Origin of the sequence: Streptomyces sp. NPDC058678 (genome assembly GCF_042714835.1) — a bacterium.
Taxonomy (GTDB): domain Bacteria; phylum Actinomycetota; class Actinomycetes; order Streptomycetales; family Streptomycetaceae; genus Streptomyces.
In genome coordinates, this window is the sequence record NZ_JBHXSG010000005.1 from 57672 (window position 1) to 247267 (window position 189596).

General features: G+C 69.8%; 166 protein-coding genes, 1 tRNA gene and 6 pseudogenes. 76 read left to right on the top strand and 97 right to left on the bottom strand.

Features of this window, described 5'->3' with window-relative positions; translation table 11 throughout:
• The first annotated feature begins 60 nt into the window (after positions 1 to 60).
• Positions 61 to 1551, top strand: coding sequence for an MFS transporter (locus tag ACFWWR_RS07225; protein WP_384302372.1), 1491 nt, complete (start codon positions 61 to 63; stop codon positions 1549 to 1551).
• 48 nt (positions 1552 to 1599) lie between these two features.
• Positions 1600 to 2040, top strand: coding sequence for a pyridoxamine 5'-phosphate oxidase family protein (locus ACFWWR_RS07230; protein ID WP_383859963.1), 441 nt, complete (start codon positions 1600 to 1602; stop codon positions 2038 to 2040).
• Positions 2041 to 2105: 65 nt separating this feature from the next.
• Here ACFWWR_RS07230 and ACFWWR_RS07235 read toward each other — a convergent pair whose 3' ends face one another.
• From ACFWWR_RS07235 to ACFWWR_RS07245, 3 genes and pseudogenes are all read right to left on the bottom strand, one after another.
• Positions 2106 to 2246, bottom strand: coding sequence for a hypothetical protein (locus ACFWWR_RS07235; protein ID WP_383859960.1), 141 nt, complete (start codon positions 2244 to 2246; stop codon positions 2106 to 2108).
• Positions 2247 to 2358: 112 nt separating this feature from the next.
• Positions 2359 to 2432 (bottom strand) — tRNA-Met (locus tag ACFWWR_RS07240).
• Between the two features lie 219 nt (positions 2433 to 2651).
• A pseudogene (locus ACFWWR_RS07245) lies at positions 2652 to 2911 on the bottom strand (transcriptional regulator); the annotation flags it as partial.
• Positions 2912 to 3192: 281 nt separating this feature from the next.
• On the opposite strand from ACFWWR_RS07245, the gene ACFWWR_RS07250 reads away from it, so the two are divergent.
• Positions 3193 to 5169, top strand: a complete 1977-nt coding sequence (locus ACFWWR_RS07250; RefSeq protein ID WP_383859957.1) for a M28 family metallopeptidase — start codon at positions 3193 to 3195, stop codon at positions 5167 to 5169.
• A 51-nt stretch (positions 5170 to 5220) separates the two neighbouring features.
• On the top strand, positions 5221 to 7236 hold the full coding sequence (locus ACFWWR_RS07255) for a M36 family metallopeptidase (protein ID WP_383859954.1): 2016 nt from the start codon (positions 5221 to 5223) through the stop codon (positions 7234 to 7236).
• 114 nt (positions 7237 to 7350) lie between these two features.
• On the opposite strand, the gene ACFWWR_RS07260 is transcribed toward ACFWWR_RS07255, so the two are convergent.
• Both ACFWWR_RS07260 and ACFWWR_RS07265 read right to left on the bottom strand, forming a co-directional pair.
• Positions 7351 to 8583, bottom strand: coding sequence for a GNAT family N-acetyltransferase (locus tag ACFWWR_RS07260; protein ID WP_383859951.1), 1233 nt, complete (start codon positions 8581 to 8583; stop codon positions 7351 to 7353).
• A gap of 276 nt (positions 8584 to 8859) precedes the next feature.
• Complete coding sequence (locus ACFWWR_RS07265) at positions 8860 to 9924, bottom strand: alpha/beta hydrolase family protein (protein ID WP_384302374.1); 1065 nt, start codon at positions 9922 to 9924, stop codon at positions 8860 to 8862.
• 114 nt (positions 9925 to 10038) lie between these two features.
• Here ACFWWR_RS07265 and ACFWWR_RS07270 point away from each other — a divergent pair, with 114 nt between their 5' ends.
• The 3 genes from ACFWWR_RS07270 to ACFWWR_RS07280 all read left to right on the top strand — a co-directional run bounded on the left by ACFWWR_RS07270 (position 10039) and on the right by ACFWWR_RS07280 (position 12126).
• On the top strand, positions 10039 to 10683 hold the full coding sequence (locus ACFWWR_RS07270) for a GNAT family N-acetyltransferase (protein ID WP_383859946.1): 645 nt from the start codon (positions 10039 to 10041) through the stop codon (positions 10681 to 10683).
• Positions 10680 to 11555 carry a PaaX family transcriptional regulator C-terminal domain-containing protein gene (locus ACFWWR_RS07275; protein ID WP_384302376.1) on the top strand — a complete coding sequence of 292 codons (876 nt, stop codon included), beginning with the start codon at positions 10680 to 10682 and terminating at the stop codon, positions 11553 to 11555. The genes ACFWWR_RS07270 and ACFWWR_RS07275 overlap by 4 nt, the downstream gene beginning before the upstream one ends.
• Positions 11556 to 11682: 127 nt before the next feature.
• Positions 11683 to 12126 (top strand): DUF6086 family protein, encoded by a 444-nt coding sequence (locus ACFWWR_RS07280; protein WP_383859940.1) that lies wholly within the window; start codon positions 11683 to 11685, stop codon positions 12124 to 12126.
• A 332-nt stretch (positions 12127 to 12458) separates the two neighbouring features.
• On the opposite strand, the gene ACFWWR_RS07285 is transcribed toward ACFWWR_RS07280, so the two are convergent.
• Genes ACFWWR_RS07285 through ACFWWR_RS07300 form a run of 4 tightly spaced genes read right to left on the bottom strand, consistent with a single transcriptional unit; the run spans position 12459 to position 17191 of the window.
• Positions 12459 to 13847, bottom strand: coding sequence for an acyl-CoA reductase (locus tag ACFWWR_RS07285; RefSeq protein ID WP_383859937.1), 1389 nt, complete (start codon positions 13845 to 13847; stop codon positions 12459 to 12461).
• Entirely contained in the window at positions 13844 to 15187 is a 1344-nt protein-coding gene (locus ACFWWR_RS07290; protein WP_384302378.1) for a hypothetical protein, read from the bottom strand. The genes ACFWWR_RS07285 and ACFWWR_RS07290 overlap by 4 nt, the downstream gene beginning before the upstream one ends.
• Positions 15188 to 15197: 10 nt before the next feature.
• Complete coding sequence (locus tag ACFWWR_RS07295; protein ID WP_384302380.1) at positions 15198 to 15935, bottom strand: ABC transporter ATP-binding protein; 738 nt, start codon at positions 15933 to 15935, stop codon at positions 15198 to 15200.
• Positions 15936 to 15946: 11 nt separating this feature from the next.
• The gene (locus ACFWWR_RS07300) at positions 15947 to 17191 is read right to left on the bottom strand and encodes an ABC transporter substrate-binding protein (protein WP_383859925.1); all 1245 of its coding nucleotides are present in this window, start codon (positions 17189 to 17191) and stop codon (positions 15947 to 15949) included.
• A gap of 128 nt (positions 17192 to 17319) precedes the next feature.
• On the opposite strand from ACFWWR_RS07300, the gene ACFWWR_RS07305 reads away from it, so the two are divergent.
• Positions 17320 to 20061, top strand: coding sequence for an ATP-binding cassette domain-containing protein (locus ACFWWR_RS07305; RefSeq protein WP_384302382.1), 2742 nt, complete (start codon positions 17320 to 17322; stop codon positions 20059 to 20061).
• A gap of 70 nt (positions 20062 to 20131) precedes the next feature.
• Here the strand turns inward: ACFWWR_RS07305 and ACFWWR_RS07310 are convergent, their stop codons facing one another.
• The 5 genes from ACFWWR_RS07310 to fabG all read right to left on the bottom strand — a co-directional run bounded on the left by ACFWWR_RS07310 (position 20132) and on the right by fabG (position 25709).
• Positions 20132 to 20926, bottom strand: coding sequence for an SDR family NAD(P)-dependent oxidoreductase (locus tag ACFWWR_RS07310; RefSeq protein ID WP_384302384.1), 795 nt, complete (start codon positions 20924 to 20926; stop codon positions 20132 to 20134).
• A gap of 35 nt (positions 20927 to 20961) precedes the next feature.
• Positions 20962 to 22170 carry an acetyl-CoA acetyltransferase gene (locus ACFWWR_RS07315; RefSeq protein WP_383859916.1) on the bottom strand — a complete coding sequence of 403 codons (1209 nt, stop codon included), beginning with the start codon at positions 22168 to 22170 and terminating at the stop codon, positions 20962 to 20964.
• Positions 22170 to 23606, bottom strand: coding sequence for an OB-fold domain-containing protein (locus ACFWWR_RS07320; protein WP_383859913.1), 1437 nt, complete (start codon positions 23604 to 23606; stop codon positions 22170 to 22172). The genes ACFWWR_RS07315 and ACFWWR_RS07320 overlap by 1 nt, the downstream gene beginning before the upstream one ends.
• Before the next feature lies 1 nt (position 23607).
• Complete coding sequence (locus ACFWWR_RS07325; protein WP_384302386.1) at positions 23608 to 24858, bottom strand: acetyl-CoA C-acetyltransferase; 1251 nt, start codon at positions 24856 to 24858, stop codon at positions 23608 to 23610.
• 104 nt (positions 24859 to 24962) lie between these two features.
• Complete coding sequence (gene fabG, locus ACFWWR_RS07330) at positions 24963 to 25709, bottom strand: 3-oxoacyl-ACP reductase FabG (protein WP_384302388.1); 747 nt, start codon at positions 25707 to 25709, stop codon at positions 24963 to 24965.
• Positions 25710 to 25822: 113 nt separating this feature from the next.
• Here fabG and ACFWWR_RS07335 point away from each other — a divergent pair, with 113 nt between their 5' ends.
• Positions 25823 to 27049 (top strand): acyl-CoA dehydrogenase family protein, encoded by a 1227-nt coding sequence (locus tag ACFWWR_RS07335; protein WP_384302390.1) that lies wholly within the window; start codon positions 25823 to 25825, stop codon positions 27047 to 27049.
• On the opposite strand, the gene ACFWWR_RS07340 is transcribed toward ACFWWR_RS07335, so the two are convergent.
• Together ACFWWR_RS07340 and ACFWWR_RS07345 are read right to left on the bottom strand one after the other, a co-directional pair.
• On the bottom strand, positions 27036 to 27614 hold the full coding sequence (locus ACFWWR_RS07340) for a DUF2889 domain-containing protein (protein WP_384302391.1): 579 nt from the start codon (positions 27612 to 27614) through the stop codon (positions 27036 to 27038). The genes ACFWWR_RS07335 and ACFWWR_RS07340 overlap by 14 nt on opposite strands.
• Positions 27611 to 28456 carry an enoyl-CoA hydratase-related protein gene (locus ACFWWR_RS07345; protein ID WP_384302393.1) on the bottom strand — a complete coding sequence of 282 codons (846 nt, stop codon included), beginning with the start codon at positions 28454 to 28456 and terminating at the stop codon, positions 27611 to 27613. The genes ACFWWR_RS07340 and ACFWWR_RS07345 overlap by 4 nt, the downstream gene beginning before the upstream one ends.
• A 178-nt stretch (positions 28457 to 28634) precedes the next feature.
• Here ACFWWR_RS07345 and ACFWWR_RS07350 point away from each other — a divergent pair, with 178 nt between their 5' ends.
• The 3 genes from ACFWWR_RS07350 to ACFWWR_RS07360 all read left to right on the top strand — a co-directional run bounded on the left by ACFWWR_RS07350 (position 28635) and on the right by ACFWWR_RS07360 (position 31132).
• Positions 28635 to 29438 carry a FadR/GntR family transcriptional regulator gene (locus ACFWWR_RS07350; protein ID WP_383859894.1) on the top strand — a complete coding sequence of 268 codons (804 nt, stop codon included), beginning with the start codon at positions 28635 to 28637 and terminating at the stop codon, positions 29436 to 29438.
• A gap of 110 nt (positions 29439 to 29548) precedes the next feature.
• Positions 29549 to 30730 carry an amidohydrolase family protein gene (locus ACFWWR_RS07355; RefSeq protein ID WP_383859891.1) on the top strand — a complete coding sequence of 394 codons (1182 nt, stop codon included), beginning with the start codon at positions 29549 to 29551 and terminating at the stop codon, positions 30728 to 30730.
• 141 nt (positions 30731 to 30871) lie between these two features.
• Entirely contained in the window at positions 30872 to 31132 is a 261-nt protein-coding gene (locus tag ACFWWR_RS07360) for a hypothetical protein (RefSeq protein WP_384302395.1), read from the top strand.
• A gap of 143 nt (positions 31133 to 31275) precedes the next feature.
• On the opposite strand, the gene ACFWWR_RS07365 is transcribed toward ACFWWR_RS07360, so the two are convergent.
• The gene (locus ACFWWR_RS07365) at positions 31276 to 32274 is read right to left on the bottom strand and encodes a MerR family transcriptional regulator (RefSeq protein ID WP_384302397.1); all 999 of its coding nucleotides are present in this window, start codon (positions 32272 to 32274) and stop codon (positions 31276 to 31278) included.
• Positions 32275 to 32446: 172 nt separating this feature from the next.
• Here ACFWWR_RS07365 and ACFWWR_RS07370 point away from each other — a divergent pair, with 172 nt between their 5' ends.
• The 3 genes from ACFWWR_RS07370 to ACFWWR_RS07380 all read left to right on the top strand — a co-directional run bounded on the left by ACFWWR_RS07370 (position 32447) and on the right by ACFWWR_RS07380 (position 34650).
• Positions 32447 to 33055, top strand: a complete 609-nt coding sequence (locus ACFWWR_RS07370; RefSeq protein WP_384302399.1) for a sigma-70 family RNA polymerase sigma factor — start codon at positions 32447 to 32449, stop codon at positions 33053 to 33055.
• A 109-nt stretch (positions 33056 to 33164) separates the two neighbouring features.
• Positions 33165 to 34004: a DUF4397 domain-containing protein gene (locus ACFWWR_RS07375; RefSeq protein ID WP_384302401.1), complete on the top strand. Its 840-nt coding sequence runs from the start codon at positions 33165 to 33167 to the stop codon at positions 34002 to 34004.
• A gap of 229 nt (positions 34005 to 34233) precedes the next feature.
• Positions 34234 to 34650 (top strand): class F sortase, encoded by a 417-nt coding sequence (locus tag ACFWWR_RS07380; protein WP_384302403.1) that lies wholly within the window; start codon positions 34234 to 34236, stop codon positions 34648 to 34650.
• A 465-nt stretch (positions 34651 to 35115) separates the two neighbouring features.
• Here ACFWWR_RS07380 and ACFWWR_RS07385 read toward each other — a convergent pair whose 3' ends face one another.
• The 6 genes from ACFWWR_RS07385 to ACFWWR_RS07410 are packed head-to-tail and all read right to left on the bottom strand — an operon-like array spanning position 35116 to position 39981.
• The gene (locus ACFWWR_RS07385; RefSeq protein ID WP_384302405.1) at positions 35116 to 36261 is read right to left on the bottom strand and encodes a serine hydrolase domain-containing protein; all 1146 of its coding nucleotides are present in this window, start codon (positions 36259 to 36261) and stop codon (positions 35116 to 35118) included.
• Positions 36251 to 37717 (bottom strand): class I adenylate-forming enzyme family protein, encoded by a 1467-nt coding sequence (locus ACFWWR_RS07390; RefSeq protein WP_384302407.1) that lies wholly within the window; start codon positions 37715 to 37717, stop codon positions 36251 to 36253. Before ACFWWR_RS07390 ends, ACFWWR_RS07385 begins: the two co-directional genes overlap by 11 nt.
• A gap of 4 nt (positions 37718 to 37721) precedes the next feature.
• The gene (locus ACFWWR_RS07395) at positions 37722 to 38144 is read right to left on the bottom strand and encodes a MaoC/PaaZ C-terminal domain-containing protein (RefSeq protein WP_384302409.1); all 423 of its coding nucleotides are present in this window, start codon (positions 38142 to 38144) and stop codon (positions 37722 to 37724) included.
• Positions 38141 to 38593, bottom strand: coding sequence for a MaoC family dehydratase N-terminal domain-containing protein (locus ACFWWR_RS07400; RefSeq protein WP_384302411.1), 453 nt, complete (start codon positions 38591 to 38593; stop codon positions 38141 to 38143). The genes ACFWWR_RS07395 and ACFWWR_RS07400 overlap by 4 nt, the downstream gene beginning before the upstream one ends.
• A gap of 31 nt (positions 38594 to 38624) precedes the next feature.
• Positions 38625 to 39485, bottom strand: a complete 861-nt coding sequence (locus ACFWWR_RS07405; RefSeq protein ID WP_383859861.1) for an enoyl-CoA hydratase-related protein — start codon at positions 39483 to 39485, stop codon at positions 38625 to 38627.
• A gap of 4 nt (positions 39486 to 39489) precedes the next feature.
• On the bottom strand, positions 39490 to 39981 hold the full coding sequence (locus tag ACFWWR_RS07410; RefSeq protein ID WP_383859858.1) for a PaaI family thioesterase: 492 nt from the start codon (positions 39979 to 39981) through the stop codon (positions 39490 to 39492).
• Between the two features lie 144 nt (positions 39982 to 40125).
• Here ACFWWR_RS07410 and ACFWWR_RS07415 point away from each other — a divergent pair, with 144 nt between their 5' ends.
• Positions 40126 to 41337 (top strand): CaiB/BaiF CoA transferase family protein, encoded by a 1212-nt coding sequence (locus ACFWWR_RS07415; RefSeq protein ID WP_383859855.1) that lies wholly within the window; start codon positions 40126 to 40128, stop codon positions 41335 to 41337.
• A gap of 5 nt (positions 41338 to 41342) precedes the next feature.
• Here the strand turns inward: ACFWWR_RS07415 and ACFWWR_RS07420 are convergent, their stop codons facing one another.
• Genes ACFWWR_RS07420 through ACFWWR_RS07435 form a run of 4 tightly spaced genes read right to left on the bottom strand, consistent with a single transcriptional unit; the run spans position 41343 to position 44966 of the window.
• Positions 41343 to 42098 (bottom strand): SDR family NAD(P)-dependent oxidoreductase, encoded by a 756-nt coding sequence (locus ACFWWR_RS07420; protein ID WP_383859852.1) that lies wholly within the window; start codon positions 42096 to 42098, stop codon positions 41343 to 41345.
• On the bottom strand, positions 42098 to 42610 hold the full coding sequence (locus ACFWWR_RS07425) for a nuclear transport factor 2 family protein (RefSeq protein WP_383859849.1): 513 nt from the start codon (positions 42608 to 42610) through the stop codon (positions 42098 to 42100). Before ACFWWR_RS07425 ends, ACFWWR_RS07420 begins: the two co-directional genes overlap by 1 nt.
• A complete protein-coding gene (locus tag ACFWWR_RS07430) occupies positions 42607 to 43821 on the bottom strand; it encodes an acyl-CoA dehydrogenase family protein (RefSeq protein ID WP_384302413.1) in 1215 nt (404 codons plus the stop codon). Before ACFWWR_RS07430 ends, ACFWWR_RS07425 begins: the two co-directional genes overlap by 4 nt.
• Before the next feature lie 20 nt (positions 43822 to 43841).
• Positions 43842 to 44966 (bottom strand): acyl-CoA dehydrogenase family protein, encoded by a 1125-nt coding sequence (locus ACFWWR_RS07435; protein WP_384302415.1) that lies wholly within the window; start codon positions 44964 to 44966, stop codon positions 43842 to 43844.
• Positions 44967 to 45075: 109 nt separating this feature from the next.
• Between ACFWWR_RS07435 and ACFWWR_RS07440 the strand changes: the two genes are divergently transcribed.
• Together ACFWWR_RS07440 and ACFWWR_RS07445 are read left to right on the top strand one after the other, a co-directional pair.
• Positions 45076 to 45897 (top strand): enoyl-CoA hydratase/isomerase family protein, encoded by an 822-nt coding sequence (locus tag ACFWWR_RS07440; RefSeq protein ID WP_383859840.1) that lies wholly within the window; start codon positions 45076 to 45078, stop codon positions 45895 to 45897.
• Between the two features lie 23 nt (positions 45898 to 45920).
• Complete coding sequence (locus tag ACFWWR_RS07445) at positions 45921 to 46421, top strand: MaoC/PaaZ C-terminal domain-containing protein (RefSeq protein WP_384302417.1); 501 nt, start codon at positions 45921 to 45923, stop codon at positions 46419 to 46421.
• 121 nt (positions 46422 to 46542) lie between these two features.
• Here the strand turns inward: ACFWWR_RS07445 and ACFWWR_RS07450 are convergent, their stop codons facing one another.
• The 3 genes from ACFWWR_RS07450 to ACFWWR_RS07460 all read right to left on the bottom strand — a co-directional run bounded on the left by ACFWWR_RS07450 (position 46543) and on the right by ACFWWR_RS07460 (position 50564).
• Complete coding sequence (locus tag ACFWWR_RS07450) at positions 46543 to 47958, bottom strand: family 1 glycosylhydrolase (protein WP_383859834.1); 1416 nt, start codon at positions 47956 to 47958, stop codon at positions 46543 to 46545.
• Positions 47959 to 48072: 114 nt separating this feature from the next.
• On the bottom strand, positions 48073 to 49674 hold the full coding sequence (locus tag ACFWWR_RS07455; RefSeq protein ID WP_384302419.1) for a GMC family oxidoreductase: 1602 nt from the start codon (positions 49672 to 49674) through the stop codon (positions 48073 to 48075).
• Positions 49671 to 50564 (bottom strand): crotonase/enoyl-CoA hydratase family protein, encoded by an 894-nt coding sequence (locus ACFWWR_RS07460; RefSeq protein ID WP_384302421.1) that lies wholly within the window; start codon positions 50562 to 50564, stop codon positions 49671 to 49673. Before ACFWWR_RS07460 ends, ACFWWR_RS07455 begins: the two co-directional genes overlap by 4 nt.
• A 95-nt stretch (positions 50565 to 50659) precedes the next feature.
• Here ACFWWR_RS07460 and ACFWWR_RS07465 point away from each other — a divergent pair, with 95 nt between their 5' ends.
• Genes ACFWWR_RS07465 through ACFWWR_RS07475 form a run of 3 tightly spaced genes read left to right on the top strand, consistent with a single transcriptional unit; the run spans position 50660 to position 53619 of the window.
• Positions 50660 to 51457 carry an enoyl-CoA hydratase/isomerase family protein gene (locus ACFWWR_RS07465; protein ID WP_384302423.1) on the top strand — a complete coding sequence of 266 codons (798 nt, stop codon included), beginning with the start codon at positions 50660 to 50662 and terminating at the stop codon, positions 51455 to 51457.
• Between the two features lie 3 nt (positions 51458 to 51460).
• Positions 51461 to 52597, top strand: coding sequence for an acyl-CoA dehydrogenase family protein (locus ACFWWR_RS07470; RefSeq protein ID WP_384302425.1), 1137 nt, complete (start codon positions 51461 to 51463; stop codon positions 52595 to 52597).
• Positions 52594 to 53619 carry a TIGR03617 family F420-dependent LLM class oxidoreductase gene (locus ACFWWR_RS07475; RefSeq protein ID WP_384302427.1) on the top strand — a complete coding sequence of 342 codons (1026 nt, stop codon included), beginning with the start codon at positions 52594 to 52596 and terminating at the stop codon, positions 53617 to 53619. Before ACFWWR_RS07470 ends, ACFWWR_RS07475 begins: the two co-directional genes overlap by 4 nt.
• 25 nt (positions 53620 to 53644) lie before the next feature.
• On the opposite strand, the gene ACFWWR_RS07480 is transcribed toward ACFWWR_RS07475, so the two are convergent.
• The 7 genes and pseudogenes from ACFWWR_RS07480 to ACFWWR_RS07510 form a co-directional block, all read right to left on the bottom strand.
• On the bottom strand, positions 53645 to 54433 hold the full coding sequence (locus ACFWWR_RS07480) for a FadR/GntR family transcriptional regulator (protein ID WP_384302429.1): 789 nt from the start codon (positions 54431 to 54433) through the stop codon (positions 53645 to 53647).
• Between the two features lie 88 nt (positions 54434 to 54521).
• Positions 54522 to 54797 (bottom strand): annotated as a pseudogene (locus tag ACFWWR_RS07485) (ATP-binding protein); the annotation flags it as partial.
• Positions 54798 to 54895: 98 nt separating this feature from the next.
• Entirely contained in the window at positions 54896 to 55291 is a 396-nt protein-coding gene (locus ACFWWR_RS07490) for a Zn-ribbon domain-containing OB-fold protein (RefSeq protein WP_383859808.1), read from the bottom strand.
• On the bottom strand, positions 55288 to 56439 hold the full coding sequence (locus ACFWWR_RS07495; protein WP_383859805.1) for a thiolase family protein: 1152 nt from the start codon (positions 56437 to 56439) through the stop codon (positions 55288 to 55290). Before ACFWWR_RS07495 ends, ACFWWR_RS07490 begins: the two co-directional genes overlap by 4 nt.
• 4 nt (positions 56440 to 56443) lie before the next feature.
• Positions 56444 to 58018 carry an AMP-binding protein gene (locus ACFWWR_RS07500; RefSeq protein WP_383859802.1) on the bottom strand — a complete coding sequence of 525 codons (1575 nt, stop codon included), beginning with the start codon at positions 58016 to 58018 and terminating at the stop codon, positions 56444 to 56446.
• A 35-nt stretch (positions 58019 to 58053) separates the two neighbouring features.
• Positions 58054 to 59544: an aldehyde dehydrogenase family protein gene (locus ACFWWR_RS07505; protein ID WP_384302431.1), complete on the bottom strand. Its 1491-nt coding sequence runs from the start codon at positions 59542 to 59544 to the stop codon at positions 58054 to 58056.
• Between the two features lie 102 nt (positions 59545 to 59646).
• A complete protein-coding gene (locus tag ACFWWR_RS07510) occupies positions 59647 to 60789 on the bottom strand; it encodes an acyl-CoA dehydrogenase family protein (protein WP_384302433.1) in 1143 nt (380 codons plus the stop codon).
• Between the two features lie 85 nt (positions 60790 to 60874).
• Here ACFWWR_RS07510 and ACFWWR_RS07515 point away from each other — a divergent pair, with 85 nt between their 5' ends.
• The 6 genes from ACFWWR_RS07515 to ACFWWR_RS07540 all read left to right on the top strand — a co-directional run bounded on the left by ACFWWR_RS07515 (position 60875) and on the right by ACFWWR_RS07540 (position 66263).
• Positions 60875 to 61630: an SDR family NAD(P)-dependent oxidoreductase gene (locus ACFWWR_RS07515; protein WP_384302435.1), complete on the top strand. Its 756-nt coding sequence runs from the start codon at positions 60875 to 60877 to the stop codon at positions 61628 to 61630.
• Between the two features lies 1 nt (position 61631).
• Positions 61632 to 62411 carry an enoyl-CoA hydratase/isomerase family protein gene (locus ACFWWR_RS07520; RefSeq protein ID WP_383859790.1) on the top strand — a complete coding sequence of 260 codons (780 nt, stop codon included), beginning with the start codon at positions 61632 to 61634 and terminating at the stop codon, positions 62409 to 62411.
• 61 nt (positions 62412 to 62472) lie between these two features.
• Positions 62473 to 63627 carry a CaiB/BaiF CoA transferase family protein gene (locus tag ACFWWR_RS07525; RefSeq protein ID WP_383859787.1) on the top strand — a complete coding sequence of 385 codons (1155 nt, stop codon included), beginning with the start codon at positions 62473 to 62475 and terminating at the stop codon, positions 63625 to 63627.
• A gap of 23 nt (positions 63628 to 63650) precedes the next feature.
• A complete protein-coding gene (locus tag ACFWWR_RS07530) occupies positions 63651 to 64562 on the top strand; it encodes an SDR family NAD(P)-dependent oxidoreductase (protein WP_383859784.1) in 912 nt (303 codons plus the stop codon).
• Entirely contained in the window at positions 64559 to 65077 is a 519-nt protein-coding gene (locus ACFWWR_RS07535; protein ID WP_384302437.1) for a DoxX family protein, read from the top strand. Before ACFWWR_RS07530 ends, ACFWWR_RS07535 begins: the two co-directional genes overlap by 4 nt.
• Before the next feature lie 28 nt (positions 65078 to 65105).
• Complete coding sequence (locus tag ACFWWR_RS07540) at positions 65106 to 66263, top strand: acyl-CoA dehydrogenase family protein (RefSeq protein ID WP_383859778.1); 1158 nt, start codon at positions 65106 to 65108, stop codon at positions 66261 to 66263.
• 90 nt (positions 66264 to 66353) lie between these two features.
• On the opposite strand, the gene ACFWWR_RS07545 is transcribed toward ACFWWR_RS07540, so the two are convergent.
• The 7 genes from ACFWWR_RS07545 to ACFWWR_RS07575 all read right to left on the bottom strand — a co-directional run bounded on the left by ACFWWR_RS07545 (position 66354) and on the right by ACFWWR_RS07575 (position 73346).
• Positions 66354 to 67469 carry an acyl-CoA dehydrogenase family protein gene (locus ACFWWR_RS07545; RefSeq protein ID WP_383859776.1) on the bottom strand — a complete coding sequence of 372 codons (1116 nt, stop codon included), beginning with the start codon at positions 67467 to 67469 and terminating at the stop codon, positions 66354 to 66356.
• On the bottom strand, positions 67466 to 68710 hold the full coding sequence (locus ACFWWR_RS07550) for an acyl-CoA dehydrogenase family protein (protein WP_384302439.1): 1245 nt from the start codon (positions 68708 to 68710) through the stop codon (positions 67466 to 67468). Before ACFWWR_RS07550 ends, ACFWWR_RS07545 begins: the two co-directional genes overlap by 4 nt.
• Positions 68711 to 68773: 63 nt before the next feature.
• Positions 68774 to 69922: a thiolase family protein gene (locus tag ACFWWR_RS07555; RefSeq protein WP_384302440.1), complete on the bottom strand. Its 1149-nt coding sequence runs from the start codon at positions 69920 to 69922 to the stop codon at positions 68774 to 68776.
• The gene (locus ACFWWR_RS07560) at positions 69919 to 70377 is read right to left on the bottom strand and encodes a Zn-ribbon domain-containing OB-fold protein (RefSeq protein ID WP_384302442.1); all 459 of its coding nucleotides are present in this window, start codon (positions 70375 to 70377) and stop codon (positions 69919 to 69921) included. Before ACFWWR_RS07560 ends, ACFWWR_RS07555 begins: the two co-directional genes overlap by 4 nt.
• Position 70378: 1 nt before the next feature.
• Positions 70379 to 71290 (bottom strand): SDR family oxidoreductase, encoded by a 912-nt coding sequence (locus ACFWWR_RS07565; protein WP_383859765.1) that lies wholly within the window; start codon positions 71288 to 71290, stop codon positions 70379 to 70381.
• A gap of 23 nt (positions 71291 to 71313) precedes the next feature.
• Entirely contained in the window at positions 71314 to 72024 is a 711-nt protein-coding gene (locus ACFWWR_RS07570) for a hypothetical protein (protein ID WP_383859762.1), read from the bottom strand.
• Positions 72024 to 73346 (bottom strand): phenylacetate--CoA ligase family protein, encoded by a 1323-nt coding sequence (locus ACFWWR_RS07575; protein ID WP_383859759.1) that lies wholly within the window; start codon positions 73344 to 73346, stop codon positions 72024 to 72026. Before ACFWWR_RS07575 ends, ACFWWR_RS07570 begins: the two co-directional genes overlap by 1 nt.
• A 161-nt stretch (positions 73347 to 73507) precedes the next feature.
• Between ACFWWR_RS07575 and ACFWWR_RS07580 the strand changes: the two genes are divergently transcribed.
• From ACFWWR_RS07580 to ACFWWR_RS07605, 6 genes are all read left to right on the top strand, one after another.
• A complete protein-coding gene (locus tag ACFWWR_RS07580) occupies positions 73508 to 74269 on the top strand; it encodes an electron transfer flavoprotein subunit beta/FixA family protein (protein ID WP_383860278.1) in 762 nt (253 codons plus the stop codon).
• 78 nt (positions 74270 to 74347) lie between these two features.
• Positions 74348 to 75310 carry an electron transfer flavoprotein subunit alpha/FixB family protein gene (locus tag ACFWWR_RS07585; protein ID WP_383859756.1) on the top strand — a complete coding sequence of 321 codons (963 nt, stop codon included), beginning with the start codon at positions 74348 to 74350 and terminating at the stop codon, positions 75308 to 75310.
• A gap of 98 nt (positions 75311 to 75408) precedes the next feature.
• Positions 75409 to 76488 carry an amidohydrolase family protein gene (locus tag ACFWWR_RS07590; protein ID WP_383859753.1) on the top strand — a complete coding sequence of 360 codons (1080 nt, stop codon included), beginning with the start codon at positions 75409 to 75411 and terminating at the stop codon, positions 76486 to 76488.
• A 38-nt stretch (positions 76489 to 76526) separates the two neighbouring features.
• Entirely contained in the window at positions 76527 to 78974 is a 2448-nt protein-coding gene (locus ACFWWR_RS07595) for a GNAT family N-acetyltransferase (RefSeq protein ID WP_384302444.1), read from the top strand.
• Positions 78971 to 79945 carry an LLM class flavin-dependent oxidoreductase gene (locus tag ACFWWR_RS07600; RefSeq protein ID WP_383859747.1) on the top strand — a complete coding sequence of 325 codons (975 nt, stop codon included), beginning with the start codon at positions 78971 to 78973 and terminating at the stop codon, positions 79943 to 79945. The genes ACFWWR_RS07595 and ACFWWR_RS07600 overlap by 4 nt, the downstream gene beginning before the upstream one ends.
• A 31-nt stretch (positions 79946 to 79976) precedes the next feature.
• Positions 79977 to 80498 carry a PaaI family thioesterase gene (locus tag ACFWWR_RS07605; protein ID WP_384302446.1) on the top strand — a complete coding sequence of 174 codons (522 nt, stop codon included), beginning with the start codon at positions 79977 to 79979 and terminating at the stop codon, positions 80496 to 80498.
• A gap of 99 nt (positions 80499 to 80597) precedes the next feature.
• On the opposite strand, the gene ACFWWR_RS07610 is transcribed toward ACFWWR_RS07605, so the two are convergent.
• Both ACFWWR_RS07610 and ACFWWR_RS07615 read right to left on the bottom strand, forming a co-directional pair.
• On the bottom strand, positions 80598 to 81749 hold the full coding sequence (locus ACFWWR_RS07610) for an acyl-CoA dehydrogenase family protein (protein WP_383859742.1): 1152 nt from the start codon (positions 81747 to 81749) through the stop codon (positions 80598 to 80600).
• A 186-nt stretch (positions 81750 to 81935) separates the two neighbouring features.
• Positions 81936 to 83144 (bottom strand): nuclear transport factor 2 family protein, encoded by a 1209-nt coding sequence (locus tag ACFWWR_RS07615; RefSeq protein WP_384302448.1) that lies wholly within the window; start codon positions 83142 to 83144, stop codon positions 81936 to 81938.
• Positions 83145 to 83188: 44 nt separating this feature from the next.
• On the opposite strand from ACFWWR_RS07615, the gene ACFWWR_RS07620 reads away from it, so the two are divergent.
• On the top strand, positions 83189 to 84139 hold the full coding sequence (locus tag ACFWWR_RS07620) for a LysR family transcriptional regulator (protein WP_383859736.1): 951 nt from the start codon (positions 83189 to 83191) through the stop codon (positions 84137 to 84139).
• 178 nt (positions 84140 to 84317) lie between these two features.
• Here ACFWWR_RS07620 and ACFWWR_RS07625 read toward each other — a convergent pair whose 3' ends face one another.
• A complete protein-coding gene (locus ACFWWR_RS07625; protein ID WP_384302450.1) occupies positions 84318 to 85319 on the bottom strand; it encodes a hypothetical protein in 1002 nt (333 codons plus the stop codon).
• 150 nt (positions 85320 to 85469) lie between these two features.
• On the opposite strand from ACFWWR_RS07625, the pseudogene ACFWWR_RS07630 reads away from it, so the two are divergent.
• From ACFWWR_RS07630 to ACFWWR_RS07645, 4 genes and pseudogenes are all read left to right on the top strand, one after another.
• Positions 85470 to 85676: pseudogene (locus ACFWWR_RS07630) on the top strand (DUF6233 domain-containing protein); the annotation flags it as partial.
• A 188-nt stretch (positions 85677 to 85864) separates the two neighbouring features.
• Positions 85865 to 86074, top strand: a complete 210-nt coding sequence (locus tag ACFWWR_RS07635; RefSeq protein ID WP_383859733.1) for a hypothetical protein — start codon at positions 85865 to 85867, stop codon at positions 86072 to 86074.
• 413 nt (positions 86075 to 86487) lie between these two features.
• Positions 86488 to 87069 (top strand): TetR/AcrR family transcriptional regulator, encoded by a 582-nt coding sequence (locus ACFWWR_RS07640; RefSeq protein WP_384302452.1) that lies wholly within the window; start codon positions 86488 to 86490, stop codon positions 87067 to 87069.
• A gap of 49 nt (positions 87070 to 87118) precedes the next feature.
• A pseudogene (locus ACFWWR_RS07645) lies at positions 87119 to 87271 on the top strand (enoyl-CoA hydratase/isomerase family protein); the annotation flags it as partial.
• Here ACFWWR_RS07645 and ACFWWR_RS07650 read toward each other — a convergent pair.
• Entirely contained in the window at positions 87252 to 87689 is a 438-nt protein-coding gene (locus tag ACFWWR_RS07650; RefSeq protein ID WP_384302454.1) for a hypothetical protein, read from the bottom strand. The pseudogene ACFWWR_RS07645 and the gene ACFWWR_RS07650 sit on opposite strands and share 20 nt — an antisense overlap.
• 255 nt (positions 87690 to 87944) lie before the next feature.
• Here ACFWWR_RS07650 and ACFWWR_RS07655 point away from each other — a divergent pair, with 255 nt between their 5' ends.
• A complete protein-coding gene (locus ACFWWR_RS07655; RefSeq protein WP_384302456.1) occupies positions 87945 to 88898 on the top strand; it encodes a Ppx/GppA phosphatase family protein in 954 nt (317 codons plus the stop codon).
• Between the two features lie 442 nt (positions 88899 to 89340).
• Positions 89341 to 90123: a DUF899 family protein gene (locus ACFWWR_RS07660; RefSeq protein ID WP_384302458.1), complete on the top strand. Its 783-nt coding sequence runs from the start codon at positions 89341 to 89343 to the stop codon at positions 90121 to 90123.
• Between the two features lie 222 nt (positions 90124 to 90345).
• Here ACFWWR_RS07660 and ACFWWR_RS07665 read toward each other — a convergent pair whose 3' ends face one another.
• Positions 90346 to 90984 (bottom strand): nucleotidyltransferase domain-containing protein, encoded by a 639-nt coding sequence (locus ACFWWR_RS07665; RefSeq protein ID WP_383859722.1) that lies wholly within the window; start codon positions 90982 to 90984, stop codon positions 90346 to 90348.
• Positions 90985 to 91426: 442 nt separating this feature from the next.
• Between ACFWWR_RS07665 and ACFWWR_RS07670 the strand changes: the two genes are divergently transcribed.
• From ACFWWR_RS07670 to ACFWWR_RS07685, 4 genes are all read left to right on the top strand, one after another.
• Complete coding sequence (locus ACFWWR_RS07670; protein WP_383859719.1) at positions 91427 to 91945, top strand: GNAT family N-acetyltransferase; 519 nt, start codon at positions 91427 to 91429, stop codon at positions 91943 to 91945.
• A gap of 231 nt (positions 91946 to 92176) precedes the next feature.
• Positions 92177 to 92983: a maleylpyruvate isomerase family mycothiol-dependent enzyme gene (locus tag ACFWWR_RS07675; protein WP_383859716.1), complete on the top strand. Its 807-nt coding sequence runs from the start codon at positions 92177 to 92179 to the stop codon at positions 92981 to 92983.
• Between the two features lie 30 nt (positions 92984 to 93013).
• Positions 93014 to 93199 (top strand): hypothetical protein, encoded by a 186-nt coding sequence (locus ACFWWR_RS07680; RefSeq protein WP_383859714.1) that lies wholly within the window; start codon positions 93014 to 93016, stop codon positions 93197 to 93199.
• Positions 93200 to 93536: 337 nt separating this feature from the next.
• Entirely contained in the window at positions 93537 to 94511 is a 975-nt protein-coding gene (locus tag ACFWWR_RS07685) for a cytochrome c oxidase subunit II (RefSeq protein ID WP_383859711.1), read from the top strand.
• A gap of 348 nt (positions 94512 to 94859) precedes the next feature.
• Here ACFWWR_RS07685 and ACFWWR_RS07690 read toward each other — a convergent pair whose 3' ends face one another.
• The 3 genes from ACFWWR_RS07690 to sigJ form a co-directional block, all read right to left on the bottom strand.
• A complete protein-coding gene (locus ACFWWR_RS07690; RefSeq protein ID WP_383859708.1) occupies positions 94860 to 95393 on the bottom strand; it encodes a GNAT family N-acetyltransferase in 534 nt (177 codons plus the stop codon).
• Positions 95394 to 95547: 154 nt separating this feature from the next.
• A complete protein-coding gene (locus tag ACFWWR_RS07695) occupies positions 95548 to 95886 on the bottom strand; it encodes a MerR family transcriptional regulator (protein ID WP_383859705.1) in 339 nt (112 codons plus the stop codon).
• A 1230-nt stretch (positions 95887 to 97116) separates the two neighbouring features.
• Entirely contained in the window at positions 97117 to 98034 is a 918-nt protein-coding gene (sigJ, locus tag ACFWWR_RS07700) for an RNA polymerase sigma factor SigJ (protein ID WP_384302460.1), read from the bottom strand.
• Between the two features lie 102 nt (positions 98035 to 98136).
• Here sigJ and ACFWWR_RS07705 point away from each other — a divergent pair, with 102 nt between their 5' ends.
• The gene (locus ACFWWR_RS07705; protein ID WP_383869859.1) at positions 98137 to 98511 is read left to right on the top strand and encodes a hypothetical protein; all 375 of its coding nucleotides are present in this window, start codon (positions 98137 to 98139) and stop codon (positions 98509 to 98511) included.
• Between the two features lie 533 nt (positions 98512 to 99044).
• Here the strand turns inward: ACFWWR_RS07705 and ACFWWR_RS07710 are convergent.
• From ACFWWR_RS07710 to ACFWWR_RS07755, 10 genes are all read right to left on the bottom strand, one after another.
• Positions 99045 to 99848 carry an SDR family NAD(P)-dependent oxidoreductase gene (locus tag ACFWWR_RS07710; protein ID WP_384302462.1) on the bottom strand — a complete coding sequence of 268 codons (804 nt, stop codon included), beginning with the start codon at positions 99846 to 99848 and terminating at the stop codon, positions 99045 to 99047.
• A gap of 478 nt (positions 99849 to 100326) precedes the next feature.
• Positions 100327 to 100932 (bottom strand): uridine kinase, encoded by a 606-nt coding sequence (locus ACFWWR_RS07715; protein WP_383869853.1) that lies wholly within the window; start codon positions 100930 to 100932, stop codon positions 100327 to 100329.
• Positions 100933 to 101926: 994 nt separating this feature from the next.
• Entirely contained in the window at positions 101927 to 102985 is a 1059-nt protein-coding gene (locus ACFWWR_RS07720) for a VWA domain-containing protein (RefSeq protein WP_383869883.1), read from the bottom strand.
• A 597-nt stretch (positions 102986 to 103582) separates the two neighbouring features.
• On the bottom strand, positions 103583 to 104899 hold the full coding sequence (locus ACFWWR_RS07725; protein ID WP_384302464.1) for a PQQ-binding-like beta-propeller repeat protein: 1317 nt from the start codon (positions 104897 to 104899) through the stop codon (positions 103583 to 103585).
• A 1082-nt stretch (positions 104900 to 105981) separates the two neighbouring features.
• On the bottom strand, positions 105982 to 106134 hold the full coding sequence (locus ACFWWR_RS07730) for a hypothetical protein (RefSeq protein ID WP_384302466.1): 153 nt from the start codon (positions 106132 to 106134) through the stop codon (positions 105982 to 105984).
• A gap of 262 nt (positions 106135 to 106396) precedes the next feature.
• Complete coding sequence (locus ACFWWR_RS07735; RefSeq protein WP_383869846.1) at positions 106397 to 106732, bottom strand: hypothetical protein; 336 nt, start codon at positions 106730 to 106732, stop codon at positions 106397 to 106399.
• A gap of 855 nt (positions 106733 to 107587) precedes the next feature.
• Positions 107588 to 108379, bottom strand: coding sequence for a GvpL/GvpF family gas vesicle protein (locus tag ACFWWR_RS07740; protein ID WP_384302468.1), 792 nt, complete (start codon positions 108377 to 108379; stop codon positions 107588 to 107590).
• Positions 108376 to 108786: a gas vesicle structural protein GvpA gene (locus tag ACFWWR_RS07745; protein ID WP_383869880.1), complete on the bottom strand. Its 411-nt coding sequence runs from the start codon at positions 108784 to 108786 to the stop codon at positions 108376 to 108378. The genes ACFWWR_RS07740 and ACFWWR_RS07745 overlap by 4 nt, the downstream gene beginning before the upstream one ends.
• An 882-nt stretch (positions 108787 to 109668) precedes the next feature.
• The gene (locus tag ACFWWR_RS07750) at positions 109669 to 110055 is read right to left on the bottom strand and encodes a DUF2809 domain-containing protein (RefSeq protein ID WP_384302522.1); all 387 of its coding nucleotides are present in this window, start codon (positions 110053 to 110055) and stop codon (positions 109669 to 109671) included.
• Positions 110056 to 110668: 613 nt separating this feature from the next.
• The gene (locus ACFWWR_RS07755; protein WP_383869841.1) at positions 110669 to 111157 is read right to left on the bottom strand and encodes an ATP-binding protein; all 489 of its coding nucleotides are present in this window, start codon (positions 111155 to 111157) and stop codon (positions 110669 to 110671) included.
• 168 nt (positions 111158 to 111325) lie between these two features.
• Between ACFWWR_RS07755 and ACFWWR_RS07760 the strand changes: the two genes are divergently transcribed.
• Positions 111326 to 111691, top strand: a complete 366-nt coding sequence (locus tag ACFWWR_RS07760; RefSeq protein WP_384302470.1) for an STAS domain-containing protein — start codon at positions 111326 to 111328, stop codon at positions 111689 to 111691.
• 310 nt (positions 111692 to 112001) lie between these two features.
• Here the strand turns inward: ACFWWR_RS07760 and ACFWWR_RS07765 are convergent, their stop codons facing one another.
• On the bottom strand, positions 112002 to 113195 hold the full coding sequence (locus ACFWWR_RS07765) for a PP2C family protein-serine/threonine phosphatase (RefSeq protein ID WP_384302472.1): 1194 nt from the start codon (positions 113193 to 113195) through the stop codon (positions 112002 to 112004).
• Between the two features lie 1014 nt (positions 113196 to 114209).
• On the opposite strand from ACFWWR_RS07765, the gene ACFWWR_RS07770 reads away from it, so the two are divergent.
• On the top strand, positions 114210 to 115130 hold the full coding sequence (locus ACFWWR_RS07770) for a hypothetical protein (RefSeq protein WP_384302474.1): 921 nt from the start codon (positions 114210 to 114212) through the stop codon (positions 115128 to 115130).
• Positions 115131 to 115194: 64 nt separating this feature from the next.
• Here the strand turns inward: ACFWWR_RS07770 and ACFWWR_RS07775 are convergent, their stop codons facing one another.
• The gene (locus ACFWWR_RS07775) at positions 115195 to 115620 is read right to left on the bottom strand and encodes a hypothetical protein (RefSeq protein ID WP_383869829.1); all 426 of its coding nucleotides are present in this window, start codon (positions 115618 to 115620) and stop codon (positions 115195 to 115197) included.
• 252 nt (positions 115621 to 115872) lie between these two features.
• Entirely contained in the window at positions 115873 to 116496 is a 624-nt protein-coding gene (locus ACFWWR_RS07780; RefSeq protein WP_383869826.1) for a hypothetical protein, read from the bottom strand.
• A 158-nt stretch (positions 116497 to 116654) separates the two neighbouring features.
• On the opposite strand from ACFWWR_RS07780, the gene ACFWWR_RS07785 reads away from it, so the two are divergent.
• Positions 116655 to 117134, top strand: coding sequence for a diadenosine tetraphosphate hydrolase (locus ACFWWR_RS07785; RefSeq protein ID WP_383869823.1), 480 nt, complete (start codon positions 116655 to 116657; stop codon positions 117132 to 117134).
• A 91-nt stretch (positions 117135 to 117225) separates the two neighbouring features.
• Complete coding sequence (locus ACFWWR_RS07790) at positions 117226 to 117780, top strand: SMI1/KNR4 family protein (protein WP_383869822.1); 555 nt, start codon at positions 117226 to 117228, stop codon at positions 117778 to 117780.
• A gap of 219 nt (positions 117781 to 117999) precedes the next feature.
• Here ACFWWR_RS07790 and ACFWWR_RS07795 read toward each other — a convergent pair whose 3' ends face one another.
• A complete protein-coding gene (locus tag ACFWWR_RS07795) occupies positions 118000 to 118857 on the bottom strand; it encodes a caspase family protein (RefSeq protein ID WP_383869819.1) in 858 nt (285 codons plus the stop codon).
• Positions 118858 to 119212: 355 nt separating this feature from the next.
• Between ACFWWR_RS07795 and ACFWWR_RS07800 the strand changes: the two genes are divergently transcribed.
• From ACFWWR_RS07800 to ACFWWR_RS07810, 3 genes are all read left to right on the top strand, one after another.
• Positions 119213 to 120076, top strand: a complete 864-nt coding sequence (locus ACFWWR_RS07800; RefSeq protein ID WP_384302476.1) for a leishmanolysin-related zinc metalloendopeptidase — start codon at positions 119213 to 119215, stop codon at positions 120074 to 120076.
• 387 nt (positions 120077 to 120463) lie between these two features.
• Positions 120464 to 122317 (top strand): peroxidase family protein, encoded by a 1854-nt coding sequence (locus ACFWWR_RS07805; RefSeq protein WP_384302478.1) that lies wholly within the window; start codon positions 120464 to 120466, stop codon positions 122315 to 122317.
• Position 122318: 1 nt separating this feature from the next.
• A complete protein-coding gene (locus tag ACFWWR_RS07810) occupies positions 122319 to 124376 on the top strand; it encodes a trypsin-like serine peptidase (RefSeq protein WP_383869811.1) in 2058 nt (685 codons plus the stop codon).
• Positions 124377 to 124635: 259 nt separating this feature from the next.
• Here ACFWWR_RS07810 and ACFWWR_RS07815 read toward each other — a convergent pair whose 3' ends face one another.
• Positions 124636 to 124905: a hypothetical protein gene (locus tag ACFWWR_RS07815; protein WP_384302480.1), complete on the bottom strand. Its 270-nt coding sequence runs from the start codon at positions 124903 to 124905 to the stop codon at positions 124636 to 124638.
• A gap of 408 nt (positions 124906 to 125313) precedes the next feature.
• Between ACFWWR_RS07815 and ACFWWR_RS07820 the strand changes: the two genes are divergently transcribed.
• Positions 125314 to 125511, top strand: coding sequence for a leucine zipper domain-containing protein (locus ACFWWR_RS07820; protein WP_384302523.1), 198 nt, complete (start codon positions 125314 to 125316; stop codon positions 125509 to 125511).
• Positions 125512 to 125558: 47 nt separating this feature from the next.
• Here ACFWWR_RS07820 and ACFWWR_RS07825 read toward each other — a convergent pair whose 3' ends face one another.
• Positions 125559 to 126482: an AraC family transcriptional regulator gene (locus tag ACFWWR_RS07825; RefSeq protein ID WP_383869803.1), complete on the bottom strand. Its 924-nt coding sequence runs from the start codon at positions 126480 to 126482 to the stop codon at positions 125559 to 125561.
• Positions 126483 to 127198: 716 nt separating this feature from the next.
• On the opposite strand from ACFWWR_RS07825, the gene ACFWWR_RS07830 reads away from it, so the two are divergent.
• Together ACFWWR_RS07830 and ACFWWR_RS07835 are read left to right on the top strand one after the other, a co-directional pair.
• Positions 127199 to 128341, top strand: coding sequence for a sulfite oxidase (locus ACFWWR_RS07830; RefSeq protein ID WP_384302482.1), 1143 nt, complete (start codon positions 127199 to 127201; stop codon positions 128339 to 128341).
• A gap of 755 nt (positions 128342 to 129096) precedes the next feature.
• On the top strand, positions 129097 to 130647 hold the full coding sequence (locus tag ACFWWR_RS07835; protein WP_384302484.1) for a pectate lyase: 1551 nt from the start codon (positions 129097 to 129099) through the stop codon (positions 130645 to 130647).
• 353 nt (positions 130648 to 131000) lie between these two features.
• Here the strand turns inward: ACFWWR_RS07835 and ACFWWR_RS07840 are convergent, their stop codons facing one another.
• From ACFWWR_RS07840 to ACFWWR_RS07855, 4 genes are all read right to left on the bottom strand, one after another.
• Positions 131001 to 131633: a hypothetical protein gene (locus ACFWWR_RS07840; RefSeq protein ID WP_384302525.1), complete on the bottom strand. Its 633-nt coding sequence runs from the start codon at positions 131631 to 131633 to the stop codon at positions 131001 to 131003.
• Between the two features lie 318 nt (positions 131634 to 131951).
• Complete coding sequence (locus ACFWWR_RS07845; protein WP_383869794.1) at positions 131952 to 132662, bottom strand: DUF4232 domain-containing protein; 711 nt, start codon at positions 132660 to 132662, stop codon at positions 131952 to 131954.
• A gap of 361 nt (positions 132663 to 133023) precedes the next feature.
• A complete protein-coding gene (locus ACFWWR_RS07850; RefSeq protein WP_384302486.1) occupies positions 133024 to 133482 on the bottom strand; it encodes a nuclear transport factor 2 family protein in 459 nt (152 codons plus the stop codon).
• A gap of 399 nt (positions 133483 to 133881) precedes the next feature.
• Entirely contained in the window at positions 133882 to 134799 is a 918-nt protein-coding gene (locus tag ACFWWR_RS07855) for an RNA polymerase sigma-70 factor (RefSeq protein ID WP_384302527.1), read from the bottom strand.
• A 195-nt stretch (positions 134800 to 134994) separates the two neighbouring features.
• On the opposite strand from ACFWWR_RS07855, the gene ACFWWR_RS07860 reads away from it, so the two are divergent.
• The 5 genes from ACFWWR_RS07860 (at position 134995) to ACFWWR_RS07880 (ending at position 139838) form a co-directional block, all read left to right on the top strand.
• Positions 134995 to 135474, top strand: coding sequence for a carboxymuconolactone decarboxylase family protein (locus tag ACFWWR_RS07860; RefSeq protein ID WP_384302488.1), 480 nt, complete (start codon positions 134995 to 134997; stop codon positions 135472 to 135474).
• 61 nt (positions 135475 to 135535) lie between these two features.
• Positions 135536 to 135961, top strand: coding sequence for a MarR family transcriptional regulator (locus ACFWWR_RS07865; protein WP_384302490.1), 426 nt, complete (start codon positions 135536 to 135538; stop codon positions 135959 to 135961).
• A 349-nt stretch (positions 135962 to 136310) separates the two neighbouring features.
• Entirely contained in the window at positions 136311 to 137021 is a 711-nt protein-coding gene (locus tag ACFWWR_RS07870) for a ThuA domain-containing protein (RefSeq protein WP_384302492.1), read from the top strand.
• Entirely contained in the window at positions 136991 to 138109 is a 1119-nt protein-coding gene (locus ACFWWR_RS07875) for a Gfo/Idh/MocA family protein (protein ID WP_384302494.1), read from the top strand. Before ACFWWR_RS07870 ends, ACFWWR_RS07875 begins: the two co-directional genes overlap by 31 nt.
• Positions 138110 to 138308: 199 nt before the next feature.
• Positions 138309 to 139838: an APC family permease gene (locus tag ACFWWR_RS07880; protein WP_383869782.1), complete on the top strand. Its 1530-nt coding sequence runs from the start codon at positions 138309 to 138311 to the stop codon at positions 139836 to 139838.
• Between the two features lie 289 nt (positions 139839 to 140127).
• On the opposite strand, the gene ACFWWR_RS07885 is transcribed toward ACFWWR_RS07880, so the two are convergent.
• The 4 genes from ACFWWR_RS07885 to ACFWWR_RS07900 all read right to left on the bottom strand — a co-directional run bounded on the left by ACFWWR_RS07885 (position 140128) and on the right by ACFWWR_RS07900 (position 145044).
• A complete protein-coding gene (locus tag ACFWWR_RS07885) occupies positions 140128 to 141588 on the bottom strand; it encodes a GH1 family beta-glucosidase (protein ID WP_384302496.1) in 1461 nt (486 codons plus the stop codon).
• A gap of 84 nt (positions 141589 to 141672) precedes the next feature.
• Positions 141673 to 142614, bottom strand: coding sequence for a carbohydrate ABC transporter permease (locus ACFWWR_RS07890; RefSeq protein WP_383869775.1), 942 nt, complete (start codon positions 142612 to 142614; stop codon positions 141673 to 141675).
• Between the two features lie 13 nt (positions 142615 to 142627).
• A complete protein-coding gene (locus tag ACFWWR_RS07895; protein WP_383869772.1) occupies positions 142628 to 143623 on the bottom strand; it encodes a carbohydrate ABC transporter permease in 996 nt (331 codons plus the stop codon).
• A gap of 110 nt (positions 143624 to 143733) precedes the next feature.
• Entirely contained in the window at positions 143734 to 145044 is a 1311-nt protein-coding gene (locus tag ACFWWR_RS07900; protein WP_383869769.1) for an extracellular solute-binding protein, read from the bottom strand.
• A 284-nt stretch (positions 145045 to 145328) separates the two neighbouring features.
• On the opposite strand from ACFWWR_RS07900, the gene ACFWWR_RS07905 reads away from it, so the two are divergent.
• Complete coding sequence (locus tag ACFWWR_RS07905) at positions 145329 to 146345, top strand: LacI family DNA-binding transcriptional regulator (protein ID WP_384302498.1); 1017 nt, start codon at positions 145329 to 145331, stop codon at positions 146343 to 146345.
• 252 nt (positions 146346 to 146597) lie between these two features.
• Here ACFWWR_RS07905 and ACFWWR_RS07910 read toward each other — a convergent pair whose 3' ends face one another.
• On the bottom strand, positions 146598 to 149531 hold the full coding sequence (locus tag ACFWWR_RS07910) for an NACHT domain-containing protein (protein ID WP_383869765.1): 2934 nt from the start codon (positions 149529 to 149531) through the stop codon (positions 146598 to 146600).
• A gap of 696 nt (positions 149532 to 150227) precedes the next feature.
• On the opposite strand from ACFWWR_RS07910, the gene ACFWWR_RS07915 reads away from it, so the two are divergent.
• The gene (locus ACFWWR_RS07915) at positions 150228 to 150968 is read left to right on the top strand and encodes a hypothetical protein (RefSeq protein ID WP_383869762.1); all 741 of its coding nucleotides are present in this window, start codon (positions 150228 to 150230) and stop codon (positions 150966 to 150968) included.
• A gap of 303 nt (positions 150969 to 151271) precedes the next feature.
• Here the strand turns inward: ACFWWR_RS07915 and ACFWWR_RS07920 are convergent, their stop codons facing one another.
• From ACFWWR_RS07920 to ACFWWR_RS07950, 7 genes are all read right to left on the bottom strand, one after another.
• The gene (locus tag ACFWWR_RS07920) at positions 151272 to 152417 is read right to left on the bottom strand and encodes an RNA polymerase sigma factor (RefSeq protein ID WP_384302529.1); all 1146 of its coding nucleotides are present in this window, start codon (positions 152415 to 152417) and stop codon (positions 151272 to 151274) included.
• Positions 152418 to 152425: 8 nt separating this feature from the next.
• Positions 152426 to 152833 (bottom strand): YciI family protein, encoded by a 408-nt coding sequence (locus ACFWWR_RS07925; RefSeq protein ID WP_383869756.1) that lies wholly within the window; start codon positions 152831 to 152833, stop codon positions 152426 to 152428.
• A 331-nt stretch (positions 152834 to 153164) separates the two neighbouring features.
• Positions 153165 to 154391, bottom strand: coding sequence for a sensor histidine kinase (locus ACFWWR_RS07930; RefSeq protein ID WP_384302500.1), 1227 nt, complete (start codon positions 154389 to 154391; stop codon positions 153165 to 153167).
• 108 nt (positions 154392 to 154499) lie between these two features.
• A complete protein-coding gene (locus ACFWWR_RS07935) occupies positions 154500 to 156713 on the bottom strand; it encodes an MMPL family transporter (protein WP_383869751.1) in 2214 nt (737 codons plus the stop codon).
• A 528-nt stretch (positions 156714 to 157241) separates the two neighbouring features.
• Positions 157242 to 158681: an NAD-dependent succinate-semialdehyde dehydrogenase gene (locus ACFWWR_RS07940; protein WP_383869868.1), complete on the bottom strand. Its 1440-nt coding sequence runs from the start codon at positions 158679 to 158681 to the stop codon at positions 157242 to 157244.
• A gap of 5 nt (positions 158682 to 158686) precedes the next feature.
• Positions 158687 to 161803, bottom strand: a complete 3117-nt coding sequence (locus tag ACFWWR_RS07945; protein WP_384302502.1) for an FAD-binding and (Fe-S)-binding domain-containing protein — start codon at positions 161801 to 161803, stop codon at positions 158687 to 158689.
• Positions 161800 to 163059, bottom strand: a complete 1260-nt coding sequence (locus tag ACFWWR_RS07950; protein WP_384302504.1) for an aspartate aminotransferase family protein — start codon at positions 163057 to 163059, stop codon at positions 161800 to 161802. The genes ACFWWR_RS07945 and ACFWWR_RS07950 overlap by 4 nt, the downstream gene beginning before the upstream one ends.
• Before the next feature lie 237 nt (positions 163060 to 163296).
• Here ACFWWR_RS07950 and ACFWWR_RS07955 point away from each other — a divergent pair, with 237 nt between their 5' ends.
• The 3 genes from ACFWWR_RS07955 to ACFWWR_RS07965 all read left to right on the top strand — a co-directional run bounded on the left by ACFWWR_RS07955 (position 163297) and on the right by ACFWWR_RS07965 (position 165914).
• Positions 163297 to 164943: a PucR family transcriptional regulator gene (locus ACFWWR_RS07955; RefSeq protein ID WP_383869742.1), complete on the top strand. Its 1647-nt coding sequence runs from the start codon at positions 163297 to 163299 to the stop codon at positions 164941 to 164943.
• 120 nt (positions 164944 to 165063) lie between these two features.
• Positions 165064 to 165399 carry a hypothetical protein gene (locus ACFWWR_RS07960; protein WP_383869739.1) on the top strand — a complete coding sequence of 112 codons (336 nt, stop codon included), beginning with the start codon at positions 165064 to 165066 and terminating at the stop codon, positions 165397 to 165399.
• A complete protein-coding gene (locus tag ACFWWR_RS07965) occupies positions 165396 to 165914 on the top strand; it encodes a MerR family transcriptional regulator (protein ID WP_383869736.1) in 519 nt (172 codons plus the stop codon). Before ACFWWR_RS07960 ends, ACFWWR_RS07965 begins: the two co-directional genes overlap by 4 nt.
• On the opposite strand, the gene ACFWWR_RS07970 is transcribed toward ACFWWR_RS07965, so the two are convergent.
• From ACFWWR_RS07970 to ACFWWR_RS07980, 3 genes and pseudogenes are all read right to left on the bottom strand, one after another.
• Positions 165839 to 166420: a DUF488 family protein gene (locus ACFWWR_RS07970; protein ID WP_383869733.1), complete on the bottom strand. Its 582-nt coding sequence runs from the start codon at positions 166418 to 166420 to the stop codon at positions 165839 to 165841. The genes ACFWWR_RS07965 and ACFWWR_RS07970 overlap by 76 nt on opposite strands.
• Before the next feature lie 66 nt (positions 166421 to 166486).
• Positions 166487 to 167144, bottom strand: a pseudogene (folE, locus tag ACFWWR_RS07975) (GTP cyclohydrolase I FolE).
• Between the two features lie 248 nt (positions 167145 to 167392).
• Entirely contained in the window at positions 167393 to 167536 is a 144-nt protein-coding gene (locus ACFWWR_RS07980) for a hypothetical protein (protein ID WP_384302506.1), read from the bottom strand.
• 203 nt (positions 167537 to 167739) lie between these two features.
• Between ACFWWR_RS07980 and ACFWWR_RS07985 the strand changes: the two genes are divergently transcribed.
• Positions 167740 to 168081, top strand: coding sequence for a transaldolase family protein (locus tag ACFWWR_RS07985; RefSeq protein WP_384302508.1), 342 nt, complete (start codon positions 167740 to 167742; stop codon positions 168079 to 168081).
• A 199-nt stretch (positions 168082 to 168280) separates the two neighbouring features.
• A complete protein-coding gene (locus ACFWWR_RS07990; RefSeq protein ID WP_384302510.1) occupies positions 168281 to 169531 on the top strand; it encodes an NAD(P)/FAD-dependent oxidoreductase in 1251 nt (416 codons plus the stop codon).
• Positions 169532 to 169610: 79 nt separating this feature from the next.
• On the opposite strand, the gene ACFWWR_RS07995 is transcribed toward ACFWWR_RS07990, so the two are convergent.
• From ACFWWR_RS07995 to ACFWWR_RS08010, 4 genes are all read right to left on the bottom strand, one after another.
• On the bottom strand, positions 169611 to 170777 hold the full coding sequence (locus ACFWWR_RS07995) for an oxygenase MpaB family protein (RefSeq protein WP_383869724.1): 1167 nt from the start codon (positions 170775 to 170777) through the stop codon (positions 169611 to 169613).
• Between the two features lie 75 nt (positions 170778 to 170852).
• Entirely contained in the window at positions 170853 to 171905 is a 1053-nt protein-coding gene (locus ACFWWR_RS08000) for a polyprenyl synthetase family protein (RefSeq protein WP_383869722.1), read from the bottom strand.
• Positions 171898 to 172176, bottom strand: a complete 279-nt coding sequence (locus ACFWWR_RS08005; RefSeq protein WP_383869719.1) for a polyprenyl synthetase — start codon at positions 172174 to 172176, stop codon at positions 171898 to 171900. Before ACFWWR_RS08005 ends, ACFWWR_RS08000 begins: the two co-directional genes overlap by 8 nt.
• Positions 172177 to 172465: 289 nt before the next feature.
• Entirely contained in the window at positions 172466 to 173380 is a 915-nt protein-coding gene (locus ACFWWR_RS08010; protein WP_384302512.1) for a VOC family protein, read from the bottom strand.
• Positions 173381 to 173820: 440 nt separating this feature from the next.
• Between ACFWWR_RS08010 and ACFWWR_RS08015 the strand changes: the two genes are divergently transcribed.
• Together ACFWWR_RS08015 and ACFWWR_RS08020 are read left to right on the top strand one after the other, a co-directional pair.
• Positions 173821 to 174717: a fumarylacetoacetate hydrolase family protein gene (locus ACFWWR_RS08015; RefSeq protein ID WP_383869714.1), complete on the top strand. Its 897-nt coding sequence runs from the start codon at positions 173821 to 173823 to the stop codon at positions 174715 to 174717.
• Positions 174714 to 175829 (top strand): zinc-binding dehydrogenase, encoded by a 1116-nt coding sequence (locus ACFWWR_RS08020; protein WP_383869711.1) that lies wholly within the window; start codon positions 174714 to 174716, stop codon positions 175827 to 175829. Before ACFWWR_RS08015 ends, ACFWWR_RS08020 begins: the two co-directional genes overlap by 4 nt.
• Positions 175830 to 176215: 386 nt before the next feature.
• Here the strand turns inward: ACFWWR_RS08020 and ACFWWR_RS08025 are convergent, their stop codons facing one another.
• The 3 genes from ACFWWR_RS08025 to ACFWWR_RS08035 all read right to left on the bottom strand — a co-directional run bounded on the left by ACFWWR_RS08025 (position 176216) and on the right by ACFWWR_RS08035 (position 180076).
• Positions 176216 to 177019, bottom strand: coding sequence for a GntR family transcriptional regulator (locus ACFWWR_RS08025; RefSeq protein WP_383869708.1), 804 nt, complete (start codon positions 177017 to 177019; stop codon positions 176216 to 176218).
• A 580-nt stretch (positions 177020 to 177599) separates the two neighbouring features.
• Entirely contained in the window at positions 177600 to 178985 is a 1386-nt protein-coding gene (locus tag ACFWWR_RS08030; RefSeq protein WP_384302514.1) for an MFS transporter, read from the bottom strand.
• Positions 178986 to 179152: 167 nt separating this feature from the next.
• Entirely contained in the window at positions 179153 to 180076 is a 924-nt protein-coding gene (locus ACFWWR_RS08035) for an ABC transporter substrate-binding protein (RefSeq protein ID WP_383869703.1), read from the bottom strand.
• Positions 180077 to 180535: 459 nt separating this feature from the next.
• Here ACFWWR_RS08035 and ACFWWR_RS08040 point away from each other — a divergent pair, with 459 nt between their 5' ends.
• Positions 180536 to 180778, top strand: a complete 243-nt coding sequence (locus ACFWWR_RS08040) for a hypothetical protein (protein WP_383869701.1) — start codon at positions 180536 to 180538, stop codon at positions 180776 to 180778.
• Here ACFWWR_RS08040 and ACFWWR_RS08045 read toward each other — a convergent pair.
• On the bottom strand, positions 180759 to 181430 hold the full coding sequence (locus tag ACFWWR_RS08045) for a hypothetical protein (protein ID WP_384302516.1): 672 nt from the start codon (positions 181428 to 181430) through the stop codon (positions 180759 to 180761). The genes ACFWWR_RS08040 and ACFWWR_RS08045 overlap by 20 nt on opposite strands.
• Before the next feature lie 288 nt (positions 181431 to 181718).
• Between ACFWWR_RS08045 and ACFWWR_RS08050 the strand changes: the two genes are divergently transcribed.
• From ACFWWR_RS08050 to ACFWWR_RS08065, 4 genes are all read left to right on the top strand, one after another.
• The gene (locus tag ACFWWR_RS08050) at positions 181719 to 182780 is read left to right on the top strand and encodes a YihY/virulence factor BrkB family protein (RefSeq protein WP_383869865.1); all 1062 of its coding nucleotides are present in this window, start codon (positions 181719 to 181721) and stop codon (positions 182778 to 182780) included.
• Positions 182781 to 182869: 89 nt separating this feature from the next.
• Positions 182870 to 183289: a phage holin family protein gene (locus ACFWWR_RS08055; protein ID WP_383869697.1), complete on the top strand. Its 420-nt coding sequence runs from the start codon at positions 182870 to 182872 to the stop codon at positions 183287 to 183289.
• Positions 183286 to 183756 carry a DUF3618 domain-containing protein gene (locus ACFWWR_RS08060; RefSeq protein WP_383869694.1) on the top strand — a complete coding sequence of 157 codons (471 nt, stop codon included), beginning with the start codon at positions 183286 to 183288 and terminating at the stop codon, positions 183754 to 183756. Before ACFWWR_RS08055 ends, ACFWWR_RS08060 begins: the two co-directional genes overlap by 4 nt.
• Positions 183753 to 184019, top strand: a complete 267-nt coding sequence (locus ACFWWR_RS08065; RefSeq protein ID WP_383869692.1) for a DUF4235 domain-containing protein — start codon at positions 183753 to 183755, stop codon at positions 184017 to 184019. The genes ACFWWR_RS08060 and ACFWWR_RS08065 overlap by 4 nt, the downstream gene beginning before the upstream one ends.
• Before the next feature lie 161 nt (positions 184020 to 184180).
• On the opposite strand, the gene ACFWWR_RS08070 is transcribed toward ACFWWR_RS08065, so the two are convergent.
• Together ACFWWR_RS08070 and ACFWWR_RS08075 are read right to left on the bottom strand one after the other, a co-directional pair.
• The gene (locus ACFWWR_RS08070) at positions 184181 to 186244 is read right to left on the bottom strand and encodes an RICIN domain-containing protein (RefSeq protein WP_383869689.1); all 2064 of its coding nucleotides are present in this window, start codon (positions 186242 to 186244) and stop codon (positions 184181 to 184183) included.
• Positions 186245 to 186474: 230 nt separating this feature from the next.
• The gene (locus tag ACFWWR_RS08075; protein WP_383869686.1) at positions 186475 to 187542 is read right to left on the bottom strand and encodes a LacI family DNA-binding transcriptional regulator; all 1068 of its coding nucleotides are present in this window, start codon (positions 187540 to 187542) and stop codon (positions 186475 to 186477) included.
• A 495-nt stretch (positions 187543 to 188037) separates the two neighbouring features.
• On the opposite strand from ACFWWR_RS08075, the gene ACFWWR_RS08080 reads away from it, so the two are divergent.
• Both ACFWWR_RS08080 and ACFWWR_RS08085 read left to right on the top strand, forming a co-directional pair.
• The gene (locus tag ACFWWR_RS08080) at positions 188038 to 189351 is read left to right on the top strand and encodes an extracellular solute-binding protein (protein WP_383869683.1); all 1314 of its coding nucleotides are present in this window, start codon (positions 188038 to 188040) and stop codon (positions 189349 to 189351) included.
• Positions 189348 to 189596 (top strand): annotated as a pseudogene (locus tag ACFWWR_RS08085) (sugar ABC transporter permease); the annotation flags it as partial. The gene ACFWWR_RS08080 and the pseudogene ACFWWR_RS08085, both read left to right, overlap by 4 nt.

Sequence of the window (189596 nt, forward strand, 5' to 3'; positions counted from 1 at the left end):
TCTGCAACAAAACCATCTGCTACGGTCTCTCCTGTCGCCCCAACTGACAGGAGAGACCGCATGCTTGCCGCATCCGACTCCGCGCCCTCACCAGCTGCTCCCGCCGCCCCGCGTTCACGCCGGCTCGCCCTCGGCGTCATCGCCACCGGGATGCTGATGATCATCCTCGACGGCTCCATCGTCACCGTGGCGATGCCGGCCATCCAGAACGACCTGGGGTTCACCCCCGCCGGCCTCAGCTGGGTCGTCAACGCCTACCTCATCGCGTTCGGCAGCCTGCTTCTGCTGGCAGGCCGGCTCGGCGACCTGATCGGGCGCAGGCGTGTGTTCCTGGCCGGCACCGCCGTCTTCACCGCCGCCTCGCTGCTGGCGGGCGTGGCCACCTCGCCCGCAGTACTGATCGGCGCCCGCTTCCTCCAGGGCATCGGCAGCGCGATGGCCTCCGCCGTCAGCCTGGGCATCCTCGTGACGCTGTTCACCGAGCCCAGGGAGCGCGCCCGGGCCATCGCCGTCTTCAGCTTCACCGGCGCGGCGGGCGCGTCCATCGGCCAGGTCCTCGGCGGCGTACTCACCGACGCGCTCGACTGGCACTGGATCTTCTTCATCAACCTGCCGATCGGCATCGCCACCCTCGCGATCGCCGTACGCGTCCTGCCCGGTCACGTCGGTCTGGGCCGCAAAGCGGGCGCGGACGTATTCGGCGCTGTTCTGGTCACCTCCGGACTGATGCTCGGCATCTACACCGTCGTCAAGGCCGAGGAGTACGGCTGGACCTCGGGCCGCACCCTCGGCTTCGGCGCCCTCGCCGCCGTACTGCTCGCCGCGTTCCTCGTCCGTCAGGCCACCGCGAAGAACCCCCTGATGCCGCTGCGGATCTTCCGCTCGCGCAGCGTCTCCGCCGCCAACCTGGTCCAGATCCTGATGGTCGCCGCGCTCTTCTCCTTCCAGATCCTCGTCGCCCTCTACCTCCAGAAGGTGCTCGGATACGGTGCCGCCGAGACCGGCCTCGCGATGCTCCCGGCAGCCGCCGCCATCGGTGCCGTCTCCCTGGGAGTCTCCGCCCGTCTCAACACCCGCTTCGGTGAGCGCAACGTCCTGCTGGCGGGCATCGTGCTCCTCATCGGCGCCCTCTCCCTCCTCACCCGCCTTCCCGTGCAGGCCAGTTACGCCGTCGACCTCCTCCCGGTCATGCTGCTCGCCGCGGGCTTCGGCCTCGCGCTGCCGGCGCTGACCACACTCGGGATGTCCGGCGCGAACGAGGAGGACGCCGGTCTCGCGTCCGGCCTGTTCAACACCACCCAGCAGATCGGCATGGCGCTGGGCGTCGCGGTCCTGTCCACCCTGGCCGCCTCCCGCACCGAGAGCCTCGCGGCGGGCGGCCGGACGTCGGCCGAGGCACTGACCGGCGGCTACCGGCTCGCCTTCGCGGTGGGCGCGGGACTCCTGGTCCTCGCCTTCGCCGTCGCCTCCACGATGCTGCGCCACCCCGAGCGCCAGGCCGCCAAGGAGCCGGCCGCCGACACGCAGGCTCCCGCCGCCGCAGCCGTCTGACCCGCCCTCTCCCCCACCCACACCCCGACCCCCGAAAGGCTGATCCCCATGAGCGAGAACACCGCCACCGAAACCACCACCGGCACCACCAAGAACGACGGCCCGGCCCCCCGGGTGCTCACCGACCAGCAACTCTCCCAGCTGCTGCGGCAGCAGCAGTTCGGCGTACTCGCCAGCGTCAGGAGCACCGGCCACCCGCACCTGTCCACCGTCCTCTACGACTGGAACGCCGAGGAGCGCGTACTGCGCGTCTCCTCCACCGCCGACCGCCTCAAGGTCCGCCAGCTGCGCCGCGACCCGCACACCTCACTGCACGTCAGCGGCCCGGACGTCTGGTCGTTCGCCGTCGCGGAGGGCGAGGCGGAGATAGTGGACCCGGCCGACGGGGCGGCCCCCGGCGAGCAGCCGCTGCCCGACCGGCGCGTGGTGATCCTGATCCGGGTCTCCCGCCTGTACGGGACCACCCTGGACATCCCCGCCCAGGACTGAGGACTACTCAGTGCGTACGCCGGATCGCGGAAGGATCGACGCAGCTCAGGCGGAGCGAGGCCGGATCACGAGAGCAGATGCCCCAGCGCGCCGGTGATCACGGTGCAGCCCGTGGCCACGGCGACACCGGTGCGCGGGTGGCTTGGCCGGCTGGTGCCGGGAATGTGGCCGCCCTCGCCGATGAACCCGGCGAAGACCGCCATCATGATCAGGGCTGCGGCCGCGACCTGAAGTCCTGGTGCGTCTTCGGCAGTATCGATGCAGCCCGAAGGGAAGCACGAGGGCCCGGATCGGGTGGATCCGGGCCCTCTTCAGCAGTAGCGGGGACAGGATTTGAACCTGCGACCTCTGGGTTATGAGCCCAGCGAGCTACCGAGCTGCTCCACCCCGCGTCGGTAACCCCCACCGTACGCCATCACAGCAGGCACCGAAGACCACCAGCCGACGCAGGGTCGCCGTGCGGCGAAGCCGAGGTTGGTGACGTACTCGTACTGACCTCACCGCGAACCGAGGTCCACGATCGTGTCCTGCCACGGGTCGTTGAGGCCCTGGTCGCCGACCGCCCAGGAGCCGACGATGCGGTCCCAGCGGCGCGCGGCTGAGCGGGTGGATCTCCACAGGAGGCTCAGCGTCGGCTCGGTGCCCCGCAGCGGGCCGGGCTCGTCCCGCCGGCCGATCGGGTTCGGCAGCACCGCCTCGTGCTCCCACTCCGGGGCCTGATCAGGTGGACTCCGGCGCTACGGCGGTCATGAGCAGGGCCGGTGGAGTGCTCGAGCCGGCCCAGCAGGAGGTGCGTCTTGAGGGCGGGAAGACAGGCGCCGTTGGTGTCGAGCGCCGTCACCTCATGCGTGTCGGGCGGGAGTTCGTGGCGCTTACGTCGGAGATCACCCGCACTCCGTAACTCCTTCAACTGTCCACCGTTGAACGGCATTCGCCTACATCCCGGGATGCGAGCGCGCAACCGAAGGCGGACGATGGAGTGGTCGGGGGCTTTTTCGGGAGTGGAGTCTGTGGCAGGTGGCCGGCCCTGCGCGGGGCCGTTCACCGTTTCCCTCTCGCGGTTCCCCTTGCTCCCGAACGGCCGTTGCCGCTGGGGACGTTCACTCAGTCACGTGCCGATTCCGGACCCTTTCACTTCGTGGAGGCACCGAAATGCCCGTGCTCTTCTTCGACATAGGAGCGACCCTGGCGGATGCCCGGGAGGAGGCGGACGGTTCGCTGACGTTGCTGCCCCGCCCCCGCGTCCTTGCCGTGCTCGACGCCTTCCTCGACGTACGCAAGGGCGTCATCTCCAACCCGGGCTCGGGTGAGGGCGCCGCGGAGCGGGCCGCGTCAGCCCTGCGGGAGGCGTTCCCCGGCCGGTTCACGGACGACGCGCTCATCCACTGGGGCCCCAAGAACAGCCGCGAGATCTTCGACGAGGCAGTCGCCGGCACGGAGGGCGAAGGAAGCCCGGTCTCCGCAGCCGGCGAGTGCGTCTTCGTGGGCGAGGACCACGAGGAGCGCGCGCTCGCCCGGCAAGCCGGACTGCGTACGGCGGCCCACCCCGTGTTCACCGGCGCCGCTCTGGAGAACCGTCCCGTCCTCTGGGCGCGGATCGAACTGCCCGAGGACCGAGGGCTGCCCGCACTGAAGACCGTCGCGAACCAGACCGAGGTCGTTCCCGTGCACATCGCCTCGGCGCGGCTCGTGCTGGCCATGGCGAGCATGCGTGGCGCCGCGGCACTCGAACAGGCCGGGTTCACCGTCGACCTGCGGGGGCCGGTGGAGGACACCACGGCCTTCCTGATCCGTGACGACCGCCCCCTCACCCCGGGCCAGGGCTTCACGGACGCCCCGGACAGGGCGACGACCCGCGCCACGTCCGCTTTCGCCGTCGTCGCCGACGAACTCGCCGGCGTCACGGCCCCGCCGCTCCTCCCGCTGGGCCCCGCGCCGGGCGGTGTCTACGTCGCCGCACCCGCCGGCGCTCCGATCGAGGACGTCCACCTGCCGGGCGCGAGGCCCGGCCACACCGAGCGACTGCTTCCGGACCCGGCGATCCTCTCCCGCCCCGGCGAGGCGTGGGCGCAAGGACTCGCCGCAGGCCCTGGGGAAGGCCAGGCGGAGCTGGGCCCACCCCCGTCGGCAGCCGGTGACGGCCGCCCCTCCCCGGAGACGATCGCCGCGGTCCGGGCAGCCGTGACCCCCGAGGTACTGCGCGGCCATGTCGCGCGCATCTCCGGTGTCGAACCGCTCCGAGACGGCGAGGCGCTGCTGGTGCGCAGCCGTGACGCGTCCGCCGCGGACAACCCCCGAGTCGTCGAGGCGCTCGCAAGCCGCCTTCAGAACCTCGGTCTGAGCGTACGACTGCACCGGTTCCGGTGGCGCGGGCGCCCGTTGTTCAACGTGGAGGCCGAGTACCGTGCGGCCGGGGCGGACTCCACAGTTCTCATCACCGCCCATCTGGACTCCACTGCCTCCAGCGGTGAATTCGTCGACGCGAACGGCGACCCGCGCCCCTACGACCCCACCGTGGACCCCGCACCTGGCGCCGACGACGACGGCAGCGGAACCGCCGCCGTCATGGCCGCGGCCGAGTGCCTGCACGACATGCTCGCTGAGGGCAGGACACCGACCCGGAACGTCCGCTTCGTCCTCTTCAACGCCGAGGAACAGGGCCTGGTCGGCAGCAAGTTCTACGCCCGGGCCGCCGCCGCGGCGGACGACAGCATCGCCGGTGTCTTCCAGATGGACATGATCGCGGGTCGCCGGCAGAACAGCACACCCGCACTCGAGATCCACGCCGGTTCCTCGGTGCCGGGCCCGGTCGTCGGCGCATCCGACACGCTGGGCACTCTCGTCGCGGACACCGTCCCCGCCATCGACCCCACGGTGACGGTCCAACAGCTCACGGGCCCCTCCGATCCGGCGATCGGACGGAGCGACCACGCCAGCTTCCACGAGCGTGGGTGGGCGGCCATCGCCGTCACCGAGGACATTTTCGCTGCGGACGGCGGGCCCGGTACGGGCACCAGGCAGTACCACACCCCGGGAGACACCCTCGTCGACCAGGATCACAGCCCGGAGTTCGCAGCCACGGTCGCCCGCTCCGTCACGGCGACCGCCCTCACCCTCGCGGGCCTGTAACCCACAAGAGCCGAAACCCGGGCCTCGTGCCCGGTGACAGGAGCAACCGTCATGACACAGCTGATCGACAAGCGGGATCTGGAGTACGACCGGCTCGCCCGGGTCCAGGGCGCCGAGGCGTTCCTCGCCGAGACCGATCGTGTGGCGGAGTCGGTGCACCACACCCTCATCGCCGACGACAGCAAGGTGAACCGCTTCACCGGGCACCTGACCGAGCTGCGGGTGGAGGGCGCACCGTCGGGCCTCGCCGACCGGGCGGGCGCCGAGGCCGCCGACGGCGACTACATCGCCCGCGCCAAGGAGTACCTCTCCTCGGTCTCGGGGGCGATCGGCTTCGCCGCCGGAGAGCCCGCAGAGTTCGAGGCCGATCCGAAGGTGACGTCCACGAGCGGCGGCACACGCGTGGTCAGCCTCCAGCAGACACTCAACGGCATCGACGTCTGGGGCATGGCTCCCAAGGTGTGGCTGCACGAGGACGGCACGGTCGACAGGGTCGTCGGCGACACGGCGAGCGTGCCGGGCAACGTGCCCACGATGCCGACGGTACCGGTCGAGACGGCTCTGGCCGCCGGCGCCGCGAAGGCCGCCGCGCCGGTCACGATCGACGGCCTCTTCGGCACCGACGAGCTGCCGGCTCTGGACCTCTCGGGAGGCTTCCGCCGGTTGAGCTCCCAGTCGCGCAACGACCAGCCGATGACCTTCGACAAAGGCGCCTTCGACGAGGCGATCCCTGCTCGGCTCGTGTACTTCTACATGGGTGACACCGTCCGTCTCGCCTGGTCGTTCAGGTTCTCGCGGGAGAAGGGAGCCGTGCAGTACCACGCGCTCGTGGAGGCCGACGAGAGAACGCCGGACAAGGCAGCGCCCCAGGTCCTCTACCTCCAGGACCTGACGAACCATGTCGTCGGAGGACTGGTGTTCCGCCAGAACCCGGCCGAGACCGGATTCGCCCTGGCCTCCTTCCCCCTGCCGCTGAGCGACTATCCGGTCGAACCGCCGCCTGACCCGTTGCCCGGGTTCCCCGGACCATGGGCCGAGCGGCAGAACGGGCAGGTGGCGACAGCCGGGAACAATGTGCGGGCCGTCGACGCGGACACCGGTGAGAGCTTCAAGGTCGGCGTTGACAGGGCGGGCAACGCGCTGTTCGCCCCGAACCCGGGCACCCGCGAGCAGCTCATCACCAACATCTTCTTCTTCTGCAACTACATGCACGACTTCTTCATGATGCTCGACTTCACGGAGGAGCACGGCAACTTCCAGACCGTCAATTTCTCGGGCCTGGGCCACGGCGCCGACCCGGTCGTCGCATTGGCGCATCCCCGGCCGGTCTTCGGCACGGCCAACATGCTCACGCGTGCCGACGGTCTGGCGGCGGAGATGAACATGGGGCTGGTCGCTCGAACGGGACGACACACGGGCGTCGACGCGCACGTCGTCATCCACGAGTTCACGCACGGCGTGACCAACCGACTGGTCGGAGGCCTGCACGATGCCAACGGTCTGCGCGAGAACCAGTCCCAGGCGATGGGCGAGGGATGGTCGGACTTCTTCGCGCTCACCATCCCCAACTTCTCCCGGGAGCGGGAGCACACCGTCATCGGCGACTGGGTGATGGACAACCCGGGCGGCTTCCGCCAGCGGCCGTACGACGACCGCTACCCCGGTGACTTCGGGGACGTCGGGCGGGCCACGGGCGGGCTCGACTACACGAGGATCCACAACGTCGGCGAGATCTGGTGCGCCGCGCTCATGGAGATGACCCGCCGGATCAGCGCGGAACTCGGCAGCAAGGAGCGCGGCTACCGGGTCGCCTGGCAGGCCGTCGTCGACGGGCTGAAACTCACCCCGAAGAACCCGTCGTTCCTTACCGCCCGTGGCGCGATCCTGCGGGCTCTGAAGGACCTCAAGGGCACGGCGTTCACCGAGGCCGAGTACCCCGAGGTCCGCACGGCGGCTTGGGGATCCTTCGCCCGCTACGGCATGGGCTTCGACGCCTTCTGCCCCAACGCGTCCTTCGCCGGCTGCCGGGCCGGCGCCCAACTGCCCCCGGCCGGGCACGAGGACTGAGGCGGTTCAGCTGATCGCGAGCTTTCAGCCCCCCGCTGGGAGGCGTCTTCAAAGGAAACGGCGCCTGATGAGACCTGTGCAGGACGAGACCTGTGCAGGTCGGGGGGCGCGCGGTCAGAACCAGTGCAGGCAGTGCGGGGGACGGTCGGCGCGGAAGAGGGCGTCGGCGAGGGTGGCCGCACCCGGGCGGTGGGCCCGGATGTGTCCGGCACGCACGAGCGTGCTCGGGGTGGTGCCGCCGAGGTAGACCGAGCCCAGGTCGCGCACGTCCAGGGACAGGTCCGGGTCTCGGTCTGTCGGGACGCAGTCGGCCTTGCCGTCCCGGACGGTCAGCAGGTAGCGGCTGTGCTCGCCGAGGAACGGGTCGTCGACGTCGAGGACGAGCTCGCCGTCCGTGAACCAGCCGCGCGCGGTCAGCGCACGCGGGACGTCCAGCAGCCGCACCCAGAGCCAGTCCATGTCGCCGCTCACCTGGCCGGCCCGGAAGTCCGCCAACTGCCAGCGCAGCGGATGCCCGGGCGGGAAGTGCTGGAAGACGACCTCGTTGACCAGGTCGTGTCCGAGCACGAACCGGGCCAGGGCCGTGAAGACGGCGTCGTCGGTGGCGATGGTCTCGTCGACCGTCAAGGTGTTGGGTTCGCCGATCGAGTAGCTGGCGTACCCGTCCGGGACGCCGTCGGCGTCACGGTGGACGGCGACGTAGCGCGGCGCCGGCGAGATCGGGGGCTGCCCCGCGCGCAGGGCCCACCAGCGGTGCGGCCGGGACAGCGCGCCGGGCTGGGCACGGCGGTACCGGTCGTACACCTCTTCCAGGATCTCGCCGCACTCGGCACGCCGCAGTACCTCGACCGAGTCGTTGTCCGAGCCGGCCGCTGGGACGCCCGCCACGGTGCGGGCCCGGGGAACGGCGAGGGCGGCCTGGTGGCGCGGCACTGTCAGCCGCTGCGTGTAGGTCGCCGGTCCGTAGCCGAACCTGCCGTAGATCAGGGCCTCGGAGGAGAGCAGCACGGAGAGGAATTCTCCTCGGGCCCGCAACTCGGTGAGCTGGTGCCGCATCATCGTCTTGAGCACGCCTTGGCGCCGGTGGGAGGGCAGGACACCTACGGCGGTCACCCCGGCGGTCGGGACGAGGGTCTCACCGGGCAGAGTGAGTTCGAAAGGGTGCGCGGCGGCGGTGCCGACGGGCCGCCCGTCCGCCGTCAGCGCGAGCAGGCAGCGGTCCATTTCGAGCGCCGACCACCAGAGCCCGCCTCCCTCGACCGGGGTTTCCGGGAAGCGCCCGAACGCGGCATGGACTGTGTCGACGAAGACGTCGAGATCCTTGTCGGTCGTGGAACGGATCTCCATTGCGGCCGCTGCCTCCCCCGGGATAACGGCACCGCGACTCGGGTGCCCCGGCACATTGCAGCGTTGACCCGTGGCCTGGTCAAGCGGATTACGGCCGGGCCCGGGGAAGATTCGGGCAGCGCTCTTGTCGTCCGCCGCCTACGGCATCTCGCCAAAAGCCCCTGCCACGGGTGAGGAGCCCGCGTGAGCCTTCAGGCCACAGGGGCCGGCGGGGTGCTTGGGGCCGAGCGGTGGGGGAAGCGGTCACAAGTCGCCATGGCCGACCTTGCGGGACTGTCAGGGTATGGCGTTGCTGCCTCGGCCGAGATCCTTCAGGAACTGTCGTTGGTCGTCCAGGAATCCGTCCGCGAAGAGCGAGCGGGGGGAGAAAAGCGCGGTGAAGGTGATCTTGACATCCGACTGCTCGATGGACCGCTTGAGCAGTGAATGGGTCGCGTCCGGGTAGCGTTCGACCGTCAGCGCACCGCTTGCGTCCAGCACATTTCGGTAGCTGCGCTCCGTGTCTGCGGTGTCCACGTTGATGTCATGGCCTGCGAGGGTCAGCAGCACCGGTATGCCGCGCAGGGCGCGCAGGTCCTGCGTGGCGTCCGCGGTGTAGTTCTTGGAGATGAAGCCCCAGCGGTCGGCGGTCATGCCGTCCGCGTCCCCACGCATGGCCTTGACGTACTCGTCGAAGGTCGCGTGGCGTTCCAACAGTCGGCGGGTGGTGTCGCTGTTGGCGATCGCGGCCTTGGTGCGAGCTGCCGTTGCGCCGTCGGCGCGCAGTTCGGCGAGGAGATTGTGGCGGCCCTGCCGAAGCCAGTTGATCGCGGGCGAGACGGCGATGACAAAGCTCACTGGAGCCTTGGCGGCGACCTTCGGCAGGACCCAGCCCGCCTGGCTGGCGCCCCAGAGCCCGATCCGGTCGCCGTCGATGTCCGGGCGGGCGCGCGCCCAGGCGATGGCGGCTGCTGCCTCGTCGGCCCGGTCGTCCATGGACTGGTCGAGCCAGTTGCCGGGTGCGCCTGCGACGCCGGGTTTGTCCCAGGACAGAGCGGCGTACCCGGCCTTGGCGTTCGCTTCCCACATGGGCTTGTACCCGTCGTCGTGGGTGGCGTCGATGGGACCGTCGCCGTGGACGTAGACGACCAGGCCGTGGTGCTTGCGGCCGTCCTTGGGGATGGCCAGTACGCCGTTGAGGGTGTGGCCGGCGTGGCGGATCGAGACTCGCTGCTCGTCCATCTCGTAGGAGTTCTGCCACAGCACCACACCGACGAGACCCGCGGCCACGACCAGGACCGTGACGAGTGACCACACGGCGATGCGGAGCCCGCGCCGTCGGGGCTGAGTCCTGGGAGACATGGGATGACCGCCTTTGTTCGGGTTCGCATCACTCACTGAAACTATCATCTTGAACACGGTCGTTGCGAGTACGATAGATTTAGGCTTCAGTTTCAGCGAACAAAGGGGCACGGCATGGGACTGGACGAGACAGGCCCCGGGACCGGACCAGTGACGGTCCAGCGAGGCGTCCCGGCCGGAGCCGAACTGCGGGCGGCCGAGCTGTACTGGGAGGCATTCGGCCGCAAACTCGGTCCCGCACTGAACCCGCCGGGCAAGGCGGTGCCCTTCATCGCCGCCCATCTGAACGCCGATCGCGCGGTCTGCGCGCTTCTCGACGGACAGCTCGTCGGCCTCGCCGGCTACCAACTCGGCGGGCGGGCTCTCACCGGGGGGTCGGCCTCCTCCGTGCTGCGCGCGTACGGACTCCTGGGAGGACCGCACCGCCTCCTGCTCCTCGCCCTGTTCGAACGCCGACCAGCCCCCGGACAGCTCGTCATGGACGGCATCGCCGTTGCCCCGGACGTGCGCGGCCGCGGCGTCGGAAGCCTGCTCATCGAAGAAGTGGCCGCCGTCGCGGCGGGGCAGGACTGCCGGGAGATCCGACTGGACGTGATCGACACCAATCCGCGCGCCAGAGCCCTGTACGAGCGGCGCGGCTTCACGGCCGTACGGACCGAGCACACGCCCTACCTCCGCAGGTTGCTGGGATTCGGCGCGGTGACCACCATGCACCGCCCCGTCGAGGCGGACGGACCGAGAGGACAGCGCACACCGTGACCGATCACGTCGAGATCCCCACCCGCATGCTCGTCCACGCGCTGATCCGGGAGGACGGCACGGTCAGCGCGGAGGAGCTGTACACCGTCGCCGCTACCCTCGGCATGAGCGACCAGCAGGTACGGCTGTGCATCAAACGCCTCGTGGCCGAGAGCCGGTTCACCCACGAGGGCCGCGGTCGCAAAGCAGTGCTGCACGCCACGGACGTCACCACACAAGCCCTGGCCCCCAACGCGGACTTCCTGCGGCACGCGTTCCGCCAGGACGCCGGACTCGCCCCCTGGGACGGCGTCTGGCACCTGGCCGCCTTCGTCGTGCCCGAATCGGCGCGCACGGCCCGGGACGCCCTGCGCGAGACACTCGTCCACCTCGGTGGTGCCCCGCTCCAGGGCGGACTGTACGTCTGCGCCAACGCCTGGGAGCCGTACGTGGAAGACGCGGCGCACCGCCTCGGCGCCCACGGAGCGCTCACCCTCCTCAGCACGACGGACCTACGCAGGGGCGACACCCAAGACCCCGCCGAACTTGCCCGCCACCTGTGGCCCCTGCAGGAGATCGCCGACCGCTACCACCGCCTCAGCCGCATCGCCCAGCCCCGCCTCGACCGCCTCACCGGTGCCGGCGGACTCTCCCCCACCGAACTTCTCACCATCGCCGTCGAGCTGGCGGCCGAACTCACCCGTGCCATGGAACCCGACCCGCTGTTGCCGCCTCAGCTCGTGCCCCAGCCCTGGCCCGGCACCCAGGCCCGGGAACTCATCGCCCGATGCTGGGCTGCCTTGCCCGAACACGACCACGGCGACGCCCGGCCGACCCTCTTCCGCCTCTACACCGACATCACCCGAGAAGCAGCAGACCGGGCCACGCGCTGAAGACCAACAGACCGAGCGGATGCAGAGCAACGAGCCTCGCCTCCCCCGAGGCACCTTCTTACCCAGGTGCCTACCAGCCGCCCGATCTCTTACCCTGAGCCGGGGCGGACGAGCAGGGGGATCGGCGATGAGCATGTACTTCGACACCGGTGGCGAGACGCTGTGGAACCCCTCGAACGGTGCCGGCCGCCTCTTCCTACGGCAGGTCGAGGTCTTCGAGGCGGAGCTCGAACTGGCTTCGGGAATCGGTCAGGGCAAGTATGGGGGCGACGCGGACACACTCGAGGTCGATCCGGTCGTGTACGCGGAGTTCACACGCGGCCTGGTCGCCTGGCACTGCCGGACGGGCCACAGCGTCATCCTCGCGCTCTCCGAGGGTTTCGTGGCCACGGCGGTCGTGCTCGCGCGGCGCGCCGGAATCGAGGTGGAGATGCCCGAACCGGCGTCCGGCCATGTGCCCGGTGGCGGCCGGCGCGACCTCCAGGTCCCCGGCAACCCCCTGACCGCGTCAGCTGTCGTCACGGCGCTGCAGACCCGAGCGCGGCAGCTGGACCGCTCCATGGCCCGCTGAGCCAGTGCGCCGAATGCCACCTCGACTGAGAAGTCCTTCCAGCTACGGAAGGGCGAGCTGCAGCACATCCTCCAGCGGCTGCCTGACAAGCGGCAGGTAACCGCGGGGGCAGGGGATTGCGAGCAGATACGCTTGTTCACCTGGAAAATGCTTCCTTCCCTGCAGCCGACAAGACCCTCAACAGGTCGATCGGTGCAGGTCAGGCTTGCTCTTCACCTTCCTGACCACCTGTTGGGCATGACCGTCCGGCACGGGCCTCGCAGGCTTCCCGGTGCTTGTTCACGGAGTCCAGGGCGTCCCGCAGGGCACGGGTCTTGGCGCGGCAGGGGCCGTCACTCGTCGTTCACCCACCGCATGAGCCGTTGCAGCGGGTAGAAACCGTCGTGGGAGAGACCCGGCGGCATGCCGCCGGCTCTGCCGAGGGAGACCACGCGCTGAACGCCGGCGCAGGCGAGGGCGTCGCGCAGTTCCGCCTTGCGGGCGTCGGGATACACGCCGACCGTCTGGGTGGCGACCCCGGCGTGTGCGACCGCTTCGGACAGGGCGCCGACAGGGACGACGTCGACGATCTTTCCGTCGGGGTGGAAGTCCACCGGTTCGGGAGAGCGGATGACCAGGCCCCGGCCGTCGTAGCCACCCCACACCCGGTACTCGGGCTCCAGGGACCGCAGGACGTCGATCTCCTCGCGGAGTTCCGCGGCGACCCGCGGGCCGCCTGCCGAGCTGAACTCCCTTGCCACTCCGAGGCGTTCGCACAGCAGGGCGGCATAGCGGTCGGCGTCGTCCCAGGTCCCCTCGACGAACTGGAAGCGGCTGGCCACGCACGCCTGCTGGTTGAAGAACGTGGCGTCGGCGGCGCCCGCGTCGGCTGCCCGGGCCAGGGTCTGGGGGGACTCGAAGGCTTCGCGTCCGATCAGGGAGATGGAGGTCTTGGGGTCGAAGGAGACGAGCTCGAACCCCGGGCCGACGTACCTCAGCGCCCCGCGGATCGTGGCCTCGCCGCCCCAGGCGACCAGCTTGTCGAAGAACTGCGGGCGGAACAGCACGCTCTCCACCGTCTCGTCGCCGCCGCGCCAGTACACCGCGGAGAACGAGCGGACCACGGGGTGGCCTGGGGCCACCGCGGCCATGGTGCGGAGGATCGCGGTCGCGGTGAACAGGTCGTTCGAGGGCAGCTTCAGGAGGTTGACGCCCTTGGTGAGCGCGCCGCGCACGACGGACATCGCCGCGACGCCCGGTGCGTTGCCGGCGATGATGTGGACCAGGCGCGGCGGGAACGCGCGGATGGCCGCGAGCCGGTCGTCGGGCAGCCGCACGTCGCGCCAGCCGTCGAGCACGTCCGCACCACCGAGTTCGTGGTCGATCTGGGCGTACAGGCCGGGGCGTTGGAAGCTGCGCCACAGCACGGCGTAGGCACGTTCGAGCACCTCGGCGGGCAGCGGGCTGACCCGGACCATCCGCTCCAGAGCCTCGGCGAGCAGGCCCTCGCGGTCCGCCTTGAGAGCCTCGCCGGTTTCCACCAGCAGGTCGACGACCTCCGCCACGGGCACGTGGAAAGCGGGGCCGGGTTCGGTGCGCGGCCACACGAGGCGGTCCAGGTCGAGTGCCGGTGCCGTGAATCGGCCGCGGTCGAGGCGTGGGCTTTCGTCGACCTCGCCGCGCACCACGTGGACCACGGCCACCGAGCCTGCCGTGGTGCCGTCAAGCGTCGTGCCGCTCATCCGTGGATCATCCCCCGCACATAGGAGTCGAGTGTCGCCGCGCAGGTGATCTTGTCGTCGCCGCCGAGGTCCCCGTAGCGCTGGATGTCGGGCAGGACGACCGGTCCGGCTCTGCCGCATTCGCACGGGGAGAAGTCCACGAAGACCCGGTCGCCGCTGATCAGCCCGCCCCAGCGGCCTTCCAGGGAGACGTCCAGGAACGCGAACCGCCCCTCCACGACGCCGTCTCCGGGGTTGAGCAGCTTCTCGCCGGCCTCGTCGAGCACCAGGGGGATCACCCACGGCGGCACGTGATAGTTGCCCTTCTCGCAGGCGAGGCAGGAGCCCTGAAGCTCCGTCATGCCGTAGCTGCGAACCCGTCGTACGCCGTCGTAGAAGGCGGTGAACTGTGCCTGGTAGTCGTCGGGCAGCGCGCGGCCCTTGTTGCCGCCGCCGCTGAGCACCAGCGTGTCCGGATGGAGGCTCCCGTCGGGTACCCCGCGGGCGCGCAGGGCCTGGATCAACGCGAACTGCTGGTTGTTCATCCCCGCGATCAGCAACGGCTCGTCGCGGTGCGCGGCGATGTCCTCGACGATCTTCTCGATCGCCGCACCCAGCTCCTCCTCGCGGGCCGTGGACCCGGCCTCGAAGGAACTGATCTCCTGCGGGGTCGCGGTGCCCTCCGCCATCCGGCGGCGCAGCAGCGCGCTGCTCATCAGCTCGGACACGCGCATCGGGGCCTCGGTGAGCAGATGGGTCTGTCCGGGGCGCGCGAAGACCTCCGCGTGCCACCGGAAGCCGTCGACGGAGCGCATCGGGCCGCTCGCCGGGGCGAGAAGGTAGCCGCGGCGGGTGGGCTTCGGCGGGAGAGGATCGGGCCAGCAGGTGAGGTGTTCCAGGATGTCGTGCAGGAAACTCAGGTCGCTCGCGTCGCAGTTGAGGAAGGACACCTTCCCGGAGGTGCCGCTGGTGATGTAGGGGCGGTGGCCGGCGGCGGTGATGCGTTCGGTCCATTCGTCGATGTCGCGTACGCCGTCCATGTCGACGTCGCCGGGTTCGACCGCCGACACGGTGGTGTACCAGCGCAGGAGCCGGTCCCACCGGCCGGCGGTGATGAGGGAGACGGGATACGACTTGTAGCTGGTGTGCGAGAACAACAGCGGCACGAGGTCGTCGAGACCGGTGATCTCGTGCACGCCGGTCTCCTCGGCCCGGGTCCGCAGCAGCGGGACGCGCTCGCGATGAGCGGCGAAGGCCTCCCGTGCGGCTTCGAGCTGCAGCTCGCGTACGTCTGCGGCGGGTTGGTCGAAGGTGTCGCCGGATAGGACGAGGGACCGGATCTGCTCGCGTGCGCCGGGCACAGCGTTCACCTCAATCGGTTGCGTACGTTGTCTGTTCCGCTGTCTGTTGCGTGGTCTTCTCGGCGAGGTACGACGACTCGATCGCGTCCAGGTTGCCGCGCAGTTCCTTCGGGGTGCCGGTCATGGTGACGCGGCCGCGGTGCAGGACGTAGACCCGGTCCGCGATGTCCAGCACCTTGCGCACGTGCTGTTCGACCAGCAGCGCGCCCAGGCCGCGGTCCGCCGCCTCGCGTACCGCGCGCAGGAGCCGGTCGACCACCAGCGGGGCCAGACCGAGGGAGAGTTCGTCCGCGAGGAGCAACTTGGGGGCACGGCACAGCGCGCGGGCCAGGGACAGCATCTGCTGCTCGCCGCCCGACAGCATGCCGGCGCCGGTCTTGAGGCGTTTCTCGAGCTCGGGGAAGAGTTCCAGGGCTTGCTGGGTCTTCACCCGGCCGACCCGCAGGTTGTCCGCGGTGTCGAGCCGGGTGAAGACCGCCCGCTCCCCGACGTACGCCAGGCCCTGGCGGGCGCGGCGGTGCAGCGGTGCGCGGCCGGGCTCACCCAGCCAGCGCACCTCGCCGTGCATCGGGGCCAGGCTGCCCGAGAGCGCCCGGAGAGTCGTCGTCTTGCCCGCGCCGTTGGGTCCGAGCAGGGCGACGACCTCGCCGGGGCGGACCTCGATGTCGAGGTCGCGCACAACGGGTTGGCTGCCGTATCCGGCGGACAGGGCGCGGGTCGCGATCAGGGGCACTTCGGTGTCGTACACGGGCCCTCTCCTCAGCCGGACGACATGGCCGTCAGCATCTTGCGGACGTCGACGAAGGTCGATCCGGCCTTGGCCCACTCGATCTTCCCGTCGCGGATGGTCAGTTCGGTGGCCGTCGTGTTGTGAATGCGGTCGAGGCCCTTGATCGGCAGGGCCGTCGACGTCTTCCAGGTCAGCGGCGGGGTCAGGCCGCCGGTGTCGATGCCCGCCGTGGTGTCGAGCTCCTGCACCAGTGCCTTGGACGAGATGGTGGGCAGTTGCTTGACGGCCTCGGTGAAGACCTTGAACGCCACCCAGGCCGTCCCGTTGGCCCCGTTGGTGGTGTCGATGCCCTTGATGCCCTTGGTGGCTTCGAGGCAGTCCTTCCAGGCGGCGTCGGAGCTCGGCGGGTAGTAGCCGGTGATCGCGGAGCCCTCCAGGGGACTGCTGCTCCCTCCCGTGCTTTCGGCCAGCTGCGGGGTGAGGTTGCCGACGACGCTGCCGAGCTTCGTCTTGGCGCCGGACTGCACGTACGACTTCACGAACAGGTCCGAGTGCGTGCCCAGGATGACGTCCACGCAGTCGCTGCCCTTGGTCGCGGCGGCGACCTGCGGGGCGAGGTCGGTGGCGGTGACCGGCACCTTGAGGTCCTTCGGCGGTGCCCCTCCGGCGGAGGTCACGCCGACGGTGAGGAACTGCGAGACGATCGCGGCGGCGGCGACGTCGTACCGTACGCCGGAGATCTTCTTGCAGCCCTCCTCGACCAGTTGCCGGCCGTGTGCCGCGAACACCACCGGGGTGCCGCCGTTGACCGGGAAGGACAGCGGGTTGGAGAACTCCGCGGCCGAGACGCCGGTCCCGCCGATGTACGGGATGCCGGCCTTCTGCAGGATGGGCATGTAGCGGTCACCGGCGAGGCTGTACGACCCCACCACCGCGATCACCTTCTCGGCGACCGCCTGCTGGGCGCACTTCTCGGCCTCGTCGGGGTCGTTCTTCTCGTTGCAGGTCAGCACCTTCAACGGGCCGCCCTTGATGCCGCCGTGGGCGTTGATCCACTTCTCGTACGCCTGGGCGGTGAGCCGGACTCCGGGCTGGGCGCTGCCCTGGGTGTCCTCCGGTGCCCAGACCATCACCTTGACCGGTGCGCCCTTCAGGGAGGTGCTCTCCGTTTTGGAGCTGCCGGCCGTCTCTCCCCCACACCCTGCGGCGAGCAGGACTCCGGTCACCGCGAGACAGCTCGCTGTGGCGGTTCTGCGTCGGCGTGAGTCGTTCATGGTTCCTCCGCGGGGCTCGTCGTCGAGATGGCGACAGCATGGGGTGCGTTTTCGAGTTAGTGAAGTACTCTCGGCACAATTATTTAAATGAATGTGCTTTCTAGCCCCTGTCTCCGGGAGGTTCCCCGATGGACGACATCCTGCGCTTCGCGCTGCTGGGCCTCGGGCTCGGCGCCCTGTACGCCCTCACCGCGCACGGCATCGTGCTGGTCTACCGGGGCTCCGGTGTCCTGAACTTCGCGCACGGCGCGATCGGCATGGCCGGCGCCTATGTCCAGTGGGAGCTCGCCACCCAGCACGGCGTGGCGTACTGGCCCGCCACCGCGTGCGGCGTGCTCACCTCCGCGGTGCTGGGCGTGCTCACCCACCTGCTCGTGCTCCGTCCGCTGCGCAGGGCGTCCTCGCTGGCCCGTCTGGTCGGCACGCTGGCGGTCTTCATCGTGCTCACCGCGATCGCCGTCAAGCGCTATGGCGACAGCCTGCAGTTGGTGCCGGGCAAGCTGCCCACCGAGCTGCTGACGATCGCCGGGGCGACGGTCTCCGAGGACCGCGTCTGGCTGCTCGGCATCGCGGTCCTCGTGACCGTGCTCCTCCATCTCCTCTACAAGCGCACCATGTTCGGCCTGGGCACCACCGCGGTCGCGGAGAACGAGGGCGCCGCCGCCTCGCTCGGCTGGTCCCCGGACCTGATCGCCACCGGCAACTGGGCGCTGGGTTCGGCGCTCGCGGGGCTGACGGGCATCCTGATCGTGCCGGTCATCGGTCTGTCGGTGACCGGGCTGACCACGCTTCTGCTGAGCGCGCTGGCGGCCGCCCTGGTCGGCAGGTTCTCGTCGTTCCCCGTCACTCTGGCCGGCGGTCTGGTCATCGGGGTCGTGCAGTCCGAACTGACCCGCTTCGGCTCCGACGTCACCGGGCTCGCCGCGTCGGTTCCCTTCCTGTTCATCGCCCTGGTGCTGGTCGCACGCGGCCGGGCGCTGCCGCTGCGCGGTACGTTCCTGGACCGGCTGCCCGCCCTGGGCACCGGGAAGGTGCGCCCCGTGCCGCTGGCTCTCGCCGTCGTGACCGGGCTGTCGCTGGTGAGTCTGGCGACGCCGCTGTGGGCCGACGCGATCACCACCACCCTGGTGCTGTCGCTGATCATCCTGTCGATCGTCGTGGTCACCGGCTACGCGGGTCAGGTCTCCCTCGCGGCCTACGCGCTGGCCGGAACCGGCGCCTTCATCGCCGGACACGCGGCGGCCGACTGGGGCTGGCCGTTCGAACTCGCCCTGCTGGCCGGGGTGTTGGGAACGGTGCCGATCGGTCTCCTCTTCGCGCTCCCGGCGGTCCGCACCCGCGGCGTCAATCTCGCGATCATCACACTCGGCCTCGGCACCACCCTGGAGGCGATGGTCTTCCAGAACACCGATCTGTCGACGACCCCCGGCAGCGACGGCATCGCGGTGGGCAAGCAGACGCTCTTCGGGATCAGCGTCTCCGGAGTCGACCATCCGCAGCGGTACGCCGCCGTGGTGCTCGTGATGTTCGTCGCCGCCGCGCTCGTGGTCGCCAACGTGCGGCGCAGCCGGACCGGCCGCCGGCTGATCGCCGTACGGGCGAACGAGCGGGCCGCCGCCGCCCTCGGCATCGACGTCCGCGCGGCCAAGCTCTACGCCTTCGGCCTGTCCGCCGCCATCGCCGCGCTCGCGGGAGTGCTCACCGGTTTCCGCTCGACCTCGGTCGTCCTGTCCGACTTCGCCGGCTTCGACTCCATCACGGCGCTCGGCCTCGCGGTCATCGGCGGTGTCGGCTTCCTCGTCGGTCCGTTGTTCGCCGCGACCTTCGCCTCGGGCACGGTGGGTGCCCGGTTCGGGGACCTGGTTCTGCCCGGGCTGAGCGAGTGGATGCCGCTGATCGGCGGGATCATCCTGGTGCTGACGCTGGTGGGCAACCAGGACGGCATCGGGAAGGGGCTCGGCAAGCAGCCGGCGGGCAGCCGGCGCAGGCTGTTCCCGAAGCGCGGTGCGTCCGGGCGGCAGGCCGTGCAAGCAGCCTCCCGCAAGGCCTTGAGGGAGGCCTCGATGGAGGAGGAAGCGGCCGCGGCGGCCGTCCCTCGCGCCGCACCGCTCCCCCTCCACGTGCGGGATCTGACCGTGCGCTACGGCGGTGTCGTCGCCGTCGACGGGCTCTCGCTGGACGTCGAGCCGGGCCAGGTCGTGGGCCTCATCGGCCCCAACGGCGCCGGCAAGACCTCCGCCATCGACGCGGTCACCGGCTTCACCCGGGCCGCGTCGGGCAGTGTGCGGCTCGGCGACCGGGACGCGACCCGGCTGCCGGTCCACCGGCGGGCCGCCGCCGGGCTGAGCCGGTCCTTCCAGTCCCTGGAGTTGTTCGAGGACATGACCGTCCTGGACAACCTGTACGCGGCCTGCGACCGGCCCGGCCGGTGGGCGTACCTCACGGACCTGATCCGACCCGGCAGCCGCCCACTCCCCTCCCATGTGCTCGTCGCGGTACGGGAGTTCGGTCTCCAGGACAGTCTGGACCGGCCGGTGGGCGACCTGTCGTACGGAGAGCGGCGGCTGCTGGCCATCGCCCGCGCGGTGGCGGCCTCGCCGTCCGTGCTGCTCCTCGACGAACCGGCCGCCGGCCTGTCGGACGACGAGACACGGGAACTGGCCCACCTGGTTCGGCGGCTCGCCGAGGAGTGGGGCATGGGGGTGCTGCTCGTCGAGCACGACGTCGACATGGTCATGAGCGTCTGCGACCAGGTCGTCGTGCTCGACTTCGGACACCGGATCTGCGCCGGTACCCCGGAGGAGGTCCGGCGCGATCCGGCGGTGCGGGCGGCCTATCTGGGCGACCTGGAGCCGGAGACGCTGTCCTGAGCGTCCCGGGCGACGCCAAGAACCGGAGGCGCTGACCTCAGCGCCTCCGGCGGCAGCGACCGGAACCGTGTCAGGCGTCGCGCAGATCTGCGACATACGGCTGATGGGACAGCAGCCCGCCGTCCACGCGCAGGGTGTGCCCGGTGATGAAGGCCGACTCGTCGGAGGCGAGGAAGACGACCGCCGACGCGACGTCCTCCGGGCGCCCCAAGCGCGGGGTGAGGTGATGGCGCAGCATCGCCTCGCGGATCGCCCCGTGCGCCGAACCGGAGCTGGTCGGCGTGACGATGAACCCGGGCGCGATGGCGTTGCAGCGCACGCCCTGCTTGCCGTACTGGGTGGCGACGTACTGCGTGAGGTTGATGAGGGCGGCCTTCGAGGCGCCGTACGCCGGATTGCGCAGGTCGCCGGCGAGGCCGGCGCCGGACGAGGTGTTGATGACGGAGCCACCGCCGCGCGCGACCATGTGCGGGACGGCGGCCTGGATGGCGACCATGGTCCCGCGCAGGTTGATCCGCATCGTGTCGTCCCAGACCCCGGGGTCGGCCTCCACCACGGCGAGGTCCTGGCGGGCGGCCAGGTGGGTGGCCGCCGCGTTGTTGTGCAGGACGTCGAGACCGCCGTACGTCTCGACCGCCGAGGCCACCATGGCCCGTACGCTCTCCACGTCGCCGAGGTCGACGGCGACCGCCGTCGCGGAGCCCCCGGCGGCGCGGATCTCCTCCGTCACCGCCTTGGCGCCGTCGAGGTCGATGTCGGCCACCACCGTGTGGGCGCCCTCGGCCGCCAGGCGACGGGCGGTGGCCGCGCCGATGCCGGACGCGGCCCCGGTGACGACGGCAATCTTGTCTACGAGTCGCGCCATGGCAGAACCGCCTTGTCTGTTTGTCTCTTCGGTTTCTATGCGGTGAGTTGACTGCCGACGACCGACACGAACGAGACGCACTCGCCGGGTCCGCCGCCGAGGTTGTGCGTCAGGGCGAGCGAGCGTCCTTCGGCCACGGACTTCACCGTCCGCTCGGCCGGCGCCTCGCCCCGCAGTTGCAGCCACGCCTCGAACATCATGCGCAGGCCGGAGGCGCCGATGGGGTGGCCGAAGGCCTTCAGGCCGCCGTCCGGGTTGACCGGCAGCGAGCCGTCCAGGTCGAACGCCCCGCTGGTCACGTCCTTCCATCCCTGACCGCGCTCTGAGAAGCCCAGGTCCTCCATCAGCACCAGCTCCGTGGGCGTGAAGCAGTCGTGGACCTCGGCGAGGGCGAGTTCGGCGCGCGGGTCGGTGATGCCCGCCTGCCGGTAGGCCTCCCGGGCGGAGGCGACGACCTCGGGGAAGGTCGTGAAGTCGTACTCCGGGTCGACAAGCCCGTCTGCCGGGCCGGCGACGAAGGACAGCGCCTTCACGAAGATCGGCTTGTCGGTGTACTTGTAGGCGTCCTCGGCGCGCACCACGATCGCCGCCGCCGATCCGTCCGAGACGCCCGAGCAGTCGAACACGCCGAGCATGCCCGCGACGATCGGGGCCGACCGGATGCGCTCCAGCGGCACCTCCTTGCGGAACTGGGCGCGGGGGTTGCGGGCCCCGTTGACGTGGTTCTTCCAGGCGATGCGGGTGATGACGTCCTTCATCTCCTCCTCCCCCAGGCCGTACTTGGCGGCGTAGGCGGGGGCGAGGAGGGAGAAGTTCGCCGGGGCGGTGATCTCGCCGCGACTGTCGTCGCCCGCGCCCGGGATGACGGTGCCGGACAGTCCGGACATCCCAGAGTCCTTGAGCTTCTCCACGCCGACGGCCATCGCCACGTCGTACGCCCCGGAGGCGACGGCGTAGCAGGCGTTGCGCAGGGCCTCGGACCCGGTCGCGCACATGTTCTCGACTCGGGTGACCGGCTTGTTGGGCAGGTGGAGGGCCCGGCTCAGGGTCAGCCCGGACACGCCTGAGGCCTGGGTGCCGAACCAGTACGCGTCGATGTCGTCGATGGTGATGCCGGCCGAGGTGACCGCCTCACCCACGGCGTCGATCAGCAGGTCGTCCGCCGAGCGGGTCCAGTGTTCGCCGAAGGGCGTGCAGCCCATGCCGACGATCGCGACCCGGTCCCGTATTCCGTGCGAGCCCATCAGCGTGTCTCCTCAGCCTCGCCCGTCCGTACCGGCCGGGCCTTCCAGAAGTAGTTGTGCACGCCGGACGCCGTGACCGTGCGCCGGAACGTCATCTCCACCCGGGCGCCGATGACCGCGTCGGCCTCGGTCGCGTCGGTCAGCTGGCAGCGGAACCGGCCACCGCCGTCGTAGTCGACGACCACGACCAGCATCGGCGGGCTCGGCGTGGCCGCCAGGCGGTCGACGGTGAACGTGGCGACCGTGCCACGCACGTGCTCCATCGGCTCGTCGGTCATGGCGTCCACGCTCCGGCACGACACGCACACCCGGTCCGGCGGCAGATGCCGGGTGGCGCACTTCTCGCAACGGGAGGCGACGAAGCCGTACTTCCATCCCGTGCGGCGGTGTGCGGGCGGCGCGTAGGGCGGCTCAGGGTCCGGCCGTCGGGGTGGTTCGCGGTCGAGGAGACCGCGCCAGGACAGGTACGTGGCATACGGCATCGGGGCGCCGCCCGCGGCGATCTGCGCGGCGACCGGGCGGGCCGCACGGTGCGCGGGAAGCGCGTCGGTGGTGCGCAGCAGCAGGACTCCGGCGCCGTCCCCGAGCACCACGAGGGCGACGATCTCGCCCGGCCGGGCCCGGTCCAGGACGTCGGCGAGGAGCAGGCCGGGTTGGGCGGTGCCGGCGTTGCCGATCGCCCCGGTGAGGTCCGGCGTCACCGCCTCGGGTCGTACGCCCGACGTGCGCCGGACCGCCGTGCAGGCGCGCGCGTGCAGGCCGGAGACGACGAGGTGGTCGATCGCCCCGAGGTCGAGGCCCGCCTGGTCGAGGGCGGCGCTCAGCGCCTTGTCCGCGAGGGACACGTAGATCTCCTCGGCGAAGCGCTCCTCCCAGACCCGGGAGGCGGGCGCGCCGGGCAGCCGCCAGCGGTCGAGGATCTCGTCGCTGACCGTGTCGTGGGCGAGCAGCTCCGCGATGACCGGAGCCCCGTTGCGGTGTCCGCCGAAGACGAACGCCGCCGCGCCGTCGCCGCCCGCGACCTCGTCGCTGCCACCGGGCAGGCCGGTGCGCAGGTCGGCCAGGACCGTCAAGGTCGGTACCGGGGACCGGGCGGCCGTGACCAGGGCGCCGAGGCCGGAGCGCACGGAGCCGGCCATGTCGGCGGCCAGCACGTGCTGGTCGAGGCCGAGAGCGGCGTGCACGGCGGTGGCGTTCGTCTTGTCGAGGTAGGCGGGGGCGGCGGTGGCGAGGAAGAGCTGGCTGACGCGGGCGCGCAGGCCGTCGCGGGCGAGGGCGCCACGGGCCGCCTCGACGGCCATGGACGTGGTGTCCTCGTCGTAGCCCGCGACCGCGCGGGTCCCCCTGCCTCCCTTGCCGCCCAGGGCGGCTGCGACATCCGTCCGCGCGAGGCGGTGGTACGGCACGTAGGCGCCGTATGCGATCAGTCCGGCCATGTCAGCGTCCTCCATGAGCGTGGGTTGCGTCGGTGGGCCGTTCGAAGACCGCGGCCAGGCCCTGGCCCCCGCCCAGGCACATGGTCTCCAGGCCGTAGCGGGCCTGACGGCGGTCCAGTTCGCGCAGCAGGGTGGCGAGGATGCGGCCTCCGGTGGCGCCGACGGGGTGGCCCAGCGAGATGCCGGAACCGTTGACGTTGAACCGCTCGAAGTCGGTCTCCGTCATGCCCCATGCGCGGGTGCAGGCGAGTACCTGGGCGGCGAAGGCCTCGTTGAGTTCGATCAGGTCGATGTCGGCGAGCTTCAGTCCGGCTCGCTCCAGGGCCCGGGCGGTGGCGGGTACCGGCCCGATGCCCATCGTCTCGGGTGGTACGCCGACGACGGCCCAGGAGACCAGGCGGCCGAGCGGGCGCAGACCGAGTTCGGCGGCGCGCTCGGGGTGGGTCACGACGCACAGGGCGGCACCGTCGTTCTGCCCGCTCGCGTTGCCGGCCGTGACGGTCGCCTCGGGGTCCTGGCGGCCGAGCACGGGACGAAGCGAGGCGAGCTTCTCCAAGGACGAGCCGGCGCGCGGGTGTTCGTCGGTGTCGACGACCGTGTCGCCCTTCCGGGTGCGGACGGTGACCGGCACGATCTCGTCGGTGAACCGGCCCTCCCGCTGGGCCGCGACGGCCTTCTCGTGGGAGCGCAGGGCGAGTCGGTCCTGCTCCTCGCGGGGGATGGCGTACGCGCGTCGCAGGTTCTCGGCGGTCTCGAGCATGCCGCCCGGGACCGGGTGGTTGACGCCCCCCGACATGACCCGGCCGCGGGCCAGCCGGTCGTGCAGGGTGGTGCCCGCGCCGCGTACGCCCCAGCGGACGTCGGTCGTGTAGAACTCGGCCTGGCTCATGGACTCGACGCCGCCGGCCAGCACGAGGTCGCTCGCGCCGGTCTGCACCTGCATCGCCGCGGTGATGATCGCCTGCAGTCCGGAGCCGCAGCGGCGGTCGATCTGCAGTCCCGGGACCTCCACCGGCAGACCGGCGTCCAGGGCGGCCACGCGGCCGATGGCGGGTGCCTCGCCGTTGGGGTAGCACTGGCCCAGCAGGACGTCGTCCACGGCTGCGGGCGGTATGCCGGTGCGTTCCAGTACGGCGCGTACGACCGTGGCGGCGAGTTCGGCCGCCGTCACGTCGCGAAAGGCACCGCCGTAGCCGCCGACGGGGGTACGCAGGGGTTCGCAGATCACCGCGTCACGCAGGAGGGCGGGCATCGGGTGGGCCTTTCGTGAGGAGTACGGGCGTCAGGAGCGGCGCGCAATGGAGGTGGCGCTCAGCGGGGGCGGCGCTCAGCAGGAGCGGTTCTCGGTGGCGGCGCTCACATGTACCGGCCGCCGGTCACCTCGACCACGGCTCCGGTGACGTAGCTCGCCAGGTCGGAGGCGAGGAACAGGACGACCTGGGCGACCTCGGCGGGCTCTCCGGCACGTCCCATGGGGATCTCCGCGAGCTTCGCGTCCCATGCGGCCGGCGGCATCGCCTCGGTCATGGCGGTGCGGATCAGGCCGGGCTGCACGGCGTTGACGCGGATGCCCGCCTTCGCGAGCTCCTTGGCGGAGGCTTTGGTGAGGCCGACGAGTCCGGCCTTGGCCGCGCTGTAGTTGGTCTGCCCGAAGTTGCCGACCTTGCCGGCGATGGAGGAGATGTTGACGATGCTGCCGCCCTGTCCGTGCGCGCGCATCGCCTCGGCGGCGTACCGCGTGCCGTTCCAGGCGCCGGTCAGGTGCACGTCGACGACGGCGCGGAAGTCGGCCAGGGCCATCTTGCGCAGGGTCGCGTCCCGGGTGATCCCGGCGTTGTTGACCATGACGCCGACGGGTCCGAAGACGTCGGCGCAGTGGGCGACGAGGGCGGCGACCTCGTCCTCGTCGGTGACGTCACAACGCAGCGAGGTGGCTGCCACGCCGTTCTTGGCCAGGCGTTCGGCGGCTTCGGCCGCGGCGTCCTCGTCGATGTCACCGAGGACGACGGACGCGCCCTCGGCACCGAGGATGCCGGCGATCTCGAAGCCGATGCCCTGTGCGCCGCCGGTGATCACCGCGTTCCGGCCGTCCAGCAGTCCCATGTCAGCCCGCCTTCGACTCGACGCTATTTCTCTCAAATAGATAACCTATTATGCTGAAACAATCAATACAGCGATAGGCTGTGCGAGCGGGGCCGGACGAGGAGAGTACGCAGGTGGACATCAGCTATCCCCCCGAGACCGAAGCGTTCCGCACGGAGGTCAGGGCGTTCCTCGCCGAGACGCTGCCGACGGGCTGGAAGGGCATCGGCGCCCTGGACGAGGAGAGTGCGTGGGCCTTCGCCCGCGACTGGCGCCGCCGGCTCACCGAGCGCCGGTACCTCTCCCTCACCTGGCCCGAGCAGTACGGCGGCCGGGGCCTGTCCAAGCTTCACCAGGTCGTCCTGATGGAGGAGCTGGCCCTGGCGGGTGTGCCGTTCGGGCTGCCGCAGGACACCTTCGGGGTGAAGATGCTGGCGAACACGCTGCTGCGCTGGGGTACGGAGGAACAGAAGAGCCACTTCCTGCCCCGCATCCTCAGCGGGGAGGACACCTGGTGCCAGGGGTACTCGGAGCCGGACGCGGGCTCGGACCTCGCCTCCCTGAGGACGCGCGCGGTGCGCGACGGCGACGAATGGGTGATCGACGGCCAGAAGGTGTGGACCTCCGGTGCTCATCACTGCGACTGGATCTTCGTCCTGGCCCGCACGAACCCGGACGTCTCCAAGCACCGCGGCATCTCGTTCCTGCTCGTCCCACTCGACCAGCCCGGCGTCGAGGTGCGGCCTTTCCGCATGATGAGCGGACAGCTGCACTTCAACGAGGTCTTCTTCAACGGCGCCCGCACCCGCGCCGATCTCGTCGTCGGCGGCGTCGACAACGGCTGGACGGTCGCCCAGAGCCTGCTGGGCGTGGAGCGCGGGGAGGAGGCCGCGACCAACCCCATCCTCTTCAAGGCGGAGGTCGAACGTCTCGTCGAACTGGCCCGTCTGCACGGCAAGGACCAGGACCCCGTCATCCGGCAGCGGATCGCCTGGTGCTGGTCCAAGGTCGAGATCATGCGCTACCTCGGCTACCGCATCCTCACCGGCTGGCTCAAGGGCGCCGACCCGGGCCCCGAGACGTCGATCGCCAAGCTCTACTGGAGCGAGTACCACACCGAGGTCACCGACCTGGCGATGGACATCATGGGCCTGCACGGCCAGATACCGGTCGGCCGTCCGCCCCTGCGCACCTACCGCACCGACGACCCCGGCGCGGCGAACTCGTCGGGGTCCTGGTCGACGACGTACCTCATCGCCCGCTCGGGCACGATCTACGCGGGCACGTCCCAGGTGCAGCGGAACATCCTCGCGGAGAAGGTGCTGGGGCTGCCGCGTGAGCCGAGGCTCACGACCCCGTAGGCCGCTCGAAGGTGCTGAGCTCCGGCACCGGGCGCGGCCCGGTGCCCGGGACCCAGCCCGCGTCGAGCTTGCGCAGGCCCACCCCGTTCGGCGCCCAGATGTGGCAGCTGTTCAGGACGCCCGCCGTGGAGCGCGGGTCGTGGGACTGCTCACCGGCGTAACGCAGGCCCGCGTTCGCCGAGATGGCCGCCTGTACGACCGCGGGGCCCAGGGCGCGGGCCAGCTCGTGCAGGTGCGAGCAGCCGGACACCCCGCGGAACCGCTCCTGGATCGCCCGGTTGTATCCGGCGGCCACGCCGAGCCCGACCAAGCCGTCGAACACCGGGGTGATCAACGGACACTCGGCGTGCGGGAAGGTCCGCATCTCCGCGTCGGCGTGGACGATGACCATGTCGGCGAGACGTACGCGCACTGCGAGCACCATCCGGTGGACGACGCCGGCCGACGGCTCAGCCCAGGGGCGCACGTCGCTCAGTTCCGCCTCGACCGAGATCTCGTCGCCGTCCTCCGCATACGCGGTGACGGTGATCGTACGACGGTGCAGCGGGAGTTCGGAGCGCGTCATGACGAGGCCTCCTGCGGGAGCGCCGGAGCCGGGGCCGGGGCCGGGGTCTCCCCCAGCCCCGCGAACTCCGGTGGCCTGCGCTCGATGAAGCTGCGCACCCCCTCGCGGTAGTCCGGGGCCCGTTTCGCCGTGGCCAGGAGGGCGGCCGCGTGGTCGCGGCTCTCGGTGAAGGTCCTCGCCTGGTCGTCGGCGAGCTGCCGCTTGATGAGGGACATCGCGTACGGGCTGGCCGACCGGGCCAGCTCGGTCGCGTACGCGAGCGCCGCCGGGAGCAGGTCCTGCGGTTCGACCAGGCGGTTGACCAGACCCATGGCCAGGGCCTCCGTCCCGGTGATGCGGCGCGAGGACAGCAGCAGATCGCCGGCGTTGCCGTAGCCGACCAGCCGGGGCAGGATCCAGGACACGCCGTCCTCGGCCACCAGCCCGCGCGCGCTGAAGGCGGCGGCGAACTTGGCGTGCGGTACGGCGAACCGGACGTCGCACATCAGGGCCTGGTTGAACCCGATGCCCGCGCAGGCGCCGTTGACGGCGGCCACCACGGGCTTCGGGAAGGACATCGGGCGGGTGCGCGGGGGCAGCTGGTCCGTGGGCCACGGGCGGGCGCCCGACGAGGCCGCGTCGAGCACACTCATGTCCATGCCCGGGCAGAAGCTGCGCCCGGCGCCGGTGAGCACCACGGCCCGTACCCGTGGATCCTGCTCCGCCCGGTCGAACAGCTCGTTGTAGAGCAGCTCCATCTCCAGCGTCCAGGCGTTGTGCCGCTCGGGCCGGTTCAGGGTGAGCAGCATGACCCCGTCGTCGGTGAGCTCGGTGAGGATCACCGGGGCCGGGTTCTCGGTCATCGAGGTCACTCCCACGGGGTCCGTTGACTGGGTTTGGCTTAATAGATAGATGAATCATCTATATACCACCAGCCGCCCCGGGCACCAGATCAGGTCACGCGAAGAGAAGATCACCCACGCCTTGACCTGGTACCCTCGATGCACTAAGACGATTCATTTAGCTATACGAGGAGCCCCCGTGGCCGAGGCAGCCCGCACCGCAGAAACGGCGACCGTGCCAGTCCCCGCTCGCACCCGCGTCGGACGCCAGGTGCGGGTACCGAAGACCGCCGAGCTGGTCGCCGCGCACCTGCGTCGCCAGATCGTACGGGGTGAACTGAAGCCCGACGACGCACTGCCCCCGGAGTCGGGGCTGATGGAGCAGTTCGGCATCTCGCGGCCCACGCTGCGCGAGGCGTTCCGCGTGCTGGAGTCGGAGTCGTTGATCACGGTGCGCCGCGGCGCGCACGGCGGTGCCCGGGTGAGCGCGCCGGACTCGGATGTCGCCGCCCGCTTCGCCGGCCTGATCCTCGAGTACCGCGGCGCCACCCTGGGGGACATCTACCATGCCGCGGCCCTCATCGAGCCGCCCTGCGCCCGCCAGCTCGCCACCAAGCACACGGCGGAGGACATCAAGCGGCTGCGCGACGCGGTGGCGGCCGAGAAGGCCGTCATGGACGACCCGCTCGCCCTGGTCGACGCACAGGACGCCTTCCACGCCCTGCTGGTCGAACTCACCGGCAACCAGACCCTGATCCTGCTGTGCGGCATGCTGCGCAACATCATCGACCGGGCCAACGCCTCGTACACCGCGGGCGCGGCCGATGCCGAGGCACAGAAGACGCAGGCCCTCAAGGGACACCGGGCGCATGTACGGATGGTCGGCCTGATCGAGTCCGGCAAGGCGGACGAGGCCGAGAAGCTGTGGCAGCGGCACATCGCCAGCGCGGACGACGTCGTGAACGCCGCGGGACCCAAGACGGTGCTCGAGCTCCTCGACTGACCGGCCTATCCTCACAGCGGACCCGTCCCCACTCCCCCCTTGCGCTCTCTAATCAGTTAGATAATTATAGAAGGCGTACTGAATAGTTCCTGGGGCCCGGAGGCGACGCCATGGCCGAACCGCGCAAGCGCATCTTCGACTGCGACCAGCACATGTACGAGGAGCGGGACTCCTTCACCCGCTACCTTCCGAAGGAGTTCCTCGGATCGGCGGTCGCACCGGTGACCCTGCCGGACGGGCGGGAGGTGATCCTCGCCGGGGACCGGATCGTCGTATGCCTGGAACCGGAGTTCGGACAGGTCTACCGTCCCGGTTCGCTGAAGGAGATGCTCAAGGCGATGGCCTCGGGCAATCCCGAGGAGACCTACCAGTTCGAGCCGATGCACGAGTCGTACCAGAACCGCGAGGCCCGGCTGCGGGTCATGGACGAGCAGGGTCTGGACCAGTCGATCATCTACCCGGGCGGCTGGGCGCTGGTCGCCGAGGAGTACGTGAAGGGCGTGGAGCCGCTCTACGCCAACTACCACTCCTTCAACCGGTACATGAACGAGGTCTGGGGCTTCAACCACCAGGGCCGCATCTACGCCCCCGCGCTGCTGTCGCTGCGCGATCTGCCCAGCGCGGTCAAGGAGCTGGAGTTCGTCCTGAACCAGGGCGCCCGCTTCATCCTGCTGCCCACCGGGCCGGTGTACGGCCGTTCGCCCGGCGACCCGTACTTCGACCCGTTCTGGAAGCTGGTCAACGAGGCCAAGGCGAGCGTCTGCTACCACATCAGCGAGTTCTACTACAACTCGCAGGTGGCGCCCTCCTGGGGCTACGACCCCCACCCCATCCACTTCCGGATGTCGGCCTGGCAGTGGCAGAACACCTACGGTCAGCGCCCCATCGAGGAGACGCTGTCCGCGCTGATCTTCGACAACCTCTTCGGCCGCTTCCCCGACATCAACGTACTGGTGTCCGAGTTCGGCGCCGAGTGGGTGCCGCACTTCGTGCGACACATGGACAAGAGCCGGGGCATGGGCCGCAACGGCCCCTGGATCGGCGGGCAGTTGGACGAGCGCCCCAGCCAGGTCTTCCGCAAGCACGTCCGCGTGGTGCCCTACCCCGAGGACGACACCGTGAGCCTCGTCAAGCGCCTCGGCTATCACGAGTCCATCGTCATGGGCTCCGACTTCCCGCACGCGGAGGGCCTGGCCAACCCGGCCGACTTCCGCAAGCTTCTCGCGGGGCTCGACGAGTCCGCCCAGGACGACATCATGTACAACAACGCTCAGCAGCTGATCAGCCGCTGAGCGTCGCGGAAGAGCGCGGGCGAGAGCACCGAGCCCGGTACCGGCATTCGGTACCGGGCTCAGGACTGTCCGGCCCGTTGCAGTACCGCAGCGCGAGGAACGGCTGCGCGACCGTCTCGGCGAGGCGGTGTGGCGCTGCGCGTGCACGACACGGTGATCACCGCGGTCGCTCCCGGGACCGTGACGCCGTCCGGCTCCGACCACTGCTCCGTGTTCACCCCCTACGTCCGCCGCTGGTCGGGTGAGGGGCGGCCCGAGACCTGCCCGGCACCGGGCACCTTGCGCGTGCCCGACGGGTACGCGGCGAGCCCCTGCCGTCCCGCGGCGCGCTGCCCGGCATCTCTCCGGACCTCCCCCGCGGGGGTGAGTGAGAAGGCGGGGCTCAAGTGGTTCTCCTGGTGAGCCCGGACAGGGTTGTCCGGCGGGCCAAGGCGCACCTGGTGCTCTCCGCCATGCGCCACCGGGTGGCCGAACCCGGCGAGCCGAACACGTCACGCCCTCGAGGCCAGGCGCCTGTTCGACCAGGTCCGCGACCACACACCTCATCACCTGAGCGCGACAGACTCCACCGCCGTGACGGCCTGCGACAGCCCAGCAGGATGTGGCGAGCCCGGCACGGTCTGCCCGGCCCAGCCGGGCCCGAGCGTCAGGACGACCGGCTTCCTGCGGGCACCCCGCACACCCCATTCGATCGCAGCCACGTACTGGGCCAGCGGCCGGCTCGCGGTGGTACGCGACTGTGCCCACAGCCCCACCGCGACCGGACCGGTCCTGCGTACCGCGGCCACGAGTGACTCGACGGGCAGCGCGCCACCGAACATGCGTACCGGGAGATTCCGTTCGGCCAGGGCGGCGGCCAGCACCTCCAAGGGCAGCGTGTGGTTCTCGGCGGGAACACAGGCGAGGACCGTCGTGGCGCCGGGCCGGTCGGCGACCACGGGCGGGGCATGGCGCCGCAGCACGCCGGACACGTGCCAGGACAGGAAGTGCTCGACCTCGACGTACCTCTCACCCGAGCTCTCCCACTTGCGGCCGACCGCCTGCAGAGTCGGCATGATCACCTCCGACCACGCCGCGACCAGGCCATGTTCCTCGATCGCGGCGCTCAGCAGCCCGTCGAGCGCGGGGGCGTCGAGACGCAGGGCCGCACGGGCGACTCCCTTGCACTCCTGACGCACATCGCCCAGGCGAAGACCGGTGCCGGCCCGGCTCCGGCCGCCGGCCGCGGGCAAGGGGTACGGAACGGATTCCGCCTGGGGCGTGAGCGCCTCCGGGCCCGCCTCGTCCAGCGCCAGCCGGGCGGCCTCGGCGGGCGGCAACCCGGTCGCCGTCAGCGCGCACATCCGCTCCAACCGCGCCACGTCCACGGCGGTCCAGCGACGATGCCGGCCACCGGTATGCGCCGTGGGGCCGAGACCGTAGCGGCGGTCCCAGGAACGAACCGTGGTCGGTGCCACCCCCAGACGCCTCGCCACCTCACCGGTGGTCAGCCCGCCGCCACGCGGCGCGTCCTCGTGATCACCGTCGTCTCTTTCCAGGCTCATGCTCCCCATATTACGACGCATAAACGATGCATGTTGTGTGCGTCGTTTCGGGTCGCAAGGCTGGCGCACAGGCGCTCGGTCAATGCGGCGCATGCGGCGCACATGCCGACCGGGCCGGTTCGGCAGGCGGCCTTCTGCCCCGCACAGGTCGCACGGCAGGAGGAACAAGCCCATGACCACGAACACGCGAATCACCGATGTCCGCTTCCCGGCCCTCGAGGAAACGCCGTGCGAGATCGAACTGGCCCGCGGTCTGCGCGCCGCGGACGAGATCGCGTTCGCGGCCGTCTACCGGCGCTGGGGCTCACTCGTCCACACCATGGCCACCCGCTCGCTCGGCGACACCCATGAGGCCGAGGACGTGACCCAGCAGGTGTTCCTCGGCGCCTGGCGCGGACGGGACGGCTACCGTCCGGAGCGGGGACCGCTCGGCGCCTGGCTGGTCGGCATCACGCGCCGGAAGATCATTGACGCTCTGGCGGCGAGGACGAGGCGTCTCACGCTGATCGATTCGGTGGCGTCCGACACCGACGTGCACGGCCACGAGGTGGGCGCACCTGAAGACGTCCTGGACCGGGTGCTCCTGGTCGACGCCCTGACCCGGCTGCCGCGCCACCAGCGCGAGGTGCTGTGCATGGCGTTCTACGAGGACCTGACCCAGGCCGAGATCGCCGAGCGCACCGGTGTCCCCCTGGGCACCGTGAAGAGCCACACCCGACGTGGTCTGCGTCGGCTGCGTGAGGGGATCGAACGAGGCCGCGCCGACGACAACGCAGCGTAGGCCCGTGCCCGATAGCGCCTGCCGCGCGCATCCATGACGGCCCCCGCGCACGAAACAGCTCCGAGACTCCGCAACCGGCGGAACCTCTCACACCGAAGGGAATTTCCTCATGACCTCCCGGGCCCCCCTCATCCTCGCCGCCTCGGCCGGCGCATGCGCCCTGGCTCTCGGCGTCACCGCCCCCGTCATGGCGGCCCCCGCCGCCGGAAGTGACGACCCCGCCATGGTGTCCGTCTTCCACGGCGTCCCCGGACTGACCGTCGACGTCTACGCCAACGGGAACGAACTGCTCAGCGACTTCAAGCCGGGCACCGTGACCGACCCTCAGTCCCTCGACGCCGGCACCTACGACATCCAGGTCTTCGAAGCCGGGCAGAGCCCCGACGGCACACCGGCCATCGAGAAGGAGATCAAGGTGCCGGCCGGAGCGAACGCCACGATCGCGGCCCACCTCTCCGCCGACGGCAAGCCTCAGCTGACGGCCTTCGTCAACGACGCCTCCCAGGTCGCCGCCGGCAGTGCCAGGCTGACCGTACGGCATGTCGCCGCCGCCCCGGCCGTAGACGTCCGAGCGGGCGGACAGCCGGTCTTCAAGGGACTGGAGAACCCGAAGCACGACACCGCTGTCGTCGACGCCGGCACCGTCTCGGCCGATGTCGTGCTCGCCGGCACGGACACCGTGGCGATCGGTCCGGCCGACCTGAACCTCAAGGAGGGCACCAGCAACATCGTCTACGCCTGGGGCAGCGCGACCGACAAGAATCTCGCGCTCGCGACACAGACCCTCAGCGGCATGGAATCCGCTCCGAACGCCGTCCACGCGGGCGGCAGTGGCGCGGCCGTGAGTGCGAACTCCTCCGACCAGTGGCTGGGCTGGGCGGCCGCGACCGGGGTGGTCACTCTGGCGGCCGTCCTGGTGACCCGCCGGGCCGCAGGCCGGCGTGGGTGACACGACACGACGGCTCACCGGCCTCACAGTGGCGACCGCCGCCCTGGCGGCGGTCCTCACTCTGAGGGTCGCCCCGTCGGAACAGGCGTCTCCCCCAGGCGATTTCGGCCCCTCCGTTCCGGCGCGGGCCGCCGCACCCGGCACGCTCTCCCCCGCCACCGAGGCACGGCCGAGTCCCACAGCCCACGCTCAACGCCGGCATCCTCCCCAGCGCGTTCTGGTACGCGACGTGGGCCTGGACACCCGTGTCCGGCCGGTGGGCGCGACGGAAGCGGGCGCCATGGCGATCCCGGCCGATCCGGCCGTCGCGGGCTGGTATCGCTTCGGACCGGCTCCCGGAAGCTCGCACGGGTCGTCCGTACTGGTCGGACACGTGGACAGTGACACGGGAGCCCTCGGCGAGTTCGCGGCGCTCTACGACGTGAAGCCCGGAGACAGGGTGGAGGTGCGACGCGCCGACGCCGAGCCGGCTCTCTACCGCGTCACCGCGCGTTCGACGGTGCCGAAGGACGAACTCCCGTCCGCCACGTTCCGCCGGAGCGGCCCTCCGGCTCTCACCCTCGTCACCTGTGCGCCTCCGTTCATCCCCGAGGAGGGCGGTTACCAGGCCAACCTGGTCGTCACCGCCGAGCCACTCGCGGCCTGAATCCGGGCGAGCGCGTCCACGCACGGACGGGGCGGATGCCGGGGGCGGAGCACAGGACAGGAGGGTCACGGTGCCACATGTCGAGCGCGCACACCTGATGGAACTGGCAATGGGAAACGACATCTCGAGCAACGACCCCGGCGCCCTGCAGCACCTCGCGGCATGCCACCGCTGCCGGGAGGAACTGCGCCTGATCACACGGGTCATCGCCGCCGCCCGTGGCGTGCAGGAGTCCGACCTCCCGACCACCCCTCCGGAACGGGTATGGCAGCACATCACACAGGAGTTGTCCGTAGCGGACGAGACTCCCGCACCGCCGCCCGTGAAGTCGACGCACGGCCTTTCCGTGGCGTCGGCCGAGCCGCATCACACCCGCCGCTCCACGGACCTCCACGGCCGGACGATCCGTTACTCACTCTTCCTTCTCGCGGGCATCGCCTTCGTCCGGTGGTGGAGCCGGGACCGTCAAGCACCCGGGCGGCACCAGTCCGTGAGGTCCGCCGCGAGATTCGCGATGTTGGTGAGCAGTGCCGTGCCGCGCCGGGAGTGGTCGTAGCCGGCCAGGGGATAGCCGTTGCTCAGGCAGGCGAAGGACAGGCCGGTCTCCGGGTCCATGAAGCCCAGTTGGTAGGCGGCTCCGGCGCTGCCGAAGAGGGCGGGCGAACCGGTGGACGGCAGGTTGCTGCCCGCGTCCGGTCCGGCCACGGTGACGAACAGGCCCATGCTGGTACGGCGGTCGGAGCCGCCCCCGTAGATCTGCTCCCCGTGCGGGTGGTCCGTCAGCCGGATCCGGGTGCCGTCCGCCACGGCCTCCGGCTTCCACAGGCCGGAGTGTTCCAGCGCCTGGAAGTACAGGGCGATGTCGGCGGCCGTGGCGACCAGCGCGTGGCTGGGCTCCCCGGCCGCCAGCACCCGCGGGTCGGACAGATACCAGGGTCCCCAGGGGTCGGGCTGCTGGTCGTCGCTCGTGCGGTCGGTGGCGGTCATCGGGGCGACGGTGCCGGACTGCCGGTCGACCGGCACGCCGAGTTCCATCGAGGACAGGCCGAGCGGCAGGGCGATCCGCTGATGCACGTAGTCGGCGAAGGGCAGGCCCGTGCGGCGTTCGACGATCTCGGCGATCAGCCAGGCGGCCGAGGTGAGATGGAACTGGAAGCGGCTGCCCGGCGGACAGTCGAGCCGCCAGCGGCCGAAGGCGGCGAGCCGCTGTTCGCGGTCCAGCATCTTCGGGTACCCGAGCGGTGCGAAGGGGAAGCCGGCGGTGTGGGTGAGCACCTGCTCGACCGTCACCGCCTCCTTCCCGTTCGGCGTGAACTCCGGGATGATCGCGGCGACTTGCTCGCCGACGTCCAGGAGCCCCTCGCCGATCAGCTTCCACACCACGCCGGCGACGACCGATCGCCCGACGGACTGCAGGACGTACCGGGTGTCCGGTTCGGCGTCTCCCCACGTCTCGAAGGCCACCAGCCGCCCGCCCCGGGCCACGGCGACCTGCGCGGAGGGCAGCGGTCCGTGCTCGACCTCCAGACGGATCCGGCGCAGGAGCACGTCCAGCCGGTGCGGGTCGACGCCCGCGGTCTCCGGGCTGACGACAGCGTGGTCAAGCGTCACTTGTTCCTCCCTGGCACGGCTCGCGCAGGCGGCGGCGCACGACCTTGCCGTTCGCGTTGCGCGGCAGGACGTCCACGAACCACCAGCGGACGGGCACCTTGAACCCGGACAGCCGGGCGCGGGTGTGGCTTCTGAGTGCCGCCGGCCGCGGCGGGGCGTCGGGATCGGCCGGTACGACGAAGGCGACGACGGTCTGGCCGAGCCGCTCGTCGGGAACGCCGGTGACCGCGACGTCCGCCACGCCGGGATGCGCGGACAGGACCGTCTCCACCTCCAGCGGGTGGACGTTCTCGCCACCACGGATGATCATGTCGGTGCGTCGGCCGAGCAGGTAGAGATAGCCGTCCTCGGCCACGCGGCCCAGGTCGCCGCTGTGCAGCCAGCCTTCGGTGTCGATCCGGAAGAGGTGGTCGGCTCGGGCGTGGATCTCTCCGACGCCGTCCGGTCCGGGGTCGTGGACCCTGACTTCGACTCCGGGGGCGGGCTGCCCCACCGACCGCAGCAGCTCGGTGCGTCCCGCGACCGCCTCCCGGTGGTCCTCCGGGGTGAGGACGCTGATCGGCGAGCCCTCGGTCTGGCCGAACATGTTGAGCATGCGGACGCCGGGCATCGCCTCGTACGTCCGGCGCAGGGTGCCGGGGCGGACGGGCGCGCCGCCGTACTGGAGGGTCCGCAGCGATTCGTGGCGGGCCTCTCCGGCTGCCAGCAGGGTCTCCAGCATCGCCGGGACCATGCTGGTGTGTGTGGTGCCGAGGTCCCGCAGCAGGGCCCACCCCTCGACGGTGAAGCGGGGCAGCCCGGTGATCAGGGCGCCCGCGGCGAGCGCGACGGCGATGTTGCCCAGGCCCGCGATGTGGTGGAAGGGAGCGCTGCCGCCGTAGAAGCTGTCGGGGTCGAGCCCGCACAGCCGCCCGTTCACGCGGGCTCGGGCGGCCAGCCGCCGCTGGCTCATGGGGACCGGTTTGGGCAGGCCCGTCGTCCCGGAGGTGTGCAGGACGGCAGCGAGGTCGTCGGGTTCGGCGGTCAAGGTCCGCGCGATGGCGGGTAGTTCGGGTACGACGGCGATCCGTCGGCCGGACAGTTCAGCGACCTGCCTGGCGAGTTCGGCGAACTCGGGTTGCGCCAGCAGGACTTGGGCCCGCGTCTCCCTCACCACGGCGGCGATCTCGTACGCCGTCATCCGCACCCCCAGCGGTGCGAGCGGGTGGCCGGATCCGGCACCGCCGATCACCAGTGCGAGGGCGTCGGCGGAGGTGGCGACCAGTGCGGGCACCGGTTCGCCGGGCTCCAGGCCGAGGGTGTCCAGCCAGTCGGCCGCGCCGCCCGCACGGTCCAGGAGTTCGCGTCCGGTCCAGGCGAGGTCGCCGAACCGGACGGCGGGGCGGGCATGGTCGTAGGCGCGGCTCACCATGGCGGTCCAGGTGGCCGCCTGCACCCCTTCCTGCGTGGCGGCCATCGGCTCAGGGCTCCAGGCGGGCCGCCGCGGTGCCGGTGACCACCTCGGCGCCGTCCTGGTTGAGGGTGCGCAGGGCGAAGTGGGCGACCGGGCCCGTCGGCGTGTCCTCGATCGACTCGACGGTGGCCATGGCCGTCAGGGTGTCGCCGGGCCAGACCTGCGCCTTGAAGCGCACGCCGTAGCGCAGCAGCGCCTCGGGGCCGACCCAGTCGGTCAGGACCCGGCCGGTCATGCCCATCGTCAGCATGCCGTGGGCGAAGACGCCGGGATAGCCCGCGGCCTCGACGGCGAACCGCTCGTCGGTGTGCAGCGGGTTGAAGTCGCCGGAGGCGCCCGCGTACTGCACGATGCGGGTGCGCTTGAGGTCGTCGACGAGGACGCTCTCGCGGGTTTCGCCGACCTTGATGTCGTCCGGGTTCAGGCTCATCGGGCGTCCTTCGGGGTTGCCGGGCCCTCGGGGACGACGGCCACGGTCACGGCTCTGACGACCGGCTCGCCGTCGGCGTCCCGGTACTCGGTGATGCGCTCGCTGAAGAGCAGGCGGCCGGTGCGGCCCTGCTTCTCCCAGCTGCGTCCGGTGCTGTTGTGCGCGTAGAGGGTCTCGCCGGCACGCACCGGGCGGTGGTACTCGAAGTGCTGCTCGGCGTGGAGCCCGCCACCGCCCTCGGCCATGACCCCGGCGTCACGCCCCGACCCGAACCACTCCTCGTCCGGCTTGGGACGCAGGTGGTAGTCGGGGTCGTAGTGGGCGCTCACCATCGTGAAGGTGGGCGGTGCGAGCGCGGACTCGCCCCCGTACACCGGGTTCTCGTCGCCGATGGCACGGGCGAACATCATGATGTGCCCTGCCTCGACGGGAAACGGTTGCGCTGTCATCTGCGTGTGCTCCTCACATCAGTACGGCACATCAGTACGGCAGAAACGCGTCGCGTGTGGCCTCGTCCGGGTCGAAGTCCGGCGGGAGCCCCTCGAACTTCGGCTCCCGTTTCTCCACGAAGCTCGACACGCCCTCCCGGAAGTCGGGCGAGCCCGCGAAGAACTCCATGGCGGAGTAGGAGCGGGCGAGGGCGTCGGTGAAGGGGCGGTCCAGGTCGCCGTACACCTGGTGGCGTACGACGGCCATGGCCCGCGGCGAGCAGTTGCGGGCGATGTCCCGGGCGTAGGCGCGGGCCGCGTCGAGCAGGTCCTCGGGTTCGACGACGCGGCTGACCAGGCCGAGGTCCTTCGCCTCGTCGGCGTCGAAGACACGGCCGGACAGCAACAGGTCGAGCGCGTTCTCCAGACCGATGACGCGCGGCAGCACGTACGGCAGGTTGTACTCTCCGGCCAGGCCGCGGCGGGTGAAGGCGGTGGTGAAGCGTGCCCCGCGGGCGGCGAAGCGGACGTCGCAGATGAGTGCCTGGACCAGACCGATGCCCGCGCAGGCGCCGTTGACGGCGGCGATCATCGGCTTCGGCATGTTCCGTCTGCTGTACATGGGGACGCGGGCCTGGAGGTTGAGGGACTCGCCCGGCTGGGAGTTCTGCTCCAGCCGCTGCATGTCCATCCCGGGGCAGAAGGCCCTGCCCGCTCCGGTGATGATCACCACCCTGACGGCGGGGTCGTGCGCGGCCTCGTCGAGGATCGCGAAGAAGCGGCGCTCCATGGGGATGCTCCACGCGTTCTTGCGCTCGGGCCGGTTGAGGGTGACGGTGGCGACGCCGTCCTCGTCGACCTCGTACAGCACCAGATCCAGGTCCTCGGCAGACACCACGGGCTCCTCGGGCATCACGTCACTCCTCGTCCAGCGGTTGGATCGGGTCGCCGACGCCGGGCCGCTCCCCTGAGATGGTCACCACCACCTGCCCACGGGCGCAGATGCGTCCGTCGGCCATCACGTCGACGTCGGCGAAGTGCACTCGGCCGCCCCGCCGCACGCAGCGCGCGTACGCGACCGCCTCACGCCCGCGGGCGGGGGCGAGGTACTGCACCGACATGGACACGGTGCTGAGCCGGCTTCCCTTGGTGAAATCGTGCCCGGCGATCACGGCTCCGGCGCCGGCTGTGTCGATGAGCGAGGAGATCACCCCGCCGTGGAAGACGTCCTCGTGAGCGGAGAGAGACTCGGCGTAGGGGAGCACGATCTCGACTCCCTCCGGGTCCCAGCGCGTCACCCGGATGCGGCAGCGGCGGTTGAAGGCGACCCCGCGCTCCCAGCGGATCCGGAACCACGCCCGGCGTTCGCGCTGTTCCTGTTCGGTGAGGGTCCTCGCCGCGACGGTCATCAGCACGCCCTCCGGTCCCGGCCTGTCGGCCGTCCATATAGTTACATGAATTGGATAGTTGCAGCAATCACATGGGCCCAGCAAGTCGACTAGATGTATTATTTATATAACTGATTCGCTGGCTGTGAACAGAGGGAGACCCAGATGCCGTCGACCGCACTGGCCGGGATCCGCGTGCTCGATCTGTCCCGCATCCTCGCCGCGCCACTGGCCACCCAGATGCTGGCCGACCTGGGCGCCGAGGTGATCAAGGTCGAGCGGCCCGGAACGGGGGACGACTCCCGGACGTACGGCCCTCCCTTCGCGCCCGGGCCCGAGGGCGACCGGACCGACACCGCCGCCTTCTACCTCTCCTGCAACCGCAACAAGCGGTCGGTCACCGTCAACCACGCCACCGCCGAGGGGCAGGAGCTGATCCGCGCCCTCGCCGCGCGGTCGGACGTGCTGGTCGAGAACTTCCGGACGGGCACGCTGGCGAAGTACGGTCTCGACCACGAGAGCCTGCGCGAACTCAACCCGCGCCTCGTCTACCTCTCGGTCACCGGCTTCGGCCAGACCGGCCCGTACGCCGACCGTCCCGGCTACGACGGCATCTTCCAGGCCATGTCCGGGATGATGAGCGTCTCCGGGCACCCCGAGGAACCGATGAAGGTCGGCGTCAGCATGATCGACATCCTCACGGGGCTCTACGCCTCCACGGCCGTCCTCGCGGCCCTGCGCCACCGGGACGCCACCGGCGAGGGCCAGTTCATCGACCTGTCCCTGCTGGACTGCGGTTTGGCCTCGCTGTCCCACTTCGCGATGAACTACCTCGTCTCCGGCGAGGTTCCCCAGCGGCGCGGCAACGGCGGCTACGGCGGGATCCCCTCGCAGGCCTTCCCCTGCAAGGACAAGCCGATCTTCCTGGTCGCGGGCAACGACAAGCAGTTCGCCGCCTTCTGCGCCGCCGCCGACCGCACCGACCTCCTCCAGGACGAACGGCTCGCCACGACCTCCGCCCGGATCGCCCACCGCGAGGAGATCCTGCCGGTGCTGGCGGCGATCCTGCGGACCCGCACCCGGGACGAGTGGCTGACCGTACTCGACGAACACGACGTCCCGGCCGGCCCGTACAACGAGATGCCCGAGGTCTTCGCCGACCCGCAGATCCGGCACCGGGGGATGCTGGTCGAGGTCGAGGACCCGGCCTCCGGACAGCTGCCGATGCTCGCCAACCCGATCCGGTTCACGGCCACGCCGGTCGAGGGGTACGCCCCGCCGCCCGCGCTGGGTGAGCACACCGCCGAAGTACTGACCGCCCTTGCGGGAGTGACGGAGCAGCAGCTGGCCCGGCTGCGGGCCCGGGGTGTCGTGTAGCCGCGTCACCCGATGAGGGTCCGGCCGCCCTCCAGCATCAGCGTCGCACCCGTCAGATAGGCCATGTCGTCGCTGACCAGCGCGGCCACCGCCCGGCCGATGTCGGCCTCCGGGTCCCCCAGCCGGCCCAACGGGATCTGCCGGGCGAGTTCTTCCGCCTTCTGCGGGTGCGCGGCGAGGTAGTCCTCCGCCGCCGGGCTCAGCGAGGCCGGACAGATGACGTTCACGCGGATCCCGTACGCGCCCCACTCCCGCGCGGCGACCCGGCTCAGGCCGCGGATCGCCTCCTTGGCCATCGCGTACGCCGCGAAGGTCGCCTCACCCTGCACGGCGGCCGAGGAACCGAGGTTCACCACGCTGCCACGGCTCTCCTTGAGATGGGGCAGGGCGGCCTGCATCGCGTGAAAAGCCGCCAACGGGCCGCTGCGGTAGGTGAGTTCCACGTCGTCGTACGACGTCGCCTCCAGCCTGCGCTGCACCGAGGACTGCGCGTTGTTGACGAGCACGTCGAGGCCGCCGAACTCACGTACCGTCTCGGCCACCATGCGGTCGACGTCGTCGCGCTCGCCCACATCACCGACCACCACGTGCGCCCGACCACCATGCTCGGCGATCGCCTCTGCCGTGTCCTTCAGCTTGCTCTCGGTGCGACCGGTGATCACCACGGCCGCCCCCTCGGCGGCCAGCGCGAGCGCGATGCCGCGCCCCACTCCCTGCCCTCCGCCGGTGACCAGCGCTGTCCTGCCTGACAACCGTGCCATCACGTCTCCTTCCAGAAGGCCGACCAGGCGGGGAAAGCGTCGGGCAGGGCCGGCTCTCCGGCTCCCTCCCAGCCGCTGAAGCCCACCGCCTGAGGCCGCTCGGTCACGTCCGCCGCGTACCAGTGCTGCTCACGGCGCCGGGAGAAGTACCACTCGCCGTCCACGCGCGCGTAGTCGTCCCTGTAACAGATCGCCATCACGATCCACCGGTCCTCCACCTCGTGCTCGGCCCGGCAGTACACCGCGCCGGTTGCCGTGTCACGGCTGGTGAACTCGATGTGGTGGCCGCAGATCTGGTGGACCGACCGGTGGAAGCCGCGCACCTGGGGCTCGATGTGCTGCCGCAGGACGGCCCGACCGCGGCCGTGACGCCCCATGTCCACGTCGGGCCGGAAGCAGCCGACCCAGGCGTCCAGGTCGCGGCCGTCCACGGCGAGGGCATAGCGGATGGGCAGTTGCTGAATGGCGAGCTGCGACTCGATGCGGTCGACACGCTCCTCGATCGACGTCACGGGCGCGGCTCCTTCGGTAGCCCGAGGACCTGCTCCCCGATGATGTTGCGCTGGATCTCGCTCGACCCGCCGTAGATCGTCTCCGCGAGGGACAGCAGGAAGGAGCGCTGCCGGGTGTCCAGGCCGTAGTCCTCGCCGACGATCTGCCCGGCCGGTCCCGCCAGCTCCGTGGCCAGCTGGCCGAGTTGCTGGTGCCGGGTCGACGCGTACAGCTTCGCGGTGGTGGCCTGCGCTCCCGGAGTACGGCCGGCGGTCAGTTCTGCGATGGTCCGCAGATTGGTGGTGCGCATGATGCGTACGGAGATCCAGGCGTCGACGATGCGGCGGCGCAGCATCGGATCGTCGAGCGCGCCCCGCTCGCGGGCCAGGTCGATCAGCGCCTCGGCCTCCCGCTCGAAGCTGAGCTGCTGGGGCAGGAGGGTGGTGCCGCGCTCGATGCCGAGGGTGGCCATCGCGGTGCGCCAGCCCTGGCCGACCTCGCCGACGACCATGTCGGCGCCGGTGCGGGCGTCGGAGAGGAACACCTCGGCGAACTCGTCCTGGCCGGCGAGGTTGCGGATGGGGCGGATCTCCACGCCGGGCTGGTCCGTGGGCAGGAGCAGCAGGGTCAGGCCCTTGTGCCGCGCGGACTGCGGGTCGGTGCGGGTGAGGACGTACATCCAGTCGGCGTGCACACCGAACGAGGTCCACACCTTCTGTCCGCTGACCACCCACTCTCCCCCACTCTCGGCTCCGCTCGAGCGGGAGGTGCCCCCATAGTCCCGTTCCGCCCGTGTGCGTACGGACGCCAGGTCGGAACCGGCTCCGGGTTCGCTGAAGCCCTGGCCCCACAGTTCCTCGACGGCGAGGATCGGCGGCAGGAAGCGCTTCTTCTGCGCCTCGCTGCCCGTCGCGAGGAGCATCGGGCCGAGCAGGTCGAGGGCGTTGACGGTGGCCCGGTACGGGGCGTTGACGCGGGCGTACTCGTACTCGAAGACGATCTCCTCCAGCAGCCCGAGCCCGCGTCCGCCGTATTCCTTGGGCCAGCCGACGCCCAGCCAGTTCCCGGCGGACAGCTCGCGGTCCCAGGCGAGGCGGACCTCCCAGGCCGCGCCGTCGGTGGGTCCGCCCACGCCTCGGTGCTCGGCGAACTCCCCCACGAGGTGGTCCGCCAGCCAGTCCCGCACCTCGTCGCGGAAGTCGCGTACGGCGGGCCCGAAGTCCAGCTCCATGTCTGCTTCTCCCTGAGGTCTCAGATGCCGAGCCGGGCGGCGAGCAGTTCCCGGTGGTACGACGGTGTGCCGAGCAGCACCTCGGAGCTCTTGGCCCGCTTGAAGTACAGGTGTGCGGGGTGCTCCCAGGTGAAGCCGATTCCGCCGTGGACCTGGATGTTGTCCGCGGCGACCTTGGTGAACGCCTCCGAGCAGAAGGCCTGAGCGAGGGCGGCGGCCACCGCGACCTCCGCCTCGTCGCCCGCGTCCAGCGCCCACAGCCCGCCGTACGCCGCCGAGCGGGCGGACTCGATCTCCATGAGCATGTCGGCGCACTTGTGCTTGATCCCCTGGAACGAGCCGATGGGCCGGCCGTACTGCTCGCGGATCTTGGCGTACGCCACGGCGGCGTCCAGGGCGGCCGCGGCTCCCCCGACCTGTTCGGCGGCCAGGAGTACGGCGGCGGTGGCGAGGGTGCGCTCCAGGGCGGGCCATGCCGAACCCTCGGGGCCCAGGAGGCGGGCGGGGGTGTCCGTGAACTCGACCCGGGCTTGTTTGCGGGTCTGGTCGAGGGTGGGGAGGGGGGTGCGGGTGAGGCCGGGCGCGTCGGTGGTGTCGACAGCCAGGAGGCTGACACCTGAGGGGGTGCGGGCGGCGACCAGGAGCAGGTCGGCGAGGTGTCCGTCGGGGACGTACGTCTTCGCGCCGGTCAGCCGCCAGCCGCCTGTTTCGTCGTGGGCGGCGGTGAGCCGGATGCCCGGCTCGTCCCAGCGGCCGCTGTCCTCGGTGAGCGCCAGCGTGGCCACCGTCTCGCCGGACGCGATGCCCGGCAGGAGGTCGTGTCGCGCCTGCTCGTCGGCGCAGCGCAGGAGTGCCTCGGCGGCCAGGGCGACGGTGGCGAAGTAGGGCCCGCACAGCAGCGCGCGGCCCGTCTCCTCGAAGACGATGCCGAGGTCGACGTACCCGAAGCCGGAGCCGCCGTACTCCTCCGGGACGGCGAGCCCCTGCAGGCCGAGTTCGCCGGCCATCCGCCGCCAGACGACGGGGTCGTGGCCCCGGGGATCGGCGGCCAGGCGGCGCACGTTCGCCTCGTCGGAGTGCTTGGCGAGGAACGAGCGGACGACCTTGCGCAGTTCGTCCTGTTCCTCGCTGAAGGTGAGATCCATGCCGAGCTTCCCGTCCTCCGTGCAACGTCACGTGCGGCCCGCTTGCCGCCCACCCTTCAATACAGTTAGATAATTATAGTATCCACACTGAATACACCAGGAGCGCGACGTGACCGATCCCTACGCCCCGTTCACGAGCCTGACCTTCGAGCGGCCCGCGCCCGGCGTGCTCCGGATCGTGCTCGACGCCCCGAACCTCAACGCCGTGGATCCGCGGATGCACGGCGAGCTGGCCGACATCTGGTCCGTCGTGGACCGGGACGAGGAGACCCGAGCGGTGCTCGTCCAGGGGGCGGGCAGGGCGTTCTCGGCGGGCGGGACCTTCGATTCCATCGAGGTCATGACCGAGGACTACGCGGTGCGCGCCCGGGTGATGCGGGAGGCGCGGGACATGGTCTACGGGGTGCTCAACTGCTCCAAGCCGGTGGTCTCCGCGATCCACGGCCCGGCGGTCGGGGCGGGTCTGGTCATCGGCATGCTGGCGGACATCTCCGTCGTCGCCCGCACGGCGAAGATCGTCGACGGGCACACGCGGCTCGGCGTCGCGGCCGGTGACCATGCCGCCATCTGCTGGCCGCTGCTGTGCGGCATGGCCAAGGCCAAGTACTACCTCCTCACCTGCGAGACGCTCACCGGCGAGGAGGCCGAGCGGATCGGGCTGGTGTCGAAGTGCGTGGACGACGCGGACGTGCACACCGAGGCCCTGCGGGTGGCGACCGCCCTGGCCGCCGGGCCGGCCAGCGCGATCAGCTGGACCAAGCGGTCCCTCAACCACTGGTACCGCACCGCCCAGCCGATCTTCGAGGCCTCGCTCGGGCTGGAGTTCTTCGGGTTCGGCGGGCACGAGGTCGTCGAGGGACTCGCCGCCCATCGCGAGAAGCGGCCCGCGGACTTCGAGGGCGTCAGCGGCAAGCACCCGCTCGACCTGTGACCACCGTACGAGAGGAACCGATCATGGCGCCGCAGCAGAACACCACCGAGGTCCCCCTGCTGGTCGCGGGGTTGACCTTCGAGGAGATGCCGGTCGGGCAGGTCTTCCGGACCGCCCGCCGCACCATCACGGAGACCGATCTGGTCAACTTCGTCACCTGGGGCGGCTTCACCGAGCCCCTCTTCTGGGACGCCTCGCACGCAGCGGACGGCGGCTACACCGGGCGACTGGTCCCGGGGGGACTGACCTACTGCATCGCCGAAGGGCTCGTCCTCCAGACGAACGTACTGCACGGCACGGGCCTCGCCTTCCTGCACATGGAACTCGACGTGCTGGGTCCGGTGTACGTCGGCGACACCGTGTACGCCGTCGTGGAGACCACGGACTCCCGGCCCTCCAGCAAGCCCGGCCGGGGCGTGGTGACCAGCCGGATCACGGTACGCAACCAGCGGGACGAGGACGTCCTCGTCTACACGCCGGTGCGACTGATCCGCGGCAAGGACTACGAGGCTCCGGCATCCTGAGGCCGGGGCCGGGATTACGAGGGCTCCGGCATCCTGAGCCCGGAGCAGGGACTACGAGGTTCCGCTGCCCTGAGTCCGGGCAGGGACTACGAGGCTCCGGCATCCTGAGGCCGGGGCCGGGCTACGAGGTTCCGCTGCCCTGAGTCCGGGGCGCGGCCGGCACCAGACTCAGACCGGCCGCGCGCCCCGCTTCGGGCGCGGCGGCGCCGGCGAAGGCACCGCGGTGCAGCCAGTCGGAGGGGATCGGGGGGCGCGGCGGGGCCTCGTGGTCGGGGACCGCCATCGTGTACAGGCGGGTGTAGCGGAACTTGGCCTCCAGGTTGTCGAGGACCGACCAGTACTCGTAGCCGCACACCTCCACCCCGGCCGCGGTGAGTCCGGCCAGCCAGGTGAGCCTGGCGCGCAGCAGGGCCCGGCGCCGGTCGTCGTCGCTGTGTCCCGTGGCGTCGACCAGGTCCAGGTCGCCCATGCCGTTGTCGATGACGGACAGCGGCGGCAGCACGTCGCCGTACAGCTCGTACAGACCGGCGACGGCGTCGGCGAGTCCCTCGGGGATGATCGGCCAGCCGTAGGCGGTGGTCTCCACGTCGTCGAAGGGGACGATCGCGAAGCCGAGGCCCACGAGCAGGCGGTTCACCTCGTTGAGGGCGCTCTGACACGTCCTCGTCGGCAGCACGCGGGGCAGGTTCTCCGGCGCGGTGACGCGGAACGGGGTGTGCCAGGACAGCCCCAGCAGATCCTGCTCGGTGGTGATGGTCTCCAGGTCGCCGGGGCGTACGCACCCGGTGTCCTGCACCGGTGAGTCGCCGTCTTCGGTCACCATGTGCTCGCCGAGCAGCAGGGGGTCGAGGAAGAGCCGGTTGGTCCAGCTCTCCAGGCGCTCCAGGGCGAGACGGTCGTAGGGGTCGTCGGTGGCCGGGTAGCCGCCCACGAGGGTGACCGTCGTCCCGATCCGGCCTTGCGCGCCGGTGGCCCTCAGGGCCTGCGCGGCGAGCCCGTTGGCCAGCAGGATGTGGTGGACCGCGGGCAGCCCGGCCCGGCCCGCTCCCCGGTTCGGGGGGTACATTCCGGCCACGTGGTCCGCGAGCGTGGGGCCGGCGAGGTCGGTGGAGGTGATCCAGCGTTCCACCCGGTCGCCGAAACGGCGGCCCAGTTCGGCGGCGTAGGCGGCGAAGTGCTCGGCGGTGTCGCGGGCGAGCCAGCCGCCGGCCGCGTCCAGCCACGGCGGCAGCGAGCGGTCGAGCAGGGTGAGACAGGGCCGGGTGCCGTGCGCGAGCAGTGCGTCCAGCGCGCGGTCACAACGGTCCAGGGCGTCCCGGTCCCAGCTGCCGGGGCCGTCGGGCTGGAGCTGCGGCCATCCGGCGACCATGCGGTGGGTGTCCGCGACGACGCCGGTCAGCTGCCGGAGGTCTTCGGTCCACTGCCGGAAGTGTCCGTCACGCTCCGGCAGGGGCGGCGGCGCCGCCGCGATGGTGTCCGCGGTGGCGACCCCCCAGTCGACACAGCGAAGGGATTCGTGCAGGAAACCATCGCTCATGGTTACCATCCAGGCGGTCAATGGTTTAGCGCATTCAACTGAATGTCCGCCGACCGGACGCTAACAGGTCAAACAAACTACGACAATGTTTCGGCCAGATCTCCCGGTGCGGGATCAGACCGCCCCCAGGATGAGGTCGGCCGCCCTCCACGCCATGGCCGTGATCGGTGCGTTGAGGTTGCCGGACACCATGGTCGGCATGACCGAGCAGTCGACGACCCGCAGGCCCTCGACACCGCGTACGCGCAGCCGGGCGTCGACGACGTCGTCGTCGGCCGGGCCCATGGCGCAGGTGCCGATGGCGTGGTAGCCGCAGCGTCCCTGGTCGAGACCGGCGTCGATGATGTCCTGGTCGTCGCGGACCTCGGGGCCCGGCAGCGTCTCGGCGGTGATCCGGCCGGCGATCGGATCGGCCTCGAAGAGTTGCCGCATGCGCCGGAAGAGGGCGGTCCCCACCGTGCGGTCGTGGTCGGTGCCGTAGTAGTTCGGCGTGATCGTGAGAGGGGCGTCGGGGTCGGCCGACGTGATGTGCAGGCTGCCCTCGGCGGTGGGGCGCAGGATGTAGCCGAGGCCCATCACCCCGGGCTCGCGTTCCACGCCGGTCTCCTCGCCGGGGACGTCGGGCAGCAGGGACACCGGCGCGATGAGCAACTGGGCGTCAGGGCGGGCGAGTTCGGGACGGGTCTTGAAGAAGGCGATGACGTCGAAGGCGGGCGCGGCCAGCGGCCCACGGCGGGTGGCCAGGTATCTCACCCCCGACAGGGCCTGCCGCAGCGGAGTGCTCAGCGCCTTGTTGTAGCCGAGGTCGTCCTTCAACCGGTACTGGACGACGAAGCAGCGGTGTTCGCGCATCCGGCCGCCCACGTGCGGGCTGTCGACCAGGATGTCGACGCCGGCCGATTTCAGCGTCTCGGCCGGGCCGATGCCGGACAGCTGGAGGATCTTGGGCGTGGCGATGCTGCCGGCGGAGAGGATCACCTCGCGCCGAGCCCGGAAGTCGGTCTCCAGGTCGTTGCTGCGGGCGTGCACTCCGACGGCTCTGCCGTGCTCGGCGAGGACGCGCGTCACGAGGGTGTCCACCACCACGGTCAGGTTCGGCCGGTCCGCGACGGGGTGCAGGAAGGCGCGGGCGGCGCTGAACCGCTGCCCCTTCTTGATGGTGGCCATGGCGTAGCCGATACGTTCGTCGTCGCTCGCGTTCAGGTCGTCGGTGCGACGCCAGCCGAGTCCGGTGCCGGCGGCGATCGCCTCCTCGCAGAGCGGCTCCGGCTCCGGTGCCGTCGAGATGTGCAGCGGGCCGCCCGCGCCCCGGACCTGGGAGGCGCCGAGCGCGTTGTCCTCGATCCGCTTGAAGACCGGCAGCATGGAGTCCCAGCCCCAGCCCGGGTTGCCGAGCCGCTCCAGCTCGTCGTAGTCGGCGCGGTCACCGCGGTTGTAGACCATGCCGTTGACCGAGCTGGATCCGCCGAGGGTCCGGCCCCGGGCCCAGTGCTCGACGCGGCGGCTCGGGCCCACCGGCTCGACCGGGTAGTGCCAGGCGAACCGGGAATCGCCCAGCAGCTTGCCGAACCCCTTGGGCATCCTGATCAGCGGTGTGGAGTCCCGGCCGCCCGCCTCGATCAGCAGCACGGACGTCTTCGGGTCCTCGGAGAGACGTCCCGCGAGCACGCAGCCCGCGGAACCCGCGCCCACCACGATGTAGTCGAACGTCGTCATCGCTGACCCTCCGGCGCCGGTGCCTGCTCCTCGAGGGGGCGGAACTCCTCCTCCTGCCACCAGGGGTAGAGGGGTGGCATGTCCTTGCTGACCCGGCCCGGGAATGCGGGCGGCCGTTTGGCGAGGAACGACTGGACGCCCTCCACGGGGTCCGGGCCGCCGCCGATCTGGCTCATGATCCGCGAGTCGAGCCGGTGGGCGGCCATCGGGTGCGGCTCGCCCAGCATCCGCCACATCATCTGGCGGGAGAGGGCGACCGAGATCGCGGAGGTGTTCTCGGCGATCTCCCGGGCGAGCGCGTACGCCGCCGGCAGCAGCTCCTCCGGCGGGTGCACGGAGCGGACCAGGCCGGCCGCGAGAGCCTCCTCGGGGCCGAAGACGCGGCCGGTCGCCACCCATTCCATGGCCCGCTGCATACCCACCGCCCGGGGCAGGAACCAGCTCGCCGCCGACTCCGGCACGATGCCGCGGCGGGCGAAGACGAAGCCGAACTTCGACGAGGTCGACGCCAGCCGGATGTCCATGGGCAGGGTCATGCTGGCTCCGACACCCGCCGCCGGGCCGTTGATCGCCGCGATCACCGGCTTGGTGCTGGAGAAGATCCGCAGCGCCACCCGGCCGCCGGTGTCCCGGTGCCAGGCGCCTGCCTTGCGGTGGTCGAAGGAGGAGCCGCCGGAGCTGACGTCGGCGCCCGCACAGAAGCCGCGTCCGGCGCCGGTCACCACGATCACGCGGATGTCGTCGTCGGCGTCGGCCGCGTCCAGGACGTCGAGCAGGTCGGCCATCATCCGCGGGTTGAAGGCGTTGAGTTTCTCGGGCCGGTTGAGGGTGACGGTGAGGATCCGGTCCGCCACCTCGGCCCGCACGGTCTCGTACTCCTGCTCCGGCATACGCGTCCTCCGTCACTCCAGCGAGCCGTTTCCAGAAAGCTTAATTAGTTATAGCATTCAACTCTACTGACCCGTTCCTGACCGATGGATGACTGATGGCGGTGGAGATGACCGACCTGGTGGTGACGGCTGTCGGGCCGGTCCGGCTGATCGAGCTGAACCGGCCGGACCAGCTCAACTCGATGAGCGAGGAACTGCACTCCTCCCTCGCGTCCCTCTGGGACTCGCTCGCCGCCGACCCGGAGGCCCGGGTGGTCGTCCTCACCGGGCGCGGCCGGGCGTTCAGCGCCGGGGGCAACTTCGACATCATGACCCGGGTCCAGCGCGACCGCGCCTTCCGGGAACGCAACGTCGACGAGGCGCGGCGGATCATCACCGGCATGGTCCGCTGCCCGCTGCCGGTGATCGCGGCCGTCAACGGGCCCGCGGTGGGCCTGGGATGCAGCCTCGCCCTGCTGAGCGACCTCGTCCTCATCGCCGACGACGCCCATCTCGCCGACCCGCACGTCCAGGTCGGGCTCGTCGCCGGTGACGGCGGCGCTCTCGTCCTGCCGTTGCTGGTCGGCCTGACCCGCGCGAAGGAACTGCTGTTCCTCGGCGACCGGGTGAGCGCCGAGGAGGCGGTCCGGCTGGGCATCGCCAACCGCTCCGTGCCGAAGGACAAGCTCCTGGACGAGGCCATGGACCTCGCGGGACGGCTGGCCGCCCTGCCCGCGCAGGCGCTGCGCGAGACCAAGCGTGCGGTCAACCTCCACCTGGAACAGGCGCTCGCCACCGTGCTGGAACCCGCCCTGCTCGCCGAGCAGGAGACCATGCACTCGCCGGACCACATCGCCGCCGTCGAGAAGATCATCGTGTCCCGCAGTCGCCGCCGGACCGCCGGGGAGGGCTGAGGCATGGACTTCGCGTTCAGCGAGGAGCAGGCCGAACTGGGGCGCACGGTGCGGGCGTTCCTGGCGGACACCTCGCCGGAGACCGAGGTGCGGCGCCTGATGGAGACGTCCGAGGGCTTCGACCGGGTGCTGTGGCGCCGGATGGGGACGGAGCTCGGGCTGCAGGGGCTGGCGGTCCCCGAGGAGTACGGCGGTGCCGGGTGCGGGCCGGTCGAAGTGGGCGTGGTGATGGAGGAGATGGGCCGTGCGCTGCTGTGCGCGCCGTTCCTGTCCTCGGCCGTGCTGGCGACGACCACGCTGCTGCGCTGCGCCGACGAGGACGCCCGCAAGCGCCTGTTGCCGGGCCTGGCCTCCGGCGAACTCGTCGGGACACTCGCCCTGACCGAGGACTCCGCCCGCTGGGACGCGGCGGGGGTCCGGCTCACCGCTCGTGAAGGCAACGGGAGTTGGCTGCTGACCGGGCACAAGATGTTCGTCCTGGACGGTGCCACCGCCGATGTCGTCCTCACCGTCGCCCGCACCGAAGACGGCATCGGGGTGTTCTGCGTGGAGGGCGACGCGGCCGGCCTGACCCGTGAGCCGCTGCCCACGATGGACCCGACCCGCCGGCAGGCGCGCCTCGACTACCAGGACGTGCCGGCGACCCGGCTGCGCACGCACGGCGACGGATGGGACCTGGTGTCGGAGGTGCTCGACCGGGCCGCGGTGGCGCTGGCCGCCGAGCAGGTCGGTGTGGCCTCCCGCGCACTCGACATGGCGGTGGACTACGCCAAGGTGCGGCACCAGTTCGGGCGGCCGATCGGCTCCTTCCAGGCCGTGAAGCATCTGCTCGCCGACGTCCTCCTCGAGGTGGAGTCGGCGCGCGCCGCCGCGCACTACGCCCTGCTCGCCGCCGAGAACGAGGACCCGGAGCTGCCCGCGGTGGCCAGCCTGGCCAAGGCGTTCTGCTCCGAGGCCTGTCTGCAGGCAACCGAGGAGAACATCCAGGTGCACGGCGGCATCGGTTTCACCTGGGAGCACCCGGCCCACCTCCATCTGAAGCGGGCCAAGACGTCACAGCTGCTGTTCGGGGATCCGGCGTACCACCGGGAGCTGCTCGCACGGAGAATCGGCATGGAAACGGACAAGGGAGCGGCATGAAGGTCGACGGCAAGCTCAACGTGTGGAGCACCACGGAGGTCGTGGAGGAGGCCAGGCACCACGAGAAGGCCGGCTACGACGGCCTGTGGGCGTCGGAGTCCAAGCACGACCCCTTCCTGCCGCTGGTGCTGGCGGCCGAGCACACCGACCGCCTCGAGGTGGGGACGGCCATCGCCGTGGCCTTCGCCCGCTCCCCCATGCAGCTCGCGTACACCGCGCACGACCTGCAGACCTACGCGGGCGGCCGTTTCTCGCTCGGTCTCGGCAGCCAGATCAAGCCGCACATCGAGCGGCGCTTCGACATGCCGTGGAGCCGGCCCGCGGCCCGCATGCGGGAGTACGTGAGCGCGCTGCACGCCATCTGGTCGGCCTGGAACGAGGGCGGGAAGCTCAACTTCCGCGGCGACTTCTATTCGCACACCCTGATGTCGCCCTTCTTCTCTCCCCCGCCCGCTCCCGGCGGCGCCCCCAAGGTGTTCGTGGCCGCGGTCGGTCAGGCGATGACCAAGGTGGCGGGCGAGGTCGCCGACGGGCTCCTCGCGCACGGCTTCACCACCGAGCGGTACCTGCGGGAGGTGACCCTGCCGACCGTGGAGGCGGGGCTCGCCACGTCCGGCCGTACGCGCGCCGACTTCGCCGTCTCCCATCTGCTGCTGACCGCGACCGGCCGCACGGAGGAGGAGATGGCCCGCGCGATCGACGGCACCCGTGGACAGATCGCCTTCTACGGCAGTACGCCCGCCTATCGCGGGGTTCTGGAGCTGCACGGCTGGGGCGAACTCGGCGACGAGCTGCACGCGTTGTCGACGTCCCGGCGCGAGGACAAGTGGGAGGCGATGAGCCGCCTCGTCGACGACGAGGTGCTGCACACCTTCGCGGTCGTGGCGGAACCGGAGCGGGTCGCGGGTGAGATCCGGCGACGGTACGGGGCGCTGGTCGACCGGGTGTCCTTCTACACGGCGTACGAGATCGACGCCGAGGTGTGGGAGCCCATCGTCCAGGAGTTGCGCACACCCGAGTGACGCTCAGCCGAGCAGGTGTGGGACGTCAGCCGAGCAGGTCCAGGACGGTGGTCATGGACCTGTTCTGCAGCAGGTAGTCCTCGGCCTCCTGGAGGTGGAGGCGCCACAGTTCCTCGGCGGCCTCGGTCCGGCGCGCGGCCACCAGTTCGACGAGCGCGCCGTGGGCGCGGAAGCCCCGGCGGTTGGCCCGTATGTTCTCGGGGCTGCCGGCGTCGAGGTCGACGTGGGACCAGTTCGCCTGGTCGATGATGTTCCGGACCATGCCGTTGAGGACGCTCAGCGTCTCGTTGCCCGCCAGTTCGACGACCAGGGCGTGGAACTCCATGTGGGCGCGGATGAAGGCCGACGGATCGTCCATCAGCGCCTCGGCCTCGGCGACCGCGGCTCGCAGCCGCTCCAGGTCCTCGTCCGTGCGCCCCGCGGCCAGCAGACCGGCGCACGGTGCCTCGATGACCGTACGGGCGTCGTAGACGTCCTTGAGGGTCGTGCCCCGGTATTCGAGGACCACGCCGGCGTACCGGGCCGCGACCGTGCCTTCCGGGGTCTGCACCCGTGCGCCGCCCCGGGCGCCCCGGCGCACGCTGATCAGCGACTCCGACTCCAGCACCCGGAACGCCTCACGCAGCGTCGGCCGGGAGACGGCGAACTCCGCCATCAGCGCCGACTCGGCCGGCAGCGCCTCGCCCTCGGTCAGCTCCCCGCGCACGATCTTGCGGCGCAGCTGTGCCGCCACCAGCTCGGCCATCTTGGGGACGCGGACCTTGACACCGTTCACCCCGCCACCGCCACCGCCCTGCCGCCCCGCCGCACTCATCACCGGGCCCACCTCCGTCCGACCCACAGGTGCGGGACACAGCCCGAGCACCGGGTAGACGGTCAACTCTACTAGATAACTGATTGAACTAGGTTACCGAGTTCGCGGCAATGAGATGATCGGCCAGCGCGAGCAGCAGATCGCGGCCGACCGACCGCTGCCGCATGCCCCCCATCACCAACGGGACTTCCGGGTCCAGGTCCAGCGCTTCGCGGATCTCCCACTCGTCGCGTTCCTGGCGGCCGTGGAAGCAGTTCACGCCGATCACGAACGGGATGCCGCGGCTCTCGAAGAAGTCGATGGACGCGAAGCTGGACTCCAGCCGCCGGGTGTCGGCGACGACCACCGCGCCGAGCGCGCCGTGCCGTGCCGTGCCGCACGATGACGCGCCGAAGCCATCTGGATACCACTATCTAAATACACTTTAGGGTGCTTCACAGGCATCGGTCTGAACCGATGCGATCAACATTCCGGCACGAAACAGGGCAGCGTGATCTCGTCCGTCAGGGGCCGGAAGTCGACGCGTACGCGCATCCCGATGCCGACGGCGTCCGGATCGCCGGCGTCGACGTGGGAGAGCAGGGTGCCGCCGTCGTCGAGGTCGATCACGGCGAGCGCGAAGGGCGTGTCGAAGCCGGGGCCCGGTGCGCGGTGCACCACGGTCACCGAGTAGACCGTCCCCCGGCCCCCGCTGGGCACGTACCGCCAGTCCGGCGCCATGCACCCGGGGCAGGCCGGCTCGGGGACGAAGAAGCGCAGGTCGCAGGTCGAGCAGTACGGGACGACCAGGTCGCCGCGTCGGGCCGCGTCCCAGAACGGTTCGGACAGTTCGGTGGGGACGGGTACGGGCCGGCTCATCGCATTCTCCCCAGCAGGCTCATCTCGTAGTGCTGCGCGCCGGAGCCGGCGTTGCCGACGACCGCCAGCTCGGCGCCCTCGACCTGGTGCACGGCGGTGCCGCGCAACTGCCGTACCGCCTCGACGACTTTGAGCGTCATCTGCTGCGTCCCGTTCCAGGCGTACGACAGACAGCCGCCGTCGGGGTTGACGGGATGCTTGCCGCCCACGGCGATGGCACCGCTGGCCGCCAGCGGACCGCCCTCGCCCTCGCCGCACAGTCCGAGTGCCTCCAACTGCCGGATGATCTCGAAGGAGTTGGGGTCGTACAGGGAGAAGACGTCCACTTCGTGGGGGCTGACGCCGGCCATGTCGTAGGCGCGGGACGCGGCGTCCCGGCCGAGCTGCCCGACCTCTCGGTACAGGGCCGGGTTGGCGTACGCGGCCTGGTGGTACTCCATGCCGCCACCGAGTACGGCGACGGCCGGGTGCGGCAGGTCGCGGGCCCGTTCGGCGGTCGTCACCACGAGTGCGGCGCCGCCCTCGCCGACGATGCAGCAGTCCAGCAGGTGGAAGGGCGTGGCCACCATCCGGGAGGCGAGGACGTCGTCGGCGGTGTACGGTCCGCGGCCGTACATCATCGCCTCCGGGTTGGTGGTGCCGTTGTTGCGGATCGTGGCGGCGACTTCGGCGAGCTGCCGGGACGTCGTCCCGTACTCGTGCATGTGCCGTGCCGCCACCAAGGCGAACTGGGCGACGACATAACTGCCCCACACGTCGGCGAACTCCAGTGGCACCCCGGCTCCGACAGGACCGGCTCCGCGCGAGACCAGCTTGCAGCCGCCGACGACGACGGTGTCCGCGTATCCGGCGCTGATGGCGGCGGCCGCCTTCAGCAGGCCCCGCGAGCCGGCGTTGTCGAGCATCGAGTCGCTGGTCCAGCGCAGGTCCCGGCCGAGCATCCGCGCCCAGGAGCTGCCCTCGCCGGGTACACCGCCCGGGCCGGGCCAGTCGACCTGGGCGCCGTCGACGTCGGCCGGGGTCAGTCCGGCGTCCGCGATCGCGCCGCGTACCGCTTCGAGGGCGAGGTCCATGGCGTCACGGTCGGGCAGCGTCAGCGCCTGCTCGGTGGCGTGCACGCCGACGACGACGGGTTGGCGGCCGTTCACGAGGTCACCGTCCCGCGCCGAGCGTGTCGCCGCCGGGATAACCGCCCCCGCCGAAGCGCTCGTCGAGCGCCTCGTAGTCCTTCGCGTAGTCCTTCGTGCGCGGCAGCGCCTCGACGAACTCGACCGTCTTCGGCTTCTTGTACGAGGCGATCCGCGCCCGGCAGTGCTCGATGACGTCCGCTGCCGTGACCCCGTCGGCGTCCTGGTGAAGCACCACCACCGCCTTCACGTCCTGCGCCCAGCGCTCGTTGGGCACACCGATCACGGCTGCCTCCTTCACCGCGGGGTGGGACTCGATGCAGTTCTCCACCTCGGCCGGGAAGATGTTCTCGGCCGCCGACTTCAGCATGCGGGTCGTCGTCCCGAGGAAGCTGATCGTGCCGTCGGGCTCGCGCCTGCCGAGGTCGGTGGTGTGCCACCAGCCGAAGCGGAAGCGTTCCTCGTTGATCTCGGGCCGGTTCCAGTAGCCGAGGTGCACGAGGTCGCCGCGGACGCAGATCTCGCCGGCCTCGCCGACCGCGCACTCCGTGCCGGTGCCGTCCAGGACGCGTACGGCGGTGAAGGGCCCGGGGCGTCCCGCGTTGCCCGCGCCCGCCCCGCCGTAGGCGCCGGTCACCGCGAAGCCGGTCACCTCGGTCTGCCCGTAGCCGCGGCCCTCACCGCCACCGTTGCGGGTGAAGCGGCTCTGGTCGGTGGGGACGGTGCCCTGCCACAGGGGTGCGGCGACACTCGCGCGCAGGTGGGAGAGGTCGTGGCGGGCCTCGCGGTTCAGCGCGACGAGTTGCGCGATGGTCGGGGGCATCAGGTAGGCGTGGGTGCACTGCTCCGCCGCAAGCAGCGGGAGGAGTTCCTCGGCGACCACACGGCGGACGACCACGTTCTTGCCGCCGTGGACGAAGGCCGGGACGCCCCAGAACTGGTAGTTGCCGATGTGGAACATGGGTCCGGCGCCGAGGAAGGCGGTCTCCGTGCCGATGTCCCCCATCCAGGCGCCGCTCGCGCCCATGGCCAGCAGGTTGCGGTGCGAGAGCATCGAGCCGGACTGTCGGCCGGAGATCGCCGCGGTGTAGATGACCAGGAGTGCCGCGTCGGGGTCGACCTCGGCGACGGGGTACTCGGGCGAGCCGGAGGCCAGGAAGGACTCGTAGGAGTCGGCGCCTTCGGAGTCGTGACGCAGCCACAACGCCCGGTGGTCGCTGCCGAGTTCGGCGCGCGCCTTGGCGACCGTGTCGCCGATCTCCTCGTCCTGCCAGACGACGACCTTGGGGTCGAAGTCCTCGACGGCGAAGGCCATCTCGGGGGCGGCCCAGCGCCAGTAGCCGGGACAGACCATGGCGCCGATCTTCGCGGCGGCGCCGAGCAGCTCCCAGATCCGGAAGGAGTTCTGGCCCAGCCACAGGATGCGGTCGCCGGAGCCGACGCCCGCGTCCGCGAGGGCGCCTGCGAGTCGGTTGGTGCGCTCATCCAGCTGGGGCCAGGTCAGCCGGACGTCGCCGTCGACGAGGGCGACTCCGTCGGGGAAGGACCTTCGGTGCTCACGGATGATGTCGCCGAACGTCAGGCGGCGGGCGGAATGCATGCTGTTGGCTCCAAAGGCTTGGAGAGGTGGGGCGGTCAGACGCGACCGATGCCCACGCCCTTGACGTTGATGAACTCGTCCAGACCGGCCTTGCCGCCTTCCCGCCCGAACCCGCTCATGCCGACACCGCCGAACGGCGTGGCGGGCGAAGTGATCGGATTCGGACCGGGGTTGACGTAGACCGTCCCGGCCTTCAGGCGCGGCACCAGGCGGTTGACGCGCGCGATGTCACGGGACTGGATGTAGGCGGACAGGCCGTACTCGCTGTCGTTGGCCAGGGCGACGGCCTGCTCCTCGCTGTCGAACGGGGTGATGGCCAGGACCGGGCCGAAGACCTCCTGCTGGGCGAGGTCGCTGCGGTTGTCGACGTCCGCGAAGACGGTCGGCGAGACGAAGTAGCCGTCGGAGTCGATGCGTTCGCCGCCGAACACGAGCCGGCCGGCGCCGTCCTCGACCGCCTTGTCGATCATGCCCTGGACGCGTTCGCGGGCGGCTTCGTTGATGAGGGGTCCGATGTACGTCGTCGGGTCGAGCGGGTCGCCCACGGGCAGGTGGGCGATCACACCGGTGACCCGCGCGATGACCTCCTCGTAGATCGGGCGCTCCACCAGGAGGCGGGTGGGCAGTGCGCAGCCCTGCCCGGTGTTGCTCATGGCGAAGGCCGCGCAGTACGGGACCACGGTGTCCAGGTCGGTGTCGGCGAAGAGCAGGTTGGCGGACTTGCCGCCGAGCTCGAACACGACCGGCTTGAGGCTCAGTGCCGCGTCGGCCATGATGCGGCGCGCGGTGGCGGGACCGCCGGTGAAGGAGATCTTGTCGACGCCGGGGTGGGTCACCAGGGCCGATCCCGCGTCGCCGAGCCCGGTGACGACGTTGATCACGCCCTCGGGGATGCCGGCCTCGCGGGCCAGGTCGGCGAAGAGCAGTGCGGAGAACGGCGTGGACTCGGCCGGTTTGATGACCACGGTGTTGCCGGCGGCGAGCGACGGCGGGACCTTCATCGCCAGTGACAGCGCGGGCGAGTTCCAGGTGATGATGTGGCCGATGACGCCGTACGGCTCGGCGATGGTGTACTCGACGTTCTCGTGCGGGCTGTAGGCCGCGCCGACCATGCCCTCGATCTTGTCGGCCCAGCCGGCGTAGTACTCGGTCCACTCGGCGACGTGCGGTCCGACGTTCTCCGCCCAGCCGCCGACGCACACGCCGTTCTCCAGCGGGCAGATCGCCGCGAAGTCGGGGACGTGGTCGCGCAGCAGTCCGGCGAAGCGGGTGAGCAGCCGGCGGCGCTCGGCGGGGCGCATGGTGCCCCACACCTCGAAGGCCTGGCGGGCGGCCGCCACGGCCTGGTCCACCTCGGTGGGCCCGGCGAGCGGGATGTGCGCCTGGATCAGGCCCGTCGCCGGGTTGCGGTGCTCGTGGAGTCCGCCGCTCGTGTCGGTGACGTCCTTGCCGCCGATGACCAGACGCGGCCGCGGCAGGTCGTGCTCAGCCCTGTCCTGGTGCAGCTTCACATCGACCGTGACCACGAATACCTCCTAGAGACCGCGCAACGCTGCGCACATCCAGGCTAAATAGCTAACCTATTTATCCAAGGTAGTCAATAAGTTCAGAACACCCCGGACCGTGGACTACAGGCCCAGCGACCGCCCGATGATCTCCAGCATGATCTCCGAGGTTCCGCCGAAGACCCGCTGCACCCGGCTGTCCCGCCAGATGCGGGCGATCTCGTACTCGTTGACGTAGCCGTAGCCGCCGAAGAGCTGCATGCAGCGGTCGATGACCTCCCAGCCGGTCTCGGAGGTCCAGTACTTGGCGGCGGCGGCCTCCTCGGCCGTCAGCTCGCCCTGGACCAGGGCCATGATGCAGCCGTCCACGTACACGCGGGCGGCGTTCAGCCTGGCCCTGACGTCGGCGAGCGCGAACCTGTTGGCCTGGAACTCCCCGATGGGCTGCCCGAAGGCCGTACGGGTCTTGGCGTAGTCCAGTGCCAGCTCGTAGGCCCGCTCGGCAGCCGCCAGCGAGGAGACGGCGATGGCGAGCCGCTCGGTCGGGAGGTTGCCCATCATGTGATAGAAACCGCGCCCCTCCTCTCCGATGAGATTCTCGGCCGGGACCCGGACCTCGTGGAAGAAGAGCTCGGCGGTGTCCTGGGCCTTCATCCCGACCTTGTCGAGCTTGCGCCCGCGCTCGAAGCCCTCGGTGCCGCGCTCGACGACGATCAGGCTGATGCCCTTGCGGCCCGCCTCCGGGTCGGTCTTGCAGGCGACGACGACGAGGTCGGCCAGGATGCCGTTGGTGATGAAGGTCTTGGAGCCGTCGATCACCCACTCGTCGCCGTCCCGGCGTGCGGTGGTGCGGATGCCCTTGAGGTCGGACCCTGCGGACGGCTCCGACAGCGCGAGGGCGCAGATCGTCTCGCCGCTGATCACGCCGGGCAGCCAGCGGGCCTTCTGCTCGGGTGTGGTGAGGTTCATCAGGTAGGGCGGGATGACGTCGTTCTGCAGCCCGAGCCCGATGCCGACCGAGCTGGTGGCCGCCATCTCCTCCGCCATGATCGCGTTGTAGCGGAAGTCCCGGATGTCCTGGCCGCCGTACTCCTCCGGGAACTGCCAGCCGATGAGTCCTGCCTTGCCCGCCGCCGCCCACGCGGCCCGGCTCACCTGGCCGTCGCGCTCCCACTGCTCGGCGTACGGGGCGCATTCGCGCAGGTAGAAGGTGCGGGCGGTCTCGCGGAACAGCTCGTGCTCCTCGGTGAAGATCGTTCGGCGCATGTTCGACTCCACTCACGCATCTCGCTTATTTAGCTGAAGTAGTTATACGATAGCGCTGTATCGGGACCTGGGCGAGGGAGGGCGCGTGAGCGTACGGGACAAGGTGGCACTCGTCACCGGAGCGGGACGCGGCATCGGCGAGGCGATCGCCGACCGGCTCGCCGCTCAGGGAGCCGCGGTCGCCGTCTGCGACCTGGACCCGGAGGCCGCCGCCAAGGTCGCGGGCCGACTCGTCGAGCGGTACGGAGTGCGGGCGACGGGGGTCGGCGCGGACATCTCCGACAGCGCGGCCGTGCACGCGGCCGTGGAGTGGGTGAGCGGCGAGCTCGGTCCGGTGGACGTACTGGTCAACAACGCGGCCGTCGATGTCATCGGCCGCTTCGTCGACAGCACCAAGGACACCTGGGACCGGATCATCGACGTCAATCTGCGCGGCACGATCACGGTGACCCGGGCGGTACTGGACTCGATGATCGAAAGCGGTGGCGGCCGGATCGTGCACATCGCCTCGGACGCCGGCCGCGTCGGCTCGTCCGGCGAGGTGGTGTACTCCGCGACGAAGGGCGGGGTCATCGCCTTCGGCAAGGCGCTGGCCCGCGAGGTCGCCAGGCACGGCATCACCGTCAACAGCGTCTGCCCGGGGCCGACCGACACCGCGCTGCTCGGACAGGTCGCCGACTACAGCCAGAAGATGTACGACGCCACGGTGCGGGCCATCCCGCTGCGCCGCGTCGCCCAGCCCGACGAGATCGCCGGTGTGGTGGCCTTCCTCGCGTCCGACGACGCCGCCTACATGACCGGGCAGACGCTCTCGGTCAGCGGCGGCCTCACGATGGTCTGAGGTGAGCACCGTGCTGCGTGTCGAACTCCGCGACCAAATCGCCGTGCTGACGCTCGACCGGCCGGGGCAGCTCAACGCCATCGGCTCCGAGACCGTGGAACAGCTGAAACAGGCCCTCGCCGACGTCCGCGACAACGACGACGTACGTGCCCTGGTCGTGACCGGTGCGGGACGGGCCTTCTCGGCCGGCGCCGACATCGGTGAGATCGAGTCCTGCACGACACCCGGGCAGTTCCGTGCCTTCGTGGGGCGCCTGACCGAGGCGTACGCGCTCCTGGAGGACTTCCCCAAACCGTCGGTCGCGGCCGTCCACGGGTTCGCCTTCGGCGGCGGTCTGGAGCTGGCCCTCTCCTGCGACCTGCGGGTCGCGGAGCGCGGCGCCCGGCTCGGCCTGCCCGAGATGAAGCTCGGCGTGCTGCCGGGCGCGGGCGGCACCCAGCGGCTGCCCCGCCTCGTACCACCGGCGATCGCCAAGCAGATGATCCTCACCGGCGAGCCGCTCGAAGCGGAGCGGGCTCACGCGCTCGGGCTGGTCAACGAACTGGCCGAGCCCGGCGGCGCGCTCAAGACCGCCGAAGCCCTGGCCGCGAAGCTGACGGCCGGGGCCCCGCTGGCGCTCGCGGCGGGCAAGCGGCTGATCGACTACGGACTCGGCATGGACCTGGAGGCGGCCATCGCGTACGAGCGCGAGACCGTCTCGGTGCTCTTCTGCACCGAGGACCGGGCCGAGGGACTCAAGGCCTTCCGGGAACGCCGACCGGGCGACTTCCGCGGCGTGTAGCAGGCGTGTCCAAGCGTGTGCAGGCGTGTGACAGGCACCCCGACAGATCTGGAGGTGGACCGTGCGGCCACTCGAAGGCATTGCCGTCGTCGAGCTGGGCATGTGGGTGGCGGCACCGGCCGCGGCCACCATGCTCGCCGACTGGGGCGCGGACGTGGTGAAGGTGGAGGCGCCGACCGGCGACCCCAACCGGTACACCCTCAAGCACGTCGGGCAGGACATCGACAGCGCGCCCCCGTTCGAGACCGACAACCGCGGCAAGCGCGGCATCGTCCTCGACCTGCGATCCCAGGAGGGCAAGGACGTACTGGAGCGGCTGCTGGAACGCGCCGACGTGTTCGTCACCAACCTCCGCCCGGGCGCCCTGGAGCGGCTGGGCCTCGCACCCGACGAGCTACGGGCTCGCCACCCCCGCCTGGTCGTCGGCACGTTGACGGGCTACGGCTGGACGGGCGCCGAGCGCGACCGCGCCGGGTACGACGTCTCCGCGTTCTGGGCCCGGCCGGGCATCGCCGCCATGCTCAACCCGGCCGGGGAGCCACCGCCCGGCATCCGGCCCGGCCTCGGCGACCGTACGGCCGCGGCCAACCTGGTCGCCGGCGTGCTGGCCGCGCTGCTGCGACGCGAACGCACCGGCGAGGGCGGGGTGGTGGACGTGTCCCTGCTCCGTTCCGGCACGTACGCCAACGGCAACGACCTCGCCCTGCAGAACTTCTTCGGCAAGCGCGGCCGTACCCGCCACCGCACCGAGCACGAGTCCCCTCTCTACAACTCCTACCGGGCCGCCGACGACCGCTGGTTCTGGCTGATCGGCCTGGAGGGCAACCGGCACTGGCCCGGTGTCGTCAAGGCGCTCGGCCGCGAGGACCTGGCGACGGACGAGCGGTTCGCGACCGGCAAGGCCCGGCGCGGCCACGTACGTGAGCTGATCGCCGTGTTCGACGAGGAGTTCGCGCAGCGGCCGCTGGACGAGTGGGCTGAGCGCTTCGACGCCGAGGGCGTGTGGTGGGCGCCCGTGCAGACCCTGGCGGAGGTGGCGGCCGACGCGCAGGCGGAGGCGGTCGGGGCGTTCGTCGAACAGCCGGGCATGGGTGACGCGCCGCCACTGCGGACCGTGGCCACGCCCGTCGCCTTCTGGGGCGTCGACGAGAAGCCGCGCGGCGGCGCACCGACCCTCGGCGAGCACACCGACGAAGTGCTCCGCGAACTCAACTGAACTCACATATCTGGAGGTACGGCGTGGGCATCCTCGACGACAAGGTCGCCATCGTCACCGGCGGCGGAAGAGGGCTTGGCAGGGCGCACTGTCTGGCGCTCGCCGAGGCCGGCGCGACCGTGGTGGTGAACGACCTCGGCTCGGGCATACACGGCGAGCAGACCGGCGACTCCCCCGCCGACGAGGTCGTCGCCGAGATCACCAAGCTCGGCGGCCGGGCGATCGCCGACCACTCCTCGGTGACCGACTGGGCGGCGACCGAGACCATGGTCGCGGACACCGTCGCGGAGTTCGGCCGCCTCGACATCGTCGTGAACAACGCGGGCATCGTGCGCGACCGCATGCTGTTCTCCATGACGGAGGCCGAGTTCGACACCGTCATCGCGGTGCACCTGAAGGGCACCTTCGCGCTCACCCGGCACGCGTGCGCGTACTGGCGCGAGGCGTCGAAGCGGGGCGAGCGGGTCAACGGCCGCGTGATCAACACGACCTCCGGGACCGGCCTGTTCGGCAACCAGGGCCAGTCCAACTACGGGGCCGCGAAGGCCGGCATCGCCGGGCTCACCGTCCTCACCGCCCTGGAGATGCGCCGCTACGGTGTGACCGCGAACGCCATCTCGCCGATCGCGGCCACGCGGATGACGGACGGGCTGGCCGTCGGCGAGTCCCTTAAGGCCGTCGAGGGCTTCGACCCGCGCGATCCCGCCAACGCCTCCGGTGTCGTCGTCTACCTGGCCTCCGACAGCGCGGCCTGGCTGACCGGCCAGGTCCTGCGCATCGAGGGCAACCGGCTCAACCGCCTGCAGGGCTGGACCGTGGCCGGCATCCACCCCAGCCAGTCCGGCCAGGCCCTCACCTACGAGGAACTCGTGGACGCGGTACCGCAGTTGTACGGCGCTGTGCCGGCGGGCCGGGCGACGGGCGTCGGCCAGTGAAGGGCCACGACGCCGCCGCCCTCGTGCTGCGCGCGACCCTCGGCCCGATGCTCTTCGCGCACGGCTGGAACAAGGTCGCCGGACCGGGCGGGCTCAAGGGCACCACGGGCTGGTTCGAGGCGCTGGGCCTCAAGCCGGCCGAGGTGCACGCCCGTATGGCGGCCGGCACCGAGATGGCCGCGGGCGTGGGCATCGCCCTGGGCGCGGCCAACCCGCTCCCCGCCGCGGCGGCCGTGGGCCTGATGACCGTGGCCGCGCGGACCGACCACCGCGGCAAGGGCTTCTTCGTCTTCAAGGGGGGCTGGGAGTACGTCGGTGTCGTGGGCGGCGCGGCCGTCGCACTGGCCGCCCTGGGCAACGGCCGGTACTCGCTCGACGGCCTGCTGCCCCGCCAACGCGCCGGCACGGGGCCCGCGTTGCTGGCGGCCGGGCTCGGCACGGTGAGCGCCACGGCGCTGCTGGCGCTGTGCTACCGGCCGGAGCAGAAGCCGGACAAGACCGAAACAGATCACTGAGTGCAACCAGGACTATCAGGGAGTCGACATGGACGCGGCTGACTTCAGCGCGGTGCTGTCCGAGGTCCGGCGTTTCGTCCGGGAGCGCGTCGTGCCGCTCGAGGCGGAGATCGACGAGAAGGACGAGATGCCCGCGGACATCCGCGAGGCGGCCAAGAAGATGGGCCTGTTCGGCTTCGCCCTGCCCGAGGAGTACGGCGGGCTGGGGCTGTCGATGTACGAGGAGGCCCAGCTGATGTTCGAGCTGGGCTACACGACCCCCTCCCTGCGCTCGATGTTCGGCACCAACAACGGCATCGCCGGACACGTCCTCATGGTCGGCGGCACCGAGGAGCAGAAGGCGCGGTGGCTGCCGAGGATCGCCTCGGGCGACGTCCTGGCGTCGTTCGCGCTGACCGAGCCGGAAGCGGGTTCGGATCCCTCGACGCTCACCACGAAGGCGCACCTGGAGGGCGACGAGTGGGTGATCAACGGGGCCAAGCGGTACATCACCAACGCGCCCCTCGCCGACGTCTTCATGGTCTTCGCCCGCACCGACCCCGATGCCCCGCGCACCCGGGGCATCTCCACCTTCCTGGTCCCGGCCGGCACCCCCGGCCTCACCGTGGCCCCCAGGGACCACAAGATGGGCCAGTTCGGCGCCTGGACCGCGGACGTGTTCTTCGACGACGTCCGCGTACCGGCCTCCGCGCTCGTCGGCGGTGAGGACGGTCTGAACCGGGGCTTCTCCACGGCGATGGGCTGCATCGCGCACGGCCGGGTGCACATCTCGTCCCTGTGTGTGGGCATGGCCGAGCGCCTGGTCGACGAGTCGGTGGAGTACGCCCGTACGCGTCGTCAGTCGGGCAAGCTCATCGGCTCCTTCCAACTCGTCCAGGGTTTGATCGCCGACTCCATGACGGACTACTACGCCGGGCGCGCCACGGTTCTGGAGGCGGCCCGCGCCTTCGACGCCGGTACGGACACGAAGATCGGCCCGTCCTGCACGAAGTACTTCGCCAGCGAGATGGTGTGGCGCGTCGCGGACCGCGCGGTGCAGATCCACGGCGGTGCGGGCTATATGCGGGGGGTCGCCGTCGAGCGCTTCTATCGCGACGCCCGGCTGTTCCGCATCTACGAGGGCACCAGCCAGATCCAGCAGGTCATCATCGCGAAGGCACTGCTGGGCGAGGCGGCACGCGGCTGATCGGCCCACACTGGCACACGGGCACACGCCTGAGTGGTACGCAACGGAAGGGCCCCGGGATACCCCGGGGCCCTTCCGTTGTCGCGGTCCTCAGATCCCGAGCCGGTCCAGCAGCCGCTCGTGGTAGACCGCCGGGCCGCCGAACAGCAGCTGCGAGGACTTGGCCCGCCGGAAGTACAGGTGGGCCGGATGTTCCCAGGTGAAGCCGATGCCACCGTGGACCTGGATGTTCTCCATCGCCGCGAACACGTACGCCCGTGAGCAGCAGGCGTGCGCCACCGCCGCGGCGACCGGGAAGTCCGGGGAGTCCTCGGCGGCCAGCCGGGCCGCCTCCCGGGACGCGGCCTCGGCCAGTTCCACCTGGACGAGCATGTCGGCACACTTGTGCTTGACCGCCTGGAAGGAGCCGATGGGCCGGCCGAACTGGTGCCGGGTACGGGCGTACTCGGCGCTCATCTCCAGGCACCTGCGCGCCCCGCCCGCCTGTTCGGCGGCCAGCGCGACCGTGGCGATGTCCAGGACCTTGGCCATGATGCGGCCACCCGCCCCGTCCCCGCCGATGCGCGTCGCGGGCACGGCGTCCAACGTCAGCCGGGCCATGGCCCGGGTGGCGTCCATCGTCTCCATCGGTTCCGCCACGAGTCCCGGGGCCTCCCGCTCCACCGCGAAGAGCGTGGGACCGGCGACGGTACGGGCGACGACGAGGATCAGATCGGCCGTCGACCCGTCGACGACGAAGCACTTGCGGCCGCGCAGCGTCCAGCCGCCGTCCCCGTCCGGTACAGCGCGCGCGGAGACCATGGCGGGGTCCCAGGAGCCGTGGTCCTCGGCGACCGCGAGGGTGGCCGTGGACCGTCCGGAGGCGATGCCGGGGAGGTGGCGCGCGCAGGCGTCTTTGTCTCCCGAGGCAAGCAGGGCGTGGGCCGCCAGGACAACGGTGGCGAAGAAGGGCGCGCAGAACAGCGCACGGCCCATCTCCTCCAGGACGACACCGAGTTCGACGAGCCCGAAGCCGTCGCCGCCGTACTCCTCGGGAATCACCAGCCCCGGCAGCCGTAGCTGGTCGGCCGCCTGGGCCCACACCGCCGGGTCGAAGCGCGGTTGGCTCTCAATGAGCTTGCGCACGGCTTCCTCGGGCGACTTGGCATCCAGGAACTCCCTGACGGAGTCCCGCAGTTGCCGCAGTTCACTGTCGTCGGCGATCACGGACGCGCCTCCTTGGCAGCGGCGGCCACCGGTTCCTTGGGCAGGCCGAGGACCCGTTCCGCGAGGATGTTCTTCATGATCTCCTCGGTGCCGCCGAGGATGCGCAACGCCGGAGTGGCCAGAAGCAGTTCGGTCCAGGCGTAGGTGCCCCACTGGCCGGTGTCGGCGATCGCGCGCGGGCCGAGGGCGTCCGCGATGAAGTGGGCGGCCCGGGTCAGGTTCTGCCCGTACATCAGCTTGGAGACGGACATCTCGGGGCCCGGTGCGACCCCGCTGCGCAACTTGCGCAGGGCCCGCGTGTTGAGGTGTTCGGTGGCCATGGCGTCCACCAGGAGTTCGGCGAGGCGGGCGCGCAGGGCGCGGTCGTCCCAGGTCCAGGTGGCGCGCATCAGCGCGGAGAGCCGGTCCGGGGACAGAGCGGCGGCCACCGGGCCCGCGCCCTCACTGCCGACCGTCGCGCGCTCGGTCATCAGGGTGGTCAGGGCGACGGTCCAGCCGCCGTCGACCTCGCCGAGACGGTGGTCGTCGGGGATGCGTACGTCGGTGAGGAAGACCTCGTTGAAGTCCGCGCCGCCGGTCATCTGCCTGAGCGGCCGGACCTCGACTCCGGGGGTGTCCATGGGGACCAGGAAGGCTGTGATCCCGCGGTGCTTGGGCGCGTCCGGGTTCGTCCGGGTGAGCGCGAGGCCGACCTGGCTGTGCTGGGCGACCGAGGTCCACACCTTCTGCCCGTTCAGCACCCAGTCCTCGCCCTCGCGGACGGCTCGGGTCGCCACGCTCGCCAGGTCCGATCCGGCGCCGGGCTCGCTGAACAGCTGGCAGGCGATGGCGTCCCCGCGGTACATCGCGGGCAGCCAGCGGTCCTTGAGGTGCGGTTGGGCGTGGGCGAGGACCGTCGGCCCGATCATGCCGAGGCCCACCACGCTCAGCACGCCGGTGTCGGCCACGTCGTACTCCGCCTCGATGGCGTCGTAGAGCAGATCGTGGACGGGGGTGAGGCCCCGGCCTCCGTACTCCACCGGTCCCGTGATCCAGCCGAAGCCGTTCTCGTGGCGGATCCGCTGCCACTCCCGCGCCCGCTGCACGTGCTCGCGGTCCTCCTCGGGAGGGAGGCTGCTGAAGTACGCCATCGAGTCGTCGCCCTCGCCCCAGGTGAAGGCGGCGCGGTCGGGGGCCTTAGCCGCGTGCGCGTCGAGGAAGCGGCGCGCCTCGGCGGCGAAGTCCTGCATGTCCTGTGCCATCGCGTGTTCGCTCCGCTGTCAGGTGGAGGGGGCTGTCAGGTGGAGAGGTTCGGGTGGAGAGGTTCAGGTGGAGAGGATCGTCACCGCCGACGCGCCGGGCGCGCCGTACAGGTGCGTGTAGCCGACGCGCGGGGTGCCGGGGATCTGGCGGTTCCCCGCCGTACCGCGCAGTTGGAGGACGATCTCGTGGATCTGGCGCAGTCCGGACGCGCCGATCGGTTCGCCGTTGCCGAGCAGTCCGCCGTCGGTGTTGACCGGGAGCCGGCCGCCGATCTCGGTGGCGCCCTCGGCGATCAGGCGTTCCTGCTCGCCGTCCTTGCAGAGACCGTTCTCCGCCATGTGGATGATCTCCGACCCTGCGTCGGTGTCCTGGAGCTGGGCGACGTCGACGTCCTCGGGGCCGATGCCCGCCCGTTCGTAGGCCTCCCGGGAGGCGTCCACGCTCGGGCTGTCCACGGGCTCCCCCACGGGGAACGACGGGCTCTGCACCTCGAACGCGCCGAGCCTGCGGCTGCGCAGGGCGGTGGCGCGGACCCGCACGGGGGTGGAGGTGTACTTGTGGGCCTGGTCGGCCCGGCACATCACGACGGCCGCGGCGCCCTCGTTCGGGCCGCAGTACATGAACTGGCGCAGGGGGTAGTTGAGGACCGGGGAGGCGAGGACCTCCTCGGGCGACAAGGGCGTACGGCGCCAGGCCTTCTCGTTCCCGGCCGCGTTGCGAAAGTTCTTCGAGGCCACGCGGGCCAGCGTCTCGTGGGAGATGCCGTGCTCGTGCATATAGCGGTTGATCTTCATGCCGAAGAAGTGGGTGGTGAGGAAGAGCCCGGTCTGCCCGTACCAGGAGGGGATGCCCGCCACGGACGGGTCGGCGGCGAACGCGCCGCGCGGGTGCTTGTCCAGGCCGATCGCGATGGTCAGGTCGTGCTCACCGCTCTCGATCGCCCGGGCGGCCAGCGCCACCGCCGTACCGGCCGTCGCACAGCCGTTGAAGACACCGCGCAGGGGTACGCCGGTCAGGCCGAGCCGGCCGACGATCGCGTCCGGGTTGGCGACCTCGTAGCTGCCGATGTACCCGCCCTGGATCTGCGGCCAGTTCACGCCCGCGTCGGCGAGCGCCAGCCGTACCGCGTCCGCGCCCATGTCCAGCGCGGGCTTTCCGGGGAAACGGCCGAAGGGGTGGAGCCCCACGCCGATGATGACGGCCTCGGTCACGGTGTCTCCTCCTCGGACGGGGCGGACTCTTCGGCGGGGGCGAACGCGAACGTCATGACCTGCGTGCCGTCGTCCTGCACGGTGTAGGGCACCAGCGTGAGGCGCATGTCCTGCCCGATCCGCAGCTTCTCCGGGTCGGGTTCGGTGAGCCGGGCCTCGACCAGCAGCTCGCCGGGGAGCTCGACGTATCCGACGGAGTACGGCTCGAAGGTCTCGGGGCCGTCGTACGGCGGGGACGGCGGGCGGAAGTCCTGGGTCGTGTACGTCCACAGCGTGCCGTGGTCCGCCAGGAGCCGTTCCTTCGACTCGTCGCTCGCGCACCGGACACAGGTCGAGGCCGCCGGGAAGCTCACCAGCCCGCACACCCTGCACTCGGAACCGATCAGCCGGAGGGGCGCGGTGGCAGGCGGCCAGGTGAACAGGCCCTCGGCAACGGGGCGTTGCGTCGTCGTCATCTCATGCCCCGTTCCGGTTGCCCAGGACGTCGGCGTTCGGAGCCGCCTTGGCCACCAGGTTCGGGACGACGGAGGACAGCTCCTCCGGCGTCCAGCGGGTGTCGGCACTCGCGGCGGGGCCGTTGACCCAGCCCTCCAGAACGGTGATCCGGTTTCCGACGACGCCGAACACCCGGCCGGTGACCTCGCGCGACGCCGCGGAGCCCAGCCACACCACCAGCGGGGAGATGGCTTCGGGGGTCAGGTCCTGACTCTCGGCGGCCTGCTTCATCATCTCGATGTCCTCGGTGAGCCGGGTCAGCGCGGTGGGCGCGATGGCGTTCACCGTCACGCCGTAGCGGGCGAGTTCGGCGGCGGCGATGAGGGTGAGACTGCCGATGCCGGCTTTCGCGGAGCCGTAGTTGGACTGGCCGGGGTTGCCGAAGATGCCGGACGGGGAGGTCGTGTTGATCACCCGGGCGTCGTTGTCCTGACCGGACTTGGCGCGCTCGCGCCAGTACGCGGCCGCGTGGTGCAGGGTGGCGAAGCTGCCCTTGAGGTGGACGGCGATCACACTGTCCCAGTCCCGCTCGGTCATCGACACGATCATCCGGTCGCGCAGGATGCCGGCGTTGTTGACCAGTACGTCCAGGCCGCCGTAGGTGTCCACGGCCTGCCGGACGAGCCGGCCGGCGCCCTCCCAGGTGGAGATGTCGTCCGTGTTGGCCACCGCCTCGCCGCCGGCCGCGACGATCTCGTCGACCACACTCTGGGCGGGCCCGGCCGAGGCGCCCGCGCCGTCACGCCCGCCGCCCAGGTCGTTGACCACGACCTTCGCACCGTGCGCGGCGAACGCCAGGGCGTGCGCCCGGCCGATCCCGTTGCCGGCGCCGGTGACGACCGCGACCCGGCCTTCGACCACTCCTTCAGACATGCTCAATTCCTCCATGGGAAAGGTCAGTTGGCCTCGGCGAGCAGGACTCGCGGGTTGTCGCTGCCGCAGCCGCACCGGCCCGCGACGACGCGGCCGGCGATGCCCAGCGGTGTCTCGGGCAGCGGCGACGCGCGCCCCTCCCCCGCCGCCACGGTCAGCTGTCCGTCCCGCTCGCCGAACCGCCATTCGGCCGCGTTGACGTGCGCGCCGCTCCGCTCGGGGCACTCCAGCGCGAGAGCCGGTCCCACGGCCGAGATCACGGAGGCGGTCACCCCCACTCCGCGCAGGAGCGGTACGGCGGCCGGCCGGGCCAGCACGACGGGCGTGGACCGGAACATCTCGCCGATGTCTGCCATGCCGGCGAGCCCCTCGAGCGTCTCCGCCGACAGGCCGATCACCGCGTGCGGGGTCAGTTCGCGGTGGAAGACCGCGGTGCGGCGATGGTCCCAGCCCATCGCCTCGGCGATGCCGTACGGCACCCTGAGCGTGCGCAGGGCGCCGATCACCGCATGTCCCCAGAAGCCCTCGAAGCCGGAGGCGGTCAGCAGGGCCCGTTGCCCGGCGGCGAGGCCGTGTTCCCGCAGCCGTGCGGTGGCCCACTCGGTGTCGCGGGCGAGTTCCGCCCAGGTGAGCTCCAGGTCCCGGACGCCGTCGGCGGTGGGGAAGCGCATGAGATAGGCGAGTTCGGGGCGGTCGAGCGTCCTGGCACGGGCCAGGGTGTCGGCGCGGGCCATCACTGCTTCACCACCCGGGGGAACTTGGCGACACTGGTCATGGTCTTCAACAAATCCTCCTCGGTGCGCATGTCGAGCACCGGTTTGACTCCGGTCCGCTCGCGCACGGCCTCGCCCAGGCGTCCGGCCAGGGCGTCGACGTCGCCGGTGAGATGAGGGTCGTAGCCGACGCGCAGCCGCAGTTCGTCGACCTCGCGCCGGTCCCGGACGATCTGGAAGACCCCCGCGACGGTCTCCGGCTGGTCCTCCACCGCCTGCCAGACGTCCCGCAGGACCACGGAGCGTCCCTGGACCACCGTCTCGTCGCCGCGCCGTCCGGCCACCCACATGCGGGCGTGGGTGCGGCCGCAGCCGCAGGTGTCGCGGGACAGGCGGACCAGGTCCTCGCTGCGGTAACGGATCAGCGGCGCGGCCCGGTTGTCGAGGTCGGTGGCGACCAGTTCGCCCAGGTCGCTCTCGGGGACGTCGTGCCAGCCGTGCTCGTCGACCTCGACGCACTCGGCGAAGACGGTGTCCTCCCAGAGGTGGAAGCCGTCGTGTTCCCGGCACTCCCAGGCGGTGCCGGTGTCGGCGGCGCTGGTGTACTCGTAGACGTCGATGCCCCAGTCGTCACGGATCCGCTCGCGCATCTTCCGGCTGAGGGGCTGGCCGGCGCAGGAAGCGCCCTTGAGGGAGGAGAAGGCTTCCCTCAGGTCGGTCTTCTCGGCCAGGTGCTCCAGCTCCACCATCTGCGGATACATCATCTGCAGGTAGGCGGGGCGGTAGGTGCGCAGGGCCTCGACGACCTCGGGCATGTTCCCCATCCAGGTGTCCACCTCGATGACCACCGCGCCCAGCGCCTGGAAGCCGGCGTCCATGAAGTTGCGGAAGGTGCCGGGCGGGCTCAGGACCCGGTCTCCGGGCCGAAGGCCCAGCTCCCACAGGTCACGTACCTGTGCGGTCACCAGGGGCGGGGCGTCCTGCCAGATCTCGGCGAAGAACTCCGGGTCTCCGGTGGTTCCGGAACTTGAGGAGACCGAGGTCAGCTCCTCGACCGGGACGCAGAGCAGGCCGGCGAAGGCATCGCCGGTGCGGCTCCGGTAGGCGCGGATCATGTCCTTGGTGATGAACGGGATGCGTGCCCGGAAGTCCTCCAGGCAGCGGATGTCGCGTGGGTGGGCCCCGTGCTCGTCCCACAGTTCGCGGTAGAAGGCGGAGTTGGCGTAGGCGTACTCGACGAGTTCCAGGAGCTGTTCTTCCTGCCGCGCGCGCAGTTCCTCGCGGGGCATGGTCTCCACCTGGGGCTCGAAGTACCTGTCAGCGGTGTCCCTGTCACCGACCATGGCGCCTCCTCGCGGCTCAGTGCCCAGATCTTCCAGCTATCAGCGCAATCAGTCAACCAATTCGACGGATTAGACGCGAGACTCGCGTTCCGTCGATCTATATAGTTAACTATTAGTACTCATTGAACCACAGGAGGGCTGCCGTGAAGATCGTTGTCTGCGTGAAACACGTCCCCGACGCCACGGCGGACCGCACCTTCACCGAGGACGGCACCACCGACCGGGCGTCGGTCGACTCGCTGCTGTCCGAACTCGACGAGTACGCCGTCGAGCAGGCCCTGCGTCTCGCCGAGTCGGACGTCGACGCCGAGATCAGCTACCTCACCGTCGGACCCGACGACGCGCGCGACGCCCTGCGCAAGGCACTGGCCATGGGCGGTGACTCGGCGATGCACGTCAGCGACGAGGACATCGAGGGCAGCGACGCGTTCGGCACGTCACTCGTGCTGGCCAGGGCGATCGAGCGGCACGGCTTCGATCTCGTGCTGTGCGGGATGGCCTCGACGGACGGCACCATGGGCGTCCTGCCGGCGCTGCTGGCCGAGCGGCTCGGCGTCCCGGCCGTCACCCACCTCGAAGACCTGGCGCTCGAGGACGGAACGGTGACCGGGCGCCGCGAGGGCGACGGCGCGACCGTACGGATCCAGGGGTCCCTGCCGGCCGTCATCTCGGTCACCGACCGCTCCGGAGACGCCCGCTACCCCTCCTTCAAGGGGATCATGGCCGCGAAGAAGAAGCCGCTGGAGACCCTCGACCTCGCCGACCTCGGCATCGAGGCCGCGCAGGTCGGCCCGGCCGGCGCACGGTCGGCCGTGGACACCGCGACCAGGCGCCCGCCGCGCACCAAGGGCAAGATCGTCGCCGACGAGGGGACGGGCGGCGTCGGACTGGCCGCGTTCCTCACCACCAAGAAGTTCATCTGACCGCGCCGCCTTCACCGCCCCGTCCATCGACCGGCCCCTCGCCCCGTCCCTCGCCTGCCCAGAAGGAGTTGCATCACCGTGGCCGAAATCCTCGTCCTCGTCGACCACGTCGACGGTGCCGTACGCAAGCCGACCCTCGAACTGCTCACCCTGGCCCGCCGTCTGGGCGAGCCCTCGGCCGTCTTCCTGGGGCCGGGCGCGGACACCGCGACCGAGCTTCTCGGCCGGTACGGCGCCCAGAAAATCTACGTCGTGGACGCCCCCGAGGTGGACGAGTACCTCGTCACCCCGGCCGTCGACGCCCTCACGCAGATCGCCGAACGCAGCGGTCCGGCGGCGATCCTGGTGCCGTCCGGGCCGGACGGCAAGGAGATTGCCGCGCGGGCCGCGCTGCGGCTCGGCTCCGGGCTCATCACCGACGCCGTCGATGTCACCGCCGGACCGGACGGCCCGGTCACCGAGCAGTCGGCGTTCGCGGCGACGTACCAGGTCACCGCGCATGTCACCCAGGGCGTGCCGGTGATCACGGTCAAGCCGAACGCCGCCGCCCCCGAGGCCGCCCCCGCTGACCCCGTCGTGGAGAAGCAGGACATCACCTTCGGTCCGGCCTCGCGCGCCGTCAGGGTCCTGTCCCGCACACCGCGGGAGCGCGGTGACCGGCCCGAGCTGACGGAGGCCGACATCGTGGTCTCCGGCGGCCGAGGCGTGAACGGCGCCGAGAACTTCGTCCTCATCGAACGGGTCGCCGACGCACTCGGCGCGGCCGTCGGGGCGTCCCGCGCGGCGGTGGACGCGGGCTGGTACCCGCACAGCCACCAGGTCGGCCAGACGGGCACCCAGGTCTCCCCGCAGCTCTACCTCGCCGCCGGCATCTCCGGCGCGATCCAGCACCGGGCGGGCATGCAGACGTCCAAGACCATCGTCGCCGTCAACAAGGACGCCGACGCCCCGATCTTCGAGCTCGCCGACCACGGCGTGGTCGGGGACCTCTTCGAGGTGCTGCCGCAACTGGTGGACGAGATCGAGCGGCGCCGAAGCTGATCTTTCAGCGGCCCGGCCTTCCCTTCCGCCACCCATACAACTAAAATCGCTAACTGATTGCATCCATTGAGCTTGCAGCCTTGACCCGAAGGGACGTCATGACGAAGATCTGGGTCAACTCCGGGGACTCCCATGTGATGGAACCCGCCGACGTGTGGACCGAGCGAATGTCCACGCGGCTCGGCGCGCGGGCGCCGCGCAGTGAGCGCGGCGAGAAGTACGAGATGCTCTACATCGACGGCGAACGCATCGACCGCCAGCTCGGCGACTTCATGGACGCGATGCGCCCTCCGGGCGCCTGGGACCTGAAGGTCCGGCTCAAGGATCTCGACCAGGAGGGCGTGTGGGGCCAACTGGCCTTCCCCTCCATGGGGTTCTGGCTCGTCTCGATCACCGACCGGGAGCTCGCCCGAGAGACGGTACGGGCGTGGAACGACTGGGCCCACGACGAGATCCTCCGCAAGAACAAGCGCGTCATCACCACGGCCTGCGTCTCGACGGCCGACATCGACGACGCGGTCGCCGAGGTCGAGCGGGTGGCGGAACTGGGCTTCCAGGCGATCTTCCTGCCGTGCTCGACACGACCGGGCGAGGAATACGCCCTCGAGCGCTGGGAGCCGCTGTGGACCGCGGTCGAGCGGGCAGGGCTGGTGCTCGGCTTCCACATCGGCACGGGAGCTCAGAACGTCGTCTTCCGCGGGCCCGGCGGCGCGGTCGTCAACTACATGGAGACGACCTACCCGGGCATGCGGGTCGTGTCCCACATGGTCGCGGGCGGCGCTCTGGACCGCCACCCCGACCTGAGGATCCTCATCGCGGAGGGTGGCGCGGGATGGGTGCCGGCCATCGGCGACCGGATGGACGAGGCGTACCGTCAGCACGGCATGTTCGTCCGGCCGAAGCTGAGCCGGCTGCCCAGCGAGATCATCAGGCAGCAGGTGTACGCCTCCTTCCAGCACGACAAGAGCTCGGTGGAGATCGTCGAGTCGACCGGCTACCGCAATGTGATGTGGGGCGACGACTACCCCCACCTGGAAGGCACCTACGGCCACACCCAGTCCACGCTCCACGACCTGTTCGACGGCGTATCGGACGACATCCGCGAGCGCGTCACGCGCGGCACCTTCAACGAGCTCTTCCGCCTGCCGGAGCAGACTCCTCAGGAGGCGGCCGTCTGAGCGGCGCCGACGACGCGAGGCTTTCGGACGGACCACGTGTGACCACTCCCCCAGACCCCCCGCATCCCTCGTATCCCTCGTATCCCGAAGACCTGGAACGGCCCGGACTCGTCAGGACCGGGCGGTCGACCTTCGTCCGTCCCATCCGGCCCGAGGACGCCGACCGTCTGGTCGCGTTCGTCGGCAGCCTGTCCCGGGCCACCCTGGCGTACCGCTCGCTCGGCCCGGTGGTCCGCGCCCGCGACGACGTCATCCGGCGCGGCGCCCACGTCGACTACCTCAACGAGCTGGCGCTCGTCGCCCTGGCCGGTGACGAGATCGCCGGCCTGGTGCGCTACGTCCGCGATCCCGAGGACGCGGAACACGCCGAGGTCACGTTCACCATCCGGGACGACCACCAGAGCGAGGGGTTCGGCAGGCTGCTCCTGGAGCACATCGCCGCCGCCGCGCGCGCACGGGGCATCCGGGTGCTGGAGGCCGACGTCCTCGCCGACAACACCCGCATGATCAACGTGTTCCTGGGATCCGGCTACCGGATAGAGGCCGGTCCGCCCGGCCAGATCATCCACTTCGAGATCGCCGTCGACCCGCAGGCCCAGGCCGTGGCTCGGGCCGAGCGCCGCGAGCACACCGCCGTACGGCGCTCCCTGCGGCCCCTGTTCGAACCCCGCTCGGTCGCCGTGATCGGCGCCAACCGCAGCCCGCTGACCATCGGCCACGAGATCGTGGCCAACCTGCTGCGGGGCGGCTTCCGCGGCAGTGTGTTCCCCGTCAACCCGCGGGCCGAACAGATCGCCGGCGTGCGGGCGTACGCAAGCGTCCGGGACCTTCCCGAGCCGCCGGACCTGGCGCTGCTGGCCGTACGGGCCGAGGCCGTGCCCGAGGCCGTACGGGACTGCGCGGACGTCGGCGTCAAGGCGGTGGTCGTCGTCTCGACGGGCTTCGGAGAGACCGGGGTCGAAGGACGGGCCACCGAGCTGGAGCTGGCCCGTTTCGCCCGTGCCTCCGGAATGCGGCTGGTGGGCCCGAACTGCATGGGCGTGGTCAACACGACACCCGCGGCACGGCTGGCCGCCACCTTCTCGCCCGCACTGCCGACGCCCGGCCGGGTGGCGATGTCCAGCCAGTCCGGGCCGCTGGGGCTCGCGGTGCTCGACTTCGCCCGGCGGCTGCGGCTCGGCTTCTCCGGCTTCGTGTCGGTGGGCCACGCCGTGGACGTGTCCACCAACGACCTGCTCCAGTGGTGGGAGGAGGACCCGGGGACCTCGGTGATCCTGCTGCACGTCGAGACGTTCGGCAATCCGCGCCGGTTCGCCCGCGTCGCCCGCCGGATCGCGCCGCGCAAACCGATCGTCGCGGTCCACCCGGGGCATGCGGACTCGGCCGTGAGCTCGCTCTTCGCCCAGTCCGGCGTGATTCGCACCCGTAGTCTCCAAGAGCTGTTCGACGTCGCCCTGCTGCTCGCCCACCAGCCTCCCCCGCCCGGCAACCGGGTCGCCGTGATCACCAACGCGGGCGGCCCCGCGACGCTGACGGTCGGAGCGTGCGCGGCGAGCGGCCTGTGCGTACCCGCACTCGGTGAGCACACCCGGCAGACACTCCGTGCGGCCCTCTCGCCCCACGCGGACGTGTCCAACCCGATCGACCTGACGCCCACGGCCACGGCCGCCCACTACCGCCAGGCGCTCGACGCCGCCTTGGCCGACGACGACATCGACGCGGCCGTCGTCCTGTTCATGCCGCCGCTGGCGGACAAGCCGGACGAGGTGGCCTCGGCGATCCTCGACGCGGCCACGGCCCGGCCGGACAAACCGGTGCTGGCCAGTTTCCTGGGCGGCGCGGGCGTCGCCGATCTCCTGCACCGGGGCGACCTGGTGGTACCGACGTACACGTTCCCCGAGGCCGCGGCCACCTCGCTCGGACACGCGGCGGCCTACCAGGCCTGGCGCAGCACCCCCGCGGGCGTCGTGCCGGACCTCGCGGGAGTCGACGCCGAGCGCGCCCGGTCGCTCATCACCTCGTGTGCCCCCGGCCCGGTCCCCGCAGCGGTCGCCGCCGAGCTGCTCGCCTCCTACGGGATCGCCGTGCGCGACAGCGAACCGGGACCCGGACCGGACGCCTTCCTCACCGTCCGCGCCGACCCGGTCTTCGGCCCGGTGGTCGCCTTCGGTCTCACCGGGGACTACGCCGACCTCATGGCGGACGTCGCCCACCGCGTCACCCCCCTCAGCGACCGCGACGCCCGCGAGATGGTCCGCTCGCTGCGGGCCGCCCCACTGCTGGACGGCCGGAACGGGGGCCCGGGAGTGGACCTGGCGGCCCTCGAGGAGACCGTCCTGCGGATCTCGGCGATGGTCGAGGACCTCCCCGAGATCGAGGCGCTGGAACTGCGCCCGGTACGGCTCCTGCCGCCCGGGGACGGAGTGACCGTCGCGCACGCGACGATCCGACTGGCGGACAACACAGCAGCAGGAGGTTCCTCGTGAAGGTGGGCATCTACTTCGACCTGCGCAACCCGCCGCCATGGCGGCAGAGTTGGTCCCGGGTCTACGGGTTCGCCCTGGAGATGTGCGAGGAGGCGGACCGCCTCGGCCTCGACTCGGTCTGGTTCTCCGAACACCACGGCTTCGAGGACGGCTACCTCCCCCAGCCGCTCACCATGGCCGCCGCGGCGGCCGCCCGCACCCGCCGGGTCCGCCTGGGCACCGCGGTCATCCCCGCACCGCTGCACGCGGCCCCCGAGATCGCCGAACAGGCCGCGCTGGTGGACATCATCAGCGACGGCCGTCTGGACCTCGGGCTCGGCACCGGCTACCGGGTGCCCGAGTACCGCCTGTACGGAGCGGACCTCGCCAAGCGCTACACCACGACCGATCAGCGGGTACGGGAGATCCGCGGCCTGTGGGCCGAGTCCCTGGTCGTCCCCGGCCCGGTCCAGGATCCGCTGCCGATCTGGCTCGGCTACCAGGGCCCACAGGGCGCCCGGCGGGCCGGTCGGCTCGGCACGGGGCTGCTGTCACTCAATCCAGAACTGCTGACGCCGTACCGGGAAGGGCTCGCCGAAAGCGGGTACGACATGGCGACGGCCCGTATGCAGGGCTCGTTCACCACGTTCGTCACCGAGGACCCCGACGGCGACTGGCCGGTCGTGCGCAGGCACCTGGCGTACCAATGGGACAGCTACCGCCGGTACATGGTGGAGGGGACCGACCAGCCGGCCCCCCGCCCCATCGACCCCGAGAAGTGGCGGGAGACGGGGCTGAGCGCGACCGGCGTCGGTCAGTTCCTCTACGGCACCCCGCAGGACGTCGCCGATGCCATCAGGGCGTACGTGGCAGGGTTGCCGGTGGAAGGGGTGTTCCTGTGGGCGTCGCTGGCCGGGATGCCCGAGGAGATGGTGGCCCGGCAGGTCCAGCTCATCGCCGGGAAGCTGCGTCCGCTGCTTGCCGATGTCTGACACTGCGATGCCCGACAAGAGGAGTCACACCATGTCCACGACGCCACCGACGGGGCCCTGGGCCGGGGCGGACTTCCAGGAGCCGCCCCGCACTCCCGGCGGGGTGGCCCTGTGCGGGGCGTGCCGCACCGCCGGTTCCTGCCGACTCGGAGTGGAGCATGAGCGGCTCGACGAGGACGGGTCGGCACGGTTCGAGCTGTCCTGCCCGCGTGACCAGGAGGGCGGTCCCGATGTCGCGCACGGCGGCTGGACCGCGGCCGTCCTGGACGACTGTCTCGGCCATCTGCCTCTGCTGCACCGGGTGTTGAGTGTGACGGCGGAACTGACCGTGAGCTTCGTGAAGCCGGTGCCGGTTCAGCGGCCGCTGGAGGTCCGGGCCTGGGTGGAGAAGCGGGAGGGCAGGCGCTGGTACATCGCGGGAGAGATGGTGCTGCTGCCGACGCGGGCCGTGCTGGCCCGGGTCTCCGGGATCTGGGTGACCCGGGACCAGGGGCACTTCGCACGGCACAAGGAATGGCTGGCCGGTCAGGACGGCGAACCTCAGAAGGAATAGCCGGAGGGCCCGGGCGGCGGAGCTCAGAAAGAGAGCCGGCAGGCCGGGGCGGCGGAGCTCAGAAAGAGAGCGCGTGCCGGCAGGCCGGTGCGGCCGGGCTCAGTAGGATCTGAGCCCCATGCTGCGGGCTATGCCGTTGCGCTGGATCTGACTCGTGCCCCCGGAGATCGTGGCCACGATCGACTCCCGGTAGCGGAAGCTCATCACGCTCTCGGTCGAGAAGCCGTGTCCCGCGCAGACCTGCATCCCGAGCCGGGCGGCCGCCACGTACGTCTCCGAGCCCTTCAGTTTCGCCATCGACCCTTCCCGTGTGCACGGCTTGCCCTGGGCGAGCAGCCAGGCGGCCCGGTAGGCGAGCAGCCGGGCGGAGTCGATCTCGGTCTGCAGGTCGGCCATGGCGTGGGCGAGCGCCTGGAAGTTGCCGATCGGGCGGCCGAAGGCGTGCCGGGTGCGGGCGTATTCGAGCATCTCGTCGAGCGTGGCCTGCGCGGCGCCCAGATAGCCCCCGCTGATGATCACCTTCTCCAGCTCGATGTTGGAGAGCATCACCTTCCAGCCCTCGTCGCGCGGGCCGACCAGGTTCTCCTTCGCCACCAGGGCGTCGTTGAAGAAGACCTCGTTGGTGCCCAGGATGTGCCGGGCCAGTGTCGGCGTCCGGCGCACCTCGACGCCCTCGGTCGCGGGATCGACGAGCAGCAGGCTGATGCCGCCGTGCTTGGGCTCGCGAGGGCCCGTCCGCACGTACGTGGCGATGGTCGTGTCGGGCAGGCCGCCGCCCGTGCACCACGCCTTCTGACCACGGACGAGGAAGTGGTCCCCGTGGTCCTCGGCGGTGGTGCGCAGCGCCGCGGCGTCGGACCCGCTGTCCGGCTCGCTGAGGCCGACGGCGAGCCGGTGGCGGCCCGTCATGACCTGCGTACGGATGAAGTCGCGCTGCGCCTCGTTGCCCCACCGGAACACCGTGATGCCGGGGATGAGCACCCCGATGTAGCACATGGCGACGTCGAAACTGGCCCGCCCGAGCTCCTCGGCGATCAGGATGAGCTCCAGCGGCCCGCCGCCGTCACCGCCCTCGTCCTCGGCGAACGGGAGCGAGAACCACCCGAGGTCGGCCATGCCCCGAAACAGCTCGGGCGGTACGACGCCCTCCTCGTCCCACTGCTTGGCCTTCTCGGCCGGGCACACGTCGGCGACGAACTGCCGAGCCGTCGCGCGCAACAGGTCCTGCTCGTCGGTCAGCCCGAAGTCCACGGCCACTCCTCGCAGTACAGGGTATTCATCTATCTAATTAGACTATGTTAGCGGATAGAGGGGGCAGCGGTAGTACAGCCGCACCACGAGTCCCTGCACTTGAAGCCACCTGGGCCGACGAAGGTGCCGGGATCGACAGCAGGAACACGACAGCAGGAACGCGACCGCCAGAGGCTTCCCGCGGTCTCAGCAGTGCCGGTGGTAAGCCTTGTTGGCGATGCGCCAGTTGCCGTCGACACGGACCAGCAGAAAGACGTCGGTAAAGGTGTCCGCGCCGTGCGAGAGCGTCATGGTTGCGGTCGCCACGGTGCCGTGGACGTCGATGGCGTCGATGCGGCGGGAGCGGATCGGTTCGTCCATGGCCGGCCGGCCATGGAAGAGAGCGCAGTACCCGTCCAGGCTCCATGAGACGAACGCGCCGTCCCGGATTCCCTCGATGTGGGCGGTGGGCAGGAACGCGTCGCGGAAGTGGGTGGGGTCGCCGGTGGCGTGTCCGCGGATGTAGGCGCGGAGCGGTTCGAGTACGGCGTCCCCCACGGCGGGGGCCATGGCGGCAACGGCGATGTCGGCCTCAGGGTCGCCAGTGGGGTCGGCCAGGTCGGCTGCGCTGCGCAGGGGCGTGTTCGACGCGTCGGCCAGCAGAGCCATGTCCTTGGCCAGCGCACCGATCGTGAATTCGGCCGTGGCAGCGGTCGGCCGGGCGGCGAGGAAGGTCCGTTTGCGGGCCACGAGCCCGCCGAGCGGGCCGAGTTCGAGGACGTCCAGCACCTGGGCACGGGGCAGGCCGAGCGCGTCGGCCTGCCGCAGTGAGTCGCGCAGCGCGAGGACGGTGCCGGCGAGGCTGTTGTTGGCGATCAGCTTGAGCGCGGCGGCGGTGGCGGCGTCATCGACGCGCCGCACGGTGCCCAGCGCTTCCAGCACCGGCCGGACTCGACCGAGCGCGCCTTGGTCGGCGGCGGTGAGAATCTGCAGGGCTCCGGCGGCGACAGCCGGCACCGAGCCGAGCACGGGCGCGTGGACGTACGACGGGCCGAGGTGCCGGGCCAGCCTCGACGCTTCGGCGGGAGCGATGGTGCTGGTGTTCAGCACCATCGTGTCCGTGCCCAGCGAGTCACGGACGCGGCCGAGGACCTGCCGGCAGGCCGGGCCGTCGAACAACGCCAGGAGCACGAGGTCGGCCTTCGCCACGGCCTCGTTCGGATCGCCGGTCATCCTGACGGCGCCCGACGCGCGCCCGGAGCGTGTCCAGCCGACGACGTCCCAGCCCTGGGCAGCCAGTCGTGTCGCGATCGCGTCGCCCATGCGCCCCAGGCCGAGGACGGCGATCGTGTGCAAAGTGGTCATGCGGGCCAGAGTGGTGCACCTCGATGCCTGCGACAAGCGCAGATTTCGCATGACTGCCCTGCGGAACCCGCATACCTCCTGGGCATACTGGCGCCATGGAACTGACGGTGTGGCGGACCTTCGTGACCGTGTGCCGACTCGGGTCGCTGTCGGCGGCGGCCGCGGAGCTCAACCACACCCAGTCGGGCGTCTCCCGGCAGATCGCCGGGCTGGAGCGGCAGCTCGGCGTTCCCCTGATGGAGCGCCATGCGCGCGGTGTGCGTCCGACGCCTGCCGGCGAGGTGTTCCGGCGCCACGCCCTGGTGACGCTCAACGAGGCCGACCGCGCCGTGCGCGCCGCGCGAGACGTTCGCGACGGGGCGTTCCATCGGCCGCTGGCCGTCGGTGCGACACCCTCCCTGGCAGCGGGGGTCGTCCCCGAGGCCATCCGGGGCCTGCTGAGGCAAGCCGGATCCCTCCCTTGGAGCCTGCTCCCCGGCCTGAGCGCCCAACTGCACAACCGTGTGATCGCCGGCGATCTCGACATCGCCGTCGTCACCGATGCGCCGCCGGGGCTGCCCCATGACCAGCGGGTCGAACCACGGTTCCTCGGGCTGGACGACATGGTCGTCGTCCTGCCCGTCGGCCATCCGCAGGCCGGGCGCGGCCCGGTGCACATACAGACGCTGGCCGACCAGACCTGGGTCGAGGACAACGACGGCTCGGCGGCACTCCTGCGCCGGCACGCCGCCCGCGCCGGGGTCAGCGCCCGCATCGATCTCACCGCGGCCGATCTGCTCGGCAAGCTGGCCCTGGTCGCAACCGGCCACGCCATCGCGCTGATACCCGGGGTACTGACATGCGCCCTGCGGACCGACGTCACCGCAGTGGGTCTCGTCGATCCCCCGACCCGCGGCATCTACACGATCACACCACGTCGCGACCCCCACCCCTCCACCACGCCCCTGGTCAACCAGCTCGCCGCAGCCCTTGCCTCGATCCGTCCGGCCCGAGCCGCTCACCGGTCGACCGAGACGGACGCCCACGCCGCTGGAGAAGCCCCATGAGCGAGCAGCCCACCGCGTGAAAGACCGTCCGCTTTCCGCTGGGGCTACGCACAACGAGGTCGCAACACGCAGAACTTGACGGGAAGCAGGCCCGGTCCGGGTACAGCTCGGTGGTCAGCTGATCACCGCAGTGTCCGTGCAACAGCCCGCACCACCGGACGAGCAGAAGCGGGTCGCGTCACGAGGCGCGCCTGAAGACGGTGGCCGGGCCGATGACGCCGGGGCCGAACTTGTCGCGGACGCGGTCGATGGCCGCTTCGGCCACCAGCCGGGCCTCGCGGGCGTCATCGAGACTCATCTGCTGGGCGACCTTGTCGGCGCCGATCAGGTCCTCCCCCTTCAACGCCAGTGCGGTCAGGCGGCCGCGCTGCAGGCCTGCGGCATCCATCAACTGGTAGGCGAGGACGCGGAGATCGTCATCGTGCGCGGACGGCTCGGCCAGACGGCGGGTCTTCTCCCACGATGTGCCGCCGGCGAACTTCAGGACCAACGTCAGGCCACGGGCGGCCTGACCGCGCCGGCGCAGCAGGTGGCCGAGCCTCACGACCAGGTCCAGTATGGCGCCACGGACCTCGGCGCCGTCCAGCACATGCCGGTCGAAGGCGCAGCGGACGGTCGCGGCGGCGGGCAGCCTACGGGGGACGACGGGGCGGGGGTCGACGCCGCGGGCCCGGTCGGCGGCGGTGCGGCCGGCACGGCCGCCCAGCAGGCGCTGCACTGTCTCAGAGGGCACGGCGGCGAGCAGGCCGACACAGTGGATGCCGTAGTCACGCAGCGCCGCCGCCTGGCGGGGGCCAATGCCGTGCAGGGCATCGACCGGCAAGGGACCCAGCCAGTCGGCGACCTGGCCGGGGGCAACGGCGAGCACGCCGCCGGGTCCGTCGATCTGGCCGGAGGCGGTCGCCGCGACCGTGATGGACGGCCCGATGCCCACCCGGACGTCGAGCCCGAGACGGGACAGGGTGCGCACCCGCAGCACCTCCCCCAGGCGGCGGGCATCCGCGCCGTGATAGCGCACCGCGCCCTTCAGCTCCACCAGGGCCTCAGTCGGCGGCAGGGCCTGCACAACGGGGGACAGCTCCGCCAGTTGCTCCAGCACCTGCCGGTAGAGCTCCTCCGGCAGCCGGTCCGGGCAGCGCACATGCATCACCGTGCTCTGACCTGCCGGCCTCTCCACCATCACGCCACTCACCTCCCACACCCACATTATCGAACGATAAATCGAACACGCGAGAGCGCGAGCACCGATCATGAGCATAGAATCAAAAATATGTTCGATGACCTGCCGCCAGACCTGGAGCGCCTGCACACCCTGCGGGTATGGCACGCCATGTGGCTGCAGCGCATCGACGCGAAGATCGCAGCCGTGCGGAAGCGCCAGGCCGAAGTGGAGCACGGTCGCCGCAGCCGGCCGAAGCCACCGGAGTGGATCGTCGAACTCGGCATCGGCACGGGGCGCCCGCCCGTCCAGATCCACGCCGGCGACTGCCACATGGCGGGCAAGCACCGCCGCCCCGTCGGTCGCGGCGAAGCCCGTCGGCTGCTCGCCGCGGGCTTGCGCGCGTGCAGTCACTGCCAGCCTGACACCGCGCTGGACATCCTCGACTTATCCGCCGGCCCGGCCCTCGTTCCCGGGGGGGGCGCCGATCGAACGTCCGTCCCGTCTGACCGCCTACGCCGCGTTCACGGTGATCCACCCACATCACCAGAATCAGGACCCCGCTCATGGCCAGCACTCCCCCGCCACCGATCACCGAGCCGGACCCCTCCACCTTCGCCTGCTCCGGCAGCCTGGTCGGCCCCTGCTCCGGATGCCAGCGCCCCACCCACAAATACGGCAGCGGCGGCAGCCCCCTGTGCCAGTGGTGCATGACCCCCGTCCAGGAGAAGTGGGGCACGGCCGTCCGCTACAACAACACCCGCCCGCAGGGCTGACCGCGACGCCCGACCCAGACGCGCGGCACCAGCAGGACCGGCGCAGCGTCCGAGCGGCCGACCGCTCGCGGGTAGGGCATGCGCGTGACGTGTTCGCCGCCGGAACCGATGCTCACCACCCGACGCCCCTGCCGGGGCTGACACCGGGCTGGCCCGGGGAGTGAAGTCGAACGAACGGTCAGCGCGAGGCGCCCGGCCGGGACGGTCCTGCACCCGCTGCAGGATCCGGGTCCGGGTGCAGCGCGTCGACCCGGGGACACTCGCCGGCTCCGGTCGAACGGCCGACTGACCCCCTCTTGCATGTTCTATGCCATACCCCATAAGTTACCGACAGGTAGCTCGCTCGGCGGGCCGCATCGGCGTCGGAAGTTGGTGGGCGCCTGAGTCCGCGCAAGAGTGACAGCCGTGACCGGATGATCCTCAGTGCTGCCGATCTGCTGCGTGAGTACGGAGCGAGCGCGACCAGCATCGACCGGGTTCTTACCCACAGCGGAGCCCCTCGAGGCTCGGTGTATCACCACTTCCCCGGCGGGCGTACACAGCTCGTCGACGAGGCGGTGGCACTGGCGGGGGACTTCATCGCGGGACTGATCGACACCGCCATCCAGGCGGACGATCCGGTGGAGGCCGTCGACGCGTTCTTCGGGCTGTGGCGTGACCGGCTCGTGGAGAGCGGCTTCCGGGCCGGCTGCCCGATCGTGGCGGTGACCGTCGAGACCAACGACGACGCACCCCAGCTCGCCCGCTCGGCCGCCGCCGTCTTCGCCCGCTGGCAGGAGGCCCTCGCGGCCCTGTTCGTCCGGAACGGCCTGGCCGAGGAACGCGGCCGCAGGCTGGGTGCCTTCATCATCGCCGCGGTCGAAGGCGCGGTGATCATGTGCCGGGCCGAGCAGAGCACCGCCCCGATCGAGGCGGCCGCCGCCGAGATCCACGACCTGCTCCTGTACGCCCTGCGCGACCGCCCCGGGGCTGCCGAATCCGGGCGCCGGCCGTAGTCCGCGGTCACTTGACCCAGTCAGCTCAACTCGAAGGAGTCGCCATGCCTCGCTCGACCGCCACGACAACGTCTTCGTCCTCGACCTCGGGGACGGAGAGAACCGTTTCCACCCGGACTGGCTCGCTGCCGTCAGTGCCGCGCTCGACGAGGTGGAGAAGGCCGAAGGCCCCCGCGCCCTGGTCACCGCCGCCACCGGCAGGCGATCGCGGTGAGGCGGGACGCGGCCGAGCGCGCGGCCGGGAGCCAAGCCAGCACGAGTTGGGTGGCCGGGTATCCGTGGACGGGCACTACCCGAACGGATCCGCCGAGGCGGTCACGGACGCTTTCGCCGACGACGACCACGAGTCGTCCGAGCGCGACGCGGTCGACCATGGCGTCCGGACGACCGGCCGCTCCGGGCCGAGTTCGATCAGTTCGAGGCCGGGGATGGCAGTCGACTGGCATGAGGGCGACGTCCGCGGTGCCGTCTTGCAGGGCGCCGATCTCGTCGTAGGTGAAAACGACGTCAGTGAGCACGCCATCCGCGCCTTCCGAGCCGGCGGCGAGCAGGGCGGTCAGGATGCCGGGGCCGTCCCTCATCCCGGACAGGCATGCGATGATCCAGCAAGCCGTGCGCATCCAGGCCATTTCGGTCGCCAGTTCGAGGGCAAAGGCTCGGAACCATGGGCGTTCCGCTGCAGGGACCACAGCGACATCGTGGTGCGCAGTCCGCCGGTCCCGTAACCGACCTCGGTGGCCGCCTCGCTGGGTGCACGGATGGTGACGATATGCTCATGTGATGGGCCGGAATCCCCGTCGCGCGGTCGTCTGCGCTGCCGGAGGATGGAGAAGGGGCCGGTCCGGTGGAGCGCGGAGGCAAGGGGAGGCGTTGAGATGCGGCAGGCAGGTGTACTCGACGTCGGGTGCCACAGTGCTTTCCTGACGGTGGTGCGGCGACGCCCGGGTACGGTGCTGGAGCCGGTGTTCTCCCGCAAGGTGCGGCTGAGACTGCACGAGACCCTCGACCGCAAGGGCCGGCTGGACAAGACCGGCGTGAAGAGCGTCGAGCGGGCGGTGGCCGAGGCCGTCGCCGCCGACCCGCGTCTGCGCGGACCGGACGTGTTCGCGTTCGCGACCTCGGTCATCCGGGACGCGCCCAACCGCGACGAGATCATCGCGAGTGTCGCACGCACCACCGGCACCCGCCTGCGCGTTCTGACCGGCGAGGAGGAAGCGCGGCTGTCCTACGTGGCCGCCCGCCAGTGGGCAGGCCCGGCGGCCGGCCGGCTGCTGGTCCTGGACATCGGCGGCGGCACCGTCGAGATCGCCTCCGGTACCGGAGATCAGCCCCACGCCGTCTATTCGCTGCCGCTGGGCGCTCGCAGGATCACCCGGGACTGGCTTCCCGGTGGCATCGCGCCCTCCCAGCGCCGCCTCGCCGACATCCGGCACCACCTGCGCCGGTCCCTGGAAGCCGTCCCCAGCCTGCCGCAGGCCGAACCGGGCGGGCGGGTGCTCGCCTGCTCCAAGACCTTCGAACAGCTCGCCCGGCTCACCGCCACCCAGGGCAAGACACCGCGAGCCAGAGAGCAGCTGGCGCTACCGCAACTGCGCACGTCGGTCTCCCTGCTGGCAGACGCGAAACCGTCCCGTCGGGCCAAGCTGCCGGGCATCTCCCGGCACCGCGCCGAACAGTCCCTGGCCGGAGCCCTGATCGCACAGGCCCTCCTGGAAGCCTGCGGGGCCAAGAACGTCGAGATCTGCCCCTGGTCCACCAGGGAAGGACTGCTGCTCGAACGCCTCGGCGTGCCCCACACCACAGCCGACCGCCCCCGCCTCGTCGGCTGAACCCAACGGACGCCCTCAACCTCCACAAAGCCGTCGGCCTGCGGGAGTCCGCCGCAACGCGGGACTGGTTCGTCGCACCCGACCCAGAGGTAGCCCGCGCCCTCCTTCCGACCCTCGGAAACTCGAAGTGAACCACCGTCCGACGAGGAAAAGCCGTCGAGCCTGAGACCGGGGATCCGCCACGCCCTCTGAGACGGGCTACGAAACCGCTGGTCAGGAGCGCGTGGGCAGGAACGGCCGTGAGAACCTCCATCAGCCTGAGGACGCGTCTGTGACCATGTCGGCCCGACGTGGTCCGTCCAGGCCCGGGCGAGCTCGCTCCCGGCCTCGATGACTTCCGCCGCCGACCGCGATGAGTTCCGGCCGGGTCGCGAGTCTGTTCTGGTGACCGTCGTAGGACGTCGTACGACACTGCCCGGCACGAGACGCCACGGAGGACACCATGACGACCACACCGGACGACGCGACCACCGCGCTGCCCGGCCACCCGCCCGTCGCCGACCTGGCCACCTGGCAGGCCGCCCGTGACGAGCTGCTGGTCCGCGAGAAGGCCCACACCCGTGAGGGCGACGCCATCGCCGCGGCCCGCCGCCGGCTTCCGATGGTGGAGCTCGACGGGACAGTCGAGGTCACCGGCGCGGACGGGCCGGTACCGTTCCTGGGCCTGTTCCGGAGCCGCGACGAGCTCGTGGTCTACAAGCACATGTGGTACGACGGCGCGCCGCACCAGGGGCAGTGCGAGGGCTGCACCACCACGGCCTGGCATCTGAAGGATGCCGTCTACCTGAACGCCCGCGGCGTCTCGTTCGCCGTTCTGACCACGGGCCCTTGGGACGAGGTGGCTCCCTACGTCGGGTTCATGGGTTACACCCAGCCCTGGTACTCGGTGCGGGGCCTGGAGGCGCCGGTCGGCGGCGACATGGGTTACCTCACCTGCTTCCTGCGCGACGGCGACCGCGTGTTCCTCACCTACTCCACGACGGGCCGTGGCAACGAGCGGGTCAACGGGTCCCTCGGCCTGCTCGACATGACCCCCTACGGCCGCGGCGAGGCGTGGGAGGACAACCCCGAGGGTTGGCCCGAGGGAGGCAGCCCGTGCTGGTCCTGGCGTTCGGACAGGGACGGGAACGCCACCTGGGGACCGACCAGCCGCCCCGTACCGCAGTGGACCCGCCCCGGTGCGACCCCCGTGGACACCCTCGGCCGGCACGGCCCCCACCACTGACGCGTCTTCACCGACAGCATCAGCAAGGTGTGGTGCCGGGGCGCAAGCCGACGACGCACATCCAGGACAGAATCCGAGAGGGCAAGGTGAGCGCGCCCGCCCCCAGCCACTCAACAGAGCGCTGGTCGTGATCGGGGCTGATCGGCGGTGCGCGAGTCACGGCCGGGCACGTGGCCGGGCTCATGGCCGGGTGCGCACGCGCCAGGCACCGGCCCGCGCCACTCACACCGACAGCTTCACCAGCCACGGATGCCCAGGGTGCACCCGCTCCAGCCACTCGCTGAGGCGCTCCCGCCGCACCCGGCCCAGCAGCGGCAGCATGCCGTCGAAGTCCGCCTGGTCCTTGGACCGCGGCGCCTTCGCCTTGAACAGCAGCACCAACTCCGGCACCAGGTAGGGGATGCCGTCCGACGTCCGCTCGATGATCGCCTCGTACGGCAACCGCAGACTCTCGTCCCGCCGGCAGATCCACGTCCAACCCTCGTGCGGCTCGCGGAACACGTCGAACAGGAACTGACCGCTCACCGGATCCCGGAGCCAGGTCTGGTGCGTGGCCGCCAGTGCCGCAGCTCCCGCCCCCACCCAGACCCGTCCCGAACCCACCGCGTCCCACGCGTACTCGGGAAAGCGATCCCGAATCTCCGGGAATCCCGCCGCGGGCACCGCGATCTCCAGGTCACCGTGCGGCCGCGACTGCCCCCCTCGGAACAGATCCAGCGCCCACCCCGCCACGATGCACCAGGGTGTCCGGACCCCACCCAGCCGCTCCGCGACCTGTTCCGGCCGCCACGAGTCCGCCCACCGCGCTCCCAGTTCGTCCGCATCGAGTAGTGCGCCGCCGGGCGGCAGGGAGTCACTCATCGACATAACGTACTGGCCCAGCCGCCCCGACTGCTCGCCGGCCTGAGCGGCATCAGCGCTTCCACCGGGGCCCTGCTGTGCCAGGCGCCGCCGACCGCGAGGGGTGACTGGTCTGGTGGACGAAACGTTGCTGCTCCAGATTGACGACCCGCTCGTAGGAGCGTGGTGCAGTGCGGGCGGCAGTTGTTCGACGACTTCGGAGTGCTCGCCGACGAGCCGGAAGAACGGGGAGCCCCATCAAGAGGGTTCATCACGAGCACGTGCCAGCCCCTCCCCGGGCCGGTGGCACTACTCGGAATCGGTAGGGGCCGACGTGGCCGGTCGGGGAGAGCCAGATCTTGCGCCGTACGCCGCTCTTGGCGTGAACGTCCCATCACTGGCCGAACTCCTTGATTCAGGGAGTGCGTTCGGTGTCTGGTACGGGTCGTGTGATGCTGGCGCAGTGACCGATCAACGCGGTGTTGTCATCGTCCGCTGGCCAGATCAGGGCCCTTCCGGGGACCGGTTGGCCGAGTTGTTGGCGGCCTACCATCTGCGGACGGAGGCCGAGAAGGGCGAGGCCGTTGTCGATACGGACGGGTTGCCGGACCGCTACCGGGCAGAAATCCTGGACCCGCGGGCCGCGTTCGCCGACGATGTCGTGCTGATGGCTCTGAGCGGCGGCACAGCCGTGGGCTGCCTGGTGGTGACCGCCCCCGTCGGCGGGCGGTCGGAGATCAAAAGGCTCTGGACAGACCCGGCATTCCGGAGCCGGGGCATCGCGTCCGTCCTGGTCGGCACCGCGCTGGCGCATTCCGCGGAAAGCGGCGTCAGCACGGTACGGCTGTCGGTGTGGAAGTGGCGGGCAGGTGCCATCGCCCTGTACGAGCGGCTCGGATTCATCGTCGCCGAATCGTGGGAGGAACGGGAGCAGTTGGTGTGCATGGAGCGCACTGTGTCAGTGGTCCCACCCACCCGTTGATGGCCGCGACCAGCATGGTCGATTCGTATCGAACGGCGAGCTGACGTAGCTCGGAGCCCTGCGGAGGCTCGCCCAACAGAGGTCGACTCCCGCGCGGTTCAGCGCTCTTACTGATCTCTCAGGATGAGGACACGGCGTTGTCCGAGGGCGCGCGGCCAGTGCCGCGGCGCCCGCCGCGTCGCCTGTGAAAATCGCTGTCCGGTTGTCGGAGCACGGTGATAGACAGTCAGTGTGGCGAAAACTTTGGAGTTCCCCGTTCTGCTGCGGCTCATCGACGAACGGTCGGTCGCGTTCCGGGACGCGGTCGCTTCCGCGCCCAGCCTCGAGGTGCAGGTGCCGACGTGCCCCGAGTGGACGCTGATGGATCTGGTGCAGCACCTGGGCGAAGTGCACCGCCGCTGGGCCGCCACCGTCGCCGCAGGGCCTGCCGACGCTCCCCCGGCCGAGGCCGCTTCGACGGGTGCCCCGGGCGCGCCCCGGGAGCGGGAGGCCCTGCTGGCTTGGTCGGCCGAGTCCACGGAGCAACTGCTGAACGCACTGCGGGAGTCCGGCCCGGACCGCGGCTGCTGGACGTGGTGGGGCGGGTCGCAGTCGCCGCAGACCTGCGGTGCCGTCGCCCGGCACCAGGTCCAGGAGGTCGCGGTGCACACTTACGACGCCCTGGTCGCCCTGGGCGCCCCACAGCCGTTGCCGGACGAGGCGGCACTCGACGGTGTCGACGAGTTCCTGTCCACCTGCTGCGCGGGGCCGTACGCCTGGCCGCATGAGCCCTGTGCCGTGGACTACCACGCCGCCGAGGGCCGGTCCTGGCGCCTCTGGCTCTCCGCCGACGGCGTACGGACCACCCTTCTCCCCACGCCCGGCACGATGCCCGCCACCGCTGCCGGCGAGGACCCGGACGCGGCCGACGCCTGCCTCCGGGGCACGGCCAGTGAGCTGGTTCTGGCCCTGTACGGCCGTATTCCGGTGGACTCCCTGAAGGTCGACGGCGACCGACGTCTCTTCGACCTGCTCTTGGCCTGGGATCCGGATGAGTAGGACGTGACGATGCGCCACATCGTGCGCCCCGTGAGTACTGCCTCCCGCCAACGGCATCTGCCCGCCGTCGTCGCGTCCTGGCCGCTGATCGCGATCTCCGGCCAGGTTTCCCCGGATGCCTCGGGCCGGGCCGACTCGCTGGTCCAGGTCAGCGTGCTGGTGCACTCGGGTGTCGGGTCAAGGTCAAACGCCCTGGCCGTGCTCTCCGGGCCGTAGGCCGGTTTCCCCCTCTCAACCCGGCCGCATGTGCTTTGAAACCGCATCCGCCGGCAGACACCCTGCCGACCAAGATCGACGAACGCAAGAACACAGCTCAACTGCCAACCCGACAGGTACACACGGGGCGTCGACGTCTGCCCGGCCGGCCAGAAAAGACTTCTGCGCGCCGGGGCGTCGGCGGCGCGTTGGGCATTCCCGCGGCGTGAGCCTCAGTAGTGTTTTGTCCGCATAAAGACACACACTCGATCCCCAGCCCGCGTCAGGAAAGTGACCGACCGGTGAGGCGGCCCCCGCCGACTTCCGCCCGCGGGCGAGACCCTCGGGAAGGCGCTACATGAGTCCCAACGGCCGTGACCGCTCCTCGCGGCGTCCAATGCGGCAAAGGCTGCTGCAGGCGCTGACTGCGGCCCTCATCCTGGCAACCACTTCCGGTTGCGAAAACACATGGGAGGACTTCCCCCGCCTCGGAATGCCCACCCCGGTCACGGAAGAGGCGCCGCGGATCCTTTCCCTGTGGCAGGGCTCGTGGGCCGCGGCACTCGCCGTGGGCGCGTTGGTGTGGGGGCTGATCCTGTGGGCGGTCATCTTTCACCGGCGGACCAGGACCAAGGTCGAGGTTCCTCCACAGACCCGGTACAACATGCCCATCGAGGCGCTGTACACCGTGGTCCCGCTGATCATCGTCTCGGTGCTCTTCTACTTCACCGCCCGCGACGAGGCCGAGCTCCTCGACCTCTCACAAAAGCCCGCGCACACCATCGGCGTGGTCGGCTTCCAGTGGGGCTGGGGGTTCAACTACATCGAGAACGTGGACGGCAGAACCGGCACCGGCAACGCGAAAGCCGACCCGGACCTGGGAATCGTTCCGGACCGGTACAGCAGGGTCTTCCCCGCGGGCGCCGAGGGCGTCTACGACGTCGGCACCCCCGCCACCCGCAACCCGCAGAACGGCAACCCCGGCCCCACACTCTGGCTGCCCAGGGGTGAAAAGGTCCGCTTCGTCTTGTCCTCCCGTGACGTCATCCACTCCTTCTGGGTACTGCCGTTCCTCATGAAGCAGGATGTCTTCCCGGGCCACAACGTCAACGCCTTCGAGGTCACCCCCACTCGCGAGGGCACCTTCCGGGGAAAGTGCGCCGAACTCTGCGGCGTCGACCACGCCCGAATGCTGTTCAACGTCAAGGTCGTCTCCCCAGACCGCTACCAGCAGCACCTGAAGCAACTGGCCACGAAGGGGCAGACCGGCTTCATCCCGGCGGGCATCGAGATCACCGACCCGGCCAGAAACGCCGAGCCCCGCAAACTGTGAGTGGGCTGCGGTGGGTGGGGCGAGGTGTACGCCCGCCCCACCCACCACAAGAAGGGCACCACACCCAGACGCGCCACGAGCTGACGACAAGCTCAGGCGACGGTTCGAGGTGGGGAGTCAAGCTCGCAGCAGGGCGCGCAGTTCGTCGACCGTGTCCGTGGCGTCGAGCAGCCTGGCGCCATCTGGGAGCAGGATCAGACCGCCGGTGGAAACCCGAGCCGCGATCCGCGCCTGCTCCCAGTGGTGCGCGATAGAGGTTGGTTCAGTACTCCTGGCTCGGACGCCGGAGAGCGAGTACCCCGGCGGTGGGTTACGAAGGTTCACCGGCGGCGTGCGGCGAGGTTCACCTCAGCGACGTCCTGGCGCCCGCGTCGACGCTGGGACGGTGGCGGGCCAGCTGTATTCGAACTCGGGAAGCTCGAATCCCTGGTCGAAGTGGCAGATGCGGGACGCGGTACGGTGGCCTCCGTGGCGTTCGTAGAACGCGACCGCGCGGGTGTTGCCCTGCAGGACCTCCAGGTAGACGTCTTGGCCGGGGTGCGCGGTGGTGGACCAGGCCAGGGCATGCTCGAGAAGCCGACTGCCCAGCCCTCGCCCGGTGTCGCCGGGACGGGCATGCAGGTTGTCGAGCAGGACCCGGCCGTCCGCCTGCGGTTCCAGGTAGATGAAGCCGAGCAGCACGCCGGTTTCCACGACCAGGAACAGTGCCGCGCCCGGGACGGGATCGGCCAGCCGCGCCCGCCACACCTGTTGGCGTTCGGCCAGCAGCGGGCCGTCCAGGTACTGCGCTGGGAACAGGGTCGCGTAGGCCTTCCGCCAGCTGGCCGTATGCAGCTCGGCGACGGCATCGGCATCGGCCGCCACGGCGGTTGTGATCTCCACGGCCGCATTCTCGCGGCCGACGCGGCTGACGTCTAGGAACCGAGGCACCACACTCTCCCCCTGGAAGACGAAGTGCCCGGAACGCTTTGCGTCCCGGGCAGCTGCGTGGGTGGCGGCCGTGAAGTTCTTGGGAGAGTTGCGGGCCTCAGCCGTCTCAGACCGCGGCCGTCGGGTTCGCCGATTCGGCGGCGTGGCGGTATTCGGCGTTGATGCGCTGGGCTTCTTCGAGTTGGTCTTCGAGGATGATGATGCGGCAGGCGGCCTCGATGGGGGTGCCGTGGTCGACGAGTTCCCGGGCGCGGGCGGCGATGCGCAGCTGGTAGCGGGAGTAGCGGCGGTGTCCGCCTGCGGATCGGAGCGGGGTGATGAGGCGGGCTTCTCCGATGGCGCGGAGGAAGCCTTGCGTGGTGCCGAGCATTTCGGCGGCTCGGCCCATGGTGTAGGCGGGGTAGTCGTCGTCGTCGAGTCGGCCGTACGAGTCGTCTGCTGTCACTTGCACCTCTCTGTGGAACGCGTGGAGGGGCCTTGGTGCCGTGCGGCACCAAGGCCCCGAAGGAACTGCTACACCATCTGCCGGCCCTGATACTGCACCGGCCTTCTGTTTCCGCAGACCCGACCGAGATTCTGTCGGGCGTGCTGGGATCGCGGTTGCTTGACCGGAGACCACCTCACTATCGATGTCCTGCGGTACCCGGGTTCAAGGCTTCCGCCCGGGCGATCCTGATGGCGCCTGGCTCCTCCGTTCTTCCCTCGATGATCAACTGCTTGCCAAACGGGGTACTGCGTACTGCTGGTGATGCGAACTGCTGAGTGGCCCGTGACAGCGCCGCTCTTCGGCAGCCAGCCCCGTCGCCCGTCTTGCGTCTGCTCTGGCTTGGAACCCCACTGCCGAACTTCCCGGTGCGCGCGTCCGCAGCCGACGCCTTCACCGAGGTACTGCTCACTGACTTCACTGCGGATATCGCGAACTGCACTTGCGGGTACTACCGCCGCGTTAACCGCGGTCCTGCTACGGCGGCCCCTGATCACTGCGGGCCACCCGGTCCGGTCGTCAGCCCCGTCGCCGTCCTGCAACCGCTCTGGCTTCGGAACTCCACCACCGCACCGTCCTGCGAACTGCAACTTTCCTGTACTGCTGACCGGCAGTTCGTGTCTGCCAGGCCCTGCTGTCTCTCTGAGCTACGAGAGCAACCATAACCACACCACCACCCAATGTCTACTCCAGCCAACACAGATTTCCGCGCGCTCGACAGCGAGGAAATCGACCTCGAACGGCGATGGAGGACGACACCGGAAAGGCCGTCACAGGCCGCGCGCGATCCGGATGTCGCGACGGCGTCCTTGACCTCGTCCCCAAGACCGTGACGGCGCCGTGGGGAAGGTCGAGGAAGGGGGTCAGCGCCGCCCGGCCGGGCCGGTGGGGGTGTCGACGACTCCGTGCGGGGCGGGGCGGCGCGGCCTGGCAGGGTTCGTGCAGGTCGTCGAGAAGGTGCTCATATCAGCGTGAAGCCGCTGATCGCCGCCGCAGTATCCGGCACGGCTTCGGTCTGGGAGCACAACGCTGGGTTGCGGAGCGCACGTTCGCCCATCTGTACTGGCTTTGCCGCCTGGGGATCCGCCGAGACGTACGCGACGACGCCCACGAAGCCACGAAGCATTCCTCACCCTCGAATGCGCGCTCATCTGCCGGCCGCGACTGCACGCTCTGCCGAGCGAGGGCCGGCTAGGCCCCAGGCGCCCACGGCCGCAGTTTCTCCGGGTTGCGGACCGCCCAGATCCGGGTGACACGCCCGTCGGAGACTTCGAACGCGGCGACGGTCATGACGCCGCCGGCACGCCGGGCCACCAGGCCCGGCATACCGTTGACCGACCGTTCCAGGAGTTCGAGCCCCGGAGCCTTGTCGGCAATGGCGACCATGTACTGGGCGATGCGCGCGCCGCCCTCGACCGGGCGCAGGACGGTGCCGACCATGCCGCCGCCGTCGGCGGTCATCACGGCAGCCGGGTCGAGGAGACCGACAAGGGCCGCGATGTCCTTGGTTTGCCAGGCCTCTTTGACGTGTCGCACCACATCGGCCTGGCCGGTCACCGCCACCGGAGCGCGCGCGACGCTGACCCGTCGCCGGGCGGAGGCCGCCAGTTGCTTGCAGGCCGCAGGGGTCCGGCCGAGAACGCCGGCGATCTCGGCGAACGGGTACCGGAAGACGTCGTGCAGGACGAACGCCACCCGTTCGGCGGGCGTCATCGACTCCAGCACGACGAGGAAGGCCATGGCCACCGACTCGTCCAGGACGATCTGGTCGGCAGGGTCTGCAGGGCCGGTGGGGTCGGCGCCTCCCGCGTGGTCCCACTCGTTGCGGTCGGGCAGCGGCTCGGGCAGCCAGGCGCCGACATAGCGTTCACGGCGGGCACGCGCCGAGCCGAGCAGGTCCAGGCAGATGCGGCTGGTCACCGTTGTCAGCCAGGCGCCGGGAGACAGGATCTCCTCCTGCCGGCTTCGTGAGAGCCCGTACCAGCGTGCGTAGGCGTCCTGTACGGCGTCCTCGGCCTCGGTCACCGAACCGAGCAACCGGTAAGCGACATTGATCAGTTGGCGTCGCTCACCGGCTATGTCATCCGCGCTGGTCCCGACAGTCCCCATGCTTCCGGCCGCCCCCCTCGCCTTACCTTTCGCAGGCCCGCGTCGTCGGACTGGTGTGACCTTATCGATCTACTGCCCGAGGGCGGAAAAGGGGACTGTGGCATGGCCACCCAGGTGACGGATACGGCGAACGCACAGCGCAGCTCCTCGTTCCTGCAGATCGCGATCGCCCTGCAGACCCTGACCATCTTCCTTCAGGCGGTCTCCGCCGGACTGCTGCTGAACTCGTCCTACGGAGAGACGCTGCACAGCGTCGGAGCCCGAGTGATGTACGGGGCGTCCATGCTGTACTTGCTCGCGGCGGCGCTGGCGTGGAAACCCGGCGGCGGCTCGCCCCGGCCCGTCTGGCACGCGTCAGGCTTCCTCGTACTCGCCTCGGTCCAGGTCGTGCTCGGCATCGCGCACGTCCCGTCGGTCCATCTCCCCCTGGGCGTCTTGATGTTCGGTCTGAGTGTGCTGGCGCTGGCCCGGCGCTGACGTCCCATACGGGGCCCGCCGGGATCAAGAGGGCCGCTTCTCGTGAGCCGTCTGATCGTTGTCTGGGTGTGTCGTTGACCGCTGCTCAGTGAGCACGGATCGAGCCGTTGCTTCAATGCGTAGCCGACTCCCCCAGACCATCGCCGTTATGGATCAAAAAGCGGCCCTTGGGCACCAGCATGGAGGTTTTGGCCAACTGGTGACCGGCGGATGGATCGGATCGGGACTGCACAGAGCGAGAACCCATCCGTCCCGCTGGAACAAGGGGTGCTCAGCCCGTCTCGGGCCCGGGTTCATGTGCGTCGATGGCGAGCTGCACGCCGGTGACGAGGTCGGCGAGGTCGGCGTTCTCGACCTCGGATCCTTGAGTACGTAGCGGGTGATGGCCATGCCGAGAATGAGTGCGGTGATGAGGCGCAGCCAGGTCTGCGTGTCGATGCCCACTTCCGTCGCCGTCGTGGCTGGCTTGCACCGGGGCAGGTTGAACGGTACGGACCAGCGGTGTCCACCCTGCAGCCGGTGCATGTTGCACCTCAGATCGGAATCATCGACGAGATGTCGGGTCCGGTGCGCATGTTGTTACCGCCGTCGACTGCGATCGCCTCGCCGGTGATCCACCGTGCTTCCGGTCCGAGAAGGAAACGCACGAGATTGGCGACATCGGCCATCTCGCCGACCCCCGGCAGCGGAGTGTTCACGACGTAACTTTCGCGGACCGGGTCGTCGGCAGGTACCAGGGACTCCATCTTTTCACTCATCGTGAGCCCGGGCCTTACGGAGTTGAACCGCACGAGTCGGCCTCCGTACTCGTCAGCCGCGTTGCGCAACAGCACGTCGACGGCAGCCTTGGCTGCCGTGTATGCCCCGAAGTAGCGACTCGTCTGGGAAGCGGCGCCGGAGGAGATTCCCACGAACGATCCGCCCCGACGCTCGATCATCAACGGCACGGTGAACTTCAGCAGATTGAACGTCCCGACCACATTGAGGTTCAGCACGGACGCGATGTCGGCGGCGCTGATCTCGTGCAGCAGTCGCATCTGCCCGCTGCCGCCGGCGTTGGCCACCGCTCCGGTGATGCCGTGACCGGCCTCGGCGGCCCTGGCCACGGCTTCACCCATAGCCCGTTCGTCGGTGACGTCGACTGCAATGGCGAGTACTCGGCCCGGGCCGGAGCAGGCGGAGTTCAGCTCGGCCGCGGTCGCTTCCAGGACGTCGGCACGACGGCCGCAAATCGTGACGGTGGCTCCGTCGTTGACCAAGCGACGGGCGATGGCTCGGCCGATGCCCGAGCCGCCGCCTGTGACGACGATCGACGAACCTTCAAGCGTGGGCTCCATCGCTGGATGGTACCGAAGCCCGACCTACACTGTCTCTAAATACATTACGCCGTCTCGCATAACGAGATCCTTGAGTGGCCGACAGGCCGATCTGCCGCGGCACTCCTCGCCAGCCGCGCGCCCGGCACGCTCTCTCGTTTCCAGCTGATGAGCAGGGCGACGTTGCGGCGAGTTGCGGTCGTTGCGAGGGCGGATTCAACCGGTCGACGCAACACCTTGCTCGATGAGGTGATTGTGGTTCGCGCAGCTCTGGGTGCAGGGCAGCGTGGTGCGGGTCAGACGGGCTGCGACAAGCCGGGCGGCAGCAGATGGCATGCCCAGAACCAAGACTTCGGTCCCCGTCAAAGCGTCGTCGCGCACGCGGAGGGAAAGAGGTCGGCCAGGACACCGCCTGCCGCACAGAGCTCCTCAAGGCTCCGCGGGGCAGCCAAGTCCCGCTCGAACCACTCACCCGCGTTCTGCGGGTGGATAGGCCGGCCTAAGGGCTGGTCGGCGGGGCGATGACCAACTCGGTGTCCGGATCGTGGTCGATCTGCGGAGGGCCGGCGACAATCATGGTGGCTCGTGCCCACGGCTGTTCTCGCAACATGAACGGCAGTTCCTCCAGCAGCCAGTTCGCCACGTGCTCCAGCTGCTCCGGGGAGTCACCGTCGCGGACAGCCAACAAGCGCTCTTGCTCATCGAGGTCGCCCTGCATCCACACCGAGGCGTCCAACCACCGGCCAAGCTCTTCGCGGATGATGCCGGTGCCCTCGACCCAGACGACGTCGGTACCGGCGGGGATGCTGATCGATCCGGGCCGGTCGTGGGTGATCCAGGCATCAGGGCGGAAGTCCACGGCCTCACCCCGGTGCAGGGGGTACAGGATGTTCTCGACGAGCACGGCGCCCCAGTCGAAGTAGGCGTGGTTCCAGGCGATGTCGTCGGTGTGCACGATGGCGGAGTGCGGTACCACCTTGCTGAGCCGCTCGGCCAGGGTCGTCTTGCCGGCGCCGCCCCGGCCGTCGATCGCGATCACCCGCGGACGTCCGGTGACGTCGGGTGATGCATCGCGCAGCTGCCGAACGGCGTCGAGCACAGTCACCACCCGCCAGCCAACGGCCTCGCTCTCACCCGGATGTAGATACATCGACAACCTGCCGTTGGAGTTGAGGACACCGCTCCGGCGTGCCCGGACAATCCGCTGAAGGGCTTACGGGTGGCGTCTTGGCTTGCAGTTCAACCACTGCGTGAGGTGAGACGGGCGAGTGACTCCGTGGCCCGGCAGCGCCATTCGAGAAGGCGGCTGGTGATCACGAAGTAGTGGACGCTGACTCAGCCCCGCTCTTTTTGCAGGATCTGGGGGTCTCATTCCGGTAGAGGTGGCGAACGCATCGGCGACGGAATGGCGCTCCAGAGCCATCAGCAGCACCGGTGAGGAGACGAGGATGGCCATCGGGACCGGTGATCTCACGACGGTGAGCTTCGTTCTCTCCTCGCATCGCATGTGCTCAGTGTGCTGCCCTGCATGTTGCTTGTCAGCCTGTCCTGCGGGGGTTGGTGCCTAAACGGCAAGCAGAGACGGGGAGCACTTTGGCAGGCACCGTGAACTCGCTCGCCTGGCGGCCGACTTCGCCACCAGGCGAACCGCGCTCGAGTTGCCCGGCCACCGCGCGGTCGCGGGCACCGGTGAGACGACTGCGCAGACCGGACACCGCGCGACGGACCGCTTCGTCGTGCGCGCCGTCCAGGAACTCCCGCGCACCGACATCCACCTCGGACCCCGCCCTGGGAGGTCCCGGATGCGGCCCGGACGTCCGCAACCTCGTGGAGTCCCTTCCCGGGCGGGCGTGACCTGCCACATCACGGCCGTCGAAGGATCAGACGCAGGTACACCCGGTATCCCTCGGCTGCATCCGGCCGGCTGTCGGCGCACTCGCGAATGTGGCCGGTGCCGTGGTCGACCGGAGCGTGTAGCGGCCACAATCAGCGCGCCCCGTGCCGCCGGTGACCGCACGGGGCGACATCTGTCGCTCACGGGGGTGGCGAGCAATGGGAGCACGCTGCTCCCGGACCACCCCGCTCTTCACTCGCTGATTTCAGAGCATGATGAGCAGACGGGTCTTCGGCTTGAGCTTCCTGTTCACCGAACGACTCTGTACGTACACCTCCAACTTGGGGTTGTTCCCCGCTTTCACGGAGACGGTCCCCTGGACATCCGTACCGAACAAGAGGCTGCGCGCCGCGTCGCCCGTATAGGCACGGTCGGTGTCCTTCTCGACCACGATGACTTCCTTGTTCTGCTGAACCTGAGCCCGGGCGCCCAGCTGGTAGTAACACGAGCCACGCTCGTACGTCACGCCCGGATGCGAATCGACGAAGGGGCGAATCTCGACCTCCTTGTCGACTTTCAGGAGCCGGTACCTGTCGGCCGGTATCGGTTCGAGGTGCGCCCGCACCTCGTCAACCGATATGTCCTGCCCGACGGCGAACAGGTTCTTCGTACCGCGCACCCCTTGCTCTCGCCCGCGGAGGAAGCTGGTGGCGGCAGCGCGCACGGTGCCGATCGCCTCCTCGACGCCCTTCTGGGAATCCGCATCCCAGATGGCGATGTTGCCGGCCGGGAAACCGTAGTTCTGGGCGGTCCGCTTGGCCAGGGAGTTCGGAACGAGGATCGCGGAAGTCCAGTGCCCCGGAAGCCCACTCATCTTCGCCGTGATCTTGTCGAGCCAGGGGCCGAGAATGGCCATGTCGCCGTCGTGCCGCCTGTCGCCGCCGGAGGCGTTCTCCTCGCCGTCCGTCACGACGATCTGGAGGAAGCTGTGCTCGCCGTATTCCTCCCAAATATGGCCCAGGTCGTCCAGGGACTTCAGAGAAGCCTCGATGAGGGCGGTAGCCCCATTGTTGACCTGGTAAAGCCCCCGCATGGACGGCAGATGCTTCACGTCCATGTCCCAGACCAGGTTCTCCACCTTGTGGTCGAAGGAGTAGAGGCTGATCCTGGTCTCGTGGCCGAGGCTGTCCGACTCGGCCTTCAACCCCGCCACGAACTCGTCCACAACGCGGATGAGTTGACTCTGGTGCGGTCGCATCGAACCCGAACAGTCCACTACCAGCGCGACGTGATTCACCTTGTGCTGGATCTTGTTTGCGGACACGCTTCTGCTCCCCCTCCGAGGCTCCCCGAGTGATGTCTTCACTCTATGGCGAGGCACTGACAACGACGTCTGACGCTGCATCACCCGCCTGCATCGGATCACGGCTGGGCCGCGAGGCGACTCTCCGCAGTTCGAGTCGGTTCGACACCAGCACCTGGGAGGAGCGCCGCACGAAGCTGTAGCTACGCCCGCGACGCCTACGAGCTGCCCTCCAAATCCGACCCGGCAACCGAGGCCCAACGGATCTGGGCGACGCTCTACGACTACTATTCGCAGATCGCAGCCGCCTTGGCTGTCTTCCCCCAGGGCCTGCCGCCCGCTTGGCGCGATGACCTGTTCACCAGCCCTCACTCCCCCGCCGCCCGCCGGACGGCCCTGGAGCCCCCGGACCGGAGACCGCGCCGTACGAATCGCTGGACTCGGAGTACTGCCCGGCCCGCATCGAAGTCCAGGGCCAATGCCGCTACCACCGGGGCCTCTTCGCCGGCATGGCTCCACGCCGCTCCCGAAGCGGGCGAACCACATCCCCACCCCACCAACAGGAGTCTCGCCTCGTGAGACAGGCGAACTGCGAAGAACAAGGCTTCGCTCTCGGGATCACGGCCGAGGCGGACACTCCAGGATCCGGCCGTCGACGGTCCCAATGAGCAAGTGTCCTTGGGGCGCCACAGCGAGGGACAGTGCGGTGGTCGGTGCCCCGTCGACCTCGAGCTCGGTGTGCCATCGCACCGAGCCGTCGACGGCGTCCAGTGCTGTCAGGGCGCCGGAGTTGTAGGCCACGTAGACGGTGTCCCCGTCGGTGTCGAGGGCGGTGGCGGGATGATCGGTGCGGTGCTGCCACTGCACCGAGCCGTTCAGGGATCGCCGCACAATGTAGGCGCCACCGGGTTGGAGCCCGTGGCCGTGGTGGACGGCGCCGGCATAGACCAAGGACTGCCCGATTTCGACCGCGGGACCCCCGAAATGATGCTCTGCCGGTACCCAGGAGTGCGGGAAGAGCCGCCGCAATGTCCCGTCGGCGCCCAGGGCAGTGACCCACTTGTCCCTGTGCGGCTCGTCCGGGTCAGTGCCTACCAGGACGTACGGGCGGCTCGCCCGACGGACGGCGAACGGGTGATTGAACAGGTCGAAGTGGCCGACCTCCGGACCGTTCACCGGACCGTCGAGGTCGAACATCATCAGCCGTTCGGGATGCTTGCGGCGGCGGTCCAACGGCCTCAGGATCGTCCTCTGGCCGCTTGCGACGAGAACCGTGAACACGCCCGGGCTCAGAGTCTCCAGCACCTGCCCTGTGTCGACGGCGATCCGGGCGACTCGGGGTGCGGACGTCTCCCAGCGCCTTCCCTTGCGGCGACTGCGGCGTTCGGCGTTGGTCCAGACCGATGTGCCGTCGGAGGCCAGAACCAGCTGTCGGCCGCCTTCTTCGTCCTCGACCGCCCATTGCAGGTCTCCTGATGGCAGCCACGACTCCGCCAGGACCCTGTCCAGAGCGGCCAGCACGCGGCCGTCCTCCGTACCTTCGACAGCCCACACACGCCGGCGTACGGACCACTGTCGACCGGCCGAGTCTGCGAGGTCCGCGAGGATTCGGCGGGCTTCTGCGCTGTGGTCCGGCTGGAATACCGGTTCCGCGGGGGCGGCCAGCTCCTCGGCACCGATCGCCCCCTGCCCGACGGCGCTCCAGTCCGAGCGAGCCACAACGACCGCATGACCCTGCTCGTGTGCCTGTGGGTTCTCCCAGTCGTCACACGGCGCCAAGACCAGACGAAGTGCCGTCTTGCTGCGCCATTCCACGCCGAGCACCTCCCGCGGGTACTGCAGGGCGGACACCACGTCGCCGGAGTCCAGGTGGATCAGCAGCAGCTCACCTTCGAACGAGTAGCCGCCGTCGTAGCGCCCCGTACCAACAGCCAACAGGGGAAGAACGGGGTGGAAGGCAAGAGATCGAACGGGGTACCAAGACCGCACCAGGCGCCGACACCGCAGCCCGTCCTGCTCATAGACACCGATCCGGTGCCCCGTCCACCGGGAGTCCGCGGTCCCACTGCCACTCCACTGGACATGTCCGAGGTCCCCACCTACGGCAACCGTCCTCGAGCGCTCGTCAACGACGGCCAGAGCGGGCTCTCCGATCTCGGCGAATGGGCCGTCACCGAGCACGCGTCGGACTATCGGCACGAGGGTCATACAGGGTTCCTCCCAGGGCGGCACATGAGCTGCCGCCGTCCCGGGACGGCATGGCGGCAGCTCATGCTCCAGTCGGGCAGCGGGGCGCACCAATGGATTTCATCAGGGCAAAGAGCTGACCGTACAGTCCATGCCCATCTGGGTGAACGTGCCGAGCTGACGGCATTGCAACCCCCCTGCCTCGCGCGACACCAAAATCGCGAAGAACACCTGCACGGCCACCTCCTTCCCCGACCGTCGGCGACGGTCTCGCCCACCCCTGGACCCACGCCGCCCGCGAACAGAAGCCCGCCTGTGAAGAGTCCCTCGCCGACCTTTACCGCCTGCAGGCCGTACTCCTGGAGGTGGCCGTAACCCGGAAAGGATTAGTACGTGACAAGGCCCGTACCGGTGCCGTCGCCACGCGGCTGTCGTGCCGCCACCCTGCACCTGATCATCGACCCGGCGAGCATGCGCGCCGCCGGCAGTCCGGCCTCGGGCCCATCCGCGACTGCGGCCGTGCGCTGCTGGACACGCTCGTGGCACTCCCGCCCGGCTTCCCGTAATCACTCTCATTCGCGCACCACGTCGTAAGAAGAAGACCTACGAAGGTCTCGATGCGGGGATCAGGCGTGCGCGGGGGGAGCAGGATCCTCACGCACTTGCAAGGCCGAGGCCGACGCGAAAGGCATGATCACCTGGGATGTGAGCGTGGACTCCACCATCGTGCGGGCCCAGCAACACGCGGCAGGGGCGCGCGAAAAGGGGACCTGCAGCAGGACAAAACCGGCGGAGTCGCAGTCGAGCCGGCAGACCACGGACTCGGGCGCTCACGTGGTGGACTGACCACAGAGGTGCACCTGGCGGTCGAGCATGCACAGGAGCCACTGGTCACCGCCTGCCAGCGGCACGACAGCCCCGAGTCCCAGCCGGTCCTGGAGCGCATCCGGGTGCTCCGCGTAGGCGTCGGCAGGCCGCGCCACCGACCGGACCGGGTGCGTGCGGACAAGGCCTATGGGTCCCAAGCCAACCGCGACTACCTGCGCCGTCGTGGGAGCCGCTGCACGATCCCGAAGAAGCCCGACCAGAAGACCGGTGCGCTCAGCGGCATGATCTCCGGCCGGACGGGCCGCCGTTGGGTGGGCGACGACGAGGCGCACAGTGCGCCGGTCGCGGCCGGCGCCGATGAGGAAGCCCGTCAGCAAGCCGATGAGAGGAGGTCGATGCCGGCGTGCGGCTGTTGGCCTAATAGACGGTGGACCAGGCTTGTGTGGTGTGGTGGATCCAGCGCTGGATGGTGGCGTTGATGCTGTCGGGCAGGGCGCTGAGCTGCTCGATGGCTTCCCGGTCCTCGAGTTGGGGTGGGACGCCCGCCGTGGTCAGGGCGGCATGCAGGTCCAGGCGCCTCCGGTCGCGCGGGCCGACCGCGATGTCGAGACGCTGGGCAGGATTCGGGGGCGGCAGCAGGTAGTCGCCTCCCGTGGACTGCAAAGCCGGCTCCCACGGGGTATCGGGCTGGTCACAGGCGTAGGGATCGACGTAGGCCTGCGCCGCGGCGGAATCGAACACTGTGGCGGTCAAGAGGATCTCCTCGCGTGAGGGGTATGCGGTTCTGCATGCCAGGAGTCCGTCCGTGCACAGTCCGGTTGCAGGACGGGCCTCACATCACGCGGAAGGCCGCATCGGCAGCTCATCCGCCCGTCACATCAGCCCTCCGCACCCGGCTCCTGGTCACAAGGCGCACCAGGACGACGAATCCCAGCGCGCGCCAAGGCCGAAGACCTCGGCCTCCCGTCTGGCCTCTCCCGACGAGTTCGCCGTACTCATGGCCGACTTCCTCAACTGGCCACGCCAGAGGGAGTGTTTGAGCTCACAGCGGATGTCGGGAGGGTGCAAGGAACAACCGGGGTTGGTTGTCCGTTCACCTATACGTGGCTGCGGAGGGGACAGTGTCCCCGGGCCTCACCCCCGCCCGTGGGGAAGATCGTTCGGCTGAAGCCCCACGGAGCCTTTCGCCGCGAGGCGACCGCCCTCCGCAGGTCACCACGTGCGGCCCCGGCTGGCCTCCCCCGTCCAGCCGGGGCTTCTCGTGCGGCTCCAGCGCTCTACCCGTGTCGCCCTTGCTGCCGTGGCACGCCGCGGAGACGGCGACCAGGGCACGGGAATCACCGAGACCGTTGGCGTACGCCTCGCGGCGGGCGAAGGTTTACTGGGAGGCGCCGAACTCCCGCCCTTCGGCCGGCGGGATCATGTGGTCGAGGCCGAGGGCAACGGCGGTTCCGAGCTGTCGGGCGTCGTAGTAAGACCACCATGTGCAGCCCTCCAGCTTGCGAACCGCGTGCAGGTGCACGCGGCACGCAACCGGCTCTCAAACGGCGCGGATGCTCTCTTGCTTGCAGGAGCTGAAGGCGCCCGCGCACAAGGCGGCGCTGCTCCTTACCCGTTCGTCGGCTCGGCTGCTGCGGCTCCGAATGCTTCTGCCGTGCCGCCTTCGGCCTGCTCGGACGAGGGGGTGTCGACGAAGCTGTAGGGCGGCAACGGGCCGTGGACACGCAGCTCAAGGTGCGGGTGCTCCTGGCGGAGTCCGTCGACCGCGGCCAGGAACTGCTCCGCTGAACCACGGTCCACCAGGAAGGAGAGGTTGGCCAGCCAGCCGGTGCTCTGCGGCCCGACGCTGACTGCCTCGGCCGTCGGCGCCAGCGCCTGCTGAAGCAGCTCCGCGTCAGTCGCCTCGCGCGCCTGGACGGCAGCAGCGACCATCTCCCCCAGGCGGACCTTCTGCTCCTGCGACCCGCCGCCGGCCTCCCGGTTCGCCTCCGCCTGGGACCGGATCTCGTCGTTGTCCGCCATCACCAGGTGCAGCACGGCCTCCTCATTGTGGTTGGCCTTGAGGTTGTACTCCGCCGTGCCCTCCAGCGCGCGCAGCCGCTCCAGGAAGTGCTCCGCACGTTCGGCGAGCACCGTGGTCACGGTGTCGTCGTCGGGGGAAGCGCTGCCGAACCGCATCGGCAGGACCACGCCATCCGCTCCGGCCGCATCCAGTACCCGCTGATGGGCGAGCAGGTCACGCCGCTTGGGCCGCAGTTCCTCAGGGGCTTCGCTGACGATCGCGGCCAGCTCGCCCTGAGGCAGAACGCGCACCAGCCGCGGAGGGTCGCCGATGCCGTCCAGGTCCTGCGGGAGAGAGGAGTACGAGGCGCGGATGATCCCGTAGACGTAGGTGCTCATCGCCCCTGCTCCCTTCTGCGCGCGGCGGGCCGTGCACCCTGTCGTTCCTTGCCCTCTTCGCGGGCCTGCTGGAAGGCATCGGAAATTGTCTCCGCGGCGCCGGACAGGGCCCCCTTGGTCTTGCCGCGGGCGCCGGACTCAGTGATTTTGCCCGTGAGCTCCGTGAGCCCGGCCGGCTTGCGCGGCCCCGCCTCCAGATCGAGACGGTTGCACGCCTCGGCGAAGCGCAGGTACGTGTCGACGCTGGCGACCACGATCCGGATGTCGATCTTGAGTATCTCGATGCCGACGAGGGAGACCCGCACGAACGCGTCAATCACGAGCCCGCGGTCGAGAATGAGCTCCAGAACGTCGTAGAGGCCACTGGATCCTCCTCCGCCGCCGCCCTGCTGTGTCGCCACAGTCATCACACCAGCCCCTTGCCATCTGTGTCTGCGTGGTCCCGTCGGCGCTGCCTCACCGCGACGCGGGCTTCCAGGGGCGAGTAGCCCCTGCCACCCACGGTCAAACGCATGTACGAGTCTGCGGCGAGGTGGGTCTTCGGCGGACGCCGTCTCTGCTGCGGCACAGGCGGAAAGCTGACCAGCGACTTCAACCGGGCATGGCTGGAATAGACGCAGCCTCGCGTCGGCGTTCGGCAGGGGCGCGGTTGCAAGCCTTGGTGTGATGTCGTGGAAACCGCCGTCGTTTGGGTGGTAATCGCCCGTTGTGCTGGGTGGCCGTCTGTTCGGCGGTGATGATCGTTGCCGTCGGCACAGTCGGAAGTGTTCAGGACGGCGCGGTCTCCCCGTAGGGGTGTGTGTGAGCGGCTGACAGCAACCGGTCACGCTCCGGTTGCGCGATGCGACGGCTACCAGGTGCTACGTGATCAACCGGCTGAGGTGATTGCTGCCATCTGCCGGCAGGCAAACCCCAGCGATCAAAGCTGGCCGGCCAGACACCCGGGGTTCATCGGCGAGGACCAGTCCGTACTGAGCGGACAAAGGGCTGGCTGCGCGCTTCAACCCGGCCGGCTCCTCGTGGATCAACCGGGTCGAGCGGTGGTTCGGCTACCCGGCACACCAGATGGTCCGCGGTGGCGCACAAGAACATGCAGGCCCTGGCGATCGACATCCGGTCATGGGCCAAGGGTGTTTCACCAGGTCAAGCCTGTGCGAAACAGGCAGGCGCCGCGCCGCGGATTCCCACCGGCCGCGGCTCTGTCCCGGCCGCCCTTGCCGGCTCTTCGTCGGCCCGTCGGCTGGCAACTCGCCCTGAGCCGCCTCCGTTCGCCGCCACGGGGGATGGCTTCAGTCGCGCACCGTAGGCCGAGATGACAGGAAGGAGCCCACCGCAGTGTGGACGAGCCAGCCCGCCACCGCGCCGACTCCGTACCAGAGGAGGTCGGGTGGATTGAAGGTGGAACCGAGCACGAGGCGTGCGACAGAGCTGCGCTCGGAGAGCTCCGCCGGCACCTCGGTGAGCTGAACGAACTCGACCACCCAACTGACCGCCAGCGCGCTGCCGGCGGCCGTCGCAGGCGCCACCCGCGGCAGCATCAGAACGACAAGAGTATGAATCAGGACGGTGTACAGCGCGTCGCCGCCGTACTTCGCCACGCCCCCTTCCGTCACTGACCTGAGCCCCAGGCCCGCACCAGCGGTCACCACCGCGGCCCCGGCCGCTGCCAGACGGATCCGTAGTGGGTCGGCGGCGGCGCCGACGCCACGGTCACCAGTTCCGCGGATGAGAGTCACAAGGTCATACTGCCGGATGCCCGGTGGACGGCGGGAGCGGTCCGCTGTGGCCCCACCACATCCTCAATCGCCGCAACCGGCGCCGCTCGAAGGCGCAGACCCGCTCCCTCCGGTGGCGCGAGCGCCGCACGACTTGACCGGTTGCCGACCAACGTGGCTTGGCGCGCGGGCGGGGCCGGGAGGGGGCCGCGGCCTGGTCACCGGCGTCGCGGGCGACCAGTCCCACTTCAACGCACCCGGCGCCGTGAATTCGGGGACCGCCGGAAGATCGACTCCGGCCCCGTCCGATCCGGGTGAGCCATCGTGGGACCCGACGTCCGGGGCTGTGGGGGCGGAGCTCAGATCCAGGTTTCGAGCCACATGCGGGTGTGCCGGCTGGAACGCGGAATCGTCATGTCCGTATAGATCGGGAAGAACCGCCACATCGTCGATGAGCACCATCGTCTCGGCGACCAGTGCCATTGCCCTCTCCCCCGCCGACATCGCCCGCAGGTGGCACGCCGCTTCACGGCAGGCCGGACAAAGGCGGTGAGGTCAGAGTGAGCGCCGGCTTCTACTGAGGGCGACGTCCGCTGCCGTGCCCGCCTGGGTCTTCGGGCAGGGCGATGCGCGCGGTGATGCGTTTGCCGACCGGCTCTCGCTGGACTTCGAAGCCCTGGGCGACGGCCATGACGATCTCCAGGCCGTGCTGCCCGACCCTGCCCGCATCAGCGGCCCGGGCCACCGGCAGGACCGGGTCGCTGTCCCACACGACCACTTCCACCACGGCGCCAGAAATGCGCAGTTCCATCAGCACCGGCCCGGCAGCGTACTTGCGCGCGTTGGTGACCAGTTCGCTGACCACCAGCTGGGTCAGGTCTATCGCGCGCGCCGACACCGGGATGCCGTGCTCGGCCTGGACGCGGGTGAGGAAGTCAGCCGCGCGGTGGCGGGCCTCAGCAATGATGTGCCCATCACCGTCCAGGGCGACGGTGTCCTGTATCGGATGGGCACCAGGTACCACGCTGCCCTCACCATCGGAGATTGATTCCGCCGGGTCCACCTTTGTTCCCCCGTTCACACGTCCGCGCGTACCCGGCACCATGCCTCCCATGCCCCTTGAGCTCCAGCTAAAGTACCGAACGATTGTTCGCCGTACCATCGGGGCAGGCTGTCGGCGCACATACCGTCGGGGCCTGAGCCCCCCATCAGCGAGCCAGTCGAGGAAACGGTGACAGACACCCACGGAGCAGCCCGGTCCGGCCAGTTGACGGTCGACCACACCGCCGTCGACGACATCCGGGTGATCACTCTGCGCGGCGAGATCGACCACACCGTCAAGAACGTGCTCAGCACGGCCCTTCTGCCTGACGGCGGCGCGACGCCGCAGCGGACCGTGCTGGACCTCAGCGGCGTGACCTTCATGGACTCCAGCGGCATCAACGTCCTCGTCGCCGCCCACCAGGCGGTGAGTGACGCTCAGGGATGGCTGCGTATTGCCGGTGCCCAGGGATCGGTGCTGCGGGTCCTTCACCTCGTCGGCCTGGATGAGGTCATCCCCTGCCATCCCGGCGTCGAGCAGGCACTGACCGTCTGACCCACTTCACGCCCCAGAGTGTCGGCGGCCCAGCTCTGCAGCGCCGGCTGCCCGGTGATCCCCGCGCGCCCAGGCTCCCGCCCGGGTGAACACCGCTGCACGCCCGCGGCCAGTTGTCTGTCCCACAGGCTCCGGCAGCAGCTGGAACAGGGGGCGCGCTCGGCCGAACCGGGACCCCTTGGCGACGCGTGGTCAGGGGCACCATGACCCGGCCGCGTCACAGGCCCAGGAAGGCTGAGCGCGCCAACCGGAGACCGATTGGCACACATGCCGTTGACGGTGGTGAGGACTCAGGAGGGGCCGCTGTGGCTCATCGCTGCGGGCCTGGTCTGGTTTCGGCCGATCGGCGACGATTCCCGTGCCAGTCCAGTATCAGGACCGTGGCGTCGTCCTTGAGGTTGCCATGGCAGGCATCGAGCACCGCGGCGGTCAGGCTTCGGACGGCTTCTCTTGGATGCAGCGCGCTGGTGTCGTGAACGACCGAGGCCAGGTCGACGGCTGCGGCGCCGCGCTCCTGCATTCCGTCGGTGAGCAGGATCAGGCGGTCTCCGGGACGCAGTTGCAGTTCCTGTACGCGGTAGGAGGCGGGTGCCGCCACACCGAACGGAAGGTCGACGGCAAGTTTGACCTCTTCGACGGCGCCGTCACGCAGCCGCAGTGGCCAGGGATGGCCGGCGTTGACCAGTTCACAGAGGCCTGTTTCGAGGTCGACGCACATCAACTGTCCGGTGGCGAGGCCGCGGCCGTGGCTCAGCAAGGCCTGGTGGGCGTGGCGGGCTTGCTTGAGGGCGTCACAGCCACTGCGGCGTGCCCGCCGCAGTGCGCCGACCAGCAAAGTGGCCAGTAGAGCGGAGTTCGTGTCGTGGCCCATGGCGTCGGTGATGGACAGGTGCAGGGTGTCGCGATCGAGTGTGAAGTCGTAGGTGTCGCCACCGATGTCGTCAGCTGGAATCAGCCCGGCGGCGAGGGTGAACTGGGCCGCCTCGCAGCAGGGGGCCGAGGGAAGCAGCTGGTGCTGGATCTCCGCGGCCAGGCTGGTCTCGGTGGTGCGCCGGCCCAGGTGGTACAGATCGGTGAAGCGGCGGTCCGTGACGATGATGTAGGCCAGCGCGTGTGCCGCGTCGCGGACCTGCCGGAGGGCGGTGTCGTCGGCGGACTGCAGGGTCACCTCCAGGAGGCCGATGCAGTCGCCGCGGTTGGTGACCGGCGTGATGACGCACCGTCCGCCCTGGCCGTCCGGTTCCACATGCTGGCGCTGGCTCTGCAGGACACTGTCGTAGACGCTGCCCTGCAGGTCGATCGGCCCGGCATGGTCCGCGACATCACCGTCGGCCGCGGCCAGTCGTACCAGCCGCTCACCGATGAGGTCGACGAACAGGAAGGACACCCCCTCCGCACCGAATCGCTTTTGCAGGTCGTGCGCCACCACATCGACAGACTCACCGGGCGGCGCCGCCTCCGCAGCGGCCAGCAACTCACCCAGTTCGAGATCTCCACCCTCCACGACAACCTCCCATCGGTTGCCGCACCTTCTTCCCCGAGTCTCCGCAACATCACCTGACGTGCCCGACTTGCCTGGTCAGGACAGCGGGCCAGGTCGGTGCGGAGAGGTCCCGGGCCGTCAGGCGAATCCACGGGGTCGTGGTGCTGTGTCACTCTCGGTGGACGTCATCTCGATACCGCGCCAGGTCCCCGCCCACCGGTGCAGGACGAGGACGAAGCGGTGGCGCCTGCCTGCGCCTGGAGCTCGGTCAGGGCGTCGGCTGTCGCACTACGGCGCCCCCGTCCCAGGGAGCCAACCCGGTGATGACTCGCCCTCCCCAGTGGCGTGTGCTCCGTTCACGCGGTCGGGGGCACGCGTCAGCATCACCGCTGTCTGCCAGCGAAGGGAGGCGATCGCCTCGGCCAGATGGTCACGCAGGCACGCACCCGCATCGAACCCGGCTGCCGCCGCAGTCGAGCCCGGCCCGTCGAAGTCGCCCGGACCACCCGTCTCTGCATCTCTCAAGCGAACCGGTCCGCAACGGCAAGTACCACAGCAGCCGCAACAATCACCGCTGAACAGGCGACCATCACGGCCCGGCTCCACCCGCCGTCACGCTCGACGTCGGCGCCCGGGTCATCCCGCTCGGGCCGGCAGCCGGTAAGACCGAGCGGTGCCGCATACGGCGCAGCGTCGTCCACACGAGGATTCATGCTCCTACCAACGCGTGATCAAGACTTTCGACACAGGACAACCGCCGTCACCACCCTTTCAGCCCAGCCCGCCGCCCCTGGGGGTGATGCCTTTCACCCGCCTGTTGCGACGGGCCCAACAGCGAGGCAGCAGGCCACCAGAGGATTGGCGTCCCAGTCGGTCGTAGCCCGTACGGGCGCGAACGGCTCAAGCCTCCCGGCGATCTTGCCCGGCGTCCCAGAGGATGGTCCTCCGTGGCCCGGCCGCGGGAATGGCCGATGGGCAGCTGTTTCCCCCTGCGCGGCTGGCTGGACCGGCCGTCTGACCCCCAGGAGCACACCGATGACAGTGATGACGGACGCCCTCGTACCGGCGTTGGAGGATGCTCGCGAGGCGCATGAGGCGGTCGTCGCCCGTTTCAGGGCGGATATGACCATCATGCCGCCCGGCCCGTACCGGCAGATGCTCGAAAGCCAGGTGGCCGACGTCCAGGACCAGCTTGCGCGAATCGAGCACCAGGTGCGCGCGCTGCGGCCCCGCGGCGGACTTGTCGGGGACAGCGTCGAGATCGCGCGGCTCATCACGCGTGGCGCCGTACGGACCGTCATGCTGCCGCTGACCGTCGGATCCACGTTCGTGACGGACATGCTGCGCGGCGGGCGTCCTGCCGACGAGCAGCGGCTGCTGAGCAACGCCCAAGACGAGTACGCGGTCACTGCCCGGGCGCTGGCGGCCTGCCGGGCCGGCCAGAGCATCGCGGAAGCGATCCATGACCAGGCCACCGCCGACCTCCTCGCCGCGCTGCGCCGCGAGGACGAGGAGCTACTCGAAAGGCTGGAGGACAGCGTCGCCTATCACGCACGGGCCGTGGCGGCCGCGTCCAACGGCTTCGTCCGCGAGAGCGGCGGCATGGCCGACACGGCCGCCCGCACACTGCGAACGGCCGCCGACCGGGTGAAGGACGTCGCCCAGAGCGGCGGACGGCGGGTCAGGGAGGCGGCCGAGGGCGTGGTGCGGGAGATGCCCGAGCCGACCCGCGTGGCCGAAGGAGTCCGGGGTGCGGTGGCCCGGGAGGAGGAGCTGCCGATCGCCCGCTTCAGCCAGCTCAGCGTCGACGAGATCAAGCAGCAACTGCGCCCGCTGTCCCCGTCGGACCTGACGGTGATCGAGGAATACGAACGCACCCACTCAGGCCGGCCCCCGGTCCTGGACGCCATCGAGCACCTGCGCAGCAGTGAACGCCGCCCGGTGACGACATCCTGAACCCGGCCAAGATCACCGCCCAGCGGCAGAACGTCCCCTCCACGCTCGCCCACCCGGGCCTGGACTACGGACGAAGCCACCGCCGGCGCCGTGTGGTTTTCTCCACCGCCGAAACACGCACCGGCGGACGCCTTCCGCTGGGCGGCTGATCGCACGGCAGCGCGGCGCGCTCCTCCCGGTCTGCCATCTCGACGTTGATGTCCTCGCGCATGACGCCGGGGACATCAACATCGATCCCGTAGGCGTCGTCGGTCTCGGAGACGTCGGCCGGGGAGCGACTGGTGTCCACCGACCCGGTGGACATCCTCGATGCGGTGCTGGAAACGGCGGCGATCGTGCCGGCGATCGTCGCGCCCACCCTGTTCGTGAGTGAAGGCACCGGTTCGGGGAGCCGTGGACGGCGACCGCGGCTGCCGCCGCGGAGGCAATGCTCCTCCTCCGCGAGCGCTCGGCGCGCTGTCCGCTCCTCGACCTCCAGCTCGTCGCTCACCCCTCTTTGCGAGCGGCCTGGCTTACCACCGCCTGGGCACTTGCGCACGCGGAGCGCCGCGGACGGCCGAGCGAGCACGCCCGTCGTCGACGCGATCGACGAGTAGACCGAGGCATGGCGCCGGCCCGAGGCTACGGATGGGCGTCTCAAGGGCGCGGCGGGAAGGCCGGTGAGCCGGTAGGAACGGGTCGGGCTCGCCGCGCCGCACCGCACGAACAGGGCGAGGCGGACAACTCCCTGGCGAGCTTCCGGTCAGTCGAAGGCCACGACGAGTCGAACGGCGTCCTCGCCGAAGCGGTCAGCCATAGCCTTCATCACGGCAAACACGTGCGGCCAGTGAGACCTGGGACCCAGGATGGAACCAGCGGTCAACGACTCGTACCGACACAGCAGGTCTCCGCTGATCCACTCGCCCCAGTAGTCGCTGCGTTCGAGTTCCTGCGGTCGTGGCCCCACCGTGGCAATCACCTCCGGGGACCATTCAGCCGGAACCAGTTGCTGGTGCAGAGTTGCGGGCGTTGCCTCGTACGACCAAGTGAGTCGGCCCACGTAGTGCTCTGGAGCACTTGCGGGATCCAGTGCCGCGATCTCAGCCCAAGTGACCCAGGTGGCACCTGACAGGTGGCCGTCTGCCACCGAGGGCTGCAGTCGCTCGCGTAGTCCGTTCGACACGTCGTCGGGTAAGCCACGTCCCGCGGCCAGGGGCCGGTAACCCGCGTAGTTACGCACCCCGAAGAGGCATCCGAAGGATGCGTAGTCGGTCTCGTCGTACAGGGGCCAGAGATCCATTGCGCAGATCCATGCTTCGCCCTCGTAGTAGTCCGTGCCGACGCCGGGGTGGCGGAACTCGATGCCGCCGTCGATATCCGTACTCACGGTGCCTGACGCTACAACGCGTCGGAGCCAGGGGCTTCTGCATTATGGGAGCACGCTTGTTGGCCGATCTCCTGGCGCAGGAAGCCGGCGAAGCCCCGCGTCGGCTTCGGAGCGGCCTGTTCTGTAAATCCTGGTCGCCCAGTGGGTAGGTTCGGGCCATGACTGGTGACTGGCGGACGGACCGGATCGGATCGGCTCTGCGGGGCGAGAATCCGACAGTGCTGCGGCGACTTCAGTCGGGGTTTGCGGTGATCGGCGACGTGCAGTTCCTGCCGGGCTACTCGGTTCTCCTCGTGGATGAGCTGAATGTCCAACGGCTGTCTGACCTGCCGAGGGCCAAGAGGCTGTCTTTTCTGTCCGACATGGAGCAACTCGGAGAAGCGGTTGAGCGGGCCTGTCGGCGGCTGCACCCCGGTTTCCGCCGGGTCAATCTGGAGATTCTGGGAAACACGGACCCGTTCTTGCATGCCCATGTCTGGCCGCGGTTCGAATGGGAGGCGGCCGAGCTGATGAGCAGACCGGTGTGGCTGTATCCGGGTGAGCGATGGAGTGACGAGCGGTTCAGGCTCGGTCCGCAGCACGATGTGCTGCGGGATGCGATCGGCGGTGAACTGGACCGGTTGCGCTTGACGAGCTGACGGCGCGGGCCCGCCGACCGTCAAAACCTCTGTCGCTGCGGTGACGTCGGCGGTGAAGGCTGGACGCGGAGGTCGTTGCTACGGTCGGCAGATGGACAGGTGGGACGAGGTCGGCGTACGCGCCCGGCTGCGGGAGATGGCGGAACGGGACCCGGAGCGTGGGCGTTTCGGGGCGAGCACGCACCGGTACGAGCTGACGTCTGCGCTGCCGGAGGCCGAGATCCGGGCGTTCGAGGAAGCCCACGGCATCGCCCTGCCGGCGGAGTATCGGTCGTTCGTCGCGCAGGTGGGGAACGGCCCGGCTGGTCCCGGTCATGGCCTGATGCCGTTGACCGTCCCCCGCCCGGAGGCCGGTGAGGAGTGGGCCGTGGACGACGAGTGGGAGGAAGACCGGCTGCCGGGCCGGCTCGCCGCCCCGTTCTTCCTCAACAAACCTCGCCCCGGCCGGATCGGCGCATCGACGGGCGACCTGACCCAGGGCACGCTGATGCTGGCCGACCACGGTTGCGGCATCTATGTCCGTCTGCACCTCAACGGACCGTACATCGGCGAGATCTGGCGGCTCGACACCGAATGGGGCGGCTTCGTCCCATTGAGCCGGGGCTTTCGCTCCTGGTACACGGAGTGGCTGCGGAAGGGCCCGTGAACGGCCGCCTACGGCAGCCTCGATCACGCAAGGCGCCGGGCGGCCTGCTGCGGTCACCCCACCGGACTCAGACTCCAGGTGCGCGAGCGGTGCCTGTCGCAATCGAACTGGACGAGTCCGTAGCGTCAGTTACGGCGCCATGCCCTGAAGGCCGGTAACCGCGCGGAACGCGCATGCGGCGCGGCCTCCGTGCCGTCCCGCACGTTGTTGCGGCGTGCCCTATACGGTGAAGGGCCGCTGCCGCAGGAACGGGTCGTTGGCCCGACCGGTGACGAAGAGGCCCGGGCTCTGGTTGGGCGGCATCCTGCGGAGGATCTCGCGGTGGAACGACTTGTGTCCGCCGGTGAACTTCCCTTCGCTCCATACCTCGCGGAGTGTGCCGGTGAAGAGCCCGTTTTCCCAGCCGTCAGCGGCCAGCTGATTGTCGGCGCAGGCGGAGATGAGCAGGACGCTTGCCGGTAGGTCGAGGGTGTCCTTCGGCTGCAGGTTGCGCTGGATCGTGTCGTAGAGGGTCTTGTCCCGGTCGTACGCCTCGCGCTGTGTGTCCGGCGGCATGATCCGGGAGGTGACCTCGATCTGGTCGCGGTCGCGGGTCTGGTACTGCTCCTCCATGGCGTCCGTGGTGAGGAGATTCCGCACCGCTCTGACGGCTGTCTCACTGTGGCAGCAGTCGAAGTAGGCAGAGATGCGAACCCCTTCGGCGAACGCCTCGAATTCCTTGTAGAGCTCATCGTCGATGAACTCGCGGTCGTAGAGGACCAGGGTCTCGTCGAGCCGGTCGGGCTCGTCCTCGGGCCCGTTCCTGTCGGGCACCTGACCGCCGTGACCCGAGTAGGTGAGGAGCAGGATGTCGCCGGACGTCAGGACCCTCGCCGCCTTGCGGAGCTCGGCGGTCACGTTGTCGACCGTCGCGTCTGCCGTGAGCAGCATCGTCCGGTCGTCGAAGCCCGCGTCCCTCGCGATCTGCTCCATGTCGCGGGCGTCGTTCTCGCACGCGTTGAGCTTGCCGTCCCACCCGCCATATTTGGTGGGGTCGACGCGGTTGAGCGCGATGTGGAGTGACATGCCATGGGCCATGGGATGGCCTCCTTCCATGCGGACGGGATGCGTCCGGAGTGGATCCCCGAGCCTGAGGTGATCACCCATTCAGACCAATCATACCGAATTGCCGCTTATCTGGCCTTTCTTCAGGTATGTCGCAGTAGGTGAGTGGAGCGGGGGGCGACTCCACTGTGAGCCGACCAAACGGTAGATGCGTCAACTGGTGAACGGATGGTCCTGCTCTGCAGAGCGGTCACGATCCGCTGGAGCCCAACAGTCCCCTGGGCAGCCAGGTGAGCACATGCAGGGTGTCGACGCGCGCCGGTACTCCCTTCGGCCTAGCCTGTGAGAGGGGGTGACTCTCATCGGATGCGAGGCAAGGAGATCCGTGATGAGCAAAGTCACCACTGGCACCTTCAAGACGTATCGAGCGGTGGCCGACTTCCAACGCGCCAAGGAAATCGCCAACACCACGTCCCCCTTCACCATTGAAGTCCGCTTCCTCGGTGGACTGACGGCACATCAGCAGGACGCCTTCACAGCAGCAGCCGATCGCTGGGCCAAGGTCATCGTCGGGGACCTCGACACCGCAGTCGTCGGCGACGACATCATCGACGACCTGTTGATCGAGGCGGAAGGCGTCACGATCGACGGCCCTGGCGACATCCTGGGCATGGCAGGCCCCACCGACTTCCGTGACGGCACCGCCCAGTTCGGTCCGATGCTGCCGGCGAAGGGCGTGATGAGGTTCGACTTTGCCGACCTGGCGCGGATGGAGACGGACGGCACGCTCGTCGACGTCATCACCCACGAAATGGGGCACGTACTGGGCATCGGGACGCTGTGGAAGCCCTTCGGCCTCCTCACCGGAGCCGGCGGCCAGGACCCGACCTTCACAGGCCCTCGCGCCCAGGCGGAGTTCGCCACACTCGTGTCGGAAGCCCAGCCGGTTCCGGTGCCGGTCGCCAACTTCGGCGGCCCGGGGACCAGGGACAGCCATTGGCGAGAAGCGGTGTTCGTCAACGAACTCATGTCACCGTTCATCTCGGGCAGCAACAACCCCCTGAGCCGGATGACCGCAGCGAGCCTGGGGGATCTGGGCTACCAGGTCGACCTCGACGGCGCCGAGCCGTACACGCTCCCGGACCTGCTCCAGATCGCCCGGTCGGGTGGACTCGTACCGCACACGGCGCCGGTCGGCGACGGCATCATGCTGCCTGTCGTGCCCACCCAGCTGCCTGCCTCGACCCCTTGACGGACGGCGTGCTCTCCGTGCGAGCGGAGGTGATCCGGCGTCGCCGGAAGTGAGGTGACGCTCTGCACGAGCAGCAGACCGACATGACCCCTGTGGCCCGGCGAGCATGTCGACGGCCGCGACGACCTCCGCCGTTGCGTGCCGGAAGAGGCCTGGGGCCATCCGCGTCCCGTACTTGCAGGATGGGACGGAACGGCGACCCCTCGGCTGTCGTCGACAGAGGTTCCGGGCGCGCGGAGTGGACAGCCCGCGCGTTCTCGACGCCCTCGGTCTTCCCCGCGCGGTCCTCTCCCCACGCGCCCGGATTCATCGTCGCCACCGTCCCCCACTACATGAGCAGCGAAAAGGCAGAGGACTGGGTTTCGCAACCGCCCAAGGAGTACCGCGATGAGCAAGCAACGACACTCCGCGCGACGTTCCGCAGCCGGCTACCGTGCCTCACTGCCCTGGCGAGTCCTCACCGCCGGCGCCGAATACGTGGACCGGCGCCTCGGCTGGGACAGACTGCCCGTCATACCGGGCCTGCTGACGCTCCTCGGCCTGCGCGTCAAGCTCCGGCAGAAGAACCTCCACGACACCGGCCACCTGCCCTCTGTCAACCTCCCCGATCCCGCACCCCCCTCCGAGACCCACAAGGTCAACCGGACCCCCGACGGCAGCCACAACGATCTCGACGAGCCTCGGACGGGCATGGCGGGCACCCGCTTCGGCCGGAACATCCCGCTGGACCGGATCGCCCCGGCCTCGCCCGAGGACGTACTGTCCACGCCGAACCCGCGCGAGGTCAGCCGCGCCCTGCTCACCCGCGATGAACTCACCCCGGCCGAGTCGGTCAACTCCCTGGTCGCCGCCTGGCTCCAGTTCATGGTTCGCGACTGGTTCAGCCACGGCACCAGCCCCACGGAGCAGCCCTGGGAAGTACCCCTCATGGACGACGACCCGTGGCCCGAACACCCCATGCGCATCATGCGGACACCGGACGACCCGAGTCGCGACCCGCAGGCACCCGCCGGGACGCCCGACACCCGGGTCAACGTGTCCTCCCACTGGTGGGACGCGTCGCAGATCTACGGGACGAACGAGACCGAGCAGCGCCTGATACGTGCCGGCGACCTGGGCAAGCTGCATGTGTGGGACGACGAGCGGTCCCCGTTCCCCTCGGATCCCTCCCGGGACCCCTCGCACGTCCCCGGCTTCTGGCTGGGCCTCGCCATGATGCACGACCTGTTCGCCCGTGAGCACAACGCGATCTGCGACCACCTGCACGGCGCGTACCCGTCCTGGAACGACGAGGAACTCTTCCAACGAGCCCGACTCGTCAACGCCGCACTCCTCGCCAAGATCCACACCGTGGAGTGGACGCCGGCCGTGATCAGCCACCCCACCACCGTCACGGCGCTGCGCGCCAACTGGTGGGGCATCGCAGGCGAGCGCGTCCACAACCTCTTCGGCCGGATCAGCGACAGCGAGGTCATCAGCGGCATCCCCGGCGGTAAAACGGACCACTACGGCGTCCCGTACTCCCTCACCGAGGAATTCGTGGCCGTCTACCGCATGCACCCGCTCATCCGCGACGAGTGGCATCTGCGCTCCGCCGCCGACGACAGGACCCTGCGTCACTGCACCCTCCGCGACATCTCGGGCCCCGGGGCACTGAAGGCCCTGGAGACCACCGAGATGGCCGATCTGCTCTACAGCTTCGGCACGCTTCACCCCGGCCTGGTCACCTTGCACAACTTCCCAAAGTTCCTTCAGGAGTTCGAGCGCCCCGACGGACATCTGCAGGACCTCGCCGCCACCGACATCCTGCGCACCCGAGAACTGGGCGTCCCCCGCTACAACGAGTTCCGGCGGCTGCTGCGGCTGAAGCCCGCGGCGAACTTCCAGGAGCTGACGGAGAACCGCGCCTGGGCCGAGCAGATCCAGTGGCTTTACGACGGTGACATCGAGAAGGTCGACCTCTTGGTCGGGCTGTACGCGGAGAAGCTGCCGACCGGATTCGCCTTCAGCGACACGGCGTTCCGCATCTTCATCCTGATGGCCTCACGCCGGCTGAACAGCGACCGCTTCTTCACCGACTACTACACCCCCGAGGTGTACTCCAAGGCCGGCATGGCCTGGATCGACGACAACAGCATGATCACGGTACTGCTGCGCCACCACCCGGAGCTTCGTACGGCTCTCGCGGGTCTGACGAACGCCTTCGTGCCGTGGCACACCGCCGGAAGGAAGGTGACCTGACATGGCAGCCACGGACAGGTTCCGCGAGGAGCGGGAGCGCCAAGTCGCGGCGGCCGCCGCGCGGTACGACGAGACCGGCCCCCAGCGACGGGAGGTCGAGCAGCGGCGGGACGCCGGGGTCACCTTCCCGGATTCACAGGAAGCGCTCGCGGCCCGCGCGGCCCGACTGCTCGACCGGCACGCGGTGCCCGCCGCCATGGTGGTGGAGGCCGTCCGGGCGGAACCGCTGGCCCCGCCTGCCGCGTACGAACGCATCCTCGGCGTCTCCAAGGATCTGCAGGCATGGAGCTTCCTGCCGCGCGGCGCCCGGGCGGCACGTACCATCGCCCGGATCTCGGTGCGCGAGAACGGCCGCGAACTGCCGATCGGCACCGGCTTCCTGGTGTCGCCGAGCCTGCTGATGACCAACCATCACGTGCTCACCGACGCCGAGGCCGCCCGGCAGTGCTTCGTGGAGTTCGAGGCCCAGGTCAGTGTCGACAACACACCGCAGTCGGCGACGCGGCTGGAACTCGACCCCGACGCGTTCTTCCTGGCGGACGCACGCCTTGACTTCGCCCTGGTGCTGGTCTCGCCCGGCCCTGACCTGCGTCCCCCGGGGGAGACGTTCGGGTGGAACCGGCTCAGCGCCCAGATGGGAAAGCTGGTGATCGGCGAGCCGGTGAACGTCATCGGCCACCCGATGGGGCGACTGAAGGAGATCGCCCTGCGCGACAACATGCTCCAGGTGCGCCTCGACGACTTCCTCCACTACAAGACGGACACCGAGCCCGGCAACTCAGGCTCTCCCGTCTTCAACGACCAGTGGGAGGTCGTCGCGCTCCACCACAGCGGTGTGCCCAGGACCGACGACCAGGGCCGCATCCTGCGCCGAGACGGACAGGTCTGGCAGCCCGGTGACGGTGACGACGCCATCGACTGGGTGTCCAACGAGGGCGTACGCATCAGCTCCATCCTGCGCCACCTTGCCGCCCTGCCCCTCACCTCCCGCCATCAGGCGCTGCTGACCGAGATGGGTCCGGAGTCCGGGCTGCGCCTCTCGGAGGCCGCCGTAGGTCCGGCGGCTGCTGCCGCTCCCGCCGCGGCAGCGCCGCACCGGGCCGCCGAACGGGCCACCGCACGTGCGGGCCTGCGCGCCCGGGACGGCGCGTTCGGCGGCACACGGCATCTGGTCTTCCTGCACGGTCGCTCCCAAGAAGGCAAGGAGCCCGAAAAACTGCGCCGCGAGTGGGCGGCCGGACTCAACCAGGGGCTCGTCCGCGCCGGCCTCCCCCCGATCGACCCGGCAGACGTCTGGTTCCCGTACTACGGCGACAGACTGGTGCAGGCCCTGACCGCGCACGAGGCCGTCCCCCACATCGTCGAGGCACCGACCGCCACGGCGGCCGAAGTGGTCGCACCCGCCACCCCCACCGCCCGCGCGGTGTACGAGGAGATCGTGGGCGAGGCGGCCACCAAATGGAACATGCCGCACGAGAGCCAGCTGGCCACCGAACGGATCGACCTGGGCGACGTGGTCGGAGCCCTGCAGAAGCGGCTCAGCTGGCTGGCCGCCAGGAGCGACCTCGACGCATGGGCCATCGCCCTGATCTTCCGCGACGTGGCCGCGTACCTCGACGACCGGCGCATTCGGGACGAGGTCCTGGACTGCGTACTCGAGACCATGCCGGACGCGGGAGAAGTGGTGCTCGTCAGTCACAGCCTCGGCACGGTCGTCGGCCTGGATCTCACCACAAGGCTGTCCCCCGGCGTGAACCTCGTCCATCTGACCACGGCGGGCAGCCCTCTCGGCCTCGACAGCGTGTACAACAGGCTGCTAGTAGGCGGCCCGAAGCGTCCGGACGTCGTGGCGGACTGGCTCAACGCCTGGTGCCCGACCGACGCGGTGGCCATCGGATGCCCGCTGGGCGACGACTGGGCGGACGGGCTGTCCGACCTCGCCGTCGTCAACGCCCGCGACCGGGCGCACAGCATCGTCGAGTACCTCGCCCACACCGAGGTCGCCCGGTCGATCGGCAGCCACCTCGGCCATCCAGCTGCGATGAGCCGCCGGGCTTGACGGTCGCCCGGCGATGGAGCGGGGATTCTGCACTCCATCGCCGGGCCCGCGTCTGTGTTCAGCCGTGGAAGTCGCTGCTGGGTTCACCGCGGGCGTTCCAAGCGGAGGTGTCGAAGCGTCGGTGTCGCACCAACTCCGCACTTCGCCGACGCCGGAGTTACGGCAGTGGAGCAGGAACAAGCGGGCTACGCACCCAGCCGTGGCATCGTCGAGAAGCGCATGCCAGGGCCCCCAACGGTGCTACCGCCGCACGGAGAGGTCAGGGCTTCGGGGTGGTCTTGGGGCCGTCCGGTTCCGGGTCGGTGGGCGGCCGTCCCACGCCCGACAGCGTCTCGCGGGCCCGTGCGTCGACGAAGCGGGGCACGAGATGCTGGGCAGCGCCGAAAATGACGGCCCAGGCCACTATCTGCGGGCTGGAATCCGGATCACTCAGGCCGGGAATGAAGGCGCCCCTGATCAGCAGCACTCCTATGAATGCGGTCAAAGCCCCGGTGGGGAATTTCAACAGGGCTGCCGACAGCGGCAGCATATAGGGCGAACTCGTTCCCTGAATCCGACGCAGAGATGCAATGACCGTGAGATCCGCATGCGTGCGGCAGCTCGCTCGCGCCAGGCTGTTCTATGCGTCCGGAACAGTTCCTCGGGCGGTCGGGGGAGCTGAACCACGTTCTTTCGTCGGGTCGGCTCGTAGAAGTGATCGCGCTTCGGTTGATCTGGCGTCGGTGTGCGCCTGAGTATGAGCGAAGCGACCCACACGAGAACGAAGAAGGCGACGCCCCCTCTGGGTCTTTTCGTGTTTTCTATGCCTTCTGAACCGTTGGAGGCTTTCCCGTTGGCCACGCCGACTTCCAGTAAAGACTCCCCTTCTCAGCGTGGGACGGATAGCCAACAGGTGCACGTCAAGAACGAGGTCGGAGATTCGCCGCTGTTGCGGCACATGAGGTTGTTGACGCAAGCACGCCCCGCAGGCGCGTCAACATGGGTCAACCGCTACCGTCGGCACGATGAACCCGGTCTGCTGGACCGTTCCTCAACACCCCACCGCCGGCCGACCGCGACCGGCGCGGACCTCGTGACCAAGATCGAGGCACTCCGCCGAGAGCCGAGAAACGGTCGGCGTCCCGATCGCAGGTGAACTCCGGACCGAGGGGATCCAGTCAGCAGGCAGACGGGCCAGGTTGCTCAGCGGCAGCGTCCCCCGGGCTTCCCGCCACCATCGGCGTCCGTGCGACGAAGTTCGCTCGGCGGGATGCCGTAGACGGTGCGGAACGCTCGTGTGAAGTCGGGCGGCCGGGGAAAGCCCCAGCGGGCGGCGACGGCATGGATCGGCATCGCGCGCAGGGCCGGGTCGGCGAGGTCTCGGCGGGCGTTTGCCAGCCGCTGGTCACGGATGTACGCGGCCACACTGACGCCCTCGGCCTGAAAGAGCCGGTACAGGTGACTGCGCGAGATGTGGTGCGCGGCGGCGATTTGGGCGGGTGTCAGTTCCGCCTCTCCCAGATGCCGACGGATGAACGCCTTGATGCGCAGGACCAGCGTCCGGCTGTGGGTCTCTGGAGGCATCAGGAGGTCGGCGTCCAGGGTGTGGGCGAGGACGGCGGTGACCAGATCAGCGACGACGGTTCCCAACCGGGGCGCGTCCTGCGGCTGATACCGACCGGTGTCCGAGACAAGCTGGACGAGGAACTGCGACAACAGCGCGCCGATTCCCTCACGGCCCGATATCTGGCGGCCGACCGCCTGCTCGGCCCGCCCCGCAGGCAGCGACACGAGTACCTGTGGGAGTTCCACTCCCACGATGGTCACCGGTTCGGAGCCGGTGCATACATCCCACGACCGAGACGAGGTGTTGATGTGGATGTCGCTGTTTCGGTACGTGACCTCCTGCCTGCCCCAGCTTGCCCTTCCCTCTCCCCGCAGCAACAGGGAGAGGTGGTAGGCCTCGGGATCGGACTGGCGGACGAGCTTCGGTGTCCGGCGGAAGACCAGGGAATCAAACGTCGCCGGCCACACCGTCACATCACCGAGCCCGATCAGGCGCTGGTGTCCGCGGTAGTCCGCCGCACGGTCACTGGACAGCTGCAGGGGAGCGTGCGTCCGGCCCATTCTCTGTGTCCACGCCTCGAACCGGTCCCCCGTGGGCAGATCCTTGGTGCGGAATACCGACTCTTGCAACATCGCCGCAGTCAATCACAGGGAACGGGCACGTTCACGCGGGGAGTTCGGGGCCGGACGCCCCCTCTCGTACCCTCTTCGCACCCCCCTGGACCAGCAGCACGTCTCCAGGGGTGGGAGTCGCTCACCGCGTTGTCGTTCACGGCAACGGAGCCGGCGCGCCCGATGGGACCGAACAGCGGCGTCACCGAGGACGCCATGGCCGCGAGGATCACGAAGACCTGCCCTGCCTGGAACGGTGAAGGGCCAGGACCCAGGAAGGCTCGCGCCCGCATCACGGACGGCGCCAGGAGCCTGCCGCCTGCCCGGCACAGGGTCGCGTGGGCGTTGGCGGGTCATGAGCCCCACACTTGCGGAGCCTTCTTCCATGGGTCAATCTGGACGGAAAGCCTAGGTTTTCGTCGTCACGATTCCTGAAGGTCACGATTCCCGAAGGTCCTTCGGCCACGGGCTGATTCCGCCAGGTCGACGACCAGACACTGAGCTCGTTCGGCACGGCCACGACGTCAGCCGCTCCCGCGACTCCTCGTCCGCCGGGGCGTACGTCATCATGTGCAGCGGCGCTGTGGCAAGGGGCCCGGCTCTGTCGGATACCGGACCGCCACCCAGGGGGTGCCCGGGTCGGCCGCCGGGAGCACCATGGAGCCATGGACAGTCGCACGGATCAGGTGGACTCACGTGGATCACTCGACGGCGTCAGCACGCCTGGGCGCGTCGCCGACCCCACCGAGGGCATCAGCCACGAAGAACTCGCCCTCGCCGCCCGCAACCACGGCCTTCCCCTGGAGGCCCTGCGCTACGACGTCACGCCTGCCGGGCTGCACTACATCCTGACCCATTACGACATCCCGGTGCTGGACTCCTCCGCATGGACACTGACCGTACAAGGCCGGGTCCGTACGCCCCTGACACTGGATCCGGTGGCCCTCCGCTCCTTCCCGCCCGTCACCCACCGGGTGACCATGGAGTGCGCGGGCAACGGCCGGGCCCATCTCACCCCGCGCCCCGTCAGCCAGCCCTGGCTGGTCGAGGCGGTCGGCACCGCCGACTGGACCGGCGTACCGCTGCGGACGCTGCTCGCCGAGGCCGGCGTGGAACAAGAGGCCGTAGAGGCGGTCTTCACGGGAGCCGACCACGGCGTGGAGCGCGGCGTGGAGCAGGACTACCAGCGCAGTCTGACCCTCGCCGATGCCACAGCCGCCGACCCGGAAGTCCTGGTCGCCTACGAGATGAACGGCGCCCCACTCCCCCCGCAACACGGACACCCCGTGCGCCTGGTGGTCCCGGGCTGGTACGGCATGGCCCATGTGAAGTGGCTGCGCGAGATCACCCTCACCGACACGCCGTTCACCGGCTTCCAGCAGACGGTGGCGTACCGCTACCGCCAGTCCCCCGACGAGCCGGGCACCCCGGTCACCCGGATCGCGCCCCGGGCGCTGATGATCCCGCCCGGCTTCCCGGACTTCATGTCCCGCACCAGGGTCGTACGTCCCGGCCCTCTGCGCCTCGAAGGCCGCGCCTGGTCGGGCCGCGCTCCCGTCACCAGGGTCGAGGTCAGCACGGACGACGGCCACACGTGGGACGAGGCGGAACTCGCCCCGCAGGACCACCACTCCTGGTCCTGGCGGCACTGGACGGCGCCCTGGACGGCCGTCCCCGGCACGCACGTCCTGACCGCCCGCGCCACGGACGCCGCGGGCGACACCCAGCCGGTCACCCAGCCCTGGAACCGCGGCGGCTTCGGCAACAACGCGGTGCAGCGCATCCCGGTGGTTTGCCTACCGCAATGACTCAATGACCTCGGTGAATATCAGTAGCGGGTCTCGCGGATCTCGCCGTCTCCCGCCCGGTGGCCCATGGTCTGACGGGTGGTCAGCCATACGCTCGCGCCCAGGTAGGAGTTGAGTTCGCGTCAGCTGTGACCAGGACGAGTGCCTGGCCTCGGTCAAGGCCGTGCGGCCGACATGTCACACAAAGCGCCTCGGTCAGGATCGTCGCGGGACACGGCTCACAGGCGGGGCCACCCCTCGACGCCACGCGTGAGTGCGAGGCGACGTGCGCCCGCAGACCGGTCCCCGTGGTCCGCAGCGGCACCGGCTCGCACCTCGACGAGATCCGCACGGGCCTTCCAGGGATCGAGTGCCGAGTCCAGAACACGGCGCCGAACGGTCTCCGATACAGCATGTAGAGCCGACCGGACAGCCCTCGGCCGCTCTCAGGTCTGTTCATGTTCGTGAATAAGAATCAAGTACACGTCTATTGACGTGTTCGCGGCAAGCACTTAGCTTCCAGAGAAAGCGCTTGCCACAGCCGCGATACGGTATCCGGCCATCCAGGCCATTCATGTTCTCGAACGACCGCATCGTGGCACTCCGGAGCCGCCGCAGGAAGGGGTCTGTCACAAACCTCCGCTCCTCCTGACGCCGGGCCCGGTCGCCCTCGCGTTCTCACGGCTGAAAAGAACGCGCGGAGCACAGCCGAAACGGCCCCGGCATGAGGCAGGGGCGGCAACACCCAGCATGCGAAGACGAATGGGGAGGCGAGGATGAGACGATCAGTCGCACTGCGGCTCCATGCGGCGCTGGCCACGATGGCGCTCGCGGCCGGCACAGGTGCGGTTCTGTCGATACCCGAGGCGTCGGCGGCGACCGGTAGCGCCACCGGCTATGCGACCCAGAACGGTGGGACCACCGGCGGTGCGGGCGGGCAGACGGTGCGGGCCACCACGGGGACCGCGATCCATGCGGCCCTGTGCGGCCGGGCCAGCAGCAGCACCCCGATCACGATCGAGGTCGAGGGCACCATCAACCACGGCAACACCGCGAAGGTGTCGGGTGACAGCTGCAACACCGCCGCCGGCGTGATCGAACTCAAGCAGATCAGCAACGTCACGATCATCGGGGTCGGCAGCGGAGCCCTCTTCGACCAGTTGGGCATCCACATTCGCGACGCCAGCAACATCGTCATCCAGAACGTGACCGTCCGGAACGTCAAGAAGTCGGGCTCGCCCACGTCCAATGGTGGTGACGCCATCGGCATGGAGAGCAACGTCCGCAACGTCTGGGTCGATCACACCACCCTGGAGGCGTCGGGTGGCGAGTCCGAGGGGTTCGACGGCCTCTTCGACATGAAGGACAACAGCCAGTACGTGACCTTGTCCTACAGCATTCTGCGCAACTCCGGCCGCGGTGGCCTCGTCGGGTCCAGTGAGAGCGACCTCTCGAACGGCTTCATCACGTACCACCACAACCTGTACGAGAACATCGACTCCCGCACCCCCCTGCTGCGTGGCGGCACAGCCCACATCTACAACAACTACTACGTCGGCCTCAACGAGTCCGGCATCAACTCCCGAGCCGGGGCTCGAGCCAAGGTCGACAACAACTACTTCAAGAACTCCAAGGACGTCCTGGGCACCTTCTACACCGACGCGGCCGGTTACTGGCAGGTCAGCGGCAACACCTACGACAACGTGACCTGGTCCAGCCCCAGTAGCGAGAACAACCCTGCCGGACCCAATCCGCAGTCCAACACCACTGTCAGCATCCCTTACGCGTACAGCCTCGACGGCGCCGGCTGTGTGCCGGACATCGTGAGCCGGACAGCGGGCGCCAACAAGGGTCTGCAGGTGTCGAACGGCAACTGCTCACCGCAGACACCGACACCGACCCCGACGTCAACACCGACCCCGACCCCGACACCGACCACGCCGGGACCGACCCAGCCCAGCGGGACCAACCTCAGCATCGGGGCCGGCTCCGACGGCTCCAGCAAGGCCGCCGGCACGAGCTACGGCAACGTGCGGGATGGTGATCTGAGCACCTATTGGTCGCCGGCCGGTGCGACCGGGTCCATCTCGATCAAGTGGGGCTCCTCTACAGCTGTCTCCGCGATCAACATCCGGGAGGCGTCCGGCTCTACAGGCAGCATCGGCTCCTGGCGGGTCATCAACGCCGACTCGGGCGCCGTCCTCACCTCCGGCAGCGGGGCGGGAGTCATCACCTTCTCTCGGGCCTCGTTGCAAAAAATCACCTTCGAGATCACCGGCTCGACCGGCACGCCGAAGGTCGCCGAGTTCGAGACCTACGCCGGGTAGCAGCCTGCGCTCCCCGCTGCCCGGCGGGTCCGGGGCCGGCAGCCCCCCGGACCCGCCGGGCAGCCGCGAGGGGTCGCGTTTGTCGAGGAGATGGGCAAAGCGGCCGTAAGAAGTCGCCCCAGACGGGGCGAACTCATGTACGTCGTTGTGGACCGCTGTCCCCGCGCTGGGTGATCCAGGCGAAGGGGCACGACCTCCGGTTCGATGGCATCTGCGGGGCCTGGCTTCGGCGTTGTCGTGACGACGCAGGAGTTCTCAGTCAACAGGCCGCCGGAGCATCAGCTGATCGGCGACGGCGATGACGTGGTCGGCATAGGCAGCACCCAGTGATCCGGCCGAGCAGGGCCGTCAACCTATGGCTTTGGCGGTACGGCCGACGCGGGCAGGGCCAGGACGCGCGCGAGGGCGGCGGTGACGGGGGCGTAGTGGTCGGGCAGGTACTGAGACGCCCACTCGGCGGCCAGTGCAAGGAAGTCGGTCAGGTCTCGCTCGGCGCCGTCGAGCAGGTGGCGGAGTTCGGTGACGGACAGCTCGATCACCGGGCTGTCGCCCTGCTCTGCGTCGACGGTCAACCGGACGGTGTCGCCGAGACGCTCGGCGAATGGATCAGGGTCGTGGCCGAAGGAGGCTCGGCCGCTGCCGTCGACGACCTCGCGCCAGTCACGCCAGTCCTCCATCCCGTTGCAGCAGCCGGGTAGGAAGGTAATGCCGCTGGAGCTGTCGGTGACCCGCATGCCGCCGGCCGCGTAGAGGTTGTCGAAGGTCAGCAGTCCGTGCAGGAACGATCCGAGCGGGTCGACGGGCCGTGGCGGGCGGCCATCATGCTCGGGGTCGATGTCGTTGCAGCCGACGATGCGCATCACCGCTGTCCCGACCTCGGCGGGGGTGAGCTCACCGCTGAGCGGCAGGTAGGTGAACGGCTCGATCTCGGCGACGGGCCAGAGGGCGAAGCCTTCAGGGGTGGAGATCTCCAGGACGGGCTGCATCACGGTCACCTCGGGAAGTGTTCCGCATCTCGCGCCTGTGCCGCCTCCCGATTACGTCGAGCCTTCACGCGCCAACGACCCTGTAGAGGGGGGAAGCTGGTCCCTTTCCGTGGGTCTGGCGCTCACCTCGTGACGGCGTCCGTAGAGCGGCGAGATCGTCGAGGTGGGCTCGCACCAGCGGTGGCCTTCGATCGAACGGCGGTAGGGAAACGGCCGTAGCCGACAGGCCGGATCCGGCTTGTCCACGAGCCGGTACTGGGCGGCGTCGGCATGCCGGACCGCGTTGGTCACTCCCGCCGTGATCCCGATCGAGGTCCGTCACTTCGACATGATGAAGTCCAGGGCATAGCCGGAGGCCGTCGTCCAGTAGGTGACGAGTTGACCGTCGTCCGCGTACAACGTGTCGACGGGCATGGGGACGTCGATCGGCTCGCCCGCCTTGGTGCCGAGCTTGCTGCCTTGGAGGGTGAGGGTGATGCTCTTCGCCTCGTACTCGTCCCTGGCGCCGCCGGCGACGAGCAGAGCGGCGTGCGCCTCCTTGCCCGGAGCGATGGTCGTGGGCTCCCCCGGGTCCGTGCCGCTGTCCTTGATCACGGGGGTCGGGGCCTGGGCGTCACCGATCTCGATGTAGGGATAGTGGTAGACGTTGCACTTCTTGTCGCCGGCGTTCTGGACGGTGATGAGGAGGTGCCTGGCGTCCTCGCTGTCCGCGGGCTCCATGGTGGCGGAGACCCCGAGTTCTTCTGCGGTGCAGGCGGCGATGGTGCCACTGTCGTCGTTCCCGCCGACGTTGTCGTCGCTTCCGCCGGTGTCGCCCGTACCACCGCCCGGCTTCGCCGAAGCCGTCCCAGTCGGCTTCGCAGAACTCGTCGTGCTCGCCCGGTCCGAGGACTTGGCGTCATCCGAGCCATCTGCCGTGCCCGGCTCGCACGCCGTGGACGCGAGCAGTGCGGCCACCGCCGCGGTACCGAGGACGTAGGACCTCCAGCCCCTGGGGCCCTTGTGGTTCTTGCGGGCAGCAGCATTCATGGTGTTCCCCCGTTGTCAGCCGTACGCGTCCGCTCTCGACGCTCGATTGCGAGGAGAGTCTGCACCAGGAATCGCCCTCAACACGTTGCCTCGTAGGTCTGTTACCGATCACGTACACGGAAGTGGCGGTTCCGCCGGAAGATCACAGACGTCCCGCAGGGCAACAACAGGCGGCTCTACCCAGGTAGGTCGTCCAAGCGCGGCTGTACACCACACCACGTCCTCGTCACCGCGTCCAAGGACGGTGAGGGCGGGTGGAAACCGCCGGTGGACGGGAAACAGTTGGGCGGAGTCAGGGAGTTACTCACGTTACGTTGCCCCCGGGGTCGCACTCCCCTTCAGGGCGCGGCCGGGCGCGCTTTCACGGGGCGCAGGCCTCGGCGATCGACAGGCTGTTCTCGTAGAGGTGGTGCCGGGTGATTCGGCCGTCCTCGACGGTGAGGTGTAGCGCGAACGGGCCCTCGAAGGACTTTCCCGTCGCACGTACGGTCCCCGACAGATGCCCCATCAGAACGGCGTCGGTGCCGTCGGCGAGGAAGGTGTCGAGGGACGCGCGCGCGTCCTCGGGCACGGTGTGCTCCATCAGTTCCGTGAACTGGGCGGCGCATTCGGCGGCGGTGGACCGTGGGCGGATCCACGGGACGGCGGGGTTCTCGGCGAGCAGCCAGTCGACCTCGTCTGCGAAGAGCGCGACGAGCCGCCCGGTGTCCCCGGCCATCCGGGCGGCAAGGAACTCCTGCACAACAGCCCGGGTGGCCTCGGCGACGGGAACCACGGTTGTAGATGAACTCGTCGTGGGCGTAGCGGACTTGACGGACATGGCGCTCTCCTCGCGGCTGCGGCTGGTACCGGCGGGGGCCCCGCCGATGTGCTTGATCCTGCCGGGGGCAGGGAGAACGGTCGATTACCCCGGAGGTAAGGGCCCGGCCGCTGTGTCGCGGCTGGTGTCCGATCCAGGAGTCCGGAGCGGACTACGACGACGGGGGCACCGGTGCAGGTCAGATGCAGGGCGTACGGACGAGCGCATGCTCATCGAGGTCGGCGGCCGTCCGGGGGTGCGGGGCGTGCCGCCGTGTCCTCTACGGCCCGCACCTCCTGTTACCGGGTCCCTCAAGGCCGGCCATCTTTCGGATGTGGTCAGCCGATCAAGGGCTGCCACCGGCCTCTCTGCGCGTGGTCGACCCTGCTGAGCCAGACCAGCCCGTCGAGTCGGCCGCGTTTATCGGCGCAGGATCGTCTCCCGCTCCAGATGCGACAACTTCTCCGGATTGCGCACGGCGTAGAGCCCGGTGATGAGGCCGTCGTCGATGCGCATCGCCATGACGGTGTCGATCTCGCCGCCCAGCCGGACGATCAGAGCCGGGTCGCCGTTGACCTGTGTCGGCTTCAGCGACATCGCGGCGGCGATCCTGCCCAGCACGCGGGCGACCTGGTCGGCCCCCACGACGGGCGCCGACGCGGCCCGCACGACTCCGCCGCCGTCGGTCAGCAGGACGACGTCCGGCGCGAGGACGTCGAGCAGGCGTTGCAGGTCGCCCGTTTCGACCGCCCGCTGGAACGCCTCGACTGTGCGGCGGGTCTCGGCAGCGGAAGTGACTCCGCGCGGTCGGCGCGCGGCGACGTGGGTCCGTGCCCGGTGGGCGATCTGTCGGACGGCGGCCGGGCTCTTCTCGACGGCTTCGGCGATCTCGTCGTAGGCCAGGTCGAACACCTCGCGCAGTACGAACACCGCCCGCTCGGTCGGGGTGAGGGTCTCCAGCACCAGCAGCATCGCCATCGAGACGCTGCCGGCCAACTCGACGTCCTCGGCCACGTCGGGCGCGGTCAGCAGCGGCTCGGGCAGCCAGGGGCCGACGTAGGACTCCTTGCGCCGGCCGAGCGTGCGCAGGTGGCTCAGTGCCTGCCGGGTGGTGATCCGGACCAGGTACGCCCGCTGGTCCCGCACGGTGTCTGGATCGACGCCCACCCACCGCAACCAGGTCTCCTGCAGGACGTCCTCGGCGTCGGCGGCCGAGCCGAGCATCTCGTAGGCGACGGTGAACAGCAGGTTGCGGTGGGCGACGAACGCCTGGGTGACGCTGTCCAGGCGGTCGCCACGAGCGACCGGCACGGACGTGTCCCTTGTCCCGTCGTTCATGATTCGGTCGTTCATCGCCCGCTCCTGCCTGTTCGCTCTCGACTGGCCGTACACCAGACGCCGGCCCTCACCGCTTTGTGACACCCGCGACCGGTGACGCACGCCACATCACCGCGCCGTCACAAGGGACCGGCCGTCGGCATCTTGTGTTCGTCCAGTGCAGCAGCACGCCACACCACGAGTGAGGACGACGTCATGGAACCCCGTTTCAACCTCTTGGACAGCCCGACCGCCGCGAAGGTCGCCAAGCGGTTCTACAACACTTCGTCGGCCCTGGAAGGGTCGACGCTGCCGAAGGCCCTGCGGGAGCTGGTGGAGCTGCGGGTCGGCCAGATCAACGGCTGCGGATTCTGCGTCGATGCCCACACCAAGGAGGCCGCGGCCGCCGGTGAAACCGCGCTCCGGCTCAACCTGGTCGCCGCCTGGCGGCACAGCACCGTGTTCACCGAGGCCGAGCGGGCCGCGCTGGCGCTCGCCGAGGAAGGCACCCGGCTCGGCGACCACGGCGTATCCGACGAGACCTGGGCCGAGGTGCGCAAGCACTACGACGACGACCAGACCGGTGCGCTGGTCTGTCTGGTCGCCCTGATCAACGCGGCCACCCGGATGAACGTGATCGTGCACAACCCGGGGGGCTCGTACGAGCCCGGCATGTTCGCCAGTACGTCGAGCTGACCGGCAGCACGCGAACAGGGGCCCGTCCCAGGATCGTTCGATCCGGGTCGGGCCCCTGTTTGTGCTGCCCCTCGCTGCTTGTCAGGGACTGGTAGCGCAGGACCTGCGCATCAGTGACCTGGCCCAGGCCCTGAGCTGGTCCCAGAGCCGCCTCTCCCACGCTGTGGCGCGGATGGAGAAAGCCGGCTGGATCCGCCGCCCCCCTCCCCCACCGACAAGCGCAGCAACTGGTCAAGCTGACCGATGCCGGCCGCCAGAAACTGGTCGAAGCCGCTCCCCGCCATGTGGCCGCCGTACGTCACCTCGTCATCGACGCACTCCCACCCGAGCAACTCGACCGACTGACGCAGGCCGGCGAGATCATCGTCGACCGCGCGGCCTTCCCTCGGCGAGGCCATGCCCTTCAAACGCCCCCGGAGTGAGGGCAGTCGGCCCGGCCCGGCAGCCACGCAAGGCCGCCGCAGCGGGGTCGTATTCACGCGAGTGACCGGCGCGTTCGGATGTCGCCTTCCCGACGGACCGCTCAACGCCCCACAGATCAAGGCCGGGCACGCGGCCGTCGGTCGGGACGGACAGGTCCTCGGCTGTCGACAGGATTTGCGGACGGTGGGTGCGGATGCGGACCGCTGCCGGACCCCGCGCCTGCCGGCGACACCGTCAGCAAGTCGGCACCGCCTTGCCTGAGCCGGTGTGATGACGCTCGTTCGCGGCCGCCGAAGAGCGCTCACGAAACTTTCGTGTAGTCGGCAACCCTTTCCTGAGCGCGGGCGACTGGCGCATTCTCGAGGCGAGCACCTCCGACCCAGACCGGGGCGACGGCCCCATGAAGGAAGCAGATGACGCGCAAGAAAGCCCTGGTGGTCCGAGGGGGGTGGGAGGGGCACCAGCCGATCAAGGCCACGGAGCTGTTCCTGCCCTTCCTCCAGAGCAACGGATACGACATCCGGATCGAGGAGTCGACCGACGTCTACGCCGACGCCGCCGAGATGGCCGGCACCGATCTCGTCGTGCAGTGCGTCACGATGTCGGAGATCACTGCCGAGCAACTGTCGGGACTGGGCGCGGCGGTCGTGGCCGGTACCGGATTGACCGGCTGGCACGGTGGCATCGCCGACTCGTTCCGCGCCTCCTCCGACTATCTCCACCTGGTGGGAGGCCAGTTCGCGACCCACCCGGGCAAGGAGCCGTGTGAACGTCAGGGGGATGCGGCGGACAACTTCCTGCCGCACGCCGTGAACATCACCGACCTCGGCCGCGAGCACCCCATCACCGCGGGCATCGAGGACTTCGAGCTGTGCACCGAGCAGTACTGGGTGCTCCACGACGACCTCATCGACGTCCTGGCCACCACCACCCATCCCGTCCGGCCGTGGCAGCCCTGGCACCGGCCCGTCAGCTCACCGGCCGTCTGGACCCGTCGGTGGGGCGCCGGACGCGTCGTGGTGACGACCCCGGGCCACAGCCTCGACGTGCTCGAGAACTCCCATGTCCGCACCATCATCGAAAGGGGCATGCTGTGGGCGACGCGCACCGCATCGGCGTCGTAGGTCTCGGAGTCATCTCCCGCGCGTACCTGGACACGCTGTTCGGTCATCCCGCCGTGCGCGTCACCGCGGTCGCCGACCTCGACGCCGCCCGGTCGGCCGCCGTCGCCGCCGAACTGCCCGGCGTCGAGGCGCTGTCCGTCGAGGAGTTGCTGAGCAGCCCGGACGTGGACACGGTGCTGAACCTCACCGTCCCCGCGGCCCACGCCGAGATCGCCCTCGGCGCCATCGGCCACGGCAAGCACGTCTACGGTGAGAAGCCGCTGGCCGCCAACCTTCTCGACGCCCGCAGCGTCATGGAGGCCGCCGCGAAGGCGGGAGTCGGTGTGGGGTGCGCGCCGGACACCGTCCTGGGCACCGGAATCCAGACGGCGCGGGCGGCTGTGGAGAGGGGAAGCATCGGGCGCCCCCTGTTCGCCTCGGCCGTGATGGTCACCCCAGGACACGAACGCTGGCATCCCCACCCCGACTTCTACTACACCGCCGGGGGTGGTCCCCTGCTGGACATGGGCCCGTACTACCTCGCCTCACTGGTTCACCTGCTGGGTCCGGTGCGTGCCGTGATCGGCGCGTCCAGTCGGCTGCGTGCCGAACGCGTCATCGGTTCCGGCCCGCGCGGGGGCGAGCGAATACCGGTCGAGGTGGACAGTCATGTCTCCGGTGTGCTCGAGCATGCAGGCGGGGCCCTCACGACGATCACGACGAGCTTCGACGGCGTGGCCACGACGGCGGCGCCGATCGAGATCCACGGCGAGTCGGGGACGCTCACGGTTCCGGACCCGAACCGCTTCGACGGCCAGGTGCGGCTCTTCGAACTCGGCGACAAGCAGTGGCGCACCCTGCCGCCGTCGGCCGGCTACGTCGGCGGTGCGCGGGGTATCGGTCTGCTCGACTTCATCACGGCGGACGGGCAGCGGGCGCCTCGCGCGAACGGCGACCTCGCGCTGCACGTGCTGGAGGCGATGAGCGCCCTCCTCCGCTCGTCGTCCGAGGGGCGACGCATCGAGCTGACGACGTCGGCGGAGCCGCCCTCGCCCGTTCCGCTGACGGCCGCCGAGGAGTGGAGAGGACGCTCCCCCCATCGACCCTGATCGCCGTGCGGGCGGGGCCTCCATCGGCGTGCGGCACGGGCCGGCCACCGGCTTCGCGCCGGCCGTCTCCGTGCGGTTTTCGTGGCAAGCAGACGGAGAAGTGATGGTCAAGACTTGCACATGAACGCTTGTGGGCCTTTGTGCGGCGGCAGATCATTGGCCGAATCCCGCCCGTCCCACGAGCACGCAGGAGCTCCAGGTGGCCGCTGGCCCAATAACGTCCGAGCTTGCCGACGCGCCGACAGCGGCCCGGACGGAGCGGCAGAAGCTGCGCAAGCACTTCGGCCGCTTCGACATCCTTTTCTTCCTCCTGTGCACCATCGTCGGGGTGGACACCATCGGCACGGTGGCCTCGTCCGGTGCCGAGGCGTTCACCTGGCTCATCGTGCTGGCCGTCGTGTTCTTCGTGCCCTCCGCACTGCTGACCGCCGAGCTGGGGGCCGCGTTTCCCGACGAGGGCGGCCCCTACATCTGGACCAGCCGCGCCTTCGGGCGTCTCGCCGGTGCCGTCAACAACTTCCTGTACTGGATCACCAACCCGGTGTGGCTCGGCGGCACGCTCTCCGTTTCCGCGGTCACGGCCTACACCACCTTCTTCAACGACGGAAAGGACCTGAGCACGCCGGCGTTCTACGCCTTCACCCTCGTGTTCGTCTGGGTGGGCGTGCTCGCCGCGATCCTCTCCTTCGACGTCGGCAAGTGGATTCCCACCATCGGCGCCTGGAGCCGGTTCGTCCTGCTCGGCCTGTTCACCGTCACCGTCGTGGCGTACGGCGTGAAGCACGGCCTGCACGGTTTCGGCGTCGGCGACTTCTCCCCGACCTATGCGGGTTTCGTCCTCCTGGTGCCTGTCCTGATGTTCAACTACGTCGGTTTCGAGCTGCCCAACACCGCCGGCGAGGAGATGACCGACGCCCAGAAAGACGTTCCTTACGCCATCTTCCGCAGCGCCGGCCTCGCCGTCGTGCTGTACGCGCTGCCGATCCTCGGCATCCTCCTCGTCCTGCCGGTCAAGGCCATCACCGGCCTCGGCGGATTCATCGACGCGATCCGGCAGGTCTTCACCGTGTACGGCGGCCACGTCGGCGCCGACGGCACCGCCACGCTCAGCGGCGCAGGCAGCCTGCTCGGGGACCTCGCCGCGATCATGTTCATCCTCACCGTGCTCTCCTCCGGCGTCACCTGGGTCATGGGCTCCGACCGCGCCCTCGCCGTCTCCGGCTACGACGGCGCCGCGCCCCGCTTCCTCGGCGTCATCTCCAACCGGTTCGGCACCCCGGTACGGGTCAACATCCTCAGCGGGCTGGTCTCCACCCTCGTCCTCGTCCTGGCCCACGAACTGACCGACGGCAGCGCCGCCAAGCTCTTCGGCGCCGTCCTCGGCCTCGCCATCTCCACCACCCTCATCAGCTACCTGGGCATCTTCCCGGCGCTCGCGGTACTGCGCCGCAAGGCCCCGGACGTCCCGCGCCCCTACAAGGCGCCCTTCCCCCGCACCATCAGCGTGGTCCTCACCCTGCTCGTCCTGTTCGCCGGCCTGCAGCTGGTCGCCCCCGGGCTCGGCGACCACTGGTTCGGCTCCGACTACAGGCCGGACGGCTGGAGTTACGGCGAGCGCGGGAAGTACCTGCTGACGGAGGCCGTCCCGCTCGCCGGGTTCATGCTCCTCGGCGTGCTCTTCTGGGCTCTGGGCAAGCCGACGCGCACGGCATCCGCCGCCAAGGAGTAGCGCACGCGTCGCCCTGCCCATGGGCGGGCTCAACAGCTGGGAGCCGTCCATGGGTTCCGGCCAGCTAAGCGGGACGCCAACACCATCGAGTCAACGGCCTGCTCCGTGCCCACGCCCCGCTCGCTGTCACCGCGCTGGTCAGTGGCCCCGGGCCACGGGGGCGGCGGGGCACGCGAGCGGCCCAGGCACACTCCCCGCACGGCATCGCCGGCGTCCCGCATCGTCCATCGGCCCGCCCGGCAGACCGGCGAGCCTCCCTCGCCGGTCTGCCGTGCGGCCCCCCCCCGTGTCACTGGTTCGCGCCGCTCCCCTCCGGCAAGGTGCCGGTTCGGGCCACGTCGGCGTACCACCGCGCGCTGGCCTTGGGGATGCGCTTGCCGGTCGGGTAGTCGACGTAGACGGCACCGAAACGCTTGCTGTAGCCGTAGCCCCACTCGAAGTTGTCCAGCAGGGACCACAGGAAGTAGCCCCGCACGTCGGCGCCGGCCACCATCGCGCGGTGCACGGCTGCCAGGTGGCCGTGGAGGTAGTCGATGCGTTCGGGGTCGGCCACCTCGCCCTCCGGGTTCACGTAGTCGTCGAACGCGGCCCCGTTCTCGGTGATCATCACAGGCAACGCGGGGAAGTCTTCCTTGAGCCGCATCAGCAGGTCGTACAGGCCGCTCGGGTCGACCGCCCAGCCCATCGCGGTCGTACTGCCCGGCGGCCGGTGGAAGGCGACGTTGTCGGCGGCAGGCCAGGGGCTGTGCTCGCTGGCCCCGTGGCCGTCGGAGCCGTGGCTGGCCTCGCCAGTGGCGGCGGAAACGAGTGTGGGTGAGTAGTAGTTGACGCCCAGGAAGTCCAGCGGCTGGTGGATCGTGGCGGTGTCGCCGTCCCGTACGAAGGACCAGTCGGTCAGGCCGGCCGTGTCCTGGAGGAGATCCTGCGGATACTGGCCCTCCAGTACAGGGCCGGTGAAGACGCGGTTGGCCAGGGCGTCGATCCGGCGGGCCGCGTCGACGTCCTCGGCGGACTCGGTCAGCGCGCGGACGTGGTGGATGTTGAGCGTGATGGACGCCTGCGCCCGGGAGGGCAGTTCGGCGCGCAGCGCCTGAACGGCCTTGCCGTGGGCGAGGTTGAGGTGGTGCGCCGCGCGCAGGGCCGCGACCGGGTCGGTCCGTCCGGGGGCGTGGACGCCCGAGCCGTATCCGAGGAAGGCGCTGCACCAGGGCTCGTTGAGGGTGATCCAGGTCTTCACCCGGTCCCCCAGCGCATGTGCCGCAAGGGCCGCGTAGTCGGCGAACCGGTCCGCGGTGGCGCGCTCCGGCCAGCCGCCGGCGTCCTCCAGCTCCTGCGGCAGGTCCCAGTGGTACAGCGTGACGACGGGTTCGATGCCCTTCTCCAGCAGTGCGTCGGTCAGAGCGCGATAGAAGTCGAGTCCTCTTTCGACGGCCGGGCCGCGGCCGGTCGGCTGCACGCGCGGCCACGACAGGGAGAACCGGTAGGCGCTCACGCCGAGGTCCGCCATGATCGCGACGTCCTCGCGCCAGCGGTGGTAGTGGTCGGTGGCGACGTCACCGGTGTCACCGTTGCGCACCCGGCCGGGTGTGTGCGAGTACGTGTCCCAGATCGAAGGGGTGCGTCCGTCCACGGCGGCGGCACCCTCGATCTGGTACGCGGCGGTCGCCGTACCCCAGGTGAATCCCTGCGGGAACCTGAGGACGGCGGTGTTCTCCGGGGCGGGCGCGACACGTCGGGTTGCGGTGGTCACGTGGGTCCTTCCAGATGTGCTGCGGGGCGGGAGGGGCGAGGCGGGGTGGCCGGTGAGGAGGGCCGCGGCAGAGCGGCAGGGTGCTCATCCCTTGACCGCTCCCTGCATGATCCCGCCGACGATCTGGCGGCCGAAGATGACGAACATGGCGAGCAGGGGCAGCGTGCCGAGCAGAGCGCCCGCCATGATCAGCGACTGGTCGCGCACGTATCCCGCGCTGAGCTGGGTGAGGGCGACGGGCACCGTCGGATTGGTCATGTCGAGCACGATGAAGGGCCAGAAGAAGTCGTTCCAGGCGTGCACGAACGTGATCATGAACAGCACGGCCATGGGAGGCCGGGCGATCGGCAGCACGATGCTCCAGAAGATGCGCAGGGAGTGCGCACCGTCCACCCGGCCGGCCTCGACGAGTTCGTCGGGCAGCGCCTCGGACAGGTACTGCCGCATGAAGAACACGCCGACGGCGCTGACCAGTGTGGGGAAGATGACGGCGGGCAGCTTCTGCCCCCAGCCCAGCTCGGTCATCATCATGAACAGCGGTACGACACCGAGTTGGGGCGGCACCATCATGGTGCCGATGACGAGCATCAGCAGGATGTTGCGGCCCTTGAAGCGGAGTTTGGCGAACGCGAAGCCGGCGAGGGTGGCGAACAGCACCGTGGACAGGGCGATCACGCCGGCCACGATCAGGCTGTTGAGCATGGCCTTGCCCAACGCGGCGTCCTGCCAGGCCTTGCCGAGGTTGTCCAGGAGGTGGGGTCCCGGCAGGAACGGAGGAGGTGTCTGGGTGACGCGCGTGTTGTCGGTCGACGCCGCCACCATCGTCCAGTAGAGCGGGAAGAGGGAGAACAGGGCCGCGAGCCCCAGCAGGATGTAGGCGACGGGACCCGCGTGGTGCTGGCGTCCGGCACCCGGGTGCCGGAACAGTCGTCGGCGCCGTTCGCCGGACGGGGTGGCCTTCCGGGTCTTCCGCCCGGTCCCGGGGCGCGCGTCCGCCGTCTGGACCGGGATGCTGTCTGTGGTCATGGAAACCTCCCGGTCAGGCCTTGCGCGCGGTGACGCGCTTGACGACTCGTTGGACGACGAACACGAGAATGAGCAGCAGGAACATCGCCCAGGCGACCGTGGCGGCCCGGCCCATCTGGTAGTTCTTCCAGCCCTCCTCGTACAGCAGCAGTCCCAGCGTCTGGTACTGGTTGTCCGCTCCCCCGGTGATGCCGTTCGGGCCCTGGCCGAAGATCAGGGGCTCACCGAAGAGCTGGGTGGCGCCGATCGTGGACAGGACGATGGTGAACACGATGGTGGAGCGGATGCCGGGGACGGTGACCTTCAGGAACTGCTGCCACCGCGAGGCGCCGTCGATGGCCGCGGCCTCGTAGCGGTCGCGCGGGATGGCCTGCATCGCCGCGAGGTAGAGCAGGGCGTTGTAGCCGGTCCAGCGCCAGATGACGATCGAGGAAATGGCCGTCTGCGCGGCCCACTTGTTGTTCTCCCAGTCGATGTTGTCGACTCCGAGCAGGCTCAACATCCAGTTGATCATGCCGAAGTCGCGTTCGAAGAGCATCGTGAACACCAGGGCAGCGGCACCCACCGACGTGGCGTACGGCGTCAGCGCGGCGACGCGGAAGAACGTCGAGCCGCGCAGCCGGTAGTTGAGCAGGTGGGCCAGCCCGAGCGCCATCAGCAGCTGCGGCACGGTCGACAGGACGCCGATGGTGATGGTGTTGAGGAGCGCGTTCCAGAAGCGATCGTCGTCCCACAGCGCCGTGTAGTTGTCGAAGCCGACCCACTCCATGAGGTTCAGGGTGGACAGTTCGACGCGGTGCAGGGAGATCCACGAGGTGTAGATGAGCGGGTAGAAGCTGAAGGCGGCGAAGACGACGAAGAACGGGGCGATGAACGCGTACGGCGCGCCGCGGACGTCGAGGCGGTGCAGCAGCGTACTGCGCCGCTGACGGTCCCCGCCGGTGCCGGTCCCGGCCGGCAGGGCGGTGCCGGGCGCACCGTCTGGGGATGTCGAGGTGGAGATGGCCACCGGAAGGCGTCCTTCCTGGAGGATGAGGGAGGCGGGCAGGGGGCCCGGCGGCCCACACGGGCCGTGTGGGGCGCCGGGCTGCTGCGGAGGACGGACAACGGGGCCCGAGGTCAGCCGGCGGCCTTCTCGATGCGCGTCTCAGTGGTCTTCCATGCCTCGTTCGAGCTCTTGTTCTGCGCCTCGATCAAGGTCAGGCCCTGCGAGAAGATGTCCTTGATGGTGCCGTCCTTGCGGCCGAGCACCTGCTCGTCGGGGATCTCCTGGGCCGCGGCACTGAAGATCTTGCCGATGGGCGCGCCACTGAAGTAGTCCGACTTGGCATCGACCACTTCGGGCAGGGACAACGCGGTCTGCGACGAGGGGAAGTTGCCGATCTTCTTGAAGAGGTAGGCCTGCTGCTCGGGGGCGGTGAGCCAGGCCACGAGCTCCTGCGCCTCCTTCTTGACGGGGCTCTTCTCCATCACGCCGAGGAACGCTCCGCCCCAGTTGGCGCCCTTGGGCGCCTTGGCGACGTCCCACTTGCCCTTGTTCTTCGGGCCCGCCTTCTCGCTGATGTGCGCGAGCATCCACGCCGGGCAGACGGTGGTGGCGAAGGTGCTGTTGGCCAGGCCGGGGTCCCAACCGGGCTGGAACTGGCGGAGCTTCGCGGTCAGGTCGGACGTGGCCGCCTCGGAGGCCAGCTTCCACGCGTCCTTCACGACAGGGTTGGTGGCGTAGATCAGCTCGCCCTCCTTGTCGTAGAACTGCTGGGAGTTGCCGTAGATCATGGCGTTGAACAGTCCGCTGGAGCTGTCCATGAAGGCGACCTTGTCGGCCTTCGACTTCTGCTTGAACCGCTTGCCCGTGTCGACGTACTTCGACCAGTCGCCCTCCCACAGCTTGGCGACCTCGTCGCGGTCGGTGGGCAGGCCGGCCTGTTGGAAGAGGTCCTTGCGGTAGCAGACCGCCATCGGGCCGATGTCGGTGCCGAGGCCGATGACCTTCTTGTCCGCGGTGGTGACCTGGCTCTGCTTCCACGGAAGGAAGTGGTCCGTCCCGGTGACGCCGGCCAGGTCGACGAACTTGTCCTTCTGCGTGTCGGACAGTTCCTTGGCCCGACCAATCTCTATGCCCTGGATGTCCTTCAGTCCGCTGCCGGCTGCCAAGTGGGTCTGCAGGGCGGTGTAGTAGGTCTGCTCGTCGCCCGCGACGTCCGCCTTGATGACGACGTTCGGGTGTTCCTTCATGTACTGGTCCAGCAGACCGGTCTCCTTGAAGCCCATGACGCCGAAGAGCCCCATGGTGATGGTGACCTTGCCGTCCTTCTTCCCCCCACCGGTCCCCCCGTCGCTGCCCCCGCAGCTCACGACCAGACCGAGAGCCGACACAGCTGACACGGCGGCCACGACTCTCGTACGCGACTTCCTTCGGAGCTTGTTCATTTCGTCCTCCTAGCGGCGGCGCTGACGCACCGGAGTTCGAGCCCCACGGTCCGCTCCGTAGGCACGATTTGTCCGGTGGGTACGTTCCCAAACTGCGATGGGAACGTTCCCACTCAGGACCTCGAAGCCTGGCCGCCGCGAAAGGTGTCTGTCAAGAAGTCGAATCCACTTCGTTGCGGGAGGGTGTCCTGCCTCCACGCTCCGACCCTGCGGACGCCAGGCGCCGTCTGACACAATGCGCGCAGGTGAGAGCCGTCCGGGCACCGCAGAACGAGGGAGGCGTCATGGGGGGCAGGCAACGCCCGACCATCAAGACCGTGGCCGCGCGCGCCGGTGTCGGACGCACGACGGTTTCACGAGTCATCAACGGCTCGGAGCTCGTCAGCGAGAAGGCCAGGGCCGCCGTGCTCGCCGCCATCGCCGAGCTGAACTACGTACCGAACTCGGTTGCCCGGGGACTGGTGACGAGCAGGACGAACTCCGTGGCCCTCGTGATCCCCGAGTCGGCGAGCAGGCTGGGCTCGGAACCCTACTTCTCGGCGGTTATCCGCGGGGTCAGCACCGCCCTCGCCGAGACCCGGACACAACTGCAACTGGTGCTCGTGCGCGACCAGGCCGAGCGGGACCAACTCACCGAGTCGGTGGCCGAGCGGCGTGTCGACGGGGTGCTCCTGGTGTCGGTGCACGAGCACGATCCGTTGCCGGGGCTGCTGGAGGACATGGGGCTGCCCACGGTCCTCGCCGGGCGCCGCTCCCCCGACGAGTCCCTCAGCCACGTGCACTCCGACAACACCGGCGGGGCCGCGACAGCGGTCAGCCACCTCCTCTCGCGGGGGCGTCGGACGGTCACCACCATCAGCGGACCGCTCGACATGGACGTGGCGCGCAGCAGGCTCCAGGGCTGGCGCGAGACCCTCGAGAAGGCGGGCCACGAGGCCTCGGACCGGCTCGTGGCCTCGGCAGACTTCACCGAGGAGGGCGGCGAGGCCGCGATGCGTTCACTCGTTGAACGAGTCCCGGAACTCGACGCCGTGTTCGTCGCCTCGGACGTCATGGCGGCGGGGGCGCTGGCGGAACTGCGCAGGCAAGGCAGGCGCGTCCCCGACGACGTGGCCGTGGTCGGATTCGACGACTCCATCATCGCCCGGCACAGCAATCCGCCCCTCACCACCGTGCGTCAGCCCGTCGAGGAGATCGGCAGCATGATCGCCCACATCCTTCTGGAGGAGATCGGCGATCCCGAGGAGCCGCGTCGGCACGTCACGCTTCCCACGGAGCTGGTCGTCCGCGAATCGTCTTGAGCCCAACAAGGCTCTGTTCGCGTCGCACCGGGCACTGGTGCCGCCATGTCCCTGTCGGCGGTGCTGCCGGCCAGGTGCGCCGCGCACCCTCGCCGCCCTGCGCTACTCGGATCAGCTCCGCCCTCAACGGCGCACGCGGCGCCGCCCGCCGGGTGCACGCCGACCGGCTCCGTGCACCGCTCCCACACGCACTCACATGGTCAGGCAACTGCGCATCCGGCCTGGACGCCGGGGCCATGGCGTTCCTGAGTTTCAGGAGCCGCCGAGGTCGTACTCATCGATCGGCCGTTCCTTCCAAACATGGTCACCGCCATACATTCCCGACCCCACCTCCGCAATGAAGTCCGTGATGCCAGGCGGAAGCCATCTACTGAACGTGACCAACAGTTCATGCACCTGTCGCAGGCGCTTGGTCAGAGCATCCGTTGACCCCTCGTCGTAACCGGAGGAGATGCGGAAAACGTCGAATGCATCAAGGATGCCGAGAACGATGACGGCCAGCCCTGTGCGAACTTCCAGCCGATGACCGAGGCTGTAACGCAGGGCACGTTCTATTCCATTGGTGGAGAGCAGCAGCAGTTCTGCCTCCTGCTCGAAACTGCTCCCGCGCCATGGACGATCGAGATCGCGAAGATGCAGACCGCATTCTTCGTAGGAATCTCCCAGCTCTCCCAGTATTTTCGCCGCTCTCCCTGGGCCCAGCTGTCCCTTCCGCCGTTCACTGGCCATCGACGCGGTCAGCCAGAGGGATGAGAATCTCGGCCCAATTCTGGTCTGCGCGCCCACGCTCCGGAAAAGATCGAGGTACGCGTCCGGAAGATCCATGCTTCGACTGATCGAATCCTCGGCGAGGACACTTCGCCGCAGGCACAACTCTCTGGCAAGGGGGTCGGGCCCCAGGGAACGGAGTCGGTGGTCCCAACCCGTTGAGAGGCGATCGGCAACTTCCTGCAGCCTGATCCTTGTATCAAGGTTGCAGTCGGGCGGCGTCACCTCCTCCAAGTGGGTCGCAAGCCAGGCGATTTCAAGAAAGAATTTGTTGGAGCTTGTCTCGAGGCAGTTGCGGAAGGCCGCCTCCAGTGCCCGTGGAACTTTCGCCTCGTGTCGGAATGACGGCGCCAGCATTCCGGACAGCGCAGTCCACTGCAGATGCACTCCCTTGGCGGCGACGTCCATCACAACACGACGGACAAGGGATTCGAGCACGTCTTGTCGGAGCTCCACGACGTCCACTGACCTCAACAGAACATCCAGAACGTTTGACTGCGCTCCCTCGAGCTCTTCGCATCGGCTCAGCAGTCTGCGTACAGCCCGGCTTCCGCCGTTGCGCGTGTTGATGTCACAGATACTTATGCATATTTGCGCAAGGATTTCCCATTGACCTTCGCGCATATATGGGAAGAGGACGTCTGCCAGTGCCTCCGGGGTTTCGTGATTACGGTTCAGAAACCAGGCAGCGAAGTATTCACGGAAGCTCTGGTGAGTAAAGTTGAAGTATTCTTCCCCCCGGATTCCGGTGCCAACGTCCGTGAACATCCACGCACGTCCGCGGCAAACGTTCAGCATCTCATCGACGAACGCCCTGGCTTGTTCGGCATCCATGCCCCTGTCGTCCAGATAGCGGTCCAGTAGGTCATGGACATCATCCTCGGTGAAACCGGCCCGGTATGCCGGGTCGGTCAGTACCGGATAGGCAAGCTCCGAGAGTGCGATCTTGACAACTTGCAGGTCGACGATATTCCCAACTACCCCGCGATGCAGATCCCACTCACCCAGCAGGAGATCCGCGCATTTACTGTACAATTCCGGACGACTGCGCGGAATGTAATTGTATCCCGACCTCCGATAGAGCACACACATGAATGCGAGCATCAGGGGATTGCTACGCAAGTCGCGTATGGAACCACTCTGCTCGATGAAGTGCTCCACGGCCCTGCTGACGGCCGGCGGAACAAGTTCTCCGGTCAGGGAGAACCAGTTCCTGACGTAGTGTTGCACCTGCGGGTCCGTGAAGGGGTGAAGTTTGTAGACGCGAAACATCGGTCCCTGCAGACGTGCCGCTTCATATCCCACGCGTCTGGAGGTGACCACGATGGTGGACAGTGGATACAGCCTGCTGACGGATTCAATCACCTCCGAAGCAAGCCTTCGATTCTGCGGATTGAGCAGCTCATCGAGACCGTCGAAGAACAGGACGGCGGATCCGTCGAGTAGCAGCTCTTCCACCAGCGCTCGCGGGAGGGGAGTGTTGTATCGCTCGGCAAGCCGCTTCTCGATCGCGCCAATGACGGAGAATCCGGAGCGGGATATATCGAGTTCCTTCATCACGAGATAGAAGGGAACTCGCTTTCGCTCGTTCAGCAGTCGCAGAGCCAGTATCGCCGTGGTAGTCGACTTTCCCGCTCCCGGATCTCCCAGGATGACCGTTCTATTGACTCGCTCGAGCATTTGGTTGATTGAAATGATCGAAGAACCCTGCCGGTTCGTGGGCTGCTCGAAATCAGGCTCCACATAGAGGTCGGCATAGTGAACAGTGGTTCTATTCTTGAGGTCCGGCAGCACCACTCTCTCGTGGATACCGTTGAACGCAACGCTATAGCCCTCGATCATGCGTCGACGGGTTTCCGCATCGATACGTCCGGGTGCAGTGAGCAGTGCGACGTACTTCTCGGTGCTCTCCAATGTGGCTTGTATGAGAGTCTGCTGCGCCCAGTTGACAACCTGCACCGTCGCCTTGGTCTTGTTCACCAGAACTTCCGCAGCCCCCGCCGCGTGTGAGCCCAGAACCGTGAACAGAACTTCGGCATACTGGTTCAGAGCCACATCTCTGCCGCCCGACTCAGAAAAAGTGTGCCGAAGTTCGCTACGCAGGGCGACCTTCAACTTGTCGCGCGCTGCGGTATTTTCCAGTATCTCGGCAGCGACGAGTTGCTGAGTTATCGCCCTGAGTGTCGGCGTCTCCAGGAACGCTCCGACTTGCTCGAGATTTAGCCCCTCCGGCAAATCGTTCAGTGTTCCCAGCAGCGCAGCGGGGCGCCGCTGGACGCTGTCCATGCTTCGCTTATAGCTGATGTACAGGTCGCTTTTCGCAAGACCTCTTTGAGCGAGGTAAGCATAGAGACGGTCGAACAGTGGTTTGATGGCTTGTGCTGCTACGCGCCCGACCAAAATTTCCGCACTCGACATGGCAGCTCCCCACACCCCCGCGCCCCCCGGCGCGAAGAGCCATCGTAACGACATATTTCAAGCAGCGGCCAGGGTTGGCCCAGCCCTCGAGTTGAGGGCCTGGCGGATCATGTCGCGCAGGGCGACCGGGGGCCGCCGGGGGGCGCGGTGGCGGCGGATCTGGCCGGCGGCACCGCCGACGGAAACATCGCAACACCAGTGCCTGCTGACGTACGGGCCCAGCTGAGGGGATGTTCCGGTCCTCCCCGGTCTCAAGGCTTTCGCCGCTCACCGAAAAGGCGACCTCGACGCTGTCATCGCCGGGCTCACGCTGCCCTGGGCTCCGGCGTCGGCGAAGGAAATGCGACCCGGATCAAGATACTCAAGCGGCAGATGCGGCCGTGCCGACTGCAGTGTCCCGAGTAAGCATGTACTGCTCGCGCCTCTGAGGCCTGAAAGCTCGAAAGAATGAGAGAGCAGCACACACTTGCCGCGGTGGCGCCATGACGCGGTGGGCCGCAGTCCGAACTGACCTGCCACTTACCCCGCTTGAGGCGGCCGAATGCGAGACGCCTCAGCTGGACGGCCGGTAGAGTCCGCACGTGCGTTGATCTTCCGGGCGGTGGCCAAGCGCCGCCGCAGACGGTGCGGGCGACCCCGATGCGTTCGGGGTCGCCTGGCTGGCATACCCGTCATCACCACACCGGAGATCACGCAATGACTGTGCAGCAGCCCATCACCTACGACGCGTTCGTCGAACTCGCCGCCGCTGATCCAGCTGTCGTCGGCCTTGTCCTCAAAGGGTCGCAGGCCCACGAGGGCATGAGCACCGAGCACTCCGACCACGACCTGTACGTCGTCCTCGCCGATGGCGCGGCAACGGCCCCCACCCGGTTCACGGGGCACCGCACCCCAGAACTCGACCTCGTCGTCCTCACCGTCGACGAGTTCCGCGTCGCCGCAATGCCCGGCTTCGAGCGGTACGCCCTCGCCCGTGCCCTGATCGTGCTCGACCGGCTCGACGGAGGCATCGCCCAGATCCTGGCCGGCACGGCACAGCTCGACGCTGATGAAGCCTTCCGCCAGGCGGGCCAGTGGCTCGATGCGTACGCCAACTCCCTTTACCGGTCGCTCAAGAACGACCGCGACGGACATCCGCTCGCGGCCCGACTCGATGCCGCCGACAGCATCAGGTTCCTGCTGGAGCTGCTCTTCACTCTCGACCGCCGCCCCCGCCCCTACAACAAGTACCTGCAGTGGGAGCTTGACCGATTCCCGCTGCCGGGCTGGGACACCGGCGTGCTCCTCGACGCTGCGGGCCGCGTTTCACAAACGGGCGACGCGTCCACACAACGTCATCTCTTCACCCAGGTCGAGGCAGTGGCCCGCCGGGCCGGGCACGGCATGGTCGTGGACGCATGGGGTGAGGACTTGCACCTGATGCGACCGCAGGAGTAGCGCCGCACCGAGCAAGATCCCGCACCGCGGGCCCCGGCCCTCTGGCGCCTTGGCAACAGACTCCGACCTTGCCGTTCAAGGTTCGGTGCCGATGACGACTCGCACTTGACCAGCGTTTTCGCAGTGCAGCGAACGTGAGTACGGCCTTCGGCTGGTCCTGTTCCCCGTTCACGGGGGCCGAGGGACCAGTTCGAAGGCCGTGGTGGCGGCCGAGGCGGTGCTGCTGGTTTCTGCTCCACTGTGAGGCGACCGCTTCGGCCACGGGCCGAGCCGAGAGCCGCGGGAGTGTCCGAGGGCGCCCCGTCAGCTGGGCCCCCGGGCGTTCAGCCGGGCGGCTTGGCGCGTCAGGTGGTCGCGCTCGGCGAGGTTGGGTGCCTTCTGGGCCGCGTCGGCGTACAGCCGTGCCGCCGTCGCCAGGTCACCGTCGCGCTCGTGGAGGTACGCCGCCACCGCGGTGTGGCGGGGCAGTGTGTCGTCCAGCGTCGCGAGTGCCGCCAGGCCCGCGCGCGGTCCGTCCGCCTCGCCGACGGCCACCGCGCGGTTGAGCCGGACGACCGGGCTGTCGGTCAAGCCCGCGAGCTCGTCGTACCACTCGACGATCTGCACCCAGTCGGTCTCCTCGGCGGTGGGCGCGTCCGCGTGGAGTGCCGCGATGGCGGCCTGGGCCTGGAACTCGCCCAGCCGGTCGCGGGCGAGGGCCGCCTGCAGGATCTCGACGCCCTCGGCGATCGACGCGGTGTCCCACCGGCCGCGATCCTGCTCGGCGAGCGGCACCAGGCTGCCGTCGGGCGCGGTCCGCGCGGCGCGACGGGCGTGGTGGAGCAGCATGAGGGCGAGCAGCCCCGCCACCTCGGGGTGGTCGATCGCGGCCGCGAGCTGCCGGGTGAGCCGGATGGCCTCGGCGGCGAGGTCGACGTCGCCGGAGTAGCCCTCGTTGAAGACCAGGTAGAGGACGCGCAGCACGGTGGCGACGTCGCCGGGCTGGTCGAACCGCACGCCGGAGACGGTGCGCTTGGCCCGGCTGATGCGCTGCGCCATGGTCGCCTCGGGCACCAGGTAGGCCTGGGCGATCTGGCGGGTGGTCAGCCCGCCCACGGCGCGCAGCGTGAGCGCGACCGCGGACGACGGCGTCAGCGACGGGTGGGCGCACAGGAAGTAGAGCTGGAGCGTGTCGTCCGCCGCGGGCGCGGGCCCCGGCGCCGGCTCCTCGTCGACGCTCTCCTCCCGTCGGCGGCGGGCGGTGTCCGCGCGGGTCGCGTCGAGGAACTTGCGCCAGGCCACGGTGACCAGCCAGCCCTTCGGGTCCCGCGGCGGGTCGGCCGGCCAGACGCGGACCGCCTCGACCAGCGCGTCCTGCGCGGCGTCCTCGGCCGCCGCGAAGTCGGCTCCGCGGCGGACGAGGATTCCGAGCACGCTCGGCGTGAGGCTCCGGATCAGGACCTCGTTCATCCGGGAGGTCACTCCGTGATGGTGGGCGACACGCCGTAGAACGGGCGCAGCTCGAGCCACTCGTGGATCGGCTTCCCGCCCGCCCCCGGGGCGGCTGACAGTTCCCCGGCCAGCTCGATGGCGCGCTCGTAGCTGTCGACGTCGATCACCATCCAGCCGGCGATGAGGTCTTTGGTCTCGGCGAACGGGCCGTCGGTGACCGGCGGGCGCCCCTCGCCGTCGTACCGGACGAACGTCCCCTCGGGGGCGAGCGCCTGGCTGTCGACGAACTCGCCGGTCTGCTCGAGCCGTGCCGCGAAGTCGTTCATGTACTGCACGTGGTCCGAGATCTCCTCCGGCGTCCACTTGTCCATGGGCACGTCGTTGACCGCAGCCGGGGCGCCGCGGTAGTGCTTGAGCAGCAAGTACTTGGCCATCACAATTCTCCTCGATGCTGATGCGACCCATTCTGGTCGCGTTCACAGCGGGGACGGAGCCAGTCACGGGTTCTCGACATCACTGCCCGACTTTTTCTGGGCTCTCGTGGATGAGCCTGTGCCGACGGGCGGCGGGCGGACTGCGCACAGTTCGAGGTCGTGCTGGAGAGGATCCGCGTTTCGCGCATCGGGCCGGGCAGGCCGCGCACGAAGCCCGACAGCCTCGCGGCCGACAGGGATACAGGAACAGTCCGTGCCGCACAGTTCGCGCTGCACCTACAACACCAAGAAGCCGGTCCACCGACGGCCTGTCGTCAGGACGCGGATGCCGTCACGCCTCGCGGTCTTCTTCCGGGCTCTCCGAGTACAGCGGCAACGCCGTGGTGACTTCGAAGCCGCCTTCCGGTCGGCGACCCGCATCCAGATCACCGCCGACCGAGTGGGCGCGTTCACGCATACCGATGAGGCCGAAGCCGGTGCCCGGCACGAGTGGTGCCGGGGTCTTGCCGGCGCCGTCGTCGGTGACCGTGATGTTCAGCCGGTCCTGCGCGTACACGAGCCGTACGTGTACGGCTGCCGCATCGGCGTGTTTGGTCACGTTGGTCAGGGCCTCCTGCACGATCCGGAACGCCGTCAGGTCCACTCCCGGCGAGAGCCGGCGCGGCTCGCCTTCGGTGGTGACGGTGACCTTGAGACCGGCGGATTCGACGGCGGTGACCAGATCGGGGAGCCGGGCGAGTCCGGGAGACGGATCCAGAGGCGTGTCGGGGTCGTTCGGCTGGCGCAGCAGGCCGACGGTGGCCTTCAGCTCGCGCAGGGCGGAGGAGGTGGTACCGGCGAGGTCGGCGAGGATGGTCCGGGTCAGGTCGGGGCTGGTGTCCGCCAGGTGCGCGGCGGTGCCCGCTTGGGCGTTGGCCAGGGCCAAATGGTGGGCAACGACGTCGTGGAGCTCGCGGGCGATGCGCATCCGCTCTTCTGCAACTCGGTGCCGCGCCTCCTCCTCGCGGGTCCGCTCGGCGTACTCGGCGCGGGCCTGCTCAGCCTCGGCGCGGGCCTGAACGGCCTGCACGTAGGCGCGCCGCAGCCGGACCGCACCTCCGGTGACGACCGGCAGCAACACCCAGGCCGTGGGAGCGATCGTCCGGTAGGCCAGCGGATGGTCGGCGGGGTCCGCGATCACTGCGGTCGTGACCAGCTGGATCAGGACGGCGAGGGTGAAGACGCGGGTGGTCTTCCGGTCGGTGCCGAGGGCCAACCAGTAGAGCGCGGCCATGACCGGCGCCATGATCAGCGGAGTGAGCAGGTATCCCAACCCGCTGGCCGCCCCCACGCAGGCCGCGGTCACGAGGACGGCTATGCGGGGGTGGCTGCGCTGCCAGAGCAGCGTGGTGCAGGAGATTCCCGCCAGGAGCACGGCGGGCCACAGCCTCCCCGGTTGTCGTGAGCCGGGTACCGTGAGTTCGCTTCCCGCGAGGAAGACGGCCAACAGCATCACCGCCGTCACCGCATCCGCGACCCGGGGGTGGCCCTCCGCGTATCGCTGCACGTAGGCGGCCATCGGGTTCTCCCATCGGAGTGATCTGGGGCCATGGTGGGGGCCACCACGCGTAAAGCGCCAACGACGGCACCCGTGGTCGCGCGGGGGCCCTCGTCGGCGCCTGGACGGTCACACGCGAGCCGATTCCCATTCGGTGGCGTCGACTTGCGCGGGGACGGCGGAGGGCTGGTGGCTGAGCGCCTCGCCCTCCACGTCCACCGTGGGCAGGACCTTGTCCAGCCAGCGGGGCATCCACCATGCCTTCCGGCCGAGCAGCGCGAGGACGGCCGGGACGAACGCCATGCGGACGACGAACGCGTCGAACAGGACGGCGATGGCGAGTCCGAAGCCGATCATCTTGATCATGGATTCGCCGGCGCCGACGAACCCGGAGAACACCGCCATCATGATCAGCGCGGCGGCCACCACGACCCGGGCGCTGTACCGGAACCCGGTGACGACCGCCTGGCCCGGCCCGTCGCCGTGGACGTACGCCTCCCGCATCCGGGCGACGAGGAAGACCTGGTAGTCCATGGCCAGTCCGAAGACGATACCCACCAGGAAGATCGGCATCAGGCTCATGATGGGGCCGGTCGTCTCCACGCCGAGGAGCGAGGCGCCCCAGCCCCACTGGAAGACCGCGACGACGGAACCGAGAGCCGCGAGCACCGACAGGAGGAAGCCGACGGCCGCCTTGATCGGCACGAGGACGGAGCGGAAGACCACCATCAGGAGCAGGATGGCCAGGCCCACCACCACGACGAGGTAGGGGACCAACGCGCTCTGTGTCTTCTGCGCCATGTCGATGTTCAGCGCGGTCGTGCCGGTCACCTCGAAGCTCGCACCTCCGGTGGCGGACTCGGTGGCTGGGCGTTCGTCCCGGATGGTCTGGACGAGGTCCTTCGTCTTCGTGCTGGTCGGCGCGGTGGACGGGACGGCGGAGAAGATCGCGGTGTCGCCCGCGGCGTTGAACCGGGCGGCCGAGACGGAGACCACTCCCCCGGTGGCGCCGATCTTGTCTTCGACGACCTTGACGGCGGCCTGCGGGTCGTCGGCGCCCTTGGCGTCCACGACGATGGTCAGCGGGCCGTTGAAGCCGGGGCCGAAGCCCTTGGCGAGGTCGTCGTAGGCGCGTCGCTCGGTGGTGGAGGTGGGCTTGGCCTCGTCGCCGGTCGTGCCCAGCTGAAGGTCCATGACGGGTACCGCGAGGGCGCCCAGGCCCGCGACGGAGGCGAGGAGGATGGGGACGGGGCGGCGCAGCACGAACCGGGCCCAGCGGCTGCCGCCGTTGTTCTCGCCGCCTTCCTCGATGCTCCCGCGCTTGCGGGCCTTGCGGGACAGGACGGCGTTGGGCCAGAAGCCGAGCAGGGCCGGGACCAGGGTGAGCGCGATGATGACCGCGACGACGACCGCTCCCGCGGCGGCCATGCCCATCTTCGTGAGCATCGGGATGCCGACGACGGAGAGTCCGGCCAGCGCGATGACGACGGTGAGGCCGGCGAACACCACCGCGGAGCCGGCGGTGCCGGTGGCCATGCCTACGGCCTCCTGGGGCGCGTGTCCCTTGGCGCGCTCCTCGCGGTAGCGGGAGACGATGAACACCGCGTAGTCGATACCGCACGCCAGACCGAGCATCGCGGCGAGGGTGCCGGTCGTCGCGGACAGGCCGAATGTGCTCGCGAGCGCCAGGATCGAGGCCATGGAGACGCCGACACCGATGATCGCGGTCAGCAACGGGAGCCCTGCGGCGGTCAGCGAGCCGAAGGTGATCACCAGCACGAAGGCGGCGATGACGATCCCGATCACTTCGGCCGAGCCGCCCGCGGCGGGCTGGGTCGCCAGCGCGCTGCCGCCGACCTCGACAGTCAGGCCCGAATTCCGGGCCTGCTCGATGGCGTCCTCAAGTGCCTTCTTGGCAGCGTCGGTGAGGTCGTCGGCCTTCACCTTGTAGGTGACGGTCGCATACGCGGTGGAGGCGTCCTTGCTCACCGCCTGCGCCCGGAAGGGGCTGACGGCACTGGCGACCTGGCTCTCGTCGGCCGCCTCGTCCACGAACTTCTCGATGGTCGCCCGGTTCTCCGCCGCGGTGACCTTCTGCCCGTCCTCGGCGACGAAGACGACCCGGGCGTTCGCCCCGTCCGCCTTCGCCCCGGGAAAGCGCTGCTCCATCAGGTCGAAGGCCCTCTGGGACTCGATCCCCGGCATGGAGTTGTTCTGCTCGGCCGAAGCGGGTGCCGTGACAGCGCCGAAGCCGACCGCGCCCAGCACCCCCATCCACAGAAGGACGGCGAACCAGCGTCGTTGGAAGGCCAGACGGCCTAGTCGGTAAAGGAAGGTAGCCACGGGTGGGAGGACTCCACATCTGATCTCGGGGACCTCACCAGACTCCCCGGGCGGACGCCTCCCGTCGTCGTGCACCTGCCGACATTTCCGTTGCTGCGAACGCACTACGTCAAGCCCCGCGCCTCATCCTGACGTCTACCCGACAGCTACCCGACGTCAGCCTGCAGGCGTACGTGTGCCCGGCAGCTCATCGGTGGCGTCGGCACGATCCGGCCCGCGGGCGGATGACGTTCCCCGACATGGTGCCGTCCTGGCCGGGGCACACGTTCGACCCCGAGCATGCCGCGGCCGTGGATCCGATCGACACACGGAGGCCGTCCGTCCCGCACCTCTCCGGAGGCGATTCCCGCACGGCGGGGCGCCAGCCCCGCATGCCAAACGCTGGGCTGGGCAGAGGCTTGAGCCGAACAGGGGCCTTCACGATGGAGGCCGGACAGCCCGACGCCCGGAACGGGCGTCGGACGTCTCACCGCTGGTGTGCCGCCCGGCAGCGGTGTGCGCGGGCGGCTCCCGCCCGCGCAGCGGCCGTCAACGCACGGGCACCGCGAGGTACTTGTACTCCAGGAACTCCTCGATACCGACCCGGCCGCCCTCACGGCCCAGACCCGACTGCTTGACCCCGCCGAACGGCGCGGCCGGGTTGGAGACGAGACCGGTGTTGACGCCGACCATGCCGACTTCCAGCCGCTCGCCCACACGCAGGGCGCGGTCCAGTCCCTCGGTGAAGACGTAGCCGACCAGACCCCACGGGGTGTCGTTGGCCCGGCGTACGACCTCGTCCTCGTCGTCGAAGGTGAGGATCGCCGCCACCGGCCCGAAGATCTCCGTGTCCATCAACCGGCTGCCCGGGTCCACGCCGGCCAGCACCGTCGGCGGGTAGAAACGGCCCGGACCGTCCGGCGTCACACCGCCGACCAGCACCCGGGCACCCCGTTCCACGGCGTCGGCCACCAGCTCCTGCACCTTGGCGCGGCCCGCCTCGTCGATCAGCGGGCCCACGTCCACGCCGTCCCGTGTGCCCGGGCCGACGACGAGCGCCCCCATCCTCGCGGCCAGGCGTTGCGCGAACTCCTCCGCCACCAAGTGGTGCACGAAGAAGCGGTTGGCGGCGGTGCACGCCTCGCCCATGTTGCGCATCTTGGCGGTCATGGCGCCGTCCACGGCCACGTCCAGATCGGCGTCGTCGAAGACGATGAACGGGGCGTTGCCGCCCAGCTCCATGGAGGCTCGTACCACCGTGTCCGCACACTGGGCGAGGAGGATCCGCCCGACCTGCGTGGAGCCGGTGAAGGAGAGCTTGCGGATCCTGCCTCCGCGCAGCAGCGGCTCGATCGCCTCTCCGGCGCGGGAGGTGGTGACGACGTTCAGCACACCGTCGGGCAGGCCCGCCTCCCGCAGGATCCCGGCCAGGGCGAGGCTGGACAGCGGTGTCTGCGGGGCGGGCTTGAGCACCATCGTGCAGCCCGCCGCGATCGCCGGGCCGATCTTGCGGGTGCCCATGGCCAGCGGGAAGTTCCACGGGGTGATCAGCAGACACGGCCCGACCGGACGGCGCATCAGCAGCATCCGGTTTCGGCCGTCCGGCAGCGTGCCGAAGCCGCCGTCGACGCGCACCGCCTCCTCGGAGAACCAGCGGAAGAACTCGGCGGCGTACGCCACCTCGCCCCGCGCCTCGGCCAGCGGCTTGCCCATCTCGGAGGTCATCAGCAGGGCGAGTTCGTCGGTGCGGGAGAGGATGATCTCGTAGGCCCGGCGCAGGATCTCGCTGCGCGCACGGGGAGCCGTACGAGCCCACTCCTCCTGCGCGTCAACGGCGGCGTCCTCCGCGAGCCGGGCGTCCTGCGGGCCGGCGTCGGCGACATGGCACAGAATCTCGCCGGTCGCGGGGTCGTCCACGGGCATCGTGGCGCCGCCCTCCGCGTCCAGCCACTTGCCGCCGATGAACAGCTGCTTGGGTACGTCGTTCAGGATGGTCACGTTGTTTCTCCTGGCTGGTCGGCAGCGGCAGCGGGGTCGAGGAGCTCTGCGAGATGGACGGCCCGGGTTCCCCGGCCGCCGGCGAGCCGGTCGAGATGGTCGATCTGGGTGGCGCAGCTGAAGCCGTCGGCCACCACGGTCCGCCGATCGGCGGCCGCCTCGTCGAGGCGGGGTCGCAGCGACAGGTCGGCGACGGCCATCGAGGTGTCGTAGTGCTGTTCCTCGAAGCCGAAGTTCCCGGCCAGACCGCAGCAGCCCTCCGCCTCGGTCACCTTCCGTATGCCGAGGCGGGCCAGCAGATCACGCGGCCGGCGGCTGCCGAAGGTCGCGTACTCGTGGCAGTGCGTCTGGAGCAGTACCGAGTCCGGCAGCGGCGGCGGGCTCCAGTCGGGGGCGGCGAGGTCGGTCAGCGCACCGGTCAGGGTGTGGACGCGGGCTGCGACCCGGCGGGCGGCCTCGGTGCCGAGCAGTTCGGGTACGTCGCGCTTCAGCGCGGCGGCACAGCTGGGCTCGGCCACGACGATCGGCAGCCCGCTGCCCGGACCGCTGTCCAGCTCGGCCACGGTACGGGCCATGACCCGGCGGGCCACCGACAACTGTCCGGTGCTGACCCAGGTCAACCCGCAGCACAGCCCGTCCCGGGGCGCACACGGGATACCGGCGTCGGCCAGCACCCTGCTCGTGGCCCCGGCCACCTGCGGCCGGAACACCCGGGTGAAGCTGTCGACGAACAGCACGGCGGCCGGACCCACCCCACCGGCGGACCGCACCGCCGCGGCGGGCGACGCGGGCAAGGCGTCCCTCAGGACGGCCCGCAGCGCTCGCCGGGAGGCGAAGGGCGGGATGACGCGCCGGCGGGTGATGCCGCCGAGGCGGGCGAGCAGCTTTCCCAGCGGCCCGCGCAGCAGGGCGTTGACCGGCCTCGCGGCGTAACCCGCGAGGGTCGCGGTGAACGGCAGCCAGCCCAGCGAGTAGTGGGAGAGGGGGCGCAGCCGCCCCTTGTAGTGCTGGTGCAGGAACTCGGCCTTGTAGGTGGCCATGTCGACGCCGACCGGGCAGTCGGTGGAGCACGCCTTGCACGACAGGCACAGGTCGAGGGCGTCGCGGACCTCCGTCGAGCGCCACCCGTCCTGGATCGTCTCGCCGCGCAGCATCTCCTGGAGCACTCGCGCCCGGCCCCGGGTGGAGTCGTTCTCGTCGCCGGTGGCCCGGTAGCTGGGACACATCACCCCGCCCGCGGCCGCGTCGGAGCGGCAGCGGCCGACACCCACGCATCGGCGGGCGGCCCCCGCGAAGCCGTCCTCGTCGTGCGGGAAGGTGAAGAGCGTCGGGCGGCCGTCAGGCACCGGCGGGGTGTGCAGGGCCAGGTCCGCGTCGAGCACGGCCGGTGCCACGATGACGCCGGGGTTCAGCAGCCCGTCCGGGTCGAAGACCCGCTTGAAGGCGGCGAACGCCTGGATCATCCGGTGGCTGTACATCACCTCCAGCAGCTCACCGCGGGCTCGCCCGTCGCCGTGCTCGCCGGACAGCGTCCCGCCGTGCTGGACCACCAGCGCGGCCGCCTCCTGAAGGAAACGGCGGGCAGCGACACGTCCGGGGTCCGTGGCGAGGTCGAAGTCGATGCGCACATGGACGCAGCCCGCGCCGAAGTGCCCGTACAGCACCCCGGTCAGCTCGTGCGCGGCCAGCAGCGCTCGGAAGTCCCGCAGGTAGGTGGCCAGTTGGTCCGGCGCGACCGCCGCGTCCTCCCAGCCCGGCCATGACTCACCGCCGTCCACCAGGCGGGCGGCCAGGCCGGCGCCGTCCTCACGGACCCGCCACAGGGAGCGCCGTTCACCGGCGCTCTCCACCAGCCGCCCGTCGGTCATCCGGCCGGCGGCTTTGAGGGCGTCCAGCAGTTCGGCGGCGCGGGAGGTGACCGTGGCCTCGTCCTCGCCGTCGAGTTCGACGTACAGCCAGGCGCGACCATCCGGGAGCCCGGTGACGGAGTCCGGACCGCGTCGGGCGCGCATGGTGGCGACGATGGCCTCGTCCATGCCCTCCACCGCGGTGGGTGACCAGCGCAGGATCTGCGGTACGTCCTCGGCCGCCTCGACGACATCGTCGTAGCCGAGGGCCAGCAGCGCCGAGGCGGGAGCCGTGGCCACCAGACGCACGGTCGCGGCGGTGACGACCGCGCAGCTGCCCTCGGTGCCGACCAGGGCGCGGGCCATGTCGAAGCCGCGCTCGGGCAGCAGGTGCTGGAGCTGGTAGCCGGAGACCTGGCGGGGAATCCGGCCGAGTTCGGTGCGGATCAACGCCAGATTGTCCTCGACCAGCCGCCGCGCCCGGTCGGCGAGCCGGGCCACGTACTCCTCGTCCGCCGGATCGACCGCCCGTAGTCCGCTGTGGTCGGCGACCGCACGGGTCCCGTCGGCGGTGACGATCTCCAGGGACTCGATGTGACCGCCGGTCCTCCCGTGCCGTACGGAACGGTTGCCGCACGCGTCGTTGCCGATCATGCCGCCGAGCGTGCAGCGGCTGTGGGAGGACGGGTCGGGGCCGAAGGTGAGTCCGTGCCGACCGGCGGCCGTCCGCAACTCGTCGAGCACCACGCCCGCCTCGACCCGGGCGGTGCCGGCCTCCGGATCGATGTCGAGGATCCGGTTCATGTGGCGGGAGAAGTCCAGGACGACACCCGGGCCGACGGCGTTGCCCGCCATGCTGGTGCCGCCACCCCGCGCCGTGACGGGGATGCCCAGCTCCCGGCAGGCCCGCAGCACGGCGCACACGTCGGCGGCGGAACGCGGGAAGATCACGGCCTGCGGAGGCACCCGGTAGTTGGACGCGTCGTAGGAATAGGCGGCGGTACGTCCGGCGCCGGTCTCCACCCGCGTTCCGGGCGCGGTCGCGGCGAGCAGCCGCACCAGTGCCTCGGCGCCGGCGGGTACGTCGCCATCCGCACGTGCGGGACGGGGCGGTCGGCGGAGTGAACCGCCCCCTTGTCGTCCGCTCGCGTGCCGGGGGGACTCCTCGACGGGGGCATCGTCCGTCGCGTCCGTCGAAGTGCCGGCCCCGGGGCGGGGCGGCAGAGCCGCCGCGTCGCCGGTGAGGAAGTCCGGACCGGCGCTCATGGCGCCGAGACCCCGGTGTCCACGGCCGCCGCCCAGGCCCGCAGCCCTTCGTCGATCGCCGTCTCGTCGACGACGAGCGCGGGGATCATCCGCACCACCTGGTTCCAGGCCCCGCACAGCAGCAGGAGCAGGCCCTCGTCCACCGCCGCCCGCTGCACCCGCGCCGCGGTCTCGGGGTCGGGGCTGCCGTCCTCGGTGACGAACTCCGTCGCCAGCATCAGCCCGAGCCCGCGTACGTCGCCGATGGCGGGCGTCCGGTCGGCGACCGCCTCCAGGCCGTCCCGCAGCCGGGCGCCCATCGCCTCCGCGTTCTCGACCAGCTTCTCGTCGCGTACGACGTCCAGCGTGGCAACGGCCGCCGCGCACGCCACGGCGTTGGCACCGTACGTACCGCCCTGCGAGCCCGGCCACGCCTTGGTCATCAGCTCCTCGGAGGCGGCGATGCCGGAGATCGGGAATCCGCTGGCCAGCCCCTTCGCGGTGACGAGGATGTCCGGGGTGACGCCGAAGTGGTCGTGCCCCCAGAACCGGCCGGTGCGGCCGACGCCGGTCTGCACCTCGTCGAGGATGAGCAGGAAGCCGTGCCGGTCGGCGCGCTCGCGCAGCCCCTCCATGAACGCGCGGGTCGCGGGCACGTAGCCCCCCTCCCCCAGCACCGGCTCGACGATGATCGCGGCCGTGTCGGCGGGCGAGGAGATCGTCTGCAGCGTGTAGTCGAGCTCCTTCAGGGCGAAGCGAGTGGCGGTCTCCTCGTCCCAGCCGTAGCGGAAGGCCGTCGGGAAGGGGGTGACGACCACCCCGCTCATCAGCGGCGAGAACCCGGACCGGAAGCGGGTGCCGGAGGTGGTCATGGAGGCGGCGGCCACGGTCCGGCCGTGGAACCCGCCGTGGCAGACCAGGACGTTCGGCCGGCCGGTGGCCTGCCGGGCCAGCCGCAGCGCCGACTCGACGGCCTCACTGCCCGAGTTGGTGAAGAACAGACTGTCCAGCCCTGCCGGCAGCTCCTCGCCGAGCCGGTCGACGAGTCGGCGCAGCGGCTGGTGCATGACGGTCGTGTACTGCCCGTGGATGAGCGTGCCGACCTGCTCCTGGGCAGCGGCGACGACCCTGGGGTGACAGTGACCGGTGCTGGTGACGCCGATGCCCGCGGTGAAGTCGAGATAGCGGCGGCCGTCCTCCCCGTACAGGTGGACGCCCTCACCACGGACCGCCGTCACGGGAGTGGCCTGGCGAAGGTGCGGCGACAGATCGGTCATGTTCGTCTCCAGCCATGGGTCATCGGTCGCGGGAGCCGCGTCGGTACACCGAGCATCTCCGGGGGCCCTCCCCGGGGCAACGACTGATCTGTTCGCCGGACCGCTTAGGATTGGACGTTCTGTCAACCCTGAGACCTCCTGCCCCGCCGCAGGGACTCCCGCCCGGTGTCCTCAGGCAGCCCTTGCGCAGGTCGGGCGCCGTTTGTCACAGTGACGGGGGGCACTTAGGGAGGCGCCGTGAGCGACGCGGAACAGACGGCGGCCCGGCCACACCCGGGAGGCAGGCCCCCGCTGCTCACCGTCGCGGACGTCCTGGAGCTGCCCGTCATGGCCGCGGGCCGGCCGCACGTCGTCACCGGCGAGGCCGGTCTCGACCGCCCGGTCCGCTGGGTGCACATCACGGAACTGACCGACCCCGCCTCGTTCCTCAAGGGCGGCGAGCTGGTCCTGACGACCGGTATGCCCCTGCCCGAGGAACCCTCCCGAGTACGGCGGTACGTCGACGAACTCGCCGAGATCGGAGCGGCGGCCCTGGTCATCGAACTCGTACGGCGCTACCACCGCCCGCCCGACGCACTGGTCCACGCCTGCCGCACCCGCGGCCTGCCGTTGGTCACCCTCTCCCGGGACGTCAACTTTCTGGAGGTCACCCAGGTCGTCCACACCCTGATCCTCGGCAACCAGACCGAGGCGATCCGCAGAACCCAGCGGATCCACGAAGCCTTCACCGCCCTGGCACTGCGCGGCGCCGACCCCGAGGAAGTGCTGCGCACGGCGGCGCGGACGAGCGGGCACACCATCGTCCTGGAAAACCTGGTCCACCAGGCGATGATCTGCGAACCCTGCGACCGCACCAGTGCCGCGGACGCGCTCACCGACTGGGAACAGCGCTCCCGCTCGACCCCTCCGTCCGACCACCCGGCCGTCCTCGGTCCCGAGGGCTGGCTCACCGCCCCGGTCGAATACCGGGGCGAACGCTGGGGCCGCGTGGCCCTGATCCCCACACCGTCGTCACCGGCCCGGCCCTCGCCCTTCGGTCCCGAAGACGTGACCGTACTGGAGAGGACGGCGATGACCCTGACCATCGCCCGCCTCATCCACTCCACCACCTGGGAGCGCGGAGCACACCGCACGCTCCTGCGCGACCTCGCCGAGCAACTCCACCGCTCCCCGGGCGAAGCCCAGGCACGCGCCACGGCACTGGGCCTGCCACCTCAGGCAGACCGCTACCTCGCGGTGCTCGTCGATGCCGAGATCGATGAGCAGGCCGGCGCGCAGCTGGAGGACCGGCTGGCCAAGGAACTGACGGCGACCGCGAACCCCGCCCTCGTCGGCGGCCTGGCCTCCGGCCGCATCGGCATCCTGCTGGCCCCGCCTGCTTCCAGGCCGTGGCGCCCCACGGTGGAACACCTGAGTCGCATCGTGCTGGATCAGTATCCGCGGGCGGTGGTGAGCGTCGGCTCCGAGACCGCCGACATCGCCCACATCGCCCGCTCGTTCCGCGAAGCGGCCCGTGCGGCTGAGGCGACACCGCCGGGTTCCCAGGACAAGCCCTTCCGCGAGCTCGCCGACATCGGACTGCCGCAACTCCTCTACGCGCTGCGCGAGGACGTTCGCGTCCAGGACTACGTGGAACGACAACTCGGCCCGCTCATCGACCACGACGGCAGCCACGGCACCGACCTGGTGACGACCCTGCGCCACTACCTGGACGCCGCCGGGAGCAAGACGACCACCGCGCGCCGAAGCGGCGTGTCCCGCCAGACCCTCTACCAGCGCCTGCAGACCATCGAGCGACTGCTCGAACGCGACCTGGAATCCGGCGAACAGCGCACCGAACTGCACGTGGCCCTCACCGCACTGGACGCCCTGCGACCGCACTGACCCTCAGGTCCTCCCTGGGCCATGACCGACCGTCCTTCCCGGGTTGGCATCGGTACCCAGGTACAGGTTTGCCGTCGGAGTTGTCCCCGCCTGCGGGGCGTGATGACGGGAGTGAGCGTGATGAACGAGCCGGCGTGGGTGCCGCAGTCCTGCACGCTGCCCACCGACGAGCAGCCCTTGCGGGTCGCGGAGTGGAATGCGTTGTTCTCCGAGCGGCTGAGGGCACTGACCCGGCCTCAGCCCCTCCAGCTGCATCTTGAGCTGGCGGGCGGACCGGGAGTCGCGGACCGGGTGCGTGACCTGGTCGAGCGCGAGAGCGGCTGCTGCTCGTTCTTCACCTTCACGGCCACCCCCGGTCCGGACTCGGTCCGTCTGGACATCTCGGTGAACCAGCCGCACGAGGCGGTCCTGGACGCCCTCGCCGCGCGGGCCGCTGCTATGAAAGGGCAACGGTGAGCACGGGCCTGCGCAGCGGTCAGGTCGCCAGGGCCGCCGGGGTGAACATCCAGACGCTGCGCTACTACGAGCGGCGCGGCCTGCTCGCCGAGCCTGACCGCAGCCCCGGCGGTCATCGCCTGTACGGCGAGGATGCGGTGACCGCGCTGCGCGTCATCAAGGCCGCTCAACGGCTTGGGTTCACTCTGCAGGAGGTTGCCGAGCTGCTGGCGTCCGGCCGCCACCGGCACGGCCGCCGGGTGGTGGGGTTGCGGGAGCGGGCGCAGGACAAGCTCGCCGAGGTCGACGCCAAGATCGCTGACCTGACCACGATCCGCACCGCCCTGGTCGCCGCCGTCGACGCGGGCTGCGACGACCTGACGGCGGGCGTTGTCGGTGCCGACGCCGACACCATGGTGGGCCGGCTGCCTGCCTTCGCCGCCGGCCGCCGGCCGCCGGACTACGGTGCCGAGCCCGTGTCGTCGTACACGAGGAGTCCGTCACGGCGGAGGCGCACGCCCGGCGTCGGAGTGTGAGGGATGAGGCGTCCGTCGTGCATCAGGTGCTGGACGAGCATGCCGCGGGCCAGGACAGCGAAGTCGGCGATGAGGCGCCGGTGGCACCGCCACCACACCGCTTCACTGCACATCACCGCGGTGCGCTGTTCTGCCGCTTGGTGCGTGAGTTGGTCCATGGCGGTGACGAAGTCCGGGCTGCGGGTGTGAGCGGCGTAGCCGCGGAAGGAAGCGTTGCGCCACACCGTGTCGGGCGAGTCCAGCGGCGTTTTGCGGAAGCCCCCCAGGCGCGGCTCCCACCGGTAGGCGATGCCTTCTTCGGGCATCCACCGGGCCAGGCGCTGCCGTGACAGATTCGGGTCACGGCGGCTGCCTGGAGCGGTCCTGACGTCCACGACGGCGGCAACCTCGGCTTCCCGAAGGAGCCTTGCCAGCGTTGCCCGCTCCGCGGTGCTGTGGCCGAGGGTGATCAGTTCGGGCCGGGGCGTCAAGAACGCGTCCGCGGGATCGGTCGGCTCACGGTCCATACAGGGAGTGCAGCACGTACTGGCTCGCACGGCACCGTCCGGTCCCGCCTCGCTCGGCTGTGCGGGTCAGCGGGGCAGGCCGGTCAGGGCCAGGAATTCGCTGCGGGAGCGGGCGTCGGTGCGCAGTAGGCCGAGGAGCGTGGAGGTCATGGTCGTGGCTCCGGTGGCCTGGACGCCGCGCAGCGTCATGCAGGTGTGCTCGGCCTGGATGACGACGCCGACGCCCTTGGGCTCCAGATGGGCTTGGAGCCAGTCGGCGACCTGCTTGGTGAGCCGTTCTTGCACCTGGGGGGCGGCAGGCGAAGTGCTCCAGGACCCGCGCGAGCTTGGACAGGCCAAGGATCCGCTGCCCGGGCAGGTAGCCGATGTGGGCGGTTCCGACGAACGGCAGAAGATGATGTTCACACACGCTCCGGAGCGGGATGCTGCGGGCGAGGACCAGTTCGTCGTATCCCTCGTCGTTGGGGAACGTGGTCAGGTCGAAGGGGCGGGGGCTGAACAGTTCGGCGTAGGCGCGGGCCATGCGGCCCGGGGTGCCGCGCAGGCTCTCTGAATCGTTGCCGATGCCCAGGGCCTGGAGGAACCGTCCCGCCGCGAGTTCGGCTGCCGGCAGGTCCACCCGTTCCCCGTCGTGGGTCACGCTCAGGGCGGTGGGCGTCGTCGGGCTCGGTTCCGGGGCGACGGCAGGGGCGATGTGCAGGGCGGAGTGGAGGTGCTGCGTCATGTCACTCACCCGTCCCGAGTGTGGTGAAGCAGGACCAGGACCAGGGTGACGACGGCGGCGAGCCCGTGTCCGGCGACGACGAGGACGGGGAAGTGGCGTTCGGCCGGTGCCGCACCGGCCGGCACCGGCCGGTGCGGCGGCGCGGTCGCGGTGGACGGGGATCCAGCGCGCGAGCATCACGAACCCGAGCAGGGCGACGGGCAGCAGGAGAACGAAGGCGATCCAGGCCAGGGCGTCCTTGTGCGCGATCACGTAGAGGATCCACACGTCGAGTCCGACAGCGGCGAGCGGCTGCCGCCGCCGCGGGCACCACCGCGGGAAAGCCAGATGCCGAGCATGTAGAAGCCGCCGAGGGCGGTGGCCACCCAGGTGAGCAGTGCGGCGATGTCCATGGGGAACTCCCTGAGCAGTAGGGCGGAGGCGGAACTTCGGATGCGCCGGAGGCGCTCCGGGTCAGGGGCGGGCCGAGTGCCTGTGGGAGGGCACGAAACCCTCGGCCTGGGTCGCCTCGTCGGCGACCCGGACGCCGTGGCCTACCAGCGCTTCGAGCGGGCCGTCGCGTCCCGGGAATGGCAGACCCTGGGGCGCGGCCGGAATGCGACCCCAACGCCCGCTGTGGGCCTCCACGGGGGTCAAGGATTCCTCCTACGCCGACACCCGCTACGTCGACGAACTGGTGGCGCCCGGGGTGGTCAACACCATGCCGGAGCAGACCCTGCGCTCGGTCGCCGACCACGGCCGTATCCAAGGCGACACCATTCACGGCACCTATGCGGCATCCCAGCAGGTACTGGACGACCTGGAGGCTGCCGGCGTGCCCTACGACGACGTGGTGCGGGTGCTGGAGGAGCAGGGCACAGCCAAGTTCACCGCCTCCGGCACCGAACTGTTCGACCAACTGGATTCCGACCTGCGCGCCAAGGACCTCGCCGCCTGATGCCGCCGGTCCCCGGCCGGATGCCTACGGCCAACCCTTCACGACCACGACACGGTGCACACGGAGAACCTACCGACCCCCCGGCAGGGGCACCGCCACGGCGGCGACAGCCCGGCCGCGTGCGACGCCGACAGGGGCCGGCTCGCCGGGCGGACCGCCATCGGCCTGCGGGCAGAGCCGTTGCAGCAGAGGAGAGACCATGGCCGCGAACACAGCATTCGTGATCGTCGGAGCCGGCCTGGCCGGCGCGAAGGCAGCACAGACCCTCCGGGAAGAGGGCTTCGACGGCCCGATCGCGCTGGCCAGAGAAGAGAGCGAGCGCCCGTACGAACGGCCGCCACTGTCCAAGAGCTACCTACTGGGCAAGGACGAGCGGGAAACGCTCTACGTGCACCCTTCCCAGTGGTACGCCGAGCACGACGTCGACCTGCGACCGGGCACCACGGTCACCGCGATCGACCCGGCCGCCCACGAGGTGACGCTCGCCGACGGCAGCCGCATCGGCTACGCGAAGCTGCTCCTGACCACCGGCTCTTCACCGCGTCGCCTGCCGATGCCCGGAGCCGACCTCGACGGAGTGCTCTACCTGCGCCGGCTCGCCGACAGCGACCGCATCAAAGACGCCTTCGCGTCCGCATCCCGCATCGCGGTGATCGGTGCCGGCTGGATCGGACTGGAGACCGCTGCCGCCGCCCGGACGGCCGGTGTCCAGGTCACGGTCCTGGAGAGGGCGGAACTCCCGCTCCTGCACGTGCTGGGCCGCGAAGTCTCCCAGATCTTCGCCGACCTGCACACCGATCACGGGACCGACCTGCGCTGCGGCGTACAGGTCGCGGAGATCACCGGCGTCGGCGGCCGGGCGAACGGCGTGCTGTTGACCGATGGCAGCCGTATCGACGCCGACGCGGTCGTCGTCGGGATCGGCATCACCCCCAACAGCCGGCTCGCCACCGCCGCCGGCCTGGAGGTCGACAACGGCATCCGCGTCGACGCCCGCCTGCGCACGTCCCATCCGGACATCTTCGCCGCCGGAGACGTCGCAAACGCCTTCCACCCACTGCTCGGCAAGCACCTCCGCGTCGAGCACTGGGCCAACGCCCTCAACCAGCCCCAGATCGCTGCCAAGGCGATGCTCGGCCAGGACGTGACCTACGACCGCGTTCCGTACTTCTTCACCGACCAGTACGACCTGGGCATGGAGTACACCGGCTACGTCGAGCCCGGTGGCTACGACCGGATGGTCTTCCGCGGCCGGACCGACACCCGGGAGTTCGTCGCGTTCTGGCTCGCCGGGGACCGGGTCCTGGCAGGGATGAACGTCAACGTCTGGGACGTCACCGATCCGATCCGCGACCTCGTCACCTCCCGCCGAGCAGTCGACGCGAACGAGCTCGTCGACATCGACGTGCCTCTGTCACACATCCTCGGGAGCCCCGACGGGGCCGGCTGAATCGGACGCTCCCCCAGGCCGTGCCGACTGCTGACCGGGAGACCACACACCCCGACACAAACAGTCCGACCGGCCGCGGTCACATCCGACCCGTTGCGGGGGCGGGCGGGGTCCAGCGATGGGTGCGGGGCACGGTGGAGGAGAGGCCGTAGTCCTTCTTGAGCTGCTCCGGGATCGCGTAGTGCATGACCCGGCCGCGGGTGAGCGAGGACAGTTCGAGGATCGTGGTGAGGTGGCCGAGACGGTCCAGGGCCCAGGCGCCGAGCGGGGAGCGGTCCTCGATGCTCTCCAGGACGCCGAGCAGGTGGGGCACGGCTTTGACGACGGTGTCCCAGGCGGTGCGCGGGACGTCCAGCCAGTCGGCGCAGGTGTCGCCGATGAGGTGGCGGATCAGGGCGGAGACGATCGGATCGAAGAGGGTGCCGGGGACGACTTCCTCGAACAGATCGATCAGCTGTCGGGTGAGATGCGCGCCGTCCTCACTCGGCCCCATGTGCCGGATCATGTACAGATCGAGGAAGTGGCGGGCGGACTCCATGTCCTTGGGCACCTGGCTCTGGTCGACGCCGAGCATCGCGCCGACCACCCGCCAGGCGTACAGGTAGGCCTCCGCGCCGTCGATGCTCATGTGGATGTTCAGCCGGTGCAGGGAGTCCAGCACCAGCAGCGAGAAGAACATCTGGCCGCCGATCATGTCCTCCTGGCAGATCGGCACGCCCAGGCTGTCGGCGTCCCAGCGGTCGTCCCTCCTGAGGTGGTGACGGATCGAGGCGTGCAGCAGACGGACCTTCTGGGCGGCGGGGATGAAGGCGCTGCCGGCCTCGAACGCGTCGGGCTGCATGAGGTAGACGGTGAACTGACCGGTCTCCGCCATCCGCTTGGAGGGGTATGCCAGCGCGTGCGTCGTCGCCAGCAGCTTCGCCACGTGCGGGACCAGGTAACACGCGGGCATGGCGGCGAAGGACAGCGCCGTGGAGATGTGCACGTTGTTGTCGATGAAGAACAGCCTGGCCTTCTCCATCTCGCCCCAGTCGACCCATGCCGGTGGCGCGCTGGTGGCATGCAGGTACTCCCGCGCGACCTCGGGAAGGCCGTCGGGCATAGGCGCGCCGGCGGTCGACACGTAGCGCATCAACGTGTTGAAGGTGCCCACCTCGCCGCGCTCGAAGAGGGTGGCCACCGTCGCGTCGGCGAGTTCGTCACCGCTGCTGCGCAAGGCGTCCATCGACGCCTCGGTGTAGGTCATCACAGGCTCTTCGTCTCCAGTCGGGAACAGACAGGGCCGGACAGGTAGCGGGCGTGGCGGCGCCCGCGGTGTGTCTCAGTGCCGGCGGACCGCGGCCGCGTGCGCCAGGTCGGTGAGGGCGCGTGAGGCGGGTACGGGGATGTCCAGGTCGTCCAGAGCGCGGGTGGCTTCCTCCACCCGGGCAGTGATCATCCGTTCGATGCGGTCGGGAGCTTTGAGCCGGCTCATCACCTCGCGCACCGCCTCCAGCCCGCCCCTGCCCACGTCGCGCCGGCCCAACAGCGCGCGCAGGCGCTCCCGGTCGGCCCCGTCGGCCACCCTCCAGGTCTCCGCCAGCAGGGCGGTGGGCCGGTGAGCACGCAGGTCGTCCGTGTTGGCCTTGCCGGTGAGGGCCGGGTCCCCGAACAGGCCGAGCAGGTCGTCACGCAGCTGGAACGCCTCGCCCAGCGGCAGCCCGTAGCGGGAGTAGCCCTCTCTCAGCCGCTCTCCGGCTCCGGCCAGCACGCCTCCGATCAGCAGGGGCTGTTCGACGGTGTACTTCGCGGTCTTGTACCGGATCACCTGCAACGACTGCGCCGTGTCCGGTTCTCCACCCGTGCGCAGAAGCTCCAGGCACTCACCCGCGATCAGCTCCCGGGCCAGGACCGCCCACAGGGGACGGGCCCGGGCCAGGTAGGCCGTGGGCAAGCCGCTGGTCGCGAACAGCTGGCCGGCCAGCGACATGAGCAGGTCTCCCACCAGCATCGCCAGCGACCGTGCCGCGGGTGTGGCACGTGGACGACCACGCAGCCCGGCCTTGAGGGCGACGTGCGCGGTGGGCCGACCGTGCCGCACCGCGCTCTCGTCGATGATGTCGTCGTGTACGACCGCGGCGGCGTGGACCAGCTCCATGGAAGCCGCCGCCCGCACCAGCGCGTCGCTGTCGGGCTGTCCGGCCGACCGCCAGCCCCAGTAGCAGAACGCCGCTCTCAGCCGCTTGCCGCACGCCACGGCGGCCTCGACCTGGTCGGCCACCGGGCCCAGATCCGCGTCGATCGCCAGCAGGTGATCCGCCTCCTGCGCCACGAACCGGCTCAGCACCTCATCGACGCGCGCCTTGAACGCGGCCCGTTCATCCTGGTCAGCCACCGTCGGCGCCTCGCCGGGCCAGGACGCTCTGGGCAAGGACCTCCAGATGGGCCGGCGGAACCACCGCGTACCGGTCCACAGCCAGCCGCCCGCGCGCTGTGAGATCCCGCTGCGCGTCAGCCGCCAGCTCCGCGGTGTCGGAGCGGCTCAGCAACCCCCGTACGCTGCCCGCGGCCGAGCCGAGAGCACTCGCCGCCAGGTCGGCAAGCCCCGCCGCCAACAGCACCGCCTGCTCGACTGAACCCCCGCCACGCCCGGCCTCTTGCGTCATACCGTCCCCTGCCCATGCGTCGCCGAGGCGGCACCGGTCACGCGCCACCGCCTACAGCGTCGCGCCCCGCCGACGGAGACCAAGGACGAACTCACCATCGGGTGATCACATCGCAGATATGTACGACTCCCTCCCCGTCAGCGGAAACCGCCCTCGCAACACCCCACCGACCTGCGCCGAACCCCGCGCCCCGGGCAGTCGCAGCCGCCCGGGCCGGGCCGACGGTGCTCTTCGTGACCCCGAGGTCGGGTGCGCGAGGGGGCGTGCGGGCAGCCGCTGCCGGCGCGGGTCAGGCCGGCTTCTCCTCCTGGTTGGTGATGAAGTCGGCCGGCATCTCGGGACTCCATACGGCGGGCGGGCAGTCCCAGTCGTTCGGCTGCCAGTTCTCGGTGATGCAGTCCATGTCGCCGGAGTACTCGATCCAGCTGCCCCAGGGGTCCTGGATGTAGTGGAAGAGGTTCGAACCGAGGGTGTGGCGCCCCAGGCCCCAGCCCTTCGAGTGGCCCGCGGCGGCCATGGTCCGCGCACCCATGGCGATCTGGTCGATGTCCGCCACCGTCCAGCTGGAGTGGTGCAGGCCGGGATGTGTTCCCGGGACGAAGCCGAAGACGTGGTGGTCGCCGGGCCCGGAATTCATGAAGGTGGCCATCCCGCGGATGCGGTCGGAAAGGTGCAGCCCGAGAGTGCGGGCGTAGAAGGCCTCGGAGGCGTCCAGATCGGTGCTGAAGATCAGCATGTGCCCAAGACGCTGAGGGCGGGCCTTCTCGGTCGCCGTCAGCCAGCGGGCCTGGTCGACGCGGCGAATGCGGTCGCCGACATTGGCGTCCTGCGCGTCCGCGGTACCGAAGTCGCGCCAGGGGGCGATCGCCTCGTCGCGGAGGTTGATCAGGTTGCCCTCGTGATCGCGCAGCCACAGCCCCCCGGGCGCCTCGGCCGGCGCGTCGAGCAACTTCAGGCCCAGACCCTCCAGGTGGCGCTGCCACTCGGGCAGCGAACCCGGCTCCACGGCGAAGGCCACATGGTGCAGCCGCTTGGCCGGCCCTTCCATCAGCAGCGTCTGGTCCTGCGACCGGCCGTCGCAACGGACCACCACCGCGTTTCCCCGCTCTGACGTCTCCAGCCCGAAGGAGCTGTAGAAGTTCTCACCCGCGTCCAGCGAGGGCACTTGGAGTCCGTAGTGCAGAAGACCTTTGACACGCAGCATGCTCACTCCTCATGGTTCTGATGGGTCCGCGTTCCTCACAGCCCCACCCGCTCCAAGTGTGTACACATCTACGGGGCGGCGTCCAGGCTTCGGCGGGAACCATTGCCGATTGGGAACGCGGACCACGCCTGTCGCCTCTCGGGCGCCACGGGCTTCCGGGCCGGGGGCGAAGCCCTCCTCACCCGGTGCGCCGCACGTAGCGCCGACCCGGCGGAACGAATCGCACAGTGGGGAGCCGAAGCGAGCCGAAGGCCCGGGCGACTCGGCCCGCTTCGGCTCCCCAGCCAAGCCCTCCGCCACTCCCGTCACCCTGTCCGATCCATGGGGTTTCCAGCCTCCAGTCGCCGACCGGCTCATCTCTCGCAACCCACCCTTCCCACCCTCAATGTGTATGCACTATGGTTCAGCTGCCCTCAGAGAGCCGCCTGCCGGAGGAAGCCATGAAAATGCCTGATTGGTCGCTGGTGCAGTACCGGGTCGACGACTCGGAGAAGGTCGCCGTCGGAGTGAGTGCCGACGGGACCGTGATGGAGGGGCCGCCCGAGATTGGGGGCCTCACGCTGATGGACGTGCTCAGCCGTTGGGACTCGCTCGCGCCGCTGCTTCGCGAGTGGACTCCAGCCGCGTCGAACGCCGTCATCGGCGCCCGCCTCGCTCCCCCGCTGACGTATCCGAACAAGGTCCTGTGCGCGGGCGCCAACTACTGGGACCACATCGCCGAAATGGGGGTCACGCGCCCTGACGAGCCGGGCGAGCCGTTCTTCTTCCTCAAACCGCCGACGACGACCGTGACGGGACCGGGCGACCCGGTTCCACTGCCCGGGTACGAAGGCGCCCGCGTCGACTGGGAGGCCGAACTCGCCGTCGTCATCGGCCGAGCCGGCCGCAACCTGGCACCCGAGGAGGCCCTCGACCATGTGGCCGGCTACCTGGTGGCGAACGACATCTCGGCCCGGGACCGGCTCACCGCGGCGGCTCCCGTCGCCGACCCGTTCGCCTACGACTGGCTGGGCCACAAGGGACAGGACGGCTTCTGCCCGCTCGGTCCCGGACTCGTGCCCGCCTGGCAGGTTCCCGACCCGCAGAACCTGCGGATCCGGCTCAGCGTCAACGGGGTGGTGAAGCAGGACTCCTCCACAGGGCAGATGATGGTTCCGGTACATGAGGTGGTCGCAGCGGCCAGCCGCCTCACCCGGCTCGAACCCGGGGACGTCATCCTCACCGGCACGCCCGCCGGGTGCGGCGTACCGCGCGGGGAGTTCCTCGCCGCCGGGGACCGTGTCGTCGTCGAGATCGAGCGGATCGGCCGCCTGGAGAACAAGGTGGTGGCGTCATGAACGCGCCCACGACCACTGCGGAACCGTCCTGGCCGGTACCGGTGCCCGTGCCGGAAACCATGCGGGCCATGGTGTTCCGCCGCTTCGGTCCCCCGGACGTCCTGGAACAGACCACGATCGGCACGCCCCGGCCCGCCCCGGGCGAGGTGCTCGTGCAGGTGGCGGCGGTCGGCATCGGCCGGCTGCTCGACCTCACGGCACGAGCGGGCCGCCACCCCTATGCCCGCTTCCAACTCCCCCATGTCCTGGGCGCGGACCACTCCGGCGTCGTCGCGGCGCTGGGCGACGGGGTGGACTCCGTCCGGGTCGGGGACCGAGTGGCCGTGTTCCCCGCGGTCGCGTGCGGCGACTGTGCCCACTGTGGGGAAGGGCGCGAAGAAGCCTGCCCGGGCCTGTCCCTGATCGGCACTCACCGCCCCGGCGCCTACGCGCAGTTCTGCGCGGTGCCCGCGCGCAACGTGCATCAGGTCCCGGACGGCATGCCACCCGCGATGGCCGCCTCCCTGGCGCTCGTCGGCCCGGTGGCCGCCAACCAACTGACCCAGGCGGGGCTACGCCCCGGACACTGGGTGCTCGTCCAGGGCGCGGCATCCGCCCTCGGCTCCACCACGGCCGCCCTCGCCCAGCACCTCGGCGCGAGGATCATCGCCACCTCGCGCTCGCCGGAGAAGCGCAAGGCACTGGCCGCGGCGGGCGCCGACGTCGTACTCGACACCGCCGACCCGGATTTCGCCGGTCTCGTGCGCGAGGCCACCGGCGGTCACGGCGTCGACATCGCCGTCGACAACCTCGGGGACCCGGACGTCTGGGACGCCACCTTGGACACCCTGGCGCGCGGCGGAACCGTGGTCACCTCCGGCGCCTTCCTGGGAGGCAAGGTCCAGGTCGATCTGCTCCGCCTGTACTCCAACTGCCACCGCATCATCGGCGTACGCACCGGGAACGCGGCCTCGGTGAAGGCCCTGTGGACGCAGGCGGAGCACGGGTTCCGTGCCGTTGTCGACCGCACGTTCCCGATCGCCCGCGCCTGCGACGCCCACCGTTACATGGAGGACGACCACAGCATCGGGCGCGTGGCGCTTACTTTGCGGCCGCAGGACTGGGAGGCCTGAAGGACGTCGTGGTCAGTGGTCCACGCTCGGGCCGTGCTGGGAGTCGAAGGGGCCTTCGTCGAGCCCCCAAGACGACGATGACGTCGACACGATCCTGATCCTCACGGGACCGAATCCAGGACGACCGAGCACCTCACCGCCCTCGGACAGATCTCGGCATGACCTCGCACGGTGATGCCGCGCGGGGGCCACGGCTCCATCGAGGTCAGCTCGCCCAGGACAACCCCCGCGAACGAGTTGACCTCGATGTTCCGCCGGTGGAGACGCCTCTGCCACGGTCCCCTCCGCCGGCCGCGATGCCGGTTCTCATCGCGCCGCTCGGCGCGGCCCATACGCACATGCCTCGGCGGCGTCGCCCTCGCGTCGCCGCCCAGGCGCGCCCCGAGTCAGGACTGACCACCGCCGACGATCCCGAGCGCGGTCCGCGTGGCCATGGGCTCGTGTTCCGGGGCGATGTCGGCCAGCACGCCCAGGGCAGTGCGCGCGAGATGACGGGCGATCACGCTCGCGGCCTCGGCCGGACTGCTGGTCCGCAGGGCGTCCAGCAGCGCTTCGTGATCCTTGTGCGCCCGAGCCCATGAACCGGGCACCCCGAGCTGAGCGAGCCGGATGTAGCGCTCGCTCTGTTCGGCCAACGAGGCGAGCATGCGCTGCAGATGCGGTCCCACCGCGCGGGTCGCGATGCCGTGGAACTCCTTGTGCGCGGCGTACCACTCGTCCGGGCTGTCATGGCCCGCCAGTTCCTGCATCCGCAGCAGGACCTCGGCCATGCGCTCGACGTCCTCAGCGGTGAGCGACTTGGCCGTCATGCTGACGGCCAGCGTCTCCAGCATGATGCGAGCGCCGTACACACCGTCCAGGTCCGCGGGGTCCACGCCTCTCACCCGTGCCCGCTGGTCAGGGCTCGCGTCGATGAGCCCTTCTTCTTGAAGCAGCCGGAACGCCTCGCGCATGGGCGTACGGCTGACGCCCAGCTTCCGGGCCATCTCGGCCTGCAGCAGCACCGACCCCGGGGGCAGTTCGCCACTGAGGATCATGGTGCGCAGCCGGCCGTGCACATCCAGGGCGAGACGACGTCCGCCCACGGCGACTCCGGGGGAGTCGTCCGGCGGCACGGACACCACCTTGCCGTCACCGCCGTCCACGGCCGACACCTGGTCTTCGAGAGACTCGCTCTTACTCCTGGTCACGCCGGGAGTCTACCCAGAGTGTATGCAGACTGTGCGCAAAACGACGAGGATTCGGGCGCTAGCCCACAGGTGGGCCGCCGGGAGCGTCCCTTGCTGCCGAGATACCCGAGCGACTGTATCCACATCGCCCCTCCAAGGTGCGTGGGTCAGCAGTAGTCGCGTGCCGTTCCGGGGCACCCTCACCGACCCGGCAGCGTTGCGTCGCGCGCTGCCGGAATGCCGTCACGGACCAGGATCGCCGTCGTGGGCGAGAAGATGGGTCCCGGGCACCTGTCCTGTGGCGACGCCGATCTCCGACTCGAAGAACCGCACGATCGCACCCCGGTCCATGGCTGGGGCCGATGCCGCGACCGCCTTGCCGTGTCCGCCGCCGCACTGGCGGCCTGCGGTATCTCCCGGGGTCTGAGCTCCGGCGTCGCGCCTTGACGGGCTCGCCTCCGTACGCGACCGCCGCCCCCGGCAGTCGTGCCAAGGGCGGCGGCGGGCGGCATTTCATGTCACCAGGGGCCTGGACTTCCCACAGTGGGCTGATCGCGGGCCGAAGTCCGCGCGGCCGACCTCGGATGGCCCTGCGCCCGGGTCAGCCGTGTTCCAGCACAGGGCGCACAGACCCGCCCGCGCCCCCGTGCTTCGCGGGGGCTGCCGTTCCCGGCGGGCGGGGTACCAGCCCGATCAGTACGGCCCCGAGGATGCCGGGCACGGCGAGGGCGTAGAAATTCCACCGGAGCGACAGCCCGGCGCCGATGATCAGCCCGAGCAGCGGCGGCGCGAGCATCGAGCCGAGACGGCCGAACCCCAGCGTCCAGCCCATCGCCGTGGCGCACATCCGCACGGGATAGTGCTTGGAGACGTAGGCGAGGATGAACGACTGCGTACCGATCGTCCCGACGCCTCCCAACGCGACGGCCGGGTACAGCGCCGCCGTGGGCAGCCGCAGGCTGAGCACGATCACGGCTGCTGCTGCCAGGAGAAAGGTCGTGCCGATGATCGGCTTCGAGCCGAGTCGGTCGGCTGCCAGGGCGATGATGATCGTGCCGACGACGGCACCGAGGTTGAACACGAGGAGGAATCCGAGCGCGGAGCCGGAGGAGTGGCCCGCCCGGCGCATGATCTCCGGGAGCCAGGTGTTGAGTCCGTAGATCATGAACAGGCACAGGAACGTCATGGCCAGGAAGCACAGAGTCGCCAGGAAGTAGCTGGGCGAGAAGAGGGCTTTCACCGAGGACATGCTGCCCGAGTCGAGTCCCTTCGGCTGCTTCTCGGCCGCCGGTACGTCTTCTTGAGCGTCGTCCAACGGGATCTGCCAACGGTCGGCTGTCTTCTCGGCCTCCGCGTATCGGCCCTTCGCCTGGAGAAACGCGATCGACTCGGGCAGATATTTGACGGCCAGAGGCACGACCAGGAGAAGTGGCAGGAGACCCAGCAGGAACATCGCGTGCCAGCCGAACCGCGGAATGATGAAGATGCCGGTGAAGGCGGCGAGGATGCCTCCGACCGGAAAGCCACTGAAAACGATCGCATAGACCAGATTGCGCGTTCTCGGGTGCGAGTATTCTCCCGTGAGCGCGGTGGCTGTCGGCAGCACACCGCCGAGCCCGAGGCCGGCGAGGAAGCGGAACAGGCCGAACACCTCCGGGGAGGGTGCGAGCGCGCACAGGCCCGTCATCACCGAGAACCAGGCCAGGCACCCGATCAGCATCCTGCGCCGGCCCAGTGTGTCGGTGAGCGTGCCGACGGTCAGAGATCCCAGGAGCATGCCGATCAGGGCCACGGAACCGATCAGACCGGCGCCGGCCGGAGTCAGGTTCCAGCCCGGCTCGTGGAGAAGTGACGGAATCACGGCGCCGAATATGACCACGTCGTACCCGTCGCAGACGACGGTCATCCCACAGATGGCGAGCACCAGCAGTGTCACGGGCGGCCAGGTGGCGTTGCCGGGACTTCTTTCGCGACTGTCGTCGTGCATGACGAATTCCTCTCGCATTGCTTTGTCCGGGAGGCGTGCCTCGCCGCTTGATGCGGCGTACGTGAGCGGTGTGCCGCGGCCGCCGACGGGGCGGTTCTTTTCCGCCGCGCAAGCGGCATCAGCCTGTTCGCGGATCGGAGGCCGTTTTCGTGCTGACTGCGGGCCGGTCAATTTCCCGGGCCGGGCCCGATCAGAGAAAGGAGCGGGTGGGCGGGCCGCCAAGCGGGATCGAAGCGGCGGCGCAGGTCGGCCACCGCCCCAAGCCCGCGCAGGGTCACCTCGGGCGAGGTCGACAGGCCGGCGGGCCCCAGGAGTCCGGGGACGGCGGCCCGGGCGGTGGCCGGGGGCCAGCCGTGCCGGACCAGGGCTGCCTCGATGCCCGGTGCGCCGGAGGTCAGGAGTTCCGAGGCGCTGGTGCTGCAGACCTGGAGGTAGGCCCGGGTGTACCAGCTGGTGGCGGTGGCGCGGGGGGTGAGCACCACGTTGGTGATGAGGTCGGGTGCGGTCTGGAGATGGCCGCCGAGGCGGGGGTACCCCTGTTCGGCGCCGAGGACGTCGAAGGGCGGATGGAGGGTGGTCCCGTCCACAGGGCCCGCGAGCAGGGCCCGGAACCGCTGCAGGGTGCCGCCCACCGGCTCGAGCCGGTTCTCGGCCACCGGCAGGCCGACGACGTCGGCAAGCACGGCACGCAGCACGAACGCGAAGGCGCTCTGGGCGTTGTCGACCGCCCACCGGTCTGTCGGCGTCGGTTCGCCGGGCCGCCGGTGAACGGCGAGTTCGCCGATGCCCTCGGCCCGGACGGCCACCGGATCCCGCTTCAGTACGGAACGCAGCAGGTGGTCCGGCGAGGTGTGCATGACGTCGTAGTCGCCATCGTTCCAGCCGGCCAACTGCTGGTCGGAGGAGACGACCTCGACCAGGTCCACGTCCAGTCCGGCCCGGTCGAAGTACCCGGAGTCGAGGGCGTGGTACAGGTGCACGTCACCGGCTCCGGGGAAGACGGCCACGGTGAGCCGTTGTGTGGGCGGGTGGGCCACGCGGGGCGCGGTCGGCCCGGTGGATCGGTGCGGTTCTGCGGGGAGCGGTGGCATGTGGCCTCCTCGGGATGCCGGACGCGTGCCCCTGGTCCGATCACGCGAGAGCAGGAGCCGGCCGGCGGCCATGAGTCTTGGTGGAGGCCGACCGGGTACGGGAGCTGCACGGTCGGCGGCCGGTGCGATGTGGTGATGCGACGCCCGGGTGCTGAGTTGATGCGGTCACTTTCGGCGGCGGAGATACTTATGGGCGCCCGTGTGGGTCTCTCTGGCGGCCTGGGTCGGCTCCATCCGCCTCCAGAGGATCCGAGACGGCGATAGTGTGCACACATCGGCGAGGCAGCGTCCATACCTCGCGCAGCGAAAGATTTCGCGATGCCGCCCCATGCCGTAAACTTTGACCACTTCAAAGGTGCCGGGGCACACGAACGCACGGCATCGGGCGGCGAGTTGCCGAAACCGCCCTCTACCGAGCTCAGCCCTCTCCATCTAACGTAAAGTGAATACACATGAGGATTGGAGGCAGGCCGCGAGAGGTACGTGTACCGCATGAAGGCGGGCGGGCCGACCGTTGCGACGGCCGCCGACGGGTTGGGGGAGACGTGCCCTCAGGTCGGGATACGACTGCTCGCGGACTTCGCCGCGTGCGCTCTCACCGGCCTGCGCCTGTTCGCGTCCACCCCGCCCTCCATGCCGGACGATGCGAAGGTGAAAGCGCTCGTGGGGAGCGGCGACCGGCTCAGCGCCCCGGCCGCCTGAAGTGGGCATAGGGCGGATACGGCTTGAAGCAGATCAGCACCTCGATGGGGTGCCCGCCGCCAGGCTCCTGGACCAGCGTCGGGAGTGCCGCCATCAGCGCCGAGTGGCCTTTGACGACGCCCTCCTGCCGCGGGCCCCAGCCCGCCGCGTGGGCGAAGTGCGTGGCGGTCTCGGCGAAGACGTCCTGGCTGCCGAACAGGAAGAACGTTCGGGCGTGGGCGGCATGCCGCAGCTCGTCCCGGAAATCGGCCCTCTCCCAGCGTTCTCGCCAGGAGGCGGCGTCCCGGGCGGTGCGCGCCTCGTCGGTGCGGGCGGTCAGTGGAGTGCCGTTCACCAGCTTGCGCCGCAGCTCGGGCCACTTGCCGGGGCGTAGGCCGAGCGTGTGGTGGACCAGGACGAGGTCGACCAGCTCGCCGACGCCCTCGTCGGGCGGGAGGCCGTCGCGCAGCGGTACGTGGACGATCATGTGCCGGGAGTAGGCGGCGAAGGAGAACAGACCCGCGAGGCGGTTCAGCCCGTCATGGTCGCCGAGCAGCAGACCGATGGGCTTGGGGGCGCGCAGTGAGGTGTGGCGAAGCGACTGCCGGGGCTGGACGACCCGGTGCTGGTGGGGCCCGGTCCGGGGCCTGAACTGACGCAGCCTCAGGCGCATACGGAGTACCTCATGGCGACAGGATCGTACGCCGTGAGTCCCCTGCGCAACGGAGATTCGGCCGGCCCAGGACGTGAAGTGAGCCCTGCTGCGACTGAAGGTGCCGATCTGGTCACCGCCATCGGTCCGAGTCCCGGTGAGGCCGGGATGCGCGGCGGCCGGGTCTCGAGGCGGAGCTTGCGTACCGGCCGTCATCCGCTGCCCGCTCCGCGGCACACGTCCGCCGACCTCTGTCCTAAATGTCGAAAATGTGCGTATAGGCGGTGTTCAACCGGATACTCGTGCGTCATGACACGGACGATAAGAAAGCATGGAAGGCACACCGGGCAAGCTGAGGCAGGCCAAGAGGCCGAGACCGTGCGTGCACCGAATGCCGGGCCGGACGAGCAGGTGGAGCGGCGAGCGCCGGACAGGCCGAAGGACCTGCCCAAAGGCTCCTGGGGGACGGTACTGAAAGGCACACTGAAGGAATTCAAGAAGGACGAGTTGACCGACCGGGCCGCGGCGCTGACCTACTACGGGATCCTGGCGCTGTTCCCGGCCTTGCTGGCGCTGGTGTCCCTGCTGGGGATCGTCGGCCGGTCGGCGACCCAGCAGGTGCTGGACAACATTCAGACCCTCGCCCCGGGCGCGGCGCAGGACGTCCTGCGCAACGCGGTGCAGCAGATGCAGGGCAACGCGGGACTCGGCTCGATCATGGCGATCGTGGGTCTGGTGCTCGCGGTGTGGTCGGCGTCCGGCTATGTCGCCGCGTTCATCAGGAGCGCCAACGCGGTCTACGACGTCCCCGAGGGCCGTCCGGTGTGGAAGGTGCTGCCGGTGCGGGTCGGTGTGACCGTGGTGCTGATGGTCATGGCCGTGATCAGCGCGCTGATCGTCGTGTTCACCGGCGGTCTCGCAAAAGAAGTCGGCACCGCGCTCGGGGTCGGTGACACAGGCCTGACGGTGTGGTCGATCGCTAAGTGGCCCGTGCTGGTGGTCCTGGTGACTCTCATGATCGCGACCCTGTACTGGGCGACCCCGAACGCGAAGATCCGCGGCTTCCGCTGGATCACGCCGGGCAGTTTCCTCGCGCTGGTGATCTGGATGGTCGCGTCGGCGGCATTCGCGTTCTACGTGGCGAACTTCGGCTCGTACAACAAGACCTACGGCGCTATCGCGGGCGTGATCATTTTCCTGGTGTGGCTGTGGATCACGAACCTGGCGATCCTGCTCGGCCTGGAGTTCGATGCGGAGCTGGCCCGGCAGCGGGCTGTCGCGGGCGGTCATCCGGCGGAAGACGAGCCGTACGTCCAGCCGCGCGATACCCGGAAGTGGGACGACGAGGACCGTCGCCGCCTTGAATCCTGAGGCCTGCGGAGCATGGGGGTGCCGAGGGTGCCGCCCAACGATGGTGGGACAGCTACGCCGGAAGCACTGACGAGGACAGGTGAGCACTCATGACATCAGACGGCTCCCGCCGCACCGGCGGAGCAGAGCAGGAACCGGTGAGCGACCTGGTCCAGCTTGCCTCGCGGCAACTGTCGCAACTGGTCCGGGACGAGATGCGGTTGGCGCAGGCCGAGATGACCGAGAAGGGCAAGCGGTTCGGCAAGGGCGGCGGTCTGTTCGGCGGTGCCGGCCTGATGGGTGTCCTCACCCTGCAGGCACTGGCGGCCACTGCGATCGCCGCGCTGTCGCTCGCCATGGATGTATGGGTGGCGGCGCTGATCGTCACCGGTGTTCTGGCCGCCGTCACCGCCGTGATGGCTGCGCTCGGCAAACAGCAGATCGGCAAGGCCTCCCCGCTGGCACCGGAACGCACGGTGGGCAGCGTCAAGGCCGACGTGGCCGAGATCAGGGAGAAGGCACAGCGATGACCCACGACAAGTCACAGCCGGGCAAGGAGGCGGCACCCTCCCCGGAGGAACTGCGCGAGCAGGTGGAGGCGACCCGTGAGGAACTCGGCGAGACCGTCGAGGCGCTCGCGGCGAAGACCGACGTGAAGTCCCGTGCCCACGAGAGGACGACGGCCGTCAAGCAGCAGGTCGCCGAGAGGACCACGCACGTCACAACCCAGCTGCGCGACAAGGCGACGCACGCGGCCCACTTGGTGCAGGACAGGACCCCTGAGCCGGTACGCACCAAGGCGGCCGCGGCCACCGTGCAGGTCCGCGACAAGGCCGTGCACGTCGGAGAGCTGGCCCGGGAGAAGGCCCCGGAACCGGTCCGCGAGAAGGCCGACCAAGGCATGCGGATGGCACAGGCCAACCGCACACCACTGTTCGTCGCGGCGGGCGCGGTCATCGCGCTACTGCTCGTACGTCGTGCCAGGAGGCGGCGATGAAAGCCTCGAAGATCGCCTACAAGCCCGTCGGCCTGGCGCTCGGCGCCGCCAGCGGCGTACTGGCCGGCGGAGTGTTCAAGCAGGTCTGGAAGAAGCTCGGACACGAAGAGGACGCCCCCGACGCCACCGACGAGGACCGCACTTGGCGCGAGGCCCTGTCGGCGGCGGTCCTCCAGGGTGCGATCTTCGCCGGCGTCAAAGCCATGGTCGACCGCGGCGGCGCCGTCGCCACCCGCCGCCTGACCGGCACTTGGCCCGGTTGACTCGTCGGTCGGTGTCCGGCCTGTCCCCTCCGGGCGCGGAGCGCGTCGGCGGTTCCCTGAGGCTGTGACAGGGACAGGGGCCTCCTGGTACTCGGTTTCGCATCCCGGTCCCGAGTCGGCAGGAGGCCCTGCACGCGGCCCGACGAGGGGACGACGGCCGGTCAGTTGACGCGGACGATCTTCCAGAGCTGGTCGTCGACGTTCACGTCGTTCCACTGGACGACGGCGGCGCCGTTGCTGGTGGAGGACTGGGCGACGCCGGCGTTGAGGCCGCTGTTCACGTTCTTGAGTTCGTAGTAGCCGTTGCCCGCGTCGGTGAGGGTCCATTTCTGCGAATCGGCGGTGGAGGGCGTGTTCTGGACGACGGCGGCTCCCGCGGTGGTGGAGCCGCTGCGGATGTCCAGGTTGAGGTTGCTGTTGACGTTCTTGACGGTCCAGGCTCCGCCGCCCGCGGACTGGAAGGTGAACAACTGGCAGCGACAGGCGGAGTTCTGCCACTGGTCGGCGGCCGTACCGGTGGCGGTGGAGGCGCCGGGGATGTCGAGGTACTTACCGCTGTTCTCGTTGACGAAGGTGTACTGGCCGGTGCCCAGCGGCGGCAGGGCGGTCTGGGCGAGGTTCCAGCGCTGGCAGGCGCAGCTGGTGCCGCTCCACTGAACAGCGGTGGTGCCTGTGGTGGTGGAGGCGTTGGGAATCTCCAGGTACTTGCCGGTGACGCGGTTGGTGAACGTGTAGCCGCCGGACGGGTGCGGGGCGACGGCCCATTCGTGGTCCAGGGTGCCGTTGTCGTCCCACTGCAGGATTCTGGCGCCGTTGGCGGTGGACTGGTTCTCCACACCGAGGACCTTGCCACTGGCCACGTTGAAGATCTTGAAGTAGCCGGACGGCTGCTGGACGAAGCGCCACCGCTGGTCGTTGGCACTGGTGGAGTTCTGCTGCGTGGCGGAGGCCCCGTTGCTGGTGGAACCGCCCGAAATGGTCAGCCTGAGGTCGCTGTTGGCGTTGGAGAGGGTGTAGGTGGCACCGTCGGAGATGCCGCCGCCCAGGTCGATGGTGCTGTACGTGACCGGATTGACGCCGGTGCTGCGCCCACTCCCCCCGCTGAGCACCAGCAGGCTGTGGCCGTCGGTCAGCGGGAGCATGCCCCGGCTGTATCCGCCGGCGACGTTGGAGTTGATGCGTGTCCAGGCGTTCGCGGCGCCGTTCTCGGTGTTGAGGAACAGGTCGCTTGTGCTGTAGGCGCCGACGACGAGGGTGCCGTCAGGACCGCCGGTGGGCAGCCAGGTGATGTAGGGCGTGCTGGTGGGAACCAGACCGTCCGTCGACCGCAGTGGAATGCCCGTGACGGAGTCGAACGCCTCCGGGTCGGAGGAGATCTTGTAGTAGACGGCGAAGTTGCCGGTGGGGGAGCCGCCGTACTCGTACGTCATGACGTAGTTCCCGTTGGGCAGCCTCGCGACGGTGGCCATACCCGGGCGCTGGCTGAAGGTGGGCACCGCCACGTCGTCCACGACCGGCCCCCAGTTGCGCAGGTCCGTGGAGACCTGGTGCACGATCTTCTGACCGTGGTCGGGGTCGCGCTGGTCGGAGTAGTAGACGATCAGTTTGCCGCCGGAGACGAGGAAGAACGGCTCCCACACGGGAGTGTTGCCATTGCCGTTCTGGTCGAAAGCCGGGCCGCCGGTGGCGATGTTGCTGACGAAACTCCAGGACTGTCCGCGGTCCGTGCTGGCATAGACGTCGATCTTGATGGCTGAGCGGTCGGCAGGGACGGAGGCTCCGGCGGCGAGGATGGTTCCTGCGGGGAAGCCGCCCATCGCCGTGGGCAGTTCGAACAGCTCGGGCTGCCAGCGCATGCCCCAGCCGTTCTGCGTGTCGGCGACCTCGGAGATCTTCGTCCAGGAGTTGCCGTTGTCGGTGCTGCGGTAGATCGGGAAGACCGGCGTGCCGGAGGTGTACTGCTCGAAAGTGGCGAGCATCGTGCCGTTGGCCGAGCCGTTGTACTGCATACGCATCGCGCGCGGGTAGTACGACCCGGGCGAGGGCGCGTTCGACGGCGGCGTGTACATAGTCTGCGACGGACGGGACAGCGCCTCCGCCCGGCCGGCGGCCGGCAGGACCAGCGTCCCGACCACGGCGAGCAGGGCGACCATCGACATGAGGAGGAAGTGAGGACGAGAACGCGGAACAGCACCGGATCTGGCGCCTGTCTGCGAAGTGGACATGTGCGGCTCCCGGGGAAGGGATGGGGATGTGTTCGGTGCCCGCCGCACGCCGGGTCGGCCCGGGCAGGAACGGCGGAGTCGATGAGCGGCGCCAGGCGACGCCGCCGTGCGGGCGACGTCGTCGCGGTGAGGACGGCACCGGCAGGCCTCGGGCGGCATGGCCGTCGGGCGGCAGAGATGGTGCTCAGGGGCGTACGTCCGTACGCCCCTGCTGCGACCGGGGTGGGTGCTCAGGTGGTGTGAAGTTCTTCCGGCCCCTGGTGGCGGGACGGCGGGGGTGCGGTCGAGCCGCGGACGACGAGTTCTACCGGGGGCTCGCTCGCCGGAGGCAGGTCGGTCTCCGGCGCCTCGATTGCGTGCACGAGCAGCCTGATCCCTTCCCGTGCCGCGGCGTCGAAGGGCTGACGCACGGTGGTCAAGGGAGGGGTGACGTAGGCGAAGACGGGATTGCCGTCGAAACCGACGACGCTGATGTCCTCCGGCACACGACGGTCGGCTTCCCGCAGTGCGTGGATCAGGCCGATGGCCATCTCGTCGCCCGCCGCGAACACCGCGGTCACCGAGCTGTCCGAAGCCAGCTCGCGGCCTGCCGCGTAGCCCGAGGCGGGTGACCAGTCCCCCTCGAGCAAGGGAGGTTCGTGCGCGCCCCGCGCGGCCAACGCCGCCCGCCAGCCCTCGACACGGTCCTTCGAGGCGTACCACTGCCCGGGACCCGCGAGGTGATGAACGGTGGTGTGTCCCAGATCCAACAGGTGATCGGTGGCCGCCCGCGCCAGCGCGTACGCACCCACACCCACCGTCAGGGTCCGAGCAGAGCTGAAGGCCGGCGGTGCGCCCAGGAAGAGGACCGGCACGTCGACGCCGACGGAAACCTCTCCTTCCACAATGGGTTCCGAGACGACGACGCCGTCGACTCCCTGTTCCAGAAGCGACGTCACGGCGCCGGCGATCCCCTTCGGGTCACCGTCCACCGTGTTGACCACACGCAGTGCGTAACCGGCATCCCGTACGGCCTTCTCGACGCCCACCAGGAGTGAGGCGGTTCCGTATCCGGCCGTCCCCAGGGCGACGACACCGATGGAACGGTTCCGCCCCGAAGCCAGCGCCCTGGCCGCATGGTTCAGCCGGTAGCCGAGTTGTTCGGCGGCTTCGAGGACGCGTCGGCGCACCTCGTCGGAGACATACGGCTCATTGTTGAGGACCCGCGACACCGTCTTGCGCGAGACGCCGGCCGCACTGGCCACGTCCGCACTGCGCGGCGCGGGGGCCCCTGTGCTGCGCCCCACCACTGGTGTCATGAGAGCTCCTATGGCCGTATGCCCGTATCGAACGAGGTCAGCTGTATGACCGCGCGGTCACTGACCGCGCGGTCATGTCTACGTAGCCGCAGTGCCGTACGTCAAGAGCGCGCACAGCACCACTTCCGTTTCCCGCGACGTTTTCGCCTTCGGGCAGGCGCGCCGGGGTACGTCGCAACGACCTCGGGAGATCAGCATCCGGCCACGCGTCGACGCTGGTGAGGTGCCGGATGCTCGGCCAGGGCCACTTCGGTCGCAGCGCCTGGGAGCCTCGTCCGACCGTCGGGTCGAGCGGATTCAGGAATTTCCGCATGTGCGACACGTCGCCTGCGGAGTCTTGACAGCAGGTCGCCACAACGTTCAATCTTCGACGCGTCACCGCTCGCGTTTGTTCGATCGCGATTGGTTCTGGTCGCAATGGGCGACCCCCTTCCCGCCATACCCCCTCGCGCCGATGCGCCATGCCCGGGTATGACAGCCCCATCAGGAGCCGAAATGCGCCATTCCTCCCTTGGTCAGCTCATGCCTGATCCCAGCCGTCGCCGCCTGCTGCGCGGGGTGGGCGGCGCCGCCCTGTTCGCGGGTGCCGGCATCCCGCTGCTGTCCGCCTGCGGCAGCAGTGGCACGTCCTCCGATCCCAAGACGGTCAGCCTCGGGTCCAACGCCTCCGACGCGGTGCCGAAGAAGGCGTTCGCCGCCGTCTACGCGGCCTACAAGAAGCAGTCCGGGATCACGGTCGACGTGAACACCAAGGATCACAACACGTTCCAGGAGCAGATCAACTCGTATCTGCAGGGCACGCCGGACGACGTGTTCAACTGGTTCGCGGGCTACCGCATGCAGTTCTTCGCGGCCAAGAAGCTCGCTTCGCCGATCGACGACGTGTGGGAGAAGATCGGAAGCAACTTCCCCGAGGCGATGCAGAAGCTCAGCAAGGGCGAGGACGGCAGGTACTACTTCGTACCGATGACCACGTACCCCTGGGCGCTCTTCTACCGCAAGAGCGTCTTCCAGCAGCACGGCTACGAAGTCCCCACCACCTGGGACCAGTTGGTCGCCCTGTGCAAGCAGATGAAGAAGGACGGTCTGGTTCCGATCGCCTTCGGTGACAAGGACGCCTGGCCCGCGATGGGCACCTTCGACCAGATCAACTTCCGCCTCAACGGCTACGACTTCCACGTCGAGCTGATGGCGGGCAAGGCTTCCTGGACGGACGCGAAGGTCAAGGCCGTCTTCGACCACTGGTCCGAGCTCCTCCCCTACCATCAGGACGGCTTCATGGGCCGCACCTGGCAGGACGCCGCCCAGACCCTGGTGTCGAAGAAGGCCGGCATGTACCTCCTGGGCACCTTCGTCGGCCAGCAGTTCAGCGACAAGGCCGACCTGGACGACCTCGACTTCTTCGCCTTCCCGGAGATCAACTCCGAGTTCGGCCAGGACACCGTCGAGGCGCCCACCGACGGCTTCATGGTCAGCAAGTCCCCGAAGAACCGCGACGGTGTCGTGAAGCTGCTCGAGTTTCTGGGCACGCCGGAGGCCGAGGAGATCTACCTCAAGGTCGACCCGAGCGTCGTCGCCGCCTCCAGCAAGGCCGACACCTCCGCGTACTCGGCGCTGCAGAAGAAGGCGTTCGAGATGATCAGCAGCGCCAAGAGTCTCACCCAGTTCATGGACCGCGACAGCCGCCCCGACTTCACCTCGACGGTGATGCAGCCCGGACTGCAGAAGTTCCTCCAGAACCCCAAGGGCGTCGACAGCCTGCTGTCCTCGATCGAGCGCCAGAAGAAGACGATCTTCGCAGCCTCATGACGACCGCCACCGACACGAAGAGCCCGGAGGCGGCCGACGTACCGCCTCCGGGCCCCGCGCCCGCGAAGAAGCGGGTCTCCCAGGGCCACCAGCGCCTGCTGACCCGCCGTGATCGCATCACGCTCGCCTTCATGGCGGGCGTCCCCACGGTCCTGCACATCGCCCTCGTGTGGGTGACGGCCTTCGCCTCGATCGCGCTGGCCTTCACCACCTGGGACGGCATCGGGTTCGACTCGATCAAGTGG

What these genes read in the sequence shown, in the direction of transcription:
- ACFWWR_RS07810 (WP_383869811.1), top strand. Translation starts at nt 122,319, where the DNA reads ATGGCAGCCACGGACAGGTTCCGCGAGGAGCGGGAGCGCCAAGTCGCG.
- ACFWWR_RS08010 (WP_384302512.1), bottom strand. Translation starts at nt 173,380, where the DNA reads ATGCTGCGTGTCAAAGGTCTTCTGCACTACGGACTCCAAGTGCCCTCG.
- ACFWWR_RS07410 (WP_383859858.1), bottom strand. Translation starts at nt 39,981, where the DNA reads ATGACCGTCGCGGCGAGGACCCTCACCGAACAGGAACAGCGCGAACGC.
- ACFWWR_RS07985 (WP_384302508.1), top strand. Translation starts at nt 167,740, where the DNA reads ATGCGACCCCAACGCCCGCTGTGGGCCTCCACGGGGGTCAAGGATTCC.
- ACFWWR_RS07510 (WP_384302433.1), bottom strand. Translation starts at nt 60,789, where the DNA reads ATGCGCCGAACGATCTTCACCGAGGAGCACGAGCTGTTCCGCGAGACC.
- ACFWWR_RS08020 (WP_383869711.1), top strand. Translation starts at nt 174,714, where the DNA reads ATGAACGCGCCCACGACCACTGCGGAACCGTCCTGGCCGGTACCGGTG.
- ACFWWR_RS07665 (WP_383859722.1), bottom strand. Translation starts at nt 90,984, where the DNA reads ATGAGTGACTCCCTGCCGCCCGGCGGCGCACTACTCGATGCGGACGAA.
- ACFWWR_RS08030 (WP_384302514.1), bottom strand. Translation starts at nt 178,985, where the DNA reads ATGCACGACGACAGTCGCGAAAGAAGTCCCGGCAACGCCACCTGGCCG.
- ACFWWR_RS07915 (WP_383869762.1), top strand. Translation starts at nt 150,228, where the DNA reads ATGACTGTGCAGCAGCCCATCACCTACGACGCGTTCGTCGAACTCGCC.
- ACFWWR_RS07705 (WP_383869859.1), top strand. Translation starts at nt 98,137, where the DNA reads ATGGCCACCCAGGTGACGGATACGGCGAACGCACAGCGCAGCTCCTCG.
- ACFWWR_RS07905 (WP_384302498.1), top strand. Translation starts at nt 145,329, where the DNA reads ATGGGGGGCAGGCAACGCCCGACCATCAAGACCGTGGCCGCGCGCGCC.
- ACFWWR_RS08015 (WP_383869714.1), top strand. Translation starts at nt 173,821, where the DNA reads ATGAAAATGCCTGATTGGTCGCTGGTGCAGTACCGGGTCGACGACTCG.
- ACFWWR_RS07945 (WP_384302502.1), bottom strand. Translation starts at nt 161,803, where the DNA reads ATGAGCGCCGGTCCGGACTTCCTCACCGGCGACGCGGCGGCTCTGCCG.
- ACFWWR_RS07605 (WP_384302446.1), top strand. Translation starts at nt 79,977, where the DNA reads ATGTCCACGACGCCACCGACGGGGCCCTGGGCCGGGGCGGACTTCCAG.
- ACFWWR_RS07285 (WP_383859937.1), bottom strand. Translation starts at nt 13,847, where the DNA reads ATGAGCGGCACGACGCTTGACGGCACCACGGCAGGCTCGGTGGCCGTG.
- ACFWWR_RS07850 (WP_384302486.1), bottom strand. Translation starts at nt 133,482, where the DNA reads ATGTCCGTCAAGTCCGCTACGCCCACGACGAGTTCATCTACAACCGTG.
- ACFWWR_RS07825 (WP_383869803.1), bottom strand. Translation starts at nt 126,482, where the DNA reads ATGGGCCGGACGCACGCTCCCCTGCAGCTGTCCAGTGACCGTGCGGCG.
- ACFWWR_RS07475 (WP_384302427.1), top strand. Translation starts at nt 52,594, where the DNA reads ATGAAGGTCGACGGCAAGCTCAACGTGTGGAGCACCACGGAGGTCGTG.
- ACFWWR_RS07500 (WP_383859802.1), bottom strand. Translation starts at nt 58,018, where the DNA reads ATGCATTCCGCCCGCCGCCTGACGTTCGGCGACATCATCCGTGAGCAC.
- ACFWWR_RS07355 (WP_383859891.1), top strand. Translation starts at nt 29,549, where the DNA reads ATGGCCGAACCGCGCAAGCGCATCTTCGACTGCGACCAGCACATGTAC.
- ACFWWR_RS07270 (WP_383859946.1), top strand. Translation starts at nt 10,039, where the DNA reads ATGGGACTGGACGAGACAGGCCCCGGGACCGGACCAGTGACGGTCCAG.
- ACFWWR_RS07835 (WP_384302484.1), top strand. Translation starts at nt 129,097, where the DNA reads ATGAGACGATCAGTCGCACTGCGGCTCCATGCGGCGCTGGCCACGATG.
- ACFWWR_RS07465 (WP_384302423.1), top strand. Translation starts at nt 50,660, where the DNA reads ATGGCGGTGGAGATGACCGACCTGGTGGTGACGGCTGTCGGGCCGGTC.
- ACFWWR_RS07860 (WP_384302488.1), top strand. Translation starts at nt 134,995, where the DNA reads ATGGAACCCCGTTTCAACCTCTTGGACAGCCCGACCGCCGCGAAGGTC.
- ACFWWR_RS07815 (WP_384302480.1), bottom strand. Translation starts at nt 124,905, where the DNA reads ATGCTGCCGCTGTCGGCAGCCCTGTTGAAATTCCCCACCGGGGCTTTG.
- ACFWWR_RS07960 (WP_383869739.1), top strand. Translation starts at nt 165,064, where the DNA reads ATGAACGAGCCGGCGTGGGTGCCGCAGTCCTGCACGCTGCCCACCGAC.
- ACFWWR_RS07345 (WP_384302393.1), bottom strand. Translation starts at nt 28,456, where the DNA reads ATGACCGAGAACCCGGCCCCGGTGATCCTCACCGAGCTCACCGACGAC.
- ACFWWR_RS07565 (WP_383859765.1), bottom strand. Translation starts at nt 71,290, where the DNA reads ATGTCTGAAGGAGTGGTCGAAGGCCGGGTCGCGGTCGTCACCGGCGCC.
- ACFWWR_RS07450 (WP_383859834.1), bottom strand. Translation starts at nt 47,958, where the DNA reads ATGAGCGATGGTTTCCTGCACGAATCCCTTCGCTGTGTCGACTGGGGG.
- ACFWWR_RS07400 (WP_384302411.1), bottom strand. Translation starts at nt 38,593, where the DNA reads ATGACAGCGCAACCGTTTCCCGTCGAGGCAGGGCACATCATGATGTTC.
- ACFWWR_RS07740 (WP_384302468.1), bottom strand. Translation starts at nt 108,379, where the DNA reads ATGAGCACCTACGTCTACGGGATCATCCGCGCCTCGTACTCCTCTCTC.
- ACFWWR_RS07265 (WP_384302374.1), bottom strand. Translation starts at nt 9,924, where the DNA reads ATGTCTCCCAGGACTCAGCCCCGACGGCGCGGGCTCCGCATCGCCGTG.
- ACFWWR_RS07260 (WP_383859951.1), bottom strand. Translation starts at nt 8,583, where the DNA reads ATGGAGATCCGTTCCACGACCGACAAGGATCTCGACGTCTTCGTCGAC.
- ACFWWR_RS08070 (WP_383869689.1), bottom strand. Translation starts at nt 186,244, where the DNA reads ATGTCCACTTCGCAGACAGGCGCCAGATCCGGTGCTGTTCCGCGTTCT.
- ACFWWR_RS07685 (WP_383859711.1), top strand. Translation starts at nt 93,537, where the DNA reads ATGAGTCCCAACGGCCGTGACCGCTCCTCGCGGCGTCCAATGCGGCAA.
- ACFWWR_RS08005 (WP_383869719.1), bottom strand. Translation starts at nt 172,176, where the DNA reads ATGACGCAAGAGGCCGGGCGTGGCGGGGGTTCAGTCGAGCAGGCGGTG.
- ACFWWR_RS07795 (WP_383869819.1), bottom strand. Translation starts at nt 118,857, where the DNA reads ATGGCCCATGGCATGTCACTCCACATCGCGCTCAACCGCGTCGACCCC.
- ACFWWR_RS07640 (WP_384302452.1), top strand. Translation starts at nt 86,488, where the DNA reads ATGATCCTCAGTGCTGCCGATCTGCTGCGTGAGTACGGAGCGAGCGCG.
- ACFWWR_RS07230 (WP_383859963.1), top strand. Translation starts at nt 1,600, where the DNA reads ATGAGCGAGAACACCGCCACCGAAACCACCACCGGCACCACCAAGAAC.
- ACFWWR_RS07910 (WP_383869765.1), bottom strand. Translation starts at nt 149,531, where the DNA reads ATGTCGAGTGCGGAAATTTTGGTCGGGCGCGTAGCAGCACAAGCCATC.
- ACFWWR_RS07845 (WP_383869794.1), bottom strand. Translation starts at nt 132,662, where the DNA reads ATGAATGCTGCTGCCCGCAAGAACCACAAGGGCCCCAGGGGCTGGAGG.
- ACFWWR_RS07805 (WP_384302478.1), top strand. Translation starts at nt 120,464, where the DNA reads ATGAGCAAGCAACGACACTCCGCGCGACGTTCCGCAGCCGGCTACCGT.
- ACFWWR_RS07480 (WP_384302429.1), bottom strand. Translation starts at nt 54,433, where the DNA reads ATGAGTGCGGCGGGGCGGCAGGGCGGTGGCGGTGGCGGGGTGAACGGT.
- ACFWWR_RS07365 (WP_384302397.1), bottom strand. Translation starts at nt 32,274, where the DNA reads ATGAGCCTGGAAAGAGACGACGGTGATCACGAGGACGCGCCGCGTGGC.
- ACFWWR_RS07490 (WP_383859808.1), bottom strand. Translation starts at nt 55,291, where the DNA reads ATGAGCCGGCCCGTACCCGTCCCCACCGAACTGTCCGAACCGTTCTGG.
- ACFWWR_RS07455 (WP_384302419.1), bottom strand. Translation starts at nt 49,674, where the DNA reads ATGACGACGTTCGACTACATCGTGGTGGGCGCGGGTTCCGCGGGCTGC.
- ACFWWR_RS08080 (WP_383869683.1), top strand. Translation starts at nt 188,038, where the DNA reads ATGCGCCATTCCTCCCTTGGTCAGCTCATGCCTGATCCCAGCCGTCGC.
- ACFWWR_RS07615 (WP_384302448.1), bottom strand. Translation starts at nt 83,144, where the DNA reads ATGCGAAATCTGCGCTTGTCGCAGGCATCGAGGTGCACCACTCTGGCC.
- ACFWWR_RS07435 (WP_384302415.1), bottom strand. Translation starts at nt 44,966, where the DNA reads ATGGATCTCACCTTCAGCGAGGAACAGGACGAACTGCGCAAGGTCGTC.
- ACFWWR_RS07790 (WP_383869822.1), top strand. Translation starts at nt 117,226, where the DNA reads ATGGACAGGTGGGACGAGGTCGGCGTACGCGCCCGGCTGCGGGAGATG.
- ACFWWR_RS07415 (WP_383859855.1), top strand. Translation starts at nt 40,126, where the DNA reads ATGCCGTCGACCGCACTGGCCGGGATCCGCGTGCTCGATCTGTCCCGC.
- ACFWWR_RS07970 (WP_383869733.1), bottom strand. Translation starts at nt 166,420, where the DNA reads ATGGACCGTGAGCCGACCGATCCCGCGGACGCGTTCTTGACGCCCCGG.
- ACFWWR_RS08065 (WP_383869692.1), top strand. Translation starts at nt 183,753, where the DNA reads ATGAAAGCCTCGAAGATCGCCTACAAGCCCGTCGGCCTGGCGCTCGGC.
- ACFWWR_RS08045 (WP_384302516.1), bottom strand. Translation starts at nt 181,430, where the DNA reads ATGCGCCTGAGGCTGCGTCAGTTCAGGCCCCGGACCGGGCCCCACCAG.
- ACFWWR_RS07550 (WP_384302439.1), bottom strand. Translation starts at nt 68,710, where the DNA reads ATGGCACAGGACATGCAGGACTTCGCCGCCGAGGCGCGCCGCTTCCTC.
- ACFWWR_RS08075 (WP_383869686.1), bottom strand. Translation starts at nt 187,542, where the DNA reads ATGACACCAGTGGTGGGGCGCAGCACAGGGGCCCCCGCGCCGCGCAGT.
- ACFWWR_RS07235 (WP_383859960.1), bottom strand. Translation starts at nt 2,246, where the DNA reads ATGATGGCGGTCTTCGCCGGGTTCATCGGCGAGGGCGGCCACATTCCC.
- ACFWWR_RS08055 (WP_383869697.1), top strand. Translation starts at nt 182,870, where the DNA reads ATGACATCAGACGGCTCCCGCCGCACCGGCGGAGCAGAGCAGGAACCG.
- ACFWWR_RS07950 (WP_384302504.1), bottom strand. Translation starts at nt 163,059, where the DNA reads ATGACCGATCTGTCGCCGCACCTTCGCCAGGCCACTCCCGTGACGGCG.
- ACFWWR_RS07470 (WP_384302425.1), top strand. Translation starts at nt 51,461, where the DNA reads ATGGACTTCGCGTTCAGCGAGGAGCAGGCCGAACTGGGGCGCACGGTG.
- ACFWWR_RS07305 (WP_384302382.1), top strand. Translation starts at nt 17,320, where the DNA reads ATGGACGACATCCTGCGCTTCGCGCTGCTGGGCCTCGGGCTCGGCGCC.
- ACFWWR_RS07460 (WP_384302421.1), bottom strand. Translation starts at nt 50,564, where the DNA reads ATGCCGGAGCAGGAGTACGAGACCGTGCGGGCCGAGGTGGCGGACCGG.
- ACFWWR_RS07925 (WP_383869756.1), bottom strand. Translation starts at nt 152,833, where the DNA reads ATGGCCAAGTACTTGCTGCTCAAGCACTACCGCGGCGCCCCGGCTGCG.
- ACFWWR_RS07255 (WP_383859954.1), top strand. Translation starts at nt 5,221, where the DNA reads ATGACACAGCTGATCGACAAGCGGGATCTGGAGTACGACCGGCTCGCC.
- ACFWWR_RS07660 (WP_384302458.1), top strand. Translation starts at nt 89,341, where the DNA reads ATGACGACCACACCGGACGACGCGACCACCGCGCTGCCCGGCCACCCG.
- ACFWWR_RS07890 (WP_383869775.1), bottom strand. Translation starts at nt 142,614, where the DNA reads ATGACCACAGACAGCATCCCGGTCCAGACGGCGGACGCGCGCCCCGGG.
- ACFWWR_RS07430 (WP_384302413.1), bottom strand. Translation starts at nt 43,821, where the DNA reads ATGGAGCTGGACTTCGGGCCCGCCGTACGCGACTTCCGCGACGAGGTG.
- ACFWWR_RS07920 (WP_384302529.1), bottom strand. Translation starts at nt 152,417, where the DNA reads ATGAACGAGGTCCTGATCCGGAGCCTCACGCCGAGCGTGCTCGGAATC.
- ACFWWR_RS07320 (WP_383859913.1), bottom strand. Translation starts at nt 23,606, where the DNA reads ATGGCCGGACTGATCGCATACGGCGCCTACGTGCCGTACCACCGCCTC.
- ACFWWR_RS07590 (WP_383859753.1), top strand. Translation starts at nt 75,409, where the DNA reads ATGACGAAGATCTGGGTCAACTCCGGGGACTCCCATGTGATGGAACCC.
- fabG (WP_384302388.1), bottom strand. Translation starts at nt 25,709, where the DNA reads ATGGGACTGCTGGACGGCCGGAACGCGGTGATCACCGGCGGCGCACAG.
- ACFWWR_RS07340 (WP_384302391.1), bottom strand. Translation starts at nt 27,614, where the DNA reads ATGACGCGCTCCGAACTCCCGCTGCACCGTCGTACGATCACCGTCACC.
- ACFWWR_RS07745 (WP_383869880.1), bottom strand. Translation starts at nt 108,786, where the DNA reads ATGACTGTGGCGACACAGCAGGGCGGCGGCGGAGGAGGATCCAGTGGC.
- ACFWWR_RS07655 (WP_384302456.1), top strand. Translation starts at nt 87,945, where the DNA reads ATGCGGCAGGCAGGTGTACTCGACGTCGGGTGCCACAGTGCTTTCCTG.
- ACFWWR_RS07870 (WP_384302492.1), top strand. Translation starts at nt 136,311, where the DNA reads ATGACGCGCAAGAAAGCCCTGGTGGTCCGAGGGGGGTGGGAGGGGCAC.
- ACFWWR_RS07570 (WP_383859762.1), bottom strand. Translation starts at nt 72,024, where the DNA reads ATGGCCCGCGCCGACACCCTGGCCCGTGCCAGGACGCTCGACCGCCCC.
- ACFWWR_RS07540 (WP_383859778.1), top strand. Translation starts at nt 65,106, where the DNA reads ATGGACGCGGCTGACTTCAGCGCGGTGCTGTCCGAGGTCCGGCGTTTC.
- ACFWWR_RS07300 (WP_383859925.1), bottom strand. Translation starts at nt 17,191, where the DNA reads ATGAACGACTCACGCCGACGCAGAACCGCCACAGCGAGCTGTCTCGCG.
- ACFWWR_RS07840 (WP_384302525.1), bottom strand. Translation starts at nt 131,633, where the DNA reads ATGCAGCCCGTCCTGGAGATCTCCACCCCTGAAGGCTTCGCCCTCTGG.
- ACFWWR_RS07225 (WP_384302372.1), top strand. Translation starts at nt 61, where the DNA reads ATGCTTGCCGCATCCGACTCCGCGCCCTCACCAGCTGCTCCCGCCGCC.
- ACFWWR_RS07325 (WP_384302386.1), bottom strand. Translation starts at nt 24,858, where the DNA reads ATGCCCGCCCTCCTGCGTGACGCGGTGATCTGCGAACCCCTGCGTACC.
- ACFWWR_RS07280 (WP_383859940.1), top strand. Translation starts at nt 11,683, where the DNA reads ATGAGCATGTACTTCGACACCGGTGGCGAGACGCTGTGGAACCCCTCG.
- ACFWWR_RS07250 (WP_383859957.1), top strand. Translation starts at nt 3,193, where the DNA reads ATGCCCGTGCTCTTCTTCGACATAGGAGCGACCCTGGCGGATGCCCGG.
- ACFWWR_RS07375 (WP_384302401.1), top strand. Translation starts at nt 33,165, where the DNA reads ATGACCTCCCGGGCCCCCCTCATCCTCGCCGCCTCGGCCGGCGCATGC.
- ACFWWR_RS07830 (WP_384302482.1), top strand. Translation starts at nt 127,199, where the DNA reads ATGGACAGTCGCACGGATCAGGTGGACTCACGTGGATCACTCGACGGC.
- ACFWWR_RS07930 (WP_384302500.1), bottom strand. Translation starts at nt 154,391, where the DNA reads ATGGCCGCCTACGTGCAGCGATACGCGGAGGGCCACCCCCGGGTCGCG.
- ACFWWR_RS07420 (WP_383859852.1), bottom strand. Translation starts at nt 42,098, where the DNA reads ATGGCACGGTTGTCAGGCAGGACAGCGCTGGTCACCGGCGGAGGGCAG.
- ACFWWR_RS07980 (WP_384302506.1), bottom strand. Translation starts at nt 167,536, where the DNA reads ATGGACATCGCCGCACTGCTCACCTGGGTGGCCACCGCCCTCGGCGGC.
- ACFWWR_RS07370 (WP_384302399.1), top strand. Translation starts at nt 32,447, where the DNA reads ATGACCACGAACACGCGAATCACCGATGTCCGCTTCCCGGCCCTCGAG.
- ACFWWR_RS07405 (WP_383859861.1), bottom strand. Translation starts at nt 39,485, where the DNA reads ATGCCCGAGGAGCCCGTGGTGTCTGCCGAGGACCTGGATCTGGTGCTG.
- ACFWWR_RS07900 (WP_383869769.1), bottom strand. Translation starts at nt 145,044, where the DNA reads ATGAACAAGCTCCGAAGGAAGTCGCGTACGAGAGTCGTGGCCGCCGTG.
- ACFWWR_RS07770 (WP_384302474.1), top strand. Translation starts at nt 114,210, where the DNA reads ATGACAGTGATGACGGACGCCCTCGTACCGGCGTTGGAGGATGCTCGC.
- ACFWWR_RS07625 (WP_384302450.1), bottom strand. Translation starts at nt 85,319, where the DNA reads ATGGTGGAGAGGCCGGCAGGTCAGAGCACGGTGATGCATGTGCGCTGC.
- ACFWWR_RS08060 (WP_383869694.1), top strand. Translation starts at nt 183,286, where the DNA reads ATGACCCACGACAAGTCACAGCCGGGCAAGGAGGCGGCACCCTCCCCG.
- ACFWWR_RS07800 (WP_384302476.1), top strand. Translation starts at nt 119,213, where the DNA reads ATGAGCAAAGTCACCACTGGCACCTTCAAGACGTATCGAGCGGTGGCC.
- ACFWWR_RS08035 (WP_383869703.1), bottom strand. Translation starts at nt 180,076, where the DNA reads ATGCCACCGCTCCCCGCAGAACCGCACCGATCCACCGGGCCGACCGCG.
- ACFWWR_RS07635 (WP_383859733.1), top strand. Translation starts at nt 85,865, where the DNA reads ATGGCCAGCACTCCCCCGCCACCGATCACCGAGCCGGACCCCTCCACC.
- ACFWWR_RS07785 (WP_383869823.1), top strand. Translation starts at nt 116,655, where the DNA reads ATGACTGGTGACTGGCGGACGGACCGGATCGGATCGGCTCTGCGGGGC.
- ACFWWR_RS07315 (WP_383859916.1), bottom strand. Translation starts at nt 22,170, where the DNA reads ATGGGCTCGCACGGAATACGGGACCGGGTCGCGATCGTCGGCATGGGC.
- ACFWWR_RS07310 (WP_384302384.1), bottom strand. Translation starts at nt 20,926, where the DNA reads ATGGCGCGACTCGTAGACAAGATTGCCGTCGTCACCGGGGCCGCGTCC.
- sigJ (WP_384302460.1), bottom strand. Translation starts at nt 98,034, where the DNA reads ATGGGGACTGTCGGGACCAGCGCGGATGACATAGCCGGTGAGCGACGC.
- ACFWWR_RS07560 (WP_384302442.1), bottom strand. Translation starts at nt 70,377, where the DNA reads ATGACGACGACGCAACGCCCCGTTGCCGAGGGCCTGTTCACCTGGCCG.
- ACFWWR_RS08050 (WP_383869865.1), top strand. Translation starts at nt 181,719, where the DNA reads ATGACACGGACGATAAGAAAGCATGGAAGGCACACCGGGCAAGCTGAG.
- ACFWWR_RS07395 (WP_384302409.1), bottom strand. Translation starts at nt 38,144, where the DNA reads ATGAGCCTGAACCCGGACGACATCAAGGTCGGCGAAACCCGCGAGAGC.
- ACFWWR_RS07710 (WP_384302462.1), bottom strand. Translation starts at nt 99,848, where the DNA reads ATGGAGCCCACGCTTGAAGGTTCGTCGATCGTCGTCACAGGCGGCGGC.
- ACFWWR_RS07995 (WP_383869724.1), bottom strand. Translation starts at nt 170,777, where the DNA reads ATGACCTACACCGAGGCGTCGATGGACGCCTTGCGCAGCAGCGGTGAC.
- ACFWWR_RS07990 (WP_384302510.1), top strand. Translation starts at nt 168,281, where the DNA reads ATGGCCGCGAACACAGCATTCGTGATCGTCGGAGCCGGCCTGGCCGGC.
- ACFWWR_RS07445 (WP_384302417.1), top strand. Translation starts at nt 45,921, where the DNA reads ATGGCGCCGCAGCAGAACACCACCGAGGTCCCCCTGCTGGTCGCGGGG.
- ACFWWR_RS07855 (WP_384302527.1), bottom strand. Translation starts at nt 134,799, where the DNA reads ATGAACGACGGGACAAGGGACACGTCCGTGCCGGTCGCTCGTGGCGAC.
- ACFWWR_RS07390 (WP_384302407.1), bottom strand. Translation starts at nt 37,717, where the DNA reads ATGGCCGCCACGCAGGAAGGGGTGCAGGCGGCCACCTGGACCGCCATG.
- ACFWWR_RS07575 (WP_383859759.1), bottom strand. Translation starts at nt 73,346, where the DNA reads ATGGTCGGTGACAGGGACACCGCTGACAGGTACTTCGAGCCCCAGGTG.
- ACFWWR_RS07650 (WP_384302454.1), bottom strand. Translation starts at nt 87,689, where the DNA reads ATGCGCACGGCTTGCTGGATCATCGCATGCCTGTCCGGGATGAGGGAC.
- ACFWWR_RS07620 (WP_383859736.1), top strand. Translation starts at nt 83,189, where the DNA reads ATGGAACTGACGGTGTGGCGGACCTTCGTGACCGTGTGCCGACTCGGG.
- ACFWWR_RS07820 (WP_384302523.1), top strand. Translation starts at nt 125,314, where the DNA reads ATGAGGTTGTTGACGCAAGCACGCCCCGCAGGCGCGTCAACATGGGTC.